207 protein-coding genes and 2 riboswitches (2 of these 209 running past the window's edge) are annotated in these 225892 nt (G+C 67.8%); of the genes, 76 read left to right on the forward strand and 131 right to left on the reverse strand.

Translation table 11 applies throughout. The features are described from left to right. The 4 genes from LCM15_RS12240 to LCM15_RS12255 form a co-directional block, all read right to left on the reverse strand. Positions 1 to 472, reverse strand: partial view of an ABC transporter permease gene (locus LCM15_RS12240; RefSeq protein ID WP_224856785.1) — the 5' portion only. 359 nt of this gene lie to the left of the window's left edge; only the first 472 of its 831 coding nucleotides appear in the window; its start codon is at positions 470 to 472; its stop codon lies off the left edge, out of view. 10 nt (positions 473 to 482) lie between these two features. Further along, complete coding sequence (locus tag LCM15_RS12245; RefSeq protein ID WP_224856787.1) at positions 483 to 1202, reverse strand: ABC transporter permease; 720 nt, start codon at positions 1200 to 1202, stop codon at positions 483 to 485. A 70-nt stretch (positions 1203 to 1272) separates the two neighbouring features. After that, positions 1273 to 2049, reverse strand: coding sequence for a transporter substrate-binding domain-containing protein (locus LCM15_RS12250; protein ID WP_224856789.1), 777 nt, complete (start codon positions 2047 to 2049; stop codon positions 1273 to 1275). 48 nt (positions 2050 to 2097) lie between these two features. Then, the gene (locus tag LCM15_RS12255; protein WP_224856792.1) at positions 2098 to 2871 is read right to left on the reverse strand and encodes an ABC transporter ATP-binding protein; all 774 of its coding nucleotides are present in this window, start codon (positions 2869 to 2871) and stop codon (positions 2098 to 2100) included. 154 nt (positions 2872 to 3025) lie between these two features. Here LCM15_RS12255 and LCM15_RS12260 point away from each other — a divergent pair, with 154 nt between their 5' ends. Continuing rightward, entirely contained in the window at positions 3026 to 3688 is a 663-nt protein-coding gene (locus LCM15_RS12260) for a TetR family transcriptional regulator C-terminal domain-containing protein (protein ID WP_224856795.1), read from the forward strand. Position 3689: 1 nt separating this feature from the next. After that, on the forward strand, positions 3690 to 4874 hold the full coding sequence (locus LCM15_RS12265; protein ID WP_224856797.1) for a pyridoxal phosphate-dependent aminotransferase: 1185 nt from the start codon (positions 3690 to 3692) through the stop codon (positions 4872 to 4874). A 71-nt stretch (positions 4875 to 4945) separates the two neighbouring features. Here the strand turns inward: LCM15_RS12265 and LCM15_RS12270 are convergent, their stop codons facing one another. The 5 genes from LCM15_RS12270 to LCM15_RS12290 are packed head-to-tail and all read right to left on the reverse strand — an operon-like array spanning position 4946 to position 9753. Further along, a complete protein-coding gene (locus LCM15_RS12270) occupies positions 4946 to 5641 on the reverse strand; it encodes an ATP-binding cassette domain-containing protein (protein WP_224856799.1) in 696 nt (231 codons plus the stop codon). Beyond that, entirely contained in the window at positions 5635 to 6357 is a 723-nt protein-coding gene (locus tag LCM15_RS12275; RefSeq protein ID WP_224856801.1) for an ATP-binding cassette domain-containing protein, read from the reverse strand. Before LCM15_RS12275 ends, LCM15_RS12270 begins: the two co-directional genes overlap by 7 nt. Then, positions 6354 to 7211: an ABC transporter permease gene (locus LCM15_RS12280; RefSeq protein ID WP_224856803.1), complete on the reverse strand. Its 858-nt coding sequence runs from the start codon at positions 7209 to 7211 to the stop codon at positions 6354 to 6356. The genes LCM15_RS12275 and LCM15_RS12280 overlap by 4 nt, the downstream gene beginning before the upstream one ends. Further along, complete coding sequence (locus tag LCM15_RS12285; RefSeq protein WP_224856805.1) at positions 7208 to 8191, reverse strand: ABC transporter permease; 984 nt, start codon at positions 8189 to 8191, stop codon at positions 7208 to 7210. Before LCM15_RS12285 ends, LCM15_RS12280 begins: the two co-directional genes overlap by 4 nt. Next, complete coding sequence (locus LCM15_RS12290) at positions 8188 to 9753, reverse strand: ABC transporter substrate-binding protein (protein ID WP_224856807.1); 1566 nt, start codon at positions 9751 to 9753, stop codon at positions 8188 to 8190. The genes LCM15_RS12285 and LCM15_RS12290 overlap by 4 nt, the downstream gene beginning before the upstream one ends. A gap of 127 nt (positions 9754 to 9880) precedes the next feature. Here LCM15_RS12290 and nikR point away from each other — a divergent pair, with 127 nt between their 5' ends. Continuing rightward, positions 9881 to 10348 (forward strand): nickel-responsive transcriptional regulator NikR, encoded by a 468-nt coding sequence (gene nikR / locus LCM15_RS12295; protein WP_224856809.1) that lies wholly within the window; start codon positions 9881 to 9883, stop codon positions 10346 to 10348. Between the two features lie 229 nt (positions 10349 to 10577). Here nikR and LCM15_RS12300 read toward each other — a convergent pair whose 3' ends face one another. From LCM15_RS12300 to LCM15_RS12320, 5 genes are read right to left on the reverse strand one after another with little or no spacing between them, the layout of a single operon-like run. Continuing rightward, positions 10578 to 11882: a sigma-54-dependent transcriptional regulator gene (locus LCM15_RS12300; RefSeq protein WP_224856811.1), complete on the reverse strand. Its 1305-nt coding sequence runs from the start codon at positions 11880 to 11882 to the stop codon at positions 10578 to 10580. Continuing rightward, positions 11879 to 13672, reverse strand: a complete 1794-nt coding sequence (locus LCM15_RS12305; protein WP_224856813.1) for an ATP-binding protein — start codon at positions 13670 to 13672, stop codon at positions 11879 to 11881. The genes LCM15_RS12300 and LCM15_RS12305 overlap by 4 nt, the downstream gene beginning before the upstream one ends. Beyond that, the gene (locus tag LCM15_RS12310) at positions 13672 to 14043 is read right to left on the reverse strand and encodes a DUF1850 domain-containing protein (protein ID WP_224856815.1); all 372 of its coding nucleotides are present in this window, start codon (positions 14041 to 14043) and stop codon (positions 13672 to 13674) included. The genes LCM15_RS12305 and LCM15_RS12310 overlap by 1 nt, the downstream gene beginning before the upstream one ends. Further along, on the reverse strand, positions 14040 to 16139 hold the full coding sequence (locus LCM15_RS12315; RefSeq protein ID WP_224856817.1) for a TRAP transporter permease: 2100 nt from the start codon (positions 16137 to 16139) through the stop codon (positions 14040 to 14042). The genes LCM15_RS12310 and LCM15_RS12315 overlap by 4 nt, the downstream gene beginning before the upstream one ends. Before the next feature lie 56 nt (positions 16140 to 16195). Continuing rightward, positions 16196 to 17143: a TAXI family TRAP transporter solute-binding subunit gene (locus LCM15_RS12320; protein WP_224856819.1), complete on the reverse strand. Its 948-nt coding sequence runs from the start codon at positions 17141 to 17143 to the stop codon at positions 16196 to 16198. A 451-nt stretch (positions 17144 to 17594) separates the two neighbouring features. Here LCM15_RS12320 and LCM15_RS12325 point away from each other — a divergent pair, with 451 nt between their 5' ends. Beyond that, positions 17595 to 17948 (forward strand): ADP-ribosylation/crystallin J1, encoded by a 354-nt coding sequence (locus LCM15_RS12325; RefSeq protein ID WP_224856821.1) that lies wholly within the window; start codon positions 17595 to 17597, stop codon positions 17946 to 17948. Positions 17949 to 18143: 195 nt separating this feature from the next. Next, positions 18144 to 18734, forward strand: a complete 591-nt coding sequence (locus LCM15_RS12330; RefSeq protein ID WP_224856823.1) for a hemerythrin domain-containing protein — start codon at positions 18144 to 18146, stop codon at positions 18732 to 18734. A gap of 162 nt (positions 18735 to 18896) precedes the next feature. Here the strand turns inward: LCM15_RS12330 and LCM15_RS12335 are convergent, their stop codons facing one another. Continuing rightward, on the reverse strand, positions 18897 to 20678 hold the full coding sequence (locus LCM15_RS12335; protein WP_224856825.1) for an SLC13 family permease: 1782 nt from the start codon (positions 20676 to 20678) through the stop codon (positions 18897 to 18899). Between the two features lie 248 nt (positions 20679 to 20926). Further along, a riboswitch (FMN riboswitch) is annotated at positions 20927 to 21058 on the forward strand. A gap of 72 nt (positions 21059 to 21130) precedes the next feature. Here LCM15_RS12335 and LCM15_RS12340 point away from each other — a divergent pair. Then, entirely contained in the window at positions 21131 to 21607 is a 477-nt protein-coding gene (locus tag LCM15_RS12340; protein WP_224856827.1) for a 6,7-dimethyl-8-ribityllumazine synthase, read from the forward strand. Between the two features lie 284 nt (positions 21608 to 21891). Continuing rightward, positions 21892 to 22860 (forward strand): class 1 fructose-bisphosphatase, encoded by a 969-nt coding sequence (locus tag LCM15_RS12345; protein WP_224856829.1) that lies wholly within the window; start codon positions 21892 to 21894, stop codon positions 22858 to 22860. A gap of 365 nt (positions 22861 to 23225) precedes the next feature. Here LCM15_RS12345 and LCM15_RS12350 read toward each other — a convergent pair whose 3' ends face one another. From LCM15_RS12350 to LCM15_RS12360, 3 genes are all read right to left on the reverse strand, one after another. Then, positions 23226 to 24692, reverse strand: a complete 1467-nt coding sequence (locus tag LCM15_RS12350) for a PRC-barrel domain-containing protein (RefSeq protein ID WP_224856831.1) — start codon at positions 24690 to 24692, stop codon at positions 23226 to 23228. Between the two features lie 323 nt (positions 24693 to 25015). Beyond that, positions 25016 to 26080, reverse strand: coding sequence for an HWE histidine kinase domain-containing protein (locus LCM15_RS22845; RefSeq protein ID WP_224856832.1), 1065 nt, complete (start codon positions 26078 to 26080; stop codon positions 25016 to 25018). 25 nt (positions 26081 to 26105) lie between these two features. After that, positions 26106 to 27560 (reverse strand): ATPase domain-containing protein, encoded by a 1455-nt coding sequence (locus LCM15_RS12360; RefSeq protein ID WP_224856833.1) that lies wholly within the window; start codon positions 27558 to 27560, stop codon positions 26106 to 26108. 383 nt (positions 27561 to 27943) lie between these two features. Here LCM15_RS12360 and LCM15_RS12365 point away from each other — a divergent pair, with 383 nt between their 5' ends. The 3 genes from LCM15_RS12365 to LCM15_RS12375 are packed head-to-tail and all read left to right on the forward strand — an operon-like array spanning position 27944 to position 31727. After that, positions 27944 to 28516 (forward strand): 2Fe-2S iron-sulfur cluster-binding protein, encoded by a 573-nt coding sequence (locus LCM15_RS12365; protein ID WP_224856834.1) that lies wholly within the window; start codon positions 27944 to 27946, stop codon positions 28514 to 28516. Continuing rightward, complete coding sequence (locus tag LCM15_RS12370; RefSeq protein WP_224856835.1) at positions 28513 to 29535, forward strand: FAD binding domain-containing protein; 1023 nt, start codon at positions 28513 to 28515, stop codon at positions 29533 to 29535. Before LCM15_RS12365 ends, LCM15_RS12370 begins: the two co-directional genes overlap by 4 nt. Then, positions 29532 to 31727: a xanthine dehydrogenase family protein molybdopterin-binding subunit gene (locus tag LCM15_RS12375; RefSeq protein WP_224856836.1), complete on the forward strand. Its 2196-nt coding sequence runs from the start codon at positions 29532 to 29534 to the stop codon at positions 31725 to 31727. Before LCM15_RS12370 ends, LCM15_RS12375 begins: the two co-directional genes overlap by 4 nt. A 550-nt stretch (positions 31728 to 32277) precedes the next feature. Here LCM15_RS12375 and LCM15_RS12380 read toward each other — a convergent pair. The 4 genes from LCM15_RS12380 to LCM15_RS12395 form a co-directional block, all read right to left on the reverse strand. Next, positions 32278 to 32616, reverse strand: a complete 339-nt coding sequence (locus tag LCM15_RS12380; protein WP_224856837.1) for a hypothetical protein — start codon at positions 32614 to 32616, stop codon at positions 32278 to 32280. Between the two features lie 417 nt (positions 32617 to 33033). Next, positions 33034 to 34131, reverse strand: a complete 1098-nt coding sequence (locus LCM15_RS12385; RefSeq protein ID WP_224856838.1) for a DUF3618 domain-containing protein — start codon at positions 34129 to 34131, stop codon at positions 33034 to 33036. Then, complete coding sequence (locus tag LCM15_RS12390; RefSeq protein WP_224856839.1) at positions 34124 to 34552, reverse strand: phage holin family protein; 429 nt, start codon at positions 34550 to 34552, stop codon at positions 34124 to 34126. Before LCM15_RS12390 ends, LCM15_RS12385 begins: the two co-directional genes overlap by 8 nt. After that, entirely contained in the window at positions 34552 to 35139 is a 588-nt protein-coding gene (locus LCM15_RS12395; RefSeq protein ID WP_224856841.1) for a hypothetical protein, read from the reverse strand. The genes LCM15_RS12390 and LCM15_RS12395 overlap by 1 nt, the downstream gene beginning before the upstream one ends. Before the next feature lie 695 nt (positions 35140 to 35834). Here LCM15_RS12395 and nirK point away from each other — a divergent pair. Together nirK and LCM15_RS12405 are read left to right on the forward strand one after the other, a co-directional pair. After that, a complete protein-coding gene (gene nirK, locus LCM15_RS12400) occupies positions 35835 to 36983 on the forward strand; it encodes a copper-containing nitrite reductase (RefSeq protein WP_224856843.1) in 1149 nt (382 codons plus the stop codon). 94 nt (positions 36984 to 37077) lie between these two features. Further along, positions 37078 to 37884, forward strand: coding sequence for a formylglycine-generating enzyme family protein (locus LCM15_RS12405; RefSeq protein ID WP_224856845.1), 807 nt, complete (start codon positions 37078 to 37080; stop codon positions 37882 to 37884). 60 nt (positions 37885 to 37944) lie between these two features. On the opposite strand, the gene hemN is transcribed toward LCM15_RS12405, so the two are convergent. Genes hemN through LCM15_RS12445 form a run of 8 tightly spaced genes read right to left on the reverse strand, consistent with a single transcriptional unit; the run spans position 37945 to position 44941 of the window. Further along, positions 37945 to 39300 carry an oxygen-independent coproporphyrinogen III oxidase gene (gene hemN / locus LCM15_RS12410; protein ID WP_224856847.1) on the reverse strand — a complete coding sequence of 452 codons (1356 nt, stop codon included), beginning with the start codon at positions 39298 to 39300 and terminating at the stop codon, positions 37945 to 37947. A gap of 50 nt (positions 39301 to 39350) precedes the next feature. After that, positions 39351 to 40043 (reverse strand): NnrU family protein, encoded by a 693-nt coding sequence (locus tag LCM15_RS12415; RefSeq protein ID WP_224856849.1) that lies wholly within the window; start codon positions 40041 to 40043, stop codon positions 39351 to 39353. Beyond that, on the reverse strand, positions 40040 to 40258 hold the full coding sequence (locus LCM15_RS12420; RefSeq protein ID WP_224856851.1) for an NnrT protein: 219 nt from the start codon (positions 40256 to 40258) through the stop codon (positions 40040 to 40042). Before LCM15_RS12420 ends, LCM15_RS12415 begins: the two co-directional genes overlap by 4 nt. Further along, positions 40255 to 40428 (reverse strand): hypothetical protein, encoded by a 174-nt coding sequence (locus LCM15_RS12425; protein WP_224856853.1) that lies wholly within the window; start codon positions 40426 to 40428, stop codon positions 40255 to 40257. Before LCM15_RS12425 ends, LCM15_RS12420 begins: the two co-directional genes overlap by 4 nt. A 1-nt stretch (position 40429) precedes the next feature. Further along, on the reverse strand, positions 40430 to 42307 hold the full coding sequence (locus LCM15_RS12430; protein ID WP_224856855.1) for a nitric oxide reductase activation protein NorD: 1878 nt from the start codon (positions 42305 to 42307) through the stop codon (positions 40430 to 40432). A 5-nt stretch (positions 42308 to 42312) separates the two neighbouring features. After that, positions 42313 to 43107: a CbbQ/NirQ/NorQ/GpvN family protein gene (locus tag LCM15_RS12435; protein ID WP_224856857.1), complete on the reverse strand. Its 795-nt coding sequence runs from the start codon at positions 43105 to 43107 to the stop codon at positions 42313 to 42315. Between the two features lie 3 nt (positions 43108 to 43110). Beyond that, positions 43111 to 44466: a cbb3-type cytochrome c oxidase subunit I gene (locus LCM15_RS12440; protein ID WP_224856859.1), complete on the reverse strand. Its 1356-nt coding sequence runs from the start codon at positions 44464 to 44466 to the stop codon at positions 43111 to 43113. Between the two features lie 22 nt (positions 44467 to 44488). After that, positions 44489 to 44941, reverse strand: a complete 453-nt coding sequence (locus LCM15_RS12445; RefSeq protein ID WP_224856861.1) for a c-type cytochrome — start codon at positions 44939 to 44941, stop codon at positions 44489 to 44491. A 124-nt stretch (positions 44942 to 45065) separates the two neighbouring features. Between LCM15_RS12445 and LCM15_RS12450 the strand changes: the two genes are divergently transcribed. Continuing rightward, positions 45066 to 45278, forward strand: coding sequence for a DUF1858 domain-containing protein (locus LCM15_RS12450; protein ID WP_224856863.1), 213 nt, complete (start codon positions 45066 to 45068; stop codon positions 45276 to 45278). A gap of 23 nt (positions 45279 to 45301) precedes the next feature. Here LCM15_RS12450 and LCM15_RS12455 read toward each other — a convergent pair whose 3' ends face one another. Continuing rightward, positions 45302 to 45997 (reverse strand): Crp/Fnr family transcriptional regulator, encoded by a 696-nt coding sequence (locus tag LCM15_RS12455; protein WP_224856864.1) that lies wholly within the window; start codon positions 45995 to 45997, stop codon positions 45302 to 45304. A gap of 101 nt (positions 45998 to 46098) precedes the next feature. Here LCM15_RS12455 and LCM15_RS12460 point away from each other — a divergent pair, with 101 nt between their 5' ends. Further along, on the forward strand, positions 46099 to 46527 hold the full coding sequence (locus tag LCM15_RS12460) for a pseudoazurin (RefSeq protein WP_224856865.1): 429 nt from the start codon (positions 46099 to 46101) through the stop codon (positions 46525 to 46527). 81 nt (positions 46528 to 46608) lie between these two features. Next, the gene (locus LCM15_RS12465) at positions 46609 to 47805 is read left to right on the forward strand and encodes an NnrS family protein (protein ID WP_224856866.1); all 1197 of its coding nucleotides are present in this window, start codon (positions 46609 to 46611) and stop codon (positions 47803 to 47805) included. 178 nt (positions 47806 to 47983) lie between these two features. On the opposite strand, the gene LCM15_RS12470 is transcribed toward LCM15_RS12465, so the two are convergent. The 4 genes from LCM15_RS12470 to LCM15_RS12485 all read right to left on the reverse strand — a co-directional run bounded on the left by LCM15_RS12470 (position 47984) and on the right by LCM15_RS12485 (position 52502). After that, the gene (locus LCM15_RS12470) at positions 47984 to 49303 is read right to left on the reverse strand and encodes a TRAP transporter large permease (protein ID WP_224856867.1); all 1320 of its coding nucleotides are present in this window, start codon (positions 49301 to 49303) and stop codon (positions 47984 to 47986) included. A 2-nt stretch (positions 49304 to 49305) separates the two neighbouring features. Beyond that, positions 49306 to 49794: a TRAP transporter small permease gene (locus tag LCM15_RS12475; RefSeq protein WP_224856868.1), complete on the reverse strand. Its 489-nt coding sequence runs from the start codon at positions 49792 to 49794 to the stop codon at positions 49306 to 49308. 55 nt (positions 49795 to 49849) lie between these two features. Continuing rightward, positions 49850 to 50902, reverse strand: coding sequence for a TRAP transporter substrate-binding protein (locus tag LCM15_RS12480; protein WP_224856869.1), 1053 nt, complete (start codon positions 50900 to 50902; stop codon positions 49850 to 49852). 160 nt (positions 50903 to 51062) lie between these two features. After that, a complete protein-coding gene (locus LCM15_RS12485; RefSeq protein ID WP_224856870.1) occupies positions 51063 to 52502 on the reverse strand; it encodes an FAD-binding oxidoreductase in 1440 nt (479 codons plus the stop codon). Between the two features lie 159 nt (positions 52503 to 52661). Between LCM15_RS12485 and LCM15_RS12490 the strand changes: the two genes are divergently transcribed. Continuing rightward, on the forward strand, positions 52662 to 53348 hold the full coding sequence (locus tag LCM15_RS12490; protein WP_224856871.1) for a GntR family transcriptional regulator: 687 nt from the start codon (positions 52662 to 52664) through the stop codon (positions 53346 to 53348). A gap of 130 nt (positions 53349 to 53478) precedes the next feature. Here the strand turns inward: LCM15_RS12490 and LCM15_RS12495 are convergent, their stop codons facing one another. Together LCM15_RS12495 and hppD are read right to left on the reverse strand one after the other, a co-directional pair. Further along, a complete protein-coding gene (locus LCM15_RS12495) occupies positions 53479 to 53832 on the reverse strand; it encodes a Rieske (2Fe-2S) protein (protein ID WP_224856872.1) in 354 nt (117 codons plus the stop codon). Between the two features lie 62 nt (positions 53833 to 53894). Beyond that, on the reverse strand, positions 53895 to 55007 hold the full coding sequence (gene hppD / locus LCM15_RS12500) for a 4-hydroxyphenylpyruvate dioxygenase (protein ID WP_224856873.1): 1113 nt from the start codon (positions 55005 to 55007) through the stop codon (positions 53895 to 53897). A 132-nt stretch (positions 55008 to 55139) separates the two neighbouring features. Here hppD and LCM15_RS12505 point away from each other — a divergent pair, with 132 nt between their 5' ends. Continuing rightward, positions 55140 to 55601: an Lrp/AsnC family transcriptional regulator gene (locus LCM15_RS12505; RefSeq protein WP_224857219.1), complete on the forward strand. Its 462-nt coding sequence runs from the start codon at positions 55140 to 55142 to the stop codon at positions 55599 to 55601. Between the two features lie 103 nt (positions 55602 to 55704). Here the strand turns inward: LCM15_RS12505 and maiA are convergent, their stop codons facing one another. From maiA to hmgA, 3 genes are all read right to left on the reverse strand, one after another. Beyond that, positions 55705 to 56358, reverse strand: coding sequence for a maleylacetoacetate isomerase (maiA, locus tag LCM15_RS12510; protein WP_224856874.1), 654 nt, complete (start codon positions 56356 to 56358; stop codon positions 55705 to 55707). A 2-nt stretch (positions 56359 to 56360) separates the two neighbouring features. Continuing rightward, on the reverse strand, positions 56361 to 57566 hold the full coding sequence (gene fahA, locus LCM15_RS12515; RefSeq protein ID WP_224856875.1) for a fumarylacetoacetase: 1206 nt from the start codon (positions 57564 to 57566) through the stop codon (positions 56361 to 56363). A gap of 74 nt (positions 57567 to 57640) precedes the next feature. Beyond that, on the reverse strand, positions 57641 to 59017 hold the full coding sequence (gene hmgA / locus LCM15_RS12520) for a homogentisate 1,2-dioxygenase (RefSeq protein ID WP_224856876.1): 1377 nt from the start codon (positions 59015 to 59017) through the stop codon (positions 57641 to 57643). 118 nt (positions 59018 to 59135) lie between these two features. Here hmgA and LCM15_RS12525 point away from each other — a divergent pair, with 118 nt between their 5' ends. Continuing rightward, positions 59136 to 59564 (forward strand): MarR family winged helix-turn-helix transcriptional regulator, encoded by a 429-nt coding sequence (locus tag LCM15_RS12525; RefSeq protein ID WP_224856877.1) that lies wholly within the window; start codon positions 59136 to 59138, stop codon positions 59562 to 59564. Positions 59565 to 59688: 124 nt separating this feature from the next. On the opposite strand, the gene LCM15_RS12530 is transcribed toward LCM15_RS12525, so the two are convergent. The 9 genes from LCM15_RS12530 to LCM15_RS12570 form a co-directional block, all read right to left on the reverse strand. Further along, entirely contained in the window at positions 59689 to 60414 is a 726-nt protein-coding gene (locus LCM15_RS12530) for an SDR family oxidoreductase (protein ID WP_224856878.1), read from the reverse strand. Between the two features lie 27 nt (positions 60415 to 60441). Then, positions 60442 to 62064, reverse strand: coding sequence for an FGGY-family carbohydrate kinase (locus tag LCM15_RS12535; protein WP_224856879.1), 1623 nt, complete (start codon positions 62062 to 62064; stop codon positions 60442 to 60444). An 80-nt stretch (positions 62065 to 62144) separates the two neighbouring features. Further along, positions 62145 to 62876, reverse strand: coding sequence for an SDR family oxidoreductase (locus LCM15_RS12540; protein ID WP_224856880.1), 732 nt, complete (start codon positions 62874 to 62876; stop codon positions 62145 to 62147). Positions 62877 to 62934: 58 nt separating this feature from the next. Beyond that, a complete protein-coding gene (locus tag LCM15_RS12545; RefSeq protein ID WP_224856881.1) occupies positions 62935 to 63915 on the reverse strand; it encodes an ABC transporter permease in 981 nt (326 codons plus the stop codon). Beyond that, positions 63905 to 65407 (reverse strand): sugar ABC transporter ATP-binding protein, encoded by a 1503-nt coding sequence (locus LCM15_RS12550; RefSeq protein ID WP_224856882.1) that lies wholly within the window; start codon positions 65405 to 65407, stop codon positions 63905 to 63907. Before LCM15_RS12550 ends, LCM15_RS12545 begins: the two co-directional genes overlap by 11 nt. Before the next feature lie 79 nt (positions 65408 to 65486). Continuing rightward, positions 65487 to 66401 (reverse strand): ABC transporter substrate-binding protein, encoded by a 915-nt coding sequence (locus LCM15_RS12555; RefSeq protein WP_224856883.1) that lies wholly within the window; start codon positions 66399 to 66401, stop codon positions 65487 to 65489. A 100-nt stretch (positions 66402 to 66501) separates the two neighbouring features. Next, positions 66502 to 67386 (reverse strand): AraC family transcriptional regulator, encoded by an 885-nt coding sequence (locus LCM15_RS12560; RefSeq protein ID WP_224856885.1) that lies wholly within the window; start codon positions 67384 to 67386, stop codon positions 66502 to 66504. Positions 67387 to 67888: 502 nt separating this feature from the next. Beyond that, the gene (locus LCM15_RS12565; protein ID WP_224856886.1) at positions 67889 to 68926 is read right to left on the reverse strand and encodes an NAD(P)-dependent alcohol dehydrogenase; all 1038 of its coding nucleotides are present in this window, start codon (positions 68924 to 68926) and stop codon (positions 67889 to 67891) included. 553 nt (positions 68927 to 69479) lie between these two features. Then, a complete protein-coding gene (locus LCM15_RS12570) occupies positions 69480 to 70319 on the reverse strand; it encodes a BamA/TamA family outer membrane protein (RefSeq protein ID WP_224856888.1) in 840 nt (279 codons plus the stop codon). A 36-nt stretch (positions 70320 to 70355) separates the two neighbouring features. Here LCM15_RS12570 and LCM15_RS12575 point away from each other — a divergent pair, with 36 nt between their 5' ends. Further along, positions 70356 to 71108, forward strand: a complete 753-nt coding sequence (locus LCM15_RS12575; protein ID WP_224857221.1) for a TRAP transporter large permease subunit — start codon at positions 70356 to 70358, stop codon at positions 71106 to 71108. A gap of 828 nt (positions 71109 to 71936) precedes the next feature. Here LCM15_RS12575 and pdxA read toward each other — a convergent pair. The 6 genes from pdxA to LCM15_RS12605 all read right to left on the reverse strand — a co-directional run bounded on the left by pdxA (position 71937) and on the right by LCM15_RS12605 (position 77886). Continuing rightward, the gene (pdxA, locus tag LCM15_RS12580; protein WP_224856890.1) at positions 71937 to 72926 is read right to left on the reverse strand and encodes a 4-hydroxythreonine-4-phosphate dehydrogenase PdxA; all 990 of its coding nucleotides are present in this window, start codon (positions 72924 to 72926) and stop codon (positions 71937 to 71939) included. A gap of 31 nt (positions 72927 to 72957) precedes the next feature. Next, on the reverse strand, positions 72958 to 73935 hold the full coding sequence (locus LCM15_RS12585) for a phosphoglycerate dehydrogenase (protein WP_224856892.1): 978 nt from the start codon (positions 73933 to 73935) through the stop codon (positions 72958 to 72960). Continuing rightward, complete coding sequence (locus LCM15_RS12590) at positions 73935 to 74822, reverse strand: dihydrodipicolinate synthase family protein (protein WP_224856894.1); 888 nt, start codon at positions 74820 to 74822, stop codon at positions 73935 to 73937. The genes LCM15_RS12585 and LCM15_RS12590 overlap by 1 nt, the downstream gene beginning before the upstream one ends. Positions 74823 to 74837: 15 nt before the next feature. Continuing rightward, positions 74838 to 76322 (reverse strand): tripartite tricarboxylate transporter permease, encoded by a 1485-nt coding sequence (locus tag LCM15_RS12595; protein ID WP_224856896.1) that lies wholly within the window; start codon positions 76320 to 76322, stop codon positions 74838 to 74840. A gap of 111 nt (positions 76323 to 76433) precedes the next feature. Further along, positions 76434 to 77390: a tripartite tricarboxylate transporter substrate binding protein gene (locus LCM15_RS12600; RefSeq protein ID WP_224856898.1), complete on the reverse strand. Its 957-nt coding sequence runs from the start codon at positions 77388 to 77390 to the stop codon at positions 76434 to 76436. Between the two features lie 40 nt (positions 77391 to 77430). Beyond that, positions 77431 to 77886 carry a tripartite tricarboxylate transporter TctB family protein gene (locus LCM15_RS12605; RefSeq protein WP_224856900.1) on the reverse strand — a complete coding sequence of 152 codons (456 nt, stop codon included), beginning with the start codon at positions 77884 to 77886 and terminating at the stop codon, positions 77431 to 77433. Between the two features lie 385 nt (positions 77887 to 78271). Here LCM15_RS12605 and LCM15_RS12610 point away from each other — a divergent pair, with 385 nt between their 5' ends. The 5 genes from LCM15_RS12610 to LCM15_RS12630 all read left to right on the forward strand — a co-directional run bounded on the left by LCM15_RS12610 (position 78272) and on the right by LCM15_RS12630 (position 83121). Next, the gene (locus LCM15_RS12610; protein WP_224856902.1) at positions 78272 to 79390 is read left to right on the forward strand and encodes an iron-containing alcohol dehydrogenase; all 1119 of its coding nucleotides are present in this window, start codon (positions 78272 to 78274) and stop codon (positions 79388 to 79390) included. A gap of 5 nt (positions 79391 to 79395) precedes the next feature. Beyond that, a complete protein-coding gene (locus tag LCM15_RS12615) occupies positions 79396 to 80418 on the forward strand; it encodes a four-carbon acid sugar kinase family protein (RefSeq protein ID WP_224856904.1) in 1023 nt (340 codons plus the stop codon). A gap of 33 nt (positions 80419 to 80451) precedes the next feature. Further along, positions 80452 to 81183, forward strand: a complete 732-nt coding sequence (locus LCM15_RS12620) for a FadR/GntR family transcriptional regulator (RefSeq protein WP_224856906.1) — start codon at positions 80452 to 80454, stop codon at positions 81181 to 81183. A 61-nt stretch (positions 81184 to 81244) separates the two neighbouring features. After that, positions 81245 to 81727, forward strand: coding sequence for a hypothetical protein (locus LCM15_RS12625; RefSeq protein WP_224856908.1), 483 nt, complete (start codon positions 81245 to 81247; stop codon positions 81725 to 81727). 458 nt (positions 81728 to 82185) lie between these two features. Continuing rightward, on the forward strand, positions 82186 to 83121 hold the full coding sequence (locus tag LCM15_RS12630) for an OmpA family protein (RefSeq protein WP_224856910.1): 936 nt from the start codon (positions 82186 to 82188) through the stop codon (positions 83119 to 83121). A gap of 121 nt (positions 83122 to 83242) precedes the next feature. Here LCM15_RS12630 and LCM15_RS12635 read toward each other — a convergent pair whose 3' ends face one another. Beyond that, positions 83243 to 83722 (reverse strand): MarR family winged helix-turn-helix transcriptional regulator, encoded by a 480-nt coding sequence (locus LCM15_RS12635; protein ID WP_224856912.1) that lies wholly within the window; start codon positions 83720 to 83722, stop codon positions 83243 to 83245. 141 nt (positions 83723 to 83863) lie between these two features. On the opposite strand from LCM15_RS12635, the gene LCM15_RS12640 reads away from it, so the two are divergent. The 6 genes from LCM15_RS12640 (at position 83864) to LCM15_RS12665 (ending at position 90239) form a co-directional block, all read left to right on the forward strand. Next, a complete protein-coding gene (locus LCM15_RS12640; protein ID WP_224856914.1) occupies positions 83864 to 85588 on the forward strand; it encodes an AMP-binding protein in 1725 nt (574 codons plus the stop codon). Then, on the forward strand, positions 85585 to 86400 hold the full coding sequence (locus LCM15_RS12645) for an enoyl-CoA hydratase/isomerase family protein (RefSeq protein ID WP_224856916.1): 816 nt from the start codon (positions 85585 to 85587) through the stop codon (positions 86398 to 86400). Before LCM15_RS12640 ends, LCM15_RS12645 begins: the two co-directional genes overlap by 4 nt. 2 nt (positions 86401 to 86402) lie before the next feature. Next, positions 86403 to 87305, forward strand: a complete 903-nt coding sequence (locus LCM15_RS12650; RefSeq protein ID WP_224856918.1) for an SDR family NAD(P)-dependent oxidoreductase — start codon at positions 86403 to 86405, stop codon at positions 87303 to 87305. Positions 87306 to 87348: 43 nt separating this feature from the next. Continuing rightward, on the forward strand, positions 87349 to 88371 hold the full coding sequence (locus LCM15_RS12655) for a TRAP transporter substrate-binding protein (RefSeq protein ID WP_224856920.1): 1023 nt from the start codon (positions 87349 to 87351) through the stop codon (positions 88369 to 88371). A 61-nt stretch (positions 88372 to 88432) separates the two neighbouring features. Then, positions 88433 to 88951: a TRAP transporter small permease gene (locus LCM15_RS12660; RefSeq protein WP_224856922.1), complete on the forward strand. Its 519-nt coding sequence runs from the start codon at positions 88433 to 88435 to the stop codon at positions 88949 to 88951. Next, positions 88944 to 90239: a TRAP transporter large permease gene (locus LCM15_RS12665; RefSeq protein WP_224856924.1), complete on the forward strand. Its 1296-nt coding sequence runs from the start codon at positions 88944 to 88946 to the stop codon at positions 90237 to 90239. The genes LCM15_RS12660 and LCM15_RS12665 overlap by 8 nt, the downstream gene beginning before the upstream one ends. 196 nt (positions 90240 to 90435) lie before the next feature. On the opposite strand, the gene LCM15_RS22850 is transcribed toward LCM15_RS12665, so the two are convergent. Next, positions 90436 to 91101 (reverse strand): TetR/AcrR family transcriptional regulator, encoded by a 666-nt coding sequence (locus LCM15_RS22850; protein WP_224856926.1) that lies wholly within the window; start codon positions 91099 to 91101, stop codon positions 90436 to 90438. 168 nt (positions 91102 to 91269) lie between these two features. Here LCM15_RS22850 and LCM15_RS12675 point away from each other — a divergent pair, with 168 nt between their 5' ends. The 4 genes from LCM15_RS12675 (at position 91270) to LCM15_RS12690 (ending at position 94377) form a co-directional block, all read left to right on the forward strand. Then, entirely contained in the window at positions 91270 to 91698 is a 429-nt protein-coding gene (locus LCM15_RS12675) for a MaoC family dehydratase (protein ID WP_224856928.1), read from the forward strand. Positions 91699 to 91767: 69 nt separating this feature from the next. Then, positions 91768 to 92685 (forward strand): SDR family NAD(P)-dependent oxidoreductase, encoded by a 918-nt coding sequence (locus LCM15_RS12680; RefSeq protein ID WP_224856930.1) that lies wholly within the window; start codon positions 91768 to 91770, stop codon positions 92683 to 92685. Between the two features lie 4 nt (positions 92686 to 92689). Continuing rightward, positions 92690 to 93178, forward strand: coding sequence for an acyl-CoA thioesterase (locus tag LCM15_RS12685; RefSeq protein WP_224856932.1), 489 nt, complete (start codon positions 92690 to 92692; stop codon positions 93176 to 93178). Further along, complete coding sequence (locus LCM15_RS12690; RefSeq protein ID WP_224856934.1) at positions 93175 to 94377, forward strand: acetyl-CoA C-acyltransferase; 1203 nt, start codon at positions 93175 to 93177, stop codon at positions 94375 to 94377. The genes LCM15_RS12685 and LCM15_RS12690 overlap by 4 nt, the downstream gene beginning before the upstream one ends. A gap of 131 nt (positions 94378 to 94508) precedes the next feature. Here LCM15_RS12690 and LCM15_RS12695 read toward each other — a convergent pair whose 3' ends face one another. The 7 genes from LCM15_RS12695 to LCM15_RS12725 all read right to left on the reverse strand — a co-directional run bounded on the left by LCM15_RS12695 (position 94509) and on the right by LCM15_RS12725 (position 100414). After that, entirely contained in the window at positions 94509 to 94985 is a 477-nt protein-coding gene (locus LCM15_RS12695) for a thioesterase family protein (RefSeq protein ID WP_224856936.1), read from the reverse strand. Next, the gene (locus tag LCM15_RS12700) at positions 94982 to 95956 is read right to left on the reverse strand and encodes a branched-chain amino acid ABC transporter permease (RefSeq protein ID WP_224856938.1); all 975 of its coding nucleotides are present in this window, start codon (positions 95954 to 95956) and stop codon (positions 94982 to 94984) included. Before LCM15_RS12700 ends, LCM15_RS12695 begins: the two co-directional genes overlap by 4 nt. A gap of 1 nt (position 95957) precedes the next feature. After that, positions 95958 to 96845: a branched-chain amino acid ABC transporter permease gene (locus LCM15_RS12705; protein ID WP_224856940.1), complete on the reverse strand. Its 888-nt coding sequence runs from the start codon at positions 96843 to 96845 to the stop codon at positions 95958 to 95960. Position 96846: 1 nt separating this feature from the next. Continuing rightward, a complete protein-coding gene (locus tag LCM15_RS12710; RefSeq protein ID WP_224856942.1) occupies positions 96847 to 97590 on the reverse strand; it encodes an ABC transporter ATP-binding protein in 744 nt (247 codons plus the stop codon). After that, the gene (locus LCM15_RS12715) at positions 97583 to 98377 is read right to left on the reverse strand and encodes an ABC transporter ATP-binding protein (RefSeq protein ID WP_412103289.1); all 795 of its coding nucleotides are present in this window, start codon (positions 98375 to 98377) and stop codon (positions 97583 to 97585) included. Before LCM15_RS12715 ends, LCM15_RS12710 begins: the two co-directional genes overlap by 8 nt. A gap of 11 nt (positions 98378 to 98388) precedes the next feature. Next, positions 98389 to 99594: an ABC transporter substrate-binding protein gene (locus LCM15_RS12720; RefSeq protein ID WP_224856944.1), complete on the reverse strand. Its 1206-nt coding sequence runs from the start codon at positions 99592 to 99594 to the stop codon at positions 98389 to 98391. A gap of 73 nt (positions 99595 to 99667) precedes the next feature. Next, positions 99668 to 100414 (reverse strand): enoyl-CoA hydratase/isomerase family protein, encoded by a 747-nt coding sequence (locus LCM15_RS12725; RefSeq protein ID WP_224856947.1) that lies wholly within the window; start codon positions 100412 to 100414, stop codon positions 99668 to 99670. Positions 100415 to 100551: 137 nt separating this feature from the next. On the opposite strand from LCM15_RS12725, the gene LCM15_RS12730 reads away from it, so the two are divergent. After that, the gene (locus LCM15_RS12730; protein ID WP_224856949.1) at positions 100552 to 102180 is read left to right on the forward strand and encodes an AMP-binding protein; all 1629 of its coding nucleotides are present in this window, start codon (positions 100552 to 100554) and stop codon (positions 102178 to 102180) included. Between the two features lie 245 nt (positions 102181 to 102425). Next, positions 102426 to 103592 (forward strand): iron-containing alcohol dehydrogenase, encoded by a 1167-nt coding sequence (locus LCM15_RS12735; RefSeq protein ID WP_224856951.1) that lies wholly within the window; start codon positions 102426 to 102428, stop codon positions 103590 to 103592. Between the two features lie 668 nt (positions 103593 to 104260). On the opposite strand, the gene LCM15_RS12740 is transcribed toward LCM15_RS12735, so the two are convergent. The 8 genes from LCM15_RS12740 to LCM15_RS12775 form a co-directional block, all read right to left on the reverse strand. Continuing rightward, the gene (locus LCM15_RS12740) at positions 104261 to 104992 is read right to left on the reverse strand and encodes an SDR family NAD(P)-dependent oxidoreductase (RefSeq protein WP_224856953.1); all 732 of its coding nucleotides are present in this window, start codon (positions 104990 to 104992) and stop codon (positions 104261 to 104263) included. A gap of 55 nt (positions 104993 to 105047) precedes the next feature. Next, entirely contained in the window at positions 105048 to 105773 is a 726-nt protein-coding gene (locus LCM15_RS12745; RefSeq protein WP_224856954.1) for an NAD(P)H-dependent oxidoreductase, read from the reverse strand. A gap of 2 nt (positions 105774 to 105775) precedes the next feature. Beyond that, on the reverse strand, positions 105776 to 106702 hold the full coding sequence (locus LCM15_RS12750; protein WP_224856956.1) for a 3-keto-5-aminohexanoate cleavage protein: 927 nt from the start codon (positions 106700 to 106702) through the stop codon (positions 105776 to 105778). Positions 106703 to 106710: 8 nt separating this feature from the next. Beyond that, entirely contained in the window at positions 106711 to 107982 is a 1272-nt protein-coding gene (locus tag LCM15_RS12755) for a TRAP transporter large permease (RefSeq protein ID WP_224856958.1), read from the reverse strand. Beyond that, positions 107982 to 108569: a TRAP transporter small permease gene (locus LCM15_RS12760; protein WP_224856960.1), complete on the reverse strand. Its 588-nt coding sequence runs from the start codon at positions 108567 to 108569 to the stop codon at positions 107982 to 107984. Before LCM15_RS12760 ends, LCM15_RS12755 begins: the two co-directional genes overlap by 1 nt. A 62-nt stretch (positions 108570 to 108631) precedes the next feature. Then, positions 108632 to 109630, reverse strand: a complete 999-nt coding sequence (locus LCM15_RS12765; protein ID WP_224856962.1) for a TRAP transporter substrate-binding protein — start codon at positions 109628 to 109630, stop codon at positions 108632 to 108634. A gap of 89 nt (positions 109631 to 109719) precedes the next feature. After that, positions 109720 to 110619 (reverse strand): hypothetical protein, encoded by a 900-nt coding sequence (locus tag LCM15_RS12770; protein WP_224856964.1) that lies wholly within the window; start codon positions 110617 to 110619, stop codon positions 109720 to 109722. A gap of 3 nt (positions 110620 to 110622) precedes the next feature. After that, on the reverse strand, positions 110623 to 111411 hold the full coding sequence (locus LCM15_RS12775; protein ID WP_224856966.1) for an HpcH/HpaI aldolase family protein: 789 nt from the start codon (positions 111409 to 111411) through the stop codon (positions 110623 to 110625). A gap of 110 nt (positions 111412 to 111521) precedes the next feature. Here LCM15_RS12775 and LCM15_RS12780 point away from each other — a divergent pair, with 110 nt between their 5' ends. Beyond that, the gene (locus tag LCM15_RS12780) at positions 111522 to 112322 is read left to right on the forward strand and encodes an IclR family transcriptional regulator (protein ID WP_224856968.1); all 801 of its coding nucleotides are present in this window, start codon (positions 111522 to 111524) and stop codon (positions 112320 to 112322) included. A gap of 49 nt (positions 112323 to 112371) precedes the next feature. Here the strand turns inward: LCM15_RS12780 and LCM15_RS12785 are convergent, their stop codons facing one another. Further along, positions 112372 to 113292: a DUF6282 family protein gene (locus tag LCM15_RS12785; RefSeq protein ID WP_224856970.1), complete on the reverse strand. Its 921-nt coding sequence runs from the start codon at positions 113290 to 113292 to the stop codon at positions 112372 to 112374. 489 nt (positions 113293 to 113781) lie between these two features. Continuing rightward, a complete protein-coding gene (locus LCM15_RS12790) occupies positions 113782 to 114693 on the reverse strand; it encodes a LysR family transcriptional regulator (RefSeq protein ID WP_224856972.1) in 912 nt (303 codons plus the stop codon). A gap of 121 nt (positions 114694 to 114814) precedes the next feature. Between LCM15_RS12790 and LCM15_RS12795 the strand changes: the two genes are divergently transcribed. The 6 genes from LCM15_RS12795 to LCM15_RS12820 all read left to right on the forward strand — a co-directional run bounded on the left by LCM15_RS12795 (position 114815) and on the right by LCM15_RS12820 (position 120968). Next, on the forward strand, positions 114815 to 115786 hold the full coding sequence (locus LCM15_RS12795) for a Bug family tripartite tricarboxylate transporter substrate binding protein (protein WP_224856974.1): 972 nt from the start codon (positions 114815 to 114817) through the stop codon (positions 115784 to 115786). A gap of 135 nt (positions 115787 to 115921) precedes the next feature. Then, positions 115922 to 116416 carry a tripartite tricarboxylate transporter TctB family protein gene (locus LCM15_RS12800; protein ID WP_224856976.1) on the forward strand — a complete coding sequence of 165 codons (495 nt, stop codon included), beginning with the start codon at positions 115922 to 115924 and terminating at the stop codon, positions 116414 to 116416. A 12-nt stretch (positions 116417 to 116428) separates the two neighbouring features. Continuing rightward, a complete protein-coding gene (locus tag LCM15_RS12805) occupies positions 116429 to 117919 on the forward strand; it encodes a tripartite tricarboxylate transporter permease (protein ID WP_224856979.1) in 1491 nt (496 codons plus the stop codon). Further along, complete coding sequence (gene argE, locus LCM15_RS12810; protein WP_224856981.1) at positions 117916 to 119133, forward strand: acetylornithine deacetylase; 1218 nt, start codon at positions 117916 to 117918, stop codon at positions 119131 to 119133. The genes LCM15_RS12805 and argE overlap by 4 nt, the downstream gene beginning before the upstream one ends. A gap of 249 nt (positions 119134 to 119382) precedes the next feature. Then, complete coding sequence (locus LCM15_RS12815) at positions 119383 to 119649, forward strand: helix-turn-helix domain-containing protein (protein WP_224856983.1); 267 nt, start codon at positions 119383 to 119385, stop codon at positions 119647 to 119649. Further along, positions 119649 to 120968 (forward strand): type II toxin-antitoxin system HipA family toxin, encoded by a 1320-nt coding sequence (locus LCM15_RS12820; RefSeq protein ID WP_224856986.1) that lies wholly within the window; start codon positions 119649 to 119651, stop codon positions 120966 to 120968. The genes LCM15_RS12815 and LCM15_RS12820 overlap by 1 nt, the downstream gene beginning before the upstream one ends. A 60-nt stretch (positions 120969 to 121028) precedes the next feature. Here the strand turns inward: LCM15_RS12820 and LCM15_RS12825 are convergent, their stop codons facing one another. The 7 genes from LCM15_RS12825 to cbiE all read right to left on the reverse strand — a co-directional run bounded on the left by LCM15_RS12825 (position 121029) and on the right by cbiE (position 128278). Beyond that, positions 121029 to 122906, reverse strand: coding sequence for a PhoX family protein (locus LCM15_RS12825; protein ID WP_224856988.1), 1878 nt, complete (start codon positions 122904 to 122906; stop codon positions 121029 to 121031). Between the two features lie 254 nt (positions 122907 to 123160). Continuing rightward, the gene (gene cobF, locus LCM15_RS12830; protein ID WP_224856990.1) at positions 123161 to 123889 is read right to left on the reverse strand and encodes a precorrin-6A synthase (deacetylating); all 729 of its coding nucleotides are present in this window, start codon (positions 123887 to 123889) and stop codon (positions 123161 to 123163) included. Next, the gene (gene cobA / locus LCM15_RS12835; RefSeq protein ID WP_224856992.1) at positions 123882 to 124619 is read right to left on the reverse strand and encodes a uroporphyrinogen-III C-methyltransferase; all 738 of its coding nucleotides are present in this window, start codon (positions 124617 to 124619) and stop codon (positions 123882 to 123884) included. Before cobA ends, cobF begins: the two co-directional genes overlap by 8 nt. Next, entirely contained in the window at positions 124616 to 125926 is a 1311-nt protein-coding gene (locus LCM15_RS12840) for a cobyrinate a,c-diamide synthase (RefSeq protein WP_224856994.1), read from the reverse strand. Before LCM15_RS12840 ends, cobA begins: the two co-directional genes overlap by 4 nt. Then, positions 125926 to 126714, reverse strand: coding sequence for a precorrin-4 C(11)-methyltransferase (gene cobM / locus LCM15_RS12845; RefSeq protein WP_224856997.1), 789 nt, complete (start codon positions 126712 to 126714; stop codon positions 125926 to 125928). Before cobM ends, LCM15_RS12840 begins: the two co-directional genes overlap by 1 nt. Further along, positions 126711 to 127070, reverse strand: coding sequence for a cobalamin biosynthesis protein (locus LCM15_RS12850; protein WP_224856999.1), 360 nt, complete (start codon positions 127068 to 127070; stop codon positions 126711 to 126713). The genes cobM and LCM15_RS12850 overlap by 4 nt, the downstream gene beginning before the upstream one ends. Then, the gene (gene cbiE / locus LCM15_RS12855; protein WP_224857001.1) at positions 127067 to 128278 is read right to left on the reverse strand and encodes a precorrin-6y C5,15-methyltransferase (decarboxylating) subunit CbiE; all 1212 of its coding nucleotides are present in this window, start codon (positions 128276 to 128278) and stop codon (positions 127067 to 127069) included. Before cbiE ends, LCM15_RS12850 begins: the two co-directional genes overlap by 4 nt. On the opposite strand from cbiE, the gene LCM15_RS12860 reads away from it, so the two are divergent. Beyond that, positions 128277 to 129026: a cobalt-precorrin-6A reductase gene (locus LCM15_RS12860; protein WP_224857225.1), complete on the forward strand. Its 750-nt coding sequence runs from the start codon at positions 128277 to 128279 to the stop codon at positions 129024 to 129026. The genes cbiE and LCM15_RS12860 overlap by 2 nt on opposite strands. Here LCM15_RS12860 and cobJ read toward each other — a convergent pair. The 7 genes from cobJ to LCM15_RS12895 are packed head-to-tail and all read right to left on the reverse strand — an operon-like array spanning position 128999 to position 137016. Then, entirely contained in the window at positions 128999 to 129745 is a 747-nt protein-coding gene (cobJ, locus tag LCM15_RS12865) for a precorrin-3B C(17)-methyltransferase (protein ID WP_224857003.1), read from the reverse strand. The two genes, LCM15_RS12860 and cobJ, sit on opposite strands and share 28 nt — an antisense overlap. After that, a complete protein-coding gene (locus tag LCM15_RS12870; RefSeq protein ID WP_224857005.1) occupies positions 129742 to 130482 on the reverse strand; it encodes a precorrin-2 C(20)-methyltransferase in 741 nt (246 codons plus the stop codon). Before LCM15_RS12870 ends, cobJ begins: the two co-directional genes overlap by 4 nt. Then, positions 130479 to 131108: a precorrin-8X methylmutase gene (locus tag LCM15_RS12875; protein WP_224857007.1), complete on the reverse strand. Its 630-nt coding sequence runs from the start codon at positions 131106 to 131108 to the stop codon at positions 130479 to 130481. Before LCM15_RS12875 ends, LCM15_RS12870 begins: the two co-directional genes overlap by 4 nt. Before the next feature lie 3 nt (positions 131109 to 131111). Next, positions 131112 to 132248, reverse strand: a complete 1137-nt coding sequence (cobG, locus tag LCM15_RS12880; protein WP_224857009.1) for a precorrin-3B synthase — start codon at positions 132246 to 132248, stop codon at positions 131112 to 131114. Continuing rightward, positions 132245 to 135541: a cobaltochelatase subunit CobN gene (gene cobN, locus LCM15_RS12885; protein WP_224857011.1), complete on the reverse strand. Its 3297-nt coding sequence runs from the start codon at positions 135539 to 135541 to the stop codon at positions 132245 to 132247. The genes cobG and cobN overlap by 4 nt, the downstream gene beginning before the upstream one ends. A gap of 12 nt (positions 135542 to 135553) precedes the next feature. After that, positions 135554 to 136609, reverse strand: coding sequence for a cobalamin biosynthesis protein CobW (gene cobW / locus LCM15_RS12890; RefSeq protein ID WP_224857014.1), 1056 nt, complete (start codon positions 136607 to 136609; stop codon positions 135554 to 135556). Then, positions 136606 to 137016 carry a DUF1636 family protein gene (locus LCM15_RS12895; RefSeq protein WP_224857016.1) on the reverse strand — a complete coding sequence of 137 codons (411 nt, stop codon included), beginning with the start codon at positions 137014 to 137016 and terminating at the stop codon, positions 136606 to 136608. Before LCM15_RS12895 ends, cobW begins: the two co-directional genes overlap by 4 nt. A 96-nt stretch (positions 137017 to 137112) precedes the next feature. Next, positions 137113 to 137325, reverse strand: a riboswitch (cobalamin riboswitch). Here LCM15_RS12895 and cobO point away from each other — a divergent pair. Further along, complete coding sequence (gene cobO / locus LCM15_RS12900; protein ID WP_263619637.1) at positions 137321 to 137986, forward strand: cob(I)yrinic acid a,c-diamide adenosyltransferase; 666 nt, start codon at positions 137321 to 137323, stop codon at positions 137984 to 137986. Its footprint overlaps the riboswitch before it by 5 nt. A gap of 370 nt (positions 137987 to 138356) precedes the next feature. Here the strand turns inward: cobO and LCM15_RS12905 are convergent, their stop codons facing one another. The 17 genes from LCM15_RS12905 to iolG form a co-directional block, all read right to left on the reverse strand. After that, positions 138357 to 139547 (reverse strand): hypothetical protein, encoded by a 1191-nt coding sequence (locus LCM15_RS12905; protein ID WP_224857020.1) that lies wholly within the window; start codon positions 139545 to 139547, stop codon positions 138357 to 138359. Positions 139548 to 139772: 225 nt separating this feature from the next. Then, on the reverse strand, positions 139773 to 141779 hold the full coding sequence (locus tag LCM15_RS12910) for a multiheme c-type cytochrome (RefSeq protein WP_224857022.1): 2007 nt from the start codon (positions 141777 to 141779) through the stop codon (positions 139773 to 139775). Continuing rightward, positions 141776 to 142438 (reverse strand): hypothetical protein, encoded by a 663-nt coding sequence (locus tag LCM15_RS12915; RefSeq protein WP_224857024.1) that lies wholly within the window; start codon positions 142436 to 142438, stop codon positions 141776 to 141778. Before LCM15_RS12915 ends, LCM15_RS12910 begins: the two co-directional genes overlap by 4 nt. Before the next feature lie 12 nt (positions 142439 to 142450). Then, the gene (locus LCM15_RS12920; RefSeq protein ID WP_224857026.1) at positions 142451 to 142990 is read right to left on the reverse strand and encodes a DUF58 domain-containing protein; all 540 of its coding nucleotides are present in this window, start codon (positions 142988 to 142990) and stop codon (positions 142451 to 142453) included. A gap of 10 nt (positions 142991 to 143000) precedes the next feature. Continuing rightward, positions 143001 to 143990, reverse strand: coding sequence for an AAA family ATPase (locus LCM15_RS12925; protein ID WP_224857028.1), 990 nt, complete (start codon positions 143988 to 143990; stop codon positions 143001 to 143003). 7 nt (positions 143991 to 143997) lie between these two features. Beyond that, positions 143998 to 144984: an HAD family hydrolase gene (locus tag LCM15_RS12930; protein ID WP_224857030.1), complete on the reverse strand. Its 987-nt coding sequence runs from the start codon at positions 144982 to 144984 to the stop codon at positions 143998 to 144000. A gap of 549 nt (positions 144985 to 145533) precedes the next feature. Beyond that, positions 145534 to 145674, reverse strand: a complete 141-nt coding sequence (locus LCM15_RS12935) for a hypothetical protein (RefSeq protein ID WP_224857032.1) — start codon at positions 145672 to 145674, stop codon at positions 145534 to 145536. Between the two features lie 69 nt (positions 145675 to 145743). Continuing rightward, positions 145744 to 146523 (reverse strand): TIM barrel protein, encoded by a 780-nt coding sequence (locus LCM15_RS12940; protein WP_224857034.1) that lies wholly within the window; start codon positions 146521 to 146523, stop codon positions 145744 to 145746. 27 nt (positions 146524 to 146550) lie between these two features. Beyond that, on the reverse strand, positions 146551 to 147345 hold the full coding sequence (gene iolB, locus LCM15_RS12945; RefSeq protein WP_224857036.1) for a 5-deoxy-glucuronate isomerase: 795 nt from the start codon (positions 147343 to 147345) through the stop codon (positions 146551 to 146553). Positions 147346 to 147365: 20 nt separating this feature from the next. Further along, positions 147366 to 148268: a myo-inosose-2 dehydratase gene (iolE, locus tag LCM15_RS12950; protein WP_224857038.1), complete on the reverse strand. Its 903-nt coding sequence runs from the start codon at positions 148266 to 148268 to the stop codon at positions 147366 to 147368. 20 nt (positions 148269 to 148288) lie between these two features. Next, entirely contained in the window at positions 148289 to 150160 is a 1872-nt protein-coding gene (gene iolD, locus LCM15_RS12955; protein WP_224857040.1) for a 3D-(3,5/4)-trihydroxycyclohexane-1,2-dione acylhydrolase (decyclizing), read from the reverse strand. A 102-nt stretch (positions 150161 to 150262) separates the two neighbouring features. Next, positions 150263 to 152176, reverse strand: a complete 1914-nt coding sequence (locus tag LCM15_RS12960; protein WP_224857042.1) for a bifunctional 5-dehydro-2-deoxygluconokinase/5-dehydro-2-deoxyphosphogluconate aldolase — start codon at positions 152174 to 152176, stop codon at positions 150263 to 150265. Continuing rightward, the gene (locus LCM15_RS12965) at positions 152173 to 153294 is read right to left on the reverse strand and encodes a Gfo/Idh/MocA family protein (RefSeq protein WP_224857044.1); all 1122 of its coding nucleotides are present in this window, start codon (positions 153292 to 153294) and stop codon (positions 152173 to 152175) included. Before LCM15_RS12965 ends, LCM15_RS12960 begins: the two co-directional genes overlap by 4 nt. Before the next feature lie 70 nt (positions 153295 to 153364). Next, a complete protein-coding gene (locus tag LCM15_RS12970; protein WP_224857046.1) occupies positions 153365 to 154186 on the reverse strand; it encodes an ATP-binding cassette domain-containing protein in 822 nt (273 codons plus the stop codon). 1 nt (position 154187) lies between these two features. Beyond that, on the reverse strand, positions 154188 to 155294 hold the full coding sequence (locus tag LCM15_RS12975; protein ID WP_224857048.1) for an ABC transporter permease: 1107 nt from the start codon (positions 155292 to 155294) through the stop codon (positions 154188 to 154190). A 64-nt stretch (positions 155295 to 155358) separates the two neighbouring features. Continuing rightward, positions 155359 to 156282: a sugar ABC transporter substrate-binding protein gene (locus LCM15_RS12980; RefSeq protein ID WP_224857050.1), complete on the reverse strand. Its 924-nt coding sequence runs from the start codon at positions 156280 to 156282 to the stop codon at positions 155359 to 155361. Between the two features lie 135 nt (positions 156283 to 156417). Continuing rightward, the gene (iolG, locus tag LCM15_RS12985; protein ID WP_224857052.1) at positions 156418 to 157404 is read right to left on the reverse strand and encodes an inositol 2-dehydrogenase; all 987 of its coding nucleotides are present in this window, start codon (positions 157402 to 157404) and stop codon (positions 156418 to 156420) included. Between the two features lie 231 nt (positions 157405 to 157635). On the opposite strand from iolG, the gene LCM15_RS12990 reads away from it, so the two are divergent. After that, positions 157636 to 158661: a LacI family DNA-binding transcriptional regulator gene (locus LCM15_RS12990; RefSeq protein WP_224857054.1), complete on the forward strand. Its 1026-nt coding sequence runs from the start codon at positions 157636 to 157638 to the stop codon at positions 158659 to 158661. A 232-nt stretch (positions 158662 to 158893) separates the two neighbouring features. Here LCM15_RS12990 and LCM15_RS12995 read toward each other — a convergent pair whose 3' ends face one another. Further along, entirely contained in the window at positions 158894 to 159802 is a 909-nt protein-coding gene (locus LCM15_RS12995; RefSeq protein WP_224857056.1) for a LysR family transcriptional regulator, read from the reverse strand. Between the two features lie 143 nt (positions 159803 to 159945). On the opposite strand from LCM15_RS12995, the gene LCM15_RS13000 reads away from it, so the two are divergent. The 4 genes from LCM15_RS13000 to LCM15_RS13015 all read left to right on the forward strand — a co-directional run bounded on the left by LCM15_RS13000 (position 159946) and on the right by LCM15_RS13015 (position 163112). Continuing rightward, positions 159946 to 160629: a type 1 glutamine amidotransferase domain-containing protein gene (locus tag LCM15_RS13000; protein WP_224857058.1), complete on the forward strand. Its 684-nt coding sequence runs from the start codon at positions 159946 to 159948 to the stop codon at positions 160627 to 160629. Between the two features lie 302 nt (positions 160630 to 160931). Next, the gene (locus LCM15_RS13005) at positions 160932 to 161702 is read left to right on the forward strand and encodes an amino acid ABC transporter substrate-binding protein (protein WP_224857060.1); all 771 of its coding nucleotides are present in this window, start codon (positions 160932 to 160934) and stop codon (positions 161700 to 161702) included. Positions 161703 to 161706: 4 nt separating this feature from the next. Then, on the forward strand, positions 161707 to 162381 hold the full coding sequence (locus LCM15_RS13010; protein ID WP_224857062.1) for an amino acid ABC transporter permease: 675 nt from the start codon (positions 161707 to 161709) through the stop codon (positions 162379 to 162381). After that, complete coding sequence (locus LCM15_RS13015) at positions 162378 to 163112, forward strand: amino acid ABC transporter ATP-binding protein (RefSeq protein WP_224857064.1); 735 nt, start codon at positions 162378 to 162380, stop codon at positions 163110 to 163112. The genes LCM15_RS13010 and LCM15_RS13015 overlap by 4 nt, the downstream gene beginning before the upstream one ends. Positions 163113 to 163429: 317 nt before the next feature. Here the strand turns inward: LCM15_RS13015 and LCM15_RS13020 are convergent, their stop codons facing one another. Genes LCM15_RS13020 through LCM15_RS13035 form a run of 4 tightly spaced genes read right to left on the reverse strand, consistent with a single transcriptional unit; the run spans position 163430 to position 167914 of the window. Further along, the gene (locus LCM15_RS13020) at positions 163430 to 163729 is read right to left on the reverse strand and encodes a hypothetical protein (protein ID WP_224857066.1); all 300 of its coding nucleotides are present in this window, start codon (positions 163727 to 163729) and stop codon (positions 163430 to 163432) included. A 36-nt stretch (positions 163730 to 163765) separates the two neighbouring features. Further along, positions 163766 to 165094, reverse strand: coding sequence for an acyclic terpene utilization AtuA family protein (locus tag LCM15_RS13025; protein ID WP_224857068.1), 1329 nt, complete (start codon positions 165092 to 165094; stop codon positions 163766 to 163768). Continuing rightward, the gene (locus tag LCM15_RS13030; protein WP_224857070.1) at positions 165091 to 166950 is read right to left on the reverse strand and encodes a TRAP transporter permease; all 1860 of its coding nucleotides are present in this window, start codon (positions 166948 to 166950) and stop codon (positions 165091 to 165093) included. Before LCM15_RS13030 ends, LCM15_RS13025 begins: the two co-directional genes overlap by 4 nt. 1 nt (position 166951) lies before the next feature. After that, the gene (locus LCM15_RS13035) at positions 166952 to 167914 is read right to left on the reverse strand and encodes a TAXI family TRAP transporter solute-binding subunit (RefSeq protein ID WP_224857072.1); all 963 of its coding nucleotides are present in this window, start codon (positions 167912 to 167914) and stop codon (positions 166952 to 166954) included. Positions 167915 to 168009: 95 nt separating this feature from the next. On the opposite strand from LCM15_RS13035, the gene LCM15_RS13040 reads away from it, so the two are divergent. Further along, positions 168010 to 168960 carry a LysR family transcriptional regulator gene (locus LCM15_RS13040; protein ID WP_224857074.1) on the forward strand — a complete coding sequence of 317 codons (951 nt, stop codon included), beginning with the start codon at positions 168010 to 168012 and terminating at the stop codon, positions 168958 to 168960. A 195-nt stretch (positions 168961 to 169155) separates the two neighbouring features. Here the strand turns inward: LCM15_RS13040 and LCM15_RS13045 are convergent, their stop codons facing one another. From LCM15_RS13045 to LCM15_RS13070, 6 genes are all read right to left on the reverse strand, one after another. After that, the gene (locus tag LCM15_RS13045; protein WP_224857227.1) at positions 169156 to 170103 is read right to left on the reverse strand and encodes an ABC transporter substrate-binding protein; all 948 of its coding nucleotides are present in this window, start codon (positions 170101 to 170103) and stop codon (positions 169156 to 169158) included. A gap of 38 nt (positions 170104 to 170141) precedes the next feature. After that, positions 170142 to 171140, reverse strand: coding sequence for an ABC transporter permease (locus LCM15_RS13050; protein WP_412103291.1), 999 nt, complete (start codon positions 171138 to 171140; stop codon positions 170142 to 170144). Then, positions 171140 to 172657, reverse strand: a complete 1518-nt coding sequence (locus LCM15_RS13055) for a sugar ABC transporter ATP-binding protein (RefSeq protein ID WP_224857078.1) — start codon at positions 172655 to 172657, stop codon at positions 171140 to 171142. Before LCM15_RS13055 ends, LCM15_RS13050 begins: the two co-directional genes overlap by 1 nt. Further along, on the reverse strand, positions 172654 to 173796 hold the full coding sequence (locus LCM15_RS13060) for a Gfo/Idh/MocA family protein (RefSeq protein WP_224857080.1): 1143 nt from the start codon (positions 173794 to 173796) through the stop codon (positions 172654 to 172656). Before LCM15_RS13060 ends, LCM15_RS13055 begins: the two co-directional genes overlap by 4 nt. 1 nt (position 173797) lies before the next feature. After that, positions 173798 to 174853 (reverse strand): sugar phosphate isomerase/epimerase family protein, encoded by a 1056-nt coding sequence (locus LCM15_RS13065; protein ID WP_224857082.1) that lies wholly within the window; start codon positions 174851 to 174853, stop codon positions 173798 to 173800. A gap of 102 nt (positions 174854 to 174955) precedes the next feature. Further along, positions 174956 to 176014 (reverse strand): LacI family DNA-binding transcriptional regulator, encoded by a 1059-nt coding sequence (locus tag LCM15_RS13070; protein WP_224857085.1) that lies wholly within the window; start codon positions 176012 to 176014, stop codon positions 174956 to 174958. Between the two features lie 241 nt (positions 176015 to 176255). Between LCM15_RS13070 and LCM15_RS13075 the strand changes: the two genes are divergently transcribed. The 10 genes from LCM15_RS13075 (at position 176256) to wrbA (ending at position 187358) form a co-directional block, all read left to right on the forward strand. Continuing rightward, complete coding sequence (locus LCM15_RS13075; protein ID WP_224857087.1) at positions 176256 to 177284, forward strand: LacI family DNA-binding transcriptional regulator; 1029 nt, start codon at positions 176256 to 176258, stop codon at positions 177282 to 177284. A gap of 119 nt (positions 177285 to 177403) precedes the next feature. Next, a complete protein-coding gene (locus tag LCM15_RS13080; RefSeq protein WP_224857089.1) occupies positions 177404 to 178666 on the forward strand; it encodes an ABC transporter substrate-binding protein in 1263 nt (420 codons plus the stop codon). An 81-nt stretch (positions 178667 to 178747) separates the two neighbouring features. Further along, positions 178748 to 179674 carry a carbohydrate ABC transporter permease gene (locus LCM15_RS13085; RefSeq protein WP_224857091.1) on the forward strand — a complete coding sequence of 309 codons (927 nt, stop codon included), beginning with the start codon at positions 178748 to 178750 and terminating at the stop codon, positions 179672 to 179674. Further along, the gene (locus LCM15_RS13090; RefSeq protein WP_224857094.1) at positions 179671 to 180501 is read left to right on the forward strand and encodes a carbohydrate ABC transporter permease; all 831 of its coding nucleotides are present in this window, start codon (positions 179671 to 179673) and stop codon (positions 180499 to 180501) included. Before LCM15_RS13085 ends, LCM15_RS13090 begins: the two co-directional genes overlap by 4 nt. 5 nt (positions 180502 to 180506) lie before the next feature. Next, positions 180507 to 182165 (forward strand): glycoside hydrolase family 43 protein, encoded by a 1659-nt coding sequence (locus LCM15_RS13095; RefSeq protein WP_224857096.1) that lies wholly within the window; start codon positions 180507 to 180509, stop codon positions 182163 to 182165. A gap of 21 nt (positions 182166 to 182186) precedes the next feature. Beyond that, on the forward strand, positions 182187 to 183197 hold the full coding sequence (locus LCM15_RS13100) for an ABC transporter ATP-binding protein (protein WP_224857098.1): 1011 nt from the start codon (positions 182187 to 182189) through the stop codon (positions 183195 to 183197). Further along, positions 183194 to 184303 (forward strand): Gfo/Idh/MocA family protein, encoded by a 1110-nt coding sequence (locus tag LCM15_RS13105; protein WP_224857100.1) that lies wholly within the window; start codon positions 183194 to 183196, stop codon positions 184301 to 184303. Before LCM15_RS13100 ends, LCM15_RS13105 begins: the two co-directional genes overlap by 4 nt. Continuing rightward, entirely contained in the window at positions 184300 to 184944 is a 645-nt protein-coding gene (locus tag LCM15_RS13110) for a ThuA domain-containing protein (RefSeq protein WP_224857102.1), read from the forward strand. Before LCM15_RS13105 ends, LCM15_RS13110 begins: the two co-directional genes overlap by 4 nt. 85 nt (positions 184945 to 185029) lie before the next feature. Beyond that, on the forward strand, positions 185030 to 186325 hold the full coding sequence (xylA, locus tag LCM15_RS13115; RefSeq protein ID WP_224857104.1) for a xylose isomerase: 1296 nt from the start codon (positions 185030 to 185032) through the stop codon (positions 186323 to 186325). A gap of 439 nt (positions 186326 to 186764) precedes the next feature. Further along, positions 186765 to 187358, forward strand: a complete 594-nt coding sequence (gene wrbA, locus LCM15_RS13120) for an NAD(P)H:quinone oxidoreductase type IV (RefSeq protein WP_224857106.1) — start codon at positions 186765 to 186767, stop codon at positions 187356 to 187358. Between the two features lie 383 nt (positions 187359 to 187741). On the opposite strand, the gene LCM15_RS13125 is transcribed toward wrbA, so the two are convergent. Beyond that, on the reverse strand, positions 187742 to 188659 hold the full coding sequence (locus LCM15_RS13125; protein ID WP_224857108.1) for a LysR family transcriptional regulator: 918 nt from the start codon (positions 188657 to 188659) through the stop codon (positions 187742 to 187744). A gap of 159 nt (positions 188660 to 188818) precedes the next feature. Between LCM15_RS13125 and xdhA the strand changes: the two genes are divergently transcribed. The 6 genes from xdhA to LCM15_RS13155 all read left to right on the forward strand — a co-directional run bounded on the left by xdhA (position 188819) and on the right by LCM15_RS13155 (position 197601). Then, positions 188819 to 190282, forward strand: a complete 1464-nt coding sequence (gene xdhA, locus LCM15_RS13130) for a xanthine dehydrogenase small subunit (RefSeq protein WP_224857110.1) — start codon at positions 188819 to 188821, stop codon at positions 190280 to 190282. An 11-nt stretch (positions 190283 to 190293) separates the two neighbouring features. Next, positions 190294 to 192615: a xanthine dehydrogenase molybdopterin binding subunit gene (gene xdhB / locus LCM15_RS13135; RefSeq protein ID WP_224857112.1), complete on the forward strand. Its 2322-nt coding sequence runs from the start codon at positions 190294 to 190296 to the stop codon at positions 192613 to 192615. Next, the gene (gene xdhC / locus LCM15_RS13140) at positions 192612 to 193481 is read left to right on the forward strand and encodes a xanthine dehydrogenase accessory protein XdhC (protein WP_224857114.1); all 870 of its coding nucleotides are present in this window, start codon (positions 192612 to 192614) and stop codon (positions 193479 to 193481) included. Before xdhB ends, xdhC begins: the two co-directional genes overlap by 4 nt. 39 nt (positions 193482 to 193520) lie before the next feature. Beyond that, complete coding sequence (locus LCM15_RS13145; protein WP_224857116.1) at positions 193521 to 195119, forward strand: xanthine/uracil/vitamin C permease; 1599 nt, start codon at positions 193521 to 193523, stop codon at positions 195117 to 195119. A gap of 55 nt (positions 195120 to 195174) precedes the next feature. Beyond that, positions 195175 to 196509: a guanine deaminase gene (guaD, locus tag LCM15_RS13150; protein WP_224857118.1), complete on the forward strand. Its 1335-nt coding sequence runs from the start codon at positions 195175 to 195177 to the stop codon at positions 196507 to 196509. A gap of 225 nt (positions 196510 to 196734) precedes the next feature. Continuing rightward, positions 196735 to 197601, forward strand: a complete 867-nt coding sequence (locus LCM15_RS13155) for a bifunctional allantoicase/(S)-ureidoglycine aminohydrolase (RefSeq protein ID WP_224857120.1) — start codon at positions 196735 to 196737, stop codon at positions 197599 to 197601. Here the strand turns inward: LCM15_RS13155 and bhcR are convergent. Beyond that, a complete protein-coding gene (gene bhcR, locus LCM15_RS13160) occupies positions 197585 to 198427 on the reverse strand; it encodes an HTH-type transcriptional regulator BhcR (protein ID WP_224857122.1) in 843 nt (280 codons plus the stop codon). The genes LCM15_RS13155 and bhcR overlap by 17 nt on opposite strands. Positions 198428 to 198596: 169 nt before the next feature. Between bhcR and bhcA the strand changes: the two genes are divergently transcribed. From bhcA to LCM15_RS13190, 6 genes are all read left to right on the forward strand, one after another. After that, positions 198597 to 199784, forward strand: a complete 1188-nt coding sequence (gene bhcA / locus LCM15_RS13165) for an L-aspartate--glyoxylate aminotransferase BhcA (RefSeq protein WP_224857124.1) — start codon at positions 198597 to 198599, stop codon at positions 199782 to 199784. Further along, on the forward strand, positions 199781 to 200746 hold the full coding sequence (bhcB, locus tag LCM15_RS13170) for a beta-hydroxyaspartate dehydratase BhcB (protein WP_224857126.1): 966 nt from the start codon (positions 199781 to 199783) through the stop codon (positions 200744 to 200746). The genes bhcA and bhcB overlap by 4 nt, the downstream gene beginning before the upstream one ends. A gap of 61 nt (positions 200747 to 200807) precedes the next feature. Next, positions 200808 to 201971, forward strand: a complete 1164-nt coding sequence (gene bhcC / locus LCM15_RS13175) for a 3-hydroxy-D-aspartate aldolase BhcC (RefSeq protein WP_224857127.1) — start codon at positions 200808 to 200810, stop codon at positions 201969 to 201971. A 144-nt stretch (positions 201972 to 202115) separates the two neighbouring features. Continuing rightward, positions 202116 to 203555, forward strand: a complete 1440-nt coding sequence (locus LCM15_RS13180) for an NCS1 family nucleobase:cation symporter-1 (RefSeq protein WP_224857129.1) — start codon at positions 202116 to 202118, stop codon at positions 203553 to 203555. A 58-nt stretch (positions 203556 to 203613) separates the two neighbouring features. After that, positions 203614 to 204579, forward strand: coding sequence for an iminosuccinate reductase BhcD (gene bhcD / locus LCM15_RS13185; protein WP_224857132.1), 966 nt, complete (start codon positions 203614 to 203616; stop codon positions 204577 to 204579). 328 nt (positions 204580 to 204907) lie between these two features. Further along, the gene (locus tag LCM15_RS13190) at positions 204908 to 205903 is read left to right on the forward strand and encodes a type I glyceraldehyde-3-phosphate dehydrogenase (protein WP_224857134.1); all 996 of its coding nucleotides are present in this window, start codon (positions 204908 to 204910) and stop codon (positions 205901 to 205903) included. 290 nt (positions 205904 to 206193) lie between these two features. Here the strand turns inward: LCM15_RS13190 and LCM15_RS13195 are convergent, their stop codons facing one another. The 3 genes from LCM15_RS13195 to puuE all read right to left on the reverse strand — a co-directional run bounded on the left by LCM15_RS13195 (position 206194) and on the right by puuE (position 209581). After that, positions 206194 to 207618 (reverse strand): uracil-xanthine permease family protein, encoded by a 1425-nt coding sequence (locus LCM15_RS13195; RefSeq protein WP_224857137.1) that lies wholly within the window; start codon positions 207616 to 207618, stop codon positions 206194 to 206196. Positions 207619 to 207686: 68 nt separating this feature from the next. Continuing rightward, positions 207687 to 208172, reverse strand: a complete 486-nt coding sequence (locus LCM15_RS13200) for an ureidoglycolate lyase (RefSeq protein WP_224857139.1) — start codon at positions 208170 to 208172, stop codon at positions 207687 to 207689. After that, complete coding sequence (gene puuE, locus LCM15_RS13205; RefSeq protein WP_224857141.1) at positions 208169 to 209581, reverse strand: allantoinase PuuE; 1413 nt, start codon at positions 209579 to 209581, stop codon at positions 208169 to 208171. Before puuE ends, LCM15_RS13200 begins: the two co-directional genes overlap by 4 nt. 145 nt (positions 209582 to 209726) lie before the next feature. On the opposite strand from puuE, the gene uraH reads away from it, so the two are divergent. Next, on the forward strand, positions 209727 to 210083 hold the full coding sequence (uraH, locus tag LCM15_RS13210; RefSeq protein ID WP_224857143.1) for a hydroxyisourate hydrolase: 357 nt from the start codon (positions 209727 to 209729) through the stop codon (positions 210081 to 210083). Between the two features lie 282 nt (positions 210084 to 210365). Here uraH and LCM15_RS13215 read toward each other — a convergent pair whose 3' ends face one another. Together LCM15_RS13215 and LCM15_RS13220 are read right to left on the reverse strand one after the other, a co-directional pair. After that, positions 210366 to 212267 carry an amidohydrolase gene (locus LCM15_RS13215; protein WP_224857145.1) on the reverse strand — a complete coding sequence of 634 codons (1902 nt, stop codon included), beginning with the start codon at positions 212265 to 212267 and terminating at the stop codon, positions 210366 to 210368. Between the two features lie 520 nt (positions 212268 to 212787). Beyond that, positions 212788 to 213699 (reverse strand): LysR family transcriptional regulator, encoded by a 912-nt coding sequence (locus tag LCM15_RS13220; protein ID WP_224857146.1) that lies wholly within the window; start codon positions 213697 to 213699, stop codon positions 212788 to 212790. Between the two features lie 168 nt (positions 213700 to 213867). Here LCM15_RS13220 and LCM15_RS13225 point away from each other — a divergent pair, with 168 nt between their 5' ends. After that, entirely contained in the window at positions 213868 to 215109 is a 1242-nt protein-coding gene (locus tag LCM15_RS13225) for a urate hydroxylase PuuD (protein ID WP_224857148.1), read from the forward strand. 88 nt (positions 215110 to 215197) lie between these two features. Here the strand turns inward: LCM15_RS13225 and LCM15_RS13230 are convergent, their stop codons facing one another. The 7 genes from LCM15_RS13230 to LCM15_RS13260 all read right to left on the reverse strand — a co-directional run bounded on the left by LCM15_RS13230 (position 215198) and on the right by LCM15_RS13260 (position 224791). Then, positions 215198 to 216193, reverse strand: a complete 996-nt coding sequence (locus tag LCM15_RS13230; RefSeq protein ID WP_224857150.1) for an alpha/beta hydrolase — start codon at positions 216191 to 216193, stop codon at positions 215198 to 215200. A 146-nt stretch (positions 216194 to 216339) separates the two neighbouring features. Continuing rightward, the gene (locus tag LCM15_RS13235; RefSeq protein ID WP_224857152.1) at positions 216340 to 218625 is read right to left on the reverse strand and encodes a FepA family TonB-dependent siderophore receptor; all 2286 of its coding nucleotides are present in this window, start codon (positions 218623 to 218625) and stop codon (positions 216340 to 216342) included. 422 nt (positions 218626 to 219047) lie between these two features. Next, positions 219048 to 220937 carry a bifunctional sugar phosphate isomerase/epimerase/4-hydroxyphenylpyruvate dioxygenase family protein gene (locus LCM15_RS13240; protein ID WP_224857154.1) on the reverse strand — a complete coding sequence of 630 codons (1890 nt, stop codon included), beginning with the start codon at positions 220935 to 220937 and terminating at the stop codon, positions 219048 to 219050. A gap of 25 nt (positions 220938 to 220962) precedes the next feature. Next, complete coding sequence (locus LCM15_RS13245; protein WP_224857156.1) at positions 220963 to 222237, reverse strand: TRAP transporter large permease; 1275 nt, start codon at positions 222235 to 222237, stop codon at positions 220963 to 220965. Between the two features lie 3 nt (positions 222238 to 222240). Next, a complete protein-coding gene (locus LCM15_RS13250; RefSeq protein WP_224857158.1) occupies positions 222241 to 222771 on the reverse strand; it encodes a TRAP transporter small permease in 531 nt (176 codons plus the stop codon). Between the two features lie 86 nt (positions 222772 to 222857). After that, positions 222858 to 223868 carry a DctP family TRAP transporter solute-binding subunit gene (locus LCM15_RS13255; protein WP_224857160.1) on the reverse strand — a complete coding sequence of 337 codons (1011 nt, stop codon included), beginning with the start codon at positions 223866 to 223868 and terminating at the stop codon, positions 222858 to 222860. A gap of 17 nt (positions 223869 to 223885) precedes the next feature. Continuing rightward, entirely contained in the window at positions 223886 to 224791 is a 906-nt protein-coding gene (locus LCM15_RS13260; protein ID WP_224857162.1) for a shikimate dehydrogenase, read from the reverse strand. A gap of 129 nt (positions 224792 to 224920) precedes the next feature. On the opposite strand from LCM15_RS13260, the gene LCM15_RS13265 reads away from it, so the two are divergent. Beyond that, the gene (locus LCM15_RS13265; protein WP_224857164.1) at positions 224921 to 225586 is read left to right on the forward strand and encodes a TetR/AcrR family transcriptional regulator; all 666 of its coding nucleotides are present in this window, start codon (positions 224921 to 224923) and stop codon (positions 225584 to 225586) included. Between the two features lie 103 nt (positions 225587 to 225689). Here LCM15_RS13265 and LCM15_RS13270 read toward each other — a convergent pair whose 3' ends face one another. Beyond that, a protein-coding gene (locus LCM15_RS13270; protein ID WP_224857166.1) for a cysteine desulfurase-like protein crosses the window boundary here: on the reverse strand, positions 225690 to 225892 show its final stretch. 1072 nt of this gene lie beyond the right edge of the window; the window shows 203 of its 1275 coding nt (coding positions 1073–1275); its start codon lies beyond the right edge, outside the window; the stop codon is at positions 225690 to 225692.

Here is a 225892-nt window from a genome sequence, read left to right on the forward strand (position 1 = left end):
CGAAGGACAGAGTCAGCGTCAGGAAGCCATAGGGCCAGGCCTGTCTCAGGTAGGGCCAGAGCCACGAGGCACGGATCTCCGGGTACTGCGCGAACAGCGCGCCGAGCCCGTAATAGATCAGCCAGAGCTGCAGCAACAGCGGCGTGCCGCGGATCACCGTGCAAAAGCCGTTGGCCAGCCAGCGCAGGGGCGCCGGCCCGGTCACCTGCACCGCGCCGAGCGGCAGCGCGAGGGCAAAGCCCGCGGCGACGCTGGAGCCCAGCAACACCAGCGTCACCAGCAGGCCGTGACCGATCTTGGGCAGGTAGACGGGGAGCCAGCTCCAGTTCATCTGGGTGACGATCGCCGCCAGCGCCGCGAGCGCCAGCGCGGCCATGACCAGACGATGCGGCATCAGCAGCGGCGCGAGGCGGGCGCGCAGGGGGAGGGCGGGCGCAGGGTGGATCGGGGTGACGATGTCGATATCGGGCATGTCGCGCTCCTCAGGCGGCGGCCGGCAGGCCGCGGCGCGCGCGCCGCTCGAGCCAGCGCAGGCCGAGGTTCGAGATCAGGGTGAGCGCGAGATAGAGCAGCCCGGCGGCAATGAAGAACAGGAAGTACTCGCGGGTCGCGGCGGCCGCCTGCTTGGTCACCAGCGTCAGCTCGGAGAAGCCGATGACGGCGAGCAGCGCCGTGTCCTTTGTGGCGATCATCCACAGGTTCGCCATGCCGGGAAGGGCGTGCGGCGCCATCGCCGGCAGGGTCACCCGGCGCAGCACCCTGAAGGGTGACATGCCGAAGGCCTGCGCCGCCTCGATCTGACCCGGCGGCACGGCCCGGATGGCGCCGCGGAAGACCTCGGTGGCATAGCCGCCCTGCACCAGCCCGATCACCAGAATGCCGGCGCTGAGGCCGTCGATGTCGATGCCCTCGCGCCCGAGAGACGCCATCAGGGTGTTCAGAAGGTCGGTGCCGACGTAGTAGAACAGCAGCATCAGCACGAGCTCGGGCACGGCGCGGATGAGCAGCGTGTAAAGCTCGGCGATGTCGCGCAGGATGCGCCCGCCGTAGATCTTGGCGGTGGCGCCGAGCAGGCCGATGACGATGCCGAGCAGATAGCCGCCTGCGGCCAGTTCGACCGAGCGCAGGAACCCGGCCAGAAGCGCGCCGCCCCAGCCCGGTGAGGTGAGGGCGAGCAGGCTGAAATCTATTGCCTCGATCATCGTGCGGCGGTGTCCTGTGTTGTTTCAGACATCGGGCCGCGACCTTTGTGTCGCGGCCCGGGAAGACGGCTCAGCCGCCGTAGATGTCGATGCCCTCGAAATAGGGCTCGGAGATTGCGTCGTAGGTGCCATTCTCGCGGATCGCCGCGATGCCGGAGTTCACCCGCTCCAGCAGCTCGGTGTCGTCCTTGCGGAGCCCCACGCCAACGCCGTTGCCGAGGATCGACGGGTCGCTCTCGACCGCGCCGCGATACTCGCAGCAGGCCGCGCCGGCCTCGCTCTCGAGGAACGGCTTGAGCGCCAGAATGTCGCCGACGACCGCATCGATGCGACCGGCGGACAGATCCTGCAGCTCTTCATCCACCGTGGGATAGCTGCGGATATCCGCGGCGGTCTCGGAGAAATGCGCGCGGGCATAGGTCTCGTGGATGGTGCCGACGGATACGCCAAGGTAGGCGCCCTCGACGCCGTCGGCGGTGGGCTGGACGTCGCTTTCCTTGAGGGCGATCACGCCGGTCGGCGTGTCGTAGTACTTGTCGGAGAAGGCGATCTGCTTGGCGCGCTCTTCGGTGATGCTCATCGAGGCGACGATCATGTCGATCTTGCCGGTGTTGAGTGCCGGGATGATGCCGTCCCATGCCACCGGCGTGATCACGCATTCGGCCTCGATCTCGTCGCAGAGCGCATTGGCGAAGTCGACCTCCCAGCCGCTCCACTCGCCGCTCGAGTCGGGGCTGTAGAAGGGCGGGTAGGGTTCCGCGGCGATGCCGACCTTGTAGGGCTCGGCGAGGGCCGGGGCGGCGAGCGCGGCGGCGGCTGTTGCGGCGAGCGCGAGTGACTTGAACATGGTGTCTCCTCTGTTTGGTGTCTTTTGGTATCTTGGAGGTCCGCGCGATCAGGCGATCGAGCGGATGAATTGCTGCAGATGCGGCGAGCGCGGATCGCCGAAGATCTGCTCGGGCGGGCCCTGTTCCTCGATGCGGCCGTCCTTCAGGTAGACGACGTGGCTGGCGACATCGCGGGCGAAGCCCATCTCGTGCGTCACGAGGATCATCGTGCGCTTCTCGGACGCGAGGTCGCGGATCACGTTCAGCACCTCGCCCACCAGCTCGGGGTCGAGCGCCGAGGTCGGCTCGTCGAAGAGCATGGCCAGCGGCTCGACCGCCAGCACCCGCGCAATGGCGCAGCGCTGTTGCTGGCCGCCGGACATCTGCGACGGGTAGGCATCCTCCTTGGCCGCCAGCCCGACGCGATCGAGCACCTGCCGGGCGCGGGCCACCGCCTCGTCTCGCGGCAGGCCCATCACCTGCACCGGAACCTCGATGACGTTGCCGAGGACGGTACGGTGCGGCCAGAGGTTGAAGCTCTGGAACACCATGCCGAGCTGCGCGCGGATGCGCTGAAGCTGCTTGCGGTCCGCCGGCTCGAGCCCGCCGTCCCGGGTGGCACGCATTTTATAGTCTTCGCCGTGGATCGCGATGTCGCCGGCGGTGGGGGTCTCGAGCATGTTGATGCAGCGCAGCATCGTCGACTTGCCCGACCCCGACCCGCCGATCACCGCCACCACGTCACCGGGGCGCGCGGTCAGCGAGATCCCCTTGAGCACCTCGAGGCGGCCGAAGCGCTTGTGGAGGTCGCGGATCTCTACCGCCGGCGTGGCATCGTTCATGGCTGTCCCTGTGCCAATTCCGGGTGGTTCCGGATGGCTCATCCCTTGCAATTTTTTCGCTGTTGTACGACTGTAAAACAAATCTCGGAGAGGAAGTCAAAGTGACCTTACGGAACGCCCAAAACATGACGCCCGTCGCGGCCGGTGGTCGGGCGTGACGAAGCGTGCCTACAGCCGTCTGTCGCAGGACCGCCGTCGCACCGACCTGATCGAGGCGACGCTGTCCTGCGTGGCCGATCTTGGTCTCGACAAGGCCGGGGCGCGGCAGATCGCCGAGCGCGCCGGGGTCTCGGCGGGCCTGATTCGGCACTACTTCTCCTCGAAGGAAGACATGGTGCGCTCGGCCTATGCCTACCTGATGGGCCAGATGACCGCCGCCGCCGAAGAGTCCGGCGCCGGGGAGGCGCTGCCCCCCGAGGTGGCGCTGGCAGAGGTCATCGCGGCCAACTTCGCATCGCCGAACCTCTCGGGCGTGAAGGTCTCGCTCTGGGCCACCTTCGTCGGCCGCGTGCGCGTCGATCCGGCCTATGCCGACATTCACCGCGAGGGCTATCGCGAATTCCTCGACCTGCTCGAGGCGCGAATCCACCCGGTTCTGGTGGCGCATGGCCGCCCGGCGGACCCGACACGGTGCAAGAGCCTCGCCATCGCGCTGAACGGCCTCATCGACGGTCTGTGGATCGAGGGCTCGCTGGGGCACGGGCTTTACGACGCGCGGCGGCTTCCGGGCCTCGCGCTTGCCGCCGCCGAGGGCATCCTGCGCCTGCCCGACACAACGCTGACGCGCCATCTGGCGCGCGAAGACGAAAGGAGCTGACATGCGGTATGCCGCGATCACCGAACGCCTGCGCACCCTCGGAGGGGACAAGTGGGCGGTGCACAACGCCGCGCGCGCCCGCCGCGATGCGGGCGAGGACATCATCGAGCTGACCATCGGCGAGCCCGACATCTCGCCCGCGCCGGAGCTGATCGAGCGCTGCGTCGCCTCGCTGCGCGCGGGCCGCACGCAGTACTCCAACGGGCGCGGCGAGCCGGGGCTGGTCGCTGCACTGGTCGAGGCCTACCGCCCGCGCGACCCGCAGATCGGCGCCGGGAACGTGCTGTGCTTTCCCGGCACCCAGACGGCGCTCTTCGCGGTGATGCTGGGGCTGGTCGGGCCGGGCGAGGGGGTGCTGATCGGCGATCCCTACTACGCCACCTACGAGGGCGTGGTGTCCGCCGCCGGTGGCCATGTGCAGCCGGTGCCGCTGCGCATGGAGCGCGACTTCGTCCTGCAGCCCGCCGACCTGCGCGCGGCGATCACGCCCGAGAGCCGGGTGCTGCTGCTCAACACGCCGCACAACCCGACCGGCGCCGTCATCGACCGGGTGACGATGGAAGAGCTGGGGGCGATCTGCGCCGAGCATGATCTATGGATCGTCTGCGACGAGGTCTATGCCGAGCTGATCTTCGAGGGCAGCTTCGTCTCGCCGCTGGAGATCGAGGCGCTGCGCGAGCGTGTCGTCGTGGTCTCCTCGATCTCGAAGAGCCACGCGGCCACGGGGTTCCGCAGCGGCTGGGCCATCGGCCCGGCGGCGTTCTGCGCCGCGCTGCTGCCGGTCTCGGAGACGATGCTGTTCGGCAACCAGCCCTTCATCGCCGATATGACCGAGGCGGCGCTGCGCGGCGACTTCGACACGTCGGCGCGGATGCGCGAGGCCTTCGGGCGGCGCGCGCGGATGCTCTGCGAGCGGCTGAACGCTGTGCCGGGCGTCTCGGCGCAGATGCCGCGCGGGGGCATGTTCCTGATGCTCGACGTGGCGGGCACCGGGCTGGATGGCGAGGCGTTCGCCTGGAAGCTGCTGGAGCAGCAGGGCGTGGCGGTGATGCCGGGCAATGCCTTCGGAGGCAATGGCGACGGGCTGGTGCGGATCGCGCTGACCGTCCCGGACGCGCAACTCGAAGAGGCGGCGCGGCGAGTGGAGGCGCTTTGCGCGGAGCTGACCGGGCACGTCGTGGCCTGACGGCGCATCCCACTGGCGGACGACGCGGCGCGCCGGTGTCGCCCATCGGGTCGGTTGCGCGGACCGAGAGGTCAGCCGACCTTGGGCAGCGCTTTGTCTGGCCGGAGCAGCGCCGCGTCAGGCCCGTCCCGCCGCGCGGCGCTGCTCCCGGATGATCCGGGGACGCCCCGGTCCAGCACGATGCTGGAACTGCAGAACCGCGCCCTGAGGGCGCCGTTGTGCGAGACCAGCAGCAGCCCGATCCGGCGCGTCCGGGCCAACCCGATCAGGGCGCGCAGAAGCAGGTCCTGTTCGATCGCATCCAGCTGGGCAGTGATCTCGTCGCAGATCAGGACCCGCAGGCCCGGATGGAACAGCCGCGCCAGCGAGACCCGCGCCAGCTGGCCGCCCGACAGCTGCGCGGGCCGTCGCTCCGCCCACTGCTCGGAGATGCCGAACGCCGCGAGGCACTCCGGGTCCGGCGCCCCGCCGTTTGCGAGGATCTTGCGCACGGGCCAGCGCGGATCGACCGCCAGTTCGGGGGATTGCGGGGCGTACTGAACCGGCGCCGGGTGGCCGCGTGAGGGCGTCTTGATCCGGTTTCCATCGAGCCTGACTTCGCCGCCGGAGGGCACGAGCTGACCCGCCAGCACCCGGCACAGGGTCGTCTTGCCCGAGCCGGAACTGCCGCCGAGGCCCAGCACCTCGCCCGGTTCAAGCGCGAGATCGACACCGTGCAGCACCGTGCGAGAGCCATACGCATGAGTCAGGGCGCGGGCGGTCAGCATTGCGCCTCCGGCGCAAGCTGGGCGGTCCAGAGCGCCCGGGAGAACCCGTCGCGGAGTGTGGCGCCCGCTCCGGTGAAGGCGGAGGCCGGCGCGGTCTCGATGTGCTTCCCCGCGCGCAGTATGACGATGCGCGAGGCGATCTTCGCCAGCCCGATCAGGTCGTGCGAGATGACGATCACGCCGCGCCCGGCGCGGGCGACGCCGGCCAGCAGGGACAGGACCCGCCCCGCGGCCTCGGGGTCCAGCCCCACCGTCGGCTCGTCGGCGACGATCCAGTCGGCCCCGGTGGCGAGGGCCGTGGCCAGAAGCACGCGGCGCGCCATGCCGCCGGAAAGTTCATGCGGATAAAGATCTGCGGTGTCGGGCGGCAGGCCGACGCCGACGAGCGCGGCGGGCACGTCGGCGGCAACACCGGCGAGGCGGGCAAAGCGTTTGATCTGACGGCCGACAGGCGCCAGCGGGTCGAGCGCATCGAGCCCCTGCGGCGCCAGTGCGACCGTCCGCGCAGCGACCGGCTGGCCCGCGATCTCGATCCTGCCGCTTCGGATGGCGTCGGGCGGCAATGCCCCCACCAACGCCTCGGCAATCAGGCTCTTGCCCGCGCCCGAGGTGCCGGTCAGCCCGACGAGCTCGCCCCGCGCGAGCGTCAGCGAGATCCCCTCGAGCACCGGCCCGGTCGGAAAGCGCACCGCGAGGTCTGTAATCGTCAGCGTCATGTGATGTGTCCCGCGGGGTCCGACACCTGCCGCAGGGCCTCGCCGAAGCGTTCGAAGGCGAGTGCGACCAGCATCAGGCCCAGACCGGGCGCGGCGGCGACCCACCAGTGCCCCGCCATGATCTCGCGCAGGCTTTCGGAGAGCATCACGCCGATCGACGGCAGGTGCGGCTCGATCCCGAGGCCGATGAAGCTCAGCCCGGCCTCGTGCAGGATCGCGTGCGGGAAGATCACGATGAACCCGGCGACGATCTGCGCCACCAGATGCGGTGCGAGGTGATGCCGGGCGACCCAGAGCCGCGATCGCCCGAGCGCGCGCGAGATCGCCACGTAGTCCGAGGCGGCGATGGTCTGTGCCTCGTGGCGCAGGACGCGGGCGAGGCGCGGCCAGTGGGTCAGCGCCACGGCGACGATCACGCCGGTCGTGCCGCCGCCCATGGCGAAGGCGATCATGATGAGCAGGACGAAATGCGGCAGGCCGAGCGCAAGCTCGGTCAGCACGCCCACCGCGTGATCCGCGAGGCGCCCGAAGGTCGCCCCCAGCCCGAGGATGACCGCCACGCCGGTCGATGCGCCCGCCGCGAGCAGCCCGATCTGCACGCTCTGGGCGAGTGCCGCGAGCGTCCGCGCGGCGATGTCGCGTCCCAGCAGATCGGTGCCCATCAGGTGGTCCGGCTGCGGCGGCAGCGCCCGGGCGGTGGCGTCGATCGCGAGCGCGTCGCCGGGCAGGAGCTGCGCGCCCAGCAGAATCGCGGCGAGCAGCGCCAGCGCGAGGGTGCCGCGGCGTGCCGCCCGTTTATAGGGTGTGCGCAGGCGGGCGGGCTGGGCGCCGATTGGCTCGGTCACGGCGCTCATGCAATGCGCCTGAGGCGCGGGTCGGCGAGCCGGGCGGCGATGTCGGCCAGCAGGTTGCCGGCGAAGACGAACAGCAGCGTCGCCAGCCCGATCCCCATCAGCAGCGGCGCGTCGGCCCCGGTGGCGGCGCGCACCGTCGCCTGTCCGAGCCCGGGCCAGGCGAAGACCGCCTCGGCCAGCACCGAGCCGCCGAAGAGCTCGCCGGCGCCGGCGAGGTGCAGGGTCAGCGCAACGCCCGCCGCATGGCGCAGGCCGGGGCCGAAGGCCAGCCGCAGGGGCGTCGCCCCGTGCGCCGAGAGGTGCCGCGCCGCGGGGCTGTCGAGAAAGGCGATCAGGCTCTGACGGGTGTGGAGCACCAGCGGCGCGATGCCCACCACCGACAGCGTCGCGACCGGCAGGACCATGTGACGCCAGCGATCCGCAGGCGTGACCTCCGAGGCCAGCTGCCCGGGCGGTGCGGCGCAGCAGGCGGGCAGCCAGCCCAGAGTGACGGCGAAGACCGCGACCAGCAGGATCGCCACCCAGAAGCCCGGGCTGGCGGCCAGCACCACAGCGAGGGTGCGGATCACGCGGTCAGGCCAGCGCCCGCGCGTGGCCCCTGCCACCAGCCCCAGCAGGGTGCCCAGCAGGAAGGACAGCGCAAAGGCAAGCCCGACCAGCGCCATGGAGGCCGGAAGGCGGGCCGCGATCACCTGCAGCACCGGCGCGTTGAAGGTGATGGACTGCCCCAGATCCCCCCCCGCCAGATCTCCGAGCCAGCTTGCGAAGCGCTCGGAGGCCGGACGGTCCAGCCCCCAGGCACTCGCGATGGCGTCGCGTTGCTCGGGGCCGATCTGCGAGGTGCGCCCGCCGACATAGGCCTGCACCGGGTCGATGGGCGCGAGCGAGATCAGCGCGAAAAGCCCGACCGCTGCCAGCGGCAACAGCCACGCCAGCCGGATCAGGCGCCCGGCCACGAGCCTCGCAAGCCATGCCGTCATTCGCAGGTCCAGCGCCAGGAGGGCAGATCATGGGTGATCGGGAAGCCATGCCCGTGCGGGTGTATCTGCAGCGACCCGAGATCGAGGCAGTCCGACGCCCAGTAGGCGTGCTCGAGGTTGACCAGCCACGCCCAGGCCGCATCTCCCTTCGGTCCGAACCCGGTCTCGCCGTCCCACGCGGCGGCCTGCCAGTGCGCCAGCGATGCGTCGAAACTGCCCGCCGCCTCAGCGCCCTCGAGATGGGCATCCACGGTCGGGTTCGCGTAATGGCCGGTGTTGTAGTAATCGACCCCGGCATAGTCGCCGTGATGCAGGGCGTAGATCTCGGACGGGTCATGTGCGCCCCAGCCCAGCACCACGACCTGTGAGTGCATCAAGGCGCCGATCTCGTCCCAGCTGCTGCCGGTGGGCTGCGCCTCGATGCCGATCGCGCGCAGTTGCTGTGACGCCCCGAGCGCCAGCGCCTGCCGCGTGCTGTCTCCGGCCGGGTAGAGCACCCGGAATGCCGCGCGCAGGCCGTCCTTCTCGCGGAGGCCGTCGCCATCGCTGTCGGTCCAGCCGGCGTCCTCCAGTGTCGCCATCGCAGCGGTCGGATCGTTGCCGGGGATCGCGGCCTCGGGGTTGTCCCACGGCAGGCCGTCGGCAGGCCCCATCGCAGGGCGGCCGTGCCCGTTCAGGGCCAGCGCCACCAGCGCCTCGCGGTCGAGCGCCTGATTGATCGCCACCCGGATCGCCCGGTCCGCCGTCACGTCGTTGCCGATGGGCGCCCCGGTCTCGGTGGTCTCGTCCCGCGCCGGACCCATCGGGAATGCCAGCCCGCGATTGTCCACCGTGTCGATCTTCAGCACCGCCATATCCGGCGGGGCCGCATCGGCCATCGACGGCGGCACGGCGACCAGATCCGCCGCGCCGGTGCGGGCCAGCGCCTGACCGGCCTCTTCCGAGCCAAAGACGAAGCTAACCCGGTCGAAGGCGATCTCGCCGCCATGCCAATAGGGGTTCGGCGCGACCACGAGTTGCTCGCCCTCGCGCCACTCGACGAGCTTGAAGGGGCCGGAGCCGATGGGCTGACGTGCATAGTCCGCGCCATAGCTGTGCGCGGGCACGATCCCGAGGGTGGCAAGGCGGGCCACGAAGGTGATCCGGGGCTCGGTCAGCTCCAGCTCGACGGTCGTATCGTCGAGGGCGCGCGCCTCCTTGAGGACGGTGAGGTCGGCAAGACCCCCGGCTGTGCTGGCAGCGGTGTAGGTAAAGACGACATCCTTGGCGGTCAGCGGCGTCCCGTCCGAGAACATGGCGTCCTCGCGCAGGCGGATCCGCCAGACGCGCCCGTCCTGCGAAAGGCGCCAGTCGGTCGCGAGATCCCCGACCAGATCCAGCTCGGCATCGTAGCGCAGCAGGGTCGACTGGAAGAGCGGGTTGCCATAGTGCCCCCAGCCCATGATCGGGTCGAAGCCGCCCTCGGGCTCGCCGCCGATGGCAAGCACGAGGGAACGCGCCTCGGCGTGTGCCGGTGAGAGCAGCGACAGGGCGAGGGCAGCGGTGGCAAGCGGGCGGAACATGAGATGTCTCGTCGTATGAATTCTTTGGCCGGATTTCATACGCGCCCCGTGGCGGGAGTAAAGCTCGGACCGGCTTGCAGCGGCTGTCGCGAACGTGGATGCTGAAATGGGCAGCACGGAGAAGGCCATGCAACGGATCACCATCGCCATCGAGGACGACCTTCTGGCGGAACTGGACAGGACGATGCAGCGCTCCGGGGCCACCAACCGGTCGGAGGCGATCCGCGATCTGCTCCGCCGGTCCCTCGCGCGGGAGGCGCCGCAGGAGGCCGACTGCGTCGGGGTGGTCAGCTACACGCTCGACCTGTCGTCCCGCGATCTGGGGCGCCGGGTGCCCGAGACCCGCCACGCGCGGCACGATCAGGCCGTCGCGGCGATGTCGGTGCCGCTCGACCATACCAGCGCGATGGAGGTGACGGTGATGCGCGGCAAGGTGGCGGATGTCGAGGATTACGCGCAGGCGCTGTTCTCCGAGCGGGGGATCCGGCACGGTCATGTGTCTCTGGTGCCGGTCGAGGATGTCCACGAAGTCCACCAGCACGGCGCAGGCGCGCCGCACGGGCACAGCCACCTGACCATCAAGGATACGTTCTGAGCCGCAGGCGGGATCGGCAGCTGCCCGATGACGCTGGCCCGGACAGGGGCGGAGCGCATACCCGGCGAGACAAGACCGCAACGCATTCTGGCGGGGCCATGCCGGAAACAAGAGTGATCGTTCATTGTGGCAGCACGCCGGCTCGGTGGTCGCCTCAGGTGGCGCGGTTTGAGAAATCGCGCGGCGCTTCGGTTGCTCGGACCGGTTCGCGCCAGCAGTTGTGCGAGGCTCAGACGCGGATGCCGTAGCGGCTGATCTTGTCGTTGAGCGTGCGTCGCGCCATCCCGAGCGCCTTGGCGGCGCGCTCGGTATTGCCGCGGCAGCGCTCGAGCGCGAGGCGGATCTCGCGCGCCTCAAAAGCGGCGACCCGCGCGGCAAGGCTCTCGGGTTCGGCACTTGCCGCAGTCGGCCCCTCGGGCAGGTCGAGCCCGAGCGCGAAGCGCTCGGCCAGCGCCTTGAGTTCGCGCACGTTGCCCGGCCACGCCCGGCGCATCAGCCGCTGGCGCAGCAGGTAGTCGACTTTGGGCGTCTCGCGTCCGTAGCGCGCCGCGGCGAGCGCCGCGTAATGGCTGAACAGCAGCGCGATGTCGTCGCCGAGGACGCGCAGCGGCTCGACCGCGATCTCGGCGCCGGCGAGGCGGTAGAACAGGTCGGCCCGGAAACTGCCATCGAGGGTCAGCGGCCCGAGATCGGTCTTCGAGGTGGCGATGATGCGCAGATCGAGCGGCCGCAGCCGGTTCTCGCCCAGCCGTTCGACGCTGCGCTCTTGCAGCGCGCGCAGGAGCTTGGGCTGGATCGCGGCGGGCATCGCCTCGACCTCGTCGAGCATCAGGGTGCCGCCCGAGGCGGCCTCGAGCTTGCCGGGCTTGTCCTGCGCGCCGGGAAAGGCGCCGGCGACATGGCCGAAGATCTCGATCTCGAACAGGCTCTCGGGCAGGGCGGCGCAGTTGACCGCCACGAACGGCCCACCGGCGCGCGGCCCGGCGGCGTGCAGGGCGCGGGCGACAAGCTCCTTGCCGGTGCCGGTCTCGCCGGTGACCACCACGTCGAGATCGGTGGGGCCGATGGCGGCAATTCGGGCGCGCAGCGCGGCCATCGCGGCGGACTGGCCCAAGAGCCCGCCCTCGTCGCGGCGGGTGATGCGCTCCTGCAGGCGGCCGATCTCGGCGCGGGCGGCTCGGTTGCGCAGGCCGCGCTCGATCACCGTCAGCAGGTGCATCCCGTCATAGGGCTTTTCGAGGAAATCCTCGGCACCGGCGCGCATCGCCTGCACCGCTTGCGCGAGATCGCCATGGCCCGAGATCAGCACCACCGGGCAGTCGGGGTCGCGGTCGCGCGCCGCCTCGAGCAGTTGCTGGCCGTCGATGCCGGGCATCCTCAGGTCGGTGAGGATCAGGTCGGGGCGGCTGGTCGCGGCCAGGGCCGCGGCGCCGTCGGCGAAGGCCTCGGCGCGGTACCCCGCGGCCTCGATCAGGTCGCAGAGCGCCACGCGGTGGTCGCGGTCGTCTTCCACGACGTGGATCAGCGGGCTCATTCGGCGGCCTCCTGCGTCTCGTCCCGTGCCAGCAGCGGCAGGATCACCGCCACCTCGGTGCCCGCGCCCGGGGCCGAGCGGATATCGAGCCGTCCGCCGAATTGCTGGACCACCTCGAAGCAGATCGCAAGCCCGAGACCCAGCCCCTCGCCGCCGACCTTGGTGGAGAAGAACGGCTCGGCGATGCGCGGCAGCACGTCGGGCGCGATGCCGGGGCCGTTGTCGCGCACCTGCAGCGTGACCTCCTCCGCGGTGGCAAGGATCGAGAGCGTGACCTCGCCCTCTCCGGGCACCACCGCCTCGACGGCGTTGTGCAGCAGGTTGACCAGAACCTGCTCGAGCCGGGCGTGCCCGGCCTCGACCTGCGGGGCGCCGTCCGGGGGCGCAAAGCGCAGCGCCACCCCCGCCGCGTCGGCGCGGGGCTGCGCCAATGCGAGTGCCGAGTGCGCCACCTCCACCACCCCGACCGGCGAGAGCGGGGCCACCTCGCGCCGGGAAAAGTTCTTCAGGTGCTTCGTCATGCGCTGCATCCGGCGGATCAGCCCGCGCGCCGATTGCAGCCGCGCGGCGGTCTGCTCGGGCGCCCGCGAGAGCCCAAACTCGGCGGCGGTGAGCGTCGCCTCCATCGCGGCAAGGGGCTGGCTGACCTCGTGCACGATGGCGGCGGACATGCGCCCGAGCGCGGCCATCTTCTCGGACTGCACAAGCGTCGCCTGCATGGCGCGCAGATCGGCCTCGACCTGCCGGCGGGCCTCGATCTCGTGCGCAAGCTCGGCGGTGCGCTGGCGCACCTTGCGCTCCATCACCTCGGTCTGGCGCAGCCGCAGCGCGATCAGCCGCCGCCGGTGCCTGCGCATGTCGGCGAGCCCGAGGCCCAGCATCCCCGCGAGAAGCACCAGCGCTGCGGTGGCGAGGCCGGCGGCGCGGGCGGGCCAGACCGGCGTCGCCGCAAGCAGGCGCCAGCCGGTCTCGAACGGCGTGCCGCGCAGCGTCGTGGCGCGGCCCTTGCCGTCGAGCGACAGCTCCGAGCCGTTGGGCAGCAGCGGTGTCGCGCTCGGCAGATCGGTGCGGGCGTAGAGGCGCGAGTCCGCGAGCCGGTCGAGGGTGGCCTCGGGCAGAGCGGTGAGCGGGCGGTAGCGCCAGCCGTCCACCGAGGACAGGAACACCACCTCGTCGCGGTCGGTGACGGCGATGTGCTGGCCGGTCTCGGCCCAGGCCCGTTCCAGCGGGCGCAGGTCGATCTTGACCACGATGACGCCCTGCACCTCGAGGCCGGGGTCGTCGATGCGGGTGGCGATGAAGTAACCCGGCTCGCCGGTGGTCACGCCGACGGCGTAGACCGTGCCGGTGCCGGTGTCGCGCGCCTCGGTGAAATAGGGGCGGAAGCTGTAGTCGTGGCCGACGAAGCTCCCCGGGGCGGCCCAGTTCGACGAGGCCAGCGTGCGCCCGGCGGCGCTCAGCAGGTAGAGCTGGCCCGAGCCGGTCTGGCTGGCGATCTTCTGCAGGTAGCGGTTGGCGGCATCGATGGTGGCGGGATCCTCCGGCGTGGCGAGCGCGGCGCGGATGCGGGCATCCTCGCCGGCGACGCGGGGCAGGGCGCGGAAGCGGTCGATCTCGGTCTGCAGGGCGCGGTGGCTGACCAGCAGACCCTGCTCGAGCCCCTGCCGCAGCTCGGCCATCACCAGCTGCCACGCCAGCGCGCCGCAGAGCAGCGCCCCGAGCGTCACCACGGCCAGCCGCAGGCGCCAGGCCGAGCGCAGCCGTGGCAGCAGGGAGGCGCGGCGCGGCATCAGCCGGCGTCGGGGCAGGGAACGAGGCGCACCGGCCGCCCGGCGCTGGCGCCGAGCTCTGTGCACTCGGCGCCGCACAGGGTCCAGGCCGAGGGAGTCTCGCCCGAGGCGGCGAGGACGAGCGAGGGCACCGGCGGCAGGTCCGGGGTCCAGACCCACCAGCCGTTCTCGAAGCGCCCGCCGGGGCCGGGCTCCATGCCGGCGCCCGAGCCCTTCACCGCGGCCTGCGTCAGGTGCAGGCGCTGGTCATCGGTGACCTCCCACGTCTCGCGCCAGTCCTGACGCTCGACCGAGTGGGTCCATTGCAGGGTGAAGCTGCCGCCGTCGGCGAGGGCGAGCATCAAGGCCCCCGCCAGAACGCAGCCGCTCATCCTGCTGACACCACCGCGCGCCGCCGCCACATCAGCAGCGCGAAGACCGCGGTGAGCGCGAAGCCGATCTCGTCGGTGATCGGCAGGGCCGCGACGAGGGTGAAGGCGGCGGCGACGGCGATCAGGCGCTCCCACATGGCCAGCGGGCGGCCCAGCCAGCCGATCACGCAGGCGCCCCAGAGGGCCAGCGCGATCAGTGCCTTGAGCACGATATAGGCAACCGCGGGCCAGTAGCCGATGGCGCCCGCGAGCGCGCCGCCATCCTGCAGCATCAGCGCCGGGGTGTAGACTGCCATGAACGGCACCACGAAGCCCGCGGCGGCGACCTTGATCGCCTCGAAGCTGATCTTCAGGCCGCTCTCCTTGGCGATCGGCGCGGCGGCGAAGCAGGCCAGAGCGACCGGCGGGGTCAGGTCCGCGAGGATGCCGAAGTAGAACACGAACATGTGGCTGACGATCAGCGGCACGCCCAGATCGAGCAGCGCGGGCCCGGCGATCGACGAGGTGATGATGTAGTTGGGGATGGTCGGGATGCCCATGCCGAGGATGATACAGGTAATCATCGTCAGCACCAAGGACAGGAACAGGCTGTCCTGCCCGACCGAGACGATGAATTGGCCAAAGGTGTTGGCCCCGCCGGTCAGGGTCATCACGCCGATGATCACGCCCACCAGCGCGCAGGCGATGCCCACGGGCAGGGCGGTCTTGGCGCCGTCGGCAAGGCTGTCGCGACAGATCGCCAGCGTCTCGCGCCCGCCGCGGAAGGCGGCGCAGGCGGCGATGAGCACCGTCAGCACCAGAAGCAGCGCGTGGATGCCGAACTTGAAGAAGGCCGAGGCGCAGAGCCCGAGCACGATCCAGAAGATCACCCTCACCGCGGTCGACGGCATCCCCACGGCGATGGCGGTGCCGAGGATCAGCATCCCGGTCAGCGCCAGCCCGATGGTGCCGGCAAACAGCGGCGTGTAGCCCGAGAACAGCAGCCAGACCAGCACCGCCAGCGGAAGGATCAGGTGCCAGCCCTCGCGCAGCGCCTTGCGGGCCGAGGGCATCTCTGCGGCGGACAAGCCGCGCAGGCCGCGCTTGCCGGCCTCGAGATGGACCATCCAGAAGGCGCCGGCGAAGTAGAGGATGGCCGGCACCAGCGCCGCCTTGACCACTTCGATGTACTGCACGCCGAGGGTCTCGGCCATGATGAAGGCCACCGCGCCCATCACCGGGGGCATGATCTGCCCGCCCATCGAGGACGTGGCCTCGACGCCGCCGGCAAAGGCCGGGCGATAGCCGAAGCGCTTCATCAGCGGGATGGTGAACTGGCCGGTGGTGACGACGTTGGCGACGCCGGAGCCCGAGATCGTGCCCATCAGCCCAGAGGATAGCACCGAGACCTTGGCGGCGCCCCCGGTGCGGTGGCCGACAAGGCCGAGCGAGACATCGGTGAACAGGCGGATCATCCCGGCCTTCTCGAGGAAGCTGCCGAACAGGATGAAGAGGAAGATGTAGGTGGCCGACACGTAGGTCGGGATGCCGTAGATGCCCTCGGTGCCGTAGGCGATCTGCTCGACCACCTGCTCGAAGGCGTAGCCGCGGTGATCGAAGGGCGGCGGCAGGTGCTGGCCGAAGAGCGCATAGGCCAGGAACAGCCCGCAGATGATCGGCAGGGCAGGGCCCATCAGCATCCACGCGGCAACGAAGACGGTGAGCACCGCGATGCAACCGAACACGAGATCGGGCAGGTTGGGATCACCGGCGCGGAACAGCAGCGGCGTGTACTCGATCCACTGGTAGGCGGCGACGGCGACGCCGGCGGCGGCGAACAGCCAGCACAGCGCCCGCAGCGGCGCGCCGAAATTGCGCCCGAGCGCCAGCAGCGGGTAGCCGAGCGCCAGCAGGAAGCCCACATGCACCGCGCGCATCACCTGGCTTGGCAGGTCGATGACATGGGCCGCGATGGCGATCTGGTAGAGCGAGAAGACCACCGCCAGCCAGAAAAGGAAGCGCCCCGTCAGGCTCGGCGGAAAGCTCTCGGCCAGCGGGTCATGCAGTTCGGCCAGTTCCTCGGCCCGGCCGGTTTCGGCCGCGTGTTGTCCGGTCATGTGATCCTCCCGTCATGCGGTCAGCCCGGCGCGGGCCGGGCTGACGCTGGGTCTGCTCAGAGCAGGCCCTGTTCCTTGTAGAACTTCTCGGCGCCCGGATGCAGCGGGATCGGCGCGTTCTTGATCGCGGTCTCCAGGTCGATGTCGCCCGCCGCCGCGTGCGCCGCCTTGAGCTGGTCGAGGTGCTCGAACAGCAGCTTGGTCATCTGGTAGGCCAGCTCGTCCGAGACGTCGGCGCTGGTCACGAGCACGTTGGTGATCGCCAGCGTCGGGATGTCCTCGTCCTGGCCCGGATAGGTGCCGGCGGGGATCACGCCCGCGGCGTAGGGCGCGCCGAGCGTGTCGGCGACCTCGGCGGGGACGGACACGTAGGTCACGTCCTGGGTCGAGGACAGGTCCTTGAGCGCCGCCGAGCCGAGGCCCGAGCTTTGCAGCGTGGCGTCGAGCTGGCGGTTCTTCATCAGCTCGACCGACTCCGCGAAGGGCAGGTACTCGACTTTGCCGAGATCGTCATAGCTCATGCCGAGCGCGTCGAGGATCTTGCGCGCGTTGACCTCGGTGCCGGACTTGGCGGCCCCGACCGAGACCGACTTTCCGGCAAGCTCGGTGGCGGTGGTCACGCCAGCGTCGGCGGAGGCGGCGATCTGGATGTAGTTGGGATAGATCGCGGCGATGGCGCGGAGCTTGTCGAGCGGCTGCGAGAAGCCGACCTCTTCGTTGCCCTCGTAGGCGTCCTTGACCGAGTCGCCGAGCGCGAAGCCGATCTCGCCACGGCCCTGCTGCAGCAGGTTCAGGTTCTCGACCGAGGCCTTGGTCGACTGCACCTGGGTGCGGGCGTCGGGGATGTTCTTGGCGTAGATGTCGGCGATGGCCACGCCGAGCGGGTAGTACACGCCCGAGGTGCCGCCGGTGAGCACGTTGATGAACTCCGCGGCCGAGGCGGCGGGGGCGGAAAGGGCGAGGCTGCCGGCGATCAGTGCGCCGAGCCCGTAGGTCTTGATCATGGTGGTCCTCCCAGACTCTCGTTCGGCGACGCAGGCCCGTCCGGCCCCGTCGCGCGGTGGGGGAACCATGTGCAGGCAGCCGGTTGCGGGCAAGCCGTGGCAGGGGCCGAAGCTGCGGATTCTTCGCACGATCCCGCCCGGCCCGTGGCAGATTTCCGCCCCGGCGCTCGGGGCGGGCCTTCGCTGCTGTCGCGGCTTGGTCGGCGCAGGCATGGAAGCGAGGGTTGGTGCGGGTTCCGATGGCTGGCATAGAGGGGAGCGCGCCGAGGTCGGGGCCGCATGACATCGCTCCGGTGCCGGACAACACCGACGTTTCGGACAACGCGCCGCCCCGGATTGCTTGGCCCAGGGAGTCGCTGCCGAACCTGCGGGAGTCCGGCGAAGGTCGTGAGCGAGCTGATCGCGACGCGCGCTCTTGATGGTGTCCGTCGGGGTCTGCTAGACATTTTCCATGAGCATCGAACCGGAAACAGTGACCCTCTGGCGGCCCGTCGGACCCGAAGAGCTGGCGCTGATTGAACAGTCAGACATGAAGGCCTTCCCGCCCCGGTTGCCGGAACAGCCCATTTTCTATCCGGTGCTGACCGAAGACTACGCCGTCAAGATCGCGCGGGACTGGAACGTGAAAGCGAGCGGTTCGGGATTCGTTACCCGCTTTGATGTCCTGAAGTCGTTCCTTGATGCTTATGAGGTTCAGGAGGCCGGGGGTCGTGCTCATCTGGAGTACTGGATACCGGCAGAACACATGACCGCGTTCAACGACGCGATCGTCGGCCGGATCGAGGTCACGAAACGCTTTCCGTGACGGCCTCAGTGTTCGTCGTGGGCTCCATCGACCTCCGGCCTGTCAAACCGCTTCGCAACGGGCATGCGTGAGGCCTCACTCCGGCAACAGCGCTCCTGGTGACCGGCAGACGTAGGGTCGGTTGGCGCGCATCCGGGAGGCGATGGCCCCCTTTGCAGGCGCGACGCCCTTGACGTCGGACGTCCAGAGGCTTTCATGCCCGGCATGACTGATCTCTCAACACTTCCGCTGGATGACCTCGATCTCGACGAGTCCGCGCGACCCAAGGCGCCGAAGGTTCCGGCGGCAACAGACAGGCACCGGCGGCAGGGCCGGCAACTGGCGGCAATCCACCGGCATTACCTGATGGAGATGGCCCAGATCGGCGCGGTGCTGGCGCGGATCGAAGCCGGAGACGCCCCGCCCAAGGACCTCAAGCAGATCGTCCTGTCCCTCGACATGGCCGAGAACTTCCGGGCGTTCGGAAACCTGTGCGGGCACGAATGCCGGATGCTCAAGATCCACCACGACATCGAGGGCGCCGACATGTTCCCCCGGATCGACGCCGCGGGGGGCGGGATGTTCCGCGAGGTCGTGGCCAAGCTGCTGTCGGAACACGAGGTGGTGCACGAGCTGATCATCCGCCTCGGGCGCGCCGCGGAGGCGCTGGTGGAGGATCCGAGCGAGGCGAATTTCGCCCATGCCGCGGCCACGTACCGCAAGCTCGAAGAGATCGTCCGCTCCCATTTCGGCTACGAGGAGACGGAACTGGTGGAGGCCATCGGCTATTACCTCGGCTCGGTCTGACGCCGCATCGGGGGCAGCCCTCTATCACAGGCCAACGTAGTTCCGGCGGCGCGGTCGCTCTCGTTCATGGCATTGAGACCTGTCCGGCTGAAGGAGCTTCGGCCACCGAACCGTCCGGACAGGCCTCCCGCGCGTGACCTCGCGCTTCGTCCGGATCAAGCCCTAGCCGTAGAGCCACACGATGCCGGCGCAGGCGGTGAGGGCGGCGACGATGTTCATCGCCAACCCGATCTTGAGGAAATCCGAGAATCGGTAGTTGCCCGCGCCGTAGACCAGCGTGTTGGTCTGGTAGCCGATCGGCGTGGCAAAGCTTGCGGAGGCGCCAAACATCACCGCCATGGTCAGGGCGCGCGGGTCGAGGCCGGTGCTCTCGGCGAGCCCGATGGCGATGGGCGTGAAGACCACGGCGACCGCGTTGTTGGTGACGGTCTCGGTGAGGGCCGAGGCCAGCATGTAGATCGCCAGCAGCGCGAAGTACGGTGGCAGCCCGGCGATGGGCGGCGTCAGCCAGCCGACCAGCAGGTCGACCGCGCCGGTGTTCTGCAGCCCCAGCCCGACCACCAGCATGGCGAAGATCAGCACGAGGATCGAGCCGTCGACCGCGCCCCACGCCTCGTCGGCGTCGATGCAGCGCAGCACGAGGATGGCCGCCACGGCGAGGATCGACAGCGTCGCGATGTCGATCCCCCCGATCGCCGCCAGCCCGACCACCGCCGCGAGCGCCGCCAGCACCACGGGCGCGCGGCCGCGGCGGAAGGCGCGCCCGGTGGGGCGGCTGACCGAGACCAGCTGGGCCTCGTCCTCGAGGCTTTCGAAGGCGTTTGGCGGGCCTTCGAGCAGGAGCTTGTCGGCCGGGCGCAGCCGCACGCTGCCGAGATCGGGGCCGGGGATGTGCTCGTGCCGATGGGCGCCCAGCACCCGCACCCCGAAGCGCCGGCCCAGCGACATGCTGCGCAGGGTGCGGCCGAGGCTGGGCTTGCGCGGCGAGACGATGACCTCGACAGTGACCAGCTCGCCATCGGGCTGCTCGCCGCGGCGCAGGCCGATCTTCAGCGCCGGATCGTCATGCAGGGTCAGCAGCTCGGAGGTAGGGGCGCGGAAGATCAGGGTGTCGCCGGTCTCGAGCACCTGCTCGGCCAGCGGACCGGGCAGGGCGCGGCCCTTGCGGCGCAGCCCGCTGACCTTGATGTTGCCGCGGTTGAACGGCGCCACCTCGGACAGCGCTTTGCCGGCATGGGTGTCATCGGCCAGCACCGCTTCCGACAGGAAGGTGGTCTCGCCCAGCATCTGGTCGGGGTTGCTGGCCTCGCGGTCGGGCAGCAGCCAGCGCCCGAGGATCACCAGCGTCACGCCGCCCGCCAGCGCCACGAGGAGGCCCACCGGGGTGATCTCGAAGATGCGGAACGGCTCGAGCCCCTGGCTGCGGGCGACGCCGTCGACCAGCAGGTTGGTCGAGGTCCCGATCAGCGTGCAGGTGCCGCCGAGGATGGCGACATAGCTCAGCGGGATCAGCAGGCGGGTGGCGGCCTTGCCGAGCGCCGAGGCGAGGCGGATGACCACCGGGATCAGCACCAGCACCACCGGCGTGTTGTTGACGAAGCCCGAGGCCAGCAGCGTGACACCGAAGATCACCGCCAGCGCCAGCGCCGGGCGCTCGCGCGCTTGCGCGATCACCATGCTCGAGACCGCTTCGAGCACCCCGGTCCGCACCAGCGCGCCGGAGAGCACGAACATCGCGCCGATGGTCAGCGGCGCGGGGTTGGAGAACACCGAGAGCAGCTCGTCCGGCCCGACATAGCCGAGCACTACGAACAGCGCCGCGAGCCCGGCGGCGGGCACCTCTGGCGGGTAGAGCTCGAGCATGAAGAGCGCGAACAGCGCCACGATCAGCGCGAGCGAGATGAGCGCGTCGTACCGCGCGATGAAATCGAGATAGTCTGCCATGTGTCGTTCACCCGTCCCTCGGGGATAACGCCTTTGGGTTCAGAAGGTTGCGCCGGGGTTCGGAAGAATTGCACGCGGCGGTGTTTGTCGGATGCAGAGCGGTGCGGGGGCGGCGTTATGGCGTGCGCGATGGTCTCGGCGATGCCGAGGAGACGCAACGCCGGACCCGGTGACAGGGCCGCCGGACCGGCGCCTTGCGTGCGGGCGAAACTGCGCGCTTGCGTTATGGGGCGGGTCGCATATGGTGCCCCCGTTCTCAGGGCGGGGTGAAATTCCCCACCGGCGGTGACAGCCCGCGAGCGCCCTTCCCAGCGAAGGGGTCAAGCAGATCCGGTGGAATTCCGGGGCCGACGGTGAAAGTCCGGATGGAAGAGACGTATCGTGCCGGGCGTTCGCGCGCCCTGTGCGTTCGAAAGCTCTGGGACCTTTTGTGATCAACGGAGGGTTCCGAAATGACCGATCAGACACAGACCCGTATCGCCTTCATCCGCGCGCGCTGGCACGCCGGCATCGTCGACCGCGCGCATGAGGGCTTCGTGGCCGAGGCCGCCCAGCTGCTGCCCGGCGCGGCCATCGAGGCCTATGACGTGCCCGGCGCGTTCGAGATGCCGCTGCTGGCCAAGCGGCTGGCCGAGACCGGGCGCTACGAGGCGGTGGTCGCCGCGGCCTTCGTGGTCGATGGCGGCATCTACCGCCACGACTTCGTCGCCGATGCGGTGGTGAAGGGGCTGATGGAGGCGCAGATGACCACCGGCGTGCCGGTGTTCTCGGTCTCGCTCACGCCGCACCAGTATCAGGAGACCGAGACCCACAACGCCTTCTTCGCCGAGCATTTCGTCAAGAAGGGCGCCGAGGCGGCCCATGCGGTGAAGGGCGTGCTGGACATCGAGCTGCCCACGGGCGCCGGGCTGTCGGTGGTCAACGGCTGATACCGGCGAGGACCTGCGGCCCGGATCGCATCCGGGCCGCGGGTTAGGTCTCCGGTTTGCCGCGCCGTGGTAGGGCGGGCCTGGCCGGGCCCGCCGAGGTTTCCCTGAACAGTCTTTCAAGATGCGTCCTGCGGGCCGGGGGCGGACCCGACGATATCCATGCCGGTCGGGCGCTAAGGGCAGCGTCCCCGAGGCGGTCGACGCCGGTGAATGGACGGCGTAGACGGGGGCATCCCCGCCCGGCGACCTCCGCCGGGCCTCCCCCGAGTTACGGACGTCCTGCCATGCTGACCCTGACCAACGACCGCCCAATCACCGCGCAGATCCTTCCCGCCTGCCTGCCCGGCGACGGGGTGGGGCGCATCATCGGTGCGCTTGCTCATGCCCTGCCCGCCATCGCCGCGCGGCTGGCGGCGGGCAAGCTGCCGGGCGACCCGGCGGCACTCGTGGGGAGCAACGAGAGCGGCGATGCGCAGAAGGCGCTCGACGTCGGCGCGCATGACCACATCCTCGCCGAGCTGCATGGCTGCGGCGTGCGGCACATGCTCTCGGAAGAGGCCGAAGAGGTCGAGACGCTGGATCCGGACGGGCTCTACGACATCGCCATCGACCCGATCGACGGCTCTGGCTCGATCGGCATCGGCGCGCCGCTGGGGATGCTCTTCGTGATCTATCCCACTGGCCCGCGCGATTTCGCCCGGCGCGGCTCCGAGGCGGTGGCGGCGGGCTATGCCTCGTTCGGGCATTCGCTGGATTTCGGCTACACCACGGGGCAGGGGGTGCAGATCGCCAGTTTCGACGGGCACGATTTCCGCATGAGCGCCCGCGACGTGACGCTCAAGCCCACCGCCTCGACCATCGCCTACAATGCCTCTAACGAGCGCCACTGGCCCGAGGGCCTTCAGGCCTGGGCACGCGACCTGCGCGCCGGGGCGGACGGGCCGCGCGGGCGCGACTTCAACATGCGCTGGCTGGCGGCGGCGGTGGGCGAGCTGCACCGGATACTGCTCAAGGGCGGGGCCTTCATCTACCCCGCCGACCGGCGCGAGGGCTACCGGCAGGGCCGACTGCGGCTGGCCTACGAAGCGGTGCCCATCGCGCTGATGATCGAGGCCGCCGGCGGCCGCGCCACCGACGGCACCACGCGCATCCTCGACCTGATCCCCGAGACGCCACACCAGAACGTGGCGCTGGCCTTTGGGGCTGCGGACGAGATCGACACCATCGCCCGATATTTGGCGGCGGCGGGCTGACACTTCGCGTCTGCTTGCGAAGGCGCGCTGTGTGGGCGCTTGGTGAGGGACGGGCGCTGGTAGATGCGGTGCGGCTCGGTGGCAGCAGGCGCTGCTCGGCCACGGAAGCGCACAGCTTTTTGTCGCCTTTCGGAATTGCTTTTCCTGAGGCCGGAAATAAGGGCGCGCTTTGATCCGGATGAATTTAATTCCGCGTTCTCTGGCGGAGATCCGGTCACTACCTCTCGAAAAGGCCGGAAGCGAAATCTAAATGGCGTTCGAATAAACCAGCGGCATCCTCCGATATACATTCCCGCCGCCCGCAATATGAGAAAGCCCGCTCACCGAATTGGTGAGCGGGCTTAGCCTTTTAAAGCTCGTCCGGATTACATGCCGGAGACTTCGATGCTCTGGTCGTCGTCAAGGCGCTGAGCGGAGGGGAAATCGAACCCGGAGGCGTTCTCGACTTCTTCTTCGCTCATGGTCTCCACGACCAGCACGTCGTTCTCGACCGAGACGCGGTCCATCGGCACCGGCACTTCCTTCGCACCAAGGCCGAGGAAGCCACCGCTGGTCAGCACCAGAACCGGCATGCCGTTCTCTTCAATGAAGCCGGCGGGGCGGCCGAGGTTCTCACCGTCCGAGGTCATCACGTCCTTTTCCATCAGCTCGCCGATGGTCATGGTCGTGGTGTTGCCGGCTTCGGCGTCTGCCATTTCGCCTTCGGCCATCTCGCCTTCGGCGCCTTCAGCGGCCTCGGTCCCTTCGGCGGGCTCGCCATCAGCGGTCAGCTGGGCCTGCTCATCGGTGGGCTGAGCGGTCTCGTCGCCCTGCGCCGGTGCCTGAGCCTGGGTCTGCTCCGAAAGACGCTGCTCGCGCTCTTCGGCGGTTTCGATGACCACGTTGGCCTCGCCACCCTGCTGCACGTCGACGGTCGGGTCGTTCGCCATCACAACCGAGATACGGGGCTCGGACTTCTCGTAGGCCACGGAGGCTTCGCCGCCCTGAACGCTGATTTCCGGCTCGCCTTCGGCCTGCTGGATGTCCACCTGCGGCTCCGAGTCATCGACCGAGGTGTTGCCGGCGACGCTCTGGGTGTCGTTGCCGTCGGTGTCGGCGGTTTCGGTCTCGTCAGCCTCTTCACCGGCCTCGACGCCCAGATCCACGTTCAGTTCCGGGTCGGCCTGCACGACCGAGATCGTCGGCTCGCCCTGCTCGACCTGCACCTGCGGATCATCGGTGGAAATCTGCACGTCCGGGTCGGAGCTGAGGATGTAGACGTCCGGCGCCGGAATGTCGACGCGCACGATGATCTCGGGGATCTCGACCTCGATGTTGGGCTGCTGCTGCGCGATCTGGATGTCGAGCGGGCTCTCGTTGACGGTCACGCGCGGCACTTGCTTCATCACGGTGACGTTCGGAGCAGGGACCTGCACGTCGACATCGGGCTCGGGGACTGTCACACGGGCCTGGCCTTCGATGGTGGCGCTTTCCGACAGGTTGACCTCCTCGGAGACGGTTTCGCTCTCTTCGGCTTGGGCCGTCGCGGTGTCTTCGTCCGTCTCGGTGGTTTCGTCGGTGGCGGTCTGCTCATCGCCCTGGGCGGCGATCGTCTCGGTGATCAGCGCGCATTCCTCGGGGTTGTCTTCGTCAACCGCGGCCATCACGTCGTTCATCGGAACAAGCGCCGGCAGTTCATCGCCGCGTGCGCTCTCGACGAGAGACTGGCATTCGGCGCTTTTGCCGCGAAGCTCTTCGTCCGAGATGGTGTCGAGGGTCTGGGCGGAGACAAAGCCGGCGAGCGGGAAGGAAAGCGCAGTGCTCAGCATCAGGGTGCGCGTGGCAAGTTTCATGTGGTTGATTCCAATCCTGGTAAAGAAAGAGCCGCTGTGTGCGTGCCATCTGAGAAAAGAACCGCCGATGCGGTTAACAGTTCCGAGAGAATTTTTTGGAAAATGCCGAAAAAGCGCGACCGGTCGCGCCGGTAATCAATTGAGACAGTGTATATATCTACGCAATTCTCGGAGAGGATGTGGTTGTCAAAGCGGGACTTACGCCGTTTCGCGACGCTTAGGGGGCATCGCAATTCGCGCGGTCGCGGGCTGGTCGCCGGCTCGTGAAATTAATTGAAAGCCGTAGGGTGCGGTCCCCGTTCCCCGCCAATTGCGGGCCCCGTTCAGGAGGGCTGGCGGTCCTGACCGCGTGTCTCGGCGTCGGTGAGCGAGAAGCAGTCCTTCGGCAGCTTGGCCCGCCATGCCACGCCGTCTGCGTCGTAGGTCAGGCTCGGACCGCTTCCGTCGGCCGCAAAGAACCCCGAGATCAGCGTGGTCCCGAGGCCCCGGCGCGTGGGCGCCTCGACCTGGGGGCCGCCGCTTTCGCGCCATGAAAGGTCAAGCGTGCCACTGTCCTCATCGGGCGACCACCCAACCTCGACCTTGCCGTCGGGCACGCTGAACGCGCCGTATTTCGCCGCGTTGGTGGCCAACTCATGGATGACGAGCGCGAGGTCGAATGCCACGGATTCCGTCAGCTCGACGGCGGGGCCATCCATCGCGATCTGCGCCCGGTCCGGCGCGTAGGGGGCGACGTGATCGCTCACCAGACGCGCGAGGGTGTTGTCGCCGCCTGTTTCGGTCGCGAGCCGGGTGTGGGCGTCGGAAAGGGTGCGCAGCCGCTCTCCGAACGCCAGGGTCAGCTCTTCGACGCTTTGCGAATTGCGCGCGGTCATCTTGAACAGCGAGCGCAGCACGGCGAGGCTGTTGCGGACGCGATGCCTCAACTCGCCGAGCAGGAAGGCGGTGCGCTTCTCTTCCTCCTCCAGACGCCGCACCAGATCACGCGTCCGGAACTGGCGCCTGCGGGTGCCGGCCAGCGTTCCGAGCAGCTTGCCAAGAACGGCGGGCGAGGCGGGGCGCTCGAGCAGCACGTAGGAGGCGGACTCGATGTCCCGGTCGAGCACAACACAGGCGGGCGGTGGCCGGACCGCGGCGCTTGCGAGGATGAGGATCGGCAGGCGCGACCATTCCGGTTCGGCGTTCAGTGCCTCGACAAGGATGCCGCCGACCTCCGCGTCAGCGGCCTCGTGGCTCAGCACCACGATGAGCGTCTCCGGCTGGTGCGGCGCGGCAAGACGCTCCGCGAGCTCGGACGCGCCGGACAGGCAGTGCGCAGGAAGCCCGCTCGCCTCGACGCATCGAGCGAGGGCGCTCGCATCGTTGCCCAGCGGGGCAAGGATGAGCACGGGGTGCGCCCCGTCGGTTCGCACTTCAGGATCCGCCAAGGTGCCCCGCCGACTTCGTCCGCGCCTCGGTCTCCTCCGAGATCTTGCGCACCTCGACCGCGCCGGGGCGGATCACCAGTTCTTGGATATTGCGCTTGTGATCGCCGTTGCGCTTCTTGACCACGGCGATGGATCTGCGGATGTCCGCGCCGCTTTCGTATTGCCGCAACAGGATGACCGTGTCGGCAATGAAGCTGCTGTCGATCTCGGTTTTGGGCTGCTCGCCGAGCAGGCCGTGCTGCGACAGGGTCACGATCACCAGCACCTGTCGCCGTGTCAGGTGCTGGATGAGGGTGTGCAGATGCGTGATCGCGTGCTTCTGGTCCGGCAGCGCCTCGAGATACCCGGTGATGCTGTCGATCACCACCACGCGCGCGCCTTCGTCGACCGACTTCAGAACCGCGTTGGAAAATTCGCCCGGCGACAGTTCGGCGGGATCGAAGTGATTGAGAAGGATCCGGCCCGCCGCCTCCTGATCGTCGATCTCCAGACCAATACCAGCAGAGCGGCCGCGCAGCACCTCGGGACGTTCCTCGAACAGGAACAGCGCCGCCGTAAGGCCGCGGTTCGCCGCATCTGCGCTCAGCACCGTCGCCATGGTGGACTTGCCGGTTCCCGACTGCCCGGCGATCAGCAGCGAAGAGCCGAATTCGATGCCGCCGCCAAGCAGGGTCGCCAGCGCGTCGTGATGGGGGACCAGCCTCTCCTCGAGGTGGACAGGCTCGGCCTCGTGCGGAATGACCCTCGGATAGACGACCAGCCCGCCGGTTGCGATCTTGAAATCGTGGTAGCCCTGCGTGAAGGCCGCGCCGCGCAGCTTGGTGACCGACAGGCGCTGCTGCGGCACGCCGATCGTCGGGGTCAGCGTCTCAAGCTTGATGACGCCGTGCACGATGCCCTCGGCGTTGCGCTCGCCGCCGGCCGGTTCGAGGTGGTCGACCAGCAGGGACGTGGCTTCGACCTCGCGAAGCTTGCGGCGCAGAGAGAGCAGTTCCCGCCGGTAATGCGTCGGCGCATCCGACAGCAGCCGCAGTTCCAGCAGGGAGTCGAACACGAAGAGGTCGGGTTTCGTCTCTTCCAGCGCCGCCCCGATCTGGTCCATGAGCTTCACCAGATCGGCTTGGTTGTTGTCCACCGAGAACACCCGTTCGTCGCCCGATGCGCCCAGCTCGGGGGTGTAGATGCAGATCTGATCGAGATCGAAGCCATGCGACCGGGCGATCATGTCGAGCTCTGAACGGGACTGCGCGATGCTGAAGAACACCCCGCGCTTTCCCTGCTTCGCGCCTTCCACGAGAAACTGCAGCGCCAGGGTCGTCTTGCCGGTTCCGGGAGCGCCCTCGACAAGCATGATACGGCCCGTCGGATATCCCCCGTGCAGAACACGATCCAGACCCGAGATCCCGGTCGCGACGGTTTCTGCGAAGTCGGCTTTTGGCATCCAGTGTTTCCCAATAGTGACATGCTGCAAATCTACCTGCGGACGCCGGCAGTCTGGGTGAACCCTAAAAGAGATTACCGGATTGATAAAGGCATCTCCCGGAAGGCGCCAAAACCGGGCGTTTCTGGTGCTTTGGGAGAGGCAGGGGGCCGCACCGCGTGGGGTGAAAACGCCCTCGCGGTCGGCCCCCTTCGTCCGGTCTCTTATATGGGTTGGTAGGACACGGGCCCGGGCATACGCCGCACGGCGGTTTGACAGAAGGTGGTACGGCCCCCGCGTTTCGCCACGCGCCTCAATCGCCCCTCATCGTTGCGCTCTGCCCCGTCGTTTCGGGGGCCGCTAGGCGCGCGCCTGAGTTTTTTCGGAACACGATCGCCAAGCGCATGGTTCTGGCTCTGGGAACGCCGCGCATCGTGCGGTTCGAAGCCACCTTCATAAAGGAGAGCCAAATGCGCACACGTTTCACAGTGAACGGTGAGCCCCGCGAGGTCGAGCACGACACGCGCGCCACCCTTCTCGACATCCTGAGGGACCAGCTTGGCCTGACCGGGACGAAGAAAGGCTGCGATCACGGCCAGTGCGGCGCCTGCACGGTGATGGTCAACGGCAAGCGGGTCAATTCCTGCCTTTGCCTCGCCGCCATGCATGAAGACGACGAGATGACGACGATCGAGGGGCTCGGCAGCCCCGAAGCGCTCAGCGCGCTGCAAAAGGCATTCGTGTCGCAGGACGGCTACCAGTGCGGCTTCTGCACGCCGGGCCAGATCGTGTCGGCCACCGCGATGCTGGAAGAGTTGCGCGCCGGCGACCCGTCCTACGCCTCGGCCTCGCTCGAGGGGGAGATGGCGCTCGATGACGCCGAGATCGCCGAGCGCATGAGCGGCAACCTCTGCCGCTGCTCGGCCTACCCGCTGATCCGCGAAGCCATCGCCATGGCCGCCGAGGTGAAATCATGAGGGAATTCGATTACACGCGCGCCGAGACCCTCTCCGGGGCCGCAGACCAGCTTGGCGAGGATGCGAGCGTCATCGCGGGCGGCACCAACCTGCTGGACCTGATGAAGATCCAGGTGATGACCCCGTCGCGGCTGGTCGACATCACCCGGATCGATGGCCTGAGCGATATTTGCGAGGACGGTGAGGGCCTGCGCATCGGCGCGCTCGTCACCAATTCCGAGCTGGCCGCGGACCCCCGCGTTCGGGACGGGTGGCCGCTGCTGTCGCGCGCCATCCTTGCCGGCGCCTCGGCCCAGATCCGCAACAAGGCGACCACGGGCGGCAATCTCCTGCAGCGCACGCGCTGTCCCTATTTCTACGACACCGCCATGCCCTGCAACAAGCGCAACCCCGGCGAGGGCTGCTCGGCGAAACAGGGCGACGGGCGGATGCTGGCGATCTTCGGCACCTCCGAGCACTGCCTTGCGGCGCACCCCTCGGACATGGCGGTGGCGCTGGCGGCGCTGAAGGCCGAGGTGGAAATCCGTTCGGCTGAGGGCGATGCCCGCCGCATTCCGATCGGCGAGCTTCACAAGCTGCCGGGCGACCGCCCGGACATCGAGACCGTTCTGGCCCCGGACGAGATCATCACCGCCGTGTATCTTCCCGCGCCGCAGGCTGACACGAAGCAGGTCTACAAGAAGGTGCGTGACCGCGCGTCCTATGCCTTCGCGCTGGTGTCGGTCGGCGTGGCCGTCGCGATGGACGACGACCGGATCGCTTCGGTCTCCTGCGCGATCGGCGGCGTCGCTCCGAAGCCGTGGACCGATCCGGAGCTCGAAAAGGCGCTTGTCGGTCAGGCCCCCTCCGACGAGGTTTTCGGTCAGGCCGCTGACAAGGCGCTGACGCAGGCCCGCTGCCAATCTGATACCGAGTTCAAGAAGCCGCTGCTGCGGCGCACCCTGATCGCCGCGCTGCGCGAGGCCACCGGCCTTGCCGTGTCAGCGCCCGGCGTCGAGACCGCGAGGATCCCGGCATGACCAAGACATTCCGCATGGACGAGGCGCAGCCGCGCCTTCTGGACGAAACCGGGCAGGGCATCGTCGGCGCGCCGCTCGACCGGCCCGAGGGGCCGAAGAAGGTGTCGGGCCGCGCGGCCTACGCCGCCGACGGGCTGCCCGAGAACGCCGCGCACGGCGTGCTGGTGCGCGCCACCATCGCGCAGGGCCGCGTCACCAAGATCGACGAGTCCTCGGTCTCGGACGTGTCGGGACTGCTGGGCGTGTTCCACGGCCCGAAGATGACCCGCAACCCGGCGCAGGGCATGGCGGGGGAAGCCCCGGTCCAGCCCGGCGACGAGGTGCATTATCACGGCCAGCCGATCGCGCTGGTGGTGGCCGAGAGCTTCGAGGCCGCACGCGACGCCGCGCAGCGGCTGGCGGTCAGCTACGACGCCGACACCGACGTGATCACAGACCCCTCCCGCAGTGAGACGCACGAGCAGGACGACCCCGAGACCGCGGGCGATTTCGAAGCGGCCTTCGCGGCGTCCGAGGTGACGCTCGATCGCACCTACACGACCCCGCCCCACGCGGCGGCGGCGATGGAGCCGCACGCGGCGGTCGCGGAATGGGAGGGCGATGCGGTCACGCTCCGCGGCGCGCTCCAGATGCTGCGCTTCAACAAGAAAGAGCTGGCGGACTCGCTGGGGATCGACCCCGATAAGGTGCGCATCCTTTCGCCCTATATCGGCGGCGGCTTCGGCTCGAAGCTGGGTATCGGCCCGGAGGCGGTCGCTGCCGCGCTGGCGGCGCGCGAGCTGGGGCGCCCGGTGCGGGTGGTGATGACCCGGCAGACCGTGTTCGACAGCGTGCTGCGCCGCACCGAGACCAGCCAGCGGCTGCGTCTGGGCGCCGACAAGGACGGCACGCTGCGCGCGCTCTCGCATGACGATCGCGTGTCGAACATCCGCGACGAAGGGTTCGCCGAGCCGGTGAGCCAGGCCTCGCAGTTCCTCTACGGTGCCGAGGGCCTCAGCTTCACCCAGACGCTCGCACGGATCTGTCGCACGCCGGCCGGTTCCGTCCGCGCGCCGGGCGAGGCGGTGGGGATGCTGGCGCTGGAACAGGCGATGGACGAGCTCGCGGAAGAGCTGGGCATGTGCCCGGTCGAGTTGCGCCTGAAGAACCTGCCGGACAAGAACCCGATGACCGACCAGCCGTTCAGCGCCACGCGTCTGGCCGACTGCCTGCGCGAAGGCGCCGAGCAGTTCGGCTGGGGCGAGCGCAAGCCGATGGGCGAGCGCCGCGAAGGCGACTGGTATGTCGGCATGGGGATGGCGTCTGCCGCGCGCTCGAACATGCTGATCAAGTCTGCCGCACGGGTGCGCCTGACCGGCGACGGCGCGGTGGTCGAGACCGACATGACCGATATCGGCACCGGCAGCTACGCCATCCTCGGCCAGATCACCGCCGAGATGCTCGGCCTTCCGATTGCGCAAGTCGAGGTGCGCCTCGGCGACACCAGCTTCCCCGGCGCCTCCGGGTCCGGCGGCTCCTTCGGGGCGAGCTCCGCCGGCTCGGCGACGTTCCTCGCCGCGAAGGCGATCCGGGAAACGCTGGCCGAGCGCATGGGGTGCAGCCTGTCCGAGCTGACCCTGCAGAACGGCATCGCGCGCGGCGGCAACCGCGAGGTTCCGCTCTCGCAGCTGGTCGACGGAGAGCTCGTCGAGGAAGCCAGCGTCGAGTCGGGCAGCACCGCCGACAGCCACTTCTCGGCCGGGTTCGGGGCACATTTCGCCGAGGTGGCGGTGCATGCCTACACCGGCGAGGTGCGGGTGCGGCGGATGCTTGGCGTGATGGCCATGGGCCGCATCCTCAACGAGAAAACCGCGCGCTCGCAGGCGCTTGGCGGGATGATCTGGGGCATCGGCTCGGCTCTGACCGAGAAGCTCACGCATGATCCGCGCACCGGCCATCTGGCGACGCGCGATCTTGCCAACTACCACGTGCCCGCCCATGCGGACGTGCCGGGCGACCTGAAGGTGGTGTTCCTCGAAGAGCGCGACGACATGGCGAACCCGATCCAGACCAAGGGGATCGGCGAGCTGGGTATTTCCGGCGCCGGCGCCGCGATCCTCAACGCGGTGCGCAATGCGTGCGGTGCGAGGGTCTACGACATGCCGGCGACGCCGGACCGCGTCATCACTGCGATGGACGCCGCGGGCTTCTGAGATACGGCCTCCCGCCGCTGCGGCGGCGGGAGGCACCTCGCGCCTCTGGCTTGAGAGGGCGGCGGGGCGCATTCTTCTATTTATTGAGACCTACTGCGCTCAGGGGGGCGGACGTGTTCCGACCTCCTGAGCGTATTTGCACGGCGATGAACCAGATCTAATGCGACGATTCCAAAGCGGCGACGATCTCGGTCCGCGCTTTGCCTGCAGCATCCAAGACCGGCCAGAATGAGCGAGGGGCGACCCGTGGGCCGATCGCTAGATTATTATATGGACGAGAGGTCGTTGGGCGCGCGCGCGGCGATGTTACACCAAGCTTCCAATGAAGGAAGGAGCGGTGCGGTCGATGGGCATCGCGAAGGCCGAGCCAGAATGATGTCTCGGTCCCACGCGACACGATCAATCGGCCAGTAGGGATGTGAAGATAGCAAGCGCGCGCGGTACTCTCGGCATCGCGCGTCGCCGAGTAGGAGATTGTTGGTTAAGGAAGGGGCGGTGATGTCAGATGCACCGCCAGGTCTTCGCTAGTCTCGGGATGCCTTTCCCCTGCTCACCCCGCACCCAGCAACAGGAAAAGGCCAATCGCCAGAACGGCCACGAGCACGATGACCACAACGATGCCGGGCCCGCGGGTGCGTTGCAGCTCGGCGGGGGTCTTCTTGGGTTCGCTGGAGTCCTGGGCAGCACGCTCGGCCTCGCGCGCGTCAGCCATTGCGGCGGGGTCCGTCGGGGTGCCACCGGCTTCGGCGTCGGTGCCCAGAGGCACGGCTGCGGGATCGGAGAAGGCGGCCTTTTCACCGGTGGCGCCCCGATCGATGTCGTCGCGAAGCTTTGCGGCTTCGGCGCCGCCACCGCGCGGCGTCGCGCGCTTGTCGTTGTCGACTGGCATAGGATGTCCTCCGGTTTGAGTGACGGTTCATGGGCCAACCCCCTGACAGCGCAATCGTTCCGCCCCCTGCTCGCAGCACTCCTACGCGGTGTGAGAGCGGGCTTGATCGCTCGACTGCGCTTGCGGATCAGGTCTGCCGGGCCCGTCGCCGAACTGGCAGGGCGCCATGCCACACCGCCCCTTAGGTGCGTCGGGCGTGTTTAGCCGTATTTGCCGATCCGGCATGGTCGCCTTCGAGGGAAAAGAGGCGAGCTCGCGCAGCGCTTCGACCGTAGAGAACCGGCTCCCGACATATTGGGGAAGCAACCTCTGCCGCCCCCGATCCGACACACCGCAAACCTGCCGATTGGACATCTGCACATATATAAGCACCCGCAACATCGTTGCGGGTGCTGGGGTCATACGAGAGGCGAAAAATCAGCTGCGGGGGCCGAGATCTTCCTTCGCGGCCTTGTCGCGGGCGGCGTCGGCCACGCGCTCAACCGCATCCTCGACGCGATCCACGGCGGCATCGGCTGCGGAGCCTTCGCCGGGCGTTTCGCGATCCGCCGCGTCCTTCATCTTGCGGCTGGCCTCATCCGCATCGCGGCGCAGTTCTTCACCCACGGTGCGCGCCTCGTCCAAGGCGGCCCCGGCCACGCGTTCGGCCTTCGCCCGCTCCTCGTGGTAGACGGCCTCGGCCTCGTCATAAAGCCGGTCGCTGTACTCGCCGAAATGCTCGTCCTCGAACTTGGTGCGCGGCAGGGCGCTGGCCGTGAGGGCCCCGGCGGCGAGCGCGAGCGCGCCGACGATCAGCGGGTTCTCTTCGAAGAAGTCGACGGCCTTGTCGGCGCCGTCGCGGGCGCGGCGATTGACGTGCCCGCCAGCGCGGCGCAGGCTCTCGCCGGCGAGGATCGCGCGTTCACGGGCCGCGATGACGCGTTCGCGGGCCTCGGCGTTCATCCGTTCGGTGCCTTCCGAAAGCTGGGCGGCGATCTCTTTCGAACGGTCCCGCACCCTGGCGCCACCACGTGCGGCCCCGTCCTTGGCAGCATCCGCATGGTCGGATGCGGTTTGTGCGCCGTGGTGCAGGTAGTTCTCGGTACGGTACCACTTGGCCTTGGCCTTTTGCGAGGCCGACAGACCCTGCGACGGCGGGCCGACTTCGCCGGCCGGAACCGGACCGCGCGGCGGGGTGAAGCTGGCATCGGTGGGATTGCCATAGCGCGGATCGTCCTCGCCTTTCGCCGAGACGCGGGTCGCGCTGTCGGCGATGCGGTCGGCCGAGGGGCCCTTGCCGATCATCAGCCAGCCGAGACCGACCGCGGTGACGCCGAGCGCCAGCGGGTTGGCACGGGCAGCCTCCATGGTCGACTTGCCGAAATCGCTGCCGTGACGACCGAGATTGTCGGTCAGGCTGCGGAAGAGGGTGTCGGGGGTGAAGGTCGATTCAAGCGAGCGGATGGTGCTCTGCAACTCAGCGCGGTTGCGTTCCAGCTCGTGTTCGATCTCGTCGGGGGTGCGTCTGTCAGTCATTGCTCATTTCCTTTACGACGACGTCGCGATCCCGCTCGAGGTTACGACGGGTCCGGGTCGGTGCGAGCGAGGCGAGCTTGAGGCTGCCCTGGCCCGATTTCACGAGGATCAGCGCGATGATGAACAGCACGCCTCCGACGATCACGGCCGACCACAGCGGCGAAAGACCGGCTTCCGCGATCGCGGCCACGGCGGCCCCGGCAAGCACGTTGAGTGCGACCAGCAGAAGGACAATGCCCCCTACCATCATGCCCACGGCGGTGCCGGCCTTTTTCACGTTCTGGTCAAGCTCGGCGCGGAACAGGTCCATCTCGCCGCGCATCAGCGCGATGATCTGCTGGATCGCTTGGCTGAGCAGGTTGCCCGTGTCGCGGATGTGGGTGCGCTCGCCCTGCGGCGTGCGGGTATCGGTGTCGGACATCAGTTGTCTCCCGGCGTGAGGTGATTGGCGGGGATCGCGGGCGTCGCCATGGCGTCATCGGTGCGGGTGCCCGGTGCGGTGGCGGGCGCCGCCGTCGGCGTGCGCGGCTGGGCCGGAGCCGGAGCCGAAAGCGCGTCGTCGTGCGCGGTTTCGTCGGGGCGGCCGTGGCTCGAGGCCCGGGCGAACCGCGTCGCGGCGAAGCCGGTCAGCGCGGCGCCTGCGAGGAACCCGAACGGGTTGCGGCGGGCGAAGGCGCTGACATCGGAGGCGAGATCGGCGAGATCCCGGTCGCGGATGGCGTCGGACATGCTGGAAAAGCTGGTCGCTGCTTTGCCGAAGGCCTGTTCCTGCGCCGAGCCGCCGCGGAGTTCCGAGGCCGCGGTGCTCAGGGCGTGCGCGATCGAGGACAGCTCGGAGGCAACACCCGTCTTGGCGCGATCGGCCTGGTGGCTGGCCTCTTCGCGTGCGCGGCTGCTCACGCTTTCGGCGGCGTCGCGGGCGTCCTGATGAAGGCGTTCGGCAGAGCGCTTCAGGTCGTCGCCTGCCTCCTTCCCGACATCGCGGGGAGTGTCATCGGTGTGTTGCATGTCGCTCTCAGTCTGTTTCTGGTTGCGGCGGGGAGCCGAAACCGGGTTGCCGTTTGAAGCCGGATCCGCCGCGCGAGCGTCTGGGCAAACCAAGGCCGTCCCGTCGACGCTGGGTCGATGGAGAAGCCGCGTATAAGCTTGGTAGGCGGCCGGGCCGCGATCCGTGTGGTTATGTTTCATTAACCCCGCGGCGGTCGGTGGGGTTCCTGAGGGGCAAGTGTTTTTTCGAGGCCCAACGCCGATGGGAGATGCGGTGGGAGCTTCCGATGGGGCCTGTGAGGAGGGTCGCGTCGGCGACGCGGGCGTTGGCGTGTCCTGTCGGACGGGCTGGCAGTACGAACAACGTTAGGTTGCGCCCTGCGCGCTTCCCTGTGTCGGAGGACCGGATCGCCTCCGCTTGGGTCCTGCGCATCGTCACGCCGCTCGGTGACTCGCTTCGCCGGGCGCCGGCTGCCGTTCGGGCGACTCGCGCGGGTGAAGGCGTGACGACGTGGCGGGGGAGGCCTCTCGGCAGCCTGGGAATGCGTAAGAAATTGAAAGGTAACGCAAGAGTTGTGCCGAGCTGCCTCTCGCGTCGGTGAGGGGCGATTTGTGCTGTGAGAATAACGCCCACTTTGCGCTGGAGCAAAGTCGACCGGCCAGAACGGGTGTCTTCTGCTCGCGAACCACAATCCTGCGGGAAAAGGAGACAGAAGATGCTGACCCGGAGAGCCGCCCTGATGGGCGCTGCGGGGATCGCCGCGATCCCAGTGCTGGCAAAGGCCGCGAAGGCCGAGGAAATCATGGACACCTCGATCGCGGAGTCGGCGGACGTGTCCAGCCTTCAACGCATCAAGCGCCGGCTGGTGCGGCCGCCGATGGTCCACGAGCACGAGCAGATCGCCCCGGCAGAGCCGCGCATCGTCGAGTTCGAGATGCAGATCGTCGAGAAGGAGGTCGAGGTCGACAGCGGCGCCTACCTGCAGGCGATGACCTTTAACGGCTCGATCCCGGGTCCGCTGATGGTGGTGCATGAAGGCGATTACGTCGAGCTGACGCTCTACAATTCGCCCGAGAACCTCATGCAGCACAATATCGACTTCCATTCCTCCACCGGGGCCCTCGGCGGCGGATCTCTGACGCTGGTGAACCCGGGCGAGAAGACCACGCTGCGATGGAAGGCCACGCGCCCCGGCACCTTCGTCTACCACTGCGCCCCCGGCGGCCCGATGATCCCGTGGCACGTGGTCAGCGGGATGTCGGGCGCCGTCATGGTTCTGCCCCGCGGCGGTCTCACCGATCACAAGGGCGATCCGGTGAGCTATGACAAGGTGTTCTACATCGGCGAGAACGACTTCTACATTCCGAAGGACGAGAATGGCGAATACAAGCGCTTCGCCGATGTGGGCGAGAGCTATCCCGACACGCTCGAGGTGATGAACGGCCTGATCCCCACCCACGTGGTGTTCAACGGCAAGGTCGGCGCGCTGACCGGCGACAACGCGCTGCACGCGCGTCAGGGCGAGAAGGTGCTGTTCGTGCACAGCCAGGCCAACCGCGACACCCGCCCGCACCTGATCGGCGGCCATGGCGACCTCGTCTGGGAGAGCGGCAAGTTCAACAACCCGCCGGAACGCGATCTCGAGACCTGGTTCATCCGAGGCGGCTCGGCCGGGGCGATGCTCTACGAATTCCTCCAGCCCGGGGTCTATGCCTACGTGAACCACAACCTGATCGAGGCGGTGAACCTTGGCGCGACGGCACACGTGGTGGTCGAGGGCGAGTGGAACAACGACCTGATGGAGCAGGTGCAGGCGCCGGTCGAATACGACGCGGCCTATGAGGGCAAGACAGCTCTGCCATAAGGCGCCGCGGCGCCCCTCGGTAGGGGCGCCGGGATAAGGAGACGCGGGGCGGTGGGCGCAGGCCGACCGCCCCGTCTGTGTCAGGAGGCTTGCCATGAAACCGTTTCTCTTCGTCGCAGGGGCCACCGCGCTGGCGCTGCTTGTGGCGGCTCCCCTGATGCTGGCAAGGCACGACGCGGCGGAGGCCCCCTTCGCCCCCGTCGCGCTTGTCGAGGTGCCGGGCGGGTCGATCGCGTATCGTCCGTTCGGGAGCTTTTCCCGCGCGGCCCGGAGCGTGGCGCCCGACCCGGTCGCGCGCGACATCGCAGGTTTCGAGATCATGAAGTATCAGGTCACCCGGGACCAATACGCGGCCTGCGTCGCGGCGGAGGCCTGCGCGAAGGTGTCCCCAACCGGCGGCGGGGTGCCTCAGACCGGGGTCAACTGGCAGGATGCCACGGATTTCGCGCGGTGGTATTCCAAGGTCAGCGGCGAAAGCTGGCGCTTGCCGACGGCGATGGAATGGCAGCACGCAGCAGCGGAGCGCTATGGCGATGCCACCGTGGCCGGGGGCGATCTCGATCCCGGCGAGCGGATGCTGGCGAACTACCGGGCCGGCGTCCTGTTGCGGGGCACCGCGAGCCCGGCGCTGCGGCCGACCGGCAGTTTCGGCGTGAATTCCCGGGGATTGGCGGACGTGTCGGGCAATGTCTGGGAGTGGACCGATACCTGCATGGAAAGGGGCACGCTGAACGACGACGGCTCGATCGCCGCGAGCGAGCCCTATTGCTGGGTCCGGATCGCGGGCGGCATCCACCGGGCCGCCATCGTCGACATCGTGCGCGATGCCAGCGTCGGCGGCTGCGCGGTCGGCCTGCCGCCGGATCACCTGGGCTTCCGGCTGGTGAGGGCGTCGGAGTAGCCACGACGGGCAAAGCGGCTTTGGCGGCGCCGAGGTAGCCCTCCCGGCGCCGCGGGTGCCTCACGATGCCTGACTGAAACGCGCCCCTTCGGGAACATGGGCATCGAACTGGCGCGCGATGATCCGGGTCAGGGCGCGTACCTCCGGCGGGATCGACACCATCGTACCGCTGCCCTCGACCATGTCGCCGAAGCGCTCGCGCAGCAGGGCAACCTCGGGGCGCAGCGCGTCCACAGCATCACCGTGGGCCTCCCGCAGAGCCTCGAGGTCCAGTCGGAAATCGCACATCAGCATCTCGATCGCGCGGGCCCGAAGGAGATCGTCCTCGGTCATCACGTGGCCCCGCGCGCCGGCCAGCTCTCCGGCCTCGATGCGCTGGACATAGGCCGGCGTGGCGGCGGCGTTCTGGATGTACTCGGTGGGCAGGCGCGAGATCGAAGAGGCCCCGAGGCCGATGAGCGTGGCGCAGCTGTCATCCACATAGCCCTGGAAATTTCGGCGCAGGCGACCGCTCTGCGCGGCCACGGCGAGGCCATCTTCGGGGCGGGCGAAGTGGTCGATGCCGATGCTCTCAAGCCCCGCCTCCACGAACCGGCGCGCCGCCCGCTCGGAAAGCCGATAGCGCTCGAGATCCTTGGGCAGGGCGTCCTCGTCAATCAGCTGCTGACGCTTCGACATCCACGGCACATGGGCGTAGCCGAAGAGCGCGATGCGGTCGGGCGACAGCTCCAGCACCTTGGACACGGTGTCATCCAGCCGCGCAAGGTCCTGATGCGGCAGGCCATAGACGAGGTCCGCGTTCAGCGAGCGGATGCCGGCTGCGCGCAGGTCCGCGACGCAGTCGCGCGTCATGTCGAAGGGCTGCAACCGGCCGATGGCTTGCTGCACCTCCGGGTCGAAATCCTGAATTCCGATGCTGGCGCGGTTCATGCCTTCGGCGGCCAGCGCGGCGACCTTGTCGCCATCCACCATGGTGGGGTCGATCTCGACCGAGAATTCCCAGTCATCCGTGTGCGGGATCACCGCCTTCACCGCGCGGGCCAGCCGGTGGATCAGGGAAGGCGGCAGGATCGTCGGCGTGCCGCCGCCCCAATGCATCCGGCCCATGCGCAGCCCGTCGGGCAGGGTGCTGGCGAGCAGGGCCAGCTCCTGTTCCAGCGTGCCGATGTAGCTTTCCACCGGGCTCAGGGTCTTGGTTCCCTGCGTGCGGCAGGCGCAGAACCAGCAGAGCCGCTCGCAGAACGGAATGTGGATATAGACCGACACGGGGTCTGCCGGGTTCAGCGCGGCAAGAGCCGTCGCCTGTACTGTGGCGCCCACGTTGGGCGAGAACACCGGAGCGGTGGGATAGGAGGTATAGCGGGGCACCCGGGTCTCGAAGAGGCCGAAGGATCTGAGGCGGTCGATCTGTTTCATGCGCCCGGTATGCAGCTTTCCGGCGCCCCGGACTTTGCGCCGGATCAAGGTCAGAGCGGGAAAGGCGACACGCCGATAACGAACGCGTGAAGATGCAGGAGCGCGACCCACAGCACCAGCCCGATGCCGGCCCGTATCGCCGTTCCGCGGGCATTGGCCCGCAGCCAGCCGCGGTTGATCAGCGGGGCGGGCGACAGGATCGCGGTCTTGGCAAAGAACGCCCCGGCGTCGCTGGCAAGCGCGCGGCGGGCGCGCGCATCGAAGGTGAAGATCGCGGCCAGCGCCATGACGAGGAAGCTGCCAAACAGGATCACCATGGCCAGATCGCCGTTCGGTGCCAGATGCGCCCCGGACCATAGCGCCAGCGCCAGAAACAGCGGATGGCGCGAGACCGCGGCAAAGCCCGGCCTTGCGGGGTCGAACGCGGCGCCGCGCCTTCCGCCGAGGGTGAAGGGCTGGCGAAGTCCGAGGCCGCAGGCCACGAGGATCAGGGCCAGCGGCATGGCGAGGTTCGGCACCCAGCGGGTCCAGGGCAGCTGCGGCCAGAGCTCGACATGCGGCGCGCGGATCGCGGCGGAGATCACCCAGACCAACAGCGCGATGGACAGTGTCCCGTAGGCGCTGAAATATACCCTCCGGCCGACCGCGCCGATCAGCCGCTCACGCAGACCGCCGAGGCGCGGCAGGAAATGGCTCGCCACGAACAGGGCCAGCGCGAGAGTGTATTCGGTCCATCCGGTCATGATCCCTCCGCCCGTTTCTTCAGCCGTTCGATGTGGCAGGCGAAGGCATAGGTGGCGGGTAGGCCGATGACCAGACCTCCGGCGGCAGCCTGCCACGGGGTCAGGACCGGCCAGCCCAGCCACGAGCCGATCAGCGAGGCGAAGAACAGGTTCACCCCCATTGCGCCGGCCCCGAACGGATACAGCGCGGCGACAAGTCTCACGGAGGGTCTCATCGCCGGCTGACCATCCATTGCACCGCCGCCAGCGCCACGACGAGCGCGATGGAGCCGATCAGGAACCAGAACTCCGCCGTGTCGGTCTGCGGCTGCGGGATGGGGCGGTCGAAGGCCTCGGCGAAGGCCGGGGCGGGAAGGATCGTGGCAAGGGCGAGAATGCGTTTCATGTCAGCTCTCCATGGTCAGGGTCTGGTAGATGTCGGGCAGGGCGCCGGGCAGGCGTTCCGGGTGCGGCAGCAGGGTAAAGCCGGCGCGGCCGAAGATGCGGGCGAACCAGTCCTGCCCGTCGGCATCGACGATCACGCCATGCACCGCCTGCCCGAGCGCGCGGGCCTCGCGAACCGCCATGCGGCTGTCCTCGATGCCGTGCTGGCCCTCGTAGTGGTCGAGGTCATTGGGCTTGCCGTCGGTCAGCACCAGCAGCAGACGGCGGGTGGCGCCCTCCTCGGCGAGCTGGGCCGAGACGTGCCGGATCGCGGTGCCGAGCCGCGTGTAGTGGCCCGGTGTCAGCCCGCCGATCCGCGCCGTGACCGCCGAGGACATCGGCTCCTCGAAGGTCTTGCAGCGGTGCACGAACACCCGGTCGCGGCGCAGAGAGGAAAAGCCCCAGATGCCCAGCCGGTCGCCGGCGGTGTCGATGCCCTGCGCGAGGGCGGCGAGCGCCTCGCGCGCGACCTCAATCACCGAGGTTTCGCCGATGGCGGCCTCGGTCGAGCGGGAGCAGTCCATCAGGATGGCCACGGACAGGTCACGCGCCATCGGGCGGCTCGATTGCCAGACCCGGTCGCTGCCCTCGTGGCCGCAGGCGATGTCGGTGCGCGAGGTGACGACCGCATCGAGGTCCAGATCGTCGCCGTCGACCTGCCGGGGCAGCATCACGCGGCGGGGATGCAGCGGCGCGAACTGGCGCTTCACCCGGGCAACGAGTTTCGGGTCCGGGGCATAGCTGTGGCGCGGTTTCGCCTCTGCCTCGAGCACGCGGGCATGGGCCGGCATGTAGGCGCCGCTGCGGCGGTTCCATTCGGGATAGACATAGGTGCCGGCGAGCCGCTCGTGCTCGGCGTCCTGCGGCGAGAGGTCCAGCGACAGCCGCAGCCGCGTCGCGGCGCGTTTCAGGGTCTGCGACAGGCTCAGGTGGTCCTGATCCTCGGCGGCCTTGGCGGCGTTGTCCTGATCGTCGTCATCCACCATCCGGTTCAGGTTGAGGCTCTCCGCCCAGGACATGATGGTCTCGAAGCGGTGGATGATGAAGCTGTCGTTGCGGTTGGCCTGGTCGCGCTCCTCGCGGCGGGCGTCCTTGCGGGTCGCCACCGCCATGGCGGCGCCCGGGTTCTGCGGGTCGTCGGGCGCGCCCTTGCCGGTCTTCAAGTCGTGCCGCAGGCGCAGCCAGATCGGCACCGGCGCATAGCTGCGATAGCCCCGCGGCGCCGGGCAGGTGACGCACTCGCGCGCGTCCGAGGGGCCTGCGAGCTGGTCGAGGATCAGGCGTTCGAGCCCCGCCTCGCAGCGCGGCAGGCCGCTGCGCCGGCGCGTCTGCACGATGTGGCGGCAGAGGCTGTCATGGACCGCGCGCAGCCCCGGGCAGGCGGCATAGGCGCGGTCCGAGGCGGCGGCCAGCGCCGCGATCTCGGCACGGTCGGCGGCCAGCGGATCGGCCTCGCGCGGCGGGATGTCGACGCAGGCGGCAAGGGCCGCCAGCCAGAGATAGCAGGCGCGGTTGAGCTCGCGCGACGGGAAGCTGTCGATCACCGGAGGCAGGCGCAGGCGATCGCCGTCGAAATCGGCCACATGCGCCTTCTCGCGCGGGGTGCCGATGCGGCGGATGCGGTCGGGGCGGTGATCCGAGGTGACGAGCGGGGCGGGGGTGACCTCCACCCCCGCGCTGCCGCCAAGCGCCCGGAAGAGCGTCGCGGCGGAGCGGTGCATCTCCGCGAAGGTCACGGCGCGGGCGGCATCGCCCCCCGCCGCGCCCCACCGCGAGGCCATGTCGTGCCAGAGATTGCCGACGGTTTCCTCCGGTTCCATCAGGTCGAGAACGTGCAGCATCGTCGTCACCCGTAGATCACGGCGGCGAGGTCGCGCAGCGCCTGTTGCGTGTCCGGCTCGTCGCTGAGAGGCTCGATGATCGCGGCCTCGAGCGCGCGGTCCACCGACATGCCCCCGGCGATCATCGTCGCGGCGTAGATCAGCAGGCGGGTCGAGACCCCTTCCTCGAGATCCATCCCCGACAGGCCGCGGATCTTGCCCGCGAGCCGCACCAGCGCGGTGGTGCGGGCCGCGTCGAGGCCGCTTTCGCGCGCCACCACCGGGATTTCCACCTCGGGCGACGGGAAGTCGAAGCCAATGGAGAGAAAGCGCTGCCGGGTTGAGGGCTTCAGCTTTTTCAGAATGTTCTGATAGCCGGGGTTGTAGCTCGCCACGAGCATGAAGGAGGCAGGCGCGTGCAGCTCCTCGCCGGTGCGGTCGATCACCAGACGACGGCGGTCGTCGGTGAGCGGGTGCAGCACGACGGTCACGTCCCTGCGGGCCTCGACCACCTCGTCGAGATAGCAGATCCCGCCCTCGCGCACGGCCCGGGTCAGGGGGCCGTCCACCCAGACGGTTTCGCCGCCCTTGAGCAGGTAGCGCCCGATCAGGTCGGCGGCGGAGAGGTCGTCATGGCAGGCCACGGTGTGCAAGGGCAGCTCGAGCCGCGCCGCCATGTGTTCGACGAAGCGCGTCTTGCCGCAGCCGGTGGGCCCCTTCAGAAGAAGGGGCAGACCGTTGGCATGGGCCGTCTCGAACACCGTGCACTCGTCGGCGGCGGCCTGGTAGAACGGCAGGCGGGGGGGTTGAATGTCTTTCATCGATCACTCTCCCGGAACGGCCGCGTCTTTGATCACGGGGCCGGGTTTGACCACCTCGCGGCGCACCACGAGCATGGCGTAGATGAACAGGATCGCGCCGATGACCACCGCGACACCCGAGCCGAAGCGCATCACGTAGAACAGGCCGAGCTGGTCCTGAACGTCCATGTAATAGTCGCCCACGATGCGCTGCATGTGCGTCTGGATGGTGCCGGCGAAGGTCAGCGTGAAGGTCATGAAGGCCATGCCGCCGGTCATCAGCCAGAAAGAGGCCATGTTGAGCACCTGGTTATACGGTGCGCGGCCCTTCAGCACCGGCATCGCGTAGCTGAACATCGCGAGGTTGAGCGCGACATAGGCCCCGTAGAAGGAGAGGTGTCCGTGCGCCGCGGTGATCTGCGTGCCGTGGGTGTAGAAGTTCACCCCGTGCAGCGTGTGCAGGAACCCCCAGACGCCCGCACCGAAGAACGCGACGGTGCTTGACCCGAGCGACCACAGCAGCGCGGCCTTGTTGGGGTGGTTCTTGCGCCCCTTCCACACCATGATGACGGCGAAGGACATCATCGCGAAGAACGGCACCACCTCGAAGGTCGAGAAGATCGAGCCGATCCACTGCCAGTATCCGGGCGTGCCGATCCAGTAGAAGTGGTGCCCGGTGCCGAGGATGCCCGAGAACAGCGCGGTGGCGACGATGACATAGAGCCACTTCTCGATCACCTCGCGGTCCACGCCCGTGAGTTTCAGCATCAGGAAGCCGAGGATCGCGGCCATCACGAGCTCCCAGGTCGCCTCGACCCAGAGGTGCACGACGAACCACCAGTACATCTTGTCGAGCGACAGGTTGTCGGGGTTGATGAAGGCGAAGACCCAGAGCAGGCAGAGCAGCCAGAGCCCCATCATCAGGATGTTGGTGATGGCGGTCTTGCGCCCGGCAAGGAAGGTCAGCGAGAGGTTTACGAGGAAGATCACCGCCGCCACGAGGATGCCGACCTTGACCCAGAGCGGCTGCTCGAGAAACTCGCGCCCGCCATGGATGCCCACGAGGTAGGACCCCACCGCCCCAAGCGTGCCGACCACGAGGATCGCCAGCTGGAGGTAGGCCAGCTTGACCGAGAATATCTCGCGCTCGCTTTCCTCGGGCACGAGGTAGTAGGCCGCGCCGAAGAAGCCCAGCAGCAGCCAGACGATCAACGCGTTGGTGTGGATCATCCGCACGATGTTGAAGGGCAGAACCTCGGACAGCGTGTTGGGCGAGACGTAGATCCAGCCCAGCAGCAGCCCGCCCAGCACCTGGATGGCGAACAGGCCCATCGCCGCGATGAAATAGGCGTAGGCCACCTTTTGCGATTGGTATTTCATTGATGTGTCTCCTGTTTCCCGATCAGCCGGCGTCGTTCGGCGGCCAGTTCTGGGTGTCGGTCTGATCGGCCCAGCGGAGGAATTCCGCGAGCGCGCGCATCTCCTCGTCGGTGATCTCGAAGGACGGCATCTGGCGGCGCCCCTCGATGCCGGAGGGTTGGGCCTTCATCCAGCCGTCGAGGATCTCGTAGGCCAGTTCGGGATCCTCGGTGGCGCCCCAGCGGGTCATCACGTTGCCGAGTTCCGGGGCGAAATAGGCGCCCTCGCCGTGAAGGGTGTGGCAGTTGATGCAGGAATGGCGTTCCCAGACGTGCTTGCCGTGGCGGACCTCGTCGGTGAGTTCCATCCCGGCGGTCGCGGTCTGGGTGATGTGGCGGTGGCTTTGCGCGGTCAGGGCCACGAACACGACCACGAAGAAGATGGATCCTCCGTAGAACACGTTCCTGGCCCGCGCTTTGGTGAGTATTTCTGACATGTCGCGGTCCCGACGATTTATTGCGGATACGCGAGACCTAAGGGGAGCTGTCCGGTCGCTTGTTGTGTCAGCGCAAAGAACTTGGCGAAAGCCGCGGGCAGGGTGGCGGGGAAAGGACTTCTTTATGCGCCGCCGACCGGACACCGATGATCCTGATCTGCCGCTGGCGGATCTCTTCGCGCTCTGGCCCGAGGTGGCACGCGCGTTTCTGGACCGGGGGATGCTCTGCCCCGGCTGCCCGATCGCGCCGTTTCACACGCTCACCGAGGCCTGCCTGGAATACGATCTCGACGAAGACACGTTCCGAAGCGCGATCGTCTGCCGGCCGGTGCGGTGAGAGTGCGCGCCAGCAGGGCGGTCTCAGTCGGTCGCGTTGCTGAGCACGACCAGCCGGTGCGGATCGGTGACGACGATGTGCTTTCGGGTCGACCGGACCATGCCCGCCTTCTCCCAGGCCGAGAGCAGCCGGCTCACGGTGTGGAGGGTGGTGCCGGTCATGTCCGAGATGTTCTGGCGCGTGACCGGAAAGGCGATCTCGAGCCCCTTGTCGGTCTTTCTCCCGCTCTGGTTGACCATGCGAAGCACCGCGGCGGCCACGCGCTTTTCCACCGCCTGCGTCGCCAGTTCGGTCAGGGTTTCCTGGATCTGGCCAAGCCGCGAGCCGAGCGTCTTGTAGCTTTCCGTGGCGAAGCCCTCGTATTTCGCAATGAACTCGGGCCAGAGCCGCACCGGCCAGGACAGCGCGATCGATTCGGCCGCCGCGACCGACGTGGCGGGGTAGGTGTCGCGCTCGAGCGCCGGGGCGATGCCGAAGAGCTGCCCGGGCGAGATATGCAGCACGATGATCTGGTCGCCGCCCGGGGTGGTGCGGATCACCCGCAGATAACCGTCCAGCAGCAGGAAGAAGCGATCGGCCTCATGGCCCTCGCGGAAAATGGCCGCGCCCTCCTCATAGCGGCGCGAACTGGCCTGATCGAGGATCTCTCGGATCTGCGATCTGCCGAGGCGCGAGAACGGCGGCAGGTCGCTCAGAAGGCTTTCATCGAGCTTCGACACGTTTTGGTCCGCGAGTTTGATCAAGAGCAATGTTCAGACGCCCGTCTTAGACCAGAAGGGTGGCAGGCGAAACAAGCGGACAACAAAGAAAGGATGTTCCGATGTTTGCGAAAATGATGATGGCCGCCGCCCTTGCTGCGAGCGCTACGGTTGCCGGTGCGGAGACCATCGAGATCGAGATGCTGAACCGCGGCGAGGCCGGTGCGATGGTCTTCGAGCCGGCCTTCGTGAAGGCGGAGGCCGGCGACGTGATCCGGTTCGTGCCCACCGACAAGGGGCACAATGCCGAGAGCATCGACGGGATGCTGCCCGAGGGGGCCGAAGCCTTCAAATCCAAGATGAACAAGGAGTTCGAATTCACCGCCACCGAGGAGGGGCTCTACGGCGTCAAGTGCACCCCGCACTACGCCATGGGCATGGTGGCCCTGATCCAGGTCGGGGATGCGGTGAACCTCGACGCCGCGGCTGACGTCAAACAGCGCGGAAAGTCGAAGGACCGCATGGCGGAGCTGCTTGAACAGGTCGAATGATCCCGCGTCCCTCGGGCGTTCGACCGATCCCGGGCGGTGCCGAGCGCACCGCCCGATTGTCTTCCGGAGCGGAGGAATTCCATGCCCCACCCTGAGCGTTACCGTGGCCCGGCGCTGCTGTCTTATGGCTTCCGGCCCTTCTTCCTGGCATCTGCGCTCTTCGCGCTTGTTGCGATCCCCGCTTGGTGGCTGATCTGGCGCGGAGAGATCGCAGGTGCCGGCCATTTCCTTCCCACCGACTGGCATGTGCACGAGATGGTCTTCGGCTATGGCGCCGCCGTCGTGGCCGGGTTCCTGTTCACCGCGGTGCCGAACTGGACCGGGCGCCTGCCCACCCGCGGCTGGCCGCTCGCGTTGCTTCTGGCGATCTGGCTGGCCGGACGCGTTGCGGTTGCCGGAGGTCTGAGGCTTGGTCCGATGGCGGTGGCAGCCGTCGACCAGACGTTCCTTCTCGCGGTCGCGGCGATGATCGCGCGGGAGATCGTCGCCGGCAGGAACTGGCGCAATCTCAAGGTCCTGCTGCCGGTGTCGCTCCTGTGGCTCGCCAACCTGCTGTTCCATGTCGAGGCGATGGCGGAGGGGAGCGCGGATCTCGGGCGCCGGCTGGGTCTTGCGCTGCTGATCTTCCTGATCCTGCTGATCGGCGGGCGGGTGGTGCCCAGCTTCACCCGCAACTGGCTGGTGCAGCGCGGCGCGCCCCGGTTGCCCGTGGCCTTCAACCGCTTCGATGCGCTCTGCCTCGTGTCCGGCGCGGCGGCTTTGATCGTCTGGGTGATCGCGCCTTACGGCACGGCCTGTGCGGCGCTTGGCGTGGCGGCGGCCCTCCTGCACCTGATCCGGCTTGGCCGCTGGCGGGGCGTGGCGACCTGGCGCTCACCGCTTCTGCTGATGCTGCACCTCGCCTACCTGATGGTGCCGCTCGGGTTCGCAGCGGCAGCGGCGGCGGCACTGGGTGTCGCCGGTCCGGCTGGCGCGGCGCATATCTTCGGGATCGGGGCCGTGGGCGGAATGACCGTCGCGGTGATGATGCGCGCGACGATGGGGCATACCGGGCGCCCGCTGACGGCGGGCCCGGCACTCACCGCCGCCTTCGCGCTCGTGGTCGCCGCCTGCGCCGCGCGCGTGGCCGGCCCGGTCGTGCGATTGGGGACGCTCGATGGGATCGACCTTGCGGCGGCGCTCTGGACCGCCGGGTTCGCCCTGCTCGTCTGGCGGATTGGTCCGTGGCTTGCCCGCCCACGACTGGCACGGAAGGTGCCGAGTTCACCTCCACGCTGAGGCCCTGTGCCTTGGACGACGGGGGAGCGAGCGCGGCGTATGTAATGCGCCCCCGGTACAGGCCGCCCGCTCCCCCGCGCAGCGCTTTCGAGCGCGGGCCTCTGGTCAGTCTGGCCGACCTCGGCGCAACAGCGCGCGAGGTCGGCCAAGCCGCCTCAGTGTCCCGAGGGGCCAAAGCTCACCCCCAGAGGCTCACCAGCCAGAAACTCAGCCCGGGCACCGCGATCAGCAGGCCGATGCGCGTGAACTCGGAGATGATGAACGGGATCGTGCCCTTAAAGATCGCCTTGGTGGGAATGTCCCGGGCGATGGCCGAGATGATGAACAGGTTCATGCCCACCGGCGGCGTGATCATTCCGACCTCGACCACCACGAGGGTGATGATCCCGAACCAGAGTGCCTGCTGTTCCGGAAGCAATCCGAAGTCGAGGCTCATCATCGTGGGAAAGAACACCGGCACCGTCAGGACGATCATCGACAGGCTGTCCATCACGCACCCCATCACGAGATAGAACAGGACGATGAGCAGCAGCACGGACATCGGCGCGATCTCTGCCGCCGAGAACCAGTCCGCGAGCGTCATGGGCAGACGGGAGAGCGCGACCGCAACGTTGAAGATGTCGGCGCCGAAGATGATGACGAAGATCATCGCGGTGGCACCGGCGGTGTCCACGAGGCTCTCGATCAGCGCGCCGAAGGTCAGCGTGCGGCTGCATATGCCGGCAAGCGCCGTGAGCACCACGCCGATGGAGGCGCCCTCCGCAGGCGTGAAGAACCCGCCGTAGATGCCCCCGAGGACGATGATGAAGATTCCGACGATATGCCAGATCTGCCGAAGGCTCGCCAACCGGGTCTTGAGCGGGGCACGGTCCTGTTTCGGGGCCGCATCCGGGAAGATCCTGACATAGACCGCGATCGCGATGATGAAGCCGAGGACGGCCAGAATTCCGGGAATGGTGGCCGCGAGGAACAGCTTCACGATGTTCTGCTCGGTCAGCAGGGCATAGATGATGAGGACGATCGACGGCGGGATGAGAATGCCCAGCGTGCCGCCTGCCGCCAGTGCGCCCGAGGACAGGGCAGGGCTGTACCTGTGCTTGCGCATCTCCGGCAGGGCGACCTTGGCCATGGTCGATGCAGTGGCGATCGAGGAGCCGGAAATCGAGCCGAACATCGCGCAGCCGGCGACCGCCGCCATGGCGAGGCCCCCGCGCCAATGCCCGATCCACGCGTTGGACGCCGCAAACAGCGCCGAGGAGATCCCGGTCCGCGTCGCAAGGTGCCCCATGAGGATGAAGAGGGGAACGATGGCCAGATCATAGGACAGGAACTTGTCCGGCCAGGCGGTGGAGAGATAGGCCTGCAGGCTGGCAAAGCTCGACAGCGACACGTAGCCGACCGCGCCGACCACGGCCATGGCGAGGCCGATCGGCGCGCGCAACACGATCGCGACCAGAAGCACCGCGAGGAGGAGAAGAGAAAGTGTGGTGGGGTCCAAGATTAGTCTCCTGATCCGGACTCGGCCATGGCCCTGGGCCAGGCGACTTGGGAAAGGGCGATGACGCACGAGATTGCCGACCCGAGCAGCGCCGGCAGGAAGGTCCACCAGAGCGGGAGCGACAGCAGCATGGTGCGGTCACCGTAGTCCCGGCTCTCCAGCATTCCGTGGAACGTCAGGAACGCGAGGCACGCCCAGCCGGCGGCGAAGAGCAGCAGCCAGAGCCAATCGAGCCCCCGCTGCGCGCGCGACGGCAGCCAGTTGGTGAACAGATCCACCATCACGTGGCCCCGGTTCAACTGACACAGCGGCAGGAAGAGACCGGCGGCAAACGCGCAGGACATCTCCACGAGTTCGAAGTCGCCGCGGATGCTGCCGAGGCCGAGGTTGCGCATCACGACAGAGATCGCGACCGTGATCGCCACGCCGAAAATGACAAGCCCGCCGAGGGCCGCCGGAACGCGCGAGATCCGGTCGAGCCAAACGGCCAAGGGGGAGCGAGCTCCCCCTTGGCGCGGCCAGATGTCTGACCAGTTGGACATGACCTCAGGCCCCCTGGTCGAGGAGTTCGTTCACGCGGGCGAGGATGGCCGTACCGTCATGGCCGGCCTCGTCGAGACGCGCGATCCAGTTGGCGTAGACGGGTTCTGCCGCCTCTTTCCAGGTGGCGATCTCGGCGGCGTCGATCTCGACGATTTCGTTGCCGGTCTCCTCCACCAGCTCTCGGCCCGCGGCCTCGAAGGACTCGTGCGTGACCTTGCCCATGTGGCACGACAGCTCGAGGCCGGAATTGTCGTCGATCAGCTTGCGCAGGTCGTCCGAGAGCGACTCGTAGGTCCGCTCGTTCATCAGCAGCGCATTGGTGTTGGCGTAGAGCCCGCGCGCACCGGCGGCGGCTTCGCTCGAGCTCTTGGTCAGTTCGTGCAGCTTGAACGGCGGGACGACCTCGTAGGGCAGGCAGCAGCCGTCGATGACCCCGTTGCTAAGGCCCACGACCATCTCGGTGACCGGGAAGAACACCGTCTCGGCACCCAGCGCGGTCAGAAGCTCGCCCATCCCGGCGTTGGGGCTGCGGATCTTCTTGCCCTGCAGGTCGGCTGCGGTCCGCACCGGCGCGTCGCGCATATGCAGCTTGCCGCCGTCATGGCTCCAGAAGGCCAGCGGCTTCATGCCACGGAACTCGCCTTCGCCGAACTCTTCCATCAGCTTGAACAGGGCGACCGAGGTTTCCTCGGCATCCTTGGCCATGAAGGGCAGCCCCATGGTCTCGGCCACCGGGTAGCGCCCGGTGGTGTAGGTCGGCAGAGCCCACGCGATGTCGGCCACGCCCTTTCTGACCTGATCCGCGAGCTGCGGCGGCTTGCCACCGAGCTGCATCGCCGGGAAGATCTGCACCTCGATCGCGCCGTCGGATTCCTCGGCGAGCTTCGCGGCCCATGGCAGGAAGACCTCGTTGTGCATCGGGGCGACGGCCGGCAGGAAGTGGTGCAGCCGCAGCGTGACTTCCGCGGCATGGGCACGGCCCATCAGCGCCGGGGTGGCCAGTGTCGCGCCGAGCCCTGCCAGAACATGGCGGCGGTTGAATGGAAGCTTGGACATGGGTTCCTCCCTTGTTTGGGTGTTGTGCGCACAGCCTGTCCGCTCCGTGCGCCGTAGTCTGGGGTTCGCGCGCCGAGATTGCGCGCGCGAACAAGCGCGTTGCGGGCCCCGGCCATCGTCACAGGTCTCCTCCCCTGACGCGCGGGCCCGCCTTTCGCCGTTACTCCGTCGGCAAGAGCTTTCCGGGGTTCATGAGGTTCGCGGGATCCAGGGCGGCCTTGATCGCCCGCATCGCGCAAAGCTGGCTCGGCTGCTTGTAGAGGCGCATCGCGTCCAGCTTGTCCTGACCGATGCCGTGCTCCGCCGAGAAAGATCCGCCGAGATCGCGCAGCTTTTCGTAGATGACATGCTTCGCACGCTCGAGAGGCAGGTCCGCCCACGCGGCCTCTCCCGATCCGAGAAGGGTGTAATGCAGGTTGCCGTCGCCGAGATGGCCAACCGTCGTCGGGCGGAAGCCGAGCGCCTGCATGGCCTCATCCATGCTGGTGACAAACTCGGGGATCTTCGCCAGCGGCAGGGAGACATCGGTGACGTAGATCGGACCCGAGGCCATCATCGCCTCGAGCGTGGCCTCGCGCAACTTCCAGAGGTCGAGCCTCTGCTGCTCGGACTGCGCGATCATCGCATCGAGTAGCATACCCTCGTCCATCAGGTCCTCGAGCGCGCTCAGGACCTCCGACTGCAACCGCGGCGCGCCATCCTCGTCGATCTCGGCGTCGACCTGACGGCTCGAGGCCACCTCGAAGAACACGCCGACCTCGGCGCGATCCTGCAGGGGCGGCTTGATCTCGGGGAAGGCGGCGCAGATCGTGTCCACCGCCTCACCGGACATGAACTCGAAGGCCTCGACATTGCCGCCGGTGCGATCCTGAAGCGCGTTCAGCGCGGGGGCGGCGGCCTCAAGGGATGACAGCGACAGGAAGGCCGCAGACCGCACCTTGGGCATGGGGAAGAGCTTGAACACGGCGGCGGTGATGATGCCGAGCGTCCCCTCCGCCCCGATGAGCAGGTGGCGCAGGTCGTATCCGGTGTTGTCTTTCCGCAATCCGGCCAGATCGTTCACGATCGACCCATCCGGCAGGACGGCTTCGATGCCGAGGCAAAGCTCCCTGGTCGTGCCGTAGCGAACCACGTTGGATCCGCCGGCATTCGTTGCCAGTGCGCCGCCGATCCGGCAACTGCCCTGCGCTCCGAATGTCAGCGGGAAGACCAGCTCGTGTTCCAGCGCGGTCTTCTGCATCAGCTCGAGAATGACGCCCGCTTCGACCGTGAGGGTGCGGGCTTGCGCATCGATGCCGCGAATGGCCGTCATCCTGTCCGTCGAGAGGACGACGCAGCGCCCCTCACCGGCGGGCACGCCACCCCCGCACAGGCCCGTTCGGCCCCCCTGAGGCACGATCGCGATGTTGTGCCGGGCACAAAGCGTCACGAGGTCCGAGACCTCCTGCGTGGAGGCCGGGCGCAGCACCGCGATGGCCCTGTCCCGCACCTTTCCCGTCCAGTCCTCGTGATACGGCTCGGTGGCGCTGGCCTCGGTGAGGACCCGCTCGGGACCGATCAAAGCCTCACATGCCCGAAGGAAAGCGTCATCGTCGGTCATGAGGGGGTCGGTCACGTGCTTCACAAGAATGCTCCAAAAAACGTCACGACGAGGGCCTGAAACCCGCCTTAAACTACCATGTTACACACTACCTAACGTTGTCAAGTGACATCTAACATGGTAGAATTTGACCGCTGGCGCGCGAAGGAGGGCAGGGCGATGGACCCGATTAAACCACCACAATCCCTCATGGAACTCACGGCGGAGCGGATCCGCGAAGCGATCATCCGGGGGGAATTGCCTCTGGGATCGAAGGTCTCGGAACAGAAGCTTGCCGACACGCTCAGGATCAGCCGCTCTCCGGTGCGCGAGGCCTTGGCGCTTCTACAGATCGAAGGCCTGATCCGGGTCCTGCCGAAACGGGGATCGTTCGTCTTCACGCCGGACGAGAAGACCGTCGATGACCTCTGTGACCATCGCTCCTGTCTGGAGCGGTCCTGTCTCGAGTTCGCGCTGGAACGGGACGCGGAGACGCTGCTCGTGCGGCTGCGCAAGGGGATCGACGAGATGCAGACGGCGATCTCGCGCAACGACTCGGTTGCGTACTCGATGGCCGATATGAGGTTTCACCGCGCCATCGTCGCGTGCAGCGGAAATCACTCGATGGCCAAGGTCTACGAGTCGACGATCGGGCCTCTGATGGCCCTTCGGACGCATCTGTTCACAGAGATGAAGGCGGATATCGACGTCTCAATGGCGCAGCATGTCGCCCTGCTCTCGGCCTGCGAGGCGCGCGACCTGGAGCTTGGGCAGGACATCATCAAGCAGCATGTGCGGAAGCTGACGGAGCATTATCGGGCCAGCGTGCAGGAGGAAACGCCGCGCGCGCCGCGCCGGGGGTCCTGACGCGACACCGCGCGCAATGCTCGCAGGCCGAAGGCCGGGCAACCTGATCCCGTGCACCCGGCCCGGGATGCGTTAGGGCGCCCTTCGCCGGTCGATGCCGCGTCGCCAAAGCGGCAGGGTCACCGGGGTCTCACCCTGCGATCACGAGGGTTCCGTCGACAACCGTCACCGGGACCGGGTCCAGACCGCAATCCGCGCCGTCGATCGCCTCGCCGCTCCCGAGGTCGAACCGCGCCCCATGGGCCGTGCAGAGCAGCATCTGCCCATCCGCGGACAGAAGCTGATCGCCGCGGTAATTCAGCGGTAGGTACTGGTGCGGGCAGGCGTTGACATAAGCGCGCACCTGCGCGCCATCGCGCGCCACGAGGAGGGGGAAGGCCCCCTTGTCGGTCTCGACCGTCAGCGCCGCGACGGCGCCCAGCGTCTCGAGATCGCAGACCCGCGTGCCCGGCGCAGGCGCGGTCGAATAATCCGTCCAGGCCATGAGGACCTCCGTAAGAAAACTGCGCGCCCCGAAGAGCGCGCAGCGACAGGATCGAACCGGAGTTACTCGGCCGGGCTGGCGCTCAGCACGCCGCGGCGCACCTGGTCTTCCTCGATCGACTCGAACAGGGCGCGGAAGTTGCCCTCGCCGAAGCCGTCATCCCCCTTGCGCTGAATGAATTCGAAGAAGATCGGCCCGATCACGGTTTTCGAGAAGATCTGCAGCAGGATCCGCGTCTCGCCGCCGCCGACGACCCCCTCGCCGTCGATCAGGATGCCATTTTTCTTCATCCGGTCAATCGGTTCCTCGTGGTCCTTCACGCGGCGGCGCGACATCTCGTAGTAGGTGTCAGGCGGGCCGGGCATGAAGTCCATCCCGGCGGCCTTGATCTGGTCCGTCGCGGTGTAGATGTCGTTGGAGGCAATGGCGATGTGCTGAATGCCTTCGCCCTTGTACTCCTTCAGGTACTCCTCGATCTGGCTGTGATCGTCGGTGGACTCGTTGATCGGGATCCGGATCTTGCCGTCGGGGCTGGTCAGCGCGCGGCTCACGAGACCGGTCTGCTTGCCCTTGATGTCGAAATACTTGATTTCGCGGAAATTGAAGGTCTCGTTGTAGAACTTGTACCACGTGTCCATGTTGCCGCGGATCACGTTGTGGGTCAGGTGGTCAAGGTAGAAGAAGCCGAAGCCCTCGGGGCGCGGGTCCGCGTCGCCCAGCCAATCGTAGTCGGCCTCGTAGGCGCTGCCCTCGTCACCGTAGGTGTCGATGAAATAAAGCAGCGACCCGCCGATGCCGTAGACCGCGGGCGCTTCGATGGACTTGCCGGAATCGGTGTATTCGGTTGCGCCCAGATCGAGCGCGCGCTTCAGGGCAACCTGCGCGTCGACCACGCGCCACGCCATCGCGGGGGCACAGGGGCCGTGCTCTTTGACGAACTCGGCGCCCTGGCTGTCGGGCTCGCCGTTCAGCAGGTAGTTGATGTCGCCCTGGCGGTAGAGCGTGATGTTCTTGGTCTTGTGCTTGGCGACCGGGACAAAGCCCATCTGGCGGAAGATCCGGTCGAGAACCTCCGGGTCTGGATGCGCATACTCGACGAACTCGAAGCCGTCGGTGCCTGCCGGGTTCGCGTCACTGATCGTGGCCTTGGGGGCGTCATGTGGGAAAGGACCCATGGTTTCCTCCGCTTGGTAGTGTCTATGTCCCCGCCATAGTGCCAGCGGAGCGGTGCACGGTGCTTGCAAAAGACACATTCATGAGGCAATTTTTACACGAAAGACGCACCGAATAGGGCGGGGGTGCACGAGATGGAGCTTGATAGCTTCGACATTGCGATACTTGGCGCATTGCAGCGGGACGGAAGCATGACCAACGCCGCCCTGTCGGATGTGGTGAAGCTCTCGGCCTCGCAATGCTCTCGCAGGCGGGCGGCGCTCGAAGCCGCGGGCATTATCGAAGGCTACATGGCCCGGCTGAATGCCGGAAAGCTGGGCTACGGCTTGCGCGCGATCACCCGCGTGAACCTGTCGAGCCATGGCCAGCAGAACGAAGGCAACTTCGCGCGCTTCGTTGAGCAACAGCCGCAGATCCGGGCGGCCTTCTCCGTGTCGGGCGATGCCGATTACATTCTCGATGTGCGGGTCCGGGATCTGGAGAGCTTTGCCGATTTCGTGCATCGCCACCTCCTGCCGCATCCGCAGGTGTCCCAGGTGCGCTCGGAGATCGTTCTGAAGACCCTGAAAGACGATCAGGGTCTCGCGCCGGCTTGAGGCGCATGGCGACCGTGCGCTTCTCCGGCTGTCCGGGGGTCATCCTGTTCGCGCGGCCGAGGGCCACCGGCGCGGTCCGATGGCCCTTGCTCACGGTCTCTCGTCAGACCCGCTCGCCACACGGGGCTGCGGCGCGATGAACCCGGTCGGGATGCGCCGCCGCAAAGGCAGGGTGGGCCGCACAGCTTGCCGCCACCGCCGCGATGCGGGGCAGGTGGGCATAGGCGATCCCCCACCGATCCGCGTTGTAGAGCTGGGGGATCAGGGCGCAATCGGCCATCGTGGGCCTGTCCGCATGGCAGAACGCCCCGGCAAAACCTGGGTGATCCAGCAGCGCCTCGAAAGCGTCCAGACCCGCCGCGATGGTCTCGCGGTTCCAGTCGGCGCGCGCCTCGGCGCCTGCCAGCGCCTCGACCCGGTTCAGCGTGCGCAGGTTCGACAGCGGATGGATCTCGCAGGCGATGGCCTGGCTCAGCCGGCGCACATGCGCCCGCTCGGCCGGCCGCTTGGGCAGAAGGGCAGGGGCCGGCCGGGTCTCCTCGAGATACTCGATGATCGCGAGGGACTGCGTCAGCACCAGCCCGTCGACCTCGAGCGCCGGAACCAGCCCCTGCGGGTTCAGCGCCAGATGGGCGCCGCTGCGCTGCGCCCCGGCGACCAGATCGACAGGCACCTGCTCGAAGCAGAGCCCCTTCAGGGCCAGCGCAATTCGTACCCGATAGGAGGCCGAGGAGCGCCAGAAGTCGTGCAGGATCATGCTCAGTCCCGGGCGGCGCGGATCGTGCCCGAACAGGGGCCGAAGCCGATGCTGTAGCCCTCGCCATGCGCCGTCGCGAACAGCGTGACCTCGTCGCCGTCCTCGAGGAAGGTCCGCGGCGCACCATCTACCGTCACCGGCGCCTTCCCACCCTGCGTCATCTCCAGCAGGGCGCCGGTCTGGTCGGGGGCCGGGCCGCTGATCGTGCCGGAGCCGAGCAGGTCGCCGACCCGCATCGGGCAGCCCGAGCTGGTGTGATGGGCCAACTGCTGGGCGCTGGAATAGTACATGACGTTGTAGTTCGTGCGCCCCATGACCTGACCGTTCATGCTCCAGCCGATCTCGAGGTCGTAGAGACCCGGGCGGCTCTCGTGCAGGTAGGGCAGGAGCGGGTTGACGCGGTCGGCGCCGGCGCTGCGGAACGGCTCGAGCGAGGCCTGCGTGACGATCCACGGGCTGATGGTGGTGCCGAGCGCCTTGGACTGGAACGGCCCCAGCGGCTGATACTCCCACGCCTGCACATCGCGGGCCGACCAGTCGTTCAGCAGGACATAGCCGAAGATCATCTCCTCGGCCTCGTCCACGCTGACGCGGCTTCCCATCGGGTTCGATCCGCCGACGATGGCGCCCAGCTCGAGCTCGAGATCCAGCCGTCGGCAGGGGGCCCATTCGGGGCCGGTCTCGCCCTTTAGCTGGCCCATGGGGCGGCGGATCGGGGTGCCGGAGACCACGACCGACGAGGCGCGACCGTTGTAGCCGATCGGCATGTGGGTCCATTGCGCGGGAAGCGCATCCTCGGGGCCGCGGAACAGCACGCCCACGTTGAACGCGTGGTTTTTCGAGGCGTAGAAGTCGGTGAATTCCGTCACCTGAATCGGCAGGTGCAACGTTGCATCGGACAGGGCTACCAGCGGCAGGTCACGGTTGCCATCCTCGGCGAGCAGCGCTGTCAGGCGCGCGCGCACCTGATCCCACATCGACCGGCCCAGAGCCATGAAGCCGTTCAGCCGGGGCTCTGCGAAGGTGCCCTTCGCATCGACGAGTCCCTGCGCCTCGCAGGCGGCAAGGTCGAGGATCCTGTCACCGATGGCCACCCCGCAGCGGGGGGCCTTGCTCGCTAGGGAAAACACGCCATAGGGCAGGTTGTTGAGGGGGAAGGGACACTCCGCGACGTTCGCGCTTTCGATCCAGGACCGCAGCAATGCCATGCGCCGTCTCCTTTGTCGTTCCGGGTATTGATGTCATCGACGGGAGAGAGGGGCCAGACGGCCCGCTCTCACGCTCACTTCTCGCCCGGCGTGCCGTCGAACTTCTTCTCGAGCCGCTGCCAGACGTCCGGGTAGTCCTCCTGGATCGGAGCTTCGCGGGCGGCGAACTCGGTCAGGTGCTGCGGGAAGCGGGTCTCGAACATGAAGGACATGGTGTTGTCCAGTTTCTCGGGCTTGAGCTCGGCGTTGCTGGCGTCCTCGAAGGCGTTGCGATCGGGGCCGTGCGGCAACATGCAGTTGTGGAGGCTGATCCCGCCCGGCGCGAAGCCCTGCGGCTTGGCGTCGTACTGGCCGTAGATGTTGCCCATCAGCTCGGACATGATGTTCTTGTGATACCACGGTGGGCGGAACGAATGCTCGGCCACCATCCAGCGTTCGCGGAACAGCACGAAGTCGATGTTGGCGGTGCCCTCCTGTCCCGACGGCGCGGTCAGGACGGTGAAGATCGACGGATCCGGATGGTCGAACAGGATCGCGCCGACAGGGCTGTAGGTGCGCAGGTCGTACTTGTAGGCGCAGTAGTTGCCGTGCCACGCGACCACGTCCAGCGGGCTGTGGTCGATCCAGCTTTCGTGGAACTGGCCGCACCATTTGATGACGACGCGCGAGCGGACCTCGCGATCCTCGAACGCCGCGACCGGCGACTTGAAGTCGCGCGGGTTCGCCATGCAGTTGGCGCCGATCGGGCCACGGCCCGGCAGATCGAACTTCTGCCCGTAATTCTCGCACACGAAGCCGCGGCACGGGCCGTCCAGAACCTCGACGCGGTACACCATGCCGCGCGGGATGATGGCGATCTCCTTCGGCTCGAGGTCGATCACGCCCAGCTCGGTGCAGAACCGCAGCCGTCCCTCCTGCGGGACCACCAGCAGCTCGCTGTCCGCCGAGAAGAAATACTCGTCCGTCATCGACTGCGTGACGAGGTAGACGTGGCTCGCCATGCCGACCTGGATGTTCACGTCGCCCGCGGTGGTGATCGTGCGCATCCCCGTGAGCCAGGTCAGGTCCTGCTCGGGCACCGGGATCGGATCCCAGCGATACTGGCCCAGCGACATGATGTTCTCGCCCTGCGGATCGAAGGGCGCGACGTTCGGCGCCGTCTTCCAATAGGGCAGATCTATGGGAGAGAACCGGCCCGTGTGATGCACCGACGGCCGGATGCGGTAGCACCAGGTCCGTTCGTTCTGGCCGCGCGGGGCGGTGAAGGCGGTGCCGGAGAGCTGTTCGGCATAAAGGCCGTAGTTCACCTTTTGCGGGCTGTTCTGCCCCTGCGGCAGGGCGCCGGGCAGCGCCTCGGTCTCGAAGTCGTTGCCGAAGCCGGGCATGTAGCCTTCGGTCGTGCCGGTCGTCGTGGCTGCACGGGTCATCTCGGCGGGCGAAGGGGTGGTCATGTACGTCCTCATGGCGAGTCGTTGCGGTTGCAACGACCCTATCGTTGCTGATGCAACGAAGTCAACGGTCGTTGCACCGGCAATGACATTCGGGCCATATGCGGTAATGGAGGCCCCGATGACGTTTCAGCTCGATCAATTCCTGCCCTACAGGCTCTCGGTCGCCGCGACGCAGGTCAGCCGCCGGTTCGCGGCGCGGTATGCGGCGGAAGCCGGGCTGACGATCCCCGAGTGGCGGGTGCTTGCGCATCTGGGACAATCCGGTGCGGTCAGCGTCCGCGATGTCACCGCCCGGGTGGCGCTCGACAAATCTATCGTCAGCCGCGCGGCCTCGCGTCTGGAAAAGGCGGGCTATGTCCGCAAATCGAGCCACGGCAAGGACCAGCGGCTGGTGGCGCTTGAACTCACCGAGGCGGGCCGGGAGCTGATGGCGCGCCTCGGCAAGATCGCCGAGACCTTCCAGGCGGAGCTGCTCGCCGAGCTCGGAGAGGACGGCCCGGCCTTCCGTCGCGCGCTGCTGCAGCTGTCCAAGGCGACCGCGCCATAACACGCTGCGCGGTGCGTCGAGGGGGCGGCGAGAGGTTCATGGTCCCCCGTCAGGGCGCCCAAGCGCGCCAATGGCGCGGACCTCCTCCGCGCCACCGAGGCCACGAAACGCGCTCGCCGACGGGTCAGACCGCCAGGAAGCCGCCATCCACCGGCAGCACCGCGCCGGTCGTCATCTTCGCGTCGTCCGAGAGCAGCATGGCGATGGTCTCAGCCACCTCGTCGGCCTCGGCGAACCGCTCCATCGGATGGCGCACCATCATCGGCTGCGACTTGGCCGGATCGGACCACGCCTCGGCGGCAAGCTCCGTGAGGGTGATCGTCGGCGCGACGCAATTGACCCGGATGCCGTGCGGGCCGAACTCCTTGGCCATGACCCGGCTCGCGCCTTCGAGCCCGGCCTTGGAGGCGGCATAGCACAGATGTTCGGCAAAGCCGCGATGCCCGGCGATCGAGGTGATGTTGACGATGGCCCCACCGCCCCCCGCTTCGATCCGCCGGCGCGCGAATTCCTGACAGGTGATCAGCGCGGCGCGCAGGTTGATGCCGAGGACCGCGTCGTAGCCCGCCTCAGACATCTCGAGACTGGACTCGAGCACGTTGATGCCGGCGCTGTTGATCAGCATGTCGGCCGGTCCGGCCTCGGCCATCGCGGCACGGGTGGCGGCGGCACTGCTCAGATCGGCCTGCACGGTGGTGCAGCCGATCTCGGTGGCGAGGCTGTCGAGGTCGGCCTGCGTGCGGGTGATTGCCACGACCTTGGCGCCCCGCGCGGCCATGACACGCGCGCAGGCGCGCCCGATCCCCTTGCCGGCGCCGGTGATGATGACGGTTCTGCCTGTGAAATCCATCGCGGATCTGTCCTTGTGTCTGCGTCTCTAGTCGGTGAGCTCTGCCATCCGCACGCGGCTCTCGCGTGCGAGCGTCTGGAAGGCGAGGAAGGTGTCGTAGCGCGCGCCGTGCAGCCTTGCCGTCCGCCCGCCCGAAGGGGCGGAGCGGGTCGCCACGCGCGACATCGCGGTCATCGCCTCGGGCAGGGTGGCAAAGGCGCCGGCGGCCACGGCGCCCAGCATGGCCGAGCCAAGCAGCACGGGCTCCTCGCAGTCGGTGATCTCGACCGCCCGACCGGTGGCATCGGCCAGCATCTGCCGTGTGAGAGGATGCGCCCCGGCACCCCCCGAGACCGAGATCGTCCGCGTGGGTGCGCCGTTGGCATCCTGCGTCTCGATGATCTGTCGCAGCCCGTAGCACAGCCCGCACAGCCCCGCGACATAGAGCGCCACGAGCGCGTCGAGGCCCTGCTCCATGCCCTGTCCCACGAGGATGGCGCGGGCCTCGGGGTCGGCAAACGGCGCGCGGTTGCCGAGGAACTCGGGCACCACGTGCAGATCGTCGGCCAGCCGCAGCGCGCCGCCTGCGTCTCCGCCAAGCGCCAGCGCGCGGTCGGCGAGAAACGGCATCAGCGCCTTGCCCTCGGCACGCGCCATCCGCTCTGCCTCGGCATGGGCGGGATGCAGCGTCACGAGATGGGCAAGTGCGGCCCCGGCGGCGCTCTGCCCGCCTTCGTTGAGCCACATGCCCGGGATCATCGCGGAATAATACGGCCCCCAGACCCCGGGCACGAAGGCCGGCTCGGCGGTGGTGGTCATGGTGCAGGACGAGGTGCCGAAGACGTAGCCGAGGCAGTCACTCGCCGTGCCTGTGCCGCCCTCGGCGGCGACCGTGCCGATCCCGCCCGCATGGGCGTCGATCAGGCCCGCCGCCACGGCGGTGCCGGGCCGCAGCCCCATCTGCGCTGCCGCCGCCTCGGTCAGCCCCTGCCCGAGCGCCGTGCCCGGCGTCACCACCGATGCCCCGATCCGGGCGAAGCTCTGCTCGGCGAGATCGCCGAGGCCGATGGCGTGGAAATAGTCGGGATCGAAGCGCCCCTCGTGGGCGAGGTAGGTCCATTTGCAGGTTAGCGTGCAGGACGACCGGTCCAACGCACCGCTCGCCTTCCAGGTCAGGAAATCGGTCAGGTCGAAGAAGTGCTCTGCGGCGGCATAGATGGCGGGCCGGTTCTCCCGGAGCCACAGCAGCTTCGGCGTCTGCATCTCGGGCGAGATCCGTCCGCCGACATATTTCAGTACGTCGTGCTGGCCCGCGTTGATCCGCGCCGCCTGCTCGGTGGCGCGGTGGTCCATCCAGACGATGATATCGCGCTCGGGGGCGGCGTCATCGCCGACCGGCAGGCCACCCTCCGGTCCCATCACCACGAGTGAGCAGGTGGCATCGAAGCCGATGCCCTTGACCCGCGCCGCATCGAAATCCGCCATCGCCGCGTGAACCGAGGCGCAGACCGTGTCCCAGACCTGCGCCGAGCTCTGTTCCACGAAGCCCGCGTCGTCGCGGTGCATGGCGATGTCGCGCTTGGCGGTAGCCAGAAGCGCCCCTGCGCGGTCGAAGACGCCGGCCCGGGCCGAGCCGGTGCCCACGTCGACGCCGATGAAGAGATCCGTCATGCTCGTTCCTTCCTCTCCGGTTTGCGGAAAAGACCTGATGCGGCGGCGCCCGTGGGAGGACGGGCGCCGCCGCGAGTTGCTCACATCCGCTCGAACGCCGACGGCATCACGATCACGTCGCGCACCGTCACCTGCCGCTTGCGGGTGAGCATGTATTCCAGCGCGTCGGCCACCTCTTCGGGGTCCATCAGCGCGCCGGCTTCCTTGGCCTTGCGCAGGTTTTCCTCCGGCCAGTCGGCCAGCAGCGCCGAGACCACCGGCCCGGGCGAGACCTGTGCCACCCGCACGCCGTAGGGGATCATCTGCCGCCGGACGCCCTGCATGAAGCTGGTGATCGCCCATTTCGAGGCGGAATAGACCGGCTCCCAGTAGGCCGGGTAATGCCCGGCGATGGAGTTCGTCACCACGATGTCACCGGTCTTGCGCTCCATCATGTGCGGCAGGACGGCGTGGATGTTCTTCATCACCGCGTTGACATTGAGGTTCAGCATCCGGTCGATAGTGGCCGGATCGCTCTCCCACAGGTCGCCGCCGATGTAGCTGCCCGCGTTGCAATAGAGGATGTCGATCTGCCCGGTCTTGGCGAGGATCTCTGGCACCATGGCGTCGCAGCTTTGCGGGTCCAGAAGGTCCGTCACCTGCGCCACGGCCTTGTCGCCGTACTTGGCCGTCAGCTCGGCCAGGGCGGCCTCGTTGCGGTCGGTCATGACCACGGTGCAGCCGTTCCTCAGCAGCATCTCGGTGGCGGCAAGGCCGATGCCGGAGGCCGCGCCTGTAACAACGGCGACCTTGCCGTTCAGCTTCTCGGACATGTCTGTCTCTCCTTGGTAGTCGGTGCGGTGGCGGCAAAGGTGAGGGCCTTGCGGCCCGTCACCATTCGCGGCCGATGTAGATGGCGAGCAGGATGATCAGGCCCTTGATGACATCCTGAAGGTACGGGTTGATCCCCATGAGGTTCAGACCGTTGTTGAGGATGCCCAGAAGCACCGCGCCGATCAGCGTGCCGAGGATCAGCCCGCGCCCGCCGGCGATGGCGGTGCCGCCCAGCACGACCGCCGCGATGGCGTCGAGCTCGAAGCCGACCCCGGCGTTGGGCTGGCCGGACATCAGGCGGCCGGTGAGGATCAGCGCGGCAAAGGCCGAGGTCAGGCCCGATATGGCGTAGACCGTGAGCTTGACCATCTGGGTCTTCACGCCGGAGAGCTTGGCCGCCAGTTCGTTGCCGCCGATGGCGTAGACGTGGCGCCCGAAGGGGGTGCGCTGCAGCAGGATCCAGGCGAGGGCGTAGACGATGACCATGGCGATGACCGGCACCGGCACGATGCCGATGCGGCCGATGCCGAACCACGAGATCCACGACGGGATGCCCGAGATCGGGTAGCCGCCCGAGTAGAGCAGCCCGAGGCCGCGGGCGATGCCCATGGTCGCCAGCGTCACGATGATGGCGGGCATCCGGCCCCAGGCCACCATGACCCCGTTGAAGATGCCGAGCCCGACGCCGACACCCAGGCCCGCCAGAAGACCGACCCATCCGGGCAGGCCCATGTTGACCATGAGCCCCGCCGCGATGGTGCCCGACAGCGCCATGACCGCGCCGACCGAGAGGTCGATGCCGCCGGTGAGGATCACGAAGGTCATGCCCACGGCGAGGATCGCCACGATGGACACCTGCCGCAGCACGTTCATGATGTTGCCCACCGAGAAGAAGTTCTCGGACGCGAAGCCCATCAGGATCGACACCACGATCAGGCCGATCAGCGGCAGCGCCAGCGGCGAATGCAGCACCCAGCGCAGGCTGAACCCGCGACCCTGCTTGCCGTCCTCTGCGGTGTTTGTTGCATTATGCGACATGACGAACCCTCCCGGTCGTGGCGTGTGTCATGATCTCCTCGGCATTGATCGCGTCGCCTTCGAGGGTGGCCGTGATGCCGCCCTGCCGGAACACGCAGACCCGGTCGGACATGCCGATGACCTCCGGCAGTTCCGAGGAAATCATGATGATGGCGTAGCCCTGCGCGGTGAACGCGCGCATCAGCTGGTAGATCTCGGCCTTGGCGCCGACGTCGATGCCCCGCGTGGGCTCGTCGAAGATCAGCACCTTCATCTGGTGGTTCAGCCAGCGGGCGATGACCACCTTCTGCTGGTTGCCGCCCGAGAGCGTGTCGACCCGTGCCATCGGCCCCTGCGCCTTGACCCGGACCTGCCCCATGGCGGTCTCGGTCGCCTCGCGCTCTTTCTGGAGGTCGATGAACCAGTGGCCCTTGCGGTACTTGCCGTAATTGTTGAGCGAGATGTTCTGCAGGATCGAGAAGCTGGTGATCAGCCCCTGTTCCTTGCGGCTTTCGGGCAGCAGGCCGATGCCGTGGGCCAGCGCTTCGGCGGGCTCGCGAAAGCGGGTCTCCTCGCCGTCGACCATGACCTTGCACCGGGCCGCCGGGTAGGCGCCGAGCATGGCCAGCGCCGTCTCGGTGCGTCCCGATCCGACCAGCCCGGCAAAGCCGAGGATCTCGCCCTCGCGCAGCACGAAATCGGAGACCGGCCCGCCCTTGCGCAGCTGCACCTCCTCGCATTCGAGCATCACCTTGGCGCCGGGGCGGGGGCCGGGCTTTCCGGGGAAGCTGTTCTCGATCCGGCGTCCGACCATCATCTCGACCAGCCGGTCGTTGTCGGTCTCGGACACGAGGCAGTCGCCGACATACTCGCCGTCCCGCAGCACGGTGATGCGGTCGCAGATCTCGAAGATCTCCTCGAGATGGTGCGAAATGAAGATGATCGCGACGCCCTGCTTGCGCAGCTCGCGCATGACCTTGAAGAGATGCGCGACCTCGGACGGGGTCAGCGTGGCGGTGGGTTCGTCCAGCACGAGGATCCGCGCGTTGAGCGACAGCGCCTTGGCGATCTCGACGAACTGCTGCTCGGCGACCGAGAGCTTGGCGATGGGCACGTCGAGCGGCACGTTGACCTCGAGCCGGGCGAGGATCTCCTTGGCGCGCTTGCGCATGGCCTTGCGGTCCAGCAGGCCGAAGCGGCCCCGGATCTCGCGGGCGAGGAACATGTTCTCGACCGCCGTCAGATAGGGGATGAGGCTGAATTCCTGAAAGACGATGCCGATGCCGGCCTCGATGGCCTCGTCGTAATTGGCGAACTGCCGGGTCTCGCCCTCGATGGTGATGGTCCCCTCGCTGGGCTGCAGGATGCCGGTGAGGATCTTCATCAGGGTCGACTTGCCGGCGCCGTTCTCGCCAAGAAGCGCGTGCACCTCGCCGGCGCGCACATCGAGGTCGACCCCGTGCAGCACCTGGATGGTGCCGAAGCGTTTCTTGATGCCGGTCAGTTGCAACATGGCAGCGGTCCTTGGTCCTGAGGGAAAGCCCGGGGGCTTGGTCCGGCCACCCCCGCGCGGGGGTGGCCGGGGCAGCGGCTTACCAGCTGAAGTCGGCGGCGTTCTCGGCGTCGATCACGCTGACATCGATCGGCACCTCGGAGGGCACCACGCGCGCGCCCCATTTCTGCGCCAGCGCCATGGCGAGGCCGACGCGCACCTGATCGCGCGGGAACTGGGCCGTGGTCTCGATGAACGGACCGCCCTCCGCGATGGCCGCCACCGCTTCGGGGGCGCCGTCGACCGAGGTCAGCTTGATGTCGCGGCCGGAGCCCTGGATCGCGGCCAGAGCGCCCATGGCACCGCCGTCGTTGACCGAGAAGATGCCCTTCAGATCCTGGTGCGACTGGATCATGTTCTCGACCACGCCAAGCGCGACCGAGCGGTCCTGACGACCGTTCTGCGTGTCGACGAGGGTCACGCCGTCGAACTCGTCCAGCGCCGCCTTGCAGCCCTCGACCCGCTCGAGGATCGGCACCACCGGGATGCCGTCGAGGATCGCCACGTCGCCTTCGCCACCGATGGCCTCGGCCAGATACTTGCAGGACTGGTAGCCGGCGTCGCGGTTCTTGGAGCCGACGAAGGTGTCGACCGGCCCGTTGGCGTTGGCGTCCACGGCGACGACGATCACGTCCTGCGCCTTGGCCATGTGCACAGCGCTCTCGATGCCGGCGCTGTCGGTCGGGTTGAGCAGCAGGATGTCGATGCCTTGGGTCAGCATATCCTCGACGTCCGAGATCTGCTTGGCCACGTCATGACCCGCGTCGGTCACCACGACCTCGGCGCCCAGATCCTCGGCGGCCTCCATCAGGGCCTCCTGCATCGAGACGAAGTAGGGGTTGTTCATTTCCTGAAAGGTCATGCCGATCTTCAGCGTATCGTCCTGGGCAGAGGCCGGGACGGCGATGGCAAGGGACAGTGCGGCCGCGGATGCGGCTCCGAGCAGATGTTTCATCAAAGGGTTCCTCCCGTTTAAATTGGGGCAGGCAAGGCCTGTCCGTGTCCGGACCGCAGCACGCCGTCCGAATTCCTGAAATCGCGATTGCCGTCCGGGGTCAGTCCGCTCCGGAGAACACTCCGTTGGCGGCAAAGGTCGCGCGGAACTGCGAGGGCGACATGCCCTTCAGCCGCACGAAATGTCGGTTGAAGTTCGAGAGGTTGGAGAAGCCGACATCGAAGCAGATCTCGGCCACCTTGGCCTCCGGTTGGGTCAGGAGCATCTGGCAGGCCAGATCCACCCGAAGCTGGTTCTTGTAGCGCACGAGGGTCGAGCCCGTGTGCCGCTTGAAGGCGCGCGAAAAGGCGCTCGGGCTTTGATTGACCATCTCGGCGAGGTCCTTTTCGTCGATGTTCTCGGTCAGGTTCTCGCGCAGATGCGCAATCGCCTTGTTCACGCCGCCATCCTTGAGCGCGTCGAGGTCGAGCTCGTAGCTGAGGCTGGCCAGCACCTCGGGCTCGGGCGCGGTGGCAAGCTGGTCGAGGATGTCCCAGAACAGCGCGAGACGGCGCAGCCCGCGGGCCTCGAACAGCTCGGTCATCAGCGGCTTGACCGCCTCGGCGGTGGCGGCGCTGAACAGCAACCCACGGTGGCTGCGCTCGAGCAGCGGGCGGATCGCGTCCATCTCCGGCATCGCGGCGGCGGCATCCTCGATGAACGTCTCGGGGAACTGGACCACGAACGAGCGCGTCGGCACGATCTCGTCCGGTGCGATGTCGGAAATCCAGTTCTGCGGCAGGTTCGGCCCGGTCATGATGAGCTGGCCGGGGCCGAACTCGCCGATATGGTCGCCGATGTAGAAGGTGCCGTGTGTGTCCACGACGAGATGGATTTCGTATTCGGGGTGATAGTGCCAGCGCACCGTGCGAAACGGGTACCCGTGCATCCAGGCGGCAAAACTCTCGCCCTTGCGGATATGGACCAGTTCCAGGTCGGGTTGCATGACAGTCTCTCCTCCATCGCGGTGCCCCTGCCGTCTCCACCCGGTCGGGCCGCTTTTCCCGAAGCTATCCGGGGCCGCCGTGGCGCACTACCTCAGATCGGAATTTTGACCGATACTTTTTTGACCTCATGCTCGCCAGGAGTGCGAAAATGCGGGTTTGAAAGGGTGGGCGGCGCGGGGAGGCCCGCGCCGCCCTGCAGCATCATTTGCCATGTATACGTGGATTCGCTTGGCCAAGCTTCGGGAATTGCTCAAAATTCCGTCGCTTTGAGAATGGCATATCCGCGCAAGGGAGTGTCATACTTTTTCACGTATGGGAGTGCGGGGATCGGGAGGGGCAGGGGCCGCTTCGCCCACCTCAGACCGCGCGGATATGGCGGTTCGGTGATCGCCCGGGACCACCAGCGAGGCGGGAAGCCCGGCGCCAAAAGCAGCGGCGCCCGCACCCGTATTCTAGACCCGGTCCCGCCGCCCCGGACTACCAGAACGGCGGGCTCGGTGCTCACTCGGGCATGACGATCTGCAGCTTCACGTCCGTTTCCCGGGCCTCGACGGCGCGGTCGAAGGCCGCGATGCTGTCGGCGAAAGGAATGCTGTCCGAGATCAGCGGCGTGAGATCCACCTTGCCCGACGCCATGAGCGCAATGGCGCGGTCGTAGACGTTGGCATAGCGGAACACGGTCTCGAGCCGCAGTTCCTTGGCCTGCAGGCCGACGATGTCCACCGGGACCGGATCGACCGGCATCCCGACCAGCACGATGGTGCCGCCGGGCCGTGCCAGCTGGGGCATCCCCAGAACCGCAGGCGCCGCGCCCGAGCATTCGAAGACCACGTCCGCGCCCCATCCGCCGGTGCGTTTGGCCACCGCCTCGGCGACTGGCGTCTCGCGGATGTTGACGACCTCGATGCCGTCGTACCCGGCGATGATGTCGAGCTTCTGCTGCGCCAGATCCGCGACGATCACCTTGGCGCATCCACCGGCAAGCGCCGCGAGCGCCACCATCATGCCGATCGGTCCGGCCCCCGTGACCACGGCGACATCGCCCGGCTGAATGCGGGCGCGCAGGGCGGCCTGCATCCCGATGGCGAAGGGCTCGACCATCGCGCCCTCGGCAAAGCTCACGTTGTCCGGCAGCTTGTAGGTGAAGGCGGCGGGATGGATGACCTCGGGCGTGAGGCAGCCATGCACCGGCGGTGTCGCCCAGAAGCGCACCGCCGGGTCGACGTTGTAGATGCCCAGCTTGCTGGCGCGGCTGTCGGGGTCGGGAATGCCGGGCTCCATGCAGACCCGGTCGCCGGGCTTGAGGTCGGTCACCTCGGCGCCGCACTCGATCACGATCCCCGACGCTTCGTGGCCGAGAACCATCGGCTCGTTCACGACGAAATGGCCGATCTTCCCGTGGGTGTAGTAATGCACGTCCGACCCGCAGATGCCGACCGTGTGCGTCTTGATCCGCACGTCGCGAGGCCTCAGCTCCCCGGGAATGTCGAACTCGCGCAGGGCAAGCTTGCCTTTCTCTTCCAGAACCAGCGCCTTCATCTCATGCTCCTCCATCGAATGACCGTTGGTCAGGCCTCCTCGGCCCGGTCACTGTGCTGTCCCTGCGCCACGCAGAAGTAAATCAAAACCTATGAGCCGGGGCCGTTTCGGCACCGCGGCGGAAAATTCGTATCGGCCTCATGGCGAGAACCGCCCGAACGCCACGATGCTCCGAGGCCAAAGCTGGATGTCGCGACGTGCTCTGCATCCGATTCGCGCGCCCCCATGGAGAGAGTGCCCGCGCTCTCCGTCCGTTCCAGTCGTGAAGCACCAACCGATCTTCCCGGCGCCCACCGAACGACAAGAGTAGGCCGCCTGTCGGCCTCAATCCGGACGTTCCGCTTCGCCCCAGAGCGGGCCAAGAAGACCAGCGCCGACCGCCACACCGCGGCACATCGCCTATCGTCTCAAGCGAGGCGTGAGGTCGTGCTGATATGTGGCGCTCTGCTCCCCACGTTTATGGTCAGGATCATAAGATGCGCATCCGGCGATGCCGCGCGCGTCAGAGCTTCGACAGCGCTTTCCCGGACGAATTTCGAGAGGCCGTTGGAGGTTAGAATCTCTGTCCAAGCGTCAGATAGAGCTGATGGTCACCTTGGTCATTCATCGCCCAGTCTGCAGCGTAGTCGAGTTTGAATTGGCGAGACAGGCGGAAGCGCAGCCCTAGACCTGCCGCAGCGCCACCGCGGTCCGACGAAAGGTCTGAAAAGCTGTCACCCCCAGCCCCTCCGCCAACAAAGGCGACATAGCCCCAGCGAGGGCTGAGCCGTCCACGATATTCAACCTGCGCAGCCTCGGAGTGACTTGAGAGATTTTCCAGGGACGCGAAGCCGCGCAATGAATCCGAATGGCCAACGCCGCACTGATCGAAGAACGGCGCATCGTCTCCGACCGCGCAGGCCGACGCGTTGGCCGCCAGAACGCCGTCCTCGCCGACAGCTCGATATCCGGAGAGAGAGGCGCTGGTCTTGATGTAGTCTCGATCTCCGATGTCGATATGACGATCAAAGAGAGAGTCCACCTCCGCGGCATGTGTCAAAGATGCGGAGGCCGCAATGCCGCCACTTGGGTAGAAGGTATCATCGCGGGTATCAAATTTCAGATCGAACGTCAGGCGTCGCAGCTCGACATTGAGATCGGGGCGTAGAGCCTCGGGAAGTCTCGAGAGGAATTCGGAGTCGATGCTTATGTCGGTGTCGAGATACCCCAAGGTGAAGGCAACCGAGAGGCTATCGGTAAATCCATATCCGAGCTGAACACCGCCAGCGGCTCCGGTCTCGTAGAGAGGGAAGTCGACCGTACCCAGCAGCGGCAATTCGAGCGGCAGATCGTATCGGAGCTCGGCTTCCCCGTAGAGCGCACCGAGGGTCCATCGCCCCTCGCCGAAGTTCACGCTGCCACCGAGTGCGTAGCCAGTGCTGCCGGCATCATCCCGGGGCTTTTGATGGCGGGCTCCATGCTTGCGGTGAGCATCTTTCTGGCATGGAAGAATGGCTTCCCGCAGCACGAGCCCACGGCAATTCTTGCCGCGATCATGGCCTTCCTGGTTTCCTTGCCGGCGCTGCTGGTCCCTGTCGTTATCCTCGGTGGCATCCTGTCGGGATTGACCACGGTCACTGAGGCATCGGCTTTCGCCGCGGTCTACACTCTGCTGGTCGGCATACTGCTGTATCGCCGGCTCACCTGGGCAAAGATCTGGGACGCTCTGGTCGTCACGATCCGGTTCTCCGGCGTGGTCTTCTTTCTGTTCGCAGCCTCTTCGGTGCTGTCCTGGTTCGTGGTGCGCTCCGGCCTTGCGCGTGACGCTGCCGACATCATCTCCGGGGTCTCCGATAGCCGGACCATTCAGCTGCTCCTCGTGATCGCCTTTCTGATCCTGCTGGGGACCGTGATGGACGTTCTTCCGGCGTTGGTTGTCGTCGGGCCGATCCTGCACCCCACCATGGTCGGACTGGGGTTCGACAGCCTGCATTTCGCGATCATAATGATCGTCACGCTGAACGTGTCTAACATCACTCCGCCGGTCGGCATGACGCTGCTGACCGCTGCAAAGATCGCCGAAGTGCCGACCGAGCGCGTCATCGTTGCCGCGGTGCCGTTCTTCATCGCGGTGATCGTCTCGATCCTTCTGCTGGCTTTCATCCCGTCACTGTCGCTTTGGGTGCCCACTCTGCTCGACTGACCCGAACGTACGGCTGAATATGGGCATCGCGTGCCATGGCGCTCGTAGCGATGCCTGGGCGCTTGCGTAGCCCGGGGCGACGACCAGTGGGCGATGGAGAACGGCGGACACCATTGGCGTTTAGCGCCGCCGGCCGCAGAAACGTCAGCTAATAGCGAGTGCAAGCCTAACGGATAATTACATAATCCGTATTCTGCGTATTTGGGGGGGGTGAGCGCGGCACGTGGCTTTGCCGCACAAGTCTTATGGCGGATTCATCTTGTGAACTCGGTATCGGTATCTGGCCCGCATTCGCAAGCCGACACCCCAGACCTAAAAGACCAGATCCCGGCCAGCCTGTAACGACGCGCTGACGCGCCGTGGCTCGCTGACGATCGAGTGCGATCCCGGGTTGAGCCCGGAGGTGCCCGACGTAGCGTCATCGCTGGCACCCGGCGGCATGAATCTGATCTGCGGGACCTACGCGTTGCGGGTCGCCCACAGGGGCGCCGACCGGGGGATCTGCTTTGACCGTGGAGAGGACGGCGAAGACGGCGCGCCGGAAGAACGTGTCACCCCGCCGAAGACCAATCGCAGCGCGCGTGTCCTGTCGCAGGCCACCGGCCACTGGCAGCCAGAGGGCGCCGATTGCGTTTCCCCCGCCGGGCGGATGGCCGCGCGCAGCCGGTCGGTTTGGTCTTGTCGAGATCCGGTCCGCCCCTTGATGCGACGGCCCGCCCCCGACCGAGCTTCCCGCCGCCAGGTCCGGGCGCGGCGTGCAACGAAAAGGGCCTCCTCGCCGGGGAGTGCGGCGAGGAGGCCCTGTTGCGGCCCGCGCGGTTCCCCTGTTCAGGCCGCGACGGCCCGCTTCGCGGTCGCCAGCTTGCCGGCGTAATCCAGCGCTGCCAGCATGTTGACGTGGTTGGCCTTGCCCGTGCCCGCGATGTCGAAGGCCGTGCCGTGATCGACCGAACAGCGGTCGATCGGCAGGCCCAGAGACACGTTCACCGCGGTGTCGAACGCGATGAGCTTGATCGGAATGTGGCCCTGATCATGATACTGCGCGATCACAAGGTCGAACGCGCCGGTATTGGCGCGGTGATAGACCGTGTCGGCCGAGATCGGCCCGGTCACATCGATGCCCTCGGCCTTGGCCATCTCGACACCCGGCGTGATCTGCAGATCGTCCTCGCGGCCGAAAAGCCCGCCCTCGCCGCAATGCGGGTTGATCCCCGCAACCGCGATGCGCGGACGCTCGATCCCCATGCGGCGCAGGTGGGTGTGGCCGGTGCGGATGGTCTCGAGCACGCGCTCGGGGGTGGCGCGGTCGATGGCGTCCTTCAGCGACACGTGGGTCGAGACGTGAAGCACGTTGAGCGTGGGCGAGGCCAGCAGCATCCACGACGACTTGCAGCCCGTGAGATGCGCAAGCATCCCGGTGTGGCCGTCATAGTGATGCCCGGCGGCATTCAGGGCTGCCTTGTTGATCGGTGCGGTGACGATGCACGAGGCCGCGCCGGAACTGGTCAGCTCGACGGCCTTCTTGATGTAGCGGAAGCAGGCCTCGCCGCAGGCATCTGACAACACACCGAAGTCTCCCGGCAGTCCCTCGGTCGGTACGTCGATGATCTGCAGCGCGGCGGCGTCGCCCGCGCCCTGCTCCCGCAGCGCGAGGTCGAGCCCGCAGGCCGTCACGGCGCGCGCCATGGTGTCGGCATCGCCGATCACCGCGTAGCGGGCGCGCTCTTTGGGCGACAGCGAGGCCATCGCCTTGACGGTGACTTCGGCGCCAACGCCGGACGGGTCGCCCATGGTGATGACGATGGGTTGCTCTGACATCTTTGTCTCTCCGGATTTGCGTGCCGCGCCCTCAGCGGGCGGCGAGCGCGTCTGCGTTCAACATGCGCGGCGGGGTCTCGCCCGCCAGCACCGCGTCGAGGCTTTCGATCACCATCAGCCCGACATTCTCGAGCGCTTCGCGTGTGTCGGCCCCGGAATGCGGGGTGAAGACGGCATTGGGATGCGAAAACACCGGGTGCGAGGTGTCGGGCGGCTCGGAGACATAGGCGTCGATGGCGACACCGCCGAGCTGACCGCTTTCCAGAGCTTTTGCCACCGCGTCGAGATCGACGACCTCGCCGCGCGCGAGGTTGATCAGCTTTGCGCCGTGCTTGATCTGTGCGAGGGTCGCCTCGTTGATCAGCGCAGCGTTGTCCGCCCCGCCGAAGACATGAAGCGAGAGGTAGTCGGATTGCGCCAGCAACGCCTCGAGCGGCAGAAACCGCACGCCATGCTCGGCGGCGAAGGCCTCATCGAGATACTTGTCGGTGGCGACCACCTGCATGCCCAGACCGCGCGCCAGCTTGGCCAGCCGCTTGCCGATATTGCCAAGCCCCACGATGCCGAGCGTCTTGCCGCCCAACTGTGTGCCGATGCGGCGATCCCAGCCGCCGGCGGTCACCGATGCGTGGCCCTGCGGGATCCAGCGCGCCATGGAAAACATCAGCCCCACCGCGAGTTCGGCAACCGCGTCGGCATTGGCCGCGGGGGTGTTGCAGACCGGCAACCCGGCGCCGGTGCAGGCGGGGATATCGATATTGTCGACCCCGACGCCATGCTTGACCACCGCGCGCAGCCTGCCGCCTTGCGCCAGCGTCTCGGGTGTCACCGGCACAAGGCCAACCACCAGCGCGTCGGCGCGAGCGATATGCTCCGAAAGGCCGCCATCGGGTTTGCCAGGATCGGCGCAGGTGATGAACTCCCAGCCGCGCTCGGCGATCAGGTCAGGCACCCGGCCATGCTTTCCGAAGCCCGGCGAGGTGCTGACGATGACGGGTTTGCCAGCCATCAGAGCAGCTCGTATGTCTTGAGGATCGCCTCGATCTGCTTGTCCTGCTCGGGATCGGGCAGCAGCGCCGGCTGGCGCGAGGCGCCGACCGACGGATCCATCACCCAAAGCGCCCGCTTCACCAGCGCCGGCGGGTATCCGAGCTTGTAGAGATCGGTGCGGAAGCTGCCATAGGTCTTCTGCGCCTTCGCGGCGCCCGCCTCGTCACCGGCATTGAAGCACGACACGATCTTGGCGAGCACCTCGGGCATGACGTTGCCAAGCCCGGAGATCGCGCCCTTGGCGCCGTTCTGGAAGGCCCAGTGCACGAGGTGGTCGGGGCCGGAATAGACGTCGAAGCCCTCTTCCTCGCGGCCCACCGCCATGTACTGCTCGAGGGTGTCCTGCGCGCCGCCCGAGTCCTTGATGCCAGCGATGTTCGGGTGCTTCGCCAGCACCCGCGCGGTCTCGGGCTCGATATGGTTCTGGGTGCGGGCGGGAATGTCATAGAGATAGACCGGCGTCGACACGGCGTCGGCGACTGTGGTGAAGTGGCGCACCAGCCCGTCCTGCGTGCAGGCGATGAAGAAAGGCGTGATCACCGCGATGCCATCCACGCCGATCCGGTCGAATTCCTTGGCCAGCGCCACGGTTTCGAAGGTGGCGGGCATGCCGGCGTTGACGATGACCTTGGCGCGGCCATCGACCTCGGCGACGACCTCCTCGGTCAGCCTCACCTTCTCATCAAAGGTCAGCGCCGAGAAATCGCCATTGGTGCCGGCGCACATGATGTTGTTGCCAGCGGCCACCTGGCGGCGCACCTGCGCGCGTGTGGCCTCGTAGTTGATCGTCTCGTCGTCGTTGAAACAGGTGACGAGGGCGACAAAGGCCTCTTTCTGCGAACTCATGCGAGGGCTCCTTGGTCAGATGTTTTGCGCGGCGCGCCGGCGCTGGATCGCGCGGGAGAGGAAAGGCCAGCCGGCGGAAAGCACGGTCAGGGCGAGGAACAGCAGCGTGATCGGCGTCGAGATGAAGGCGAGCACGTTGTCGTCGTTCTGCAGCAGACCGCGGCGAAGGTTGGATTCGAGCAACGGGCCGAGGATCAGCGCGATGCAAAGCGCCGCTTGGCTGAAGCCGAACTTGTTCATGCCCCACCCCAGTACGCCAAAGCCCACCATGGTGTAGAGATCGACCGGGTTCAGGTTGATCGAGAAAGCGCCGATGAAGCAGAAGACCACGATCGACATGGCCAGAAGGCGCCGCGGGATCATCAGGATGCGGCTGAACAGCGGGATCAGGGCCATGCCGAAGATGAACATGAAGATCGTCGCGATGAAGGTGCCGCCGAACATGCCCACGACCACGTCGGGGTTGGTCTGGAACAGCATCGGTCCCGGCGCGAGGCCCTGGATCAGCAGACCGCCCATCAGCACCGCGGTCACCACGTCACCGGGGATGCCGAGCGCCAGAAGCGGGATCAGGGCCGAAGCGCAGACCGCGTTGTTGGCGGATTCCGTGGCGGCGATGCCGGGCGCGTAGCCGGTGCCGAATTTCTCCGGCGTCTTCGACGCACGGCGCGTCTCGTTGTAGGAGATCCACGAGGCCGTGCCCGAGCCGGTGCCCGGAATGATGCCGATCAGCGTGCCGATGAGCGAGCCGCGGATCAGCGCACCGCGGCTCTCCTTCATGTCTGCGCGGCTTGGCCAACGGCCCGAGACGGTCTTGATCGGCTCCTCGTCGGCGGCGATGCGCTCCATCTGGGTGAAGACCTCCGAGAGCGCGAAGAGGCCGATGAGGGCGGGGGTGAAGGCGAAGCCCGAGGCAAAGCCCTGTATCCCGAACGTATAGCGCATTACCCCCGAGATCGGGTCGGCGCCGACGGTGGAGATCAGGATGCCCAGCAGTCCCGAGATCGCGCCCTTGAGCAGATCACCCGAGAGCGAGGCGATGATGGTCAGGCCGAAGAGCGCCAGCGCGAAATATTCCGGTGCGCCGAATTCGAGCGCGATCCCGGCAAGCTGCGGCGCCAGCGTGGCCAGCACGATGGCGGCGATCAGGCCGCCGATGGTCGATGCGATGGTCGCCATGCCGAGCGCCTTGCCGGCCTCGCCACGCTGCGCCATCGGGTAGCCGTCGAGCACCGTCGCCGCCGAGGCTGGGGTGCCCGGCGTGCGCAGCAGGATCGACGAGACGCAGCCGCCATAGATGCCGCCGATATAGATGCCGATCAGCATGTTCAGACCCATCACCGGGGTCATGCCGAAGGTCAGCGGGATCAGCAGCGCCACGCCCATGGTCGCGGTCAGGCCCGGCAACGCGCCGATGACGAGCCCGCCCAGCGTGCCGGCGGCGATGGTCAGCAGCACCTGCAGATCGAGAAGCGGGGTAAGAAAGGCGATGGAATCCATGACGGTCCTGAAGCTCTGTCCTGCGGCCGCGCGCGGCGGGCCATCCGTGTGTCAGAGCAGGGCGCCGTCGCGCCATGCCCCGGTGTGAGGCGCCCTAGGGCGCGCATGGGATCAGTTGTTCATGCCCAGCATGTCGAGCTTTTTGAGCACAGACTTGGTGGTCTCCATGTCCTTGCGGGCACGGGCCTCGAACTCTTCGCCATTCTCGTATGTGACGAACTCGCCCATGTCGGTCAGTGTCTTGACGAACTCCTCGTCGGTGGCGACCTTTTCGACCGCGTCACGCAGCCAGGCCACCGTCGCCTCGTCCATGCCCTTGGGGCCGATCAGGCCTTTCCACGACGACCAGGTGAAATCGACACCCTTCTCGACCGCGGTGGGGGTATCGGGGAACAGGTCGATGCGCTCGTCTTCCATGACGAAGAGCGGGGTCATCTGGCCGGCCTCGGAGGCGGCCTTTGCCTCGGCGGGCGATGCCACCATGGCGTCGATATGGCCGCCGATGCAGGCGGTGCGGGCCTCGGACGAGCCGTTGAACGGCACCGACTCGATGGAGATGCCGGCGGCGTCGGCAAAGGCTTCGGCCGAGATCTGGTTGGCCCCGCCGGCGCCCGAGTTGCCGACCTGCGGCGCATCGGACTTGGCGTATTCGATGAAGGCATCATAGTCCGCGAAAGGCGCGTCGGCACAGGCCACCATGACCTGCAGAGAGCGGGCGTAGAGACCGATGAACTCGACATCGTCGAGCTGGTAATCGGTGCCGCCGATCAGCGGTTTGATGACCAGCGGGCCCTGCGCGCCGGCGCCCAGAGTGTAGCCGTCGGGGCGGGCGTTGATCGCCGCCGAGGAACCGATGCCGCCGCCGCCGCCGGGCTGGTTGCGCACCACCATCTGGGCGTCGAAGGCGCGCTCAAAAGCGTCGGCCACGACCCGCATCGAAAGGTCGGTGGAGCCGCCGGCCGAATATGGCACGACCACCTGGATCGGGCGCTGCGGGTAGTCCGCCGCCAGCGCGCCAGTGGCTGCGATTGCCGCGGTTGCGGCGCCGAGAAGTGCTGTCTTGAACATGAAGTGTCCTCCCTTCAGATTGGTTAAACAGAACGTGAGATCAGGGCAGCCACACCGAGAGCAGCTCGGTGAAGCCGAAATAGATCGCGAGGGTCATGCCGACCGGGAACAAGACCACCAGCAGCCAGTTGCGCTCGCCCAGAAGCAGCAGGCCTAGGATGAAGGCCACGATGGTCGAGGGCAGGTAGCCCACCGGCATGAAGGCCGCGGCATAGCCGATCATCACCAGCGTGAAGGCGGCCATCGACAGCAGCACCGTCTTGCCCGGCAGCGTGATTTCGGTCTTCGGGTCGGCCTCGGCGCGCAGGGCGCGGATGATCAGAAGCACCGCCAGCAGCGCAATCAGCGCGGTGACGAGCCACGGGACAAAGCTCGGCCCGGCGACGCCCGGGTTGAAGCCCTGCTTGATATAGGTCGCGCGCCAGCCGGCAAAGCCGCACAGCGCCAGCAATCCGCCACCGATCCAAAGATCCGCCCTTGCTTCCCGAACGATCATCGCAGGTCCTCCTCGCGCCGGGGAAGGCAGACACGCCGCCTCCCGAGTCTTGTCGGCCAAGATGACGACAACTTGACAACCTGTCAATTGGCGAATCCATTTTCTTTGAGTTGCCGATATATCGGGCGTTGGTATGCAGGTCGCCCTCTGAGAGAGGGGGCCCACTTGCAGGTTTAAAGCGCTGATTTTGCTATACCTATAAGAGCACAGTACAAAATTGCTTACCGTCTGTCCGCGCATGTTGAGGCAGAAAGCAGTGTGACTTACCATTTGACAACTTGTAAATTTTGCATCAGTCCTGACGCTGAATTCGCGGTGCATGCCCCGGCTGCGCCGACCCAGACCAGCGGCGGGGCGCGGTTTTTGCCCCGAGGAGGATTTCGCGATGCACAACCTGACGACCCCCATCGAATTGCGCCGTCCGGCGCTTGTTCACTACGGCTGCGGCACGCTCGCGAAGCTCGCCGAGTGGGTCGCAGCCGAGGGCTACAGCACGCCCTTCGTGGTCGCCGACCCGATCAACGCCGCCCGCCTCGAGGCGCTCGGCCTCGGCGCCGTCTCCTGTTTCGGCGCGGTCGTGCCCGAGCCCGGCACCGACAACCTGAACCGGGCGGTCGCGGCAGCAGGCAATGCCGATCTGGTGATCGGTTTCGGCGGTGGCTCGGCGATGGACCTTGCCAAGCTCGTCGCGGTGATGATGGGACAGGACAAGCCGCTGTCCGAAATCAGCGGCCCCAACCGCGCCCCTGCTCGCAAGGTCGGGTTGGTGCAGATCCCGACCACGGCGGGCACCGGGTCAGAGGTCGGCACCCGCGCGCTGGTGACCGATCCGGAAACCAACAGCAAGATCGCCACGGAAAGTCCCCACATGCTCGCCGATCTGGCGATCATCGACCCCGATCTCACCATGACCGTGCCGCCGCATGTCACCGCCGCCACCGGTGTCGATGCCATGGCCCATTGCGCCGAGGCCTTCACCTCCAAGCGCGCGCATCCGCTGATCGACGCCTACGCGCTGCAGGGGATCGAACTGGTGGGAAAATACCTCAAGCGCGCTGTCGATGATGGCGATGATGCCGAGGCGCGCGCGGGCCTCTCGCTGGCGGCGTTCTACGGCGGCGTCTGCCTCGGCCCGGTGAACACCACCGCAGGCCACGCCCTGAGCTACCCGCTCGGCACCCGCTACAAGCTCCCGCATGGCATCGCCAACGCTTTGATCTTCCCTCATGTTCTGGCCGCCAACGCCGAGGTGCGCCCCGAGAAGACGGCCCGCATCGCCAGCGCGCTCGGATTCGACAGCGGCAGCGAGGATGCGGTCCGCGCCGGTGCCACTGCCTTCTGTGAAGCGCTCAGCCTCGACATGCGGCTGCGCGCGCACGGTGTGACCGAAGACAGCCTGCGCGCAATGGCCGAGGAGGCCCACGGCATCCGCCGGCTGTTGGACTGGAACCCGCGCGATCTCTCGGTGGACGAGATCGAGGCGATCTACCGCCGCGCGTTCTGAGCGCCATGCCGCCGCGCGTTCATATCGTTGCCGATGACCTGACCGGAGCGCTCGACAGCGCGGCGACATTCGCTCAGCGGGGTGCCCGGGTGCGGGTGGCCTGCACGCCTGCGGATTTCGCGACGGCGTTGGCCTCCGGGGCCGATGTGATCGCGGTGGCGACGGGCACACGTGACGGCAGCGAGGCGGACGCGGTCGCGAAAGCGCGCATCGTGGCGCAAGCGCTGGAGGGGCGCGACGGGCTGCTCTTCAAGAAGATCGACAGCCGGCTCAAGGGCCATATCGCCGCCGAGCTCGACGCGCTGGTCCCGGCCGGCGCCTCGCTTCTGGTCAACCCGTCCATTCCGGCGCTTGGACGCTTTTGCAGCGATGGCGCGGTCACCGGCGCCGGCGTCGAGGCGCGCATTGACGTGGCCGAGCGGATCGGCCGCGCGGTGACTGTGCCGGACACGCCCGACCAGGCGTCGATCGATGCGCAGTTGCCTGAAAAACTGGAAGAAACGACCTTTGTCGGTGCGGCGGGCCTGGCCGAGGCGCTCGCTCGCCGGCTCTGGCCGGCGCCGCAGATGCGCGCCCTGCCCCGCCCCGGGCTGCCGGCGCTGCTCGCCATCGGCTCGCGCGATCCGGTGACCTCGGCGCAGATCGACGCGCTTGGCGATGTGCCGCTGGCCGAGGCGCCGAACGGCGCCTGCCCGATTCTGCCCGACGTGCCTCTGCTGCTCCTGCGCATGACGCAAGGCGCCAAGGCCATCGATGGCGCACAGGCGGGGGCGGCCTTTGCCGAAACCGTCGCCCGCGCCCATGCCCAACTGCGTCCGGCTACGCTCTTTGCCTGTGGTGGAGAAAGTGCCGCGGCATTGCTGGCGCGGCTGCAGATCAGCGAGCTCGACGTCCTGGGAGAGATCCTCCCCGGCGTGCCGGTGGCGCGCTGCGCCAATGGCTCGCCGATGCTGCTGATCACCAAATCCGGCGGGTTCGGTCCGCCGGACACTCTTGTCAAACTTGTAAAATTCCTCGTCAATGGCTAAGCCCAGAGGGTGACAGGGAGCCAACCCCCAAAGATGCCGACCGGGAAGACGAAATCCAGAATGCCGCTGGCCGACAAGGTCTATCATTCGCTGCATACGCGCATCGCGAATGGCGACTACCCCGCCAATGTGAAACTGCCCGCCGAGGTCCAACTCGCCGAGGAGTTTGGCGTATCGCGCCCGGTGCTGCGCTCGGCGCTGGAGCGGCTGCGCGAGGACGGGCTGGTGGTGTCGCGCCAAGGCGCCGGCAGCTTCGTGCGCGCCACCCAGCCACAGGTGCCGCTTGGCTTTGCCAAGGTCGAGACGCTGGCCGACATACAGCGCTGCTACGAGTTCCGCATCAACCTCGAGACCGAGGCCGCCGCCCTTGCTGCCGAGCGGCGCAACGATACCGCGCTTGGCGAGATCGAGCAGGCGCTCGACCTGCTGCGCGCCGCCACCGGCACGCTGCAGCACCGCGAAGACGCGGATTTCATGTTCCACAGCGCCGTCTCGCAGGCCTCGAACAACCAGTATTTCGAGGCCACGTTCCGGGCGCTGCGGGACCACGTGAACGTGGGTATGAAGCTGCATGGCGAGTCGCTGATGAATGACGGTCGCAAGGGCCTCGAAGAGGTTCTGGCCGAGCACACGGCGATCTTCGAGGCGATCCGCGCGCGCGCCCCGGACGAGGCCCGCCGCGAAATGCGCAACCACCTGCAGCACTCGCGCGACCGCCTGTTCGGCGGCAGCGTGCTCGATCTCAGGATGCCCGAGGCTGGCTGAGAGTGGCGGCCAAGCGGATCATCTGCCTTGGTCGCCCTCGATCTACGGAGACCCTGTCAATATGACGCCTGTTCGCGCACTAAGCCTCCTTGTCGCACTCAGTGCGGTCAATCTGGCCCTGATGATCCCGGGTGGATTTGTCGAAACCCGAACGTTTCCGGGGTATAGCGTCGCGGTCCTTGCGGCCTTCAACATCTTCCTCACCTGCCTCGGCATCGGAAGTCTGGTGCTGAGCTATCGCATGCTTCGCACCGGCCATGCGGGGCTGTCCCCGGTCGTCGCAGGCGTTGCTTATGTCGCGGTCTATGCCCTCGATCTTGCCCATATCTTCCCGATCGCGAAGGAGCCTATGTCAACGACGTTGGCCGCGATGGAGTGGGTCGGGACCATACTCGGTCTGGCGGTGATTGGTATTGGCGTGTGGCTGGCGCTTTCGAATGATGAAGCGGCCGTGAGCGGACCGATCCCTTCGCGCGCCCTCTTGCTCACACTGGGCAGCGCTGGCGTGTTGATCGTTGTCTTCGCGACCCTGTCGGCGATGTAACCTCTGGATCGCAGACGCGCTGTCGCGTCAGTTCGCCGCCGAAATAGTCGCCGGGCCGGAATCCAGTTCGTCGATATTTCGCGAAGTCAGCGAAGGTCTCCAAGGACCCCTTAGTAACTCATGCTGCGCATGATTTGCCGCGTGGATGCAGCTGGCGCTTCAAGCGTTTCATGTGATCTGGGGCGCACCAATGTCTTTGGTCCGGATTTCGGAACAGGGCCTTTGGGAGCGATTTATGTGTTGCGAAGGACCGTTTCGCTAAGGCTTAATCACTTGAGGGCCTGCGGCGAAGTCGACAGCTCGGATCTGGCTTGGAGTGCCACTGTCCCCGGACGTCGTCTCTTTCCGGACCCGCAGCGGGTGTCGCTTGTTTGATGCGTGACGTCGCGATGCTGACGGTCTGCGTGATCGAGCGATCTAAGCCGCAGTCACGTCGCGAAAATGAAAGGATACCGAAGATGTCGTTCCGGACCTACTTTGCTATCGCTTTTTTTGCTATCGGTCTCGCGCTCCCGGTCGCCGCTCAGGAACCTGTTGTCGTCCAGCCCTTCGCGGGGTCGGAATTGGCCCGACCCCAATACGCCGTCGACTTTGATGTTTTGGGATACTTCACGGCCCTCGACGGCGACGTGGCTGAGACTGCCGAAATCGAGGGTCAGCTTCGGTCCGGCCTCTATTCCTGGCCCGAGGGCAAAGCTCCTATCGAGATCGAGCGCAGCTTCGAAACCGCGCTCGACGCGGCCGGCTTCGATATCCTCGTCGATACCGGCCTGCCGGAGTTTTCCGATGAGCAGAGCGCCATCAAGGCCCTGCAGGACACCAACCGGATCGGTCAGCGCGGCTTCAGCATCGCCGGGCAACAAGTGACCGTGTTTCCGGGGCATTACATCTCGGCCAAGCGGACAGAGGCGGGGCAGACGACCGTATTCACACTGACCATCAGCAGCAACCGACGCATCTACATGACCGAGGAAATCACGACCGCCGGCATGGAGGAAGGCACGGTAGATGTCAGCGCTAAGGCCCTGACCGCTGAAATCGAGGAAGCGGGAAAGGCGATCCTCTACGGCGTGCAGTTCGACACCGGCAGCGCGGTGATCCGGCCCTCATCGGCCGCTTCGCTCGAGGCCATCGCCGAGGTGCTTACGCAGCGCAATGGTCGCTTTTATGTCGTCGGCCACACGGATGACACCGGGGGATTCGATCTTAACATGACCCTCTCGGCCAACCGCGCGGCAGCCATCGTTTCGGCCCTGGTCCAGGACTATGGAATAGGCACGGGACGTCTTCAGGCCGGTGGCGTCGGCCCCCTCGCCCCGCTCGCCTCAAACGAAAACGAAGCGGGGCGCCAGTTGAACCGTCGGGTGGAGCTGGTGGAGATGTTGGCGGAGTAGCGGCCGCTGTCTCCTTTCCAATGCTCGACTGTACCGTCTGGACGTTTCGCAATACCCCTCACGAGCCCTGGCCGACTGAAGCGATCCCGCGACGGCGGCTTGCGTGAGCCCCAGCGCGAGGTCAGGCGCGGAGGTTCTCGATGACGACGCCGAGCATCTCGATCAGACGGGCGCGGTCCGTTTCGGACAGCCCCTCGGTCATCCGCGCCTCGTGCGCGGCGGCCTCGCGACTCAGCTCCTCGACAACCTGCCCCCCCTTCTCCGTCAGCCAGACCCCCTTGGCGCGGCGGTCCTCGGGGATCGGGCCGCGCTCGAGGATGCCGTCCTTTTCCAGCCGGTCCAGAATGGTGACGAGGCTGGACTTCTGCAGGCCGACCGCCTCGGCCAGTTTGTTCTGGGGCTGCCCTGGGTTCGCCGAGACGAGGCTCAGAAGCCCAAGATACCGCGGCGCAACGCCCTGATCCAGATGGGTTTCCTCGAAGTTCCGGTAGGCGAGGATCTGGGCGAGGCGCAGCCGATAGCCGAGGGAGCGATCCAGCGGACCCGATCGCAGGGGGCTGTCCTTTGCCTCGGCGGCCTCCGATGCAGAGCTATCGTGCATTCTCCCCACTCCTTTTGTTGACAGGCTTCGTCCTGCCTATATAGTTCGACATCGAACGATACTGCTTCGAACTATACGAAGCGGATCCTACTTTGCCCGGTCGGAGGGGGCCGGGCAAGCAGGGACTGGGAGGAGGACGCGATGTCAGATCGCGACGTTGCGTGGTGGCCCGCCATCGCCGGAGAGCCGTTGCTGGACACCACCCTTGGTGACTTTCTCGACGCGCAGGCCGCGCGCTTCGGGGACCGTCCCGCCGCGGTGGTGGTCGACACGGGTACGGGCACCGACATACACTGGAGCTATGCGCAGCTGGCCGCGTCCAGCGCCCGGCTGGCGCGGGGCCTCATGGGCTGGGGCGTGCGCCGCGGCGATCATGTGGCCGTGATGAGCCCCAACCGGGCGGAGTGGATTCAGCTCGAATACGCGCTGGCGCAGATCGGCGCCGTGCTGGTCACGGTCAACCCGGCGCTGCAGGAGCGCGAGCTGGCCTACCTGCTGTCACAGGGGCGGGTGACCCACCTGATCTACGCCGACGCCTTCCGCACCCAGGACATCGCGGGGCTCGTGACGACCCTGCTGGACGGGGCCGGGCCCTCCGGCCAGGGGCATCTCGTCAGCACGCACTTTCCTGATTTGCGCGGTCTTTGCGCCCTCGACCCCGACCGGCGCGGGCTTCGCGCCCGCGACCGTACGGCGGCCATCGCCCTGCCCTTCGACGCGCTCGAGGGGCTGGCGGACGAGGTCTCCGAAGTGGACTACAGAAGCCGTCGCGCAGCGTTGCGCCCGGACGACATTCTGCAGATCCAGTACACCAGCGGCACCACCGGCAAGCCCAAGGGGGCGACGCTCACGCATCGCTCGACGCTGAACAACGCGCGGCTCATGGCCGCGCGCGCCGGCTTCCGCGCTGAGGATGTTCTGCTGAGCGCGATGCCGCTGTTTCATACCGCGGGCTGCGTCTGCAACGTGATGGGGATGCTTGCGAGCGGTGGCTGCGTGGTGCTGCTCGACGGCTTCGAGCCGGGCGCGATGCTCGCGCAGTGGGAGCGCCACGGCGCGACGGTGATCAACGGCGTGCCGACGATGTATAGCCGCATGTTGGACCATCCGGAGTTCGCGCACCGCCGCACCGACAGCCTGCGTCTCGCCTTCATGGGCGGCACCGGCATTCCGCCGAGCCTGATGCAGCGGGTCTGCGAGGCGACCGGGGCCGAGCCGATGATCATCATGGGCATGACCGAATGCAGCCCGATCATCACGCAGACCGACCCCAGCGACCCGATCGCGCAACGCTATGCGACGGCGGGCACGCCGCTGCCGCACACCGAGATCCGCATCATCGACCCCGAGACCGGCGCCTCGGCCCGGTGGGGCGAGAAGGGCGAGCTCTGCATTCGCGGCTACCTGCTGACGGCGGGGTATTTCGACATGCCCGAAAAGACCGCCGAGACCATCGACGCCGAGGGCTGGCTGCACAGCGGCGATCTGGCCGTGCTGCAGCGCTCGGGGCACCTGCAGATCGTCGGCCGGCTGAAGGACATGATCATCCGCGGAGGCGAGAATGTCTTCCCCGTGGAGATCGAGGAGTTCCTGCTGGAGCATCCGGAGATCAGCCAGGCGCAGGTCGTGGGCGTGCCGGATCCCGACCTTGGCGAGGAGATCTTCGCCTTCGTGCTGCCCGCGCGCGACGCCGCGATCACCTGCGAGGACATCCAGACCCTCTGCCGGGCCAAGCTGGCCCGCCACAAACTGCCGAAATACGTGCATGTGCTTGACGCCTTCCCGATGACCCCGAACGGGAAGATTCAGAAATACACCCTGCGCGACATGGCGCGCGACCTGATCAAGGAGGACGCCCGGACATGAGTGCAGACATGCCCCTGCTGTTTAAAAAGACCGACGGGATAGCGGTGCTGACGTTCAACCGGCCGCAGGCCCGGAACGCGATCAGCCCCGAGCTCGCCTGCCGTCTGGCCGATGCCTTCGCCGAGATCGCCGAGGACGCCTCGGTCCGAGTGGTGATCCTCACCGGGGCAGGCGACAAGGCGTTCTGCAGCGGCGGCGATCTCGCGCTGACCCTGCCGCTGATGACCGGCGCGCGCCAGCCCGAGACCCCGTGGGATCACCGCCTGCTGAATGAGCCGGAGGTCATGGACCGCTCGGCGCTGCGCGGGTTCGAGCTCAACAAGCCGGTGATCGCGGCGATCAACGGCCCCTGCATGGCGGGGGGGGTGGAGACGGTGCTGGCCACCGATATCCGCATCGCCGCCGAGCAGGCGACCTTCGCGCTGCCGGAAGTGCGGCGCGGGCTCATTCCCTTTGCCGGCTCGCTGGTGCGCCTGCCCCGGCAGATCCCGCAGTGCCTTGCGATGGAGATGTTGCTGACCGGCGAGGCGATCTCGGCGGAGCAGGCCCTCGCTGCCGGGATGATCAACCGCATCGTGCCGCAGGAAGAGCTGATGGAAGCCGCCTGGGAACTGGCCCGGCGCATCGCCGCCAACGGCCCCGTGGCGGTGCAGGAGGTGAAGCGCACCGTGCTCGCGGCAAGCGGCGTGACGCTCGAGGAGGGCTACCGGATGGAAGACGCGGCCAAGGCGCGGGTCATGGCCTCGGAGGACGCGCGGGAGGGACCGCGCGCCTTCATGGAAAAGCGGCCCGCCGTGTTCCGGGGGGTCTGAGCATGTCGATCAGCCTTTCCGGACAGGTCTTCGTGGTCACCGGCGCCGGTCGGGGCATCGGCCGCGCGATCGCCATGGCCCTCGTCGCCGCCGGTGCCGCGGTGGTGGTCAACGATGTCGATGCCGACACCGCAGAGGCCGTGGTCGCCGAGATCCAAGCCGCCGGTGGCACAGCCGCCAGCGCCGTCGCCGCCATCGGCGATACCGACGCCGCCGAGCTGTGCCTCGCCACGGCGCTCGACCGCTTCGGGCGCATCGACGGGCTGGTGGCCAATGCCGGCGTGCTGCGCGACGCCATCCTGTGGAAGGTGACGGACGAGGATTTCGACCTCGTGCTGCGCACCCATCTGCGCGGCGCGGTGACCTGCGGTCGGGCCGTGGCGCGCCATTTCCGCGAGCGCGGCGCCGGCGGGGCGATCATCCTCGTCTCCTCGCTCGCCGGGCAGCGCGGCAATGTCGGCCAGACCGCCTACGCCGCCGCCAAGGCCGGCGTCGCGGCGCTGGCCCGCACGTGGTCGATGGAGCTGTCGCGCGCCGGGGTCAGCGTCAACGCCATCGTGCCAACCGCGCTGACCCGCATGGTGGCGACGATCCCCGGCCTCGGAGAGGCGGTCGAGGCCGCCGAGCGCGGCGAGCCGATCCCGCACCGTTTGCGCCACGAGCTCGGGCTCGGCACTGCCGAGGATGTCGCGCCGCTTGCGGTGTTCCTTGCCTCCGAGCAGGGCCGGACGATCACCGGCCAGTGCATCGGCATCGGCGGCGACCGGCTGTCGCTGTGGAGCCACCCGCAGGAGATCGCCCTCTGCCACAGGGACGGCGGCTGGAGCGCCGAGACCATCGCAGGGGCCTGGGACACAGAGCTCGCCCCGCACCGCCAATCGGTCGGGATCGCGCAGAAGACCTGATCCGGCCCTTGGCCGCACGAGAGTTTCAATGGGAGGAGAAACCATGACCCCGAAGACCACCGCCACGTTCGTCGCCTGCACCGCGCTCGTCGCGCTCGCGGGCGGCGCGCAAGCCGACACCGCCCTGCGTCTGGCCCACTGGCTGCCGCCCAGCCATTCGCTGCAGACCACCGGCTTCGAGCCCTGGACGCAATCGATCTCGGAGGCCTCGGGCGGCAAGATCAGCTTCTCGATTTTCCCGGCCCAGCAGCTCGGCTCGGCGACGGATCACTACGACCTCGCCCGCGACGGCATCGCTGACATCAGCTATGTCGCGCCGAGCTACCAGCCCGGTCGCTTCCCGATCATCTCGCTCGCCGAGCACCCGTTCATGGTGACCAATAGCATCGAGGGCTCTGCCGCCTTCAATGACTGGTACATGCAATACGCCGCGCAGGAGATGCCCGACGTGCACATCTGCATGGCCTTCATGCAGGACCCCGGCACGCTGCACACGGTCGAGCCGATGACCCTTCCGAGCGACCTGCAGGGCAAGAGCCTGCGCCCCGCCAACGCGGTCATGGGCTCGATGATCTCGCTGCTCGGCGGCGCCAGCGTTCAGGTTCCGGCGCCCGAGGCGCGCGAGGTCATCGCCCGCGGCGCCGCCGAAGGCATCACCTTCCCCTGGGACAGCGTCTACCTCTTCGGGATCGACAAGGAGACCAAGTTCCACGTCGATTTCCCGCTCTATACCACCGTCTTCGTGATGGCGATGAACAAGGGCAGCTACGAGGCGATGCCCGAGGACGAGCGCGCGGTGATCGATGCGCATTGCACCTCGGAATGGGCGCAGAAAATCGGCTCTGGCTGGTCAGAGCAGGAGCAGTCCGGCCGGGTCAAGGCGATGGAGGACACCGCGCACACGGTCCACACGCCCACCGAGGAGGAACTCGCGGCGTGGCGCGAGGCCACCGCGCCGCTGATGGACGCCTGGCGCGAGGAGGTCTCGGCCAAGGGTCACGACGCCGCCGCCATCGAGGCCAGCTTCCGAGACCACCTGAGCTCGGCCGACGCCCTGTTCGAATGACCTGCCCCCGCTCCGCGCGCAGAGCGCGGGGCGGCCCCCTCCCCTGCCCGGAGTTACGCCCATGCCCGCCACGAGCGCCCTGATGCGCCGCACGGCCGCGGCGGTCGAGACGGTTGCCGCGCTCTGTCTCGCCGCGGTGACGATCATCGTCTTCGTCTCGGCCCTCGGCAGATACCTGTTCGCGACCCCGATCCCGGACGCCTTCGACCTCTCGCGCCTGCTGCTCGGCCTCGCGGTGGCCTGGGGCTATGCCGTGCTCGGCTTCCGCGGCGGCCATATCTGCGTCGACCTGCTGGTCGAGGCGCTGCCCGCGCGCCCGCGCCGGCTGGTCGAGGCGTTCGCGCAGGCGATGCTGCTGCTCTTCACGGCGCTGCTGGCGTGGAAGGTCTTCGGGCGTGTCGCCAGTGCCTTTGCCTCGCAGGAGGCGACCTTCGATCTGCGGCTGCCGACCTGGCCGCTGCTCGGGGCGATCTGGCTCGGGCTTGCGGTGGCGGTGCTGACCACCTTCGCCGGGCTGGTCCGGCTGCTGGCCGGGCAGAACCTGCACGATCTCGATCCCGAGGAGCATGGCTATGAGTGAAGCCGATTTCGTCGCCGTCGCCGGCTTCGTGGCGCTGTTCGGGCTGATGGCCCTGCGCGTTCCGGTGGGCATCGCCATGGGGCTCGTCGGAGTGGGCGGATTCGCCCAGATCGCCGGCTGGGGCCCGGCCCTGAACCAGCTGGCGATCTCGCCGCTGCGCACGATCACCGATTACAACACCTCGCTGATCCCGATGTTCATCCTGATGGGGGTGTTCGCCACCCGCTCGGGGATCTCGGGCGAGCTCTTCGGCGCGGCCCGGGCCTGGGTCGGCCACCTGAGGGGCGGGCTCGGCCTTGCCACCATCTCTGCCTGCTCCGGGTTCGCGGCGATCTCGGGCTCTTCGGTTGCGACCGCGGCCACGATGAGCCGCGTCGCCCTGCCCGAGATGCGCCGCGCCGGTTACCGCGACGAGCTGGCGACCGGGGTCATCGCCTCGGGCGGGACGCTCGGCATCCTGATCCCGCCCTCGGTGGTTCTGGCGATCTACGGCTACATCACGCAGCAGGACATCGGCACGCTGTTCATCGCCGGCGTGGTGCCGGGCCTTCTCGCGGTGGCGATGTATCTCGGGGTGGTGTGGCTGATCGCCGGCAAGCAGGCCACGCGTGGCGCGCGCATGGATCTGCGCGCCCGCCTCGTCGCGCTGCGCGGCATCTGGGCCGTGGTGCTGCTGTTCGTCGCGGTGGTCGGCGGCATCTACGCCGGGGTCGTGACCCCGACCGAGGCCGCGGCGGCGGGCGCTTTCCTCACCGGGCTCATCGGGGTGCTGCGCGGCAAGCTCGGGCTGCGCGAGCTGCGCACCTGTCTGGTCGAGGCGCTGCGCACCGCCGTGTCGATCTACACCATCCTGATCGGCGCGATTCTGTTCAGCTATTTCCTCGCGATCACACAGACGCCGCAGAAGATCACCGCCTGGCTCACCGGGCTCGATCTCGGCGCCTATCCGACGCTCGCGCTGATCCTGCTGTTCTTCCTCTTCATGGGCTGCATCCTCGATGCCATGGCGATGATCATCCTGCTGGTGCCGATCGTCTACCCGGTCGTCATGTCGCTCGGCTTCGATCCGATCTGGTTCGGCATCATCATCGTCATGACGGTCGAGCTTGGCATGATCACCCCGCCCATCGGCATGAATGTCTACGTGATCAACGCGGTGATCCGCGACACTAAGCTCATCACGATCTTTCGTGGCGTGATGCCCTTCGTCGCCGTCGATCTCCTGCGGCTGGTGCTGCTCGCCGCGATCCCGGCGATCACGCTGTGGCTGCCGCAGACCATGAACTGACCCGCCGGAGACGGGAGCGGGCGGCGATGCGCCGCCTGCCCCCGGCCTGCGCCGCTATGACATGCGCCGGATATGTTTCCCGCGCCGAACCGGGCGGTGCGAGGGCTGGCGTGTCTGCGCGGGTCCGTGGAGAGAATAGCGCTCTAAAGCGTGGGTTGACTGCCGCGACACGCTTGAGTGTCTGGCACCTGTTGGCTCAGGTCACGCCCCTGATCTGCAACTCGGCGACCTCGTGCGCCATCGCCTCTTGGGTCTCGGGGCGTTCATCCGGGCGCGGGCGGTACCAGATCGCCATCCAGTTGACGGCCCCGAGAATGCCCTTCACCGCAAGAGAGACATCGGCGGTCTCGCGCACGCTTCCGTCGGCCTGCCCTTCACGGAAGACCTGCACGAAAAGCTGTTCGAACTGGTGCCGGACATCCATCAACTCGTTGAGAATGACCCGCTGCTCGGGGGTGGTGGCGCTTAGCCTGTGCAGGTGCACGCCCTGCACGACGACAGCCTCGTAGGCGACATTCTGCATCATGGTCAGGGCGTGGGCCTCGACCATCCGCTGAAGCTTTTCGCGGCCCGTGCCGCCTGCGTCGATCGCGGCGGTCACGGCATCCATCAGGCGCGTCATGCCCTCGCGATGAACCTCGAAGAAGAGGTCCGTCTTTGACCGGAAGTAGTGGTAGATCCGACCCTTCGTCGCGCCGAGACGGCGGGCCACATCGTCGATGCTGGTGCCTTGGAAACCCATCTCGGTGAAGCAAAGCGCTGCGCAATCAAGGATTTCGACGACGCTTTCGACAAGGTTGCCCGACTCTTCGTGGCCGCGGATCCTTGATGCCCACTCGCGATGAATGCCTTCGTTCGCCACCCGGTGCCCTCCGGTGAGTTCTTGGTTTTTATGTCATCCAAGCCATAAAACGGATCGCGAAATCAAACAACAATCTTCGCATCTCGGATCAGGCCTGGACAGTGTGCGGATAACATACTACGCAGTATGTCGTAGGTGTAAAGCCATGACTTCTCAAGGACACTCCCAATGCATGATGCGGCCGCTTCGTTCGCTTCCGACTGGATCACGGTCGACCAGGGCATGGTCGACCGGTTCGCCGACACCATCGACGATCACCAGTTCATCCATGTCGACCCGGACCGCGCGAAGGCCGAAAGCGCCTATGGCGGCACCATCGTGCACGGGTTCTTCGTGCTCTCGCTTCTGACCGCCTTCACGCGCACTGCCCTGCCCCCCACGGGAGCCGGCGCCGTCGAGGTGAACTGCGGCTTCGACAAGGTGCGGTTCCTCGCGCCGGTGCCGGTCGGGTCCCGCCTGCGGGGCCGCTTCAGCGTGGCGGGTGAAACGGCGAAAGCCGGGGGCGTCCTGCGCAGCTACGCGGTCAGCGTCGAGATCGAGGGCGCGGATCGCCCGGCGCTTGCCGCGGACTGGCTGGTGCTGGTGGTCGACGGCTGAGGCTGAAGGCGGCCGGACGCGGCCACAACTGGACATTCTCAAACGACAAACGGCTCGGAGGACATCGACATGCCGGTTTCATTCAAGGATCAAGTCGCGATCGTCACGGGTGCGGGCGGCGGTCTGGGCCGCTCTCACGCCCTGATGCTGGCGCGTCACGGTGCGGCGGTCGTGGTGAACGATTTCGGCGGCGGCCGGGACGGGAGCGGCGGCACCACCGAGGCCAGCGAGGCCGTGGTGCGCGAGATCACCGCCGAGGGCGGCCGGGCCATCGCCAATGCCGGCAACGTCACCTCCGAGGCCGACATGGCCGAGATGGTGGAGCAGACGCTGTCGGCGTTCGGGCGCATCGACGTGCTGATTAACAACGCCGGCATCCTGCGCGACAAGAGCTTCGCGAGGATGGAGATCGACGATTTCCGCCGCGTCGTCGATGTGCACCTGCTGGGCACGGCGATTGCCACCAAGGCAGTCTGGGCCCAGATGCGCGAACAGGGCTATGGCCGCATCCTCGTCACCTCCTCGACCTCCGGCAGCTATGGCAACTTCGGCCAGGCGAATTACGGCGCCGCCAAGATGGGGGTGCTCGGGCTGATGAACGTGCTGCATTTCGAGGGCGCGAAATACGGCATCCACCTGAACGCCATCCTTCCGACCGCGGCGACCCGGATGACCGGCGACATGATGGACCCGGCGATGCTCGACCTTCTGGCGCCGGAGCTCGTCTCGCCGGCGGCGGTCTGGCTCGTCAGCCGCGACGCGCCCTCGCGCACCGCCTTGCTGGCCGGGGCGGGCACCGTGGCCCGCCTGGCGCTGGTCGAAAGCCAGGGCGTATGCTTTGCCGGCACCGAGTTCACCCCCAGCACAGTCGGCGACCGCTTCGACGAGATCGCCAGTCTCGATGGCCAGATCGAGGTGATGGCAGGGCTCGACCATGTCGACCGGATCATCGCCAACGCCCGCGCGGCGCTGGCCGCGGAGGGCTGAGCGCATGTCCGAGCGTCTCGAGCCGCTGCCGCAGGACGCCTATGGCTGGCATTACGCCACCGCGCCGCAATGGGCCGATTCCGATCTCTACGGCCACGTCAACAACGTGGCCTACCTGCGCTATTTCGATACCGCCATGAACATGGCCCTGCTCAACTACGACGCGCTCGACCTCTCGGCTTCGGGCGCCGGGCCGATCGGGCTCGTGGTGCGCAACGGGGCCCAGTTCTTTCGCGAGATCACCTTTCCCGCAAGTCTCAGCGTCGGGGTGCGGATCGAGGCCGTCGGACGCACCAGCCTGACCTGGGGCTTCGGTCTCTTCGATCTCGCGGCGGGGGCCTGTGCCGCGCGGGGGCAGTTCGTTCATGTCTATGTCGACCGCGCCACCCGCCGCCCGGTGCCGCTCACCCCGGCGCTGCGGGCCTGTGCCGACGCGCTGTTCCGCGATCCTGCGACCGACCCCGCCACCGACAAAGAGGAGGCCCCGAAATGAGGGAAGCCGTCATCGTCTCGACCGCCCGCACTCCGATCGGAAAGGCCTATCGCGGCGCGTTTAACGCCACCACCGCGCCCCGGCTCATCGGCCATGCCATCGCGCACGCCGTCAGCCGCGCCGGGGTCGAGCCGGGTGAGATCGAGGATGTCGTCGTCGGGGCCGCCCTACAGCAGGGCACCACGCATATGAATATCGCGCGCACTGGTCTGCTGCGCGCGGGTCTGCCGGTGTCGGTGCCCGGCCAAAGCGTCGACCGGCAATGCGCCTCAGGACTGATGGCCATCGCCATCGCCGCCAAGCAGATCGTGGCGGACGGCATGACGGTGACCATCGGCGGCGGGGTCGAGCAGATCTCGCTGGTGCAGACCCCCGAGATGAACACCCGCCACTGGCAGGACCCGTGGCTGTCCGAGCATCTGCCCGCGACCTACATGTCGATGGTCGAAACCGCCGAGATCGTCGCGCGCGGTCATGGCGTCCGCCGCGAAGATCAGGATGCCTACGCCCTGCGCTCGCAGCAGTGCACCGCCGCGGCACAGGAGGCGGGCCGGTTCGATGACGAGATCGTGCCGATCACCACGCTCATGCAGGTCACGGACCGGCAGAGCGGCGCCACCTCGATGCAGGAGGTGACGCTGAGCCGGGACGAGGGCAATCGTCCGGGAACCACGCTGGAGGGGCTCGCGGGACTGTCGCCGGTGTTCAGGGACGGCCAGCAGATCGCTGAGGGCGCGTATGTCACCGCGGGCAATGCTTCGCAGCTCTCCGACGGCGCCTCTGCCGCGGTGCTGATGGAGCGGGCCGAGGCCGAGCGTCGCGGGCTCGCCCCGCTGGGCCTCTATCGGGGCATCGCCGTCGCGGGCGTGTCGCCGGACGAGATGGGCATGGGCCCGGTGCCGGCGGTGCGCAAGCTGCTGGCAACGCACGGGCTGCGCGTCGAGGATATCGGCCTGTGGGAGCTGAACGAGGCCTTTGCCGCGCAGGTCCTGCCCTCGCGCGATCAGCTGGGCATTCCCGACGAGCTGCTCAACGTCAATGGCGGCGCGATCTCGATCGGGCATCCCTACGGCATGTCAGGCGCGCGGATGGTCGGGCACGCGCTGATCGAAGGCAAGCGGCGCGGCGCGCGCTATGTCGTCGTCACCATGTGCGTCGGCGGGGGCATGGGCGCGGCCGGGCTGTTCGAAGTGCTCTGACAGCCCATCCCGCCCACGAATCCAGACGGCCGCCGGGTCCCCCGGCGGCCGTTTGCTCTTGGAGGCCTTGGGCAGGGAAAAACCCGCCCGTGTCGCCACGCGCGGGTCTATTGGCCTCGCTATCGAGGGCCTCAGCCGAGGCCGGTGCGCCGCTCGAGCCAGGCCGGGCGTTCGGCCTGCTGGAATTGGTCTGACAGGCGGGCCAGCCTCTCGGCGGTGGCGGGTGGAAACGGGGCGGCATGGGGCGTGCCCGTGTCGCGCGCCACATGCAGCAACACCTGTTCACACCACGCCAGCAGGGTGCGGTCCCCGGAGCGCATCTCCTGGTAGAGGTGCATCCGCTTGGCGTCTGCGTCCAGCACCCGCGTCTCGACCACAAGCGCGTCGCCTTCGTGGCATTCGCGCTGGTAGCCGATCCGCATTTCCAGCGTGTAGAGCGTCGCCCGTGCCGCGGTACGGTAGGCTTCGTCGAGGCCGATGTCTTCCATCACCGCGGTCACGCTGCGCGAGAAGGCGATGCCATAGGCGAAGTCCCCCATGTGGCCGTTGTAGTCGACCCAGTCGGACAGCACCCGGAACCGGCTGGGGGGGAGGTCGGGGGCGCTCATTTGCGCCTCCATGCGGGAAGCCGGTGACGCAGTTCCCCCACGATGCCACGGCGGAACAGCAGCACGCAGGCGATGAAGGTCGCGCCGAGAACCGTGGTCACCGGGAAGCCGGAGGTGGCGAGGTGGTTCTGCAGCGTGACGACGAGGCCCGCGCCGACGATCGGCCCGGCAATGCTGCCGATGCCGCCCAGCAGGGTCATCAGGATGACCTCACCGGACATGTGCCAGTTGACGTCCGTCAGGGTGGCGAACTGGAACAGCAGCGCCTTGAGGCTGCCGGCAAGACCGGCGAAGCCCGCCGACATCACGAAAGCCCCCAGCTTGTAGCGCTGCACCGAGTAGCCGAGCGAAATCGCGCGCTGCTCGTTCTCGCGGACCGCCTGCAGGATCATCCCGAAGGGCGAATGTACGATGCGCCAGATCGCGAAGAGGCTGGCCACGAACACCGCGGCGAAGACGTAATAGAGCGTCATGCTGTCGGCGAGGTCGAGGAGCCCGAACAGTTTGCCACGGGAAAAGCCCTGGATGCCGTCCTCGCCATGGGTGAACGGCGCCTGCAGGCAGAAGAAGTAGAACATCTGCGACAGGGCCAGCGTCACCATGGCGAAGTAGATGCCCTGACGGCGCACCGCGAGCAGCCCGATCACCAGCCCCAGACCCAGCGCCGCCCCGACACCGGCGAGGATGGCGAACTCGGGGTTGATCTCCCAGACCTTGAGGGCGTGGGCCGTGACATAGGCCGCCCCTCCAAAGAAGGCGGCGTGGCCGAAGGACAGCAGCCCTCCGTAGCCAAGCAGCAGGTTGAAGGCCGACGCGAAGAGCGCGAAGCACATCAGCTTCATCAGGAGCACCGGATAGATCCAGAGCGGAAGCAGCAGCAGCGCGCCGATCAGCGCCAGGACGAGGACCCGCTGGGCCGGGTGCGGTCGACGGGACTCCGCGACCGACTCGTAATCTTCGGCGACGATCATGTCAGTATTCCTTTCCGAACAGACCCGCCGGGCGCAGCATCAGCACCACGGCCATGATGATGAAGATCGCGATGTTCGCGGCCTCGGGGTAAAATACCTTGGTCAGCCCCTCGACGATGCCGAGAAGATAGCCGGTCGCGATGGCGCCGAGGATCGAGCCCATGCCGCCGACCACGACCACCGCGAAGATGATGATGATGAGGTTCGACCCCATCGTCGGGCTGACCTGAAAGACCGGCGCGGCCAGAACCCCGGCGATGCCCGCAAGGGCGCAGCCGAAGGCGTAGGTCAGCGTGAGCAGCAGGGGCACGTTGACGCCGAAGGCCTGCACCAGCGTGGCATCCTCGGTCGCCGCACGCAGATAGGCGCCGATCTTGGTCTTCTCGATCAGCGCCCATGTGCCGAGGCAGAGCACGAGCGACGCGATCACCACCCAGCCGCGATAGATCGGCACGGTCACGAAATCGGTCCTCACAACGCCCTTCATCGCGTCGGGCGCCGAGAACGGTTTGCCCGAGGCGCCGTAGACATGCTGGAACAGCCCCTCCAGAAGCAGGGCAAGCCCGAAGGTGAAAAGCAGCCCGTACAGGTGGTCGAGATCGTAGAGGCGCCGCAGCATGGTGCGTTCGACGACCGCGCCCACGAGGCCGACAATCAGCGGAGCCAGCAGCAGCGCGCCCCAGAACCCGATGCCCAGATACTGCCCCAGCATCCAGGCGGTGAAGGCGCCCAGCATGTAAAAGGCCCCGTGGGCAAAGTTCACCACGCGCAGCAGGCCGAAGATCACCGCGAGGCCCAGCGACAGCAGCGCGTAGAACGAGCCGTTGATCAGGCCGATGAGCAGCTGCCCGGTGAGGACAGGTAGCGGCATCCCGAGTATCATTGTCATATCAAACCCCCAGCGCCGTGTTCAGCGCCTCTCGCTTTTCGGGCAGCTCGGCCACGGCAAAGCTGTCGATCATCACGCCATGATCCATGACGTAGAAGTGGTCGGCGTTCCTTGCCGCGAACCGGAAATTCTGTTCGACCAGCAATACGCTCAGCCCGTGGGCCTTCAGCGCGGCCAGCATCTCGCCGATGCGGTTCACGATCACCGGGGCCAGCCCTTCGGTCGGCTCGTCGAGAAGGATCATGCTGACGCCGGTGCGCAGGATGCGGGCGATGGCCAGCATCTGCTGCTCGCCGCCGGAGAGCTTGGTGCCCGGGCTGTGCCGGCGCTCGAGCAGGTTCGGAAACAGCGTGTAGATCTCCTCGAGCGACATCTCCATGCCGCTGTTGGCCACCTTCGGCGGCAGCAGCAGGTTCTCCTCGACGGTGAGCGAGGCGAAGATGCCACGCTCCTCGGGAACGAACCCCATACCGGCGTGGGCGACCCGGTGCGGCGCCAGCCGCAGGATCGATCGCTGGTCAAAGTCGATCTCGCCACGGCGTTTGCGCAGGATGCCCATCAGGCTGCGCAGGGTGGTGGTCTTGCCGACCCCGTTGCGGCCGAGAAGTGTGACCGTCTCGCCCGGGTAGACATCGAGGTCGACCCCGTAGAGCGCCTGGCTTTCGCCGTACCAGGCTTCGAGCCCCCGGACCTTCAGCAGCGCCGGGCCGCGCGCCTCGCGCGGTGTCGCGGATCCGTCAGTCATCGTCCTCGGCTCCCATATAGGCTTCGCGCACGCGGGGATCGGCGCTGACCTCGGCATAGCTGCCATGGGTCAGGATCTCGCCGCGCTGAAGCACTGTGATGTCGTGACCGATATCGGCCACGACCTTGATGTTGTGTTCCACCATCAGCACCGCGCAGTCGCGGGCGACATCTGCGATCAGGCCCGCCATGGTCTCGACGTCCTCCTGCCCCATGCCCGCCAGCGGCTCGTCCAGCAGCAGCACCTTGGGATCGAGGGCCAGCGTCGTGGCGATCTCGAGCGCGCGCTTGCGCCCGTAGGACAGGTCCGCGGCGCGCCGGGCGGCCATGTCGGCAAGCCCGACGCGTCCCAGCAGCTCCATCGCGCGGGGGCGCAGCCGGGACAGGCTGCCGAGCGGACGCCAGAACTGCACCGCCAGCCCGTTGGGCCGCTGCAGCGCCACGCAGACGTTGTCGACCAGCGACATGTCTCCGAAGGTCGCCGAGATCTGGAATGAGCGCGCCACCCCGAGCCGGGCGACATGGGCCGGGTCCATGCGGGTGATTTCGGTCTCGCCGAACATGATCTTGCCCGCGGTCGGCTGCAGGAACTTGGTCAACAGGTTGAACACCGTGCTCTTGCCCGCGCCGTTCGGCCCGATCAGGGCGTGGATCCGGCCGTGATGAATGTCGATGTCGACGTCGTTCACCGCCTGGAAGTTTCCGAAGCTCTTGCTGAGACCCCGTGCCGACAATGCGGCACGGGACTCCGCCGGCGCGTACTGCGCCGGAACGGTAGCCATCGTCATGAACTCACCCTTCAGTCGTCGAGGAGCGGACAGGCGCTCTGCTCGATCGGACGGAAGGCCTCGTCGCCCGGGATGGTGCGCAGAACCTTGTAGTAGTCCCACGGGCCCTGCGACTCTTCGGGGGTCTTGACCTGCACGAGGTACATGTCGTGCACCACGCGGCCATCCTTGCGCAGATAGGCGTTGCGGTTGAAGAAGTCGTCGATATCCATGCCGCGCATGGTCTCCATGACCTGCGAGCCGCTGGTCGCCTGGCCCGAGGCCTCGGCTGCCTTGAGATAGTTCAGCACCGCCGAGTAGACGCCGGCATGCACCATGGTCGGCATCTTGCCGTCCATGCGCTCGGCAAAGCGTTGCGACCAGGCGCGGGTGTCCTCGTCCATGTCCCAGTAGAAGGCGGTGGTCAGCGTCAGGTTCTGCGCGATCTCGAGGCCGACGCCATGCACGTCGGTGAGGAACAGCAGCATCCCGGCGATGTCCTGACCGGCGGCGGTGATGCCGAACTCTTCGGCCTGCTTCAGCGCCGTCATCGTGTCGCCCGACGAATTCGCCAGCGCGATCACATCCGCGCCCGAGGCCTGAGCCTGCAGCAGGTAGGACGAGAAGTCCGAGGTTTCGCGCGGGTGGGTGACCTTGCCGACGACCGTGCCACCGGCGGCTTCCACCGCGGCGGTCGTGTCCGCCTCGAGCGCATGGCCGAAGGTGTAATCGACGGTCAGGAAGAACCAGTTCTTGTCGCCTTCCAGCGTCATCGCCCGGCCGGTGCCGTTCGCCAGCGCGTAGGTGTCCCACGTCCACTGCGCCGTCGAGGGCGAGCAGGACGCGCCGGTCAGCTCGGAGGAGCCGCCGGTCGAGATCAGCAGCGCGGTATCGCTCTGCCGGGTGATCTCCTGCACGGCAAGCGCGACCGACGAGGTCGGCAGGTCGATGATGGCGACGACGTTTTCCTCGTCGATCCAGCGGCGGGCGAGCGTCGAGCCGACATCCGGCTTGTTCTGGTGATCGCCGACGATCACCTCCACCTCTTCGCCAAGAAGCGTGCCGCCGAAATCCTCGACCGCCATGCGCGCGGCGACTTCCGAGCCCTTGCCCGACAGGTCGAAGTTCATGCCCGACATATCGGTGAGAACACCGAGCCGATAGGGCTCGGCCTGCGCCCCCGCCGCAAGCCCGATCGAGAATAGACACGCCAGAGCGGCCCTGTTCAGTTTCGTCATTGGTTTACTCCTCCCGTTTCGCACCGAAAGCGGTGCATGTTTGGCCGGCCGCCCCCTTGCCCCGGCCCTTGCTTCAGCCCGTGCGCCCGCCTTCGGCAAGCAGCCGGGCCAGAAGAAACTGGTCCCCCTCGGCGCCCTCGGCCCAGTTGCGCCGGGCGTGGGCGTCGATGGCGGATTTGGTCATGCGCAGCGACATCGCCGGGCTTTCGGCGATCGAGGCGGCCCAGCTTTGCGCGGCGTCGAAAGCGGTGCCCGCCGGGACCTTTCGGTCGGCCAACCCCAGCGCCAGCGCCTCGTCGGCGTCGATGGTCTCGTCACAGCACAGGATCCGTTTGGCCCGTCCGGCGCCGACCCGTTCGGTCAGCAGCGGCAGACCGCCCCAGCCCAGCGTCATGCCGAGACGGACCTCGGGAAAGCGCAGGTAGCCCTCTTCCGAGATGACGCGGAAATCGGCACAGAGCGCGAGGATGGCCCCGCCGCCAATCGCCGGCCCCTCAAGCGCGGCAATGACGATCTGCGGCAGGCGCCGCCACGCATTGCTCATCCGCGCGCCCGCATTCATCGACAGGTGACGGGCGACATCCCCGCCCTCGGGATTCCACAGCCGTTCGTCCTTCAGATCGACGCCGGCGGCGAAGATGCCTGGCGTGCCCGTGATCACGACGACAGACACATCGGGGTTGCGCGACAGCTCGATCGCGGTGGCCTCCAGACGGTCGATCAGCGCGTAATCCAGCGCATTGGCCTTGCCGCCACGGTCGAATCGTACCGCCGCGATGGCGCCCTGAATCTCGACTTCCACACCTGTCATTTCGGTCATTTTCCCTTGTCGTCGTCCCGCTATCGTGAGACATACTACCAAGTATGTTGCATGTCGAGTCGCGCCGATGCAATATGAAAATTGCGAGCGTGACGACCGGCGCGCCCGGAGATTGACCTTTTCTTGAGGAGGAAGAGATGGCCCAGACGTCCACGGATACGGCCCCCGAAAGCACCATGGGCGCCGATCCCGCGCTCGATCGGAACAGGTCTGTCCTGCGCTATATCCTTGACGGATACGCCGAGACCCAACCCGACGCGCCGTTCGTCCAGTTCTGGCCCGGGCCGCTGTGGAGCTATGGCGAGTTGCACCGTCGCGTGCGGCTGCGGGCGAGCGCGCTGGCGCGGGCCGGCGTCCGGCGCGGCGACCATGTGCTCTGCCTGATGGGCAACAGCCCCGACCTTCTGTGCACGTGGTTCGCGATCAACTACCTCGGCGCCGCCTATGTCCCGATCAACACCGGGGCGCGCGGGCAGATGCTCGAACATATTTTGGCGGATGCGGATGCCGCCGTGCTCGTTGCACAGGCCGAGCTGGTCGAGCGTCTGGCCGGGCTGAACGCCGGCGCGGTCACCAGCGTTCTGGTGGTCGAGGGCGAGGCCGCCGCCATCGACGGCTATGACATCGCGCCGCTGGTCGATCCGGAGGAAGAGAACCCCGAGGCGCTGGACCTGTCCCAGCCGATCGAGCCGTGGGACCTTCATGCGATCATGTACACCTCGGGCACCACGGGAAACGCCAAGGGGGTGATGAGCACCTATGCCCAGCACTATACCATTGGCCCGGACGCTTTCGAGGTCGCCGAGGACGACCGCTGCATGATCTGCGGTCCGATCTTTCACTGTGGCTCGACGCTTTACGTGAATGCCATGCTGGCGCGCGGCCTGTCGATCGGGATGATGCGCGAGTTCAAGACCGACACCTTCTGGCAGGCGGTGCGCGAGACCGGCTCGACCTATTGCCTCCTGCTCGGAGTGATGGCCGCCTTCCTGCTGAAGGCCCCTGCCCGCCCGGATGACCGAGACCACCCGTTGCGGCGCGCCTTCATCACGCCGTTCGGCGAAGACGGCCCGCTGTTCGCGCAGCGCTTCGGCGTGGAGGCCTGGACGATCTACAACATGACCGAGATTGCCAGCCCGATGCACGCGGGCCCCGGCATTACCACCAAGGGCATCGCCGGCAAACCGCGTCCATGGTGCGAGCTGCGGATCGTCGACGAAAACGATATCCCCCTGGGCGCCGGTGAAACCGGCGAGCTGATCATCCGCTCGCATCGGCCCTGGGCGCTGATGTCGGGCTATTACAACAACCCCGCCGCCACGGTGGAGGCGATGCGCAACGGATGGTTCCACACCGGCGACAGCTTTCGCCGCGACGCGGATGGCACCTATTACTTCGTCGACCGGCTGAAAGACGTGATCCGGCGGCGCGGCGAGAACATCTCGTCCTTCGCGCTGGAAAGCGAGGTGCTGAACCTCCCCGAGATTCGCGAATGCGCCGCTGTGGCGGTCCCGTCCGAGTTCTCGGAGGACGATGTCCTGATTGTCGTGGCCCCCGCCGAGGGGCAGAGGATCGACCCGGTTTCGGTCAGCGAACGCCTGTCGGCGACGCTTCCGCGCTTCATGGTGCCGCGCTACCTTCGGGTGCTGGACGACCTGCCAAAGACGGCCTCGGGCAAGGTGCAGAAGCACCTGCTGCGCAAGGCGGGTGTGACCGCAGACACCTGGGATCGCGAGGCGGACAAGCGCGCCCGTGCGCGCGCCTGAGGCGGCCCCCCCTTCCCCGCCGCCTGCCGCGGACCGGGCGCCAGCGCCCCCTGATCGGGATTTCACATGTCCCCCCGGAGGCCCCTGAATGACCCTACGCCGCTCCGGGATGCCGGCGTGAGAGACGGCGCCGTTCGGCGGGGTCGGACCAGCGGACCTCGGGCGTGGCAGCGCACGTCCCGGCCTCAGACCTTTTGCAGCGCGGCCTGATCGCCCTGCGCAATCTCAAGACAAGGACTTCCCCTATGACGGATGGCATTGCACCTTTCTCCTTCGACAGCCCCGGTTCGATCTGCGTCGATTGGGGCGGCGCGCGGCGGATCGGCGAGCTCCTTTCGGGCTGGTTCGCCGAGCGCACCCTGCTGATCGTGACGGACCGCTTCCTGCACGAGAGCGGCGCTCTCGATCCCGCTCTGGCCTCGCTGGCGGCGAATGGTTTCTCGGTCACCGTCTTCGACGAGGTGGTGGCGGATCCGCCGGAAGCGGTGCTTATGGCCTGCGTCGAACAGGGCAAGGCCGCCGGCGCGGACCTCGTGATGGGGCTTGGCGGCGGGTCGTCCATGGATATCGCAAAGCTGGCGGCGGTGCTGCTGGTCAGTGCGCAAGAGCTGTCCGATCTCTACGGCATCGGCAAGATCCGTGGGGAGCGCATGCCGCTGGTGCAGGTGCCCACCACCGCGGGCACCGGATCGGAGATGACCAACATCACCATCCTGACCACCGGCGAGACCACAAAGATGGGCATCGTCGGGCACCAGCTCTATGCGGATCGGGTGCTGCTCGATGCCGAACTGACCGTCGGCCTGCCCGGTGTGCAAACCGCCGCGACCGGGATCGACGCCATGGTCCATGCCATCGAGGCCTTCACCAGCCGTCACCGCAAGAACCCGCTGTCGGACGTCTTCGCGCGCGAAGCCATGCGCCTGATGGCGCCGAACCTCGTGACCGCCTGCACCGAGCCGGACAACCGTGCCGCGCGTGAGGCCATGCTTCTCGGGGCGGCGCTCTCGGGGCAGGCCTTTGCCAACAGCCCCGTGGCCGCGGTCCATGCGCTGGCCTATCCGCTTGGGGGCCACTACCACCTGCCGCACGGCCTGACCAATGCGCTGATGCTGGGGCCCGTACTGCGCTACAACATGCGCGCCGCGGCCCCGCTCTATGCAGAGCTTGCCGACGTGGTGCTTGGCGCGTCCGAGGAGGGCGTGCAGGCGCGCGCGGCCGGCTTCGTCGCGTTCATGGAGGACCTGATGGACCGCTCGGGGGCGCCCCGTCGCCTGCGCGACTGCGAGGTGTCCGAAGACAGCCTGCCCACGCTCGCCCGGGACGCCATGCTGCAGACCCGCCTGCTGGTCAACAACCCGGTCGAGGTCACCGAAGCGGATGCTCTGGCCCTGTACAGAGAAGCCTTCTAGGCGCCGGAGCGGGGAGCTTCCGGGCAGACGACCGGGCCGGACGTTCAGGTCGGAAAAGCACGGGTGCGGGGCGGTGAGGGGCTTGGCGAGAGACCTTCGGCCAGCCGTCTCGGGCACCCGGCCCCTGCACCACCGCACACCGATATGCGGTCACGTTCGTTCCGCTCGGCTCACGCCGTCATCGCCACAGAGCTCTGATAGAACCGCCCGTCGCAAGGCGATGATCTCGGTCCGCGGGAAGGGGGTTCTCTCCACAATCCCGATCTGGCCGGTGACCTGCGGAAGTCCAAAAAGCAGGTGGAAACTGCCGACGTCCTCGAGAGTTCCCAGCGCCACGTGCTGGACAACCGATAGGTCCAGGCCCCGCCGCACCCCCGTGACGATCAAGCCGACGGAGCTGTTCAGAACACGACGAGCCTCATCCTCGTGGCCCAGACCGTGGCCGTGGTTGTCGGCCCGACGCTGAAGAAGCGCCTGAGCAAGATTCGCAGGTCAAAGTGATCGCCGGCCCGTATCTCAGGGCAAGCGCGACGTGACATGCTCCGGCGCAGGAGGAGGCTCCTGCGCCGGGGCACTCTGTTTTGAGCTGAGAGGATCCTTTGACGGATCGGGTCAGGGCCCCGGCATGAGGAGGTTGACCACGCGTCGTGGCGGTGGCCTCGCCTAGCTCACAGCAGCCCGCCATCGGCGCGTATGGTGCGCCCGGTGATCCAGCCGGCCTCGGCAGAGACGAGGAAGGCCACCAGCCCCGAGATGTCGTCGGGCTGGCCGATCCGGCGGAGTGGGGTGGCAGCCTCGATGTCGGCGCGGCGGGTGCCGAGCGTCTCGGCGGTCATCTCGGTCTCGATCAGGCCGGGCGCCACGGCGTTGATGGTGATCCCGCGCGTGCCGAGCTCCTGACTGAGCGCCAGCACCATCGCGGAGACCGCGGCCTTCGAGGCGGCATAGACCGCCGTGCCGGGCATCGGCGTCTCGGCGAGGCGGGACCCGAAGTGCACGATGCGGCCACCTTGCGTCATTGCAGGCACGGCGGCGCGGGTCAGGCACAGGGCGCCGCGCACGTTGGTGCCGAAGACCGCCTCGTAATGATCCGGGTCCGCGTCTTCCAGCGCGCGATAGGGGCCGAGCCCCGCCGCGTTGACCAGTATGTCGAGGCGGCCGGCGATCCGGGCACAGTCCCCGACCAGGCGCTCGCAGTCCGAAGGCACCGAGATATCGGCGGCCATCGCCTGGGCCCCCTGCCCCAGCGTGGCCGCCAGCGCCTCGGCCTCCTCCAGCCTGCTGCGGCAGACGACGAAGACGCGCGCACCCTCGGCGGCGAGCCGGCGGGCAACCGCCGCGCCGATCCCGCGCGAGCCTCCGGTGACGATCGCGACCTTTCCGGTGAGATCCGTGCTCATGTCAGCCTCCTTCGTGCCGCTCTGCGATGGGGTCGGGGTCGCCGGGAGACCTGATCTAGAGCGGCCTTTTCCACGCGGCGTCGGGGCTCGCGGCAAGCGCGGTGCGCCAGTCGTCGCTGCGCTCGACCGGCAATGCCGCCATCTCCACCGCCGCCTTGGCAAAGGCGGCAAGATGGGCGCGGCGGGCCGCGTCGTCCGAGCGTGGGACGCCGTGGGCGACGTAATCCGGCGCCACCTCGTAGCCCATGTATTCCAGCGCCAGCCGCCGGACGGGCATCAGGATCGGCGCGATCGGGCCATAGACCCCGTCTTGGGAAAACCGCTCTTCGGTGCCCCCGGTGGTCACGCCGATCATCGCGCGCCGCCCCCTGAACACGCCGGTGTCGAACCGGCGCCCATCCACATAGGCGAAGCCGTAGGCCAGCACCCGGTCGATCCAGCCCTTGAGGATGGCGGGCGGCCCGCCCCACCAGAGGGGAAACTGCAGGATCAGGTTGTCGGCCTCGGCGACGCGGGCCTGTTCGCGCGCGATGTCCTCTGCGAACGCGCCCGTGCGCGCCGCCTCCGCCTGTTCGGCCTGCACCTGAAACCGGTCTGCATCGGCGACACTGCTCATGTCGTGCCGGCCGATATCGGCCCGGAACCCCTCGCCGCAGAGATCGGAGACCCGGACCGAGTGCCCCTCTGCCACGAGGGCCTGCGCCGCCGCCTCCGCCATCGCATGGTTGAACGATTGCGGCTCCGGATGCGCGACAACGATCAGGACGGATTTGCCGGTCACGATCAGAAGTCCACTTTGTCGCCGCCCTTGAGCGCGAGGATTTCCCGCGCCTCGTCGGGGGTCGCGACCTCGAAGCCCATGTGCTCGACCATCTCGCGCGCCAGCGTCACCTGCTCGGCGTTGCTCAGCGCAAGCTGCCCGCGCTTGGCGTAGAGCGAGTCCTCGAGCCCCACGCGCAGATGCCCGCCCAGCAGCAGCGAATGCATGGCCATCGGCATCTGATGCCGCCCGGCGCCCAGCACCGACCAGCGATAATCCTCGCCAAACAGCCGGTCCGCCGTCCGGCGCATGTGCTGCACGTCTTCGGGGTGCGCGCCGATTCCGCCGAGGATGCCGAACACGGATTGCACGAAGAACGGCGGCTTCACGAGGCCCCGCCGCACGAAATGCTGCAGCGTGTAGAGATGGCCGATATCGTAGCACTCGATCTCGAACCGGGTGTCGTTGCCGGCACAGGTCGTCAGGATTCCCTCGATATCGGCGAAGGTGTTGCGGAACACGCGGCTGCGCGAGCCCTCGATATAGGGCTCTTCCCAGTCGTGCTGGAACTCGGTCATCTTGTCGAGGATCGGGAAGAAGCCGAAATTCATCGACCCCATGTTGAGCGAGGCGATCTCGGGCTTGAACACCGCCGCGGGGCGCAGGCGCTCCTCGACGGTCATGCTCGGTGCGCCGCCGGTGGTGATGTTCACCACCACGTCCGAGCGCTGCTTGATCACCTTGAGGAAGGGCTCGTAGGCCTCGGGCGACTGATCCGGCGCACCGGTCTCGGGATCGCGGGCGTGCAGGTGCACGATCGAGGCCCCCGCCTCGCGCGCCCCGAGCGCCGCCTCGGCGATCTCGGAGGCGGTGACCGGCAGGTGCGGCGACATCGACGGCGTGTGGATCGACCCGGTTACGGCGCAGGTGATGATGATCTTGCGTGACATGAGAAGCCTCAGAACAGGGTGTTGGGGAGGGCGAGCGACAGGGCCGGGACCAGCGCGATCAGCGCGAGCACGGCGATGCAGATCCCGACCAGCGGCAACGCCTCGCGGATCACCCGCGTCACGGGTTCTCCGGAAATCGCCGATGCGATGAACAGCAGGATCCCGACCGGGGGCGTCGCCATGCCGATGACCACGTTCAGAACCACCACGGTGCCGAACTGAACCGGGTCCATGTCGATCATTGCCTGGAACTTCAGCAGGATGGGCATGGTCAGGATCAGGATCGAGATCGGCTCGAGGAACATCCCCAGCACCAGCAGAAGCAGGTTGAGCAGCAGCAGGATCAGCCAGGGGTCCTCGGTGATCGACAGAACCAGCTCGGCGATATGCTGGGGCACCTGCTCGAGGGTGAAGACGAAGGACACCACCGAGGCCATCGAGGTGATGAACAGGATCGAGGCCGACACCAGCGTGGTGGCGATCATCGCGTTCCACACCCGGCGCAGGGTCAGGTCACGGTAGATGAAGCCGATGACCAGCGCGTAGGCGACGGCAACGGCGGCGGCTTCGGTCGGGGTGAAGATGCCGGCCTTGATCCCAACGAGGATGATCGCCGGGAGCAGCAGCGCGGGCAGCGTGCGCACCGTGGCCTTCCAGCGCTCCTTGCCGTTGACCCGTTCGGTCATCGGAAATCCGTCCCGCTTGGCCCGCCAGGTCGCATAGGCCAGAAGGCCGCCGGCGATGGCGATGCCGGGCGCGATCCCGGCGAGGAACAGCTGTCCGATCGAGGTCCCCGACAGCACGCCGTAGATGATCATGGTGATCGACGGCGGAATGATCGGCCCCATCACCGACGACACCGCGATGAGCGCTGCGGCATAGGCCGCGGGCATACCCTGCTTCGACATGGTGGGAATGAGGATCGAGCCGAGCGCCGAGGCCTCGGCCGTGGCGCTGCCGGAGATGCCGGCGAAAAAGCCCGAGGACAGGATCGAGACCGACGACATGCCGCCGCGGCGGTGGCCCACCATGGCGCGGGCGAAATGCACGATCCGGTCGGTCACCCCGCCGACGTTCATCAGCGCGCCCGCGAGCAGGAACAGCGGGATCGTCAGCAGGACGAACTGGTCGATGCCCGCCATCATCCTTTGCGGCAGCATCAGCACCATCATGCCGTTGCCCGAGAGGTAGAGATACGCCGTTCCCGCCATGCCGAGGGTCAGAGCGATCGGGATGCCGGAGGCCAGCAGCCCGGCGAAGATCAGAAAGAACGCCCCCATCAGCCCTGCCTCCCTCCGGTTGAAGAGACCTCTTTGGTATCGTCGAGGCCGTCCTGTTTCGCGGCGGCGGTCATGTCGCCGTAGCCCGAGACGACATCGGCGATCACATGCAGGATCATGAGCGCCGATCCCACGGCGACGGAGTAATAGACATACTTGATGGAGATCCCCAGAGAGTGGCCCGTCAGCGAGCCCCAGATAAAGTCGAGCGCCGGTATGGTCTGGCTGGAGAAGCGCGACGCATAGTCGGCGCCGTAGTAGGTGACCACGGCGAGGAAGGCGACGATCGGCACCGCGCAAACCGCCTTGAGCACCCATCTTCCGCGCTCGGACAGCGCCGCCGGCAGGAAATCGAGCGACACGAATTCGCCGCGCGAATAGGCCAGCCCGAGCACCAGAAAGGTCTGCCACAGGAGCAGGTAGCGGCACAGCTCCTCTGCCCAGATGAGCGAGCCGCCCATCACGTAGCGCGCCCAGACCTGGGCAATCATGACGACGACGATGATGGCCATCGACAGTCCCGCGAGGCTTCGCAGGACGGCGACATAGGCTCTGACGCCGGCGCTAATGGCTGGGGGCAGTCGCATGGGTCGACCTTCCTTGTTGCGGACACGGCCCCCACCATTTTGGCTGGCGGAGGCCGCGGAGCTTACGCCGTCGCGCGCGCGGCTTCGACGAATTCGGCGATGAGGGGGTCTTTCTTGGCCCACTCATCGGTCAGCGGGGCGACCGATGCTTGCATTTCGGCGAGGTTGTCGAGCTCGAGGATCTCGACGCCCTTGGCCTTCAGCTCATCGCGCCCGGTGAGGTCCTGCTCCTTGGCATAGGCCAGCGTGGCCTTGACCGCGGCCTTGCCGGCCTCGCGCATGGCGGTCTTCTCTTCGTCGCTGAGCGTGTTCCAGAACCCGGTGGAGACCACGTTGGTGGCGTGCCACGGATAATGCCCGGTCAGCGTGAAGTTCTTGCCGACCTCCCAGAGGTTCTCGCCCAGCATGGAGGACACGTTGATCTCGACCGCGTCGATGACGCCGGTTTCGAGCGCGCCGTAGATCTCGCCGTAAGGCAGGCCGACCGGGGCGGCGCCAAGCGTCTCCCAGATCGCCTTGTGCAGCGGAACCGGGACGATGCGGGTCTTGAGGCCGCTCATGTCCGAGATCGTCTTGACCTGCGACTTGACCGACAGGAAGTGCCGCTGGCCGATGTCGGCGGTGCTGAGGCCGACGATGCCGGCCTGTTCGAGATCGTCCTGCAGCTTCAGACCGATCGGGCTGAGCGCCAGCTTCTCGAAGTGATCGTAGTCGCGCACGAGGAACGGCAGCTGCCACGCGTCGAAGGCCGGGCGCCCGGTGACCAGCGGGATCAGGACGCCAGAGACCATGGCCATCTCGACCGTCCCGGCGACGGCGGATTCAAGGCACTGCTTGTCGTCGCCAAGCTGACGGTTCGGAAAGATCTGCACGTTGAACGCGCCGGGCATCTGCTCTTCGAGCGCCTCCGCGAAGCTGGTGGCAAGCTTGTGCCCGGGATGGATCTCGTTCGAGGAATGGGCAAGCCGGATCATCTTGCCGGCGGCGCGGGCGATGCTCGGCGCGGCGAGGGTGGCCCCCATGGCGGCGCCGGACTGCAGCAGAAGTCTTCTGGTGATCATGTGGGTCTCCTCCCCCGTGATGGACCGGCTCTCACCGGTCCCAAGTTTTTGCGATCGAAATCGCGTCCTTCGTCATCGTGGCCTGCGGGTCATTCCGGCATCGGGTAATCCGCGGCATTCAGCACCCAGCCCGGCTTTTCCGAGAAATCGGTGCGGGGCGGGCAGAAGATGTCGACGAGCTGGTTGTGGCCCTCCCCCGAGGCGCGCGTGGTGTGCACGACGGGCGGCGGGATCACGAGCGCCGAGGGCGCTCCCATCGACACCTTCCGGTCGTCGCGCCAATCGGCCATGTCCGTGGTCCAGGTCCAGCGCAGGTGGTGATCGAACTGCCCCTCCAGCGCCAGGGAACACTGCTCGAAGTCGTCGTGGTGATGCGGCGACATCTTGGTGGCATCGCGCGGCCCCTCGAAGGGATCGAGCACGTTGACCATCATCGTGGTGCAGCGGAAGATGCGCCCGAAACGGCCGGTCTCCGGCTCAACGTCGAGGCTGTAGTGCCGCACCTTCCAGCCCCCAACGGGATCCGGCCACGCCTCGAAGGGCGGGATGTGGCTGCGCGGCGTGTCATAACCCCGCGCGTTCGAGCAGGCCTCTGCCAGATCGGTGGATCGGACGGTAAAGAGCCGTGTCAGGCGTCCGCCCTCGGGCAGAGTGATCTTGCTGTCACCGGCGGGCACGAAGGCGATCGACCAGCCCGGCACCTCGGTGGTGGTGCCGTTCCATTCGATGACCGCGCCGTTCTCGGGCAGCAGCACCGCGTATTCATCCGGCTGATCGGTGCGGGCAAATGTGCTGCCTTGCGCCGCCTCGGTCCAGGCGAGCACGAAGTTGTGGCCGCGCAGCATCCAGGTCTTGCCGGCCTCGTCACTGACCTGAGGGGCGTCGCGGTAGAAGTATGCCTCCTGCGGCTCGGCAACCAGGCCGGTTTTCGGCGCGGCGGGCGCGCTCTGCGGGGCCAGTGCGGCGCGGGGGTCCGACTTGTCGTACATGGTTCAATCCTTGCTTGCTTGCGCGACTGCATCCGACATCGTCGCATGAGCCTGTGTTGCCGCGGCCTTGAGGAACCCCTGATCCGAAGACAGGATGAAGACGCTCGCCCCGGCCTTTGCCAGCGCCGCCGCGTCCTCGCCCGAGCCCGGCAGAACGGCGACGGTGCGCCCGGCCTTTTTCGCCGCGGCCTGAACCGTCTGCGTGGCGTGGCGCACCCGCGCCGCCGGGTCCGGGTCGTCGGCGAAGGCGGCGCCAAGATCGCCGCGCCCGATGAACACCCCGTCGAGCCCTTCGACCGCGAGGATCTCGTCGATATTGTCGATGGCCTCGGGGTCCTCGATCATGGCGATGAGGGTCACGCGCTGATCCTCGGAGCGCATGTGCTCGGTCTGGCCGGCGCGCCCGAAGGCCCCGGCCCGCGTGGTCGGGGCAAAGCCGCGCTTGCCGCCGCGATACCGCCCCGCCGCAACGATCTTCCGCGCCGTGTCGGCGTCGGTCACATGCGGCACGAGGACGCCGTCGGCGCCGCAGTCCAGAACCGAGAGGATGGTGGCCGGGTCGGGGCTTTGCACCCGCACGACCGCGCCGATGCCCCAGGCGCGGCAGGCCAGAACGATGTGGTCGGTCGTCTCGCGATTGAAAGGAGAATGCTCTTCGTCGACCACGACGAAATCGTAGCCGATGCTTCCCAGAATTTCGGCCGGCATCGTCGCGGGGACCTTCAGGAAGGTCCCGTACATCACCTCGCCATCGAGAAATCTGGCGCGAAAGCCGCGGTTGTCGGACGTCACTGTATTCCTCCCTTGCGTTCTACCTAACAGAACGCTATCCTTATAAACGAAACATGAGTGAGGTCAGGCTTAAAGTCAACCCCCTCACCCGGCCGCGAAGGATGACTGTTTTGCCAAAGATCGCCTCAGAGAAAACCGAAGGAATCCAGAGTGTTGTTCTAGCCCTTTCGATCCTCGAGGCCCTGAGCGACGCGCGGGGTCACCTTGGCGTGACCGCCCTCGCCGAGTCACTGGGCACCACCAAGAGCCGCATTCACCGGCACCTGCAAACCCTTGTTCAGCAAGGTTATATCGTGCAGTCCCCCCTGACCGAGCGCTATCGGCTCGGCTCGAAACTCATCAAGCTCGGCAATGCCGCGATCAGCTCCTCGGACATCGCCAGCATCGCAAGCCAGCCCATGCGCGCCCTCAGGGATCGCTGCGATCAGGCGGTGATCCTCGGACAGGTCGAAGAGGGCGGCATCCGCATCGTCACGACCTTCAGCGGCAATGCCGCGGTCGAGGTCGGCGTCCGGCCGGGCTCGGCCCTCGAGTTCTCGACCTCGGCGCAGGGCAAGATGGCCATGGCCTTCATGTCCGAGGCGCATCGCGACCGCATCCTCGAGCGCCCGCTTCCCGAAGCCACCCCCTATTCCGTGACCGACCCCGACACGCTCAGGCAGCATCTTGCGGAGATCCGGGAGCGCGGGTGGGCCGATGCCCCGAACGAAACCGCCGTCGGTCTCAACGCCCTCGCCTTCCCGGTGCTCGGTGCCTCCGGTGAGCTTGCAGGCACTCTGGCGATCGTCGGCCTGACCCAGTTCATCCAGACCCCGCCGGACCCGGACCAGATCCGCGCGGTGGGCGCCACGGCGCAGGAGATCTCGACCGCGCTTGGCTATCAGGGGCCGCTGCCGGGCAACTGGCACTAGGCGCGCCCAGTCCGCGCCGCCCGGCAGCGTGTTCCGCGCCCTGACCGTCTCAGCCGGTCAGGCCGATCACCTCGGCGGCGTTGGTGGCCACCATCTTGTGGATCTGCTCGTCCGAGTAGCCCTGTTCGATGCAGATGGCGACGCCGCCCCGCATCCCCTCGAGCGGCAGCATGTTGCCAAGCTGGCCCATGTCCGAACACAGGATGGTGCGCTCCGGACCGACATGGTCGATGAATTCGCGCAGCTCTTCGTTGGTCCGGTTGCGGAATTTCGAGCCTTCGACGAAATAGGCCAGCGAGTGCTCGAGATAGGCGCCCATGTCCGCGATGGCTTTCATGTCCTCGACCGTCGCGCCGACGATGTCCTCGGGATGGGTGAAGATCAGCCGCTCGATGCCGCGCTTGCGCGCCTCCTCGAAGACGATGCGGGTTTCCGAGGCATGGATATGCCCGCTCGCGAGCGCCATGCCCGTGGCTGCCACGACATCCAGCACATCAAGGACCTCAGGCCGCAGCTTGCCGTCCTCGAACAGCGGAATGGCCTGCGCGGGCCGGATCTTCGCGGTCGAGGCCGGATGCACGGTGCCCGTCGCGTTGGCCCACTGCAGGTGGTTCTCGGCTGCAAGGGTCGGCAACCAGACGATCCGCCCGTCCGTGGCGGCGCAGTGTTCGACCGCAAAGGCGTTGAAGCCGCCGACCACGTTGTTGAGCACGATGCTCGAGAAGATCTGCGTCGTCAGGTCGGGATGGTGCGCGCGGATCAGCGCCGCGGTCATGGTCCCGGCATAGTCGTGATCCTTGGTCACGACCGCCGCAAACCCGGCCTCCGACAGCCCCTTGACCAGATCCAGATGATCGATCGCCCGCTGAGCGATGGACGGACCGCTGTGCACATGCGGGTCCACGGCGCCGGTCAGGATCTCGCTGATCCGGTCGGCCTGCTCGCGTTTGATCGTTTCGATGTCGGTCATGGGTGTCCTCCAGTTTGGTCCGTGGCAGCAGTAGTTTCGCACAGCGCACCCGAGTTCTGCTAAACGGAACATGCCCACGATTATTTTTAGCCCGGCGCATTGTCAAGCCTCGCCTTCCGCGCGGTGTGGCGCGCCCCGCCCCTACGCGCGTGTCCCTCCCCGCGCCTGCGAGGGATATGTCGAACCGAAGGCCGGTCCGAACGGCACCCGGACCGACGCTGCGCCTCTGGGCGGGCTTACGGCCGGCACCTGTTCATCCACATGACCGGGATGGCGATGCCGCCTGGCAGCGCACCCGCGAGGTCGGCGCGCATGTTTCGCTTTCCGTGCCGATCGAGATGCAGATGCGCCACGGGATGCCGCCGATCCGGAAGGCGCCCGACCTCGGCATCACACGCGCCACGGTCAGTGAGTATTTGCAGCGCCTGACATAACGCGGGGCCCCATCGCGCGGGCGTTCTCCACCGCTAAGACCGCCGCACCCGCAGTTCAGCTCACCACGCCCGCGCGCTTGAGGCGGTCGATCTCGGAGGAGACCGCCTTCGCGAAGGCCAGCCCCACCGCGCTCAGCGGGCGGTCGCGCGGCACGAACTGTGCGATGTCCCAGGTGATCGCCGGGAGCAGTTGGTGCGACGTGACCTTGGCGGGGTCGAGCAGCTGGCTGGCCACCGGATCGACGATCGCCACGCCGACGCCGCGCTCGACCAGACGCACCACGCCGTGCAGCGTGCGCAGCTCGGCCGCGATGGTGCGGTCGACGTTGATCGTCTCCATCATGTGATCGACGCGCTGGCGCAACGGGCTGCCCTCGGCGAGGTCGATGAACCACTCCTTGCGCAGACGCGGCAGCGGGATTTCCTCCACGTCGCCAAGGGGGTGCCCCTTGGGCAGGATGCAGCGCGCGGCGCAATGCGCCAGCGCGCGGGCATCTCCGCCGAACGCCTCGGCGTTGAGGGTGATCCCGAAGGCCAGATCGCAGCGCTGCTCGGAGATCATGCGCAGGAGCTCGGCCATGCCCACATCTACGATCTGCACGGTGGCCTGCGGATGGCTCTCGCGGAAGCGCTGCAGCGCGTCGAGCAGGAAGGTGTCGCAGAAGATCGGCTGGGCGGCGATCACGAGGTGGCCGACCTGCCCGTTGGAGATCGCCACCGCCTCCTGTTCAAGGCTGCGCAGCCCGGCGAGATGATGCACCACCGACTGGTGGAATCGGAACGCCTCGGGTGTCGGTGCAAGGCGATTTCGTTTGCGCAGAAACAACTCGAAGCCGGTCTTCTCCTCCAGCGACGACAGCAGCCGGCTGACCATCGGCTGGCTGGTCTCAAGATCTTCGGCGGCCATTTTGACCCCGCCGAGCCGCATATAGGCGTCAAAAGCCTCCAGTTCCCGTGTCTTGAACATCCCGCCCTCCCTCAGTATGCATTTTATGCAAACAGAACTGTTCTATTGTCAATCTTCGCATACTGTGAATGCTGCGGCGCATCCAACAGGCCGGCCCAGCCGGCACAGATGTGAGGTAAACATGAAAAAGCTACTCGGAACGATCGCCCTCGCCGTGATCGCAGCAACCGGGCCCGCCGCGGCCCAGGACTATCCCGATCAGGCGGTGACCCTCGTGGTGCCCTACGGCCCCGGCGGCGCCTCGGACCTCGCCGGACGTGCACTGGCAGAAACCGCGCAGCCCTTCCTCGGCCAGCCGGTCACCGTGATGAACAAGCCCGGCGCCGGCGGCATGAACGGCGCCCGCTCGGTCTCCGAGGCCGACGCTGACGGCTACACCCTGCTGCTCGCGCGCGTCGGCATGGCGCTGTCGCCCGCCGTGACCCCGGGCAACGCCGTGCCGTGGGATGCCTACACCTTCCTCGGCGCGCTCGAAGCCACGCCGATGATCCTCGCGGTGCGGGCCGATGCGCCCTATGACAGCGCCGAAGAGCTGGTGACCGCGATCAAGGACAGCAACGGCCGCATGACCTATGCCGCCTCGGGCGCCACCGCGATCGACGGCTTCACCACGCAGGCGCTGCTGGCCGACAACGATCTCGACCCGCTCACCGCCGCGACACTGGTGCCCTACAAGGGCGGCGGCGCGCTGGCCACCGCGCTGCTCGGCGGCCACGTCGACTTCGTCGCCATGGCGGCGGCCTCGCTGATGCCGCATATCGAAAGCGGCGACCTCAAGGCGCTGATGGTCTTCGCGCCCAAGCGCATGGACAGCCTGCCCGACGTCGCCACCGCGGCCGAGCTCGGCTACGAGAAGGCCGGCCAGATCGCCGGCTGGAGCGCGCTCTACGGTCCCAAGGACCTGCCCGAAGAGGTGACCGCCAAGTGGCAGGACGTGCTGGCCGAGGTCGCCACCGACGAGAAGTGGCTCGACCTCGCGGCGCGCCGCGGCTCGATCTCGACCATCGGCGACGTCGACATGAGCGACTACGCCCAGAGCCAGTACGAGCTGTTCCACGGCATGGCCGAGGAGTTCGGCTACCTGTCGAACTGAGCTCGGCGGGCCGCCCCTAGGCCCGGCTGACCTGACGACCGACCGGCGCGGCCCCCATGAGACGGGGCCGCGTCCCCGTCCCGCCCCGCGTCAGAGACCTGCCGCGCCGGGGCCCCTTCCTTCCCGGAGTGTCGTATGCCCAAGCCCGTTCTGCGGGGGCTGATCATTGTCGCCTTCTTCGCGCTGACCGCCTTCGCCCTCGTTCCCGCCTTCGTGCCGCGCCCCGCCTTCATTCCCGGCTTCGCCCCGCCGCCGGACATGTGGCCGCGGACCGTCTCGCTCGTGGGGATCGCGCTCGGCGCGCTGGCGCTGCTCTTCGCCGTCTTCCGTCCGCACCCCGACGAGGCCCCGATCGAGACCGACGGCAGCAGCCCCGCCCGCATGGCCGGGCGCTTCGCCGGGCTGATGCTGGCCTTCGTGCTGTTCCTCGTGGCCATTCCGCTGCTCGGATTCCTTGTCTCGACGATGATGCTCACGCTTTGCATCGTGCTGATGACCGGCGAGCGCGGCCACCGCATCTGGATCGCCCTGCTCGCCTTCGGCGCGCCGATCCTGCTGCAGCTCTTCTTCCATTCCGCGCTCGGCACGCAGTTCCCGAAGGGCGTGCTGACGAAGCCCTTCGGCTTCTGATCGGAGATTCCCATGCTCAATGAAATCCTCTCCGCCCTCGTGGCCGTGGCGACCCTGCAGAACCTGCTGATCATGATCGCGGGCATCTGGGGCGGTGTCATCGTCGGCGCCATCCCCGGCATGACCGGCACCATGGCCGTCACACTCGCGCTGCCCTTCACCTTCTACATGGACCCGGTGCCCTCGATCCTGCTGCTGGTCGCGCTCTACAAGGGTTCGACCTATGGTGGTTCGGTCTCGGCCATCCTGATCAAGACGCCGGGCACCGCCTCGGCCGCCTGCACCGCGCTCGACGGCTACCCGCTGGCGCAGCAGGGCAAGGCCGGCAAGGCGCTCAACATGGCGCTCTATTCCTCGGTCACCGGCGACTTCATCTCCAACCTGTCGCTGATCTTCTTCGCCGCGCCGCTCGCCGTTCTGGCGCTGCGCATCGGCCCGCCCGAGTTCTTCATGCTGATGCTGTTCGCGCTGACCACCGTGGCCGGCGTCTCGGGCAGCTCGCTGCTGATGGGGCTGGTCTCGGCGGCGCTGGGTCTGCTGCTGGCGACCGTGGGCGAGGACATGTACGGCTCGTTCCGCTTCGCCTTCACCCCCGACATGCAGGCCGGCCTGTCGATCGCGCCGGTGCTCATCGGCCTCTTCGCCCTGCCCGAGCTGATCAAGCTGGTGGTGATGCGCGCCAGCAAGCAGGAAGAGGCGGCCACGCTGGGGGCGCAGCACGTGACCCGCGCGGAGTTCATGGGCTCGCTCAAGACCATCCTTAAGGGCTCGGTGATCGGCTCGGTTCTGGGCGCCATTCCCGGCATCGGCCCGTCCTCGGCGGCGTTCTTCTCCTATGGCGAGGCGCAGCGCAGCTCCAAGAACGGCGGCAATTTCGGCAAGGGCGAGCTCGAGGGCATCGCCGCGTCGGAATCGGCCAACAACGGCGCCTGCGGCGCCACGATGATCCCGCTGCTGGCTCTTGGCGTGCCCGGCGACGTGATCACCGGGGTCATGCTGGGCGCCTTCATGATCCAGGGTCTCACCCCCGGGCCGCTGCTGTTCCAGACCAACATCCACGAGGTCTACATGCTGCTGATCGGGATGCTGGTCTCGTCGGTGCTGCTGTTCTTCGCCGGCAAGGCGACGATGCGGATGTTCGCCAAGGTCTCGCACATCCCGCCGACCCTGCTGACGCCGCTGGTGCTGCTGCTGTGCATCTTCGGCATCTACTCGATCGCCTCGAGCCCGTTCGACGTGGCGGTGCTGCTGGTGATGGGCGTGGTGGGCTTCGGGATGTTCCTGCTCAATATCCCGGCGGCACCCTTCCTCATCGCCTTCATTCTCGGCCCGATGCTGGAAGAGAACCTGCGCCGTGCGCTGGCGATTTCGCGCGGCGAGCCGTCCGTGCTGCTGTCCTCGCCGATCACATGGGTGTTTGCCGCGCTCATCGTGTTCGTCCTGATCCTCACGGTGCGCCGCGAAATCCTCAAATCCAAGACAGAAAGACGAGTTGCCCAATGACCCTGCAGAGCGAGACCCAGCCCGCCGCCCAAGACCGGCAGGCCAGCGCCGCGCAGCACCTTGCGGAGCTGATCGCCTTTGACACGGTGTCGCGCAACGGCAACCGCGCGCTGATCGATCACATGGCGGCCTATCTCGAAGGGCTGGGCGCGCGCATCACCATCCTGCCCGACGAGACCGGCGCCAAGGCCAATCTCGTTGCCGCCTTCGGCCCCGAGGGGGTCGCGGGCGTGGTCTGGTCGGGCCACACTGACGTGGTCCCGGCGGACGAGCCGGAATGGCAGAGCGATCCCTTCACCGCCGAGATCCGCGACCGCAAGCTCTACGGACGCGGCGCCTGCGACATGAAGGGCTTTGCCGCCTGCGCCATGGCCGTCGCGCCGCAGCTGGCTGCCGCGCAGCTCTCGCGCCCGGTGTATTTCTGCTTCTCCTATGACGAGGAAGTCGGCTGCCTTGGCGCGCCGGCGATCGCGCGGCATCTGGCGGCGCTGCCGGTGCCGCCCGAGTTCGCGATCATCGGCGAGCCGTCGATGATGGAACTGGTGACCGGCCAGAAGGGCAAGATCGCCATGCGCGCGCAGGTCACCGGCACGTCGGGGCACTCGTCCTTCGCGCCCGAGCATGTCAACGCCGTCGAATACGCCGCCCGCGCCATCGCTTTGATCTCGGAGCGCGGCCGGCGCTACGAGGCCGAAGGTCCGTTCGACCACGATTTCACCGTGCCGCACGCGACCATGCTGGCCACGATGATCGAGGGCGGGGTCGCGACCAACGTAACCCCCGAGAGCTGCAGCTTCACCTTCGAGCTGCGCTCGATCGCCGGCATGGACCCCGAGGCCGACATGGCCGAGCTGCTGGCACGGATCGAGTCCGAGGTCGGCGCCGAGATGGCCGCCAAGACCGCCGGGACCGGCATCGCCTTCGAGCGGATCTTTTCCTACCCGCCGATGGGCGAGGCACGCAACACGCCGGGCTTTGCCCGCTACGCCCGGCGCATGCCCGAGGCGTGGGGTGGCAAGGTCTCCTACGGCTCCGAGGGCGGCATCTTCGAGCTGACCGGCGGCATCCCGTCGGTGATCGTCGGGCCGGGCTCGATCGAGCAGGCGCACAAGCCGAACGAGTTCGTGGCGCTCGACCAGCTCGACGCCTGCGTCGCGTTCCTCGAGGGCTTCGTGGAAGAGCTGAGCGCGTCTCCGACCGAGGCGCGTGGCTGATCATTGACGTGCGGCCGGGGCGGGGAAATCCTCGCTCCGGCGTCTTCCCGTTGCCGCGCGCTGCGGAAAACGCTGGGCGGACGCGTCGGCCGGGCCTCTGCCCTCACGCACCGGGAGGAGTGGCGGCAAACCGGCGCAACTTGCCATCTTTGGCATATCTCCCCAAATACAACAAACCTGTTGTATATTGCTTATACTACATGAATGGCATATCTTGGGATTTCCACACGGATGGCGTAAAGGTGTTCCATGCAGGCGATCCCGTTCCGCGACGCGTCCTCGCTCGGCCACGCGATCCGCCGCCTCCGCAAGGAGAGAGGCTGGTCTCAGGCCGATCTCGCGCGTCTTGCGGGCACCGACGCGCGCCAGATCTCGCGCATTGAAACCGCCGCGCACGAGCCGAAGCTGAGCCTTCTGCTCGCGGTCATCGCCGCGCTCGACCTCGACCTCGCGCTCCTGCCCCGGCAAGGCGGCTCGCCCGGAACCGCCCGCCCCCGGCCCGAAGACATCTTCTGATGGGCCGCAAGCCTCTTGCCCGCACACTCGACGTTCATGTCAACGGACGGCTGGCCGGATACTACCGCTACCGTCCCTCCGCCGGCGCGAGTTTCCAGTACGCCGAAGACTGGCTCGGCTGGGCCTACGCCTTTCCGATCTCGCGCCGCCTGCCGCTCGGCCCCGATCTCCGCGCCGGCGATGAGGTGGACGCGGTGTTCGAGAACCTGCTGCCCGACGGGCCGGAGCTGCGAAAGAAGATCGCCGAGCGCACCGAGGCGCGCAGCGACCGCCCGCATGACCTTCTGGCCGCGATTGGCCAGGATTGCGTCGGCGCGATGCAGTTCCTGCCGCATGGCGCGTCCCCCTCCGACCCGTTTCGCATCGACGGCACGCCGCAATCCGACGCCGAGATCGCCGACACGCTCAGGTCGCTGAGCACCACCCCGCTGGGCATCGCGCCCGACGCGCCGTTTCGGATCTCGCTCGCCGGCGCGCAGGAGAAGACCGCCTATCTGCGCAAGGACGGCCTCTGGCTGCGCCCGATCGGCGCGACCCCGACGACGCATATCTTCAAGCGCCCCATGGGCCTTGTGGGCGGCGGTCTGGACCTGAGTGGCAGCGTCAAGAACGAGTATTTCTGCCTGTTGCTTGCCCGCGAGATGGGGCTGCCGGCGACCCGCGCCGAGATCCACCGCTTCGAGGACCAGACCGCGCTGGTGGTCGAGCGCTTCGACCGGCGACCAAGACGGGCCGGCGGTCTCGTGCGGGTGCCGCAGGAGGACTTTCTGCAGGCGATGGGCCGGTTCTCGGCCGAGAAGTACCAGCAGCACGGCGGGCCTTCGATGGCGGAGTGCTTCACGCTGCTGCAGCAGTCCGACACCCCGATCGACGATCAGACCGCGTTCCTCAAGGCGCAGATCTTCAACTGGATGATCGCGGCGATCGACGGCCACGCCAAGAACTACTCGATCTTTCTCGAGGGCGACGGCTTTCGCATGACGCCGCTCTACGACATCATGAGCGCGGCGCCCAAGCGCCTGAGCGCGGGGTTCCGGCACAAGGACCTGCAACTGGCCATGTCGGTCGGCAGGCGCGGCCACTATCGCCTCGACAAGATCCTGCCGCGGCATTTCGACGAGACCGCACATCGCGCCGGCGTGCCGCTCGAGGCGCGCCATCGTGCCGTGCACGAGATCCTGAGCGCCGCGCCCGGGGCGCTCCAGCGTGCCCTCGACCGCCTGCCCGACAGCGTGCCTGAGGACACCGCGCAGCAGATCGTCGACCATGCGGCGGACAGGCTCAAGCTCCTCGAGGCCTTCTCAGCGACACTGGACTGAGACGAGAGCGGGGCGACGCATGCAGGCGGCGCCCCGTCCCTGTCAAGGAACCGTCAGACCTCAGCCGACGGTCTCGCCGTCCTCGCGCCAGACCGCGATGACCGAGGAACGCGGCTTGCCTTCGCCGTCCGGCCACGCGCCGCCCGGATGCTGGATGCCCACGAACGCCACCTTGCGGTCGGCGGACCAGCACAGGCCCGTCACCTCGGCGCCGTTCGGCGCGGTCAGGAAGCGCGCGATGTCGCCGGTCTCGGTATTGCCGACCAGCATCTGGTTGTTGCCCATGCCCGCGAAGTCGCCCTCGTTGCTGTCGTCGCCATCGGTCTGGATCCACAGCATCCCGTTGCTGTCGAAGGCCATGCCGTCGGGCGAGTTGAACATGTTGCCCGCGGTGACGTTCTCGGAGCCGGCATAGGCATCGTCGTGCACCTCGGGGTTGCCCGCCATGACGTAGAGATCCCAGGTGAAGTCGATGGCGCCGTGATCGCCGTTCTCCGGCGTCCAGCGCACGATCTGGCCATAGTTGTTGGCCTCGCGCGGGTTGGGGCCGCCCACCGGGGTCTCGTCGCCGCCTTCATTGGGCTTGAGGCCGCGGTTCTTGTTGTTGGTCAGCGCGCAGTAGGTCTCGGCCTTGAGCGGGTTGCAGGCGATCCATTCGGGGCGGTCCATGGTGGTGGCCCCGACCTTCGAGCCTGCCATGCGCGAGAACACGAGAATCTCCTCCATCGACATGCCGGTGGCGTCCGGCGTCAGTGCCAGCCATTCGCCGGTCTGGTCGGGGTTGAACTTGGCCACGTAGAGAGTGCCGTCCGACAGCAGGCCATCGCCGGGCTCACCGTCCGACCAAGTGCCGTTGGAGACGAACTTGTAGATGAACTCGCCCCGCTCGTCGTCGCCCATATAGACCACCACGCGGCCATCCTCGGCCTGCACCATCTCGGCATTCTCGTGCTTGAAGCGGCCGAGCGCGGTGTGCTTCACGGGGGTGCTCTCCGGGTCCGAGGGATCGATCTCGGTGATCCAGCCGTGACGGTGCGGCTCGTTCGGCTCCTGCGAGAGGTCGTAGCGGGGGTCGTACTTCTCGTAGGCGTAGCGACCCTCGGCGCCGATGCCATATCGGCTGTAGCCCTCGCCCTCGGGCATCTCGCCGGTGGTGCCGAAGTAGCCGTTGAAGTTCTCTTCGCAGGTCAGGTAGGTGCCCCAGAGGGTCTTGCCCGAGCCGCAGTTGTTCATCGTGCCCTTGGGGTTCATGCCTTCGGGATCGGCGTTGGTCTTGACCAGATCGGACCCGGCGGCGGGGCCGTCCATGGTCATCTGGGTCTCGTGGGTGATGCGGCGGTTGAACGGACTGTCGAGCACGACCTCGTAGCCGCTGCCGTTATCTGCGATCTCCATGACCGTCACGCCCTGCATGTTCTTCAGCAGCATGACCTCGTCGGCATTGGCCGGCACGCCTTCGGAGCTGGCGGGGAGGTTGATCTTGGGGTTCACGTATTCCGAGTTGACCGCGACCAGCTCCTTGCCGTCGACCAAGAACAGCTCCATGCCGTCGGTATTCTCGCCAAAGACCTTGTCGGACATCTCGACCGGCACGCCGGTCTCGGGCGAATAGGCGCCCTCGGCCTCCGAGAACAGCGCCTGCCCCCATTTCACCAGCGGTTTCCACTGGTAGCCCTGCGGCACGTGGATCTCGAAATCGGTGGAAATGTCGATCGGCTCGAACGGGAAGGCGGCGGCCTGCGCGCGGGCCGAGGTGGCGCCCAGCATCCCGGACCCCATGGCGAGCGCGCCGGAGCCGAACGCGAGGACGCCGCCGAGAAAGCCGCGACGCGAGATCGCCTGTTCGACCACGGCGTCAAAGTCGTTGCTGTCCGGACGCGGATCGCGAAGCTCGTCGAAATCGTCCCACGAAAGATCGGTTGTTTTTTTGATGTCCACTGGGGTGGCTCCCTGGCTGGAAAAACGGGCGGCCTCACCGCGAGTCGGCGGCCGGATCGGGGCGATGTAACACCCCGACCTTGAAGCTCGTGTGACAGCGCGGCGGATGGGATTGATGTCGCGCGTTGGGTGCCTTCATAGTGGCCGCTTCAGCCCGCGCGGTCCCAGTGGGATGCGCCCGGAGTGCCGCCCTTTCGGGCGAAGTGCGTTCGGTGTCATAGCCTTACGCCCGACGTCCCAGCCGGGCGCAGGCCTCAGCGGCGCAGCAGGTAGGTATCCATGATCCAGCCATGCCGGGCGCGCGCTTCGGCCCGGCGCGCCTTGATGCGCGGCCCGGCCTCGGACAGCGGCCCGTGATCGAGCAGTTGCTCGGGCATCCCGAGAAACGCGCCCCACCAGATCCGCAGCCCCTCGGGCGGCAGCGTCTCGAAGCTGCACGCCCCGTCGAGCATCACCACCACGCTCTCGGCGCCCTCGGGCCAGCCACCGTCGCGCAGCCTGCGGCCGGTGGTCACCGTCACCGCGCCGTTGATCGTGTTGAACGGGATCGCGTGGGCGGCGGTCAGGGCCTGAAGCGCGGTGATCCCCGGCACCACCCGCAGCCTTACCGGCCCCGGCAGGCGTTCGGCGATGCGCAGGGTGGAATCGTAAAGCCCCGGATCGCCCCACACCAAGAGCGCCACCGGCCCCGCGGGCGCCCCTTCGAGCGCCGCCTGCCAACGCCCGGCGATGGCATCGTGCCAGCGTTCGACCCGCTCGGCATAGGGCAGCGCCTCGTCGCGCACCGGCATCTCGAAGGGGATCACCTCGGCGGCGCTGCCGCTCTCGGAAAGCATTGCCAGCCGCAGATGCGCGAGATCGTCCTTGCCCGGCCCCTTGCGCGGCAGCAGCACGCAGGCCGCCTCGCGCAGTGCCTGCCGACCCTCGAGCGTAAGATGCGCGGGGTTGCCGGTGCCGATGCCGATCAGCCAGAGCTCAGTCATCGAAGCCCACCCCGATCTCGGCCAGCGGGCCATAGAGGATCAGCGCCGGCGCGTCGGCAAAGCCCGCCCGAAGGCGCTCGGCCAGCGCCGCCATCGTGGTGCGGTGAAGCTGCTGCTCGGGGGTCGAGACCGCCTCGGCCAGAAGCGCCGGGGTCTCGGGCGGCAGGCCGCGCGCGAACAGCCTCTCGGCGAGCTTGGGAAAGGTGCGCTTGCCCATGAACACCACCGTCGAGGCGCTGGCATCGGCAAGCGCTGCGAGGTCGATGTCCTCGGGCAGCGCGCCGCTGGCGCCGTGGCCGGTGACGAACTGCACCCGCCGCGCGGTCAGCCGTCGGGTCAGAGGGATGCCGCAGGCCGCCGCCGCCGCCACCGCCGAGGGCACGCCGGGGATGATCTCGTAGCCGATGCCGGCCTCGCGCAGCGCCAGAAGCTCCTCTTCGAGCCGGCCGAACAGCCCGCTGTCGCCGGATTTGAGCCGCACCACGCGCTGTCCGGTGTGGGCATACTCGACCAGCAGCCGGCTGACATGGTGCTGCCGGGGCGAGGCCCGCCCGGCCCGCTTGCCGACCCCGACGAGATCCGCCTTCGGGTTGGCATGGGCGAGGATTGGCCCGGCGGAGAGGTCGTCGAACAGCACCGCCTCGGCGCGGCCCAGCCGGTCCACGGCCTTGAGGGTCAGCAGCTCCGGATCGCCCGGACCGGACCCAACGAAACTGACGAATCCGCTCATGTCGCGTGCGCCTCCTGCGAGATCAGGTGAAAGAAGGTGCCACTGACAGGACCGCGATGCGAGCCGGTTTCCGGCACCGGACCGCCATCAGCATCCGCGACCTCGGCCAGCGGCAGATCGGGCTGCTCGAGGATGGTCGAGTAGTGGAACTCGTGCCCGCGCAGGGCGGTGCCCGCCGCGAGGCCCGGCATCGGCGCTTGCAGCACCGCGCGGCGATAACCCAAGTGGAACTTGCGCCTCTCGTAGCTTGTCACCAGCCCCAGCAGGCCCGCCATCTCGTGGCGGGTGCCGTCCTTGTCGATCAGCCCCTGCCCCAGCACCATGTAACCGCCGCATTCGCCATGCACCGGGCGGGTCACGGCATGGGCGCGCAGCCCGGCGCGGAACCGCGACGCGGCGGCCAGACGTCCGGCGTGCAACTCCGGGTAGCCGCCGGGCAGCCAGACCAGATCGGAGTCCGCATCCGGGGCCTCGTCGGCCAGCGGTGAGAACGGCAGGATCTCGGCCCCCGCCGCGCGCCAGCCCTCGAGCAGGTGCGGATAGGTGAAGGAAAACGCCGCATCCTGCGCCAGCGCGATGCGCTGCGCGGGCGGCGCGGGCAGCGGCCCGGCCTCGCGCGGCGGATGGCCGGAGGCGGCGGCCCGGATCGCCGCAAGATCCACATGCTCGCGCAGGAAGGCGGCGTAGCCCGCGATCGCGGTCTCTAGATCGGGGTGCTCGACCGCCTGAATGAGGCCCAGATGGCGCTCGGGCAGGGTCAGGTCGCCCCGCCGCGGCAGCACGCCCAGCACCGGCAGGACGGCCCGCTCCATGCCCGCCCGAGTCAGCCGCTCATGCCGGGGCGAGGCCACGCGGTTGAGGATGACCCCGGCGAAGGGCAGATCGGGCATGTAGCTGCGAAATCCCAGCGCGGTGGCGGCGGCGCTCTGCGCCTGCCCGCCCACGTCGAGCACCAGCACCACCGGCCAGCCCATGCGCCGCGCGGTCTCGGCGCTGGTGCCAAAGCCGCTGAGGCCGCGAGTTGCCACCCCGTCGTAGAGGCCCATCGAGCCCTCGGCGACGCAAATATCGGCACCCGCCGCCTGCCCGGCGATGGCCGAGAGCAACTCCTCGCCCATGGCCCAGCTGTCGAGGTTGAACGAGGGGCGACCGCAGGCGGCGCGGTGGAAGGCCGGGTCGATATAGTCCGGTCCCGACTTGAACGCCTGCACGGCGAGCCCGTCCTCGGTGAGCGCGCGCAAGAGCCCCAGCATCACCGTGGTCTTGCCGGTGCCCGAGGACGGCGCGGAGATGATTACCCCGCGCATCAGTCTTCGCTCCAGCCCGACCACGGGCTGTCGGCGCTTTGCGGGCGGTAGCGCCGGTCGTAGTCGGGGGCGTAGAGGCAGCTTTCGTCGAAGCCCTCGCCCGCCAGTGCCGGCCCCACGAGGATCAGCGCCGTGCGGGTGATCTGCGGCTCCATCCGCGCCTCGATATCGGCAAGCGTGCCGCGCAGGATGCGCTCGTCGGGCCAGCTCGCCCGGAAGACCACCGCCACAGGACAGTCGGCGCCATAGACCGGCGCAAGCTCGGCCACCACGGTCGCGAGGTTCTGCACCGACAGGTGCAGCGCCAGCGTCGCGCCGGTGGCGGCGAAATTGGCCAGCGTCTCGCCCTCCGGCATCGAGCTGGCCCGCCCCGGTGTCCGGGTCAGGACGACCGACTGCGCCAGTCCCGGCAGCGTCAGTTCCGCCCCGAGCGCCGCGGCGGCGGCGGCAAAGGCCGGCACGCCGGGTGTGATCGAGACCGGGATGCCCTCGGCCCGCAGCCGCCGCAGCTGCTCGCCCATCGCCGACCAGACCGAGAGGTCTCCGGAATGCAGCCGCGCCACGTCATGGCCTGCGGCGTGCGCGGTTCGGATCTCGGCGATGATCGCGTCGAGGTCGAGCGCCGCGGTATTGACGATGTGCGCCCCTTCCGGGCAATGCGCGAGCACCGCCTCGGGCACCAGCGAGCCGGCATAGAGGCAGACCGGGCAGGCCGCGATCAGGTCGCGCCCGCGCAGGGTCAGCAGGTCGGGGGCGCCGGGGCCGGCGCCGATGAAGTGAACCGTCATTCGGGGTCTCCTGTCGCGATGGCGCATGTGGCCATCCTGTCGGGTGAGATCTGGCGCGGTGCACGCAGGCGCGCGCCGGGGCCCACCGCCGCGAGCGCCGCCGCCTCCGCAAGGCTGCCGGTGCCGCGCGCCGCGAGGGAGGCGGCGGAATGTGTGGCCGTCGGTTGGTCGAGCGCGGCGGCGGGCAGCGCGTGAACCGGCAGGTTCAGCGCCCGGGCGAGCGCGCGAAAGGCGGGGTGCGCGGCCTTGTCCTCGGCGGTGGCCAGCGCGTCGGGCGCCGCTCCGGTCAGCGCCAGCGCGTCGGCAAGGCTCTGCGCGCTGGCCCCTGCCCGGAATCCGAACCCCGCGACGATCACAGCGTGACGCTCCACTGCACCACGGGCCGCGACGCGGTCCAGCCACGAAGGCGCCCGAGCGGCGCCGCACGCGCCAGCTCGATGCGCAGCAGGTCTCCACCGCGCCGGCCCTGCGCCGCAAGCAGCAGCGCCTCGGTCTCGAGTGTCACCGCGTTGGCAACGAGGCGGGTGCCCGGCGCGAGCCGCGCCTCCAGCCAGTCGAGCAGCGCCCCATCGAGCCCGCCGCCGACGAACACCACATCCGGTGCCTCTAGCCCGTCGAGCGCCTGCGGGGCCGCCCCGGTGACGACCTTCAGCCGGTCGACGCCGAGCCGTTCGGCATTGCTGCGGATGCGGTCCGCCCGATCGGCGCGCGGCTCGATGGTGGTGGCGCTGAGCGAGGGATGCGTCAGGAGCCACTCGATGCCGATGCTGCCCGAGCCGCCGCCGATGTCCCAGAGATGCTCGCCCGGCCTCGGCGCCAGCGCCGACAGCGTCAGCGCCCGCACCGGGCGCTTGGTCATTTGGCCGTCGCTCTCGAACCACTCATCGCTGCGCCCCGAGGCGAGCGGCAGCGTCGCCCCCGGCCCAGCCACCTCGAGCGCGACACAGAGCGGATGCGCGAAATCGCCGGTCAGTGCATCGGCCCGTCCGCTCGTGACCCGCTCGCGCGGGCCTCCGAGCGCTTCCATCACCGTCACCCGCGAGGCGCCGAACCCCGCCTCGCACAAGACGCCCGCAAGCGCGGCCACCGCGTCCCCGTCGCGCAGCGTCAGCACCATTCGCGCTCCGGGGGCCAGATGCGGGCGCAGCCGGCTCAGCGGGGCCGCGTGCAGCCCGAGGCAGAGCACGCTTTCAAGCCCCCAGCCCATCCGGCTCGCCGCCAGCGAAAAGCACGACGGTCCGGGCAGCGCGCGCCACTCACCGGGATCGAAATGCCGCGCCAGCACCGTCCCGGCGCCGCACCAGAACGGATCGCCCGAGGCCAGCACCACCACCCGCCGCCCGCGCAAGGCCAGAAGCTGCGCAATGCCGTCGGCGAAGGGCACGGGCCAGGCGATGCGTTCCGCCTGCCCCTCCGGCAGCAGCGCGAGGTGGCGTGGCGGACCCATCACGACCTCCGCAGCCTCGAGCGCGGCAAGGCTTGCAGGCGGCAGCCCTTCCGCGCCATCTTCGCCCAACCCGACGATCGTCAGCCACGGATCCCCCATGATGGCCTCACCAGACATGCCGCGCCCCCTTCTGCTTGGCGGCACCACCGAGGCCTCGGCCCTCGCGACGCTGCTGGCCGGAGCCGGAATCCCGGCACGGCTGTCGCTCGCAGGGCGCACCAAGGCGCCCGCCGCGCAGCCGCTGCCGACCCGCATCGGCGGCTTCGGCGGGGCGGAGGGGCTGGCGCGCTACCTGCACGAGGAACGCATCACCCACGTGATCGACGCGACGCACCCGTTCGCCGCGCAGATGAGCCGCAACGCCGCGCAGGCCTGCGCCGCGCTGAACCTGCCGCTCCTCGCGCTCAGCCGGGCGCCGTGGCAGCTGCAGGCCGGGGATCGCTGGCAGCACGTGCCCGACATCGCCGGCGCGGTGGACGCGCTCGACCGGCCCGAGGCGCGGGTTTTTCTCGCCGTGGGCCGGATGCACCTCGAGGCCTTCGCCGCGCAGCCGCAGCATCACTACCTGCTCCGCCTCGTCGATGCGCCAGACGCGGTGCCGCTGCCGCGCAGCGAATGCGTGGTCGCGCGCGGCCCCTTCACGCTGGAGGGCGATCTGGCGCTGATGCGCGCACATGGCACCGAGCTCGTGGTCGCCAAGAATGCCGGCGGCTCCGGCGCGGTGGCCAAGATCGCCGCCGCGCGCACGCTTGGCCTGCCGGTGCTGATGATCGACCGGCCCACCCTGCCCGACCGGGCCGAGACCCACGATCCGCAGGCGGTGATGCGCTGGCTCGGTCATGCCGACCTCGGGGTGAAGACGTAAGGCGCGCCCGTCCGCGCGATCACCCGGGTCTGCGATGAGCCCACCAGCACCACCGTGCGCATGTCGGCCATCTCGGGGCGGCACTCGGGCAGCGGCACCACGCGCAGCGACTCCTCGGGGGTCGACACGGCACGGGCGAAGATAACCGGGCGAGCGTCCTTGCAGGCCTCCCGGAGCAGGTCGAGCGCGCGGACAAAGCCCTCGGGGCGTGCCTTGGAGCGCGGATTGTAGAGCGCCATCGCGAAATCCGCCTCGACCGCCAGCCGCAGCCGTTTCTCGATCAGCGCCCACGGCTTGAGATTGTCGCTGAGATTGATGGCGCAGAAATCATGCCCGAGCGGTGCCCCCGCCCGCGCCGCCGCCGCCAGCATGGCGGTGATCCCGGGCAGCACCTCGATGCGCAGATCCCGCCAGGCGCGCGGCCCGGCCTCCACCGCCTCGAACAGCGCCGAGGCCATGGCGAAGACGCCGGGATCGCCCGACGAGACCACCACCACGCGCCGCCCCTGCTCCGCCAGCTCGAGCGCATGGCGCGCCCGGTCAAGCTCGACCCGGTTGTCGGAGGCGTGCTTGACCAGTCCGGGCCGGTCGGCCACGCGGGCGACGTAAGGGATGTAGCCGATCACGTCGGTGGCCTCGGCCAGCGCCGCGCGCACCTCGGGCGTCACCAGCGCCTCGGCGCCGGGTCCGAGCCCGGCCACCACCACGCGCCCGGTCATGGCCGCCGCCCCTGTCCGTGCACCACGATGATGGAGAAATAGGGCGTCACCCGGCCCTCGGCCTCGGCGAGGCGTTGCACGCTCTGCCCCGGCATCGAGGCGAACTCCACCAGCCACGCGGCGTCGAACCGCCCGGCGCGGCGCAGGGCGCGGCGCACCTTGTCGAGATTGCGCCCGATCTTCATCACCACCAGCGCGTCGCTCTCGGCCATGCGCGCCGCCAGCATGTCCTCGGGCAGCGTGCCCATGAGCACGCTCAGCATGTCGTCGCCCCAGGTGATCGGGGCACCGGTCGCGGTCCAGGCCGCCGACATGCCGGTGATCGCCGGCACCACCTCGAGCGGCACCCGGTCGGCCAGCCGCATGTAGAGATGCATGAACGAGCCATAGAAGAACGGGTCGCCCTCGCAGAGCACCACCACGTCCTCGCCCGCCTCGGCCAGCGCCGCGAGCCGCTCGGTGCAGGCCTCGTAGAACTCCGCCAGAAGCCGGTTGTACTCGGGGTCGGTGAACGGGATCTCGGTGGTCACCGGGTATTCCATCGGCAGCTCCTGCGCGCCGTCCGGAAGCAGCCCCTCGACGATGCCGCGCGCCTGCCCCTTGCGCCCGGCCTTGCGGAAGAAGGCGACGTGGCGCGCGCCGCGCAGCAGGCGGTCGGCGCGCACGGTCATCAGATCCGGATCGCCCGGGCCGAGGCCGAGGCCGTAGACCGTTCCGGGAGAGACGGCGCCGCTCATTCGGCGCGGCTCGCGATGGCGTTGACCGCGGCCACCGTGATGGCGCTGCCGCCGAGCCGGCCCTCGACCACGCAGCAGGGCGTTGGCTGGTCGGCCCAGAGCGCCGCCTTGCTCTCGGCCGCGCCCACGAACCCCACCGGGCAGCCGATGATCGCCGCGGGGCGCGGGCAGCCGGGGTCCTGCAGCATGTTGAGCAGGTGGAAGAGCGCCGTCGGCGCGTTGCCGATCGCCACGAGAGCGCCCTCGAGATGCGGCCGCCACAACTCCAGCGCGGCGGCGGAGCGGGTGTTGCCCATTGCCTTGGCGAGCGCGGGCACTTCGGGGTCGTGCAGGGTGCAGATCACCCGGTTGTCCGCCGGCAGGCGTGCGCGGGTGATGCCCTCCGAGACCATGCGCGCGTCGCACAGGATCGGCGCCCCGGCCCCGAGCGCGGCCCGCGCGCGCTCGGTGAAGCCTTCCGAGAGACGCACATGCGCCTCGAGCCCGACCATGCCGGCGGCATGGATCATGCGCACCACGACGGGCTCATCCTCGGGGGCGAACCGCTCGAGCGCGGCTTCGGCGCGGATGGTGGCGAAGCTCTCGGCATAGATCGCCGCGCCGTCGGTCTGGTAGGTGTAGGTCATCGGCTAGATGGCTCCGGTCACAAGGTCTTCGGGGCTGAGCCCGGTTTGGCTGGGCGGATCCCCGGCGCCCCCGTTCTCGACGAGGTCGAACCGGCCGTCGCGTCCGACGAGGGTGCGGGCGGCGGGGCGCGCGCGGGCGCAGCCCTTGGCGCAGCCAGAGACGTGCAGCCCGCTCGGCCCCGCGGCGTTGGTGGCCAGTTGCACGGCCAGCTTTCGGGCCAATGGCCGCGTCTCGACACTGGCCGAGGCGCAGAACGGCGCGCCGGGGCAGGCATCGACGCCGAGCAGGGGATCGCCGGGCGTGGTGATGAAGGGGCCGGCAGGCAAATCGGTGACGTCTTCGAGCAGCAGCATTCGCCACGGCGTAACGCGGATCGCCGCGGCATCGCTGTCTTCCAGCAGGCGCGCCAGCTCGGCGGCATCAAACTGCCCGAAGGCGGCGCCGATCACCATGCCCGCGGCGTGCGGCCCCGGCTCCGGGAGCGGCCCGGCAGGCCTTGGCGCTTCCGTCTGCCAGCCCTCGGGCAAGGCTGCCTGTCCGACCACGGCGCGCATCCGTCGCGCACTGTCGCTGTGGTTTGCGTCGAACCAACGCGCCATCTCGAGCAGCGCCGGGATCGCGTCCTGCTCGGTCACCGGCCTGCCGCCCGCGGCCCCGTCGGCGCGCAGGATCAGGCCCGAAATTCCACGCTCGAGCCGGATATCTGCCGAGGCCCCGGCCAGCAGCGGCTCCGCGCCGGTGTCGATGGCAAAGCCCACCTTGGCCGGCAACTCCGGCAGCGCGGGCAGCGCCGCGAGCAGCGCCTGCGTAAGGCGCTCGGTCAGATCGCCGGGCTGCCAGAACGGCGTGACCAGCACGTTGCGGCGGCGTTCGAGACTGGCATCGGCATCGAGCAGGTCGAGCCGCGCCAGCTCCTGCAGCAGCGCCTCGTGATCGGCCTCGGCCACGCCGCGGATCTGCAGGTTGGCGCGGCTGGTAAGGTCGATCACGCCGCTGCCGAAGCGCTGCGCCAGTGCCGCCAGCCCCAGCGCCTGCGCCCGGTCGAGCCGCGCCAGCCTGGGCCGCACCCGCACCACCAGCCCATCGCCCGACATCATCGGGCGATGCGCGCCCGGACACCAGCCCTTCACCCGGCTCATGCCCCGTCCTCCATCGCAGCAAGGATCGAGTTGCGCCGGCTCTGCCACAGCCCGGCCTCCGCCAGCGCCCGGAACCGCGCCCTCAGCGCCTCGAGCGCCTGCGGATTGGCCTCGGCCATGAAACGCGCGATGTCGTCATCGCCCAGCGTGGCCTCGTAGTAGAGATCGAAGAGATGCGGCCCCACGACCCCGGCGAGATGCGCGAAGGCGGCCATATGATCCAGCGTCGCGGCGATCTCGGCGGCACCACGGAAGCCATGCGCCCGCATCCCCTGCATCCAGCCGCGCGAGCCCGCGCGGGCCTGCACCACGCGCGCGACTTCTTCGCTCAGGGCGCGGGCGCGGGGGCGGGCGGGATCGGTGTTGTCGAGATGGTAGAGCCGCGCCGCGCCGCCGGTGATCTCCTTGGCCGCCGCAAAGCCCGCCTCGTGCGCGGCATAGTCGGCGGCGAGCAGCAGGTCGCTTTCGGGCAGGTCCTGCGGGTGCACGAAGCCGTCCGCCGCGGCGACCTGTCCGCGCAGCCCGGCCGGATCATGCGCCGCAATCTCGCCGTCGAGCGCCCAGCTCGAGGCGGCCAGCCACGCCTCGCCGGCGCGACGGCGTCCGTCCTCGCTGTAATCCTCGAGCGCGTCCAGCATCCCCAGCCCGAAGCTGCCCGGGCGCGGCCCGTAGACGCGCGCGCCCGGGCGCAGCACGTAGGGGTTGAAATCCGCCGCCTCGTCGCGCGCCGCAAGCGCCCGCACCGCGCTAGCAAACAGCGCCGAGAGCGTCGGAAAGACATCGCGAAACAGCCCCGAGACCCGCAGCGTGACGTCGATGCGCGGGCGGTCGAGCTCGGCGATGGGGAGGACCTCGATGCCGCTCACCCGCTCGCTGCCCGCATCCCAGACCGGGCGGCAGCCCAGCAGGTGCAGCGCCATGGCGAACTCCTCGCCGGCGGTGCGCATGGTGGCCGAGCCCCAGAGATCCACCACCAGCCCGCGCGGCCAGTCGCCCTCGTCCTGCAGGTGCCGGCGGACAAGCTCGTCGGCGAGGCGCACGCCCTGGGCATGGGCGGCGCGCGTCGGCACCGCTCGCGGATCGGTGGTGAAGAGGTTGCGCCCGGTCGGCAGAACGTCGCCCCGGCCCCGATAGGGCGAACCGGACGGCCCCGGCGCGATCCACCGGCCTTCGAGTGCCGCGAGCAGCGCGGCGCGCTCCGCACCGACCGAGGGCGCGGTCTCGAACGGCGCGCCGGGGTGGGCCGGGCGGCCCCAGACATGCAGCCCCTCGCCGAACTGGCTTTCCTTCACGTCGCAGACGAAGCGGTCGATGCGGGTGATCGCCTCAGCGCTGCACCCGGCGGCCTTGAGCCCCAGAGCGTCCTCCACCCCGAGGCTGCGGGCTTCCGCCCGGATGTCGCCCTGCAGCCGGTCGCGGCGACGCGGGTCGAGCCCGTCGGCATTGGAGAACTCGTCCAGCAGCGCCTCGAGCCGGGCCAGCCGCTCCGGCGTGCCGGCCTGTTTCAGCGGCGGCGGGATGTGGCCCAGCGTGACCGCGCCGATGCGGCGCTTGGCCTGCGCGGCCTCGCCGGGATCGTTGACGATGAACGGGTAGATCACCGGCAGCGCTCCGGTCAGCGCCTCGGGCCAGCAGCGCTCGGACAGCGCCACCGACTTGCCCGGCAGCCATTCCAGCGTGCCATGCGCCCCGATATGAACCAGCGCGTCGGCCCGGCCCTGAAGCCAGAGATAGAACGCCACGTAGCCGTGGCGCGGCACGCGCTGCAGATCGTGGTAGTCGTCCTCGCGCCGCGCGGGCGTGCCGCGCTCGGGCTGCAGCGCCAGCAGCGCCGCGCCGAGTTGGACCGCCGGAAAACGGAAGGCACCGTCCTCGCAGGAGGGATCGTCCTCCGGTGCACCCCATGCAGCGGCAAGATCGTCGCGCAGGGTCTGCGGCAGGGCGGCCAGCGCGGCGCGGTACTCTTCCAGCGGCCAGCGCATCGCCGCTTCCTGCAGCCGGGTCGGCAGATCCCCCGTCGTTTCCGGAATATCATAGCCCGCCGCACGCAGATCCTCGAGCATCGCCACCGCCGAGGCCGGCGCGTCGAGCCCGACCGCGTGGCCCATCTGCCAGTCCTTGCCGGGATAGGTCGAGAGCACCAGCGCCACCCGCCGCGCGGCGGCGTCGGAGGAGGACAGGCGCAGCCAGCCCGCAACCCGCGCCACCAGCGCAGCCACCTGCCTCTCGTGCGGGCGGTGGACCATGCGCGCGAATTGCAGCGCCGGATCGCGCGCGCCCGGCTCCTTGAACGAGATCACCCCGCCGCTGAGCCGCCCGTCGACCTCGGGCAGCACCACGTGCATCGCGAGATCGGCTGGCGAAAGCCCGCGCTCGGCCTCCTCCCATGCGCTCCGGGTGGAGGTCGCGAGCGCGCCCTGAAACACCGGCACACCGGCTACGTCGAGTACCGAGCCGCCGCTCTTACCACGGCCCGAGAACGCCGTCAGGTTGACTATGGCGTCGGGGGCGAAATTCCGGATCGCGCCCTCCATCTCGTCGGCCAGCGCCGCGACCTTGAGCGAGGGCGCGAACAGCGCCAGCACCTCGGCCCCCTCGGCGCGGAACTGCGCAAACAGCGCCTCGACCGGGGCCATGTCGGCGGCCACGAGGTAGGAGCGGTAGAACACCACCAGCACCCGGCGCCCGGCCAGTGCGCCCAGCGTGTCGCCCTCAGAGCGCGGCACACTCTCGATCACGCCGTGTTCCGGCGTCCAAAGCCCCCACGGTGGCAACGCCTTGGAGCCCGGCACCGGCCCGGCATAGAGCCCCGCCGCCAGCGCCATCTGGGCCAGCGCCGCCTGCGCCGCCACCGCGCCGCCGGTGTCGCACAGATGCGCCAGCCGCCGCAGCGTCGAGACCGGCAGGGTCGAGACCGCATCAAGCTGCGCATCCTCGCGCCCGTCGGCGGGCAGCACCGCCAGCGCGATGCCGCGCTCTTGCGCCAGTGCCCGCACCTGCGCCAGCCCGTAGGACCAGTAGGGCATCCCGCCGATCAGCCGGATCAGGATGCCCTTCGCGCCCGCCAGAGTCTGCTCGACATAGGTGTCGACCGACAGCGGATGCTTCAGTGCCGCGAGATTGGCCAGCCGCAGCTCCGGCAGGCCGCCCGCGGCCCGGTGCCACGCTTCCGCGAAGGCCCCGAGATCGCTGTCGGAGAACGACAGCACCACCAGATCCGCCGGGCTCTGCCCGAGATCGGTGGGGGTCCCGCTCTCCTCGAGCCCGTGGCTTTCGCGGAAGATGACGTGCATGGCGGGCGGGCCTTACTCGGCGGGCTGGCGGGCGACGCCGAGCGCGGCCTCGATCACGTCGCGGCGGATGTCGTCATGCTCGGCGATCACCACGAGCCGGCCCTGCCGCGCCTCGCCCGCGCCCCAAGGCCGGTCGAACTGGTGGCGCACCCGCGCGCCGACCGCCTGCACCAGCAGGCGCATCGGCTTGCCCGCCACCGCGGCATAGCCCTTGACCCGCAGGATGTTGTGATCACGCGCAAGACCCTCGATGGCGCGGACGAGGGTGGCGGGCTCGGACAGCTCGGGGATCTCCACCGCGATCGAGTCGAACTCGTCGTGGTCGTGGTCATGCGGGGTGTCGTGGTGGCTCGGGCGCGCCGCCATGTCGTCCTCGGCCGCCGCCTCGAGCCCGAGGATGACGCGGGCATCGACCACGCCCTCGGCCACCTCGATCACCGGGATCGGGCGCGGCGCCTCGGCGGCGATGATCTCGCGGGCGCGCGCAACACCGTCAAGACCGGCGAGGTCGGGCTTGGTCAGCAGCACGATGTCGGCGCAGGAGATCTGGTCTTCGAACACTTCCGACAGCGGGGTCTCGTGATCGAGGCTGTCATCGGCGGCGCGCTGCGCGTCGACCCGCGCCACGTCGGGCGCGAAGCGCCCCGCCGCCACCGCCTCGGCATCGGCCAGCGCGATCACCCCGTCGACGGTGATCCGCGAGCGGATGTCGGGCCAGTCGAACGCCTTCAGGAGCGGCTTCGGCAGGGCCAGCCCCGAGGTCTCGATCAGGATGTGATCGGGGCGCGGCTCGAGCGCCATCAGCGCCTCGATGGTGGGGATGAAATCATCCGCGACAGTGCAGCAGATGCAGCCGTTCGACAGCTCCATGATGTTCTCGGCCGGGCAGTCGGGGATCGCGCAGCCCTTGAGGATCTCGCCGTCGACGCCCACGTCGCCGAACTCGTTGACCACCACGGCAAGGCGCCGGCCGCCGGGGTTCTTCATCAGCTCGGTGATCAGCGTGGTTTTGCCGGAGCCGAGAAAGCCGGTGATCACGGTGACGGGCAGCTTGCTGAGGTCGCTCATTGGTCGGTCTCCTGAAGGGGGTCTGCAAAATGTGCGGGCGGCACCCGCGCCACGCAGTTGCGCTTGAAATGCTCCGGGCGCTCGCGCCACGGGATCAGCCCGTCGGCGGTGGCGTGATAGCGGCCGGCGCCGTCGAGCAGCGTCTCGGCATGGGCCTCGTCGTCGAGTTGCCCGTAGACATAGGTCCACCGGCCCGCGCCGCGCAGCGCGACGGTGCAGCCCGCGTCGCAGTTCTGTAGGCACTCGACGGCGCGCAGCCGCACGCCCGCAGGTGCGCCGAGCGCGCAGAGCCGGTCGTAGAGGCGGCGCCCCGGACGGCGATCGTCGGCGGGCGCCTCGGTGCCGCGGCGGCACTTGACGCACACCAGAAGCTCGCTCTCGGCATGGATGTCGGAATCGTTCTGCACAGGCCTCTCCGCTGGTCTCGGCAAAGGCATGTGAGCAGGATCACCCCCGGCACGGACCGGCAGCATGAACCCGACCCCGGCACACCCCGTCCGGTCTTGGTGTCGTCTTGGGCTGGCAGGTCTCCCGGCTTGCGGATGCAGGATGGCAGGGCCATCCAGCGGCCCCCCGGCCTTCCCGGCGCAGGGCCAGTGGCGGTGGAGGACCTCTCCGGTCACGGTCGCGGGGGCGGCTGCGCTTGATCCGGTTGCCCGGGCTGGCGCATTCCCTTTTCACCTGTTTACACAGGCACCAGCGTGGTGCCAGATGCGCCGCAATTCCCGCCCTTGTCAAGCGAAGGAGCTTCCGGTGAGCGACGAGACCCCGACCGACGAAAACGCCCGTCACAAGGAAAAGATGAAGAAGATCAAGGCCGCCCGCGACAGGATGATGCAGGGAAAGACCGAGGAGAAGGGCCTGATCCTCGTCCATACCGGCCCCGGCAAGGGCAAGTCGTCCTCGGGCTTCGGGATGATCATGCGCTGCATCGGTCACGGGATGCCCTGCGCGGTGGTGCAGTTCATCAAGGGCAACTGGGTCACCGGCGAGGCCGAGTTCCTGCGCAACCGCTTCTCCGAGGAGTGCCGCTTCTTCATTTCCGGCGAGGGCTTCACCTGGGACACGCAGGACCGCGAGCGCGACATCGCCGCGGCGCGCAACGGCTGGGAGATCGCCAAGGCGCAGATCCGCGACCCCGAGATCCGCTTCGTGCTGCTCGACGAGATCAACATCGCGCTGCGCTATGACTACCTCGACATCGACGAGGTGGTCGACTTTCTGCTCACCGAGAAACCGCCGATGACGCATGTCTGCCTGACCGGGCGCAACGCCAAGCCCGAGCTGCTCGAGGCCGCCGACCTCGTCACCGAGATGACGCTGCTCAAGCACCCGTTCAAGGACGGGGTGAAGGCGCAGAAGGGTGTCGAGTACTGAAGGCCTGCGCCCCCTGCCTCCGTGGGGGTGCGGGGGGCGGTGGCTTGGTGTGGCTGGGGTTCGAGGGGTGCGGTTGCCGGTTGAGGGCGGTCGGTCGTACCGACGACCGACCCGCGCCAACGCAGGTCTGATCCGAAACAGACCTAACAGGCTACTGAAAACTTCGACCATTGCCATCTAGACGCGAAATTGCGTCATGTTTCCGGCTCTCTCGTTGATCTGATGAAAATCCAGCGCATCGGGCCTGATGAGCGAGCCGAGAAGCACGCTCGTACAACCTTTTTCATCGGCCTGCTAAGATACGGTAGGGAAGAAAGCGCCGGGCGGCGGACGAAAGCGCCCCTGTTTTCGGCTTGTATAGCCTCTGCCTCTACTCGACCGGTGTTCCGAACACCGTGATCGCGAGGCCCAGAAGCGCCATGACCCCGAAGAGCGCCACTCGCGGCAGGTCATTGCCCCGCCAAGCACGGATTGCCGCAATGCCCGCCTGCATCGCATAGTAGAGCGCAAAGGCCCGCGAGGCGTAGCTGATGATCTCGAAGATATTCGCGGTCCATGTCAGAACGATCCCGATGCCGACGAGGACCGTATACGCGACCCGCTCCGTCACCGCGCCTTTCGAGACCTCGGCAATCAGGCCACCTGATCCGCTGGTGTCCGCGATGGCCGCGCTGAACTGGGCGCTGAGCGCCGCCACCACCAGCAGCAGCGGCAGGATCGGCGCGACGACCTGCATCATGTCGATGATCGCCGTCTCGTCCAGGGACTGCGGATCACTCACGAACGCGTAGGTCAGAAGCACGATATAGAGGCCGTAGATTCCCGACGAGATCCATTGCGCCAGTCGCATCGACCGGATCCGCATCCGCGCATCGTAGGTCGACCCGAGGTATCGCGACGTCTCGAAGCCCTGCACGGTGACGATCAGCCCCGCCATCAGCGTCAGGCTCGCCCAACCGGTCACCCGGGGCGCATCGAACTGCAGCGCCCCTTGGCCGGTGGCCTCGCCGAAGTACACCACAAGACCCAGCAAGAGACCCGCAATGATCATCAGCTTCAGGCAAACAGACACCTGCTCCATGCGTTCAAGCGCGGAAAAGCCGCGCGTCAGCCCGGTGAACAGGATCAAGGTGAAGGCCGCCGTTGTGAGCAGCTTGGCGTGAAACCGGTCATCGAGGCCCGTCAGGCTGACGCCGAAGGCACCGAACAGGTTGAGGTAGTAGGCCACCGAGACAACGAACGCGAAGGCGAGCACGATAGAGGCCACGGTTTCGAGCCTCTCGGTTACGCGTGACGCGGCGGGGGACGCTTCCATGTCGGCGATGTTGTACCGGATCGCGCTTCCGAACAGGTAGGCCACCGCACACAGGCCAAGCATGACGAGCGGTGCGTACCCGCCGTAGCTGACGTCGAGGATCGGCCCGAGAACCAGAAACCCGCTGCCGATGATCGAGGCCAGAGGGGTCAGTGTCGCGCGCCAGAGCGTCGCATTCGCGACGCGGGGCCATATCAGTAGCGCCCCTGCAAGGGTGACGGTCGCGAGGATAACGGCGTTCAGCATCCGCGGAAAAAAGCAGATGGGATGCGGCGGCGCAACATCGGTCTGGCGTGACAGACGGGCACATATGTTGCAGGCCGTATCCGTGACTCTGGGCTCTCTTCTGCCCTACTTGGCGACCTGCGCGACCGTCCGTTTCCCGGTTCTGCTTTGCCTAGGACCTGGAGCGCACCGTCGCTCCGCCTCTTGCACCGACCCGAGCCCCCGTACACCAACCCCAGCCCCCTCTCAGTCGCCCGAGGGCGGCGGCAGCAGGTCCAGCGCCTCGCCGGTCAGCTCGCGGCGCATCATCTGCAGCGTCATGTTGCCGGGATTGCGGGCAAGCGCCTGCTCCAGCAGCCCGAGCGCCCCGTGCGAGTCGCCCTTCGCCGCAGCGATGCGGACCTGCATGACCCACGCGTCGACAAGCTGCGGATCGAGGCGCGTCGCTTCAGCAAACGCGCCGGAGGCGGCGGGCATGTTGCGCATCACCAGTGCCGTGCCGCCCATCTGAAGGTGGGTCTCGGGATAGTCGAGACGGCTGGCCATCGAGGCCTGCCACTCCGCGTAGGCTGCGCGCAGCGCCCGCTCGTAGCGGCCCGGCATACTGGCGATCTGCGCGTCGAGCATCGACTGCGCCGTCGCCATGCGCACCGCGCGCGCCGGGTCCGACAGCGACTGCATGAGCCGCGGCGCCCGTTCTATGGCGGGGGCGACGCGCTGCAGCTTGACCGCCGCGCTGCGTACCAGCGGATCGGGGTCCTGCAGGAGCGCCTCCAGCGCCATTGCATCGGACGGATCGCCGGCCTGCTCGAGCAGGTAGATCGCCGTGGCGCGCACGATGCCCGCCATGTCGTCATCGAGCGACAGGGCGCGCAGCTCCGGCGCGGCGCGCGCGGGATCGCGCCGCCCGTGGGCGAGCACCTCGCCGTAATGCGGTCCGCGATGGCGGCTGTCGGGGAACCACTCTTCGAGGGTGGCGGCGGCCCAGTCCGGGCTCTGATCCTCGTGGCAGGTCGTGCAGGCATCCGGCGCGCCGGTCTCGGCGGCGAGGTCCGGGCGCGGGATACGGAAGGAGTGATCGGCGCGCCAGTCATTGCCCATGTAGACCCGCTCGGTCATGTGGCAGGTCTTGCACAAGGCCCCGTCCGAGCCGTCGGGGTGGTGGGTGTGCTCGGGCCCGTCGAACACCTGCAGAGGCAGCGAGCGGAACTCGGGATTGCCCGCCGGGCTGTGGCACTGGGTGCAGACCGCGTTGCCCTCGGCGATCAGCTCGGCCTCGTGCGGCAGGTGGCAGTTCGAGCAGCTCACCCCCTGCGCGTACATCTTCGATTGCAGGAACGACCCGTAGACATAGACCTCGTCGAGGATCTGCCCGTCGGCCTCGTAGGCCCCTTCGCGCAGCAGCGAGAGGTTGTAGGTGTCGTGATAGGGTGTTCCGGGCACCGGGTTGCCGTCGAGAAACGGCTCGCGGCGGGAATGGCAGCTGGCGCATTGCTCGATCATCTCCGCGGGCTGCGACATGTCGACGGTGAAGCCATAGGCCGCGGGCGGCGCCTCCTGCGTCGTTCCATAGCGCTCGGCCCAGTCCAGATGCGCGCTGCCGGGGCCGTGGCAGGCCTCGCAGCCGACGCCGATCTCAACCTGCGTCGAGGCGAAGCTGCGGGTCCGGGCGTCGTAGTTGGCCTCGAAGCCGGTGGCGTGGCAGGCGGCGCAGCGGCTGTTCCATGTCTTGTAGGGGCCGGTCCAGTGCAGCCCGTCCTCCGGGGCATAGTTCTGCTCGGGATAGAGGTGAAACCAGTCGCCCCTCTCGGTGTCCCAGACCACGTCGAAGCTCTGCAGCCGGCCGGGCTCGGTCTCGAGGATGTATTGCTGCAGCGGCTCGACGCCGATCACCGAATGCACCTCGTACTCCGTGGTCACCTGATCGCGCTCGGTGACGCTGACCAGCGGCGTGCCCTCGGGAGAGAGCGAGAAGCGCGCGTGCATGTCCCCGAGGCGGAACGCGGTGCCGTCGAAATCCGCTTTGATGTTGTCGGCGGTGGGGGCGGTCCAGGCCAGCGCATGGTGCGAGCCCTCCCACGCCGCGCCGGCCTCGCTGTGGCACGCGATGCAGCGCTCCGAGCCGAGGTAGTCCTGCGCGGCGGCAGGCGCCGCGATCATCGCGAGTGCCGCCACGAGCAGCCAAAGCCCCGCGCGGGTCACGATTTCGGGCAGGCTTCCGCATCCTCCGGGCGTCGCAGGGATGGGTATCATGGGGCGGGACGGCGTCCCGACGCAGCGGTGGCGCGGGCGGAGGGGCTTGGGCACGATGTCATTTCAGCAGTATGTTCAACTTGAAGCGCAAAAGGAAGGCCATCATGCGCCTCGAGGGTTGAAAGGCGGCAGCGCGTCCGCCGCTCTGACCCGGCGCCCGTGGGGACGCGCCTCGTTGAGCGCACCCTGCAGGGCACTCCAAGCCTCGCCTTCCGGGGTCGCCGCGCCGCCGTAGCGCTGCGCCAAGAGCGCCAGCAGCGCCGCATCTGCGGCAGCGTCTCCTCGCCCGCCGAAAGCGGCAGGATCGGCACGCCGAAGCGGCGTTGCCAGTCGAACATCTCCGCCAGCCGCCCGCTCGACATCTCGACCAGCGCCCGGCGCGTGGCCTTGGCGCTGGTGTCGATCTCGGTCTGCAGCTCGCCATCTGTGACGACAAGGCGCATCCCGGCGGGCAGCTCTTCGGCGCCGGGATCGGTGACCGGCACGAGGATCAGGTCGTTGTGCCGCGCCAGCGCCGAGACGATGCGGTCGGTCCCGGCGTCGAGGCCGTCGAAATCGCTCAGCACGACGATCAGGTGATTGCGGCTGACAATCCGGGCCACGGCGCGCAGCACCTGCGTCAGCCCCACCGGCACCAGGTTCGGCGCCTCTGCGTGCAACAGGCCGTTGGCCTAGGACAGTGAGGTGAGAAAGCGGTTGAGCGCGCCGCGACTGCGCTGCGGGCGGATCTCGGCGATCAGTTCGTCGCCGAACGCGATGCCCCCCACCCGGTCGCCCTGATCGAGGATGCGGAATGCGATCATCGTGGCGGCCTCGGCGGCGGTGACCGATTTCATCGCCCGCCGCGTGCCGAAGAACATCGACATGCGCTGATCCACCACGATCAGCGCCGGGCGGTCGCGCTCTTCCGTCATCACCCGGACATGCGGGCGGGCGGTGCGGGCGGTGACCTTCCAGTCGATGCTGCGGATGTCATCGCCGGGCAGATAGTCGCGCAGTTCCTCGAAGTTCAGCTCGCGTCCGCGCAGGCGCGAGGCATGGCGCCCGTTCAGCACCGATTGCGCCGGCTGGCGCGGCAGGAAGCTGAGGCCGCGCGCCGGCCCCTCGAGGCTGCGCAGATGGGCCAGATCGGTGTGGATGCGCGGATCTCCCGAGACCTGCGCGGCCTTCGGCAGGGTGCCGGTGCGGATGCGGGCGGCGCGGTCCTTCATCGGTCCTCCCTCAGGGCAATGCCACCTGCCGCACGATCTCGGCCACCACCGCGTCGGGGTGGATGCCCTCGCCCTGCACCTCGTAGCTGAGACCCAGCCGGTGGCGCAGCACGTCGGCCACCACGGCACGGATGTCCTCGGGATCGACGTAGTCGCGCCCCGCGAGCCAGGCATGGGTGCGGCCGCACTTGTCGAGCGCCAGCGAGGCGCGCGGGCTGGCGCCCACTTCGATCCAGCGCGCGAGGTCTTCGCCGAAGGCCGAGGGCATGCGGGTGGCGCTGACCAGATCGGCGATGTAGCGCTCCATCTCGGGTGCCACGCGCAGCGCGGCGATCTCGCGGCGGGCGGCAAACGCCGCTTCCTGCGGGATCGGTGCCGGGCGCGCGGAGGCAGGACCGCCAGCCCCGGCTTGTGCCGCGGCTTCCTCGGCGCATACCAGCCGGATCACCTCGACCTTGTCCTCGACCGGCGGATAGGTGATGTTCACATGCATCAGGAACCGGTCCATCTGCGCCTCGGGCGGCGGATAGGTGCCCTCCTGCTCGATCGGGTTCTGGGTCGCCATCACCATGAACAGCGGCTCCATCCGGTGGGTGGTGCCCGCCACCGTCACCTGCCGCTCCTGCATCGCCTCGAGCAGCGCCGCCTGCACCTTGGCCGGTGCGCAGTTGATCTCGTCGGCGAGCACGAGGTTGGCAAAGATCGGCCCGGCTTCGAAGCGGAACGCGCCGCCACCTTCGCCCTGGTAATAGACCTCGGTGCCGGTGACGTCCGAAGGCAGCAGGTCGGGGGTGAACTGGATGCGCGAGAAGTCGCATTCGAGGTTGCGCGCCGGCGCCTTGATCGCGCGGGTCTTGGCAAGGCCCGGCAGGCCCTCGACCAGCAGGTTGCCATTGGCGAGCAGGCCGATCACCTCGCGCTGGCCGATGATCGCCTCGCCCGTCCGCGCCCGCAGCGCCTCGATCTGTGCCCGCGGGCCGCGTTCGGTCATGTCCTGCATTCCGGTTCTACCTTTCAGCGCGCCCGTCCGAGGGGAACACCTTGTCCCAGTCCTGCGCCATGTCGACGATGGTCCAGCCGCGCTCCGGCCCCTCGTCGAGGCCGCGGACCAGCTGTCCGATATCGCTGTCGCGGTCATAGGCGAACTCGCGCTCGGCGTCGGTGTGGTGCAGCAGCATCCCGAAGCGCGCGCCCTCGCCGGCGGTGGTGTATTCGAGCATGGCGAAATCGCCGTCCGAGTTGCCGGCGGAGAAGATCGGGCGCTGGCCGATATGGCGGATGATGCCCACCGGCTTGCCTTCCTTGTCGTCGATGAAGGTCACGCCGCCGTCCTTGCTGAGCTGCGGCACGCCGTCGACCACCTCGTACCGGGTGTTGCCCTCGGTGCCGACCACCTGCCACGGCGGGATGCCATAGGCCTCGTCGGCAAAGGCGCGGATGAAGTCGATGCCGCCGCCCGAGACGATGTAGGTGGTGAAGCCCTCGTCGCGCAGATAGGCCAGCAGCTCGAGCATCGGCTGGTAGACCATCTCGGCATAGGGCAGCCCGGTGGCGGGATGGGTCTCGGTGGTCAGCCAGTCATAGGCGTCGCTCTGGAAGGCGTCGACGGTGGTGTCGGCGTGGGAGACGTTGATCACCTCCAGAAGCCCCTCGACCCCGGCGGCCATGACGGCCTCCACATCCCCCTCCGCGGCGGATTTGAGCAGGTCCGAGCTCAGGATCGAGGGGTCCTCGGCGGCCTTCTCCTTCAGCACGTCGAGAGCGTAGAGCCCCTGGAAATAAACCGGCTGCTCGGTCCAGAGCGTGCCGTCATTGTCGAAGGTGGCGATGCGGTCGGGCGCCGGCACGAAGCTGTCTGAGGCCGGGTCTGTCACCGACTCGACGAAGTCGATGATGCTGGTCTTTGCGTCGCTGTCGCTCCACGACGGCAACGGATCGGCATGAGCCGTGGCGGAGATCAGCGCCAGACAGCTCGCGGTGGCAAGGATACGCATGGGCAGGGACCTTTCGATGACACCTCAGTTGGTCGAGATTGGCCGCCCCGGCGCATGTCGTATCGGAACAGCCGCCTGTTTCATGCCGCGCCAGCGCTCACCGCGCTCGGGGCTGATTCGATAGGGGGGGCATCCCGTTCTCGAGGCAGGAGGATGCGGCGTGTTGACGTGACGGATTGTCCTCGACGCTCTGGAGGAAGCGGGCCACGCCGGTCTGGGCCGGCACGGCCATGGAGGCGCGGAATCGCAAGGATCGCAGCCTCTGCGAACGATGATCCCCGTCGAACATCCGGCGACATGACTGCCTCCCTGTCCGGAGCGTTGGCTGGATGCGGCGCACTGCCAGCGCCCCCTTGAACCTTACAAGGTTGATACCTTGAAAGAAGTCATCCCGTCAAAGGCGATCACCTTTTGAGCGAATATATCTTTGGCCCGGGTCCCTGCTGAGCATCCGTGCCGCGCGAAAAGGCGCCCGGCCTCTCCCCCGAGATCGGCGCGGGAGATCGGCAGGGCCAGTGACACGCCGGCAGACAGGCCTGCCGGGTGCCGTCAGGATTGCTGCCCGAGATCACGAGGACACGCGGCTTTGGTCAGTCTTGCCGCAGCACCGAACCCGGTCTTGCCTTCCTCGATCCGCTGCAGCGACGCGGTGGGTGCGGTGCTTTCGTCGACGGGGAGGAACGAGGCCATCAGGTTCGATCCACCCGGCGATTGCTGAGACGCACCGTGCCGAGCCCGAGCATGGTCGGGCGCCAAAGCTCAAAGGGTGAAGGCTGCGACGAAGGCGTCGAGGGCGGCATCGCTGTCGGCGGCGGCGAAGGCCTCCATGGCCACGGGACCGCGGTATCCCAGCCGGTCCAGCGCCCTGGCGATGCGGTCATAGGCGATCTCGCCGGTGCCCGGCTCGCAGCGGCCGGGGTTGTCGGCCACCTGGATCTCGCCGATCCACGGCAGGCAGGCCTCGCACCAGCGGATCAGGTCGCCCTCGCCGATCTGCGTGTGATAGAGATCGAGGTTGATGCGCAGCTGCGGCCGGTCGACCGCCGAGACCAGCGCCAGCACCTCGGCGGTCGTGCCGAAGGGGCAGCCGGGATGATCGAGCGAGTTGAGGTTTTCCAGCGTGAAGACGACGCCTTCCTCCTCGGCCAGATCGCAGATCCGGTGCAGCGTGTCGCGCGCCCGCTGCACCATGCCGGGTGAGACCGCCCCGTGCTGCGGGATCGGAAGGCCGCCCGGCCCGAGCGCGGTGCCGTGCAGATTGAGCCGCGCCACCCCGAGCCGCTTGCCGACCTGCGCGGTCTCGCGCGCCGAGGCCAGCAGCATCTCGGCCCCCTCGGGGTCCGAGAGCCGCCCGCGCAGGTAGCCGTTCATGATGGTATAGCGCGCCCCGACCTTCTCGAGCGCGGCGAGGTCGTGGTCGCACCAGTTCCAAAGCCCGACCCCGAGCCCGCGCTCGGTCAGCCGCGCCGCGCGCCACTCTATGGGGCGTTCGGGCCAGAGCATCTCGGCACAGGCCGCGAGTTGAAACGGGGTGGGCATGACGCGAACTCCAGAGTGGTGGGACAGCTACATCAGGTGCGCGACGGGCGGTGCCGCAACGAAGCGCCACTTGCGCAGCGGTCCGGCCATGACGTTGAGGTAGTACATCTCGATCCCGTGCGGCGCGCCGCAGGGATGGTGGCCGCGCGGCACGCAGACCACGTCGTGATCGTGCACCGCCATGGTCTCGTCGAGCTGCCGGTCGTCGGTATAGACCCGCTGGAGCCCGAACCCGTCCGCCGGGTTGAGCCGGTGGTAATAGGTCTCTTCGAGATAGGTGACGCGCGGAAAATCATCCTCGTCATGGCGATGCGACGGATAGCTCGACCAGTTGCCCGCCGGGGTGAAGACCTCGGTCACCAAGAGGCGGTCGCAGTAATCCTCGTTTTCCATGGCGATGTTATTGATGTGGCGGGTGTTGCTGCCGTCGCCGCGCTGGGTGAGCGTGATCCCGTGCGGGCCGATGCGCCGTGCCGCGTGCCCGCCCTTGCCGGGTGCGGCGCAGACCGCGATCGTGCACTCTGTCGTGGCCTCGGCGCTCCACTCGCTGCCATTCGGCAGGTAGAGGCAATGCGGCGCGGTCTTCTCGAAGACGTTCATGCGCTCGCCCAGTTCGCCCCAGTCGCGGCCTGCGCCCGAGATCTTCGCCTTTCCCTCGACCATCACGAGGATGACCTCGTTGCTGCCGGTGGACTCGAAGACGCGCTCGCCCGCCCGCAGGCGGTAGAGGCCGAAGCCGACATAGCGCCAGCCCGCCGAGGCAGGGGTGATGTCGTGCACCTTGCCGTGGGTGCCGAAGGGGCGGTGTTGCAGATGGCTCATGTGTCGTCCTTCCTCTGGTCTCAGGCCCGGCCCGTCAGGCCGACCTCGCGGGCGATGCGGCGCAGCGTAGCAAGGCCGAGCGTCTGGTAGAGCAATGGGTTGCGGGCCTCGGGGTCCTGCTCGGCCTCGATGACGATCCAGCCGTCGTAGCCGTGCTCTGCCAGCACCCGCAGCAGCGGCGCGAAATCGACCGCCCCCTCCTGATCGCCGGGCACGGTGAACACCCCGGCGCGGATGCCGTCCATGAACGAGAGCCCCTCCTGTTCGACCCGCGCGCGGATCGCCGGCCTGACGTTCTTGGCGTGGAAATGGCCCACCCGCGCGATGTGGCGGCGCAGCACCGCCTCCGGGTCGGCGCCGCCGAAGAAACAATGCCCGGCATCGAAGAGCAGACGGGTGGCGGGCCCGGTCGCCGCCATGAAGGCATCGATGTCCTCGGGCGACTGCACCACCGTGCCCATGTGGTGGTGGTAGACCAGCGCGATGCCCTGATCGGCGCAGTGTTGCGCGATGGCCTCGACGCGGGCGCCGAAGTCTTTCATCTGCGCCGCATCGAGCACGACGCGCTCGCTCAGCGGCACATCCAGCCCCTGCACCGAGTTCGAGGTCTCGCAGGCGATGCAGACCGTGCAGCCGTTGTGCTTGAGCCGGTCGAGATGCGGCTGGATCGCGGCCTTCTCGTCCTCGACCGAATGGGCCAGCAGGTTCAGCGAATGCCAGCCCGAGATGAAGGCGAGCCCCGCCTCCTCCATCATCAGCCGCAGCTCCTCGGGATCGGCGGGCCAGCGGTGGCCGTTCTCGATGCCGTCGAAGCCGATCTGACGCCCGGCTTCGTCGAGGATGCGGTCGGTTGGGATGTGCGCGCCCAGCGACTGGTCATCGTCATTGGCCCAGGCGATGGGGTTTGTTCCGAAACGGATCATCTGGTTTCTCCTCGGCGCGCTCAGTTGACGAGGCGCTGGCGTTGCTGGTGGTCGAGATAGGCGGCGTAGGCTTTTTCGAGGCGGTCGCTGTCGCCGGTCTCCGGGACCGCGACGTCCCACCAGTGGCCGGCCTCGCCAAAGCCGGGGCCCTCGCCCGCGTCGGTCTCGATGACGATCACCGTGGGCAGATCGCGGCCGCGCGCCGCCGCCACCGCCTCCTCGAGATCGGCGATCGTGGCGGCCTTCACCGCGTGGGCCCCCATCGCGGCGGCATGCGCCACGTAGTCGATCTCGGGCTGCGCCGCGACGTTGCAATCGGCGTAGAGGTTGTTGAACGGCGCCCCGCCGCAGCCCTGCTGCAGCCGGTTGATGCAGCCGTAGCCGCGGTTGTCGGTCAGCACCACGGTGAAGGGAATGCGCCGCATCACCGCGGTCGCCAGCTCGGAATTGGCCATCATGTAAGAGCCGTCGCCCACAAAACAGATCACCTCGCGCTCGGGGCAGGCCAGCTTCAGGCCCATGGCACCGGCAATTTCGTAGCCCATGCAGGAGAAGCCGTATTCCATGTGGTAGCCGCCTTGGCTCGGTTGCCAGAGCAGTTTGAGCGCGCCCGGCATGGTGCCCGCGGCGCACATCGCCACCGCGTCCTCGCCGGTGGCACGCTGCACCGCACCGATCACCTCGGCATCGCTCGGGCGCTCCCCGGCGGGGCGCTTCCGGTCGCGGCAATGCTCGGTCACCGCCGCCAGCCATTGCGTGCGGGCGTCGGCACCGGCCCAGTGCGCGCGATGGTCGCGCAGCGCCTCCGAGACGCGCTCGAGCGTGACCCGCGCGTCGCCCGTCACCGCAAGCGCGCCGTGCTTTTCGGCGTCATAGGCCGCGACGTTGACCGAGACGAGCCGGCGCTCCGGGTTGGCAAACAGGGTGCGCGAGCCGGTGGTGAAATCCTGAAAGCGGGTGCCGATGCCGATCACCAGATCCGCCTCCGCCGCGAGCGCGTTGGCGGCGGCCGAGCCGTCGACGCCGCTCGCACCGAAGTTCATCGGGTGGCTTTGCGCCAAGGCGCCCTTGCCCGCCTGCGTCTCGATCACCGGGATTCCGTGGGTCTCCGCAAAGCGCGCCAGCGTCGCCTCGGCCTGCGCGTAGATCACCCCGCCGCCGGCCACGATGAGCGGCTTCTCCGCCGCCCTGATCCGGGTCACCATTTCCTCGACCTCGCGGCTGTCGGCCAGCGGGCGGCGGATATGCCAGACGCGGGGTTCGAAGAACGCCTCGGGATAGTCATAGGCCTCGCACTGCACGTCTTGGCAGAAGGCCAGCGTCGCGGGGCCGCACTCGGCCGGATCGGTCATCGTGCGCAGCGCCCGCGGCAGCGCGGTGAGCAGATGCTCGGGCCGGGTGATGCGGTCGAAATAGCGCGACACCGGGCGGAAGCAGTCATTGGCCGAGACGGTGCCGTCGCCAAAATCCTCGACCTGCTGCAGCACCGGGTCGGGCCGCCGGGTGGCGAACACGTCGCCCGCCACGATCAGGAGCGGCAGGCGGTTCACATGCGCCAGCGCCGCCGCGGTCACCACGTTGGTGGCGCCCGGCCCGATCGACGTCGTCACCGCCATGGCGCGGGTGCGCTTCTTGGCCTTGGCATAGGCGATGGCCGCATGGGCCATGGTCTGCTCGTTCTGCCCGCGCCACGTGGGGAACTCCTCGCGAAGCCCGTGCAGCGCCTCGCCCATGCCGGCCACGTTGCCATGCCCGAAGATCGCCCACATGCCGTCGACGTAGCGCTCCAGCTTTTGCGCACCTGCCGCGTCGCTGCTTGAGGCCGTGGGGGTCATCTGCACGCTCAGCCATTTCACCATGGCCTGCGCCGCCGTCAGCCTGATCGTGGTCATCTCGTACATCCTCCCAAGGGCGCCCTGCCCTTCTCTACGTTCCAAATACTCCGGGGGAGTCCGCGCCTGCGCGGACGGGGGCAGCGCCCCCGCGCCTCCCTCTCAGGCCGCATCGGGCCTTGCGGCGTCGCGTGCCGCGTCCCAGATGCGGCAGAGCCGCGCGAAGCGTCCGGCCATCTGCGCCACCGCCTCGGCATCACTCATCTCGCCGCGCATCCAAGCGCGCGCCGCATCGGCAAAGATCGTGCGCCCGACGGCAAAGCCCTTGACCAGCGGCTGCGTCGCGGCGAGCGCGAAGCTCTCCGCCAGCTCGGCCTCCGGCGCGTCGAGGCCCAGCACCACGATGCCGCGGGTGCGGGGATCGTTGCGCTCGATGGCGTCGACCGCCCTCTGCCAGGCCGCCTCGGTGCGGAACGGTTCGAGCTTCCACCAGTCCGGGTAGACGCCCGCGTCGTAGAACTGCTGGATCAGCACCGCGGTGGTGTCGTCCTCCACCGGGCCCACCTTCGACGGGATCACCTCGAGCAGGAATTCCAGCCCGCTGCGCCGCGCCGCGGTGAAAAGCCGCTTCACGCGCTCTTCCTGAAGCGCACGCATCGTTGCGTCGTCGTCGGGGTGGCAGAAGACCAGCAGCTTGACCACGTTCTCCCGCGGCCATTCGCGGAACTGGCCAAGATCCTCGCCAAGCTCGGGCTCGAACCGGATCGGGCGGGAACCGGGATCCTCGGTCGGTCGCCCGATCCACAGGCCGGAGCCGCTGGCCGAGTGCAGCGCCGCGCGTCCGATGCGGTTGTCGCAAAGGATGCCGTAGCCACCCTGCCCGCCCTGCACCTCGAGCGCCGCCTGCAGGCAAAGCTCCTTGAAAGCGCCGCCTTTCTCGGGCGTGTAGCCTGCCATCTCCTCGAGCTGCATCCGGTGGTCGAAGGCGAAGGTCCGCAGCGTCGACCAGTCGCCGTGACGGTTGGTGGCCCAGTGCACCTGCTCAAGCTCGGCATCGTTGCGCAGATCGGGGCGCACGATGCCGCGCTCGAAGAAGAACTGAAGCTCCTCCCAGCTTGGGTAGGCGGGGGTGCAGCCGTGGCGCGAGACCGCGAAGGCGCCGCAGGCATTGGCGTATTTCAGCGCCACCGGCCAGTCTTCGCCGTCGAGCCAGCCCTTGAGCAAGCCGGACATGAAGCCGTCGCCCGCCCCCAGCACGTTGAACACCTCGATGGGAAAGCCCGGCCCGGTCTGGCCGTCGTCGAGACTGTCGGGGATCGCGCCCTCGAAGGCCGCGGCCCCCATCGGCCCGCGCTTGCAGACCAGCGTCGCGTCCGAGAGAGCGCGCACCGCGCGCAACGCCTCGAGTGTGTCGGTGGTGCCGCCGGCGATATGAAACTCTTCCTCGGTTCCGACGATCAGGTCGAACAGGGGCAGCACCTCCTGCAGGCTTTCGGTCACCCGCGCGCTCTCGACAAAGCGGCTCTCGCCGTCGCCATGGCCCGCGACGCCCCAGAGGTTGGGGCGGTAGTCGATATCCAGCGCGGTGCGGCCGCCATGCGCCTTGGCGAGTCTCAGAGCCTTCAGCACCGCCGCGCGCGGCGTGGCGTGGGCGAGATGCGTGCCGGTGGCCACGACGGCGCGGGCCGAGGCCACGAAATCTTCGTCCACGTCGTCTTCGCAAAGCGCCATGTCGGCGCAGTTCTCGCGGTAGAAGATCAGCGGGAACTGCTCCTGATCGCGAATGCCGAGGATCACCAGCGCGCTCAGCCGGTCGGGGTCGGTCTTCACGCCGGCCACCTCGACCCCGTGGCGCACCAGCTCCTCGCGGATGAAGCGGCCCATGTGCTCGTCGCCCACGCGCGAGATCAGCGCCGAGCGCATCCCGAGCCGGGCGGTGCCGCAGGCCATGTTCGTGGGCGATCCGCCGATATACTTGTCGAACGAGCCCATGTCCTCGAGTCGCCCGCCGATCTGCGCGCCGTAGAGATCCACCCCCGCGCGGCCGATGGTGATGACGTCCAGTCTCTTGTTCATGTCGCGTCTCCAAGGCTGACAGGCTGGCCGCCCGAGGCCGCCATGGCGTGTATGATGCGCTCGATCTCGAGCCCGGCGGCGAAGTCGGGCCCGGCGGGCGCGGCGCCGGAGATGGCGGCGCAGAGGTCGCGCGCCTCGATGACCTTTTGCTCGTTGAAGCCGAAATTGTGCCCCGGCGCGGGGCAGAAGGCGGCAAAGCCGGGTTGCTCGGGTCCACTCAGATGCCGCGTGAAGCCGGGCTCTCCGGCGCGATGCACCCAGAGCTCGTTCATGTTTTCCTGATCGAACACGATCGTTCCGTCCGAGCCGTGCACCTCCCATTGCAGGCGGCATTTCCGGCCGCGCGCCACGCGGGAGGTCGCGAAGAATCCCTGCGCGCCGCTCTCGAAGCGCAGCAGCGCCAGAGCGCTGTCCTCGTTCTCGACCGTCCGCATCCCCTCGGGCGAGGGACGTTCGGGGATGGCGATCTGGGTCATCGCGGTCAACTCCGTGACCGGTCCCATGAGCGCCAGCATCTGGCTCACGAGGTGGCAGCCCAGATCGCCAAGCGCGCCCAGCCCGCCACCTTCATGAGTCATGCGCCACGACCACGGCAGCGCGGGATCGGCGGAATAGTCCTCGTCATAGACGCCACGGAAGCTGCGCAGCTCGCCGATCTCGCCGCGCGCGATCATCGCCTGCGCGGCGCGGAAGGACGGGTTGCGCAGGTAGTTGTAGCCCAGAAGCGTGTGCTGGTCGGGGCGCGCCAGCGCCAGTCCCGCCATCGCCTCGGCGTCGCTCAGCGTCAGCGCCATCGGCTTTTCCAGCCAGACATGCTTGCCCGCCTCGAGCGCGGCATCGGCCATGGCGCGGTGCAGCCCGTTGGGTGTGGTGATCGAGACCACGTCGACCCGCGGGTCGGCCACCGCCGCGCGCCAGTCGGTCATGGCGCGGTCAAAGCCGAACTGCGCGGCAAACGTCTCAGCTTGGCCCGCGTCGGCGTCGCAGAGAATCTCGAGCCGGGGGCGGGCGCCGCCGAAGACGGTGGCGACGTTGTTCCAGGCCATGGCGTGGCACTTGCCCATGAAGCCGGTCCCGATCAGGGCCACTCCGAGCGATGTCTGGGGCATGTCAGGCATGATCGCACCCGATGGTTCGGTGGGGAAAGGTGCGGACGGCACAGCAGCCGCCGCCCGCGGGGGGAGGACCTCAGATCGTGCCGCCGAGCGAGCCTTCGAGCTCGGCCAGCTCCTGTCCGCCGGCCATCAGATCCTGGAGCTCGGTCGAGCTGATCTCGCCCTTCACGGCGGTGCCGAGGGTCTGGCCGCGGTTGAGCACGGTGAAGCGGTCGCCGACCGCCATGGCGTGGCGCACGTTGTGGCTGATGAAGACCACGCCGACGCCCTGCTGGCGCACCCGGTCGATGGTTGAAAGCACGTTGGAGGTCTGCCGCACGCCGAGCGCCGAGGTCGGCTCGTCGAGGATCAGCACCTTGGCGCCGAAATGCACCGCGCGGGCGATGGCGACGGTCTGCCGTTCGCCCCCGGAGAGCGTGCCGACGGCCTGATCGGGCGCGCGCAGGTTGATGCCCATCTTACGCATCTCCTCCATGCAGATCTCGTTGGCGCGATCGACATCGAAGCGTTTCGCGATCCCTCGGCCCTTGGTGGGCTCGCGCCCCATGAAGAAATTGCGTGTCACGGACATCAGCGGGATCATCGCGAGATCCTGGAACACCGTGGCGATGCCGGCCTCCATGGCGTCGCGCGGGCTGTCGAAGGCCAGAGGCTTGCCCTCGAAGAAGATCTTGCCGGCGGTGGGCTTGTGCACCCCCGACATCGTCTTGATGAAGGTCGACTTGCCGGCGCCGTTGTCGCCCAGAAGGCAATGACATTCGCCGGGGGTCACATCGAAGGTCACGCCGTTCAGGGCGATGACATTGCCGAAGTGCTTCTTGATGTTCTCCATGTGGATGATGGGTTTGGCATCGGTGGGCACATCGCCGTGGTGAAATCTGCTATCGTGCGACATCTCAGCGTTCCCCCGTCACGCGCTTGCGGATCACGTTGTTGAAGACCACGGCCAGCAGCAGCATCCCGCCAAGGAAGATCTGGAACCAGTCCTGATCGAAATCGGTGTAGGTCAGGCCGATGGTGACCATGCCGAAGATGATCGCGCCGAAGAAGGCGCCGATGGCCGAGCCGTAGCCGCCGGTCAGAAGGCAGCCGCCGATCACCGCCGTGATGATCGCCTCGAACTCCTTCATGAAGCCGCGCCGGGCATCGGTGGAGCCGGCATCGATCACCGTGATCACGGCGACCAGCGCGGCGGCACAGGCGGTGAGCATGAACAGCGAGATCTTCACGTTGCGCACCGGCACGCCGGAGTTCTTGGCGGCGTTGGTGTCACCGCCGGTGGCGAAGACCCAGTTGCCTACGGGCGTGCGCAGCAGCACGTAGGTGGCGACCAGCGCGAAGGCGATGAACCAGAGGATCTCGACCGGGATGCCGGGAACCTTGGGGGTGCCCGACTTGAAGGTCTCGATCAGGCCGAGCGAGGCGAGCCAACCGAACAGCCCGGTGAAGGCATCGCCCGAGAAGACCGGCGCGAGCCAGTCGCCCTCGACGGCGTCGCGCACGCCGCGAAGCTGGGTCGATCCGCCGGTGAACAGCTTGAGCCCGACCAGCGAGGCGCCGCGCAGGATGAAGAGCCCGGCCAGCGTCACGATGAAGGAGGGAAGACCGGTGCGCAGCACGATCATGCCGTTCACCGCGCCGATGCAGGCCGCGAAGGCCAGGGTCAGCGGGATGGCGAGGATCAGCGGCAGGCCCGTATTGACCGTGAGCACCCCGAAGATCATCCCCGCGAAGGCCACCATCGAGCCGATCGAGAGGTCGAACTCGCCGCCGATCATCAGCATCGCCGCGGCGATGCCGAGAATGCCGAGCTGCGCCGCCGGGGTCATGAAGTTCATGATGCCCGAGAGGGTGAACATAGCGCTGTCCGCGGTGAACAGGAAGAACAGGGTGACGAGCACGACCCCGCCGATGGCCCCCAGTTCCGGCTTCTTCATGAGTTTGGTTGCAAAGGATTCCGCGCGAATGCGCTCATCCGGCTGCTCGATCATGTCGGCAGACATCGTCCCCTCCCGTGGCGGTGGTGCGTGGGCCGCGCGCCTCCCGCGCGACCCTTTGATCGGTGGTTCAGCGAATGCCCTGGGCGGACAGGTCGATCACCTGCGCGGCGCTGTCCTGGGTCACGAGGTTCGGACCCGAAGGCACGTCGCCGCCCGGCACCAGCCCGTAGGCTGCGTTCAGCGCCAGGAAGCTGACCGGCAGGTAGCCTTGCAGGAACTGCTGCTGGTCGATGGCGAAGGCCGCCTTGCCGTCGGCCACCGCCTCGAGGAACCCGGCCGAGAGATCGAAGCTCGCGATCAGCACGTCGTCGCGGCCAAGCGCCTCGACCGCCGCCACCGCCGGTTCGCCGACCAGCGAGGCGCCGAGGCCGAGCACGGTGTCGACATCGGGATCGGAGTCGAGCGCGGCCCGGACCTTGGATTCGACCTCGGTCGGATCGTTCATCGTCGGGATCACCGTGACCTCCTGGCCGAAGCCCTCGGCAAAGCCCTCGCAGCGCATGTCGAGCGAGACGTTGCCGACCTCCTGGTTGACGCAGATGCCCTTGGTGCCGCCCATCTCGGCCAGCTTCTCGCCGGCGGCGCGGCCCGCGTCATACTCGGACTGGCCGACATGCAGCAACGCGCCCAGCTCGTGGGCCACATCGGAGCCGGAGTTCATCGAGATCACCGGGATGCCGGCCTCGACGGCGCGCTGGATCGACGGCCCGAGCGCGTCGGCATCCGGGATCGAGACCACCAGCCCGTCGGGCTCCTGGTTCACCGCGGCATCGATCATCTGGCTCATCTGGACCATGTCGAAGGTCTCGGGCGAGCGGAACTCGACATTGGCGCCGGTGTCCTCGCCGGCCTTCTGGACGCCGTTCTTGACCACCGACCAGAACGGGTCGTTGGCCTGGCCATGCGCCACGACGATGATGTCGGCGGCAAGCGCGGGTGCGGCCACGGCAAGCGCGGTTGCGGTCGCGACGGATGCGAGCAATTTGTTCATGATGGTGTTTCCTCCCTGGAAATGTTGCGCGGCGACAGCGCGCCGCGCCTCGATACCCGGCACAATCGGGGCCGGCCCCGTTCGACCCGTGCGCGCGGCATCTCCTCTTGCCGGACGCACGGGAAACCTTGCGCCTCAGAGCGTCACGATCTCGCCGGCTCTGAGGGAGTGCGTCGCCGCCTCGGCGAGCTCGAGCGCCGCGATGCCATCCTCGAGCGTCACGGGCATCGGCGTGCCGTCGAGCACCGCGGAGACGAAGGCCTCCCACTCGGCGGCGAAGGCGGGCATGTAGCGCTCGAGGAAGAAGTAGGTCGGCTTGGCCGAGACGACCCCGGCGGTGGTCGACTTGACGACGCTGTTCTCAAGCATGTTGCCCGCCTGCAGCATCCCCTCGGAGCCCAGAAGCTCGATGCGCTGGTCGTAGCCATAGACCGCGCGGCGGCTGTTCTTGATCACCGCGATGCTGCCGTCGGCATAGGTCATGGTGACCACCGCGGTATCGACATCGCCCGCCGCCCCGATCTCGGGGTCGACGATGCTGCTGCCGGTGGCCCGCAGCGTGACCGGGCGCGCTCCCATCAGGAAGTTCGCCATGTCGAAATCGTGGATCATCATGTCCCGGAACAACCCGCCCGACACCTTGATGTAGCTCACCGGCGGCGGCGCCGGATCGAAGGAGGTCAGCGAGAGCAGCTCGGACTTGCCGATCTCGCCGGCCATCGAGGCCCGCTTGAGGACCGAGAAGTTCGGGTCGAAGCGACGGTTGAAGCCGATCATCACCGGCTGACCGGAGGCCGCGACCGCCTTTTGGCAGGCCCGCGCCCGCTCGAGCGAGAGGTCGACGGGCTTCTCGCACAGCACCGCCTTCCCGGCGGCGGTGGCGGCCTCGATCAGAGGGGAGTGGGTGTCGGTGGAGGTTGCCACGAGCACCGCGTCGATCTCGGGATCGGCGATGATCTCTTCCGAGCTGCGCGCTTGTGCGCCGTGACGGCCGGCGAGCTGTTCCGCCGCTTCGGCCTGGACATCCGAGACCGCGGCCAGCGTCGAGCGCGGGTTGTTAGCGATGTTGACCGCGTGCACCTGACCGATCCGGCCAGCGCCGAGCAAACCTACCTTGAGCATGATGTCCTCCCGTTGCGCGGCGCCTCCAACGCCGCTGTCGGGGAACAGGAATACGCCTTTTGCACGCGCGTGCAACACATTTTTGCACGCGCGTGCACACCGTATGGAGTAGTTGGCCTTCAACCCCTTGCACCCGCGTGCAAAACCGCGTGCAGATTTCCGACTTTCTTGCTAGAACCGAAGGGACGGCGCAGCCCTTGCGCCGCGAAAACCACGTCGGAAGGACATCCCATGAAGACAAGCGCCGGCCCGGCCAGCTTTCCCGCCAACGTAACGGCGGATGACGTGGCCGCCGCCGCCGGGGTGTCGCGCTGGACGGTGAACCGGGCCTTCAAGAAGGAGGCCTCGATCTCGCCCGCCACCCGCGAGAAGGTCATGACCGCAGCCAGATCGCTGGGCTATATCCCGGACCTCAGCGCCGCGGCGCTCGCCTCGGCGCGGTCCAACCTCGTGGCGCTGCTGGTCGACGATTTCGCCAACCCCCACAAGCTCGTGATGCTCGAGCGGCTGACGCGGGCCCTCCGCGGGCGCGGCTGGGACACCCTGCTGGTCAACACGCTCGATCGTGACGACACCGCCCCGGCGCTGCTCAACGCCAGCCAGAGGCGGGTCGACGCGACGATCCTGATTGGGATCCAGTTCGACGACGAGGTGCTCGAGGCCGCCCACAGCGCGCGCCGCTTCAAGAAACTGATCATCTTCGCGCGCACGTCGGAAAACCCCGACACCATCTCGATCGCGGTGGACGACGTCGCCGCGACCCGCGAGATCGCGCGATATGTCACCGATCGCGGCTATCGCCGTCCGCTCTATGTCGCCGGCCCGCGCACCGTTTCGGCGCACCTGATGCGCAAGGAGACCTTCCTCGAGTTCTGGCGTGGCCGCTTTGGCGTTGAGCCGGACAGCGTCAGCGTCGAGGCCTACGACCCGATCCTCTCCGCCGCCTGCAGCCTCGAGCTGCTCGAGACCCGGCCCCGCTCCGAGCATCCCGACATCATCGTGTGCGAAAACGATGCCCTCGCGCTTGGCGTCATCGACACCATCCGGCACCGGCTGAAGCTGCGCGTGCCCGAGGACATCGCGGTGATCGGCTTCGACGACGTGCCGCAATGCGAGAGCCCGAACTACCGGCTGACGACCTACCGCCAGCCGCTGACCGAGATGGCAAACTACCTCGTCGACGTGCTCGAGAGCACCGAGGCGGGCAACCTCGACCGCACCTTCGAGGGGCAGCTGATCGTGCGCGAGAGCGCCTGAGGCCGGGGCTCTCCAAGGCTCGTGATGCGGTCCGGATCTCGAAGACGTTGGCGGGATCTGTCCGGAGCATGGGAAGGCAGGCTTTGACCAGGCAGTGACTGTCGTTTGCGAAGTGGCGCCGCTGCGCAATCTTTGTCATGCTTGCCGCCGCGGTCGTGCCGCGCACGAGACCGCACGCGGAACGGAGAGAAAGCCGGCGTTTTCCGGCAAGGTCCCGCGTTGCCGAACGCTCTTACCCCTCGAAACCCAGCTCCGCGACGATCCCGGCGATGAGCCTGCGCAGCCACACGTGGCCCTCGTCGCGCCGCTGGCTCGGATGCCAGGCGATTTGGCTGGGAAAGGTGCCGAGGTCCACCGGCACCGGTTCGTTGCGCAGCCCGTACGGCCCGGCGGTCATCGCCGCCACCCGCGACGGCACCGTGGCGATCCCGCCAAGCCGGGCGACGGCCTGTGGCGCCGACAGGAAATGCGAGACCGAGATCACCGCGTTGCGCCGCAGCCCCGTGGCCTCCGTGCGCTTGTGCACCCCGGTGCGCCACTTGCCCGGCGGCGTCACCACCACATGCGGCAGCGCCTCGTATCTCTCGCGGTCGAGCGCTGCGCCGTCGGCAAGCACCTCGGGCGCCACAAGGCAGCGGAAGCCGTCGCGGAAGAGCTCGGACACAACGAGGTCGTCCGGCGGCGTGTGGAAGCGGCCCGCGGCGAGGTCGAAGGCCCGGCCGGCAAGCTGGCGGGGATCGAGGTCCGGGCCGATGGGCGCCACCTCGAGCGTGGCGTTCGGCGCCTGTCGGGCAAAGGCGGAGGCCAGCTCCGGCACCAGAACGATCTCGACATAGGGCCCCAGCAGCAGCCGGAACTTGCGGGTCGTGCGTTCGGGGTCGAATGGCTCGGCGGCACGGAATGCCTGTTCCAGCCGCTCGAGGCCCGCCGCGATGTCCGGGGCGATCTCCAGCGCCCGTTCGGTCGGCTCCACCCCGTAACGGGCGCGCAGGAACAGCTCGTCACCAAGTGCCTCGCGCAGACGCGCAAGCGCTGCGCTCACGGTGCTTTGCGATTGGCCGAGCCGTTGCGCGGCGGCGGTGACATTGCGTTCTTCCATGACGGCATGGAAGACGCGAAGAAGGGAGATATCTGGCGTCATATATCCAGAATATCGATTTCTGGCGTCCTGTGCATCAATTTCTCGCCGCGGAATTCCATCCTATATCATCGGCATGAGCGCTGACGATCCTGTCTGACCGGCAGCGCCCGTGCAGGACACAACACCCACAGGAGGCCGCATCCATGGCACGCATACTCATTCTTTCGACCGCATCCGACAGCCTCGGCGATACCGGCAAGCCCACGGGCGTCTGGTACGAAGAGCTGGCGGCCCCGTACTACGCCTTCCTCGACGCCGGCCACGAGGTCACACTCGTCACGCTGGGCGGCAAGGCGGTTCCGATCGACCCGAATTCCGATGTCACCGGCGACGACGCGCCGGCCTCGGTGACACGCTTCCGTGCAGATGACACCGCGCAAGCGCTGATTGAATCCCCCGCAACGCTCGAGGATGCGGACCTGACCGCCTATGACGCCCTCTATATCCCGGGCGGCCACGGGGCGATGTACGACCTCGCAGAGAGCGATCTGGTCGCCAAGGCGATCGGCTCGGTCTGGGACAGCGGCAAGGTCGTCGCGTCCGTCTGCCACGGCCCCGCGGCCTTTGCCAAGGTGGTGGACGCCAAGGGCGAGTCGATCGTGAAGGGGCGCAAGGTGACCGCCTTCACCGACAGCGAGGAGCGGGCCGTCGGGCTTGCGGATGAGGTGCCGTTCCTGCTCGAGACCAAGCTGCGCGAGCTGGGCGCGATCTTCGAGAACGTGGAGGACTGGCAGCCTCACGCGGTCACCGACGGCAAGCTGGTGACCGGCCAGAACCCCGCCTCTTCGGAAGCCGCGGCCAAGCAGGTGCTCGCGCTTCTGGGCTGAGCGAGAGCGGCGACGCCCCTTCGCTGGGGGGGCGTCGCCTGAGGCTTTAGCGTCAGGGCGTCCGGGACCTCCGGGCGCTCTGACGTTGCCTTTCACCAAGCAGGATTCGCCTCGCGCGGGCCGAAGGCAAGCGATGCGCCGACAGACGTCGCAAACGCCCGTTCCGGCCTTCGGGCCTGCGGTGGGACGGCGTTCCACCGGACCCCACTGCCGCCGAAACACCGGCCTTTTCGGAGCTGGCGGCATTGATCCCGCCCGGCTGCGGGAACACCTGAAGGCCTGAATCAACTGGAGTTCCCAAAATGCTCAGATCCATCGCCACCGCCCCGGTCCTTGCCGCGGCGATCACCGCCGGCTTTGCCGGAGCCGCGTCCGCTCAGGAAGCTCAGACGCTGCGTGTCGGCATGTCGGGCGGCTACTTCCCCTTCACCTTCGTCAAGCAGGACGAGCTTCAGGGCTTCGAGGTCGACGTGATGAACGCCGTGGGCGAGGAAGCCGGGCTCGACATCGACTTCGAGACCATGTCCTTTTCCGGCCTGATCGGGGCGCTCGACGCCGGGCGCATCGACACCGTTGCCAACCAGATCACCATCACCGCCGAGCGCGAGGCCAAGTTCGCCTTCACCCAGCCCTATGTCTATGACGGGGCACAGGTCGTGGTGCGCAAGGGCAACGAGGACATCACGGGCGTCGAGGATCTGGCCGGGCGCAGCGTCGCGGTCAATCTCGGTTCGAACTTCGAGCAACTGCTGCGCGAGCTGCCCTTTGCCGACGAGATCGAGGTGAAGACCTACGAATCCAACATCGCGCAGGACACAGCCCTTGGCCGGGTCGATGCCTTCGTGATGGACCGGGTCTCCTCCGCCCAGCTGATTCAGGAAAGCCCGCTGCCGCTCGAGCTGGCCGGCGCGCCCTTCTCGGAGATCCGCAACGCCCTGCCCTTCCGCAACGATGCCGAAGGCACCGAGCTGCGCGACAAGGTCGACGCGGCGCTGAGCGCGCTGCGCGAGGACGGCACCCTCGCCGAGATCTCGCAGAAGTGGTTCGGCACCGACATCACCAGCCCGGAGTAACCTCATGCAGGGTCTGGACCTCGAGTACATGCTGGGGCTGGTTCCGGTCATCCTCGGCTATGTCCCGCTGACCCTCGGGATGGCGGCGGCGGCGATGGTCCTGGCCCTGGTCCTCGCCGCGCTGCTCGCCGTCGAGCGGGTGTTCCGCGTGGCCTGGCTGGACTGGGCGGTGGTGCTGTTCATCAGCTTCTTTCGCGGCACCCCGCTGCTGGTCCAGCTGTTCCTGTTCTACTACGGCCTGCCGCAGGTGCTGAGCGTCCTGACGAGCATCGACGGCGTCACCGCCGCGATCATGGGGCTGACGCTGCATTTCTCGGCCTACATGGCCGAAACCATCCGCGCCGCCATCCTCGGCGTCGACCGCAGCCAGTGGGAGGCGGCGCAGTCGATCGGCATGACCCAGTCCCAGATGATGCGGCGCATCATCCTGCCGCAGGCGGCGCGGGTCGCCGCACCGACACTGGTCAACTACTTCATCGACATGATCAAGGGCACCTCGCTCGCCTTCACGCTCGGGGTCACCGAGATGATGGGCGCGGCCCAGAAGGAAGCCGCCGGCAGCTTCCTCTACTTCGAGGCCTTCCTCGTGGTGGCGCTGATCTACTGGGCGATGGTCGAGCTTCTGAGCCAGGGTCAGGCCTGGCTCGAGACGCAGCTGAACAAGGCGTATGCACGATGATCTCGATCCGCGGCCTCAGCAAGAGCTTCAACGGCACCGCCGTGCTCGACGGCATCGACCTCGACATCGCCGCGGGCGAGCGGGTGGTGGTGATCGGTCCGTCGGGCACCGGCAAGTCGACGCTGCTGCGCAGCCTCAACTTCCTCGACCGGCCAGAAGAGGGACTGATCCGCATCGGCGACGTGATGCTCGATGCCGCCGATGCCAGCAACGCCGAGATCCTCGCCCTACGACGCCGCACGGCCTTCGTGTTCCAGAACTACGCGCTCTTCGCCAACAGGACGGCGAAGGAGAACATCATGGAGGCGCTGGTCACCGTGCAGGGCGTGCCTAAGCCGGACGCCGAGCGCCGGGCGCTCGACGTGCTGGCCGAGACCGGGCTGGCCGACAAGGCCGACAGCTACCCCGCGAGCCTTTCGGGCGGCCAGCAGCAGCGCGTGGGCATCGGACGTGCGATGGCGCTCGGCGCCGAGCTGATGCTGTTCGACGAGCCGACCTCGGCGCTCGATCCCGAATGGGTCGGCGAAGTGCTCGATCTCATGCGCCGGGTCGCGGAACATCGGCAAACCATGCTGATCGTCACGCACGAGATGCAATTCGCCCGCGAGATCGCCGACCGGGTCCTGTTCATGGAGGGCGGCAGGATCGTCGAACAGGGCCCGCCCGAGCAGATCTTCGGCGCGCCAAGGGACCCTCGCCTGCAACGGTTCCTCAAGCGCCTGTCGCAGTAGGGGCGTGGCGTGGCGTCGCTCCGCCGATCGGAGGTCAGCGCGCTCATACCCACTCGTGTCCGAGCGCGTCTGCGTCGAGCCGGAACCACGGAGCGCGCATGAGGTCCACCTCCCGGGCGTCCGAATGCCTTGCAACCCGGGTCGGTGAACGGGCGCCGTGCACCGACGTCGCGGTCGGGGATGGCGCAGCCCGGAAGCGGGTCACGAGCGCGCGTGCCTCTGTCCCGGCGACCGCGCGGCCTCTGCTTGATTGGCGGAGAGACAGTCGCGCCCCTGTCTTCGCGGGCAGGTCTTCGGCGAAAGCCCGGACTGGCGACTTAGAGTTCCAGGTCCAGCAGGACCGATGCAAGGCACTTGCCGTGGGCATCGAGCGCCAGGGACCTTGTGACCCCGCCCTTCAGCGCGCCGCGGATCACGAAGTTGAGCGCGTGCAGCTGGGGCAGCACGTAGCGGGTCACATCCTCCGCCGCCACGCCGCCCATATGCGCCGCCACCCGGTCCGGGGTCAGAGCATCAACGATGCGCGGCCAGTCCTCGGGGCGGTAGGCGATCACCGAGATGTTCGACACATCGCCCTTGTCGCCGGTCCGCGCGTGGGCAATCTCGTGAAGCTTCATGGCCCTGTCCTTTGGCTGACGGAAATCACGAGACGCTCAGGCACCGAGCGTCTCGGAAAGCGCGCTTTGCACCGTGACCGATGCGGCGGGCAGCAGTGTGGAGGCGACCGCGATGATCTCGCGCTGCGCGCGGCTGACGCCGCCCCCGCCCGCCGGGCCGCAGAGATAGAGGCTCTCGACCTCTTCGCCGACCCGCTGCGCGGCCTCCTGATCGGCGCAGCGCGCGGCGACGCGCAGCCGGACCTCGGAGGGCTGCGCCGTGCCGCCGAGGCCCACCGCATCGAGGCCGATGAGATCGGCGCGCAGCTCGAGGATCCGGTCGCCGAGGTCCGACAGGCGCTGGCGCACCAGATCGGCGGCAAGCCGCCCCCGTGCCACGCAGTTCGCCCCGGCGTAGGAAATCTGTCCCTCGCCCCGCCAGCCGTCGCGGTAGCCGACCGAGACCTTGAGCTGACCGGTGGACGTATGCCCCGACCCGCCGGTGACCCGCACGCGGTCGGGGCCGATCTCCTCGAGCTCGACCCGCGAGAAATCGGCCACCACATCGGGCTGCAGGTAGCGGGCGGGATCGTGGATCTCGTAGAGCAGCTGCTCGGTGCAGGTGGCGCGGCTCACCAGCCCGCCGGTGCCGGGCAACTTGGTGATGACCGCGTTCCCGTCCTCGGAGACCTCCGCGAGCGGAAAGCCGACCTCTGCGAGGCCCGGCACGTCCTTGACGCCGGGATCGGCGAAGTAGCCGCCGGTGATCTGCGCCGAGCATTCGAGCAGGTGCCCGACAAGCGTGCCGCGCCCGAGGCGCTCCCAGTCGACCATGGCCCAGCCGAAACGGTACACCAGCGGCGCGAGAAACAGCGCCGGGTCCGAGGCGCGGCCACAGATCACGATGTCGGCCCCGGCCTCGAGCGCCTCGACGATGCCCGAGACGCCGATATAGGCGTTGGCCGAAATCAGCCGCGCCCCGAGCGCGCGCGCCGGGGCGCCGGTCTCGGTCAGGGTGCACTCGCCGATGCGGTCGAGCACGTCGTCGCCGGTCACCGCCGCGACGCTCAGCGTCAGGCCCAGCTCGCGCACCACGGCGCGGGTCCGCTCGGCGGCGGCGCGGGGGTTGGCCGCGCCCATGTTGGTGACGATGCGCGTGCCGTTGCGGGCGCAGGCGGGCAGCACCGCGCGCATCCGCCGCTCGAGCAGCGGGTCGAACCCCGCGCTTGGGTCGGCCAGCCGCGCCTGCTGCGCCAGCGCGATGGTGCGCTCGGCGAGGCATTCGAAGACGAGGAAATCCAGCGCGCCGCGCTCAGCGAGATCGACCGCCGGGCCGATGCGATCGCCCTGAAAGCCCGCGCCCGTTCCGATGCGAACCATGCTCATGCCAGGGCCCTCCGCTGTGCGCGGCCCACCGCGCGGGCGCCGAAGAAGAGCGCCAATGCCAGGAACGGGGTAATGAGCATCGGCCAGATCGCCAGCCCGATGATGACAAGCAGCAGCACCGAGTCGAGCGCGCGCCGGCCCGTCAGGGGCGTGCGGCTCAGCAGCGCGGGCACCGCCAAGACCAGCGCCATGCCCGCGGCCACCGCCTCGACGATCCCGACGATGCCGCCGGACATGGTCATGCCGGGGTAGAGCAGCAGCAGGAAGGGGACGAGGTAGGTCACCGCGCCAAGCCGCACCGCCTCGCCCGCGGCGGGGAGCCAGTTGGTGTTCGCGATGCCCGAGCCGACAAAGACCGCGACGCAGACCGGCGGGGTGATCACCGAGATCGTGGCGAAGTAGAAAACGAAGAGATGCGCGGCCAGCGGATCGACCCCTACGGCGGTCATCGCCGGGGCGAGCACCGCGGCCACCAGCACGTAGGCGGCGGTGGTCGGAAGCCCCATGCCCATGATCAGGCAGACCAGACCGACGATGATCGCCACCAGCACCACCGAGTCCCCGGCCATGGTGACGATCAGCGACGACAGCGTCACGCCGATGCCGGTCATGTTGATCATCGAGACAAGCACCTGCGCCCCGGCCAGCAGCACGCCGATGATGACCATGCCCTTGCCCGCGTCCTCGAGCCCGTCGATCACCCGCCCGGCCATCTTGCGCGGGCTCAGCCGTCCGGCCTGGGTGGCGACGAAGGCGATCAGCAGGCCAACGACCCCGTAGAAGGCGGCGGTGGCGATCGACCGGCCAAGCCAGATGCCGATCCCCAGCCCGCCGAGTGCGGCGAGGATGGGCAGCACCCGGCGCGGAGCGGTGATGGTTTTCCAGTCGGGCATCTCGTCCTCGGGCACCACGGCAAGCCCGCGCTGCTGCGCGACGAAATGCACGGTGACGAAGACCGAGACGTAGAACAGCACCGCCGGAAGGATCGCGCCAACGATGATGGTGGTGTAGGGCAGCCCGAGGATCTCGGCCATGACGAAGGCCGCGGCGCCCATGATCGGCGGCGCGATCTGCCCGCCGGTAGAGGCCACGGCTTCGACCGCCGCCGCGAAGGGGCGCGGGTAGCCGAGGCGGATCATCATCGGGATGGTGAAATTGCCAGTGGTGGCGACATTGGCCACCGCAGAGCCCGAGATCATCCCGAACAGGCCCGAGGCGATGGTGGCGATCTTCGCCGCGCCGCCGGGCTGGCGTCCGCCAAGGCGCATCGCGAGGTCCATGAAGGCCTGCCCGCCGCCGGAGTGCAGCAACAATGCCCCGAAGAGCACGAAGGCCGCGATCACCGTCGCCGCGACGCCGGTGAGCATCCCCCAGATGCCGAGGTCGCCGAGAAAGATGGTCTCGGTGACAAAGGCCGCGTCGAAGCCGCGGTGCCCCAGCGCGCCGGGCAGCAGGTCGCCGAACATCGCATAGCCGATGCCGATCAGCACCAGCACCGGGAAGATCAGGCCCACGGTGCGCCGCCCGAGCTCGAGCACCGACAGCACCAGGCCCACGGTCAGCGCCATGTCGAGCGCCGTGGCCCAGGGCAGCGAGGTCATGATCTCGTCGTAGTTCCAGACCACGTAGCCGCAGGCCCCCACCGTCACCGCGCAGAGCGCGAGGTCGATGGCGAGCCCGAGCGGGCGCCAGGATTTCCCGGCGCCCAGCGGGTAGAGCGCGAAGCCGAGGGAGGCCACGAGGGCGAGGAAGATCGCCCGCTGGATCAGCCCCTCGAAGGGGCCGGTGGCGGCGGTGTAGAAGACGAAGGCCCCGACGAGGATCGCCAGCCCCTTCTGGACGCGCTCCAGTGTCATGTCAGCTTCCCGGCTGCAGCTTCGCGGGGATCTCGAGCCCCTGCTCCTCGAACCAGCGCGCGGCACCCGGGTGAAGCGGAACAGTGCCGTAATCGAGGGTCATCTGGGCGAGGTCCGCGCCCTTCAGGCTGGCCATGGCATTGGCCTGCGCGCTGTCGTCGGCCATGATCGCCGAGACGATCTTGTAGGCGGTCTCGTCATCCATCGAGGCAGGCGCGGCCACGCCGACACCGAAGCTCCAGGTGGTGTAGGCGGGGATGCCGTCGGCGGCGCCCTCGGGGATGTCGATCACCGAGATATCGGGCATCTTCTCGCGCAGCGTGTCGGCCTCGGCCTCCGACAGCCCGACGACGGTGATGTCGGTCGAGGTGGCGATGTCCATGGTCGAGCCGTCGAGCTTCATGCCCGAGCCCGACTTCACGTAGCCGGCCACGCGGTTGTCCTTGATCGCGCCGACGATGTCGGTGGTCGAGCCGCGCACGTAATCGGCCTCGAGCCCCAGAGCGTCGAACACCGCCTCGGTGGTGGACTCGGTGCTCGAGCCCTTGATGCCGGGGTTGAAGCGCACACCCGCAAGCCCTTCGAGGCTGTCGACGCCCGCATCCTTGCGCAGGATGACGTTCTGCGGCGCGTTGGTGTAGACCCAGAGCAGGCGCAGGTCCTGTGCCTTGCCCTCGAAGGCGTTGGTGCCCGACACGGCGTGCTGCGCCGCGTTGGTGGTCACGAGGCCGAGATCGACCTGGCCGCGCGCCATGCGGCGGATATTGTCCATGGTGGCGCCGGTTTCGACCACCGAGGCCTTCAGGCCCTCGGCATTCTCGTTGATCAGCTGGCCAACCGCGACGAAGTAGCCGTAATGGCTCGACGAGGCCGAGGTCGAGCCGATCAGCAAGTCGGTCTCCTGCGCCAGCGCCGGACCGGCAAGCAGAGTTGCGCCCATGAGGGCGAAGAGCGTGTGTTTCATGATGTCCTCCCTTGGACCCCGTCTGCGGGATCGTGAAGGCGACAATGCCGCAGGATCTTTGTTGCTTGAAGTGCGATTTCTGACATTATTCGTGCATGGAACGCACCAATCCCAGCCTTGCCGATTTCAACGCCGTCCTCGTCCTGCTGCGCTGCGGCTCGTTCCGCGCCGCCGCCGAGGTGCTGGCCCTGTCGCCCTCGTCCCTGTCGCGGCAGATCACCGGGCTCGAGACCCGGCTGGGCGCCCGGCTCTTTGATCGCGACACCCGCAACGTCGCCCCCACCGCCTCGGGTCTGGCCTTCGGGCGCGTGGCCGAGCGGATGGTCAACACCGCCGAGGATGGCATGGCAGAGTTCGAGGCGCATCTGTCGGCCCGCAACGGACGGCTGACCATCGCCGGCCTGCCCTCGGTGACCGCGGGCCTGCTGCCCGGGCTGCTGCGCAGCTTCTCGGCGGGACACCCTGCGATCGACCTGCGCATTGTCGATGCGCTCTCGGGCAGCGTGATCGAAGCGGTCGAGGCGGGGGTCGCGGAGATCGGCTTTACCGCCGGCACGCTGTCGGCCCGCAGCCGGCTGACCTTCCAGCCGCTGATGGACGACCATTTCGTCGCCGTGGGCGCACCCGACGGGCCGCTGCGCGATGCGCGCGCCTACGCATGGGAGGAGCTGGTCGAGATGCCCTTCATCGCCATGGCGCAGGGCACCAGCGTCCGCGAGCTGATCGACGGCGCCTGCCTGCGGATCGGCCACGCGCTGGCGCCGCGCTTCGAGGTGGCGCATCTGGCGACCGCCGGGGCGCTCGTCGCCGAAGGTCTGGGCATCACCGCCCTGCCGACGCTGACCCTGCCGGTTCTGCGCACCGAGGCGCTGGTGCAACGCGAGATCACCGGTTTCGGGGCGCGGCGGCGCATCGGGCTGGTGTGGCGCTCGGGGCAGTCCCTGTCCCCCTCGGCGCAAGCCTTCCTGACCCATGTGCGGCAGCGGCTGGCGGTCAGGTCCGGGGCGCCGTGGCTGTCGGAGGGTGCGTCCGGGCCGGCGGTCTAGGAGCTGTGCGCGTCCGGGGGGAGCCATGTCGCTGCGCAGATCGGTGAGATTGCGCCGAGTCAACGGTCGCGACGGCGCCGTTTTCTGCGGTTCGCGGTGTGGCGCTGTAGGGACGTGCGTCGCCACCCTCCGTCGGGCTGCATCGAACCCAGAGGAATCGGGCGGACAGAGCTGCCCGCCCGGAAAGTGCGCCCCTCAGAAGGGGCTGTCGGGATAGTAGAACTGCTCGGCATTCTCAGGCGTGACCAGCACCGACCCGATGGTGAAGGTGCCCGAGACTGGCGCGTTCGACGTCAGCCCGACCGCCGTCAGCTCGATCGCAGTGGCGATCATCGACGGCGGGTAGGTGACGTCGGCCGGGATCATCTCGTCGCCGTCCATCACCCGCTTGACCAGCTCCTTCATGCCGGCGCCGCCGAGCACGAACTGCACGTCATCGCGCCCGGCCGCATCGATCGCCGCCAGCACGCCCACGGCCATGTCGTCGTCCGAGGCCCAGACCGCGTCGATCTGCGGGTGCTTCGACAGGAAGTCCTGCATCACGTTGAAGCTGTCGTCGCGGTTCCAGTTGCCGTGCTCCATGTCGATCACCTCGATGCCCGAGCCTTCGATGGCCTGCTCGAAGCCCTCGACGCGCTCGTTGTCGATGGTCGTGGGAATGCCGCGCAGGACGACGATCTTACCGCCGTCGGGCATCTGCGAGACCATGAATTCGCCCGAGACCTGCCCGAAGCCGGGGTTGTCACCCGCAACATAGAGGTCCTCGACGCCCTCCACCGACAGGCCGCGGTCGACCACAGTGACCCAGGCACCGCTCTCGGCCACAGACTGCACCGGCGGGGTCAGCGGGTCGGATTCGAAGGGCAGCACCACCAGCGCATCGATGCCGCGCGTGGCCACCATGTCCTCGATATCGTTGACTTGCTTGCCCGCGTCCGAGGCCGTGGCGAGCACGAAGTCGAGCTGCGGATAGACCTCCTCGAGCCGCTCGACCGTCTGCTGCGCGTGGAAGTTCATGCCGCCGGCCCAGCCATGGGTTGCCGCGGGGATCGAGACCCCGATCACCCGGGTCTCATCGTCCTGTGCCAGCGCCGCGCCGGTGCTCAGCGTCAGCGCCGTGCATCCGGCGAGCAGCGTCTTCATATAAGACATTTCGTTTCCTCCCTAAGATTGGCGAAGGGTTATCCCTTTGCCTTGGCTTCCCGCTGCAAGATCACCGCGAGAATGATGATGACCCCCTGGATCGCGCCGTTGAGATAGGGCGACACCAGATCGGTCAGATTCAGGATATTGTCGATCATGCTCAGGATCAGAACGCCGATCACCGTCCCCCAGACCCGGCCGAAGCCGCCCTTGAGGATGGTGCCGCCGATGATCACCGCCGCGATCGCCTCGAGCTCCCACAACACGCCGGTCGAGGCCGAGGCCGAGCCGAGCCGCGGCACGTACATGATCGTCGCAACGCCGACGAGCATTCCCAGCATGGCATAGGTCATCAGCCGGGTGCGGTTCACGTTGACGTTCGAATAATGCGCCACGCTCTCGTTCGATCCGATCGCCGCGCAGTGCCGGCCGAAGCGGGCGCGGCTCATCATCACCTCGCCGACGATGACCGTGAGCGCGAAGACGATGATCGGCCAGCTGATCCCGAAGAGCCCGCCAAAGTACACCGGCCGGTAGAAGGTGCGTAGCCCGAAGTCGAGGCTCAGCGTGCCGCCGTCCGCCAGCCAGGTGACGAGGCTGCGGTAGATGCCCATGCTGCCCAGCGTGACGATAAAGGCCTCGATCCCCAGCGTGGTGATCAGGAAACCGTTGAGCAACCCTGCGGCAATCCCAGCCAGCAGCGCAACGGCCATGCCCAGCAGGATGATCGGGATGCCGATCCCCAGCACCGGCAGCGCCGCGTTCATCACCAGGATCATCAATCCGGCGATGAAGGCCGCCATCGATCCCACTGACAGGTCGAGACCGCCGGCGGTGATCACGAAGGTCATGCCGACGGCGATGATGCCGATGAAGGCGGAGCGGGCCAGAACGTTGGTGATGTTGGCCGCGCTCAGGAAGTTGGAGTTCAGCGCGGTGCCCACCACGATCAGCACCAGAAGCGCGATCACCGGCCCCAGAACGCTCATCGAGGGAAGCGCCCTCCGAGGCTTGGTTGCCGCAGTTTCGCTCGTCATCATGCCACCCTTTCCGTGCTGCCCGCACCGACGCCCATGGCGTGGCGGACGATTGTGTCTTCGGTGATCTCGTCGCCGCTCAGGGTCTTGGCGATCCGGCCCGAGCGCATCACCATCACCCTGTCGGACAGGCCGATCACCTCCTGCATCTCGGACGAGATCACGACGATCCCGTGGCCTTCCGCGGCGAGCTTGCGCAGGAAGGCGTAGATCTGCTGCTTGGTGCCGATGTCGATGCCGCGGGTCGGCTCGTCGACGATCAGGATCACCGGCTCGGACTGCATCACCTTGGCCAGCAGGAGCTTCTGCTGGTTGCCGCCCGACAGGTTGCCGACGGCGATGGTGCGCGAACCGGCGCGGATGTCGAACTCTCCGATGGCCCGGTCGAGCGCGCGCTCTTCGGCGGCGGTGTCGATCAGGACGCGGCCATATTTGTGCAGCGCCTGCAAAGTCAGGTTCTCGCGCATCCCCTTGTCGAGCAGCAACCCGCGCAGCTTGCGGTCCTCGGTGAGGTAGCAAAGCCCCCGCTCCAGCGCGTCGCCGGGCCGGGTGATGCTCACCGGCTTGCCGCCGATCTCGATGCGCGTGCTGCTGCAGGCTCGCAGTCCGCACAGCCCCTCCATCGCCTCGGTCCGGCCCGAGCCGATGAGACCCGCGATCCCGAGGATCTCGCCCCGGTGCAGGTCGAACGAGATGTCCTGCGCGCGCCCCGGAACGCTCAGCCCCTCGACGCGCAGCAGGACCTCGCCCTCCGGCGCCTGTGCGGGCTTGTCGGGAAAGAGGTCCGAGACGTCGCGGCCCACCATAGCCGTGGCCATCTCGTCCTCGGTGATGTCGCGCGCCGGCCCGTCATGCACCAGCGTGCCGTCGCGCAGCACCGTCACCGTGTCGGCAATCTCGGCCACCTCGCCAAGCTTGTGCGAGGTGAAGAGGATCGCCGTTCCCTGCTCCCTGAGCGCCCGGACCTGCTCGAACAGGATGCGCGTCTCGGAGCCGGTGAGAACGGCGGTGGGCTCGTCCATCACCAGCACCCGCGCGTCGCGGCTGAGCGCCTTGGCGATCTCGACCATCTGCTTGTCCGAGTTCGTCAGCTTCGCCACCGGCGTGTCGGGATCGATGTGACAGTCGATGCGCGCGAGATACTCGCGCGTCAGCCTGCGCATCCGCGCCTTGTCGAGCAGCCAGCCCTTGCGCAGTTCGCGCCCAAGGAAGATGTTCTGCTCGACCGTGAGCTGCTCGGCGAGGTTGAATTCCTGGTGGATCATCACGATCCCGGCCTCTTCGGCGTCGTGCAGCGAGCCGAAGGACACCTCTTTCCCGTCCAGCAGGATCTGGCCCGAGCTCGGGGCCTCGATGCCGGCGAGGATCTTCATCGTGGTCGACTTGCCCGCGCCATTTTCACCGATCAGCGCCAGCACAGCTCCGGCCCGCAGATCGAGCGTCACCCCGTGGAGCACCTCCACGGGGCCGAAACTCTTGGTCACCTGACGCAGCGCGAGCACGGAGGGCGGGTTCATAGCCTGGTCCATGCCGCGTTGTCGCCAGCCGACGCGACGCAGGCCCTGATGAAGGCCATGCCCTCGCGCCCTGCCGCGATCCCGGGCAGCACGCCCATGACTGCCTCGCGGCTCTCACCGCCCTGCACCGCGCGGATCGCCTGGGCGGCCTCGGTGTAGATCGTGGCAAAGGCCTCGAGATAGCCTTCGGGATGCCCGCCCGGGATGCGGCTGACCGAGGTCGAGGCATCGATGGCCCCCGCACCGTTGCGGGTCAGGCGCCGGGTCGGCTCGCCATGCGGAGTGAACCACAGGTGGTTGGGGCTCTCCTGCGCCCATTCCAGCCCGCCTTTTTCACCGTAGACGCGCAGGCGCAGGCCGTTCTCGTTGCCCGGCGCGACCTGGCTGCACCAGAGCATCCCGCGCGCGCCGCCCTCGTAGCGCAGCAAGATATGGGCGTTGTCGTCGAGCGAGCGCCCGGTCCCGAAGCTCTGCAGATCGGCGGCCAGTTCCGCCCCCGAGAGCCCGGTCACGAAGCCCGCGAGATTGTAGGCATGGGTGCCGATGTCCCCGATCGAGCCCCCCGCCCCGGAGCGTTCGGGATCGGTGCGCCACTCGGCCTGCTTCACGCCCTCGGTCTCGACCGCATCGGTCAGCCAGTCCTGAGGGTATTCCACCTGCACGATGCGGATCTTTCCGATGGCCCCGTCCGCAACCATCTGCCGCGCCTGCCGGATCATCGGATAGCCGGTGTAGTTGTGGGTGAGGATGAACAGCGCCTTGCTTTCGGCGACCGCCCGTTCCATCGCCTCGGCGTCGTCAAAGGTGGCGGTCAGCGGCTTGTCGCAGATCACGTGGATGCCGCGTGACAGGAACGCCTTCGCCGCCGGGAAGTGCACGTGGTTCGGCGTGACGATGCTGACCGCCTCGATGCCATCCTCGCGCGCGGACTCGGCCTCGGCCATCTCCTCGAAGCTGCCGTAGGAGCGCGCCGGGTCGAGCCCCAGCGCCTCGGCGCTGGCGCGCGCCTTTTCCGGAGTCGAGGACAGCGCCCCCGCCACCAGATCGAAATGGCCGTCGATGCGGCTCGCGATGCGGTGCACCCCGCCGATGAAGGCGTCGTTGCCGCCGCCGACCATGCCCAGTCTGATGCGTGCCATGTCAGTCGATCCCCAGCAGTGTCTTGTTGGTTGCCTCGTCGATGTCGCCGCCTGCGAAATCGTCGAAGGCGTGCGGCGTGACGCGGATGATGTGATCCTTGACGAACTGCGCCCCCTCGCGCGCGCCGTCCTCGGGATGCTTGAGCGCGCATTCCCATTCGACCACGGCCCAGCCGTCGAAATCGATCGCGGCCATCTTGGCGAAGATCGCACCGAAATCGACCTGCCCGTCACCGAGGCTGCGGAAGCGCCCCGCCCGGTCGACCCAGGGCTGATAGCCGCCATAGACGCCCTGCCGGCCGGTCGGATTGAACTCGGCGTCCTTGACGTGGAACATCTTGATGCGCTCGGCATAGATGTCGATGTTGTCGAGATAATCGAGGCACTGCAGCACGTAATGCGACGGATCGTAGAGCATGTTGCAGCGCGCGTGCCCGTCGAGCTTCTCGAGGAACATCTCGAAGGTGATGCCGTCGTGCAGATCCTCCATCGGATGGATCTCGTAGCAGACGTCGACGCCGCACTCCTCGGCATGATCGAGGATCGGCCGCCAGCGCCGGGCCAGTTCGTCAAAAGCGGTGTCGACCATGCCTTGAGGGCGCTGCGGGAAGGGATAGACGAAGGGCCAGCACAGCCCGCCCGAGAACGTCACGTGCTGTCCGATGCCGAGGTTCTTCGAGGCGGTGAGCGCCTTCTTCACCTGCGCCACGGCCCATTCGGTGCGCTCTTTCGGCTTGCCCTGCACCTCGGGCGCGGCGAAGCCGTCGACCCAGGCATCATAGGCCGGGTGCACCGCGACGAGCTGGCCGAGGATGTGGGTCGACAGGTCAGTCACCTCGACGCCGTTGTCGCGCGCCTGTCCCGCCCATTCGTCGCAATAGGCCTGCGAGCTTGCCAGCTTGTCGAGATCGACCAGCCGCGCGTCCCAGACCGGCACCTGCACGCCCTTGTAGCCGCAATCCGCGGCCCACTTGGTGATCCCGTCCCAGCTGTCGAATGGCGCGGTGTCGCCGGCGAATTGTGCCAGGAACAGGCCCGGTCCCTTGATGGTCTTCATCGTCTCCTCCCTTTCACCGCCGGATCCCGGCGGCCTTCAATGACGTTCATGTGTCGGCAGCGCGCGGCGGGGCCTTTCCCGCAGCGTTTGCCACGGGGCGCGTCACCCCGCGCGCTCGAGCGCGCCTGCCGGCTCCTGCGGCAGGTTCTCCCGCACGAAAATTGTCGGCACGATCGGATCGGTGCGCAGCAGCGCGCGCCGGTCGGCCAGCAGCGTCAGGTGTTCGACCACCCGCGCCACCTCTTCCTCGGGCCGCTGGTCGATGATCACGTCGATCAGCCCGTCCTCGAGCGCGCGCCGCGAGTGCGGCACGAGCTCGTGCAGGAACACGTAAGGTCGCGCCGTCCCGGGCGGCAGCGCCTCGAGCACCCGGACAAGCCCCGCATTCCCCGCGCCCGCGCTGTAGATCGCGGTGATCTCGGGATCCCGGCTCAGCGCCTCGCGGACGAGGGTTTCGACCAGTTCGAAGCGGTCGCGGCCCTCGACCACGGGGGCAAGCTCAAACGCGCTGCCGAGAACCTCACGCATCCCCGAGAGCCGCTCGGCATGGTCGCGCGCCGAGGGCGCGCCGACCACCGGCAGCACCCTTCCCGCGCGGCCGCCATGCGCCATACCGATAAGCCGTCCGACGGTGCGGCCCGCGACGACATTGTCGATGCCGACATAGGCGTCGCGCTGAGAGCTCGGCACGTCCGAGACCAGCGTGACCACCGGGATGTTGCGGGCGCGTAGCTCCGCAATGGCCGCCGTGGTCCGCGGGTCATCGCTCGCGACCACCGCCACGCCATCCATGCGTGCCTCTGCCAGCGCGGCCATTTTCCCGGTGAGGGCCTGCGCGTCGAAGGCCTCGACGCTTTCGATGGAGAGGCTGATGCGGTCGGCCTTCAGCCTGGAGGCGGCCTCGTCGAAGAGCGCCTGCACGCGGCGGAAGAAGGCATTGGAGCCTGCCGGAAGGATGATGCCGAACCGATAGACCCGCTGTTGCGACAGGTTCGCCGCGGCGACATTGCGCACGTAGCCCAACGCCTCGATCGCGGCGTGAACGCTGCGAGAGGTCTTTTCGGACACTCCGGCGCGGCCGTTCACAACACGATCCGCCGTCGCATAGCTCACGCCAGCGCGACGGGCGACATCCGACAGAGTCGGTGGCCGTCTGGTCATTGCAGTCCTCCCTGCGGAAAAGGCTCGCAGGGAACGCGGGTCAGGTCAACGGGAATTTGATAGACGTCTATCACAATCTGTGGGCGGTCTTCCGTGCGGGGCGGCGCACTGCCCCTGCCCCATTCGGTGAAATCCCCCGCCGCGCCGGCGAAAATGCCTTCATTCCGAAGTCGCTACCTGCTAATCTCTCATAATCTGATTATCGTACGTCATTTATGCTACCCGGAGGCAACCCGCTGCGATGACCCGCCCTACCATTCACGATGTGGCCCGTGTGGCGGGCGTCAGCCTGTCGACCGTCGACCGGGTTCTGAACGACCGCGAGGGGGTTCGCGAGAAGACCCGCAGCCGCGTTCTCGAGGCGATCGGCAATCTCGGGTTCGAGCGCAACCTCGCCGCCGCCAACCTCTCGCGCAAGCGCCGCTACCGGCTTTGCTTCATCCTTCCCGAGGGTGAGAACAGCTTCATGCGCGCGCTCGAGGCGGACCTGGCGGAAGAGGCCGCCGCCGTCCTGCGCGATTTCACGGTGATCGAGACCCGCAAGGTTCCGGCCTTCGATGCGGGCGCGCTCGCCGATCTGCTGCGCGGCCTCGACCCCGAAGCGGTGGACGGGGTGGCCATGGTCGCCACGGACGCCACCGTCGTGCGCATCGCCGTGCGCGAGCTGCGTGCGCGCGGGATCGCCGTGGTCACGCTCGTGTCGGATCTGCCGGGGCCAGAAAAACAAGGCTTCGTGGGCATCGACAACGTTCAGGCCGGGCGCACCGCGGGCAGCTTGCTGGGGCGGTTCTGCCGTGGCCGAAGCGGTCGCATCGCGATGGTCAGCGGCTCGATGCTGGTGCGCGATCACGCCGAGCGGCGGCTTGGATTCGAACAGGTGCTGCGCACCGAGTTCCCCGATCAGACGCCCCTCGCGCCGATCGAGGGACGCGACGACAAGAACCGGGTCCGGGAGCAACTGTCCGCGCAGCTTGCCGAGTATCCCGATATCATCGGGGTCTACAGCATGGGCGCGGGAAACCGGGGCGCGGCCGAGGCGCTGGCCGACCTGCCGCCCGGGCGCGATGTCGCCGTCGTCGTGCACGAGCTGACACCCTATTCGCGCGAGGCGCTGCTCGACGGCACCTTCGATGCTGTTCTGCACCAGAACAGCCGGCGCGAGGTGCAGGGCGCGATCGCGCTGCTGCGCGGCCTGCTCGACGACCAGACTCCGCCGCCCGCGGTCGAGCCGATCCGCGTCGAGATCTACATGCGCGACAACCTGCCCTGAAAAACACGGGCGCAACTGACACGTTGCGCAGGGCAAATTTCTGACGTACGTTCGTCAGGAAATCGGATTCGCCGATAGCGGGTGGAGGACTCGCGGCGGATCAGCCAAGGGAGGATTTCATGAGACATACCGTTGCAATCGCGGCGCTGATGGGCGGGCTGGCTTCGGCCGGGGGCGCCATCGCGCAGACCGAGATCACCGTGCTGCGCGTCGCCGTCAACGACGAGCAGGAGGCCTATTACGAGCAGATCGCCGAGGCCTACGAGGCGGAGAACCCGGAGGTGAGCGTCACCTTCGAGTACATCGCCAACGAAGCCTACAAGTCGAAGCTGCCGACCCTGCTGCAATCCGATGCGCGGCCCGACATCTTCTACAGCTGGGGCGGGCAGACCCTCGTCGAGCAGGCCGAGGCGGGCTTCCTGAAGCCGATCAGCGACCTGCTTCCCGAGGGCGTTGCCGACACCCTCCCCGAGGCGGGGCTGACCGCCTATTCGGTCGACGGCACGCTCTACGGCCTGCCGCTCTACGGCACCGAGGTGGTGTTCTGGACCAACACCAAGCTCACCGATGAAGCCGGCATCGACCTCGACGCGATCAAGAGCTGGGACGATTTCCTCGGCGCGGTGAAGACCGTCAAGGAGACCGGCATTACCCCGATCGTGGTCGGCGGGCAGGACAAGTGGCCGCTGCACTTCTACTGGAGCTACCTCGCGCTGCGCGAAGGCGGCAAGGACATCATCACGCAGGCGATGGCGGGTGAGGATGGCGGCTTCGAGAACGAGGCCTTCGTGGCGGCCGGCGAGGATTTTCAGGAGCTGGTCGCTCTCGAGCCCTTCCAGCCCGGTTTCATGGGCACCACCTACGAGACTTCGAGCGGCATGTTCGCCGACGGCGGCGGCGCCTTCTACCTGATGGGCGACTGGGACTACCTGCCGATGCGCGAGCGCTCCACCAGCGGCGAGGGCCTGCCCGACGACCAGCTGGCGATCGTGAACTTCCCGGCGATCTCGGACCCGGTGGCCGAGGGCGGCGAGGCCGCGACGCTCGGCGGCATCAACGGCTGGGCCGTGTCGAACTCGGCAGAACCCGAGGCGGTGGAATTCCTCGCCTTCATGCTCAGCGCGGAGAACCAGCGTGAGGCCGCGCGCCAGCAGCTCTTCATCCCCATCGTCAAGGGCACCGGCGATGCGCTGGACAACCCGTTCTACGCCAAGGTCTCGAAGGACATCGAGGACAGCTCCTACCACCAGATCTTCCTCGACCAGTTCCTCGGAGCCTCGGTCGGTGCGACGGTGAACGACATCTCTGCCGATCTGGCGCAGGGCGCGATCACGCCGGAGGAGGCCGCAGCGCAGGTCCAGGAGGCCTGGAGCTTCCGCTGACGCGCCGCGCGCAGACCGCCGCGCGCCGTCACGGGCGCGCGGCCCTCATCCCGATCCCTTCCTGACACACCGGAGACTGGCATGGCCACCGCCGCCACCAGCCGCAGATTGCCGGCGTCCGAACGCCTGCGCCGCAGCCTTGGAAACGGGCGCGTCAGCGCCATCCTGATCCTGCTGCCGCCCGCGCTGATCCTCTTCACCCTGTTCGTGATCCTGCCGCTCGGCGAGTCCGGCTATTACTCGTTCTTCAACTGGAACGGCTACGGCGCGCCCAGCGACTTCGTCGGGCTGGAGAACTACGAGCGCATCGCGGGGCATTCGATCTTTCACAAGGCGGTGGGCAACACGGTCAAGATCGTCGCCGTCTCGCTGCTGATCCAGATGCCGCTGGCTCTGGCGCTGGCCCTGCTCATCTTCCGCAAGACGCCGACCAACGCCGTGTTCCGGCTGATCTTCTTCGTGCCCTACATCCTCGCCGAAGTGGCCGCCGGCCTGATCTGGAGCTTCGTCTTCGACGGCAATTACGGCATCACCGCCTCGGTCGCGCAGTCGCTGGGCATGGACAGCCTGTTCATCCTCGCCGACCGGGACTGGGCCTTCGTCGCGGTGATGACGGTGATCGTCTGGAAGTATTTCGGCTTTCACATGATGATCTACATCGCCGCGCTGCAATCGGTCCCCGAGGACCTGATCGAGTCGGGCCGGATCGAGGGCGCCAAGCGGCTGCAGATCGTGCGCTACGTGCAGATCCCGCACATCAAGCCGGCGATCATCGTCAGCGCCTTCTTCGCGATCATCGGCGCGCTGCAGGTCTTCGACGTCATCATCCCGCTGACAAATGGCGGCCCGTCGAACCAGACCCACACCATCGTCACATACCTCTACACCTTCGGCCTGACGCGGCTGAACATCGGCTTCGGCAGCGCCGTCGGGGTGATCCTCTTCGTCGCGGCGATCACCGTGGCGGTGTTCTACCAGCGCTTCTTCATGAAAGGCGACAAGGCATGACCCGCGGCCACCTGCTTCGCAACATCCTGCGCGTCGCCCTCCTATGCCTCGTGGCGAGCTTCGTGCTCGCGCCGATGGTGGCGACGGTGCTGGGCGGCTTCAAGACCAACGCCGAGATCCGCACCAACGCCTTCGCCCTGCCGGCAAGCTGGAACTGGGAGTTCTACGGCTCGATCGTCAGCGACCCGGCGTTCTGGCGCTACCTCGGCAACTCGATGCTGATCTCGTCGGTCGCGGTGACGCTGACGCTGATCGTGGGCGCGGCCGCCGCCTATGTCTTTGCGCAGATCAAGTTCTTCGGCTCGCGGATGCTGTTCTCGTATCTGCTGCTGGGCCTGATGTTCCCCTTCGCCACGGCGATCCTGCCGCTCTTCATCAAGGTGCGCGATGTCGGGCTGCTCGACACCTGGTGGGCGGTGATCCTGCCGCAGACCGCCTTTTCGCTGTCGCTCGCGATCCTGCTCTTCCGCACCTTCTTCGAGCAGCTTCCCAAGGAGCTTTTCGAGGCCGCCTATATCGACGGCTGCGGCTACGTGCGGTTCTTCTGGCGCTTCACTCTGCCGCTCTCGGCACCGATCCTTGCGACGGTGGGGGTCTTCGTCTTCGTGCAGAGCTGGAACAACTTCCTCCTGCCGCTGGTGGTGCTGAACTCGCGCGAGGTGTTCACCTGGCCGCTCGGCATGATGCAGTTCCGCGGTGAATACGTGACCGAATGGAACCGCACGCTTGCCTTCGTGACGCTCACGCTGGTGCCCGCCATCGTCTTCTTCCTCGCCGCGCAGAAATACATCGTCGCGGGGCTGACCGGCGGCGCCGTCAAAGGATGACTTCAATGACCGAGATCCGGAATCCGATCCTTCCGGGGTTCAACCCCGACCCGTCGATCGTGCGGGTGGGCGACGACTACTACATCGCCACCTCGACCTTCGAGTGGTACCCGGGCGTGCAGATCCACCACTCGCGCGACCTGCGCCACTGGCAGCTGGTGAAGCGCCCGCTGGAGCGCGCGGCACAGCTCGACCTGCGCGGCGACCCCGACTCCGGCGGGATCTGGGCGCCCTGCCTCACCCATGCCGACGGCCTCTTCTGGCTGATCTACACCGACGTGAAGCGCCGCGACGGGGCGTGGAAGGACAGCCACAACTACCTCGTCACCGCGCCGTCGGTGGAGGGGCCTTGGTCCGACCCGGTCTACCTCAATTCGTCGGGCTTCGACCCCTCGCTGTTCCACGACGAGGACGGGCGCAAGTGGCTGCTGAACATGATCTGGGACCACAACCAGACCGGCGGCGACCGGTTCGGCGGGATCGTGTGCCAGGAATACTCGGTCGAGGAGCAACGCCTCATCGGTGCGGTGCACAACATCTACCGCGGCACCGACCACAAGCTGACCGAAGGCCCGCATCTCTATCGCCGCGACGGCTGGTACTACCTGCTGACCGCCGAGGGCGGCACCGGCTACGACCACGCAGCGACCATGGCGCGCTCGCGCGACCTGCTCGGCCCCTACGAGACCGACCCGGCCAAGCACCTGCTCAGCTCGAAAGACGCGCCCGACGCATATTTGCAGCGCGCGGGGCACGCCGACATCGTCGAGACGCAGGACGGCGCGCATTACCTCGTGCACCTCTGCTCCCGACCGCTGGACGAGACCCGCAGCATCGAGACCGGTCGTGCGCAGGGCATCCACGCCGACGACGTCCGGCGCTCGCCGTTGGGCCGCGAGACGGCGATCCAGAAGCTGGTCTGGCCCGAGGGGGAGTTCCCGCGCCTCGCGCATGGCGGCTGCGTGCCCGCCCCGTCCGTCCCGGCGCCGGACCTTCCCGAGCACCGCTTCGCGCCCGAGCCCACCCGTCTGACCTTTGCCCCCGGCGCGCTGCCGCATCCGCTGCAATGGCTGCGCAGCCCCGATCCCGGGCGGCTCTTCTCGCTGACCGAGCGGCCCGGCGCCCTGCGCCTCTTTGGGCGCGAGGCCCCCGGCTCGCAGTTCGACCACGCGCTGGTGGCGCGGCGGCAGACTGACCTCGCCTTCACCGCCGAGACCGAGATCGACGTCGCGCCGGGCGACTACCAGCAGTTCGCCGGGCTGATCTCGTGGTACGGACGGTTCAAGTTCCATTACCTCGCGGTAACCGCTGACGCGGCGGGCAACCGGGTCCTCACGGTCTATAGCTGCGCCGCCGACTGGCCCGACGCGCGGGTGAGCTACCCGATCACGCCGATCGCCCTGCCCGCCTCCGGCACGGTCCGTCTTGGCATGGAGGTCAGCGGCGCCAGCCTGCGCTTCCGCTACGCCCTCGGCGAGGACGCAGAGTGGCAAGACCTCGGCATCTCGCTCGACCAGTCGGCGATCTCGGACGAGGCGGGCAACGGGCCGGGCAACAACTTCACCGGGGCCTTCGTGGGCATGTGCGCGCATGACACGTCGGGGCGCGGCCGCCCCGCCGATTTCCTGCACTTCACCTACGAGCCCAGCGAGCCCCGGACATGACGAACGCAAGGAGCCACACCCATGGCTGAAGTCCGCCTCAACAACATCACCAAGAAATTCGGCGCCGTGACCGTCATCCCCGACATGTCGCTGACCGTGCCCGACGGCTCCTTCACCGTGCTCGTCGGCCCCTCGGGCTGCGGCAAGTCCACGCTGCTGCGCATCATCTCGGGCCTCGAGATGCCGAGCGACGGCGAGGTCATGATCGGCGGCGAGGATGTTACCTTTGCCGAACCCTCGGACCGGGGCATATCGATGGTGTTCCAGAGCTACGCGCTCTATCCCCACATGACGGTGGCTCAGAACATCGACTTCGGGCTGCGACTGGCCAAGACCCCCGCCGCCGAACGCGAGGCACGGGTGGCCGAGGCGGCGCGGATCCTCGCGCTCGAGGACTACCTCGACCGCAAGCCCGGGCAGCTCTCGGGTGGGCAGCGCCAGCGCGTCGCCATCGGGCGATCGATCGTGCGCCAGCCGAAGGTCTTTCTCTTCGACGAGCCGCTGTCGAACCTCGACGCCGCCCTGCGCGGGCAGATGCGGGTGGAGCTGGCGCAGCTGCACCAGTCGCTCGACGCGACGATGATCTACGTCACCCACGATCAGGTCGAGGCGATGACCCTCGCCGACCAGATCGTGGTGATGAACCGCGGGCGCATCGAGCAGGTCGGCGCGCCGATGGACCTCTATGACCGCCCCATGACCGAGTTCGTCGCGGGCTTCATCGGCTCGCCGAAAATGAACCTGCTGCCGGGCGCGGCGATCGGGCGGGGCGACGTCAAGACCGTCGGCATCCGCCCCGAGCACCTGCGCGCCGATCCCGAGACGGGCGACTGGCCCGCAACGGCCAAGGTGGTCGAGACACTGGGCGCCGACACCGTGGTCTATGCCGACGCCGAGACCCTCGGCGAGATCACCGTGCGCCTGCCCGGCAAGATGCGCCTGAGCGCCGGCGAGCGGCTCTTCCTGAGCCCCGAGCCGGGCAACCTTCACCTTTTCGACGAGGACGGACACCGGATGGAGCAGACAGCATGAGCGCGTTGGGCGTGGGGGTCGTCGGCTGCGGCGTCATCAGCGAGATCTACCTGAAAAACGCCGCGCTGTTCCCGCAGCTCGAGATGCGGGCCGTGGCCGACCTCGACCCCGAGGCCGCGCGCGCCAAGGGCGAGGCCCATGGCCTCCCGGCGATGAGCCCTGCCGCGCTGATGGCGCGGGACGACATCGACATCGTGCTCAACCTCACCATCCCGGCGGCGCATGTCGAGGTCGGGCTGGCCGCGCTCGAGGCGGGCAAGCACGTCTATTCCGAGAAACCCCTCGCCGGCGGTACCGCCGAGGCGCGGCGGCTGCTCGAGGCGGCCGACGCACGCGGCCTGCGCGTGGGCTGCGCGCCCGACACCTTCCTCGGCGGCGCGCACCAGAGCGCCCGCGCCCTGCTCGATGCCGGGCGGATCGGCACGCCGACCGCCGGCACGGCGACGCTGATGCTCGCGGGGCACGAGCGCTGGCACCCCAATCCCGATTTCTACTACGCGGGGCCCGGCGCCGGGCCGCTTTTCGACATGGGCCCCTACTACATCACCGCCATGGTCGCGCTGCTCGGTCCGGTGCGCCGGGTCACCGCGCTTGCCGCGCGCGGACGCGACAGCCGGACCATCGCCACCGGCCCGCGCGCCGGCCAGTCGGTGCCGGTCGAGACCCCGACCCATGTGACCGGCGTGCTCGAGTTCGCGGGCGGCGCGCTGGTGCAGATCGTCACCAGCTTCGACGTGAAGGCGCATGGCCATGCCCCGCTCGAGCTTTACGGCACCGAGGGCTCGCTGGTCATTCCCGACCCGAACCGCTTCGACGGCACGGTGCGCCTCTATGGCGAGGATTGGCAGGACCAGCCCACCACCCACGCCCATGGCGACGACAACTATCGCGGGCTGGGTCTGGCGGAAATGGCTGCGGCGATCTCGGCCCAGAGGCCGCACCGCGCCAGCGGCGCACTGGCGCTGCACGTGCTCGAGGTGATCGAGGCGCTGCTGGCCTCGTCCGAGCGCGGGCAGGCCATCGCTCTGGAAACCACCTGCGACCGCCCGGCAGCCATGCGCCCGGGCGGCAGCATCGGAGACATCAGCGCAGCGGAGGCAGCATGAAGAAGAAGGCACTCATTTTCTGGGGCGGCTGGGAGGGGCACGAGCCCAAGGCCTGCTCCGCCATCGTCGAGGAGATGCTGCGGGCCGAGGGCTTCGAGACCCGGCGCGAAGAGGGCACCGCGGTGCTGGGCAAAGAGGGCCTCGGCCAGTACGACCTGATCGTGCCGGTGATGACGCAGGCCACGATCGGCAAGGACGAGCTGGCGAACCTGCTTGCGGCGGTCGAGGCGGGCACTGGGCTTGGCGGCTTCCATGGCGGTATGGGCGACACCTTCCGCAACGAGCCGGCCTATCAGTTCATGGTCGGCGGGCAATGGGTGGCCCACCCGGGCAACATCCTCGACTACCGCGTCGAGATCACCCGGCCCGACGATCCGCTGGTCGAAGGCATCGGCGGGTTCGACTACCGCTCGGAGCAGTATTACCTGCACGTCGATCCCGGCATCGAGGTTCTGGCGACCACGACGTTCAGCGGCGCGCATGCGCCTTGGACCAAGGGCACCGTCATGCCGGTGGTCTGGAAGCACCGCTATGGCGAAGCGCGGGTCTTCTATTCGGCCCTCGGCCATGTCGCCTCGGAATTCGAGGTTCCCCAGATGAAGGAAATCCTGCGTCGCGGCCTGCTCTGGGCCGCGCGCTGACGCAAGGTCGGCGCCTCCGCGCGCCCCACCCACCGAAATTTGCAGACCTCTCCCATCGGACGGGGAGGCGATGAAAGGACCGCATATGTCTGACTTCTTTGGCGACCTCAAACCGCTGCGCTTCGACCCCGAGGGCGAGGGGACCTGCTTCCGCCATTACGACCCCGACGAGATCGTCATGGGCAAGCGCATGGAGGACCACCTGCGCTTCGCCGTCGCCTACTGGCACAGCTTCGCCTACGAGGGTGGCGATCCCTTTGGCGGGCGCACCTTCGATCGGCCTTGGTTCGGCGAGGACATGGACGCGGCGCGCCGCAAGGCCGACGTCGCCTTCGAGATGTTCGATCTGCTCAACGTGCCCTTCTTCTGCTTCCACGATGCCGATATTCGCCCAGAGGGCGCGAACTTCTCCGAAAGCCTGCGCAACTTCGAGGAAATCGTCGACATCTTCGAGCGCAAGATGGAGAGCTCGAAGACCCGGCTGCTGTGGGGGACCGCCAACCTCTTCAGCAACCGCCGCTTCATGGCCGGGGCAGCCACCAACCCCGATCCCGACGTTTTTGCGTGGTCCGCCGCCACGGTGAAGGCGTGCCTCGACGCCACCCACCGGCTGAAGGGGGCGAACTACGTGCTCTGGGGCGGGCGCGAGGGCTACGAGACACTGCTCAACACCGACATGGGGCGCGAGCGCGAACATGCCGGGCGCTTCCTGTGCATGGTGGTCGACTACGCCAAGAAGATCGGCTTCGACGGCACCATCCTGATCGAGCCGAAGCCGCAGGAGCCGACCAAGCACCAATACGATTACGACGTCGCCACGATCTACGGCTTCCTAAAGGATTTCGGTCTGGAAAAGGAAGTGAAGCTGAACATCGAGCAGGGTCATGCCATCCTCGCCGGGCACAGCTTCGAGCACGAGCTGGCGCTGGCGCGTGAGCTGGGCGTGCTGGGCTCGATCGACATGAACCGCAACGACTACCAATCCGGCTGGGACACCGACCAGTTCCCCAACAACGTGCCCGAGTGCGCGCTGGCCTATTACGAGATCCTGCGTGACGGCGGCTTCACCACCGGCGGGACCAACTTCGATGCCCGGCTGCGGCGGCAATCCCTGGACCCCGAGGACCTGATCGCGGGCCATGCCGGTGCGATGGACGTCTGCGCGCGCGGCTTCAAGGCCGCCGCCCGGATGATCGAGGACGACGCCCTCGAGGCGCCCCGCCGCGAGCGCTACGCCGGGTGGGACACGGACGCGGCGCAGCAGATGCTCCGCAGCGATCTGGCCACGATCTCCGAGCGGGTGATCTCCGAAGGCATCGACCCGCAGCCGCGCTCGGGCCGGCAGGAGGTTCTCGAGAATATCGTCAACCGATACGTCTGACCTCGGGTCTTCGCCGCGAGCTCCCTAAGACTGCACGACGCGCTCTGCGAAGGAGCGCGTCGTCTTCCTCTGAGGTTGGGCTGTTGCGCCGGGCGGTTTCGGACGCACTCGCGTTTGCAACGGTTAACCTTCGGGCGCGCCCTGCACCGGGCGGCGCCGCAGACCGCGCCCCGCCTATGCCCAAGCGCGCCCGAGACGGAGCAACCCGCAGGGGTGGCCCCTGTTGCGCGGCGGTGCTGTGCCTCAACGCTTCCCTCGCCACCGTGCGCGACCGGTCACGACCTTTCCACCTCGCGAAACGCCATTTGCTGACACGGGGCAAAATCACCCTAGGTCGTGATCTCCGGAGGGACCAGTGCGTGACCTTCGGACCCGAAAACCGGCAGGAGGCTTAGCGCAGCCTGCCTGCGACCCTGAACCGGCACATGGAGACGACACGATGGCAGCCCCCAAAATCGCAGTGATCTTCTACTCGACCTACGGAACCAATTACCAAATCGCCCAGGCGGCCGCGGACGCCGCCAAGGAGGCCGGCGCCGAGGTGCGGCTGCTCCGCGTCCGCGAGACCGCGCCCGAAGAAGTGGTGAACGGCCAGGACGCCTGGAAGGAAGCCGCCGAGAAAATGGCGCATCTTCCGATCGTCACCCCCGAGGACATGGTCTGGGCCGACGGCTATTTCATCAGCGCGCCGACCCGCTTCGGCCAGTCCGCCTCGCAGCTTCGCGCGTTCATCGACACGCTGGGCGGCGTCTGGTCCGAAGGCAAGCTCGCGGGCAAGGCCATCACCGCGACAACCAGCGCGCAGAACCCGCATGGCGGCCAGGAGGCCACCACCCTAGGGCTTTACACCACGGCGATGCACTGGGGCGCGATCATCGTGCCGCCGGGCTACACCGACGACGTGATCTATGCCTCGGGCGGCAACCCGTACGGATACTCCGCCAAGGCGGGGGAGTTCGACGACGCCGGCAAGGCCTCCGTCACTCATCAGGCAAAGCTCCTGGTCGACGTCGCCAAGAAGCTGATCGCCTGACGCGCATTAGCTGAGGGTCTGAAGATGCGGGGCCGAATCGACGCCAGCCCCGGTCTGAGGTTCTGTTGAAGATGGCCCCCTGCACGGGATGAGGCCGGAGCGGGCCGCCGAGGTGTGGCCCCTTCGTCCATCTGCCGGCTGCTCTGAGGGACAGCCGCCGCCGGATCGTCTCGGCGGGCAACCGGCTCCTAGCGCTCGGCAGCGTCCGGACGGCGCGCGTTCAGACCAGCGCGGCGAAGACCATCAGTGCCGCAGCCTCCGCACGGCCAAAGAGCAGTGGGGCGCTGACAGGCGCCGCAGCGAAGAGCGTCATCAAGATCGACGCGCAACTGCCTGCGAAGAATACGCGCCGCTCGATAGAGAGCACCCCACGCCGCCGAGGCTCAGGCCTCTGCGGACACCGCGAACCGCGCCTTGCCCTGCTTGGCGATGTGATCCACGAACAGCCGGATCTTGGGGTCCTGCAGCTTCTTGTGCGGGAACAGGCAGCCGAAGATCGTCGGAAGGGGCGGCGTTTCGGGCAGGACCTCGACCAGTCGACCGCTGGCGAGGTGCTCCTGCACGTCGAAGCGCGGCTTGTTGACGATCCCGTGCCCCGCCAGCGCCCAGTCGGTCAGCACGTCGCCATCATCTGCATCGTAGCGGCCCCGGACCTCGAGCTTCTGCGGTCCGGTGGGGGTCTGTAGCGTCCAGAAATACTCGGGCGAGCGGGGATAGCGCAGCAGCAGGCAATTGTGCCCGCCATGCAGCAGCTCGTCCGGGGTCTTCGGGGTGCCGCGGCGTGCCAGGTAGCCGGGGGCTGCGCACAGCACCCGGTCGCAATCGGCGATCTTGCGCAGCTTCATGTTCGAGTCGCCGGGATCTCCGATGAAGAAGGCCACATCGAGCCCATCCGCCAGCATGTCGACCTTGCGGTCCGACAGGCGCATCCGCACCTCGGTTTCGGGGTAGGCGTCGGAAAAGGCGGGCACCAGAGGCGCCACGATCCGCCGCCCGACCCCCAGCGGCGCGGTCACGCGGATCGCACCGCGCGGCACCTGCGAGAAGCTGGCCACCCGCGCTTCGGCGTTCTCCAGCGCGGTGAGGACGGTCTTGGCCTCGTCATAGAACACATGCCCCGCCTCGGTGGGGGTGATCGACCGCGTGGTCCGGTTGAAGAGCCGCACGCCCAGGTGTTTCTCGAGCTCTTTCAGCCGCTTGCTGGCCACCGCCGGGGTCAGCCGCAGGTCGCGCCCGCCCGAGGTGATGCTACCCAATTCCAGCACTCGGACAAAGACCCGCAGGCTTTCGATATAGGACATGCGCGCCTCCCTCTGCGGCGCGGATGATGCGCCTGCGCGGCCTCTTTTTCAACATTCTGTTGAAAGTATTTGCCGTTTGGGGCGATTTTTCGACTCAATTGCCCGCCGTATGCTGCCTGTCATCCCGGAGCCTCCACCCCGGGATCATGGGAGGTGAGCATGACATATCGCGACGACATACGTTTCATCCTGAACGGGCGCGAGGTCTCGGCCCGCGATGTGGGCGCCAGCCGGACGCTGCTGGATTTCCTGCGGCTGGAGCGACGGCTGACCGGCACCAAGGAGGGCTGCGCCGAGGGCGACTGCGGCGCCTGCACCGTGCTGGTGGGCCGCCTGACCGAGGCGGGGCTGATCTATGCGCCGGTCAATGCCTGCATCCGGTTTCTTGCCTCGGTCGATGGCTGCCACGTCGTCACCGTCGAGCATGTCTCCGGCCCCGAGGGCGCGCTGCACCCTGTGCAGCAGGCGATGATCGACTTTCACGGCAGCCAGTGCGGCTTCTGCACGCCGGGCTTCGTCATGTCGCTCTATGCGTTGTGGATGCAAACCCCCGAGCCGACCGAGGCACAGGTCGAAACGGCGCTTCAGGGCAATCTCTGCCGCTGCACCGGCTATGCGCCGATCATCCGCGCCGCCGTCGCCGTCAGCCGCTACGGCACGCCCGCTGCCGACCACCTGACAGCCGAGCGCGAGGCGATGACGGCCCGCCTGCGCGCCCTGCGTGACGGACGCCGCGTGGTCACCGGCCCGGACGACAATCTGGCGATCCTGCCCGCCGACGTGGACGATCTGGCGCAGTGTCTTGTGGAAACTCCCGGCGCCACCATCGTCGCCGGCGCGACCGACGTCGGCCTCTGGGTCACGAAATTCCTGCGGCCCATCGGGCCGGCGATCTTCACCGGCCATCTCGAGGCGCTCAAGACCGTCGCGCGGGAGGCCGATCACCTCCTCATCGGCGCGGGTGCCAGCTACACCGACTGCCAGTCGCTACTGTCGCAGCACCTGCCGCACCTCGCGCCCTACTGGGACCGCATCGCGGGGTGGCAAGTGAGGAACATGGGCACCGTCGGCGGCAACATCGCCAACGGCTCTCCCATCGGGGACACGCCGCCGGTTCTGATTGCGCTGGGGGCCGAGATCACCCTGCGCCACGGGTCCGAGCGCCGCACCCTGCCGCTCGAGCGCTTCTTCCTCGACTACGGCAAGCAGGACCGCGCCGCGGGCGAGTTCGTCGAGAGCATCCGCATTCCGCTGCCCGGCGCGTCAGACCGCAACGCCGCCTACAAGATCTCGAAACGCCGGGACGAGGACATCTCGACCGTGGCCGCGGGCCTCAGCGTCACGGTCGAGCGGGGCCGGATCACCCGGGCCCGCCTCGCCTTTGGCGGCATGGCGGCGACACCGAAGCGCGCCGCGCAGGCCGAGGCCGCGCTCATCGGGCAGCCTTGGGCGCACGCGACCTTCGAGGCCGCCGCCGAGGCGCTGGCGGAGGATTTCTCTCCGCTCAGCGATTGGCGCGGCTCGGCCGGCTACCGGATGCTGAGCGCGCAGAACCTGCTGCGCCGCTTCTTCCTCGAGCAGGACGCCGACACCACCGCGCCCGCCCAACTCGCAACCGCCTGAGGGACTGGACCATGAAGGACACTCTGACCATCACCGGCGCCGCCCATAGCGACCACAATCACGACAGCGCGGTCAAGCACGTGACGGGCCGGGCCAATTACACCGACGACATCGCCATGCCCGAGGGCACCCTGCACGCCTATCTCGGCGTCTCGCACGTGGCCCACGCGACGCTGCACGGCCTCGACCTGAGCGAGGTGCTGGCGGTGCCCGGCGTGGTCGGCGTGCTCACCGCCGCGGACGTGCCCGGCGTCAACGACATCAGCCCCACGGGCCGCAATGACGAGCCGGTCTTTCCCACCGACCGGATCCAGTTCCACGGCCAGCCGCTGTTTGCCGTGGTGGCCGAAACCCGCGACATCGCCCGCCGCGCGGCGGAGCGGGCATGCATCGACTGCACCCCGCTGCCCCATGCGCTCGACCCCGTCGCCGCGCAGGAGGCCGGCTATCCGCATGTCACCGCGCCGCTGAAGCTCGAGCGTGGCGACCTCGACGCCGGCCTTGCCGCTGCGAAGAACCGGATCAAGGGCCGCATCACCGTGGGCGGTCAGGATCACATGTATCTCGAAGGGCACATCGCCTTTGCCATCCCGGGCGAGGATGACGACGTGATCGTGCATTGCTCGACCCAGCACCCCAGCGAGGCGCAGCACATGGTGGCGCATGTTCTCGGCGTGCCCTCGAACGCGGTGGTGGTGAACGTGCGCCGCATGGGTGGCGGGTTCGGCGGCAAGGAAAGCCAGATGAACCTGTTCGCCGCCGTCGCGGCCATGGCCGCGAAGAAGTGGGGACAGGCGGTCAAGATCCGCCCCGACCGCGATCAGGACATGACCGCCACCGGCAAGCGGCACGACTTCGTCATCGACTACGAGGTCGGCTTTGACGACACCGGGCGGATCGAGGCCGTCGGCGGCACCTTCGCCGCGCGCTGCGGGTTCTCCTCGGACCTCTCGGGTCCCGTGACCGACCGCGCGCTGTTCCATGCCGACAACGCCTATTTCTATCCCAATGTGCGCCTGACCAGCCGCCCGATGAAGACCAACACCGTGTCGAACACCGCCTTTCGCGGCTTCGGCGGCCCTCAGGGGGTCGTCGCCGCCGAGCGCATGATCGAGGAAATCGCCTATGCCACCGGGCAGGACCCGCTCGACGTGCGCAAGGCCAATTTCTACGGCAACGAGGGGCGCGATCTGACACCGTACCACCAGCAGGTGGAGGACAACATCCTCGACCGTCTGGTCTCGGAGCTGGAAGAGAGCGCCGACTACCGCGCCCGCCGGACCGAAATCCTCGCCTACAACGCGGGCTCGCCGGTCCTGAAGAAGGGCATCGCGCTTACGCCGGTGAAGTTCGGCATCTCCTTCACCGCGACGTGGTACAATCAGGCGGGCGCGCTGGTGCATGTCTATAACGACGGCTCCATCCACCTGAACCACGGCGGCACCGAGATGGGACAGGGCCTCAACACCAAGGTCGCGCAGGTCGTGGCCGAGGCCTTCCAGGTCGATTTCGAGCGCATCAAGATCACCAAGACCACCACCGAGAAGGTCCCCAACACCTCGGCCACTGCTGCCTCGTCCGGCACCGACCTGAACGGCATGGCGGCGCTGAACGCGGTCGAGCAGATCAAGGCGCGGCTGGTGGAGTTCGCCTGCGACCGCTGGGCCGTGCCGCCCGGGGCCGTGCGCTTCGAGGCCAACCGCGTGCTGATCGGCGACGAGGTGCTGAGCTTCGATGCCTTCATCAGGCAGGCCTACCTCGCCCGCGTCCAGCTGTCCGCGGCGGGCTTCTACAAGACGCCCAAGATCCACTGGGATCGCGACAAGGGTCAGGGCCGCCCCTTCTACTACTATGCCTACGGCGCCGCCTGTTCCGAGGTCACGATCGACACGCTGACCGGCGAATACCGGGTCGAGCGGACCGACATCCTGCACGACGTGGGCCGCTCGCTGAACCCGGCGCTCGACAAGGGGCAGGTCGAGGGCGCCTTCATCCAGGGCATGGGCTGGCTGACCACCGAAGAATTGTGGTGGGACGATGCGGGGCGCCTGCGCACCCATGCGCCGTCGACCTACAAGATCCCGCTCGCCTCGGACCGGCCGCGCGTGTTCAACGTCAACCTCGCAGACTGGTCGGAGAACCGCGAGCTGACGATCAAGCGCTCGAAAGCGGTCGGAGAGCCGCCCTTCATGCTGGGCATCTCGGTCTTCGAGGCGCTGTCGATGGCGGTGGCCTCGGTCGCGGACTACCGCGAATGCCCGCGGCTCGACGCGCCCGCCACGCCAGAGCGCGTGCTGATGGCGGTGGACCGCCTGCGCCGGGGCGCGGCGTGACTCTCGCGGCCTTTCTCGAGACCCACGGCGCGGTGATCCGCGTGGCGCTGACCCGCGTGCGCGGGTCCTCGCCCCGCGAGGCGGGCACCGAGATGTTCGTGGCCGGCGAGGCGCTCTACGGCACCATCGGCGGCGGCCAGCTGGAACATCGCGCCGTCGAGGCGGCGCGCGCCATGCTCCGCGACGGCGCCCTGAGCCGGGAGATGGACGTGCCGCTCGGGCCCGAGATCGGGCAATGCTGCGGCGGACGGGTGGAGCTGTCGCTGCAACGGATGCGCGCCTCGGACAAGGGCGCGGCGCTGGATCGGGCAGAGGCCGAGACCGCCGCCCTGCCGCATGTCTATGTCATGGGCGCGGGCCATGTGGGTCGGGCGCTGGCCGACCTGCTGCAACACCTGCCGATGCGCACCATCCTCGTCGATCCGCGCGCCGGCGAGATCGCCCTCTGCACGGCGGCTGTGGAGACACGGGTCTCCGCCATCCCCGAGGTCGAGGTGGCCAATGCGCCCGCCGGCAGCGCCTTCGTGGTGCTGACCCACGACCACGGGCTCGACTTTCTGCTGACCTCCGCGGCGCTCGAGAGGGGCGACGCCGCCTATGTCGGCATGATCGGCTCGGCCACCAAGCGCGCGAAGCTGCGCAGCTGGATGCGCCAGCATTGCGGCCCCTGCGATTTCGGCCAGCTCACCTGCCCCATCGGGGCGCAGGGCAGCGGCGACAAACGGCCCGCCCTGATCGCGGCCTTCGTCGTGGCCGAGGTTCTGGCCGAGCTGACCCGTGGGGAGCGGGTCACCGGCCGGGCCGGGTCAGGACAGACCCCCGAAAGGGGCCATCATCACGACCAGAAGGGAGCGTCGGCCCGATAGCGGGAGGCGGGGCTGGTCATTACGGAGGAGGAGACCGTCATGGACGGGACAAGCTACAACTACCGGTTGGTGTCGCGCGGCGACTCCAGCGCCTTCTGGGCGCTGTTCACCGACAACCTCGTGAACCTGCTGATCCTGTCGGGGATCTGCCAGTTCGTGTTCGACATGCCGGCCGAGATCGTCTTCGGACGCATCGTCCCCGGCGCCGCCATCGCCATTCTCGCCGGGGTGGCGGTCTACACCGTCATGGCGAAGGTGACCGCGAACCGCACGGGCCGCGACGTGACCGCCCTGCCCTACGGCCTCTCGACGCCGGTGATGTTCGTCTACCTCTTCGGCGTGATCGGCCCGATCTACTGGGCCACGCAGGACCCGCTCCTGGCGTGGCAGGTGGGGATCGGCGCGGGCTTCATGGGCGGCATCGTCGCCGCCCTCGGCGCCATCGTCGGCCCGCGGCTGAAGCGGATCACCCCGCGGGCCGGGATGCTGGGCACGCTGTGCGGCATTGCGCTCATGTTCATCGGCGCGGTGCCCCTCTCGCAGATCTTCGAGCAACCCGTGATCGGCTTCACCGCGCTGCTCTTCATCCTGTGGGGGCTGATCGGACGCTTCCGCCTGCCGGGCAACCTGCCCGCGGGCCTCGTCGCCATTCTGGCGGGCACGGTCATCGCCGTGTTTCTGGGCGAGTCGACCTTCGACACGTCAGGCCTCGGCTTCTATCCGCCCGTGCCGTATTTTGGCGACCTGATCGCGGGCGTTCAGTACCTCTTTGCCAATCCCGAGCTGTTCCTCGTGCTGGTGCCGGTGCAGATCTACAATTTCATCGAGACCATGAACAACGTCGAGAGCGCCGAGGCCGCGGGCGATAGCTACCCGGTGGGCGTGTGTCAGTTGACCGATGGCGCGGGCACCATGATCGGTGCGGTGTTCGGCTCTCCCTTCCCCACCACGGTCTATATCGGCCACCCGGCCTACAAGCGGCTGGACGCGCGGGCGGGCTACATAATCGGCGTGGCGCTCGTCATCGCGGCGGCGGCCTTTCTCGGCTTCCTGTCCTTGCTCGCCGGGCTGATCCCGGTGGCGGCGGCAGCACCGGTGCTGGTCTTCGTGGCCGTCAGCCTGATCACCAACACGGCCTGGGCGGTGAAGCCCGCGCATTTGGCTGCGGTGTCCTTCGCCATCCTCCCACATGTCTCGTCGTTGCTCATCACCAAGTGGGGTTCCTTGATGAACGCGCTCCGGGCGCAGGGGGTCGAGGGGCTGCCCTCGCTGGGCGATGCCGACCTGACCGCCGCGCTGCTGATGGAGGGGGCGCATTTCGAGGGCCACCTCGCGCTCAGCCAGGGGGCCATCCTGACCGGCCTGATCTGGGGCGCCATCGTGGCCGACGTGATCGACGGGCGGTTCCGCGCGGCGGGCGGCTTCGCGCTGGCCGCGGCCGCGATGTCCTCGGTGGGCATCATCCACGCGGCCTCGCTGCAGATGCCGCAGCTCGATGGCATCACCCTTGGCTACCTGATCATCGGCGGCTTCCTCTGCCTCTATCCCCTCGTAGCGCCGAAGGAGGACCTCGAGGAGCGGATCATCGTGCCGGACGAGCCCGACCTGATGGACGACGCAGTGCCGCAGCGCGCCTGACGCTTGCAGGGCGGCCCCCGCGCCGCCCCGCCCCTTTCCGAAACGGAGACCCGAAATGACCGAGACCCTGCTGCGCGGACGGCTTCTGACCTTTCACCGCGAACCGGCGGACCAGACCGACACCGAGGCCTATACCTATCTCGAGGATGCGGGCCTGCTGATCCGCGACGGAGTGATCGCGGCCACCGGCCCCTTTGCCGACGTCAGGGCGCAGGCCCCCGAAGCGCCCGTCACCGACCACCGCCCGCACCTGATGATGGCGGGCTTCGTCGACACGCATATTCACTTTCCGCAGGTGCAGGTTATCGCCTCGTGGGGGGCGCAACTGCTCGACTGGCTGAACGGCTACACCTTCCCCGAGGAAACCCGCTTTGCCGATCCGGCGCATTGCGCCCGCATGGCCTCGGCCTTTCTCGACCTGCTGATCGCGCACGGCACCACCACCGCCGTCAGCTTCTGCTCGGTGCATTCCGAAAGCGCCGAGGCGCTCTTTGCCGAGGCCGCGCGCCGCGACATGCGGATGCTGGCCGGCAAGGTGATGATGGACCGCAACGCGCCGGACGGGCTGCGCGACACGGCGCAATCGGGCTATGACGACAGCAAGGCCCTGATCGACCGCTGGCACGGGCGGGGGCGGAACGGCTATGTCATCACGCCCCGCTTCGCCATCACCTCGACGCCGGAACAGCTTCGGATGGCTGGGGCGCTGGCCGCCGAGCACCCGGAGTGCCACGTGCAGACCCACCTGTCGGAGAACCGGGCCGAGATCGCCTACACCGCCGAGCTCTACCCGGAGGCGCGCGATTATCTCGACGTCTACCAGCGCAACGGCTTGCTGGGTCCGAAAACACTTCTGGGCCATGCCATCCACCTCGAGCCGCGCGAGATCGACGCGCTAGCCGAGACCGGGGCGCATCCGGTGTTCTGCCCGACCTCGAACCTCTTCCTTGGCAGCGGGCTGTTCGACGACGCGGGCCTGCGCCAGCGCGGCATCGCCAGCGGCATCGCCACGGATGTGGGCGCGGGCACCAGCTATTCGATGCTCCAGACCTTGAACGAGGGCTACAAGGTCCTGCAGCTTCAGGGCCAGGCGCTGCATCCGATGCGCGCCTTTCACTGGGCCACCCGCGGCAATGCAGAGGTGCTGGGACTGGCGGACCGGATCGGCACGCTCGACGCAGGCTCCGAGGCCGATATCGTGGTGCTCGACTCTGCCGCCACCGAGGCGATGGCGCTCAGGACCGAACGGGCAGGCACTTTGGCCGAAGAGCTCTTCATCCTGCAGGTCATGGGCTGCGACCGCGCCGTCGCAGAGGTCTACGTGTCGGGCACCGCGCGCAAGCGCGCAGCGCGCCCTAAGGACCGCCATCTCATGCCCGAGCCGGCCTGACCGGACGCGCGCCGCCCGCGCCCGAAGGAGAGGCGCGGGCGCCTTCCGGCCTGCCGTTTCGCTTCGTGGTTCGCCGCGCGACCGGTCGGAGCCGGCCCGTCGAAACCCCGCACCCAAGCCGCTCACTTTCAAATTTTCCGGAAAAGACTTGTCCGATCATTGCGGGTTTCGGGGGAAATCGCTGCCGCGCATACTCTTGCCAATACGGCTTTCACGGAGACCCAGATGTCGCCCAAGTACTACGCCCCGACGGGCGGCCTGCCCGGGCAGGACCAGCTTCTGACCGACCGCGCCATCTTTACCGAGGCCTACGCGGTGATCCCCAAGGGCACGATGCGCGACATCGTCACGAGTTTCCTGCCGGGCTGGAGCGACACGCGGCTGTGGGTGATCGCCCGCCCGCTGTCGGGCTTTGCCGAGACCTTCAGCCAGTACATCATGGAAGTGCAGCCCGGTGGCGGCTCGGACATGCCCGAGACCGAAGAGGGCGCCCAGGGCGTGCTGTTCATCGTCGAGGGCGAGGCGACCCTGCAGGTCGATGGCCAAACCCATGTCCTGACCCCCGGCGGCTATGCCTACCTGCCGCCCAGTGCCGACTGGCAGCTGCACAATCGCGGCTCCGAGGTGCTGCGGTTCCACTGGGTGCGCAAGATCTGGGAACCGGCCCCGGGCCTTGACGAGCCGGACGTGCTGATCCTGAACGAGGCCGACATCGCGCCGACGCCGATGCCCGACACCAATGGCGCATGGGCCACCACGCGCTTCGTAGATCCCGCCGACCTGCGCCACGACATGCATGTGACCATCGTCACCCTGCAACCCGGCGGGGTCATCCCCTTCCTCGAAACGCATGTCATGGAACACGGGCTCTACGTGCTCGAGGGCAAGGCGGTCTACAAGCTGAACAATGACTGGGTCGAAGTTGAGGCGGGCGATTTCATGTGGCTGCGCGCGTTCTGCCCGCAGGCCTGCTACGCGGGTGGCCCCGGTCCGTTCCGCTACCTGCTCTACAAGGACGTCAACCGGCACATGAGCCTGCGCCCCGGCGCATTGGCCCAGCCCCGCGCAAAGAGGCTCAAGGCTGCCGAGTAACCTGCCCTCCGATGGCCTCCGTCAGGCTCCGGGCCGCCTCGATCACGGGGCGGCTCAGCCTGTCGAGCGCGTCCGCCGTCACCCGACTGGTCGGGCCGGAGACCGAGATCCCCGCCAGCGCTTCGCCCGCGGCGTCGAACACCGGGGCTGCGATGCAGCGCATCCCGAGATTGCGCTCCTCGTCATCGACCGAGTAGCCGCGCGCCCGGATCGCGGCGAGATCTTCCTGAAGCGCCATCGGGTCGGTGATCGTCCGGGGCGTGAAGGACTGCAATCCGCCCTTCAGCCGCCGCGACAGCCGATCTTCGTCCATCTGCGCCAGAAGCGCCTTGCCGATGCCCGAGGCGTGCATCGCCGACAGGGTGCCGGGCGGAAAGAAGGCGCGGATGTTGGCGTGCGTCTCGACCTGGCTGAGAAACAGCACCTGCCCCTCCTTCTCCACGCCGAGATTGGCGGTCTCTCCGGTCGCCTCCATCAGCCGTCGCATCACCGGGCGCGCGCGGTCGACGAGGCTGGTGCGCCGCAGGAACCGTGCCCCGATGGTGAACGCCCGCGCGCCGATGTGCCAGAGCTGTTCCTCGGCGTCGAATTCCACCAGTCCGCGCCCCTCGAGCGTAACCAGCACGCGATAGACCGTCGAGGGCGACTGCCCCATCTCATCCGAGATCGTGCTGAGGGCCATGCCCTGCCGTTCGCTCAGGAACTCGAAGACCTCCATGGCGCGGTCCAGCGACTTGATGGTGTTCTGGGCGGTCTTGTCGTTCCAGTCACGCGGTCGGCCACGGGCCTTGCGGCTTCCGCGCGGGCCATTTTCTTGCGAATCCATGAGATGTCTTTCGGTTTCCGTGAAATGCCGCTTCACGATATGAAAATTTCAAGCGCCTGTAAACGCTTCCATTTTCCCGCGCGCCGCAGAAATGAAAAATGCATTCAAAAAAATATCCCTGCGCTCCGGCCGCGCCTAAGCTGCCAGGCATGACGAAGGGAGACACGCCATGAGCTTTCAGAATCCGGTTTTCATTCCCGGCCCGACCAATATCCCCGAACGGCTGCGCAAGGCCTGCGACATGCCGACCATCGACCACCGCTCGCCGCTGTTCGGACAGATCCTGCACCCGGCGCGCGAGGGCGTGCGCAAGGTGCTCAAGAGCGACAGCGCCGAGATCTTCATCTTTCCCTCGACCGGCACCGGCGGTTGGGAAACCGCGCTGACGAACTGCCTGTCGGCGGGCGACACCGTTCTGGCGGCGCGCAACGGCATGTTCAGCCAGCGCTGGATCGACATGTGCCAACGCCACGGGCTCGAGGTCGAGGTGGTCGAGACGCCGTGGGGCCACGGCCTGCCCGCCGACCGCTACGAAGAGATCCTCACCGCCGACACCGGCCACCGAATCAAGGCGGTTCTGGCCACCCATAACGAGACGGCAACCGGCGTCAAATCCGACATCGCCGCGGTGCGCCGCGCGCTCGACGCCGCCGGCCACCCGGCGCTGCTCTTCGTGGACGGCGTCAGCTCCATCGCCTCGATGGACTTCCGCTTCGATGAATGGGGCGTGGATGTCGCCGTCGCGGGCTCGCAGAAGGGGTTCATGCTGCCGCCGGGTCTTGCGATCACCGGCTTCAGCGCCAAGGCGATGGAGGCCACGAAGACCGCGACCCTGCCGCGGACCTTCTTCGACGTGGCCGACATGGCCAAGGGCTATGCCAACAACGCCTATCCCTACACCCCCGCCGTGGGCCTACTGAACGGGCTGAACGAGGCCTGCGGGATGCTGCTCGACGAGGGGCTGGAGAACGTCTTTGCCCGCCACCACCGCATCGCCGAGGGCGTGCGTGCCGCCGTGGGCGCCTGGGGGCTGGAGCTCTGCGCCGTCTCCCCGGAGCTCTACTCCGACACCGTCAGCGCGATCCGCACGCCCGAGGGCTTCAACGCCACCCAGATCGTCGAGCACGCGGCGAGCGCCTATGGCGTCGCCTTTGGCACCGGGCTCGGCGAGGTCGCGGGCAAGGTCTTCCGCATCGGGCACCTTGGCTCGCTGACCGATGTGATGGCGCTCTCCGGCCTCGCCACGGCAGAGATGGTCATGGCCGATCTGGGTCTGGACATCCGGCTCGGCTCGGGGGTCGCCGCGGCTCAGGACTACTACCGCGCCAACCGCACGCCGCTGAGGGCCGCCGCATGAAGGACAGCGCCATGATCATCCCCACCTACGAGGACATGCTGGTCGCGCACGCGCGCATCAAGCCGCATGTCCGGCGGACCGAGCTGCGCCAATCTGCCTACCTCAACGAGCTCACCGGCGCGGACCTGTTCTTCAAGTGCGAGAACTTCCAGGAGCCGGGGGCCTTCAAGGTCCGAGGGGCCTGCAACGCGGTGTTCGGCCTCGCCGACGCGCAGGCGGCCAAGGGGGTGGCGACGCATTCGAGCGGCAACCACGCCTCTTGCCTCAGCTACGCGGCGATGCGCCGGGGCATCCCCTGCAACGTCGTCATGCCGCGCACCGCGCCGCAGGCCAAGAAGGACACCGTGCGCCGCTACGGCGGGAAGATCACCGAATGCGAGCCCTCGACCAGCTCGCGCGAGGCGGCCTTTGCCGAGGTTCAGGCGGCGACCGGCGGCGATTTCGTGCACCCCTATAACGACCCGCGGGTGATCGCGGGCCAAGGGACCTGCTCGAAGGAGTTCATGGAACAGACCGACGGGCTCGACATGGTCGTGGCCCCGATCGGCGGCGGCGGCATGATCTCGGGCACCTGCCTGACGCTGGCGACTTTGGCGCCGGAATGCCAGGTGATCGCGGCAGAGCCCGAGCAGGCGGACGACGCCTATCGCAGCTTCAAGGCCGGCCACATCATCGCCGACGATGCGCCCAAGACCATCGCCGACGGGCTGCTGGTGCCACTCAAGGATCTGACCTGGCACTTCGTGTCGAACCACGTGAGCGAGATCTACACCGCCTCGGAAACCGAGATCGTGGACGCGATGAAGCTGGTCTGGAAGCACCTCCGCGTGGTGATGGAGCCGTCCTCGGCCGTGCCGATGGCCTGCGTCCTGAAAAACCCCGACGCCTTCCGTGGCAAGCGCGTCGGCATCGTTCTCACCGGCGGCAACGTCGACCTCGACCGTCTGCCCTGGATGGTCTGAGCCGCACCGCCATGCCGTTGGCCGGGCCTCTGCCCGGCCCACCCCGACAAAGGAACACGAGATGAAAGACATGACCAACCTCGACGCTTATGAAGTCGGCTTCGACATTCCCGCCAAGCCCGGCATGGATGAGGCCTCCATCCAGACCCCTGCACTGGTGCTCGACCTCGACGCACTGGAGCGCAACGTCAAGAAGATGGGCGACTACGCGAAGGCGCACGGGATGCGCCACCGCGCCCACGGAAAGATGCACAAATCCGTCGACGTGCTGAAGCTGCAGATGGAGCTCGGCGGCGCGGCGGGCGTCTGCTGCCAGAAGGTGTCGGAGGCCGAGGTCTTCGTGCGTGCCGGCATCAAGGACGTGCTGGTCTCGAACCAGGTCCGCGACCCGGCCAAGATCGACCGCCTCGCGCAGCTGCCGAAGCACGGCTCCGAGATCACCGTCTGCGTCGACGACGTGGCGAACGTCGCCGAACTGTCCGAGGCGGCGCAAAAGCACGGCACCGAGCTTGGCATCTTCGTCGAGATCGACTGCGGCGCGGGCCGCTGCGGCGTCACCACGAACGCGGCGGTGGTCGAGATCGTGAAGGCCGTCGAGGCCGCGCCCGCCCTGTCCTACAAGGGCATCCAGGCCTACCAGGGCGCGATGCAGCACATGGACAGCTACGCCGACCGCAAGGCCAAGATCGACGCCGCCGTGGCGCAGGTCGGCGACGCGGTCGAGGCGCTGAAGGCCGAGGGTATCGACACCGGCCTCGTCTCCGGCGGCGGCACCGGCTCCTACTACTTCGAAGCGAACTCGGGCCTCTACAACGAGCTGCAATGCGGCAGCTACGCCTTCATGGATGCCGATTACGGCCGCATCCTGGACGAGGACGGCAAGCGCATCGACGCGGGCGAGTGGGAAAACGCCTTCTTTCTGCTCACCTCGGTCATGTCGCACGCCAAGGCCGACAAGGCGATCTGCGATGCCGGGCTCAAGGCCCAGTCCGTGGACAGCGGCCTGCCGTTCATCTTCGGGCGCGACGATGTGGAATACATCAAGTGCTCGGACGAGCACGGCGTGATCAGCGACCCCGACGGCGCGCTGAAGGTCGGCGACAAGCTTCGTCTCGTCCCCGGCCACTGCGACCCGACCGCCAACGTGCATGACTGGTACGTCGGCGTTCGCAACGGAAAGGTTGAAACCGTGTGGCCGGTCTCGGCGCGCGGCAAGGCATACTGACTTTTCGTGATTGGAGGACCCGGCCCCCGAGGGGCCGGGAAGTCGACTGTTCCGTATGCCCCTTCCTCCGGGCGGTGGCGGACAGACGCACGAAAAGGCAGATGGAATAACAATAACTTACCACTGTCTGAAAGGGAGAAGACAATGACCGATATCACGCAGGACGCCGCCTTGGGCGCAGATCCGGGGGCGCACACGGCGCTCGATCCCGTGACGCCGGAAGAAAAGACGTGGGGCTGGTTCGCCATCTTCAACATCTGGGCCAATGACGTGCAGTCGCTGTTCGGCTATTCGCTGGTGGCCTCGCTGTTCATTTCCTACGGCGTCAGCGGCTGGACCGCCTTTGCCGGGCTGATCGCGGCGGGCCTGTTCACCATGTGGATGGTCAACCTCTCCGGCGCGCCGGGCGAGAAATACGGCATCCCCTACCCCGTGCTCGCCCGCGCCAGCCTTGGCACCGAGGGCGCCAAGCTGCCCGCCATCCTGCGCGCCACGGTCGCGGTGTTCTGGTACGGGGTGCAGGTTTATTTCGCCTCGACCGCGCTTGCGCTGCTCATCCGCTCGCTCACCGGCGCGGAAAGCGGCACCGTGTTCCTCGGCCTGACCGGCATCGACTGGCTGTCCTTCGTGCTGGTCTGGGCGTTCCACATCGTCATCTTCTGGCGCGGCATGAACTGGGTCGAGACCTTCCTCAACATCGCCGGCCCCTTCGTCTACCTCGTGATGATCGGCCTCGTCATCGTGCTGTGGCAGAAGTCCGACGGAGAGCTGCTGAACGCCACCGCCACGATCTTTGCCAACCCCGAGGGCACCTTCCTGACCGAGTTCAACGGCTTCGTGGCCATCGTCGGCACCATGGTCGCCTACTTCGCCGCCGTGATGATCAACTTCTCGGACTTCTCACGCTACGCCAGAACCAAGAGCGCCATGAAGACCGGCAACCTCGCCGGGCTGCCCTTCAACATGATCCTGTTCTCGGCGCTCGCGCTGCTGACCACCGGCGGCGCGGCAGTCGTCTATGGCGAGGCGATCATCAACCCGACGGAAATCGTCGAGCGCACCGACAGCGTGCTGCTCAGCATCATCGCCGCCGTCACCTTCTTCGCGGCGACCGTGGGCATCAACCTCGTGGCCAACTTCATTCCCGCGGTGAACGGCATCGCGAACCTCGCGCCCCGGCGCATCAGTTTCCGCGTCGGCGGACTGATCACCTCGCTCTTCGCGCTGGTGATCGGCGGGCTGTGGACGAGCTTCATCAGCGCCTTCGGGATTGGGGGCTTCGTCAACACGCTGGGCGCCACGCTGGCCCCGATCTTCGGGATCATGATCGTGGACTACTACTGGCACCGCAAACAGACGCTGGACCGCGCCGCGCTCTACACCCTGAACAGCGGCGAGTACCACTATGGCAATGGCTGGAACGCCCCGGCGGTCAAGGCCTTCGCCATCGCCGCGGTGTTCTCCATCGCGACCGTCTGGCTGCCCGCTCTTGGCTTCCTGAACGGCTACGCGTGGGTGATCGGCGCGGTGCTGGGTGGCCTGCTTTACAACATCTTCACCGGCGGCCGCGTGCCGTCGAAGTGACCGACACCGGGGCCGCCCCGCGTGGCGGCCCCGTCCTCATTGCAAAGGAGAGTTCCACATGCTGATCGTGCCCGAACGCGAGATCGCCGCCCTGATGACCCGCGAGGCGGCCTTTGCCGCCGTGGAAAAGGTGTTCGCCGCCATGGCCTCGGAACAGGCGTACAACTTCCCGGTGGTGCGCGAGGCGATCGGCCATGAGGATGCGCTCTACGGCTTCAAGGGCGGTTTCGACCGCGCCGGCCTGACACTCGGACTGAAGGCGGGCGGCTACTGGCCGCACAACCTCGAAAAGCGCGGCGAGATCAATCACCAGTCGACGGTCTTCCTGTTCGATCCCGATACCGGCAAGGCCAGGGCCATGGTCGGCGGCAACCTGTTGACCGCGCTGCGCACCGCCGCGGCGTCGTCGGTCTCGATCCGGCATCTGGCGCGCGACGATGCCAAGGTGCTGGGCATGATCGGCGCCGGGCATCAGGCGACCTTCCAGTTGCGCGCCGCACTGGAGCAACGCGAATTCGAGAAGGTCGTGGGCTGGAACCTGCACCCCGAAATGCTGCCCAACCTCGAGAAAGTCGCGCAGGAGGCCGGCGTGCCGTTCGAGGCCGTCGACCTGCCCGGCATGAGCGAGGCCGATGTCATCATCACCATCACCTCGGCCTTCTCGCCATCGCTGATGGCCGAGCATGTCAGCCCCGGCACTCACATCGCCTGCATGGGCACCGACACCAAGGGCAAGCAGGAGGTGGAGGCGGCGCTTCTGTCCCGCGCCACCGTCTTCACCGACGAGGTCGCGCAGTCCGTCAGCATCGGCGAGGCGCAACACGCGGTGGCCGAGGGCGTTCTGAAGGCGGAAGACATCGCCCAGCTGGGCGCGGTGATCAACGGCAGCCATCCGGGGCGACAGTCGGCGGAGGAGATCACGCTGTTCGACGGCACCGGGGTCGGGCTTCAGGATCTGGCGGTCGCCGCGGCGGTGGTGGATCTGGCCGTCGAAAAGGGCGTTGCCATCGAGGTCGATTTCTGACCTGTCAGTTCTGCGCCGAAACGCGCGCGCCCGGGTGGACCGATGAGGGCACCCGGGTGTTCGCATGTCACCTGTTTGCCGTGTCAAAGGATCTGTCGATGTCCCTGTCTCTGTCGTTTGCCGCATTCCCGGTCCTGCCCGGACCAGCGCGCAGGCCCGCGTCTTCCGCGACCGCGCCAGAGGACGGGTTGCGCCCTTGCCGCCGGGCGCGGGCGGTCGCGGGGTTCCTGCCTCGCCCGGCAGTGACGTCGCAGCGTCCCGAGCGCCACCCGGACGAGGCGCGCGACCGTCTGCCGGTCCGCACGCTTCGGCAGGAAGGAGCGGTGGCATGACCCGCGTCTTCATCAACGGCTTCGGGCGCATCGGACGGACGCTGTTTCGCCAGCTCCTGCAGGATGACAGCGATCTCGAGATCGTCGGGATCAACGACATCGCGCCGCTGGAGATCTGCGCCTACCTTTTGCGGTACGACAGCGTCTATGGCCCGCTGTCCACGCCGGTGACCACCGGGCCGAACTGGATCGGCATCGGCCCGCGCCGCATCGCCTTCAGCCACGCACCGGACCTGCGGGCGCTCGATCTCAGCGGCGTCGACGTCGTGCTCGAATGCACCGGGCGGGCACAGACCCGCGCCGTCGCGGAGGCCGGGCTCGAGGCGGGCGCGCGCGCCGTCCTGATATCGGGTCCGTCCGAAGCGGCGGACAAGACCGTGGTGCTCGGCGCCAACGAACAGGAGTTGGGGGCCGCACGCATCGTCTCGAACGCGTCCTGCACCACCAATGCCATCGCGCCGCTTCTGCGGCTGCTCGACCTCGGGCTGGGGATCGACAAGGCGCATGTAACGACGATCCACTGCTACACCAGCAGCCAACCCACCACGGACGCACCTGGCGCCTCGCCGGAACGCTCGCGCGCCGCGGCGGTGTCGATGATCCCCACGACCACGAGCGCCACGGGTCAGGTGATCGGCGTGCTGCCGGACCTCGAGGGCCGCATCAGCATCGCCGCGGTCCGGGTGCCCTGCATCTCGGTCTCGGCGGTGGATGCGGTGATCCACACCTCCGAGGATATCGAGCAACCGGTGACGGAGTTCCTGCGCGAGGCGCTGGCCGGCTCGTCGCTGATCGGTCTGACCGAAGATCCCTGCGTGTCCACCGATTTCCGCGCACGACCCGAGTCGCTGGTGCTGTCGTTGCCCCAGACGATGACAACCGGCAGCCGGCAGATCCGGCTATTGGGCTGGTACGACAACGAATGGGGCTTCTCGGCCCGCATGATCGAGATGGCCCGCCGCATGGCGGCGCGGCCCGATCCTGCGGCCTGACCTCTCGGAGGGCCACAGTCGAGGGCGTCATTGCCCTCGCCCTCTAAGGGAAAGCCCCTGCCGAGGCGCGGCGCTCGAGCGGCGGGCTTCTCCGCGCTTAGAGCGCGCGCGGATCGTGCCTACTCATTCATCGCTCGGTCGTGCTTCGTCTCTCGACCGTCTGCCGCTCCTGCCGCAAGCACGTGTCCGGACGACGGCGTCGATAGACGCACGCACCCGCGAAAAGGGCGACGCAGTGCGCCGCCCTGTCCCGTGTCAATCTGCGGCCCCCTCAGAACCTCTCCCACGCCTCAGACGCGATCGTCCTTGGCGTAGGAGCCGCGTCCGTGGCCGGCCATGCCGCCCGAGACTTCCTCGGTCGCCTCGTCTGAGAGTTCCTCGGGCAGCAGCAGGTTCAGCACGATGGCGATCACCGCCGCCGGCAGGATGCCCGAGGTCGCGAGGACCTTCGCCGTGGAGGGCAGGTATTGCAGCGCGTCCGGTTCCAGTTGCAGGCCCAGACCCAGCGACAGGGCGATGGCGAAGATCACCATGTTGCGGCGGTTCCAGTGCACGTCCGACAGCATCGAGATGCCCGCCGCGACCACCATGCCGAACATGACGATCACGCCACCGCCCAGCACCTCGATCGGGACCGAGGAAATCACCGCGCCGATCTTGGGCAGCAGGCCGCACACGATCAGGAACACCGCGCCGATCGTTACCACCGTGCGGCTCATCACGCCGGTCATCGCGATCAGCCCGACATTCTGGCTGAACGAGGTGTTGGGCAGCGCGCCGAACAGGCCCGAGATCGCCGTCCCGATCCCGTCCGCGAAGGTCGCGCCCTGGATCTCGTCGTCGGTCGCTTCGCGGCCCGCGCCGCCCTTGGTGATGCCGCTGACATCCCCCACAGTCTCCACCGCCGAGACGAAGGACATCGCGCAGAAGCCGATGACCGCCGCCACCGAGAACTCCAGCCCGAAATGCAGAGGGTTCGGCAGCGCGAAGGGCGCGGCGGTGCCGACATTGGAAAGGTTGACCTGGCCCAGGGCAAAGGCCAGTGCATACCCCACCAGCAGGCCCACCAGAACCGCCGAGACCGACAGCATCCCGCGGGCGAAGAACTTCAGCCCCAGCGTCACCACGATCACGGTCCCGGCCATGAACCAGTTCACGCCCGACCCGTATTCCGGCGTACCGATGGCGGGCACCCCTCCGGCGGCGTACTGGATGCCGACCTCGACCAGCGCGAGGCCGATCATCGTGACCACGAGGCCGGTCACCAGCGGCGGCAGCGCGAAGCGCAGGCGCCCGATGAAGAGGCCGAGGAAGGCGTGGAACAGGCCGCCCACCAGGATGCCGCCCATCAGCACGGCGATGGCATCGACCCCCTTGCCGGCGACCAGCGGGATCATGATCGGGATGAAGGCGAAGGAGGTGCCCTGCACGATGGGCAGGCGGGCGCCCACGGGGCCCACCCCGATGGACTGAAACAGCGTCGCGATGCCGGCAAAGAACATCGACATCTGGATCATGTAGATCATCTCGGGAAAGTCCGGGCTGTTCGAGCCGAAGCCGAAGCCCGCCGCCCCGCAGACGATGATCGCGGGGGTCACGTTCGAGACGAACATGGCCAGCACGTGCTGGATGCCCAGCGGCACCGCCTTGATCATCGGCGGGGTGTAATTCGGGTCCCTGAGTTGCTCGGGTGTCCCGAGGGATGTGTCTGCCATGCGTCTTTCCTCCCTTTGGCGTGCGGGTGCCGGCTCCTCTTCCGACGGCCCATTTGGGTCTCGCCCGGTCAGGCGATGATCGTGTAGGGGTGCTCGAACCAGTGCTCCTGCAGGTTCTCGCCTGCGCCGATCCGGTCGATGACGGCAAAGAGGCCGGGACCGGAGAGCGGGGTCAAAACCCCGTGCCACGTGTTGCGATGAAAATTGATCCCCTGCCCCGCATCGGTGCGGAATGCGACCGGCGTGCCCGGCGTTCCGGCAGCATCCGGCGCGACGACGACCAGAAAGGCGTCCATCGACATCGGCAGAAAGGCCTGAGAGCCCAGCGGGTGCCGCTCCATCAGATCGAGCGTATAAGGCAGCGCGCGCAGCTCGGCCTCGAACAGGCTGATGCCCGCGGTGCCGCCCTCGGCGAACTCCAGCGTGGCGCGGTCATGGTATCGGCCGCAAAGGCCCTGATTGATCAGCTTGTCCGGCGCGCCCGCGGTATCCAAGACCTCGCCATAGGGCGCAAAGGCCTCTGCGGTCAGGGGTTGAATGCGGATCGTGCTCACGCGCCCAGCTTCTCGATCAGGCGAAGCTCGGCGATGCGTTCGACCTGACGGCAGGCCTCGGCAAACTCGGTGGCGCGGTCGTTGCCGATGCGGCGGTGGAAGGCGTCGAGGATACTGGCCTTGGTGTTGTCCTTCACCGCGATGATGAAGGGGAACCCGTGCCGCTCGACATATTCGCTGTTCAGCCGCTGGAAGGTCTCGCGCTCCTCGTCGGTCAGCAGGTCCAGCCCCGCGCCCGCCTGCTCCGCGGTCGACTCCGCCGTCAGCCGGCCGGCGGCGGCGAGCTTGCCCGCAAGGTCCGGGTGCGCGGTCAGCACGCTTAGCCTCTGTTCCTCCGAGGCCGACCGGAAGACCCGCGCGAGGGCGTTGTGCACCCCCGCCGCTCTGTCGCTGTAGGTGCCGAGTTCCAGCGCGTGTGCCCCCTGGGCGATCCACGGGCTGTGCTCGAAGATGCCGCCGAATTCGGCCACGAAATGCTCCCGGTCCATCTGCGAGGGCGTCACGCCCGAGGGCGCCGGATGCGTGGCGGCCCAGTGGTCGGCGATCTGCTCGCGCGTGGCGAACCAGACGCCCTCATGCCCCTGCATGTAGTCCATCACGCGCTTCAGCGCGGCCATCCGGCTGGGCCGCCCGATCAGGCGACAGTGCAGCCCGATCGACATCATCTTGGGCGCGCCCGCCTGACCTTCGGCGTAGAGCACATCGAAGGCGTCGCGGACCATCGCCTCGAAGTCGTCTCCCCGCGTGTACCCCGCCTGAATGGCGAAGCGCATGTCGTTGCAATCCATGGTGTAGGGCACGATCAGCTGGTCCTTGCCGCCGGCGCGCGTCCAGTACGGCAGGTCGTCGGAATAGCTGTCGGCGATATAGGCAAGCTCGCCCTCTTCCGCCGCCAGCGGGATCGTGTTCATCGAGCAGCGCCCGGTGTACCAGCCGCGCGGGGGCGCGCCCACCACTTCGGTGTGCAGGCGGATCGCCTCGCGGATCTGCGCGCGTTCCTCCTCGGCGGGCATGTCCTTGTGCTCGACCCACTTGAGGCCGTGCGACGCGATCTCCCAGCCCGCCTCCTTCATCGCCTTGACCTGCTCGGGCGCGCGGGCCAGCGCGGTGGCGACGCCGTAGACGGTGATGGGCACGTCCTTCAGCAAGGCGTGGACCCGCCAGAACCCGGCGCGGCTGCCGTATTCGTAGATCGTTTCCATGTTCCAGTGCCGCTGGCCGGGCCAGGGCTGTGCGCCGGTGATCTCGGAGAGGAAGCCCTCGGACGCCGCATCCCCGTGCAGGATGTTGTTCTCGCCGCCTTCTTCGTAGTTCAGGACGATCTGCACGGCGATTTTCGCACCCCCGGGCCAGTTCGCCTGCGGGATGCGCGGACCATAGCCCGCCAAGTCTCTGGGATAGCGCTGCACGTCTCTCACCTCCGGTTTATCATGTCATATTCCAGAAAAGTGCCGCGCATTATCAAAAAGAATGCGAAGGTGCCTCAAATGACAGCGCATTTGCGGCGCGCTGTGCGGCGGGTATGAAGAGGCAAAGCCAGCGGGAGATCGAAACATGAGCGGATATCTGACGACACACGTGCTTGATACGGCGCGGGGCTGCCCGGCAGAGGGCGTCCGCATCGCGCTCTATCGCGTCACGGGCGACACGCGCGAGAGGCTGGCCGAGACGGTGACGAACGCGGATGGCCGCACCGACGCCCCGATCCTGCCCGCCGAGCGCTTCGAGACCGGCACCTTCGAGCTGGTCTTCTTCGCGGGCGACTACCTGCGCGCGACCGGACAGGCGGAGGGCGACATCCTCTTCCTCGACGAGGTGCCGATCCGCTTCGGCATGTCGGAGGCCGAGGCCCACTACCACGTCCCCCTGCTGCTCTCGGCCTACGGGATGAGCACCTACCGGGGAAGCTGAGGGGCGTCAGACGCGGCTGCTCGCCTCACCACGGGGCGGCGAGGCAATGTCGAATGCCAGTCGAAAACGGCTCGAGCATAAGGACTTCCTGCGTCCCGACGGTGCGCTGCGCGAAGCGATCCCGCGCCAACCGCCGCGGATCTTCGCCTCAAACCGGCCCTGAAGGTAATCCGCAGGAAGGTCCGCAACGCGGACAAAGCGGGTTTTCGCTGCGGCTGCGCCAATGGGACTCGCGCATCGCCTTTGCCCTGCGGTAGGGGACATCAGGTGCCCTGCTGCAGTCTAATGATCGTGGTGATGCACCTTGCTGCGGGCGTGGCGAAGGGACGCGTCCAACACGCGCTCAGGGTCGTCGATAATGAGCCGGGCGCCCGTTTCGTCACTATCGCCGCCGGGGACGGCGGGCGCGGGCTGGACGCGGCCTTCAAGCACGGTTCCCCAAACACCGATGTCCGCCAGAGCCATGGGGTCCACCGTGAGAGGGTTCTCTTCGAGGATGGTGAAGTTTGCCAGCTTGCCGCGTTCGATGGACCCGATCTCGTCCTCCATCTGAATGGAATAGGCCGCGCCGAGCGTGATCCCCTTCAGGGCCTCCTCTGCGGTGATCCGCTGATCTGGACCAATGACCGAACCGCTCGTCGAGATCCGGTTGACCGCGGCCCACATGTATTTCAGTGGCTCCGCCGGGGCCATCGGCATGTCGGAGTGCATCGAAAACGGGATGCCGGCCCGGATCGCATCGCCAAGGGGCACCATACGCTCAGTGCGCTCTTTGCCGACATTTCCTTCCGCGTATCGGTCCGCGAGCGTCGGAGTGTAGACGGCGTTGGCGCTGACAATGGCGCCGAGATCCTTGATCCGCGCGATCTGATCCGGCTGGGCATAGCCGAAATGGACGACGACTGTGCGGTGATCATAGCGCGGACTTCGCTGCATGGCAGCCTCGAGCGTGTCGAGAAGGATGTCCAGACCGCCGTCGCCGAGGTTGTGGATATGAATCTGGAAGCCCGCGTCCCAATAGAGATCGAACACCTGCTTGAAGAACTCGGGCGTCATGATCCACTGGCCGTCATGCCCGTCGCGATAGCCGTCGCGCATGATCATGAGCTCACTGTAGATCGCGCCATCGAGCAAGAGCTTGATCTGTCCGGGCAGGAACTGCGTGCGTCCATCGCTGAGGGCCAGCATGGCTTCGGTCTCGGCCAGAACCTTCTCCGCGCCGCCGTTTTCCAGATGCATCACGCCGAGCGTACGCCCGTCGGGAATGAAGAAGAAGTTGAAGGGCGTGTCGTCCGGCCCGAAGGCTTTCGCCACCAAGGCCTGCGCCTTCGGATCGACGGGACCGGCCGGTTCGGCCAGCGTGGTAATACCGCTGCGGTGATAATAGTCTTCGGTGTATTCCAGGGACGCCATGACCTTGTCGATGGTCGCGAAGGCTGGCGCAAACTTCTCGAAGAAGACATGCTCCCAGAAGGCCGCCTCAAGGAAATGACCGTTCTCGAGATCGGCCTGGTGCCGCGCCAGAACGCTTGGCCAGCCCGCGATATAGTCCTCGGTAATCTCCAATTGTTCGAGCGCCACCGAGTTGAAGAACATCTCGTGGGTAGAGCGCTGCCAAACGGCGAGCGGGATATCGGGTGCGAGTTCGTCAAGGATCGCCCGGTTCATGTCGCCATGCCACGAGGCATGGTAGCCCCAGACCATCAATGGCCGACCGCTGGTTGCATCATAGGACGCGATCACCTCGGACAGTCGGGACCGGAACTCTTCCTCGCTGTTCGCAAGCGGAGAGAAGCCCGCAGGGGTTTGCCAGTCCTCGATCGAAATCACGGCATCCGACATCATCGTCAGCGCCCCCAGGAGCGGGTGCAGGTGCTGCTCGACAAAGCCCGGAACAATGACCTTGTCTTCAAATCTGCGATCGACCGCGTAGCTGCCGACGGGCAGGCGGTCCTCGATACCGTCCAAGGTCCCGACGTCGATGATCCGGCCATGCGCAACTGCCACTGCTTCGGCCGAGGGCGCATCCGGGTTCAATGTCAGAATTTCGCGGCCAACATAGACCATCGTGTCCGAAAGCTGAGGAAACCGATCAAATGCATCTTGAAGAGCGGCCGATTGTGCCGCGCCCTGAAGCGGGGCGAGAGCCAAAACAAGCGCTGGCAAGGCTTTGAGCAAACCCATTTGAGCCTCCGAATTCGCGTGGAAGTGGTATCAGAACACAGAAGGCAAGGCGCGGTGTCAATTGGAATATCGACGCGCAATGCTTTGGTTGCGGGAGCGCGGCCGCATATGCGTGACCGGCATAATTGAACATGGTCTACATCCTTGGAATGAGGGAAAAGCCGACGGGTCCGAAACAATTGAATTTCAGCCTTTGCCGTCTCGCAAGACCGGCACTGATCCCGATCTCGGCGTCAGAACTACGGTTCCCGCTTCGTCAAGCTCGAATGTCGAATTTGGGCTCTTTCCCGACCTTCGCCGCAATGCGCATGAACAACAGCGTCTGCTTGGTATATACGATCCGCGTCAGCGACCTGGCAGGAAAGTCGGTTTCGCCCGATACCTGACAGGCACCCGGGTCAGTGCGCCTTGCGCGGCACGCCCCTGTCTGTCTCAAGCGGCGGGCCCGTCGGTCTTGCCCCCCATTACCGCAGGGGCATCCCCCATCCGAGGTCAATGAAGGCGCGCCAAAGAGGCGGCCTTATCCTGCCTGCCAGAACGCCGCGCCGATGCGGTCGATCACGAATTCCATGAAGATCCGCGTCTTCGGATCCTGCCGCCGCCGGTGGGTGAAGAGGCACGCCATCTGCACCGGCACCGGCGGGGTCTTCTCCGCCACCGGCACGAGGGCGCCGGATTTCAGATGTTCGGCCACCTCGAAGACCGGCTTCAGCACGATGCCGTGCCCGCCAAGCGCCCAGTCGGTCAGCACGTCGCCGTCGTCGGACTCATAGCGCCCCGCGACGGCAAAGCGTCTCGGCCCCTCCGGCGTCTCGAGCCGCCACTGGAACTCCGCGGCCCCCGGAAAGCGCAGGTTGATGCATTCGTGGCGATCCGCCAGCAGCGCGTCGCCGTCCTCGGGCATCCCGCGCCGCGCCACGTAGTCGGGCGAGGCGCACAGGACTCGCGGCACGTCGGCGATCTTGCGAATGCGCAGGTTGCTGTCCTCGGGCTGGCCGAGGAAGAAGGCGAGGTCGAGCCCCTCTGTCGTGAGGTCCACCTTGCGGTCGGTGAGCCGCAGCCGCACCGAGACATCCGGGTACTGCGCCAGAAACAGGGGCACCTGCGGCGCGATCAAGCGCCGCCCGACGCCGAGCGGCGCCGCCACGTAGAGCGCGCCCTTGAGATGCTCGGTCACGTTGACGATCTGCGCCTCGGCGCTTTCCACCGCCGCGAGGATTTCGGTCGCGCCGCGGTAGAAGCTCTGGCCGTGCTCGGTCGGCGACAGGCTGCGCGTGGTGCGCTGGAACAGCCGCACGCCCAGATGCTCTTCGAGCTGGGAGATCCGCGAGGACGTCACCGCAGAGGAGATCCGCAGATCGCGCCCGGCCGCCGACATACTGCCCAATTCATAGACACGGACGAAGGTGCGGATGTTGTCGAAATAGGACATGTCGGCGTTTCCGGTTTCCTGTTTGGCGCGGGATCCCTCAGGGTCGGGCAGAGGACGGCCCAGCCCATTGTTCGGAATAATTTGATGGTGCTTGGTCTTTCCTGCGAATAGCAGGGAAAAACCGCCTCGGCTACTGTCACGGCGACCCGCAACGCCCCGGAGGACCCTATGTACGACTTTGCCATCATCTGGGACTGGATCGCCTTTTCCGTCCGCTGGCTGCACGTCATCACGGCCATGGCGTGGATCGGCGCCTCGTTCTACTTCATCGCGCTCGATCTCATGCTGAAGCCCAACCCCGCCCTGCCCGACGGCGCGTATGGCGAGGAATGGGAGGTGCACGGCGGCGGGTTCTACCACACGGTGAAATACCTCGTGGCGCCCTCCGAGATGCCCGAGCATCTCACCTGGCACAAATGGCAGAGCTACACGACGTGGCTCTCGGGCGCGGCGCTTTTGATGATCGTCTACTGGGTCGGCGGCAATCTGTTTCTGATCGATCCGAGCAAGGCGAATCTTGCCCTGTGGCAGGGCATCGTGATCTCGGGCGGCTCGCTGACCATCGGCTGGCTGGCCTATGACGCCATGTGCAAGTCGAAGCTGGCCGAAATGCCCACGCTGCTGATGCTGCTGCTGTTCGTCATCCTCGTGGCGATGTCGTGGGGCTATCACCAGATCTTCACCGGGCGCGCGGCGCTGCTGCACCTGGGCGCCTTCACCGCGACGATCATGACCGGCAATGTGTTCTTCCAGATCATGCCGAACCAGCGCATCGTCGTCGCCGACCTGAAGGCCGGGCGCAAGCCGGACCCCAAATACGGCAAGATCGCCAAGGTGCGCTCGACCCACAACAACTACCTGACGCTGCCCGTCGTCTTCCTGATGCTGGCCAACCACTACCCGCTGGCCTTCGGCACGCAGTATGCGTGGATCATCGCCTCGCTGATCTTCCTCACCGGGGTCACGATCCGGCACTACTTCAACACCATGCACCGCACCGGCAAGGGGCCGACCTGGACGTGGCCGGTGACCGTGGGGATCCTGATCCTCATCGCCTGGCTGTCGACCGTTCCCGGCATGGACAGCTACGAGGAAAGCGAAGCCCGCGCCCTGACGCCCTACGAAGAGAAGTTCGCCTCGGCGGAGACCTTCGAGGACGCCTATTTCGCCGTGGTCGGGAACTGTTCGATGTGCCACGGGCGGGAGCCGTCTTGGGAGGGGATGCACTGGCCTCCGAAGGGCGTTGTGCTGGAGACCGAGGCCGACGTTGCGCGCCATGCCAAGCAGATCTACCTGCAGGCCGGGCGCTCGCACGCCATGCCGCCGCCCAACGCCATCCAGATGGACCCCGACGCACGCCGCCAGATCGTCACGTGGTATCGAGACGCCACGCGCGGCGACGAGGGCTGAGGCGCGATATTCGACGGCTCAAAGGCGCAGGATCGAACCGGGGCCGGCATCGCCCCCCGTCTCCTGCGGGCGGCTTTAAGAGGGTCGCTCAGCGCCTCGCCGCCTCCGGAAACCCGCCTTCGAGCAACGCTCTGATCGAGGCGCGGAAGGTCTCGCCATGGCTCAGGCCCGGAAAGGTCGTCAGGCTGCCGGGAATGCCCGCGCCGCGCAGGGTCTCATCGAGCGCGCCGAGCGCGCCCTCCGGCAGGGCCGAGCGCATCCGCACCAGCTTTTGCGCCTCCGGATCGTCCGGCATGCTGGCCCGTGCGCGCTCCTGCCCGCCGTGGTGAAGATCGAGGGGCCGGTCCGGCCAGTGCCCGGCGGCCACCTGCGCCTCGATGCGCGGCAGCAGACTGCCGTTGTCCCACCAGAGCGAGGGGCTCGCGGTGACGTAGTGCGAAAACGGTGATGCGGGGTCTCCCGCCGCCCAGAGCACGAACAGCCCGCCGTAGGAATGGCCCCAGAGCGCGCTGCGCTGCATGTCGATGGGAGCGACGCGCTCGACGCGCGGCACGATCTCGCTCTGGATCAGCGCGAGGAACGCCCCTGCCCCGCCACCGGCCCGCCCGCGCGGATCAACGACCGGCGCGCCATCGCCGGACGGGGGCGTGTAGTCGCGCGTGCGCTGGTCTCCGGCGAACCGGCGCTCGGTATCGTAGCCGAGGGTGACGATCACCGGCAGCGTCGGCAGGGCCGCAAGGGCGTCGTCGGTCAGCAGCTCCAGCACCGCCTGCCCGTCGAGAGCGAAGATCACCGGAAAGCCGTCCTCGGGCGCCGGGCCTTTGGGCGTCAGGATGCCGATCTCGTAGGGCGTCCCGCCATCCGGGCCGGGGAAGGTGAGCCGGTCCGTGTCGACCACCTCGGAGCCGGTCTCGAGGATCGACGGACCGAGCGGCTCGTGCGATGGCTGCGCCGCGACGGGCAGCGGCCGCAGGAGCAGGGCCGCCAGCAGGGAGAGGGCGAGGATCGGGGAATAGCGCATGTCGTCTCCGGTCGTGGTCAGGGTGCCAAGCGCGAGGCCGGGCAGCACTGTGTGGGCGTGCACCGTGCGAGCGCCGCGCCGAGATGCGCCGCGGCAAGGCACACTTCCGCAGCAGCGAGGCGGCGCAGGCTGTGTCGCATCGATCTTTGCGGCAAAGGGATCGCGGCCCGGGGCATGAGGGCACCCCGGGCCGCGACGTGACGCTCGGATCAGAACGTCTTGGTCAGGCCGAAATAGTAGCCCCGGCCCGGTTCGTTGTAGGTGTTGGCGCCGTCGCCCGAGCGCAGGATCTCGGTGTCGAAGACGTTGGTCACGCCCGCCTTCAGATCGAAGCCGTTGTCGAACGTGTAGGTCATCCCGAGGTTCACCAGCGTATAGGGGTCGCGGTCCTCGTCGTCGCTGGCCTCGATGCCCACCGCGGCGCTGCTCTCGGCGGCGGAGATCTTGCCGTAATGGGTCAGCGACGGGATCAGGGTGAACCTGTCGTTCACGTCCCAGCTCATCGAGGCGTTGATGGTGTATTCGGGCACCAGCGACAGCGGCACTTCGATGCTGCGCGCCGGCAGGACGGTGCCGTCGCTGCGGACGCCGCCATCGATCTCGAGCTGCTGGCTGGATTCGATCATGTAGGTGCCGTTGATCGCGACATCGAGATCCTCCCGCACCTGCATGGCGAAGCTGCCCTCGAGACCCTGAACGCGGGATTCGGGGATGTTGTCCCACTGGAAAATGCGGGCCCGACTGCCGTCCACGAAGGCGGTGCCGACCTGATCGAGACCGGACTGGATCTTGTCGCGGTAGTCGTTGTGGAAATAGGTCAGCGTCGCGTTGATGCCGTTGTCGATCCCGGTGTACTGGACCCCGATTTCCTTGTTGATCGATGTCTCGGGCGACAGGTCCGGATTGCCGAGCACGTAGCACGGCCCGTCCCTGTTGTAGGGATAGGGGCAGCCGAAACCTCGGGTGACGTAGACGTAGGTCTCGGCCATCTGGTAGGCGGTCGGGGCCTTGTAGGCCTTGGCGACGCCGCCCTTGATGGTCCATTCCGAACTCAGCGCATAGGACGCGTTGAGGCCGCCGGACCATTCTCCGCCGAAGGTGTCGGAATGGTCGTAGCGCAGCGACGGGGTCAGGGTGAGCCGGTCGTTCACGAGGATGTTGTCCTCGAGGTAGATCCCGAAAGTCGTCTGCTCGGTGTAGGGATCGCCACCGGTGGAATCGATGCGGCCATCATCGGTGGTGATCGAGTAGAACGAGCTGTAATCCGTCAGGTCGAGCTTCTCCCAGCGCAGCTCCGCCCCGAGCGTCAGCTCTGCCGCGCTGCCGCCGATCATGTGCGAGATATCGGCCTCGGACTTGGCGGCGATCGCCTCGAGGATCGCGGTGTCGTAGTCGTCGGTGCTGTTGATCGCCCCTTCGCCACCACCGGCAGGGCCTTCGGTCAGACGGCGGTTGTCGGTGTGCTCGTACTGGATGAAGCTGTTGGTCTCACCCCAGCCGTAGGAGCCGAGATGCGTCAGCGCGAAGGTGCCGCGCTTCATCACGTTGGTCTCTTCGCCGTCCTTGGCCAGAGCTTCGATCTCGCTCCCGGGGGTCAGGCCGTTGCCAAGCTGGGTGTCGCCGGCAAAGAGGTTGCCCTGACGCGAATAGCCCAGCTCGACGTTGAACTGGTTCGCCGCACTCGGCATCCAGTCGAGGCGCAGGGTGTAGTCCTTGTTGACCACGCCTTCGACGCCGGCCTGCGTTGCGTCGCAGGATTGCACGCCGTCCTCGTCGACTTCGCAGTCGATCTCGTCTTCGTTGATGTCGTAGTCGTCGGGATCGGTCTTGTTGTAGTTGGCGCTGAAGCGCAGCGCGACCTCGTCCGTGAGACGCTTGGCCCAGAGCAGGTTATACCGCTGGGTCATGCCCTCCTTGCCGCTTTCGGGCAGGTCGAAGCTGGTGCCGATCTGCAGGAGGTCCTCGTCGGGGGCCTTGGTGATGATGTTCACCACGCCGCCGGCGGCGCCGGAACCGTAGCGCGCCGCGGCCGGGCCGCGGATCACCTCGATGCTCTCGACCATCTCCGGAGGCACCCAATTGGTGTCGCCGCGGGTGTCGCGTTCGCCGTTGCGGCCCTGCTTGACGGAGGTGCGCGAGAGCACCGGCTTGCCGTCGATCAGGATCAGCACGTTCTCGGGGCCCATGCCGCGAATGTCGACCTGGCGCTGGTTGCCGCGCTGGCCCGACGGCGAGGAGCCGGTGAGGTTGACGCCGGGCATCTTGCGGATGATCTCGGCCACGTCGTTGACGACGGGCTGTTCGGCGATGTCTTCCTCGGTGATCGTCGAGGCACCGAGCGCCTGCTTGATCTGTTCCTCGGCGGTCAGCACGAGGGTGCCGAGGTCGTATGCGGTGGCGGAAGGGGTGTCCTGTGCCCGGGCGACGGTCCCGGTCGCGAGGGAGCACAGAAGGATCGCTGACCCGCAGGCCAGCCTTGAGCGCGCAGACGTCATGCACGTTCCTCTCGGTTCAAAGATGAAAGGGAAGTGCTGGCAACTCGCTGGCGCGTGGGATGTGTAGGGCGTTTCGGACGCGGTCGGCCAGTCCCGACGGCGAAATCCGGTGCCCCGGGCGCCGGCGCGTTGCATTTTTGTCGTTCTCAGTGGCGGCTGGGACCTGGTCGCAGGGTGCCGTGTGCGGCACCCCTCGCGCAGGCGCGCCATCGGCCTTGGTCGCGTCGTCCGGTCATCCTCGCCCGGTGCTCAGGGCCTATCAGGAGGCCCGAGGATCGGAGTGGTTCAGAGTCGGTAGTGGTCGGAGCTGAGGTCGCCTCGCGTGCGGGATAATCGACGCGGGCCAGCCTAAAGGCCGCCGGAACCACTCCACTAGAGAACGCGCTGGGAAGAGCGTGCCCCGCCGAGACCGGCGCACGGCCTCAGGTCTGCGGGATGCCCTTGCTCGGCCCGAGCCGCTTTTGCGCCGCGATGCGGAACGGCGCGTTTGGACCGCCAAAGCCGGTGTAACCCGGCCCGCGCTGCACGATCTCGAAAAACATGCCACTGGCGAAGGCGCGCGAGTAGAGCTGGAAGAACTCCGCCTCGCCTTCGCGGTCGTAAAGGATGTTGGCCGCGCGCAGACGCTCGAGCAGGCCCTCGGGCATGTCGAACCGCGCGGCAAGGTCGTCGTAGTAGTTGGCCGGGATCGGCAGCGCCTCGAACCCCCTTTGCGCCATCTGCTCGGCGGTGGCGAAGATGTCGTCGCTTGCCAGCGCGATGTGCTGCACCGACGCCCCAAAGGTCGAGGCGAGGAACCGCCCCGCCAGCGTCCGGTGGGTCTCGGCGCCGTTCAGCGTGATCTTGAACCGCCCGTCCCGGCTCTCGACCACCTGGCTGCGCACCAGCCCGTCCGGGTCGATGACATCAACCATCGGGGACTTCTGCATGTCGAAGAGCGTGGTGTAGAACAGCGTCCAGCTCAGCATGTCCTCGTAGGACATGGTCTGCGCCAGGTGATCGATATGGAGGATGCCGGCCCCATCGGAGGGGGCGGTGTCGGTCCGGGCGAACTCGACATCCCAAACGCTGTCGAGCCCGCTGCCCGCGTCGATGAAATGCAGCACCGAGCCACCGAGGCCGCGGATCGCCGGGATCGCCAGTTCGCCCGGCCCGGTTGGCTGGGAAAAGGGCGTGGAGCCGAGCGCCTTGGCGCGGGTCACCGTATCGGCGGCCGACGAGACCTGAAGGCCGATGTCGCAGACCGACAGGCCGCGGGCGTTCCAGACATGGCTGGCATGGCCCTCGGTCTCGCAGTTGATGACGATGCGCACGTCGCCCTGCTGCCACAGCGCCACCTGCTTGTTGCGGTGCGTCGCGACCTTGGTGAAGCCCAACGTGCGCAGGAGCTGCGACAGGGTTTCGACCTCGGCGTCGCGGGCGGTGAACTCGATGAAGCTGACATCCTCGGCCCGGACCCGCGGCGGAAGCGCGGGCATATCGACCTTGCTCTCGGGCTCGGCGCGGCGCACGTCGTCCATCAGCGCCACCAGGGAGCGGTAGCCGTCCTGCGCGGTGTCCTTGGCGTTGGAGCCGCGGAACTGGTCGTTGAATATCTCGAGGCTGATCGGGCCGGCATAGCCCGCCGCCATCACCGCCTGCATGAAGCGGCGCACCTCGAGATCGCCCTCCCCCGGCATGTTGCGGAAGTGGCGCGACCAGTAGAGCAGGTCCATCTCGATTGCGGGCGCGTCGGCGAGCTGCACGAAGAAGATCTTGTCGCCGGGGATGGCGCGGATCGACTCCGGGTCGATCTTGCGCCCCAGCGTATGGAAGCTGTCGAGGATCAGCCCGACATGGTCATGATCGGCGCGGCGCACGATCTCCCACGCGTCGCGGTGATCGTTGATATGCCGCCCCCAGGCCAGCGCCTCGTAGCCCACCCGCAGGCCGCGTTCGGCGGCGATCTCGCCCAGTTCGGCGAGGTCATCGGCGGCCCGCTGGATGCCGCCAAGCGCGCGCGGATGCACAGAGGAGCAGATCAGGATCAGGTCGGTGCCAAGCTCCTGCATCACGTCGAACTTGCGCTTGGCCCGGTCGAACGCCTTGGCGCGCAGCGGCTCGGGCAGGCACTCGAAGTCGCGGAAGGGCTGGAACAGGGTGATCTCCAGCCCCTTGTCGCGGATCATCCGCCCGACCTCGCGCGCGCCGCCGTCATGGGCAATGAAATCCTGCTCGAAGATCTCGACCCCGTCGAACCCGGCGGCGGCGATGGCGTCGAGCTTCTCGGGCAGCGCGCCCGAGATCGAAACGGTGGCGATCGAGGTCTTCATTGCGAGGTCTCCCAAGGGGTGCGGATCAGAAGCCGAGCAGGGTCGGCAGCCACGTGACGGTCTGCGGGACGAAGGTGAGGATGATCAGCACCAGCACTTCGACGAGGAAGAAGGGCATGATCGAGCGGATCAGCCGTGCCATCCCGACATTGGCCACGCCCTCGGCCACGAACAGGCAGAGGCCGAGCGGCGGGGTGATCAGTCCGATCATCAGGTTGAAGATCACGAGGATGCCGAAATGGGTCGGGTCGACCCCCATGCTGACCGCGATCGGGTGCAGGATCGGCACCAGCACCAGCATCGCAGCGATGCCTTCGAGGAACAGTCCCACGAAGAGGAACAGGATGATGACGGCGATCAGGAAGGCGGTCTTGCTGTCGACATTGCCCAGCACCCAGTCGGTGAGCATGTTGGGGATGCGGTTGTAGGTCAGCAGCCAGTTCGCCGCCGCCACCGCCGCGATGATGATCAGGATCACCGCGCTGTCGCGCATCGCGCCCGAGAAGATCCGCGGCAGGGCCGAGAGCCTGATCTTGCGGTAGACAAACAGCCCAAGGATCAGCGCGTACCCCACGGCAAAGCTTGCGGCTTCGGTCGGCGTCACGACCCCGGCGAGGATCGAGCCCACGACAAGCACCGGCATCAGCAGCGGCAGGACGCCTTGCAGCAGGGCCTGTCCGTTCGAGGGCCCGTCGAGGTCTCCGGACTGGTCGCCGTGGTCGACCTTGACGGTCAGCATGACGTAGGCCGACAGGAACACCGCCAGCAGCAGCCCGGGGATCACCCCGCCGAGGAACAGCGCCGGCACCGACACGCCCGAGACGATCAGCGCGTAGATGATCACCGGGATCGAGGGCGGAATGATCGGGCCGATCACCGACGAGGCGGCGGTCAGGGCGGCGGCGAAGCTGCGGTCATAGCCGTGTTTCTCCATCTCGGGGATGAAGACGCGGCCGATGGCCGAGGTGTCGGCGACCGCCGAACCCGAGAGGCCGGCGAAGATCACCGAGGCCCAGATGTTGACCAGCGCGAGACCCGCGCGCAGGCGGCCCACCAGCACGTTGGCGAACGCGATGATGCGGCCGGTGATGCCGCTTTCGTTCATCAGTTCGCCGGCCAGCACGAACAGCGGGATGGCCAGCAGCGGGAAGGAGTTCAGGCCCTTGAAGATCTCGGTCGGCACGATGCGCAGGGTGTAGGGCGCGTCGCCCGTGGCCATGAAATAGAGCAGTGCGGCGATGATCGCGATGGCGATGGGCGCCCCGGCCAGAAGGCCGACAATGAGAATGGCGTAGACCATGGCTCAGACCTCCTCCGGTCTCTGGGTGAGGCGCTCGGCCAGCTTCAGGACGCCGGCGACCGCGAGCAGCGCACCGCCGAAGGCGATGGCGTATTGATAGGGGCCGACCTTGCCGATCCAGACCAGCCACTCGAGGCCGGTCGCGCTGGCGAGCCAGTCGGCGGTGCTCTTGAGGCCCGAGCTGTCGACATTGCCGCGGCGCAGCGCAAAGACATGCCCGGCATAGGCCAGCGTCAGACCCGAGACGATGGTGACGACGTCGGCGATCATGAACAGCACGTGGCGCACGCGGCGCGGCAGGGTGTCGGTGACCACGGTGAAGCGGATGTGCTGATCGGCAAGATAGGCCGCCGCCAGCCCGAACATGACGCCGTAGATCGTCAGGTAGATCGGCAGTTCCTCGCCCCACGGAACCGAGCGGCCCATGGTGTAGCGCCGCAGCGAATTGGCGAAGATAATCAGGAAGACGAGCGCCATGGACAGACCGGCTCCGAAGCCGAACAGCCGTTTCGCGGCGCGGGTAAGAGCGGTCATGTCGACTCCTCCGGAATTGAACAGGCGGGCGAAATTGGACAGGCGGGGCCGCCTCGCAGCGGCCCCGCCCCCGGCACGTGCCCCCCTTACTGGGTGGCGTCGCTCACGGCGGTTTGCAGGCGGTCGATCCACTCGGCATCATCGCCGAGCTCGCCGCGCAGGTACTCGATCACGGCGGGCTGCGCCTTTTCCGCGAAGGCGGCGATCTCGTCAGAGGTCGGAGCGTAGACTTCCATGCCCTCCTCCTGCACCTTGCCGACGCCTTCGGCGGTGTTCCACTGCTGGATCGCGCGGCCCATGTTGCCGGCGACGCGGGCGGCGCGCGCGACCACTTCCTGCTGCGCCGGCTCGAGCATGTCGTAGAACTCGTCCGAGATCAGGATGAAGTCGGCGGCGTAGACATGGCCGTCGAGGGTCATGTATTTCTGCAGCTTGTGCAGGCCGTTGTTGTAGATCACGCCGACCGGGTTCTCCTGCCCGTCGACCACGCCGGTCGAGAGCGCGTTCGGCAGCTCGGTCCAGGCGATCGGGGTCGGCTCACCGCCAAGGCCCTTGACCATCTCGACATAGAGCGGAATCGGCTGCACCCGGAACTTCAGGCCTTCCATGTGCTCGGGCTTGGTGATCGGACGCACGCCGTTGGTGAAGTTGCGGAAGCCGGTTTCGCCATAGGCCAGCGTGCGCAGGCCGGTCTGCTCAAGGCAGTGCTCGGCGAGCGCGTCGCCGAACTCACCGTCGAGCACATCCCACGCCACCGTGGCCGAGGAGAAGGTGTAGGGGATGTCGAGCACGGAGGCCGCCGGGCAGACCTTGGACATCGCGCCCGAGACCAGCACCACCTGCGTGAGGTTGTCCTGCGCCTGCGCGACCAGCTCGTCCTCGTTGCCGAGCGCGCCGGCCGGGAAGACCTCGACGGTCATGTCCGACTGGCCTTCGACGATGTTCTTGAAGATCTGCGCCGCGGCGCCTTTCTTGGAGCCGGTCCACTCGTCGGGGTCCACGTGCGCGACGCGGATGGTCTGGGCCGTGGCCGAGGTTGCTGCGAGGCTGCCGCAGAGCGCGGTGACGGCCAGCAGAGATTTGGTGATGGAACGCATGTTGTCCTCCCTTTGCGTTAGACGTTGCCCGCGGCTGCAGGCGCGGGCGGGGCCTTGTCGAAGGCCTCGAAGGTGGCCTTCATCCGGTTCGGGTCGGCGGGCCGGCCCGTGAAAAGCTCGAAGGCGCGCACCGCCTGAAACACCGCCATGCCCGAGCCGGGCAGCACGCGGCAGCCCTTGGCGCGCGCGGTCGCGATAAGCTGGGTCTCGAGCGGGAAATAGACGATGTCGGCGACCCAGAGATCGCCGGCGATGAGGTCCGCGTCGATCGCCATGCCGGGCAGCTTCGCCATGCCCATGGGCGTGGCGTTGACGACGCCGGTGGGACGATCCTCCGCGAAGAGTGCGGTGAGGTCGGACACCGCCTGCGTCTCGGTGCCGGGCCGGTTGGCTGCGACGAGCGCTGCCAGCCCCTCTGCGCGGGCCGGGTCGGTGTCGAAGATCGACAGCCTCGCGACGCCGCAATCGGCCAGCGCGTGGGCCACGGCAACGCCGGCGCCGCCCGCCCCGAGCAGGACCGCGTGGCGGGTGTCGGCGCCGGCAAGGCCGCGGCGGAAACTCTCGGCAAAACCCCAGAGGTCGGTGTTGTGCCCGATCCGCTTGCCGTTCTTCAGCACCACGGTGTTGACCGCGCCCACGGCGCGCGCGTTCTCGCTGAGCTCGTCGAGCAGCGAGATCACCTCGATCTTGAACGGGTAGGTGATGTTGAGCCCGTCAAAGCCCGCAGCCTCGGCGCCTGTCACCATGTCGGCGAGGGTCAGCGCGGCGCGCTCGGGCGCATCCATGTCGAGCTTTCGGTAGACCGTGAACATCCCCTGCGCCTGCGCTTCGCGCATCTGCATGAGGGGAGTGCGTGACAGCGTGATGCCGCGCCCGATCAGGCCGGCAAGCAGAGCGTCTTCGGATGTGGTGATGGTCTCCAAACCGTCCCCTCCCCTGGCGGTGTGTCGTTCTGTCGCCGACAATGGACCGCGCGGTTAATTTCGTCAAGACAATTGAACCGACGGGTTAAAAAGGTAGAATGACAAAGGAGAGGGAGGCAGGGGTATCCGATGGAAAAAGAAACAAAATCACGCCGATGGAAGCAGAATCCCGAGGCGGTGAAGTCGGATATCCTGCGCGTCGCGCGGTCGGAATTTGCCCGCAACGGGCTCTCGGGGACGAGAATCGAAGACATCGCGGCCGGCACCAAGACCTCGAAGCGGATGATCTTCTACTATTTCGGCGACAAGGAATCGCTCTACGAAGCGGTGCTCGAGGATTGCTATTCGGAGGTGCGGGCCGGTGAGGCCGAGCTTGATCTCGAGGGCCTCGATCCGGTGCAGGCCCTTCGACGGCTGATCGAATTCACCTTCGACCACCACCGCCGCAACCCGGATTTCATCCGTCTGGTGATGATCGAGAACATCCACGAGGCGCGCCACATGGAGCGGATGCAGCGCTTGCAGGAGCAAAATCTCGGCGCCATCGGCGTGATCGAGGGGATCTGCAAGTCAGGCCGCGCCGCCGGGCTGTTTCGCGATGATGTCGCCCCGGTGGCGCTGCACTGGCAGATTTCGGCCCTGAGCTTTTTCAACGTGGCCAACCGGGCGACCTTCTCGGCGAATTTTGGGGACGCGCTGTTCGACGAGGCGGGCCAGGCCCTGCTGCGCCGCAACGCCGTGCGCAGCATCCTCTGCTCGGTCCTCGCGCGCCCGGAGACTGTGGACCTGCGCTGACGCGCCCGGCGGGTCGCGCAGGCGCCCCTGCGCGGCAGGCCGGTCAGGCGTGGGCCGTCCGGGCGCCCTGCGGTGACGGCGAGGGCATCCGGGCGCCAGCCCCTCAGTCGGCTTCGGTCGCCAGCGACCGTTCCGCGCCGCTCACAACGTCGGGCAGCGCCGAAAGCAGCCGCTCAAGCTCGGCCAGGGTGTTGTAATGCACCATCGAGACCCGCACGACACCAGCATCGTGGTCTTCCCCGAGGTATTCGACCAACCGGCGCGAATGGAAATCGCCGAAGCGTATGGCGACCTTGTGGGCGTCCA

It is taken from the genome of Salipiger bermudensis (assembly GCF_020171625.1).
In the GTDB taxonomy this organism is placed as follows: domain Bacteria; phylum Pseudomonadota; class Alphaproteobacteria; order Rhodobacterales; family Rhodobacteraceae; genus Salipiger; species Salipiger bermudensis_B.

Excerpts from the sequence above, each read along its gene's own strand:
- LCM15_RS12245 (WP_224856787.1), bottom strand. The coding sequence starts at position 1,202 with ATGATCGAGGCAATAGATTTCAGCCTGCTCGCCCTCACCTCACCGGGC.
- LCM15_RS12250 (WP_224856789.1), bottom strand. The coding sequence starts at position 2,049 with ATGTTCAAGTCACTCGCGCTCGCCGCAACAGCCGCCGCCGCGCTCGCC.
- LCM15_RS12255 (WP_224856792.1), bottom strand. The coding sequence starts at position 2,871 with ATGAACGATGCCACGCCGGCGGTAGAGATCCGCGACCTCCACAAGCGC.
- LCM15_RS12265 (WP_224856797.1), top strand. The coding sequence starts at position 3,690 with ATGCGGTATGCCGCGATCACCGAACGCCTGCGCACCCTCGGAGGGGAC.
- LCM15_RS12270 (WP_224856799.1), bottom strand. The coding sequence starts at position 5,641 with ATGCTGACCGCCCGCGCCCTGACTCATGCGTATGGCTCTCGCACGGTG.
- LCM15_RS12275 (WP_224856801.1), bottom strand. The coding sequence starts at position 6,357 with ATGACGCTGACGATTACAGACCTCGCGGTGCGCTTTCCGACCGGGCCG.
- LCM15_RS12280 (WP_224856803.1), bottom strand. The coding sequence starts at position 7,211 with ATGAGCGCCGTGACCGAGCCAATCGGCGCCCAGCCCGCCCGCCTGCGC.
- LCM15_RS12285 (WP_224856805.1), bottom strand. The coding sequence starts at position 8,191 with ATGACGGCATGGCTTGCGAGGCTCGTGGCCGGGCGCCTGATCCGGCTG.
- LCM15_RS12290 (WP_224856807.1), bottom strand. The coding sequence starts at position 9,753 with ATGTTCCGCCCGCTTGCCACCGCTGCCCTCGCCCTGTCGCTGCTCTCA.
- nikR (WP_224856809.1), top strand. The coding sequence starts at position 9,881 with ATGCAACGGATCACCATCGCCATCGAGGACGACCTTCTGGCGGAACTG.
- LCM15_RS12300 (WP_224856811.1), bottom strand. The coding sequence starts at position 11,882 with ATGAGCCCGCTGATCCACGTCGTGGAAGACGACCGCGACCACCGCGTG.
- LCM15_RS12305 (WP_224856813.1), bottom strand. The coding sequence starts at position 13,672 with ATGCCGCGCCGCGCCTCCCTGCTGCCACGGCTGCGCTCGGCCTGGCGC.
- LCM15_RS12310 (WP_224856815.1), bottom strand. The coding sequence starts at position 14,043 with ATGAGCGGCTGCGTTCTGGCGGGGGCCTTGATGCTCGCCCTCGCCGAC.
- LCM15_RS12315 (WP_224856817.1), bottom strand. The coding sequence starts at position 16,139 with ATGACCGGACAACACGCGGCCGAAACCGGCCGGGCCGAGGAACTGGCC.
- LCM15_RS12320 (WP_224856819.1), bottom strand. The coding sequence starts at position 17,143 with ATGATCAAGACCTACGGGCTCGGCGCACTGATCGCCGGCAGCCTCGCC.
- LCM15_RS12325 (WP_224856821.1), top strand. The coding sequence starts at position 17,595 with ATGAGCATCGAACCGGAAACAGTGACCCTCTGGCGGCCCGTCGGACCC.
- LCM15_RS12330 (WP_224856823.1), top strand. The coding sequence starts at position 18,144 with ATGCCCGGCATGACTGATCTCTCAACACTTCCGCTGGATGACCTCGAT.
- LCM15_RS12335 (WP_224856825.1), bottom strand. The coding sequence starts at position 20,678 with ATGGCAGACTATCTCGATTTCATCGCGCGGTACGACGCGCTCATCTCG.
- LCM15_RS12340 (WP_224856827.1), top strand. The coding sequence starts at position 21,131 with ATGACCGATCAGACACAGACCCGTATCGCCTTCATCCGCGCGCGCTGG.
- LCM15_RS12345 (WP_224856829.1), top strand. The coding sequence starts at position 21,892 with ATGCTGACCCTGACCAACGACCGCCCAATCACCGCGCAGATCCTTCCC.
- LCM15_RS12350 (WP_224856831.1), bottom strand. The coding sequence starts at position 24,692 with ATGAAACTTGCCACGCGCACCCTGATGCTGAGCACTGCGCTTTCCTTC.
- LCM15_RS12360 (WP_224856833.1), bottom strand. The coding sequence starts at position 27,560 with ATGCCAAAAGCCGACTTCGCAGAAACCGTCGCGACCGGGATCTCGGGT.
- LCM15_RS12365 (WP_224856834.1), top strand. The coding sequence starts at position 27,944 with ATGGTTCTGGCTCTGGGAACGCCGCGCATCGTGCGGTTCGAAGCCACC.
- LCM15_RS12370 (WP_224856835.1), top strand. The coding sequence starts at position 28,513 with ATGAGGGAATTCGATTACACGCGCGCCGAGACCCTCTCCGGGGCCGCA.
- LCM15_RS12375 (WP_224856836.1), top strand. The coding sequence starts at position 29,532 with ATGACCAAGACATTCCGCATGGACGAGGCGCAGCCGCGCCTTCTGGAC.
- LCM15_RS12380 (WP_224856837.1), bottom strand. The coding sequence starts at position 32,616 with ATGCCAGTCGACAACGACAAGCGCGCGACGCCGCGCGGTGGCGGCGCC.
- LCM15_RS12385 (WP_224856838.1), bottom strand. The coding sequence starts at position 34,131 with ATGACTGACAGACGCACCCCCGACGAGATCGAACACGAGCTGGAACGC.
- LCM15_RS12390 (WP_224856839.1), bottom strand. The coding sequence starts at position 34,552 with ATGTCCGACACCGATACCCGCACGCCGCAGGGCGAGCGCACCCACATC.
- LCM15_RS12395 (WP_224856841.1), bottom strand. The coding sequence starts at position 35,139 with ATGCAACACACCGATGACACTCCCCGCGATGTCGGGAAGGAGGCAGGC.
- nirK (WP_224856843.1), top strand. The coding sequence starts at position 35,835 with ATGCTGACCCGGAGAGCCGCCCTGATGGGCGCTGCGGGGATCGCCGCG.
- LCM15_RS12405 (WP_224856845.1), top strand. The coding sequence starts at position 37,078 with ATGAAACCGTTTCTCTTCGTCGCAGGGGCCACCGCGCTGGCGCTGCTT.
- hemN (WP_224856847.1), bottom strand. The coding sequence starts at position 39,300 with ATGAAACAGATCGACCGCCTCAGATCCTTCGGCCTCTTCGAGACCCGG.
- LCM15_RS12415 (WP_224856849.1), bottom strand. The coding sequence starts at position 40,043 with ATGACCGGATGGACCGAATACACTCTCGCGCTGGCCCTGTTCGTGGCG.
- LCM15_RS12420 (WP_224856851.1), bottom strand. The coding sequence starts at position 40,258 with ATGAGACCCTCCGTGAGACTTGTCGCCGCGCTGTATCCGTTCGGGGCC.
- LCM15_RS12425 (WP_224856853.1), bottom strand. The coding sequence starts at position 40,428 with ATGAAACGCATTCTCGCCCTTGCCACGATCCTTCCCGCCCCGGCCTTC.
- LCM15_RS12430 (WP_224856855.1), bottom strand. The coding sequence starts at position 42,307 with ATGCTGCACGTTCTCGACCTGATGGAACCGGAGGAAACCGTCGGCAAT.
- LCM15_RS12435 (WP_224856857.1), bottom strand. The coding sequence starts at position 43,107 with ATGAAAGACATTCAACCCCCCCGCCTGCCGTTCTACCAGGCCGCCGCC.
- LCM15_RS12440 (WP_224856859.1), bottom strand. The coding sequence starts at position 44,466 with ATGAAATACCAATCGCAAAAGGTGGCCTACGCCTATTTCATCGCGGCG.
- LCM15_RS12445 (WP_224856861.1), bottom strand. The coding sequence starts at position 44,941 with ATGTCAGAAATACTCACCAAAGCGCGGGCCAGGAACGTGTTCTACGGA.
- LCM15_RS12450 (WP_224856863.1), top strand. The coding sequence starts at position 45,066 with ATGCGCCGCCGACCGGACACCGATGATCCTGATCTGCCGCTGGCGGAT.
- LCM15_RS12460 (WP_224856865.1), top strand. The coding sequence starts at position 46,099 with ATGTTTGCGAAAATGATGATGGCCGCCGCCCTTGCTGCGAGCGCTACG.
- LCM15_RS12465 (WP_224856866.1), top strand. The coding sequence starts at position 46,609 with ATGCCCCACCCTGAGCGTTACCGTGGCCCGGCGCTGCTGTCTTATGGC.
- LCM15_RS12480 (WP_224856869.1), bottom strand. The coding sequence starts at position 50,902 with ATGTCCAAGCTTCCATTCAACCGCCGCCATGTTCTGGCAGGGCTCGGC.
- LCM15_RS12485 (WP_224856870.1), bottom strand. The coding sequence starts at position 52,502 with ATGACCGACGATGACGCTTTCCTTCGGGCATGTGAGGCTTTGATCGGT.
- LCM15_RS12490 (WP_224856871.1), top strand. The coding sequence starts at position 52,662 with ATGGACCCGATTAAACCACCACAATCCCTCATGGAACTCACGGCGGAG.
- LCM15_RS12495 (WP_224856872.1), bottom strand. The coding sequence starts at position 53,832 with ATGGCCTGGACGGATTATTCGACCGCGCCTGCGCCGGGCACGCGGGTC.
- hppD (WP_224856873.1), bottom strand. The coding sequence starts at position 55,007 with ATGGGTCCTTTCCCACATGACGCCCCCAAGGCCACGATCAGTGACGCG.
- LCM15_RS12505 (WP_224857219.1), top strand. The coding sequence starts at position 55,140 with ATGGAGCTTGATAGCTTCGACATTGCGATACTTGGCGCATTGCAGCGG.
- maiA (WP_224856874.1), bottom strand. The coding sequence starts at position 56,358 with ATGATCCTGCACGACTTCTGGCGCTCCTCGGCCTCCTATCGGGTACGA.
- fahA (WP_224856875.1), bottom strand. The coding sequence starts at position 57,566 with ATGGCATTGCTGCGGTCCTGGATCGAAAGCGCGAACGTCGCGGAGTGT.
- hmgA (WP_224856876.1), bottom strand. The coding sequence starts at position 59,017 with ATGACCACCCCTTCGCCCGCCGAGATGACCCGTGCAGCCACGACGACC.
- LCM15_RS12525 (WP_224856877.1), top strand. The coding sequence starts at position 59,136 with ATGACGTTTCAGCTCGATCAATTCCTGCCCTACAGGCTCTCGGTCGCC.
- LCM15_RS12530 (WP_224856878.1), bottom strand. The coding sequence starts at position 60,414 with ATGGATTTCACAGGCAGAACCGTCATCATCACCGGCGCCGGCAAGGGG.
- LCM15_RS12535 (WP_224856879.1), bottom strand. The coding sequence starts at position 62,064 with ATGACGGATCTCTTCATCGGCGTCGACGTGGGCACCGGCTCGGCCCGG.
- LCM15_RS12540 (WP_224856880.1), bottom strand. The coding sequence starts at position 62,876 with ATGTCCGAGAAGCTGAACGGCAAGGTCGCCGTTGTTACAGGCGCGGCC.
- LCM15_RS12545 (WP_224856881.1), bottom strand. The coding sequence starts at position 63,915 with ATGTCGCATAATGCAACAAACACCGCAGAGGACGGCAAGCAGGGTCGC.
- LCM15_RS12550 (WP_224856882.1), bottom strand. The coding sequence starts at position 65,407 with ATGTTGCAACTGACCGGCATCAAGAAACGCTTCGGCACCATCCAGGTG.
- LCM15_RS12555 (WP_224856883.1), bottom strand. The coding sequence starts at position 66,401 with ATGAAACATCTGCTCGGAGCCGCATCCGCGGCCGCACTGTCCCTTGCC.
- LCM15_RS12560 (WP_224856885.1), bottom strand. The coding sequence starts at position 67,386 with ATGCAACCCGACCTGGAACTGGTCCATATCCGCAAGGGCGAGAGTTTT.
- LCM15_RS12565 (WP_224856886.1), bottom strand. The coding sequence starts at position 68,926 with ATGAAGGCGCTGGTTCTGGAAGAGAAAGGCAAGCTTGCCCTGCGCGAG.
- pdxA (WP_224856890.1), bottom strand. The coding sequence starts at position 72,926 with ATGTCAGAGCAACCCATCGTCATCACCATGGGCGACCCGTCCGGCGTT.
- LCM15_RS12585 (WP_224856892.1), bottom strand. The coding sequence starts at position 73,935 with ATGGCTGGCAAACCCGTCATCGTCAGCACCTCGCCGGGCTTCGGAAAG.
- LCM15_RS12590 (WP_224856894.1), bottom strand. The coding sequence starts at position 74,822 with ATGAGTTCGCAGAAAGAGGCCTTTGTCGCCCTCGTCACCTGTTTCAAC.
- LCM15_RS12595 (WP_224856896.1), bottom strand. The coding sequence starts at position 76,322 with ATGGATTCCATCGCCTTTCTTACCCCGCTTCTCGATCTGCAGGTGCTG.
- LCM15_RS12600 (WP_224856898.1), bottom strand. The coding sequence starts at position 77,390 with ATGTTCAAGACAGCACTTCTCGGCGCCGCAACCGCGGCAATCGCAGCC.
- LCM15_RS12605 (WP_224856900.1), bottom strand. The coding sequence starts at position 77,886 with ATGATCGTTCGGGAAGCAAGGGCGGATCTTTGGATCGGTGGCGGATTG.
- LCM15_RS12610 (WP_224856902.1), top strand. The coding sequence starts at position 78,272 with ATGCACAACCTGACGACCCCCATCGAATTGCGCCGTCCGGCGCTTGTT.
- LCM15_RS12615 (WP_224856904.1), top strand. The coding sequence starts at position 79,396 with ATGCCGCCGCGCGTTCATATCGTTGCCGATGACCTGACCGGAGCGCTC.
- LCM15_RS12620 (WP_224856906.1), top strand. The coding sequence starts at position 80,452 with ATGCCGACCGGGAAGACGAAATCCAGAATGCCGCTGGCCGACAAGGTC.
- LCM15_RS12625 (WP_224856908.1), top strand. The coding sequence starts at position 81,245 with ATGACGCCTGTTCGCGCACTAAGCCTCCTTGTCGCACTCAGTGCGGTC.
- LCM15_RS12630 (WP_224856910.1), top strand. The coding sequence starts at position 82,186 with ATGTCGTTCCGGACCTACTTTGCTATCGCTTTTTTTGCTATCGGTCTC.
- LCM15_RS12635 (WP_224856912.1), bottom strand. The coding sequence starts at position 83,722 with ATGCACGATAGCTCTGCATCGGAGGCCGCCGAGGCAAAGGACAGCCCC.
- LCM15_RS12640 (WP_224856914.1), top strand. The coding sequence starts at position 83,864 with ATGTCAGATCGCGACGTTGCGTGGTGGCCCGCCATCGCCGGAGAGCCG.
- LCM15_RS12645 (WP_224856916.1), top strand. The coding sequence starts at position 85,585 with ATGAGTGCAGACATGCCCCTGCTGTTTAAAAAGACCGACGGGATAGCG.
- LCM15_RS12650 (WP_224856918.1), top strand. The coding sequence starts at position 86,403 with ATGTCGATCAGCCTTTCCGGACAGGTCTTCGTGGTCACCGGCGCCGGT.
- LCM15_RS12655 (WP_224856920.1), top strand. The coding sequence starts at position 87,349 with ATGACCCCGAAGACCACCGCCACGTTCGTCGCCTGCACCGCGCTCGTC.
- LCM15_RS12660 (WP_224856922.1), top strand. The coding sequence starts at position 88,433 with ATGCCCGCCACGAGCGCCCTGATGCGCCGCACGGCCGCGGCGGTCGAG.
- LCM15_RS12665 (WP_224856924.1), top strand. The coding sequence starts at position 88,944 with ATGAGTGAAGCCGATTTCGTCGCCGTCGCCGGCTTCGTGGCGCTGTTC.
- LCM15_RS12675 (WP_224856928.1), top strand. The coding sequence starts at position 91,270 with ATGCATGATGCGGCCGCTTCGTTCGCTTCCGACTGGATCACGGTCGAC.
- LCM15_RS12680 (WP_224856930.1), top strand. The coding sequence starts at position 91,768 with ATGCCGGTTTCATTCAAGGATCAAGTCGCGATCGTCACGGGTGCGGGC.
- LCM15_RS12685 (WP_224856932.1), top strand. The coding sequence starts at position 92,690 with ATGTCCGAGCGTCTCGAGCCGCTGCCGCAGGACGCCTATGGCTGGCAT.
- LCM15_RS12690 (WP_224856934.1), top strand. The coding sequence starts at position 93,175 with ATGAGGGAAGCCGTCATCGTCTCGACCGCCCGCACTCCGATCGGAAAG.
- LCM15_RS12695 (WP_224856936.1), bottom strand. The coding sequence starts at position 94,985 with ATGAGCGCCCCCGACCTCCCCCCCAGCCGGTTCCGGGTGCTGTCCGAC.
- LCM15_RS12700 (WP_224856938.1), bottom strand. The coding sequence starts at position 95,956 with ATGATCGTCGCCGAAGATTACGAGTCGGTCGCGGAGTCCCGTCGACCG.
- LCM15_RS12705 (WP_224856940.1), bottom strand. The coding sequence starts at position 96,845 with ATGACAATGATACTCGGGATGCCGCTACCTGTCCTCACCGGGCAGCTG.
- LCM15_RS12710 (WP_224856942.1), bottom strand. The coding sequence starts at position 97,590 with ATGACTGACGGATCCGCGACACCGCGCGAGGCGCGCGGCCCGGCGCTG.
- LCM15_RS12715 (WP_412103289.1), bottom strand. The coding sequence starts at position 98,377 with ATGACGATGGCTACCGTTCCGGCGCAGTACGCGCCGGCGGAGTCCCGT.
- LCM15_RS12720 (WP_224856944.1), bottom strand. The coding sequence starts at position 99,594 with ATGACGAAACTGAACAGGGCCGCTCTGGCGTGTCTATTCTCGATCGGG.
- LCM15_RS12725 (WP_224856947.1), bottom strand. The coding sequence starts at position 100,414 with ATGACCGAAATGACAGGTGTGGAAGTCGAGATTCAGGGCGCCATCGCG.
- LCM15_RS12730 (WP_224856949.1), top strand. The coding sequence starts at position 100,552 with ATGGCCCAGACGTCCACGGATACGGCCCCCGAAAGCACCATGGGCGCC.
- LCM15_RS12735 (WP_224856951.1), top strand. The coding sequence starts at position 102,426 with ATGACGGATGGCATTGCACCTTTCTCCTTCGACAGCCCCGGTTCGATC.
- LCM15_RS12740 (WP_224856953.1), bottom strand. The coding sequence starts at position 104,992 with ATGAGCACGGATCTCACCGGAAAGGTCGCGATCGTCACCGGAGGCTCG.
- LCM15_RS12750 (WP_224856956.1), bottom strand. The coding sequence starts at position 106,702 with ATGTCACGCAAGATCATCATCACCTGCGCCGTAACCGGGTCGATCCAC.
- LCM15_RS12755 (WP_224856958.1), bottom strand. The coding sequence starts at position 107,982 with ATGGGGGCGTTCTTTCTGATCTTCGCCGGGCTGCTGGCCTCCGGCATC.
- LCM15_RS12760 (WP_224856960.1), bottom strand. The coding sequence starts at position 108,569 with ATGCGACTGCCCCCAGCCATTAGCGCCGGCGTCAGAGCCTATGTCGCC.
- LCM15_RS12765 (WP_224856962.1), bottom strand. The coding sequence starts at position 109,630 with ATGATCACCAGAAGACTTCTGCTGCAGTCCGGCGCCGCCATGGGGGCC.
- LCM15_RS12770 (WP_224856964.1), bottom strand. The coding sequence starts at position 110,619 with ATGTACGACAAGTCGGACCCCCGCGCCGCACTGGCCCCGCAGAGCGCG.
- LCM15_RS12785 (WP_224856970.1), bottom strand. The coding sequence starts at position 113,292 with ATGACCGACATCGAAACGATCAAACGCGAGCAGGCCGACCGGATCAGC.
- LCM15_RS12790 (WP_224856972.1), bottom strand. The coding sequence starts at position 114,693 with ATGTTCAAGACACGGGAACTGGAGGCTTTTGACGCCTATATGCGGCTC.
- LCM15_RS12795 (WP_224856974.1), top strand. The coding sequence starts at position 114,815 with ATGAAAAAGCTACTCGGAACGATCGCCCTCGCCGTGATCGCAGCAACC.
- LCM15_RS12800 (WP_224856976.1), top strand. The coding sequence starts at position 115,922 with ATGCCCAAGCCCGTTCTGCGGGGGCTGATCATTGTCGCCTTCTTCGCG.
- LCM15_RS12805 (WP_224856979.1), top strand. The coding sequence starts at position 116,429 with ATGCTCAATGAAATCCTCTCCGCCCTCGTGGCCGTGGCGACCCTGCAG.
- argE (WP_224856981.1), top strand. The coding sequence starts at position 117,916 with ATGACCCTGCAGAGCGAGACCCAGCCCGCCGCCCAAGACCGGCAGGCC.
- LCM15_RS12815 (WP_224856983.1), top strand. The coding sequence starts at position 119,383 with ATGCAGGCGATCCCGTTCCGCGACGCGTCCTCGCTCGGCCACGCGATC.
- LCM15_RS12820 (WP_224856986.1), top strand. The coding sequence starts at position 119,649 with ATGGGCCGCAAGCCTCTTGCCCGCACACTCGACGTTCATGTCAACGGA.
- cobF (WP_224856990.1), bottom strand. The coding sequence starts at position 123,889 with ATGACTGAGCTCTGGCTGATCGGCATCGGCACCGGCAACCCCGCGCAT.
- cobA (WP_224856992.1), bottom strand. The coding sequence starts at position 124,619 with ATGAGCGGATTCGTCAGTTTCGTTGGGTCCGGTCCGGGCGATCCGGAG.
- LCM15_RS12840 (WP_224856994.1), bottom strand. The coding sequence starts at position 125,926 with ATGCGCGGGGTAATCATCTCCGCGCCGTCCTCGGGCACCGGCAAGACC.
- cobM (WP_224856997.1), bottom strand. The coding sequence starts at position 126,714 with ATGACGGTTCACTTCATCGGCGCCGGCCCCGGCGCCCCCGACCTGCTG.
- LCM15_RS12860 (WP_224857225.1), top strand. The coding sequence starts at position 128,277 with ATGCCGCGCCCCCTTCTGCTTGGCGGCACCACCGAGGCCTCGGCCCTC.
- cbiE (WP_224857001.1), bottom strand. The coding sequence starts at position 128,278 with ATGTCTGGTGAGGCCATCATGGGGGATCCGTGGCTGACGATCGTCGGG.
- cobJ (WP_224857003.1), bottom strand. The coding sequence starts at position 129,745 with ATGACCGGGCGCGTGGTGGTGGCCGGGCTCGGACCCGGCGCCGAGGCG.
- LCM15_RS12870 (WP_224857005.1), bottom strand. The coding sequence starts at position 130,482 with ATGAGCGGCGCCGTCTCTCCCGGAACGGTCTACGGCCTCGGCCTCGGC.
- LCM15_RS12875 (WP_224857007.1), bottom strand. The coding sequence starts at position 131,108 with ATGACCTACACCTACCAGACCGACGGCGCGGCGATCTATGCCGAGAGC.
- cobG (WP_224857009.1), bottom strand. The coding sequence starts at position 132,248 with ATGAGCCGGGTGAAGGGCTGGTGTCCGGGCGCGCATCGCCCGATGATG.
- cobN (WP_224857011.1), bottom strand. The coding sequence starts at position 135,541 with ATGCACGTCATCTTCCGCGAAAGCCACGGGCTCGAGGAGAGCGGGACC.
- cobW (WP_224857014.1), bottom strand. The coding sequence starts at position 136,609 with ATGAGCGACCTCAGCAAGCTGCCCGTCACCGTGATCACCGGCTTTCTC.
- cobO (WP_263619637.1), top strand. The coding sequence starts at position 137,321 with ATGCGCCGCAATTCCCGCCCTTGTCAAGCGAAGGAGCTTCCGGTGAGC.
- LCM15_RS12905 (WP_224857020.1), bottom strand. The coding sequence starts at position 139,547 with ATGCTGAACGCCGTTATCCTCGCGACCGTCACCCTTGCAGGGGCGCTA.
- LCM15_RS12910 (WP_224857022.1), bottom strand. The coding sequence starts at position 141,779 with ATGATACCCATCCCTGCGACGCCCGGAGGATGCGGAAGCCTGCCCGAA.
- LCM15_RS12920 (WP_224857026.1), bottom strand. The coding sequence starts at position 142,990 with ATGAAGGACCGCGCCGCCCGCATCCGCACCGGCACCCTGCCGAAGGCC.
- LCM15_RS12925 (WP_224857028.1), bottom strand. The coding sequence starts at position 143,990 with ATGCAGGACATGACCGAACGCGGCCCGCGGGCACAGATCGAGGCGCTG.
- LCM15_RS12930 (WP_224857030.1), bottom strand. The coding sequence starts at position 144,984 with ATGCGTATCCTTGCCACCGCGAGCTGTCTGGCGCTGATCTCCGCCACG.
- LCM15_RS12935 (WP_224857032.1), bottom strand. The coding sequence starts at position 145,674 with ATGGCCTCGTTCCTCCCCGTCGACGAAAGCACCGCACCCACCGCGTCG.
- LCM15_RS12940 (WP_224857034.1), bottom strand. The coding sequence starts at position 146,523 with ATGCCCACCCCGTTTCAACTCGCGGCCTGTGCCGAGATGCTCTGGCCC.
- iolB (WP_224857036.1), bottom strand. The coding sequence starts at position 147,345 with ATGAGCCATCTGCAACACCGCCCCTTCGGCACCCACGGCAAGGTGCAC.
- iolE (WP_224857038.1), bottom strand. The coding sequence starts at position 148,268 with ATGATCCGTTTCGGAACAAACCCCATCGCCTGGGCCAATGACGATGAC.
- iolD (WP_224857040.1), bottom strand. The coding sequence starts at position 150,160 with ATGACCACGATCAGGCTGACGGCGGCGCAGGCCATGGTGAAATGGCTG.
- LCM15_RS12960 (WP_224857042.1), bottom strand. The coding sequence starts at position 152,176 with ATGAACAAGAGACTGGACGTCATCACCATCGGCCGCGCGGGGGTGGAT.
- LCM15_RS12965 (WP_224857044.1), bottom strand. The coding sequence starts at position 153,294 with ATGCCTGACATGCCCCAGACATCGCTCGGAGTGGCCCTGATCGGGACC.
- LCM15_RS12970 (WP_224857046.1), bottom strand. The coding sequence starts at position 154,186 with ATGTCGCACGATAGCAGATTTCACCACGGCGATGTGCCCACCGATGCC.
- LCM15_RS12975 (WP_224857048.1), bottom strand. The coding sequence starts at position 155,294 with ATGTCTGCCGACATGATCGAGCAGCCGGATGAGCGCATTCGCGCGGAA.
- LCM15_RS12980 (WP_224857050.1), bottom strand. The coding sequence starts at position 156,282 with ATGAACAAATTGCTCGCATCCGTCGCGACCGCAACCGCGCTTGCCGTG.
- iolG (WP_224857052.1), bottom strand. The coding sequence starts at position 157,404 with ATGCTCAAGGTAGGTTTGCTCGGCGCTGGCCGGATCGGTCAGGTGCAC.
- LCM15_RS12990 (WP_224857054.1), top strand. The coding sequence starts at position 157,636 with ATGAAGACAAGCGCCGGCCCGGCCAGCTTTCCCGCCAACGTAACGGCG.
- LCM15_RS12995 (WP_224857056.1), bottom strand. The coding sequence starts at position 159,802 with ATGACGCCAGATATCTCCCTTCTTCGCGTCTTCCATGCCGTCATGGAA.
- LCM15_RS13000 (WP_224857058.1), top strand. The coding sequence starts at position 159,946 with ATGGCACGCATACTCATTCTTTCGACCGCATCCGACAGCCTCGGCGAT.
- LCM15_RS13005 (WP_224857060.1), top strand. The coding sequence starts at position 160,932 with ATGCTCAGATCCATCGCCACCGCCCCGGTCCTTGCCGCGGCGATCACC.
- LCM15_RS13010 (WP_224857062.1), top strand. The coding sequence starts at position 161,707 with ATGCAGGGTCTGGACCTCGAGTACATGCTGGGGCTGGTTCCGGTCATC.
- LCM15_RS13015 (WP_224857064.1), top strand. The coding sequence starts at position 162,378 with ATGATCTCGATCCGCGGCCTCAGCAAGAGCTTCAACGGCACCGCCGTG.
- LCM15_RS13020 (WP_224857066.1), bottom strand. The coding sequence starts at position 163,729 with ATGAAGCTTCACGAGATTGCCCACGCGCGGACCGGCGACAAGGGCGAT.
- LCM15_RS13025 (WP_224857068.1), bottom strand. The coding sequence starts at position 165,094 with ATGAGCATGGTTCGCATCGGAACGGGCGCGGGCTTTCAGGGCGATCGC.
- LCM15_RS13030 (WP_224857070.1), bottom strand. The coding sequence starts at position 166,950 with ATGACACTGGAGCGCGTCCAGAAGGGGCTGGCGATCCTCGTCGGGGCC.
- LCM15_RS13035 (WP_224857072.1), bottom strand. The coding sequence starts at position 167,914 with ATGAAACACACGCTCTTCGCCCTCATGGGCGCAACTCTGCTTGCCGGT.
- LCM15_RS13040 (WP_224857074.1), top strand. The coding sequence starts at position 168,010 with ATGGAACGCACCAATCCCAGCCTTGCCGATTTCAACGCCGTCCTCGTC.
- LCM15_RS13045 (WP_224857227.1), bottom strand. The coding sequence starts at position 170,103 with ATGAAGACGCTGCTCGCCGGATGCACGGCGCTGACGCTGAGCACCGGC.
- LCM15_RS13050 (WP_412103291.1), bottom strand. The coding sequence starts at position 171,140 with ATGACGAGCGAAACTGCGGCAACCAAGCCTCGGAGGGCGCTTCCCTCG.
- LCM15_RS13055 (WP_224857078.1), bottom strand. The coding sequence starts at position 172,657 with ATGAACCCGCCCTCCGTGCTCGCGCTGCGTCAGGTGACCAAGAGTTTC.
- LCM15_RS13060 (WP_224857080.1), bottom strand. The coding sequence starts at position 173,796 with ATGGCACGCATCAGACTGGGCATGGTCGGCGGCGGCAACGACGCCTTC.
- LCM15_RS13065 (WP_224857082.1), bottom strand. The coding sequence starts at position 174,853 with ATGAAGACCATCAAGGGACCGGGCCTGTTCCTGGCACAATTCGCCGGC.
- LCM15_RS13070 (WP_224857085.1), bottom strand. The coding sequence starts at position 176,014 with ATGACCAGACGGCCACCGACTCTGTCGGATGTCGCCCGTCGCGCTGGC.
- LCM15_RS13075 (WP_224857087.1), top strand. The coding sequence starts at position 176,256 with ATGACCCGCCCTACCATTCACGATGTGGCCCGTGTGGCGGGCGTCAGC.
- LCM15_RS13080 (WP_224857089.1), top strand. The coding sequence starts at position 177,404 with ATGAGACATACCGTTGCAATCGCGGCGCTGATGGGCGGGCTGGCTTCG.
- LCM15_RS13085 (WP_224857091.1), top strand. The coding sequence starts at position 178,748 with ATGGCCACCGCCGCCACCAGCCGCAGATTGCCGGCGTCCGAACGCCTG.
- LCM15_RS13090 (WP_224857094.1), top strand. The coding sequence starts at position 179,671 with ATGACCCGCGGCCACCTGCTTCGCAACATCCTGCGCGTCGCCCTCCTA.
- LCM15_RS13095 (WP_224857096.1), top strand. The coding sequence starts at position 180,507 with ATGACCGAGATCCGGAATCCGATCCTTCCGGGGTTCAACCCCGACCCG.
- LCM15_RS13100 (WP_224857098.1), top strand. The coding sequence starts at position 182,187 with ATGGCTGAAGTCCGCCTCAACAACATCACCAAGAAATTCGGCGCCGTG.
- LCM15_RS13105 (WP_224857100.1), top strand. The coding sequence starts at position 183,194 with ATGAGCGCGTTGGGCGTGGGGGTCGTCGGCTGCGGCGTCATCAGCGAG.
- LCM15_RS13110 (WP_224857102.1), top strand. The coding sequence starts at position 184,300 with ATGAAGAAGAAGGCACTCATTTTCTGGGGCGGCTGGGAGGGGCACGAG.
- xylA (WP_224857104.1), top strand. The coding sequence starts at position 185,030 with ATGTCTGACTTCTTTGGCGACCTCAAACCGCTGCGCTTCGACCCCGAG.
- wrbA (WP_224857106.1), top strand. The coding sequence starts at position 186,765 with ATGGCAGCCCCCAAAATCGCAGTGATCTTCTACTCGACCTACGGAACC.
- LCM15_RS13125 (WP_224857108.1), bottom strand. The coding sequence starts at position 188,659 with ATGTCCTATATCGAAAGCCTGCGGGTCTTTGTCCGAGTGCTGGAATTG.
- xdhA (WP_224857110.1), top strand. The coding sequence starts at position 188,819 with ATGACATATCGCGACGACATACGTTTCATCCTGAACGGGCGCGAGGTC.
- xdhB (WP_224857112.1), top strand. The coding sequence starts at position 190,294 with ATGAAGGACACTCTGACCATCACCGGCGCCGCCCATAGCGACCACAAT.
- LCM15_RS13145 (WP_224857116.1), top strand. The coding sequence starts at position 193,521 with ATGGACGGGACAAGCTACAACTACCGGTTGGTGTCGCGCGGCGACTCC.
- guaD (WP_224857118.1), top strand. The coding sequence starts at position 195,175 with ATGACCGAGACCCTGCTGCGCGGACGGCTTCTGACCTTTCACCGCGAA.
- LCM15_RS13155 (WP_224857120.1), top strand. The coding sequence starts at position 196,735 with ATGTCGCCCAAGTACTACGCCCCGACGGGCGGCCTGCCCGGGCAGGAC.
- bhcR (WP_224857122.1), bottom strand. The coding sequence starts at position 198,427 with ATGGATTCGCAAGAAAATGGCCCGCGCGGAAGCCGCAAGGCCCGTGGC.
- bhcA (WP_224857124.1), top strand. The coding sequence starts at position 198,597 with ATGAGCTTTCAGAATCCGGTTTTCATTCCCGGCCCGACCAATATCCCC.
- bhcB (WP_224857126.1), top strand. The coding sequence starts at position 199,781 with ATGAAGGACAGCGCCATGATCATCCCCACCTACGAGGACATGCTGGTC.
- bhcC (WP_224857127.1), top strand. The coding sequence starts at position 200,808 with ATGAAAGACATGACCAACCTCGACGCTTATGAAGTCGGCTTCGACATT.
- LCM15_RS13180 (WP_224857129.1), top strand. The coding sequence starts at position 202,116 with ATGACCGATATCACGCAGGACGCCGCCTTGGGCGCAGATCCGGGGGCG.
- bhcD (WP_224857132.1), top strand. The coding sequence starts at position 203,614 with ATGCTGATCGTGCCCGAACGCGAGATCGCCGCCCTGATGACCCGCGAG.
- LCM15_RS13190 (WP_224857134.1), top strand. The coding sequence starts at position 204,908 with ATGACCCGCGTCTTCATCAACGGCTTCGGGCGCATCGGACGGACGCTG.
- LCM15_RS13195 (WP_224857137.1), bottom strand. The coding sequence starts at position 207,618 with ATGGCAGACACATCCCTCGGGACACCCGAGCAACTCAGGGACCCGAAT.
- uraH (WP_224857143.1), top strand. The coding sequence starts at position 209,727 with ATGAGCGGATATCTGACGACACACGTGCTTGATACGGCGCGGGGCTGC.
- LCM15_RS13215 (WP_224857145.1), bottom strand. The coding sequence starts at position 212,267 with ATGGGTTTGCTCAAAGCCTTGCCAGCGCTTGTTTTGGCTCTCGCCCCG.
- LCM15_RS13220 (WP_224857146.1), bottom strand. The coding sequence starts at position 213,699 with ATGTCCTATTTCGACAACATCCGCACCTTCGTCCGTGTCTATGAATTG.
- LCM15_RS13225 (WP_224857148.1), top strand. The coding sequence starts at position 213,868 with ATGTACGACTTTGCCATCATCTGGGACTGGATCGCCTTTTCCGTCCGC.
- LCM15_RS13235 (WP_224857152.1), bottom strand. The coding sequence starts at position 218,625 with ATGACGTCTGCGCGCTCAAGGCTGGCCTGCGGGTCAGCGATCCTTCTG.
- LCM15_RS13240 (WP_224857154.1), bottom strand. The coding sequence starts at position 220,937 with ATGAAGACCTCGATCGCCACCGTTTCGATCTCGGGCGCGCTGCCCGAG.
- LCM15_RS13245 (WP_224857156.1), bottom strand. The coding sequence starts at position 222,237 with ATGGTCTACGCCATTCTCATTGTCGGCCTTCTGGCCGGGGCGCCCATC.
- LCM15_RS13250 (WP_224857158.1), bottom strand. The coding sequence starts at position 222,771 with ATGACCGCTCTTACCCGCGCCGCGAAACGGCTGTTCGGCTTCGGAGCC.
- LCM15_RS13255 (WP_224857160.1), bottom strand. The coding sequence starts at position 223,868 with ATGCGTTCCATCACCAAATCTCTGCTGGCCGTCACCGCGCTCTGCGGC.
- LCM15_RS13265 (WP_224857164.1), top strand. The coding sequence starts at position 224,921 with ATGGAAAAAGAAACAAAATCACGCCGATGGAAGCAGAATCCCGAGGCG.